General features: G+C 63.0%; 198 protein-coding genes and 1 pseudogene (2 of these 199 running past the window's edge). 87 read left to right on the top strand and 112 right to left on the bottom strand.

The features are described 5' to 3' along the window. The 4 genes from ABVQ20_RS19425 to ABVQ20_RS19410 form a co-directional block, all read left to right on the top strand. Positions 1–344: the 3' end of an ABC transporter permease gene (locus ABVQ20_RS19425; RefSeq protein ID WP_354461116.1), read on the top strand. It extends 628 nt beyond the left edge of the window; only the last 344 of its 972 coding nucleotides appear in the window; the start codon falls outside the window, past its left edge; it ends in the stop codon at positions 342–344. Further along, entirely contained in the window at positions 341–1,117 is a 777-nt protein-coding gene (locus tag ABVQ20_RS19420; RefSeq protein ID WP_354461115.1) for an ATP-binding cassette domain-containing protein, read from the top strand. Before ABVQ20_RS19425 ends, ABVQ20_RS19420 begins: the two co-directional genes overlap by 4 nt. A 1-nt stretch (position 1,118) precedes the next feature. Further along, positions 1,119–1,973: a sugar phosphate isomerase/epimerase family protein gene (locus tag ABVQ20_RS19415; protein WP_354461114.1), complete on the top strand. Its 855-nt coding sequence runs from the start codon at positions 1,119–1,121 to the stop codon at positions 1,971–1,973. Positions 1,974–2,073: 100 nt separating this feature from the next. After that, the gene (locus tag ABVQ20_RS19410; RefSeq protein ID WP_354461113.1) at positions 2,074–2,562 is read left to right on the top strand and encodes a hypothetical protein; all 489 of its coding nucleotides are present in this window, start codon (positions 2,074–2,076) and stop codon (positions 2,560–2,562) included. Between the two features lie 111 nt (positions 2,563–2,673). On the opposite strand, the gene ABVQ20_RS19405 is transcribed toward ABVQ20_RS19410, so the two are convergent. After that, positions 2,674–4,020 carry an aromatic ring-hydroxylating oxygenase subunit alpha gene (locus tag ABVQ20_RS19405; protein ID WP_354461112.1) on the bottom strand — a complete coding sequence of 449 codons (1,347 nt, stop codon included), beginning with the start codon at positions 4,018–4,020 and terminating at the stop codon, positions 2,674–2,676. A gap of 145 nt (positions 4,021–4,165) precedes the next feature. Between ABVQ20_RS19405 and ABVQ20_RS19400 the strand changes: the two genes are divergently transcribed. After that, positions 4,166–5,077 (top strand): LysR family transcriptional regulator, encoded by a 912-nt coding sequence (locus ABVQ20_RS19400; RefSeq protein ID WP_354461111.1) that lies wholly within the window; start codon positions 4,166–4,168, stop codon positions 5,075–5,077. 107 nt (positions 5,078–5,184) lie between these two features. Here the strand turns inward: ABVQ20_RS19400 and ABVQ20_RS19395 are convergent, their stop codons facing one another. The 7 genes from ABVQ20_RS19395 to ABVQ20_RS19365 form a co-directional block, all read right to left on the bottom strand. Beyond that, on the bottom strand, positions 5,185–6,756 hold the full coding sequence (locus ABVQ20_RS19395; protein ID WP_354461110.1) for an ABC transporter substrate-binding protein: 1,572 nt from the start codon (positions 6,754–6,756) through the stop codon (positions 5,185–5,187). Positions 6,757–6,849: 93 nt separating this feature from the next. Beyond that, the gene (locus ABVQ20_RS19390; RefSeq protein ID WP_354461109.1) at positions 6,850–7,854 is read right to left on the bottom strand and encodes a dipeptidase; all 1,005 of its coding nucleotides are present in this window, start codon (positions 7,852–7,854) and stop codon (positions 6,850–6,852) included. Then, positions 7,851–9,491 (bottom strand): ABC transporter ATP-binding protein, encoded by a 1,641-nt coding sequence (locus ABVQ20_RS19385; protein WP_354461108.1) that lies wholly within the window; start codon positions 9,489–9,491, stop codon positions 7,851–7,853. The genes ABVQ20_RS19390 and ABVQ20_RS19385 overlap by 4 nt, the downstream gene beginning before the upstream one ends. Next, positions 9,484–10,311 (bottom strand): ABC transporter permease, encoded by an 828-nt coding sequence (locus ABVQ20_RS19380; protein ID WP_354461107.1) that lies wholly within the window; start codon positions 10,309–10,311, stop codon positions 9,484–9,486. Before ABVQ20_RS19380 ends, ABVQ20_RS19385 begins: the two co-directional genes overlap by 8 nt. Next, complete coding sequence (locus ABVQ20_RS19375; RefSeq protein ID WP_354462218.1) at positions 10,308–11,270, bottom strand: ABC transporter permease; 963 nt, start codon at positions 11,268–11,270, stop codon at positions 10,308–10,310. Before ABVQ20_RS19375 ends, ABVQ20_RS19380 begins: the two co-directional genes overlap by 4 nt. A gap of 418 nt (positions 11,271–11,688) precedes the next feature. Then, positions 11,689–12,966, bottom strand: coding sequence for an NAD(P)/FAD-dependent oxidoreductase (locus tag ABVQ20_RS19370; protein WP_354461106.1), 1,278 nt, complete (start codon positions 12,964–12,966; stop codon positions 11,689–11,691). Further along, positions 12,963–14,963, bottom strand: coding sequence for a S9 family peptidase (locus ABVQ20_RS19365; protein WP_354461105.1), 2,001 nt, complete (start codon positions 14,961–14,963; stop codon positions 12,963–12,965). Before ABVQ20_RS19365 ends, ABVQ20_RS19370 begins: the two co-directional genes overlap by 4 nt. Before the next feature lie 362 nt (positions 14,964–15,325). Here ABVQ20_RS19365 and ABVQ20_RS19360 point away from each other — a divergent pair, with 362 nt between their 5' ends. Next, entirely contained in the window at positions 15,326–16,009 is a 684-nt protein-coding gene (locus ABVQ20_RS19360; protein WP_354461104.1) for a TetR/AcrR family transcriptional regulator, read from the top strand. Between the two features lie 10 nt (positions 16,010–16,019). Here ABVQ20_RS19360 and ABVQ20_RS19355 read toward each other — a convergent pair whose 3' ends face one another. From ABVQ20_RS19355 to ABVQ20_RS19335, 5 genes are all read right to left on the bottom strand, one after another. Then, the gene (locus tag ABVQ20_RS19355) at positions 16,020–16,547 is read right to left on the bottom strand and encodes a hypothetical protein (RefSeq protein WP_354461103.1); all 528 of its coding nucleotides are present in this window, start codon (positions 16,545–16,547) and stop codon (positions 16,020–16,022) included. Beyond that, positions 16,540–19,416, bottom strand: coding sequence for a sarcosine oxidase subunit alpha family protein (locus ABVQ20_RS19350; RefSeq protein WP_354461102.1), 2,877 nt, complete (start codon positions 19,414–19,416; stop codon positions 16,540–16,542). Before ABVQ20_RS19350 ends, ABVQ20_RS19355 begins: the two co-directional genes overlap by 8 nt. After that, positions 19,413–19,679 (bottom strand): sarcosine oxidase subunit delta, encoded by a 267-nt coding sequence (locus tag ABVQ20_RS19345; RefSeq protein ID WP_354461101.1) that lies wholly within the window; start codon positions 19,677–19,679, stop codon positions 19,413–19,415. Before ABVQ20_RS19345 ends, ABVQ20_RS19350 begins: the two co-directional genes overlap by 4 nt. Before the next feature lie 58 nt (positions 19,680–19,737). Then, positions 19,738–20,991: a sarcosine oxidase subunit beta gene (locus ABVQ20_RS19340; protein ID WP_354461100.1), complete on the bottom strand. Its 1,254-nt coding sequence runs from the start codon at positions 20,989–20,991 to the stop codon at positions 19,738–19,740. Positions 20,992–21,076: 85 nt separating this feature from the next. Further along, the gene (locus tag ABVQ20_RS19335) at positions 21,077–23,488 is read right to left on the bottom strand and encodes a GcvT family protein (RefSeq protein WP_354461099.1); all 2,412 of its coding nucleotides are present in this window, start codon (positions 23,486–23,488) and stop codon (positions 21,077–21,079) included. 126 nt (positions 23,489–23,614) lie between these two features. Between ABVQ20_RS19335 and ABVQ20_RS19330 the strand changes: the two genes are divergently transcribed. The 5 genes from ABVQ20_RS19330 (at position 23,615) to ABVQ20_RS19310 (ending at position 29,752) form a co-directional block, all read left to right on the top strand. Then, positions 23,615–25,171: a trimethylamine methyltransferase family protein gene (locus ABVQ20_RS19330; RefSeq protein ID WP_354461098.1), complete on the top strand. Its 1,557-nt coding sequence runs from the start codon at positions 23,615–23,617 to the stop codon at positions 25,169–25,171. Between the two features lie 156 nt (positions 25,172–25,327). Further along, positions 25,328–26,767 carry an aldehyde dehydrogenase family protein gene (locus ABVQ20_RS19325; RefSeq protein WP_354461097.1) on the top strand — a complete coding sequence of 480 codons (1,440 nt, stop codon included), beginning with the start codon at positions 25,328–25,330 and terminating at the stop codon, positions 26,765–26,767. A gap of 4 nt (positions 26,768–26,771) precedes the next feature. Further along, positions 26,772–27,359, top strand: coding sequence for a DUF1349 domain-containing protein (locus ABVQ20_RS19320; protein ID WP_354461096.1), 588 nt, complete (start codon positions 26,772–26,774; stop codon positions 27,357–27,359). Positions 27,360–27,499: 140 nt separating this feature from the next. Then, positions 27,500–28,486 (top strand): glycosyltransferase family 10 domain-containing protein, encoded by a 987-nt coding sequence (locus ABVQ20_RS19315; RefSeq protein WP_354461095.1) that lies wholly within the window; start codon positions 27,500–27,502, stop codon positions 28,484–28,486. 282 nt (positions 28,487–28,768) lie between these two features. Continuing rightward, a complete protein-coding gene (locus ABVQ20_RS19310; protein ID WP_354461094.1) occupies positions 28,769–29,752 on the top strand; it encodes a hypothetical protein in 984 nt (327 codons plus the stop codon). 55 nt (positions 29,753–29,807) lie between these two features. On the opposite strand, the gene ABVQ20_RS19305 is transcribed toward ABVQ20_RS19310, so the two are convergent. The 6 genes from ABVQ20_RS19305 to ABVQ20_RS19280 all read right to left on the bottom strand — a co-directional run bounded on the left by ABVQ20_RS19305 (position 29,808) and on the right by ABVQ20_RS19280 (position 37,980). Further along, entirely contained in the window at positions 29,808–31,376 is a 1,569-nt protein-coding gene (locus ABVQ20_RS19305) for a glycosyltransferase (RefSeq protein ID WP_354461093.1), read from the bottom strand. A 53-nt stretch (positions 31,377–31,429) separates the two neighbouring features. Continuing rightward, positions 31,430–32,608, bottom strand: coding sequence for a glycosyltransferase family 4 protein (locus ABVQ20_RS19300; RefSeq protein ID WP_354461092.1), 1,179 nt, complete (start codon positions 32,606–32,608; stop codon positions 31,430–31,432). 145 nt (positions 32,609–32,753) lie between these two features. Continuing rightward, entirely contained in the window at positions 32,754–34,283 is a 1,530-nt protein-coding gene (locus tag ABVQ20_RS19295) for a mercuric reductase (protein WP_354461091.1), read from the bottom strand. Next, entirely contained in the window at positions 34,273–35,622 is a 1,350-nt protein-coding gene (locus ABVQ20_RS19290) for a glucoamylase family protein (RefSeq protein ID WP_354461090.1), read from the bottom strand. Before ABVQ20_RS19290 ends, ABVQ20_RS19295 begins: the two co-directional genes overlap by 11 nt. Then, entirely contained in the window at positions 35,615–37,060 is a 1,446-nt protein-coding gene (locus ABVQ20_RS19285) for a GH39 family glycosyl hydrolase (RefSeq protein WP_354461089.1), read from the bottom strand. The genes ABVQ20_RS19290 and ABVQ20_RS19285 overlap by 8 nt, the downstream gene beginning before the upstream one ends. 110 nt (positions 37,061–37,170) lie before the next feature. Further along, a complete protein-coding gene (locus ABVQ20_RS19280; protein WP_354461088.1) occupies positions 37,171–37,980 on the bottom strand; it encodes an IclR family transcriptional regulator in 810 nt (269 codons plus the stop codon). Positions 37,981–38,169: 189 nt separating this feature from the next. Between ABVQ20_RS19280 and ABVQ20_RS19275 the strand changes: the two genes are divergently transcribed. Genes ABVQ20_RS19275 through ABVQ20_RS19250 form a run of 6 tightly spaced genes read left to right on the top strand, consistent with a single transcriptional unit; the run spans position 38,170 to position 44,911 of the window. Then, a complete protein-coding gene (locus ABVQ20_RS19275) occupies positions 38,170–39,183 on the top strand; it encodes an ABC transporter permease (protein ID WP_227349344.1) in 1,014 nt (337 codons plus the stop codon). Beyond that, complete coding sequence (locus ABVQ20_RS19270) at positions 39,183–40,025, top strand: ABC transporter permease (protein ID WP_354461087.1); 843 nt, start codon at positions 39,183–39,185, stop codon at positions 40,023–40,025. Before ABVQ20_RS19275 ends, ABVQ20_RS19270 begins: the two co-directional genes overlap by 1 nt. A gap of 3 nt (positions 40,026–40,028) precedes the next feature. Continuing rightward, a complete protein-coding gene (locus ABVQ20_RS19265) occupies positions 40,029–41,105 on the top strand; it encodes an ABC transporter ATP-binding protein (RefSeq protein ID WP_354461086.1) in 1,077 nt (358 codons plus the stop codon). A 17-nt stretch (positions 41,106–41,122) separates the two neighbouring features. Beyond that, positions 41,123–42,151 carry an ABC transporter ATP-binding protein gene (locus tag ABVQ20_RS19260; protein WP_435528424.1) on the top strand — a complete coding sequence of 343 codons (1,029 nt, stop codon included), beginning with the start codon at positions 41,123–41,125 and terminating at the stop codon, positions 42,149–42,151. A 34-nt stretch (positions 42,152–42,185) separates the two neighbouring features. Further along, positions 42,186–43,457 (top strand): CaiB/BaiF CoA transferase family protein, encoded by a 1,272-nt coding sequence (locus ABVQ20_RS19255; protein ID WP_435528423.1) that lies wholly within the window; start codon positions 42,186–42,188, stop codon positions 43,455–43,457. A gap of 17 nt (positions 43,458–43,474) precedes the next feature. Continuing rightward, positions 43,475–44,911 (top strand): NAD-dependent succinate-semialdehyde dehydrogenase, encoded by a 1,437-nt coding sequence (locus ABVQ20_RS19250; RefSeq protein WP_354461083.1) that lies wholly within the window; start codon positions 43,475–43,477, stop codon positions 44,909–44,911. A 29-nt stretch (positions 44,912–44,940) separates the two neighbouring features. Here ABVQ20_RS19250 and ABVQ20_RS19245 read toward each other — a convergent pair whose 3' ends face one another. Further along, positions 44,941–45,579, bottom strand: coding sequence for a class II aldolase/adducin family protein (locus ABVQ20_RS19245; protein ID WP_354462217.1), 639 nt, complete (start codon positions 45,577–45,579; stop codon positions 44,941–44,943). Next, complete coding sequence (gene otnK / locus ABVQ20_RS19240) at positions 45,579–46,949, bottom strand: 3-oxo-tetronate kinase (RefSeq protein ID WP_354461081.1); 1,371 nt, start codon at positions 46,947–46,949, stop codon at positions 45,579–45,581. Before otnK ends, ABVQ20_RS19245 begins: the two co-directional genes overlap by 1 nt. 116 nt (positions 46,950–47,065) lie before the next feature. Here otnK and ABVQ20_RS19235 point away from each other — a divergent pair, with 116 nt between their 5' ends. Further along, entirely contained in the window at positions 47,066–47,803 is a 738-nt protein-coding gene (locus tag ABVQ20_RS19235; protein ID WP_354461080.1) for a GntR family transcriptional regulator, read from the top strand. A gap of 35 nt (positions 47,804–47,838) precedes the next feature. Here ABVQ20_RS19235 and ABVQ20_RS19230 read toward each other — a convergent pair whose 3' ends face one another. The 4 genes from ABVQ20_RS19230 to ABVQ20_RS19215 all read right to left on the bottom strand — a co-directional run bounded on the left by ABVQ20_RS19230 (position 47,839) and on the right by ABVQ20_RS19215 (position 54,247). Then, complete coding sequence (locus ABVQ20_RS19230; RefSeq protein WP_354461079.1) at positions 47,839–49,068, bottom strand: aminotransferase class III-fold pyridoxal phosphate-dependent enzyme; 1,230 nt, start codon at positions 49,066–49,068, stop codon at positions 47,839–47,841. A 123-nt stretch (positions 49,069–49,191) separates the two neighbouring features. After that, positions 49,192–50,790, bottom strand: a complete 1,599-nt coding sequence (locus ABVQ20_RS19225; RefSeq protein ID WP_354461078.1) for an ABC transporter substrate-binding protein — start codon at positions 50,788–50,790, stop codon at positions 49,192–49,194. 51 nt (positions 50,791–50,841) lie between these two features. Then, positions 50,842–53,016: a dehydrogenase E1 component subunit alpha/beta gene (locus tag ABVQ20_RS19220; RefSeq protein ID WP_354461076.1), complete on the bottom strand. Its 2,175-nt coding sequence runs from the start codon at positions 53,014–53,016 to the stop codon at positions 50,842–50,844. 451 nt (positions 53,017–53,467) lie between these two features. Then, positions 53,468–54,247: a helix-turn-helix transcriptional regulator gene (locus ABVQ20_RS19215; RefSeq protein WP_354461075.1), complete on the bottom strand. Its 780-nt coding sequence runs from the start codon at positions 54,245–54,247 to the stop codon at positions 53,468–53,470. A 112-nt stretch (positions 54,248–54,359) separates the two neighbouring features. On the opposite strand from ABVQ20_RS19215, the gene ABVQ20_RS19210 reads away from it, so the two are divergent. The 5 genes from ABVQ20_RS19210 to ABVQ20_RS19190 all read left to right on the top strand — a co-directional run bounded on the left by ABVQ20_RS19210 (position 54,360) and on the right by ABVQ20_RS19190 (position 61,764). Beyond that, entirely contained in the window at positions 54,360–56,519 is a 2,160-nt protein-coding gene (locus ABVQ20_RS19210) for a hydantoinase/oxoprolinase family protein (protein ID WP_354461074.1), read from the top strand. Between the two features lie 13 nt (positions 56,520–56,532). Further along, on the top strand, positions 56,533–58,737 hold the full coding sequence (locus tag ABVQ20_RS19205; protein ID WP_354461073.1) for a hydantoinase B/oxoprolinase family protein: 2,205 nt from the start codon (positions 56,533–56,535) through the stop codon (positions 58,735–58,737). Further along, positions 58,734–59,219 carry an acetone carboxylase subunit gamma gene (locus ABVQ20_RS19200; protein ID WP_354461072.1) on the top strand — a complete coding sequence of 162 codons (486 nt, stop codon included), beginning with the start codon at positions 58,734–58,736 and terminating at the stop codon, positions 59,217–59,219. The genes ABVQ20_RS19205 and ABVQ20_RS19200 overlap by 4 nt, the downstream gene beginning before the upstream one ends. A gap of 218 nt (positions 59,220–59,437) precedes the next feature. Further along, positions 59,438–60,265 (top strand): SDR family NAD(P)-dependent oxidoreductase, encoded by an 828-nt coding sequence (locus tag ABVQ20_RS19195; protein WP_354461071.1) that lies wholly within the window; start codon positions 59,438–59,440, stop codon positions 60,263–60,265. 233 nt (positions 60,266–60,498) lie between these two features. Next, entirely contained in the window at positions 60,499–61,764 is a 1,266-nt protein-coding gene (locus tag ABVQ20_RS19190; protein WP_354461070.1) for an O-antigen ligase family protein, read from the top strand. A gap of 153 nt (positions 61,765–61,917) precedes the next feature. Here ABVQ20_RS19190 and ABVQ20_RS19185 read toward each other — a convergent pair whose 3' ends face one another. The 3 genes from ABVQ20_RS19185 to ABVQ20_RS19175 form a co-directional block, all read right to left on the bottom strand. Next, positions 61,918–62,475, bottom strand: coding sequence for an acyltransferase (locus ABVQ20_RS19185; RefSeq protein WP_354461069.1), 558 nt, complete (start codon positions 62,473–62,475; stop codon positions 61,918–61,920). A gap of 59 nt (positions 62,476–62,534) precedes the next feature. Then, the gene (locus tag ABVQ20_RS19180; RefSeq protein WP_435528388.1) at positions 62,535–63,800 is read right to left on the bottom strand and encodes a polysaccharide biosynthesis/export family protein; all 1,266 of its coding nucleotides are present in this window, start codon (positions 63,798–63,800) and stop codon (positions 62,535–62,537) included. 93 nt (positions 63,801–63,893) lie between these two features. Continuing rightward, complete coding sequence (locus tag ABVQ20_RS19175; RefSeq protein WP_354461068.1) at positions 63,894–64,571, bottom strand: sugar transferase; 678 nt, start codon at positions 64,569–64,571, stop codon at positions 63,894–63,896. A 593-nt stretch (positions 64,572–65,164) separates the two neighbouring features. Between ABVQ20_RS19175 and ABVQ20_RS19170 the strand changes: the two genes are divergently transcribed. Continuing rightward, positions 65,165–65,437, top strand: a complete 273-nt coding sequence (locus ABVQ20_RS19170; protein WP_354462215.1) for an exopolysaccharide production repressor protein — start codon at positions 65,165–65,167, stop codon at positions 65,435–65,437. A 39-nt stretch (positions 65,438–65,476) separates the two neighbouring features. Here ABVQ20_RS19170 and ABVQ20_RS19165 read toward each other — a convergent pair whose 3' ends face one another. From ABVQ20_RS19165 to ABVQ20_RS19140, 6 genes are all read right to left on the bottom strand, one after another. Next, positions 65,477–67,321 carry an ABC transporter ATP-binding protein gene (locus ABVQ20_RS19165; RefSeq protein ID WP_354461067.1) on the bottom strand — a complete coding sequence of 615 codons (1,845 nt, stop codon included), beginning with the start codon at positions 67,319–67,321 and terminating at the stop codon, positions 65,477–65,479. Positions 67,322–67,393: 72 nt separating this feature from the next. Continuing rightward, positions 67,394–68,425, bottom strand: a complete 1,032-nt coding sequence (locus ABVQ20_RS19160) for a phosphoenolpyruvate carboxykinase (ATP) (RefSeq protein ID WP_354461066.1) — start codon at positions 68,423–68,425, stop codon at positions 67,394–67,396. A gap of 2 nt (positions 68,426–68,427) precedes the next feature. Then, entirely contained in the window at positions 68,428–70,350 is a 1,923-nt protein-coding gene (locus ABVQ20_RS19155) for a lasso peptide isopeptide bond-forming cyclase (RefSeq protein ID WP_354461065.1), read from the bottom strand. Next, a complete protein-coding gene (locus ABVQ20_RS19150) occupies positions 70,347–70,724 on the bottom strand; it encodes a lasso peptide biosynthesis B2 protein (protein WP_354461064.1) in 378 nt (125 codons plus the stop codon). Before ABVQ20_RS19150 ends, ABVQ20_RS19155 begins: the two co-directional genes overlap by 4 nt. 25 nt (positions 70,725–70,749) lie before the next feature. Then, entirely contained in the window at positions 70,750–71,049 is a 300-nt protein-coding gene (locus tag ABVQ20_RS19145; protein ID WP_354461063.1) for a PqqD family protein, read from the bottom strand. 131 nt (positions 71,050–71,180) lie between these two features. After that, positions 71,181–71,333, bottom strand: coding sequence for a lasso peptide (locus ABVQ20_RS19140; RefSeq protein WP_354461062.1), 153 nt, complete (start codon positions 71,331–71,333; stop codon positions 71,181–71,183). A gap of 524 nt (positions 71,334–71,857) precedes the next feature. Between ABVQ20_RS19140 and ABVQ20_RS19135 the strand changes: the two genes are divergently transcribed. The 5 genes from ABVQ20_RS19135 (at position 71,858) to ABVQ20_RS19115 (ending at position 77,097) form a co-directional block, all read left to right on the top strand. After that, positions 71,858–72,982, top strand: coding sequence for a nucleotidyltransferase family protein (locus ABVQ20_RS19135; RefSeq protein WP_354461061.1), 1,125 nt, complete (start codon positions 71,858–71,860; stop codon positions 72,980–72,982). A 92-nt stretch (positions 72,983–73,074) separates the two neighbouring features. Further along, entirely contained in the window at positions 73,075–74,091 is a 1,017-nt protein-coding gene (locus tag ABVQ20_RS19130) for a glycosyltransferase family 2 protein (protein ID WP_354461060.1), read from the top strand. 191 nt (positions 74,092–74,282) lie between these two features. Continuing rightward, complete coding sequence (locus tag ABVQ20_RS19125) at positions 74,283–74,675, top strand: single stranded DNA-binding domain-containing protein (protein ID WP_354461059.1); 393 nt, start codon at positions 74,283–74,285, stop codon at positions 74,673–74,675. Positions 74,676–74,825: 150 nt separating this feature from the next. Next, a complete protein-coding gene (gene exoK / locus ABVQ20_RS19120; protein ID WP_354462214.1) occupies positions 74,826–75,692 on the top strand; it encodes an endo-1,3-1,4-beta-glycanase ExoK in 867 nt (288 codons plus the stop codon). Positions 75,693–75,765: 73 nt separating this feature from the next. Further along, complete coding sequence (locus ABVQ20_RS19115) at positions 75,766–77,097, top strand: UDP-glucose dehydrogenase family protein (RefSeq protein WP_354461058.1); 1,332 nt, start codon at positions 75,766–75,768, stop codon at positions 77,095–77,097. Between the two features lie 15 nt (positions 77,098–77,112). Here the strand turns inward: ABVQ20_RS19115 and ABVQ20_RS19110 are convergent, their stop codons facing one another. Then, positions 77,113–78,087, bottom strand: coding sequence for a glycosyltransferase family 8 protein (locus tag ABVQ20_RS19110; RefSeq protein WP_354461057.1), 975 nt, complete (start codon positions 78,085–78,087; stop codon positions 77,113–77,115). Continuing rightward, a complete protein-coding gene (locus ABVQ20_RS19105; RefSeq protein WP_354461056.1) occupies positions 78,084–79,589 on the bottom strand; it encodes a lipopolysaccharide biosynthesis protein in 1,506 nt (501 codons plus the stop codon). The genes ABVQ20_RS19110 and ABVQ20_RS19105 overlap by 4 nt, the downstream gene beginning before the upstream one ends. Positions 79,590–79,799: 210 nt before the next feature. Between ABVQ20_RS19105 and ABVQ20_RS19100 the strand changes: the two genes are divergently transcribed. From ABVQ20_RS19100 to ABVQ20_RS19085, 4 genes are read left to right on the top strand one after another with little or no spacing between them, the layout of a single operon-like run. Continuing rightward, positions 79,800–80,861, top strand: a complete 1,062-nt coding sequence (locus ABVQ20_RS19100) for a polysaccharide pyruvyl transferase family protein (protein WP_354461055.1) — start codon at positions 79,800–79,802, stop codon at positions 80,859–80,861. Further along, positions 80,858–81,712 (top strand): glycosyltransferase family 2 protein, encoded by an 855-nt coding sequence (locus ABVQ20_RS19095; protein ID WP_354461054.1) that lies wholly within the window; start codon positions 80,858–80,860, stop codon positions 81,710–81,712. Before ABVQ20_RS19100 ends, ABVQ20_RS19095 begins: the two co-directional genes overlap by 4 nt. Continuing rightward, the gene (locus tag ABVQ20_RS19090; protein WP_354461053.1) at positions 81,709–82,722 is read left to right on the top strand and encodes a beta-1,6-N-acetylglucosaminyltransferase; all 1,014 of its coding nucleotides are present in this window, start codon (positions 81,709–81,711) and stop codon (positions 82,720–82,722) included. Before ABVQ20_RS19095 ends, ABVQ20_RS19090 begins: the two co-directional genes overlap by 4 nt. Before the next feature lie 45 nt (positions 82,723–82,767). After that, on the top strand, positions 82,768–83,691 hold the full coding sequence (locus tag ABVQ20_RS19085) for a glycosyltransferase family 8 protein (RefSeq protein ID WP_354461052.1): 924 nt from the start codon (positions 82,768–82,770) through the stop codon (positions 83,689–83,691). Positions 83,692–83,751: 60 nt separating this feature from the next. Here the strand turns inward: ABVQ20_RS19085 and ABVQ20_RS19080 are convergent, their stop codons facing one another. Next, a complete protein-coding gene (locus ABVQ20_RS19080; RefSeq protein WP_354461051.1) occupies positions 83,752–85,218 on the bottom strand; it encodes a lipopolysaccharide biosynthesis protein in 1,467 nt (488 codons plus the stop codon). A 563-nt stretch (positions 85,219–85,781) separates the two neighbouring features. On the opposite strand from ABVQ20_RS19080, the gene ABVQ20_RS19075 reads away from it, so the two are divergent. The 6 genes from ABVQ20_RS19075 to ABVQ20_RS19050 all read left to right on the top strand — a co-directional run bounded on the left by ABVQ20_RS19075 (position 85,782) and on the right by ABVQ20_RS19050 (position 93,383). Next, the gene (locus ABVQ20_RS19075; RefSeq protein ID WP_354461050.1) at positions 85,782–86,954 is read left to right on the top strand and encodes a glycosyltransferase family protein; all 1,173 of its coding nucleotides are present in this window, start codon (positions 85,782–85,784) and stop codon (positions 86,952–86,954) included. Positions 86,955–86,980: 26 nt separating this feature from the next. Continuing rightward, entirely contained in the window at positions 86,981–87,976 is a 996-nt protein-coding gene (locus ABVQ20_RS19070) for a glycosyltransferase family 2 protein (protein ID WP_354461049.1), read from the top strand. Next, positions 87,976–88,926, top strand: coding sequence for a glycosyltransferase family 2 protein (locus ABVQ20_RS19065; RefSeq protein ID WP_354461048.1), 951 nt, complete (start codon positions 87,976–87,978; stop codon positions 88,924–88,926). The genes ABVQ20_RS19070 and ABVQ20_RS19065 overlap by 1 nt, the downstream gene beginning before the upstream one ends. Further along, positions 88,916–89,866 (top strand): glycosyltransferase family 2 protein, encoded by a 951-nt coding sequence (locus tag ABVQ20_RS19060; RefSeq protein ID WP_354461047.1) that lies wholly within the window; start codon positions 88,916–88,918, stop codon positions 89,864–89,866. Before ABVQ20_RS19065 ends, ABVQ20_RS19060 begins: the two co-directional genes overlap by 11 nt. Positions 89,867–89,940: 74 nt before the next feature. Next, positions 89,941–90,837 (top strand): UTP--glucose-1-phosphate uridylyltransferase, encoded by an 897-nt coding sequence (locus tag ABVQ20_RS19055; protein ID WP_354461046.1) that lies wholly within the window; start codon positions 89,941–89,943, stop codon positions 90,835–90,837. A 158-nt stretch (positions 90,838–90,995) separates the two neighbouring features. Next, the gene (locus ABVQ20_RS19050) at positions 90,996–93,383 is read left to right on the top strand and encodes a polysaccharide biosynthesis tyrosine autokinase (protein ID WP_354461045.1); all 2,388 of its coding nucleotides are present in this window, start codon (positions 90,996–90,998) and stop codon (positions 93,381–93,383) included. A 59-nt stretch (positions 93,384–93,442) separates the two neighbouring features. On the opposite strand, the gene ABVQ20_RS19045 is transcribed toward ABVQ20_RS19050, so the two are convergent. Beyond that, entirely contained in the window at positions 93,443–95,350 is a 1,908-nt protein-coding gene (locus ABVQ20_RS19045; protein ID WP_354461044.1) for a propionyl-CoA synthetase, read from the bottom strand. An 803-nt stretch (positions 95,351–96,153) separates the two neighbouring features. Between ABVQ20_RS19045 and ABVQ20_RS19040 the strand changes: the two genes are divergently transcribed. The 3 genes from ABVQ20_RS19040 to ABVQ20_RS19030 are packed head-to-tail and all read left to right on the top strand — an operon-like array spanning position 96,154 to position 97,858. Continuing rightward, a complete protein-coding gene (locus tag ABVQ20_RS19040; RefSeq protein ID WP_354461043.1) occupies positions 96,154–96,438 on the top strand; it encodes a PqqD family protein in 285 nt (94 codons plus the stop codon). Continuing rightward, entirely contained in the window at positions 96,438–96,872 is a 435-nt protein-coding gene (locus ABVQ20_RS19035) for a lasso peptide biosynthesis B2 protein (protein WP_354461042.1), read from the top strand. The genes ABVQ20_RS19040 and ABVQ20_RS19035 overlap by 1 nt, the downstream gene beginning before the upstream one ends. Then, the gene (locus ABVQ20_RS19030) at positions 96,869–97,858 is read left to right on the top strand and encodes a phosphoenolpyruvate carboxykinase (ATP) (RefSeq protein WP_354461041.1); all 990 of its coding nucleotides are present in this window, start codon (positions 96,869–96,871) and stop codon (positions 97,856–97,858) included. The genes ABVQ20_RS19035 and ABVQ20_RS19030 overlap by 4 nt, the downstream gene beginning before the upstream one ends. Positions 97,859–97,863: 5 nt before the next feature. Here the strand turns inward: ABVQ20_RS19030 and ABVQ20_RS19025 are convergent, their stop codons facing one another. The 15 genes from ABVQ20_RS19025 to ABVQ20_RS18955 form a co-directional block, all read right to left on the bottom strand. Continuing rightward, positions 97,864–98,889, bottom strand: coding sequence for a nucleotidyltransferase family protein (locus tag ABVQ20_RS19025; protein WP_354461039.1), 1,026 nt, complete (start codon positions 98,887–98,889; stop codon positions 97,864–97,866). 311 nt (positions 98,890–99,200) lie between these two features. Next, positions 99,201–100,187 carry a dihydroxyacetone kinase subunit DhaK gene (dhaK, locus tag ABVQ20_RS19020; RefSeq protein WP_354461038.1) on the bottom strand — a complete coding sequence of 329 codons (987 nt, stop codon included), beginning with the start codon at positions 100,185–100,187 and terminating at the stop codon, positions 99,201–99,203. Between the two features lie 32 nt (positions 100,188–100,219). Continuing rightward, complete coding sequence (locus ABVQ20_RS19015; protein ID WP_354462213.1) at positions 100,220–100,645, bottom strand: hypothetical protein; 426 nt, start codon at positions 100,643–100,645, stop codon at positions 100,220–100,222. Positions 100,646–100,656: 11 nt separating this feature from the next. Beyond that, positions 100,657–102,273 carry a phosphoenolpyruvate--protein phosphotransferase gene (gene ptsP / locus ABVQ20_RS19010; protein ID WP_354461037.1) on the bottom strand — a complete coding sequence of 539 codons (1,617 nt, stop codon included), beginning with the start codon at positions 102,271–102,273 and terminating at the stop codon, positions 100,657–100,659. After that, positions 102,257–102,559, bottom strand: a complete 303-nt coding sequence (locus ABVQ20_RS19005; protein WP_354461036.1) for an HPr family phosphocarrier protein — start codon at positions 102,557–102,559, stop codon at positions 102,257–102,259. Before ABVQ20_RS19005 ends, ptsP begins: the two co-directional genes overlap by 17 nt. A 21-nt stretch (positions 102,560–102,580) precedes the next feature. Continuing rightward, positions 102,581–102,970, bottom strand: coding sequence for a dihydroxyacetone kinase phosphoryl donor subunit DhaM (gene dhaM, locus ABVQ20_RS19000; RefSeq protein ID WP_354461035.1), 390 nt, complete (start codon positions 102,968–102,970; stop codon positions 102,581–102,583). Next, on the bottom strand, positions 102,967–103,569 hold the full coding sequence (gene dhaL / locus ABVQ20_RS18995; RefSeq protein ID WP_354461034.1) for a dihydroxyacetone kinase subunit DhaL: 603 nt from the start codon (positions 103,567–103,569) through the stop codon (positions 102,967–102,969). Before dhaL ends, dhaM begins: the two co-directional genes overlap by 4 nt. A gap of 72 nt (positions 103,570–103,641) precedes the next feature. Beyond that, positions 103,642–105,285, bottom strand: a complete 1,644-nt coding sequence (locus tag ABVQ20_RS18990) for a dihydroxyacetone kinase subunit DhaK (protein WP_354461033.1) — start codon at positions 105,283–105,285, stop codon at positions 103,642–103,644. A gap of 87 nt (positions 105,286–105,372) precedes the next feature. After that, positions 105,373–106,386: an ABC transporter ATP-binding protein gene (locus tag ABVQ20_RS18985; protein ID WP_354461032.1), complete on the bottom strand. Its 1,014-nt coding sequence runs from the start codon at positions 106,384–106,386 to the stop codon at positions 105,373–105,375. Further along, positions 106,379–107,491 (bottom strand): ABC transporter ATP-binding protein, encoded by a 1,113-nt coding sequence (locus tag ABVQ20_RS18980; RefSeq protein ID WP_354461031.1) that lies wholly within the window; start codon positions 107,489–107,491, stop codon positions 106,379–106,381. The genes ABVQ20_RS18985 and ABVQ20_RS18980 overlap by 8 nt, the downstream gene beginning before the upstream one ends. Before the next feature lie 2 nt (positions 107,492–107,493). Beyond that, positions 107,494–107,700: a hypothetical protein gene (locus tag ABVQ20_RS18975; protein WP_354461030.1), complete on the bottom strand. Its 207-nt coding sequence runs from the start codon at positions 107,698–107,700 to the stop codon at positions 107,494–107,496. Continuing rightward, positions 107,697–108,647, bottom strand: coding sequence for a carbohydrate ABC transporter permease (locus ABVQ20_RS18970; protein ID WP_354461029.1), 951 nt, complete (start codon positions 108,645–108,647; stop codon positions 107,697–107,699). The genes ABVQ20_RS18975 and ABVQ20_RS18970 overlap by 4 nt, the downstream gene beginning before the upstream one ends. Then, the gene (locus ABVQ20_RS18965) at positions 108,644–109,591 is read right to left on the bottom strand and encodes a carbohydrate ABC transporter permease (RefSeq protein WP_227349287.1); all 948 of its coding nucleotides are present in this window, start codon (positions 109,589–109,591) and stop codon (positions 108,644–108,646) included. The genes ABVQ20_RS18970 and ABVQ20_RS18965 overlap by 4 nt, the downstream gene beginning before the upstream one ends. Before the next feature lie 107 nt (positions 109,592–109,698). Next, positions 109,699–111,027, bottom strand: a complete 1,329-nt coding sequence (locus ABVQ20_RS18960; RefSeq protein ID WP_354461028.1) for an extracellular solute-binding protein — start codon at positions 111,025–111,027, stop codon at positions 109,699–109,701. 235 nt (positions 111,028–111,262) lie between these two features. After that, complete coding sequence (locus tag ABVQ20_RS18955) at positions 111,263–111,961, bottom strand: PIG-L deacetylase family protein (protein WP_354461027.1); 699 nt, start codon at positions 111,959–111,961, stop codon at positions 111,263–111,265. A gap of 27 nt (positions 111,962–111,988) precedes the next feature. Here ABVQ20_RS18955 and ABVQ20_RS18950 point away from each other — a divergent pair, with 27 nt between their 5' ends. The 5 genes from ABVQ20_RS18950 to nhaA all read left to right on the top strand — a co-directional run bounded on the left by ABVQ20_RS18950 (position 111,989) and on the right by nhaA (position 119,001). Then, positions 111,989–112,879: a DMT family transporter gene (locus ABVQ20_RS18950; RefSeq protein ID WP_354461026.1), complete on the top strand. Its 891-nt coding sequence runs from the start codon at positions 111,989–111,991 to the stop codon at positions 112,877–112,879. Between the two features lie 56 nt (positions 112,880–112,935). After that, positions 112,936–115,515, top strand: a complete 2,580-nt coding sequence (hrpB, locus tag ABVQ20_RS18945; protein WP_354461025.1) for an ATP-dependent helicase HrpB — start codon at positions 112,936–112,938, stop codon at positions 115,513–115,515. 32 nt (positions 115,516–115,547) lie between these two features. Beyond that, entirely contained in the window at positions 115,548–116,873 is a 1,326-nt protein-coding gene (locus tag ABVQ20_RS18940) for an ActS/PrrB/RegB family redox-sensitive histidine kinase (protein ID WP_354461024.1), read from the top strand. A gap of 62 nt (positions 116,874–116,935) precedes the next feature. Continuing rightward, complete coding sequence (locus tag ABVQ20_RS18935; RefSeq protein ID WP_354461023.1) at positions 116,936–117,499, top strand: ActR/PrrA/RegA family redox response regulator transcription factor; 564 nt, start codon at positions 116,936–116,938, stop codon at positions 117,497–117,499. Positions 117,500–117,804: 305 nt separating this feature from the next. Then, positions 117,805–119,001, top strand: a complete 1,197-nt coding sequence (gene nhaA / locus ABVQ20_RS18930) for a Na+/H+ antiporter NhaA (RefSeq protein ID WP_354461022.1) — start codon at positions 117,805–117,807, stop codon at positions 118,999–119,001. 65 nt (positions 119,002–119,066) lie between these two features. On the opposite strand, the gene ABVQ20_RS18925 is transcribed toward nhaA, so the two are convergent. Together ABVQ20_RS18925 and ABVQ20_RS18920 are read right to left on the bottom strand one after the other, a co-directional pair. Beyond that, a complete protein-coding gene (locus ABVQ20_RS18925) occupies positions 119,067–119,567 on the bottom strand; it encodes an MmcB family DNA repair protein (protein ID WP_354461021.1) in 501 nt (166 codons plus the stop codon). A gap of 24 nt (positions 119,568–119,591) precedes the next feature. Continuing rightward, positions 119,592–120,097, bottom strand: a pseudogene (locus ABVQ20_RS18920) (MerR family DNA-binding protein). A 225-nt stretch (positions 120,098–120,322) separates the two neighbouring features. Here ABVQ20_RS18920 and ABVQ20_RS18915 point away from each other — a divergent pair. Next, positions 120,323–120,940 (top strand): L,D-transpeptidase, encoded by a 618-nt coding sequence (locus tag ABVQ20_RS18915; RefSeq protein ID WP_354461020.1) that lies wholly within the window; start codon positions 120,323–120,325, stop codon positions 120,938–120,940. A 182-nt stretch (positions 120,941–121,122) separates the two neighbouring features. Here the strand turns inward: ABVQ20_RS18915 and ABVQ20_RS18910 are convergent, their stop codons facing one another. From ABVQ20_RS18910 to trpS, 3 genes are all read right to left on the bottom strand, one after another. Further along, positions 121,123–121,692, bottom strand: a complete 570-nt coding sequence (locus tag ABVQ20_RS18910) for a NifU family protein (protein ID WP_354461019.1) — start codon at positions 121,690–121,692, stop codon at positions 121,123–121,125. A 203-nt stretch (positions 121,693–121,895) separates the two neighbouring features. After that, positions 121,896–122,387, bottom strand: a complete 492-nt coding sequence (locus tag ABVQ20_RS18905) for a universal stress protein (RefSeq protein WP_354461018.1) — start codon at positions 122,385–122,387, stop codon at positions 121,896–121,898. Positions 122,388–122,491: 104 nt separating this feature from the next. Further along, entirely contained in the window at positions 122,492–123,559 is a 1,068-nt protein-coding gene (trpS, locus tag ABVQ20_RS18900) for a tryptophan--tRNA ligase (protein ID WP_354461017.1), read from the bottom strand. 481 nt (positions 123,560–124,040) lie between these two features. On the opposite strand from trpS, the gene ABVQ20_RS18895 reads away from it, so the two are divergent. Further along, positions 124,041–124,205, top strand: a complete 165-nt coding sequence (locus ABVQ20_RS18895) for a hypothetical protein (protein ID WP_354461016.1) — start codon at positions 124,041–124,043, stop codon at positions 124,203–124,205. A 30-nt stretch (positions 124,206–124,235) separates the two neighbouring features. Here the strand turns inward: ABVQ20_RS18895 and murJ are convergent, their stop codons facing one another. The 3 genes from murJ to ABVQ20_RS18880 form a co-directional block, all read right to left on the bottom strand. Further along, on the bottom strand, positions 124,236–125,834 hold the full coding sequence (gene murJ / locus ABVQ20_RS18890; protein ID WP_354461015.1) for a murein biosynthesis integral membrane protein MurJ: 1,599 nt from the start codon (positions 125,832–125,834) through the stop codon (positions 124,236–124,238). Between the two features lie 46 nt (positions 125,835–125,880). Beyond that, positions 125,881–128,685 carry a [protein-PII] uridylyltransferase gene (locus ABVQ20_RS18885; protein WP_354461014.1) on the bottom strand — a complete coding sequence of 935 codons (2,805 nt, stop codon included), beginning with the start codon at positions 128,683–128,685 and terminating at the stop codon, positions 125,881–125,883. A 92-nt stretch (positions 128,686–128,777) separates the two neighbouring features. Further along, positions 128,778–129,629: a glycosyltransferase family 25 protein gene (locus ABVQ20_RS18880; RefSeq protein ID WP_354461013.1), complete on the bottom strand. Its 852-nt coding sequence runs from the start codon at positions 129,627–129,629 to the stop codon at positions 128,778–128,780. Positions 129,630–129,815: 186 nt separating this feature from the next. Between ABVQ20_RS18880 and ABVQ20_RS18875 the strand changes: the two genes are divergently transcribed. From ABVQ20_RS18875 to ABVQ20_RS18865, 3 genes are all read left to right on the top strand, one after another. After that, positions 129,816–132,326 carry a heavy metal translocating P-type ATPase gene (locus ABVQ20_RS18875; protein WP_354461012.1) on the top strand — a complete coding sequence of 837 codons (2,511 nt, stop codon included), beginning with the start codon at positions 129,816–129,818 and terminating at the stop codon, positions 132,324–132,326. A gap of 44 nt (positions 132,327–132,370) precedes the next feature. Then, positions 132,371–132,763, top strand: coding sequence for a CopM family metallochaperone (copM, locus tag ABVQ20_RS18870; RefSeq protein WP_354461011.1), 393 nt, complete (start codon positions 132,371–132,373; stop codon positions 132,761–132,763). Positions 132,764–132,826: 63 nt separating this feature from the next. Beyond that, the gene (locus tag ABVQ20_RS18865) at positions 132,827–133,711 is read left to right on the top strand and encodes an aldo/keto reductase (protein ID WP_354462212.1); all 885 of its coding nucleotides are present in this window, start codon (positions 132,827–132,829) and stop codon (positions 133,709–133,711) included. On the opposite strand, the gene ABVQ20_RS18860 is transcribed toward ABVQ20_RS18865, so the two are convergent. From ABVQ20_RS18860 to mutS, 3 genes are all read right to left on the bottom strand, one after another. Continuing rightward, positions 133,708–134,268 (bottom strand): TetR/AcrR family transcriptional regulator, encoded by a 561-nt coding sequence (locus ABVQ20_RS18860; protein WP_354461010.1) that lies wholly within the window; start codon positions 134,266–134,268, stop codon positions 133,708–133,710. The genes ABVQ20_RS18865 and ABVQ20_RS18860 overlap by 4 nt on opposite strands. A gap of 7 nt (positions 134,269–134,275) precedes the next feature. Then, entirely contained in the window at positions 134,276–134,740 is a 465-nt protein-coding gene (locus tag ABVQ20_RS18855) for a nuclear transport factor 2 family protein (RefSeq protein ID WP_354461009.1), read from the bottom strand. 100 nt (positions 134,741–134,840) lie between these two features. Continuing rightward, positions 134,841–137,573 (bottom strand): DNA mismatch repair protein MutS, encoded by a 2,733-nt coding sequence (gene mutS / locus ABVQ20_RS18850; protein ID WP_354461008.1) that lies wholly within the window; start codon positions 137,571–137,573, stop codon positions 134,841–134,843. A gap of 213 nt (positions 137,574–137,786) precedes the next feature. Between mutS and ABVQ20_RS18845 the strand changes: the two genes are divergently transcribed. Then, positions 137,787–140,066, top strand: coding sequence for an NADP-dependent malic enzyme (locus tag ABVQ20_RS18845; protein WP_354461007.1), 2,280 nt, complete (start codon positions 137,787–137,789; stop codon positions 140,064–140,066). A 15-nt stretch (positions 140,067–140,081) separates the two neighbouring features. On the opposite strand, the gene ABVQ20_RS18840 is transcribed toward ABVQ20_RS18845, so the two are convergent. Further along, the gene (locus ABVQ20_RS18840; protein WP_354461006.1) at positions 140,082–140,792 is read right to left on the bottom strand and encodes an antitoxin Xre/MbcA/ParS-like domain-containing protein; all 711 of its coding nucleotides are present in this window, start codon (positions 140,790–140,792) and stop codon (positions 140,082–140,084) included. Positions 140,793–141,218: 426 nt separating this feature from the next. Beyond that, positions 141,219–142,211 (bottom strand): adenosine kinase, encoded by a 993-nt coding sequence (locus tag ABVQ20_RS18835; protein WP_354461005.1) that lies wholly within the window; start codon positions 142,209–142,211, stop codon positions 141,219–141,221. Between the two features lie 232 nt (positions 142,212–142,443). Here ABVQ20_RS18835 and ABVQ20_RS18830 point away from each other — a divergent pair, with 232 nt between their 5' ends. Together ABVQ20_RS18830 and ABVQ20_RS18825 are read left to right on the top strand one after the other, a co-directional pair. Further along, entirely contained in the window at positions 142,444–143,346 is a 903-nt protein-coding gene (locus ABVQ20_RS18830; protein ID WP_354461004.1) for a DMT family transporter, read from the top strand. A gap of 73 nt (positions 143,347–143,419) precedes the next feature. Continuing rightward, positions 143,420–144,115: a sulfate transporter family protein gene (locus ABVQ20_RS18825; RefSeq protein WP_354461003.1), complete on the top strand. Its 696-nt coding sequence runs from the start codon at positions 143,420–143,422 to the stop codon at positions 144,113–144,115. A 48-nt stretch (positions 144,116–144,163) separates the two neighbouring features. Here the strand turns inward: ABVQ20_RS18825 and ABVQ20_RS18820 are convergent, their stop codons facing one another. The 5 genes from ABVQ20_RS18820 to ABVQ20_RS18800 form a co-directional block, all read right to left on the bottom strand. After that, positions 144,164–145,162, bottom strand: a complete 999-nt coding sequence (locus tag ABVQ20_RS18820; protein ID WP_354461002.1) for a proline racemase family protein — start codon at positions 145,160–145,162, stop codon at positions 144,164–144,166. Beyond that, on the bottom strand, positions 145,159–145,962 hold the full coding sequence (locus ABVQ20_RS18815) for an isocitrate lyase/PEP mutase family protein (protein ID WP_354461001.1): 804 nt from the start codon (positions 145,960–145,962) through the stop codon (positions 145,159–145,161). The genes ABVQ20_RS18820 and ABVQ20_RS18815 overlap by 4 nt, the downstream gene beginning before the upstream one ends. Before the next feature lie 155 nt (positions 145,963–146,117). Then, positions 146,118–146,777: an HAD family hydrolase gene (locus ABVQ20_RS18810; protein ID WP_354461000.1), complete on the bottom strand. Its 660-nt coding sequence runs from the start codon at positions 146,775–146,777 to the stop codon at positions 146,118–146,120. Then, positions 146,777–147,262, bottom strand: coding sequence for a dUTP diphosphatase (gene dut, locus ABVQ20_RS18805; RefSeq protein WP_354460999.1), 486 nt, complete (start codon positions 147,260–147,262; stop codon positions 146,777–146,779). Before dut ends, ABVQ20_RS18810 begins: the two co-directional genes overlap by 1 nt. Positions 147,263–147,491: 229 nt before the next feature. After that, positions 147,492–147,962, bottom strand: coding sequence for an Lrp/AsnC family transcriptional regulator (locus ABVQ20_RS18800; protein WP_354460997.1), 471 nt, complete (start codon positions 147,960–147,962; stop codon positions 147,492–147,494). 114 nt (positions 147,963–148,076) lie between these two features. On the opposite strand from ABVQ20_RS18800, the gene ABVQ20_RS18795 reads away from it, so the two are divergent. The 3 genes from ABVQ20_RS18795 to ABVQ20_RS18785 all read left to right on the top strand — a co-directional run bounded on the left by ABVQ20_RS18795 (position 148,077) and on the right by ABVQ20_RS18785 (position 150,711). Continuing rightward, positions 148,077–148,325 carry a DUF6356 family protein gene (locus tag ABVQ20_RS18795; protein WP_227349258.1) on the top strand — a complete coding sequence of 83 codons (249 nt, stop codon included), beginning with the start codon at positions 148,077–148,079 and terminating at the stop codon, positions 148,323–148,325. A 14-nt stretch (positions 148,326–148,339) separates the two neighbouring features. Then, positions 148,340–149,140, top strand: a complete 801-nt coding sequence (locus ABVQ20_RS18790; protein ID WP_354460996.1) for a class II glutamine amidotransferase — start codon at positions 148,340–148,342, stop codon at positions 149,138–149,140. Between the two features lie 203 nt (positions 149,141–149,343). After that, positions 149,344–150,711, top strand: coding sequence for an amidase (locus tag ABVQ20_RS18785; RefSeq protein WP_354460995.1), 1,368 nt, complete (start codon positions 149,344–149,346; stop codon positions 150,709–150,711). Here ABVQ20_RS18785 and ABVQ20_RS18780 read toward each other — a convergent pair. After that, on the bottom strand, positions 150,705–151,778 hold the full coding sequence (locus tag ABVQ20_RS18780) for an NAD(P)/FAD-dependent oxidoreductase (RefSeq protein WP_354460994.1): 1,074 nt from the start codon (positions 151,776–151,778) through the stop codon (positions 150,705–150,707). The two genes, ABVQ20_RS18785 and ABVQ20_RS18780, sit on opposite strands and share 7 nt — an antisense overlap. Before the next feature lie 135 nt (positions 151,779–151,913). Between ABVQ20_RS18780 and ABVQ20_RS18775 the strand changes: the two genes are divergently transcribed. After that, the gene (locus ABVQ20_RS18775) at positions 151,914–153,506 is read left to right on the top strand and encodes a peptide chain release factor 3 (protein WP_354460993.1); all 1,593 of its coding nucleotides are present in this window, start codon (positions 151,914–151,916) and stop codon (positions 153,504–153,506) included. A 175-nt stretch (positions 153,507–153,681) separates the two neighbouring features. Here the strand turns inward: ABVQ20_RS18775 and ABVQ20_RS18770 are convergent, their stop codons facing one another. Further along, positions 153,682–154,152, bottom strand: coding sequence for a VOC family protein (locus ABVQ20_RS18770; RefSeq protein ID WP_354460992.1), 471 nt, complete (start codon positions 154,150–154,152; stop codon positions 153,682–153,684). 253 nt (positions 154,153–154,405) lie between these two features. Between ABVQ20_RS18770 and ilvD the strand changes: the two genes are divergently transcribed. Beyond that, a complete protein-coding gene (ilvD, locus tag ABVQ20_RS18765) occupies positions 154,406–156,250 on the top strand; it encodes a dihydroxy-acid dehydratase (protein ID WP_354460991.1) in 1,845 nt (614 codons plus the stop codon). Positions 156,251–156,292: 42 nt separating this feature from the next. On the opposite strand, the gene ABVQ20_RS18760 is transcribed toward ilvD, so the two are convergent. Continuing rightward, complete coding sequence (locus ABVQ20_RS18760) at positions 156,293–158,047, bottom strand: ABC transporter ATP-binding protein (protein WP_354460990.1); 1,755 nt, start codon at positions 158,045–158,047, stop codon at positions 156,293–156,295. A 177-nt stretch (positions 158,048–158,224) separates the two neighbouring features. On the opposite strand from ABVQ20_RS18760, the gene ABVQ20_RS18755 reads away from it, so the two are divergent. The 3 genes from ABVQ20_RS18755 (at position 158,225) to ABVQ20_RS18745 (ending at position 160,937) form a co-directional block, all read left to right on the top strand. Continuing rightward, a complete protein-coding gene (locus ABVQ20_RS18755; protein ID WP_354460989.1) occupies positions 158,225–159,511 on the top strand; it encodes an amidohydrolase family protein in 1,287 nt (428 codons plus the stop codon). A 110-nt stretch (positions 159,512–159,621) separates the two neighbouring features. Beyond that, a complete protein-coding gene (locus ABVQ20_RS18750; RefSeq protein ID WP_435528387.1) occupies positions 159,622–159,882 on the top strand; it encodes a hypothetical protein in 261 nt (86 codons plus the stop codon). Positions 159,883–160,013: 131 nt separating this feature from the next. Beyond that, the gene (locus ABVQ20_RS18745; protein WP_354460988.1) at positions 160,014–160,937 is read left to right on the top strand and encodes a DMT family transporter; all 924 of its coding nucleotides are present in this window, start codon (positions 160,014–160,016) and stop codon (positions 160,935–160,937) included. On the opposite strand, the gene ABVQ20_RS18740 is transcribed toward ABVQ20_RS18745, so the two are convergent. Beyond that, positions 160,934–161,836: a phosphotransferase gene (locus ABVQ20_RS18740; RefSeq protein WP_354460986.1), complete on the bottom strand. Its 903-nt coding sequence runs from the start codon at positions 161,834–161,836 to the stop codon at positions 160,934–160,936. The genes ABVQ20_RS18745 and ABVQ20_RS18740 overlap by 4 nt on opposite strands. 104 nt (positions 161,837–161,940) lie before the next feature. Here ABVQ20_RS18740 and ABVQ20_RS18735 point away from each other — a divergent pair, with 104 nt between their 5' ends. After that, complete coding sequence (locus ABVQ20_RS18735) at positions 161,941–162,582, top strand: class I SAM-dependent DNA methyltransferase (protein ID WP_354460985.1); 642 nt, start codon at positions 161,941–161,943, stop codon at positions 162,580–162,582. Between the two features lie 34 nt (positions 162,583–162,616). Here ABVQ20_RS18735 and ABVQ20_RS18730 read toward each other — a convergent pair whose 3' ends face one another. Both ABVQ20_RS18730 and ABVQ20_RS18725 read right to left on the bottom strand, forming a co-directional pair. Further along, positions 162,617–165,070, bottom strand: a complete 2,454-nt coding sequence (locus tag ABVQ20_RS18730; protein WP_354460984.1) for a GcvT family protein — start codon at positions 165,068–165,070, stop codon at positions 162,617–162,619. Continuing rightward, a complete protein-coding gene (locus ABVQ20_RS18725) occupies positions 165,067–165,954 on the bottom strand; it encodes a phosphotransferase (RefSeq protein ID WP_354460983.1) in 888 nt (295 codons plus the stop codon). The genes ABVQ20_RS18730 and ABVQ20_RS18725 overlap by 4 nt, the downstream gene beginning before the upstream one ends. Positions 165,955–166,400: 446 nt before the next feature. Here ABVQ20_RS18725 and ABVQ20_RS18720 point away from each other — a divergent pair, with 446 nt between their 5' ends. Next, positions 166,401–167,177 (top strand): DeoR/GlpR family DNA-binding transcription regulator, encoded by a 777-nt coding sequence (locus tag ABVQ20_RS18720; protein ID WP_354460982.1) that lies wholly within the window; start codon positions 166,401–166,403, stop codon positions 167,175–167,177. Here the strand turns inward: ABVQ20_RS18720 and ABVQ20_RS18715 are convergent. The 4 genes from ABVQ20_RS18715 to ABVQ20_RS18700 are packed head-to-tail and all read right to left on the bottom strand — an operon-like array spanning position 167,174 to position 170,615. Then, positions 167,174–168,073 carry an NAD(P)/FAD-dependent oxidoreductase gene (locus tag ABVQ20_RS18715; RefSeq protein WP_354460981.1) on the bottom strand — a complete coding sequence of 300 codons (900 nt, stop codon included), beginning with the start codon at positions 168,071–168,073 and terminating at the stop codon, positions 167,174–167,176. The two genes, ABVQ20_RS18720 and ABVQ20_RS18715, sit on opposite strands and share 4 nt — an antisense overlap. Next, positions 168,063–168,512 (bottom strand): RrF2 family transcriptional regulator, encoded by a 450-nt coding sequence (locus ABVQ20_RS18710; protein ID WP_354460980.1) that lies wholly within the window; start codon positions 168,510–168,512, stop codon positions 168,063–168,065. Before ABVQ20_RS18710 ends, ABVQ20_RS18715 begins: the two co-directional genes overlap by 11 nt. A gap of 58 nt (positions 168,513–168,570) precedes the next feature. Further along, complete coding sequence (locus tag ABVQ20_RS18705; RefSeq protein ID WP_354460979.1) at positions 168,571–169,944, bottom strand: sensor histidine kinase; 1,374 nt, start codon at positions 169,942–169,944, stop codon at positions 168,571–168,573. Continuing rightward, positions 169,941–170,615 (bottom strand): response regulator transcription factor, encoded by a 675-nt coding sequence (locus ABVQ20_RS18700; protein ID WP_354460978.1) that lies wholly within the window; start codon positions 170,613–170,615, stop codon positions 169,941–169,943. Before ABVQ20_RS18700 ends, ABVQ20_RS18705 begins: the two co-directional genes overlap by 4 nt. Before the next feature lie 401 nt (positions 170,616–171,016). Here ABVQ20_RS18700 and ABVQ20_RS18695 point away from each other — a divergent pair, with 401 nt between their 5' ends. The 9 genes from ABVQ20_RS18695 (at position 171,017) to ABVQ20_RS18655 (ending at position 179,535) form a co-directional block, all read left to right on the top strand. After that, on the top strand, positions 171,017–171,517 hold the full coding sequence (locus ABVQ20_RS18695) for a class I SAM-dependent methyltransferase (RefSeq protein ID WP_354460977.1): 501 nt from the start codon (positions 171,017–171,019) through the stop codon (positions 171,515–171,517). Beyond that, positions 171,514–172,131 carry a DedA family protein gene (locus ABVQ20_RS18690; protein ID WP_354460976.1) on the top strand — a complete coding sequence of 206 codons (618 nt, stop codon included), beginning with the start codon at positions 171,514–171,516 and terminating at the stop codon, positions 172,129–172,131. The genes ABVQ20_RS18695 and ABVQ20_RS18690 overlap by 4 nt, the downstream gene beginning before the upstream one ends. Positions 172,132–172,214: 83 nt before the next feature. Beyond that, entirely contained in the window at positions 172,215–173,126 is a 912-nt protein-coding gene (locus ABVQ20_RS18685) for a LysR family transcriptional regulator (RefSeq protein ID WP_354460975.1), read from the top strand. 229 nt (positions 173,127–173,355) lie between these two features. Further along, complete coding sequence (locus tag ABVQ20_RS18680) at positions 173,356–174,510, top strand: ABC transporter substrate-binding protein (RefSeq protein WP_354460974.1); 1,155 nt, start codon at positions 173,356–173,358, stop codon at positions 174,508–174,510. A 196-nt stretch (positions 174,511–174,706) separates the two neighbouring features. Then, positions 174,707–175,705, top strand: a complete 999-nt coding sequence (locus ABVQ20_RS18675; RefSeq protein WP_354460973.1) for an ABC transporter ATP-binding protein — start codon at positions 174,707–174,709, stop codon at positions 175,703–175,705. After that, a complete protein-coding gene (locus tag ABVQ20_RS18670; protein WP_354460972.1) occupies positions 175,702–176,670 on the top strand; it encodes an ABC transporter permease in 969 nt (322 codons plus the stop codon). Before ABVQ20_RS18675 ends, ABVQ20_RS18670 begins: the two co-directional genes overlap by 4 nt. After that, on the top strand, positions 176,660–177,277 hold the full coding sequence (locus ABVQ20_RS18665; RefSeq protein WP_354460971.1) for a hypothetical protein: 618 nt from the start codon (positions 176,660–176,662) through the stop codon (positions 177,275–177,277). Before ABVQ20_RS18670 ends, ABVQ20_RS18665 begins: the two co-directional genes overlap by 11 nt. Then, complete coding sequence (locus ABVQ20_RS18660; RefSeq protein WP_354460970.1) at positions 177,267–178,082, top strand: ABC transporter permease; 816 nt, start codon at positions 177,267–177,269, stop codon at positions 178,080–178,082. The genes ABVQ20_RS18665 and ABVQ20_RS18660 overlap by 11 nt, the downstream gene beginning before the upstream one ends. 25 nt (positions 178,083–178,107) lie before the next feature. After that, entirely contained in the window at positions 178,108–179,535 is a 1,428-nt protein-coding gene (locus ABVQ20_RS18655; RefSeq protein WP_354460969.1) for a gamma-aminobutyraldehyde dehydrogenase, read from the top strand. A 136-nt stretch (positions 179,536–179,671) separates the two neighbouring features. Here the strand turns inward: ABVQ20_RS18655 and ABVQ20_RS18650 are convergent, their stop codons facing one another. The 10 genes from ABVQ20_RS18650 to ABVQ20_RS18605 all read right to left on the bottom strand — a co-directional run bounded on the left by ABVQ20_RS18650 (position 179,672) and on the right by ABVQ20_RS18605 (position 189,950). Continuing rightward, positions 179,672–179,986, bottom strand: a complete 315-nt coding sequence (locus ABVQ20_RS18650; protein ID WP_354460968.1) for a hypothetical protein — start codon at positions 179,984–179,986, stop codon at positions 179,672–179,674. 10 nt (positions 179,987–179,996) lie between these two features. Then, positions 179,997–180,359, bottom strand: coding sequence for a nuclear transport factor 2 family protein (locus tag ABVQ20_RS18645; protein ID WP_354460967.1), 363 nt, complete (start codon positions 180,357–180,359; stop codon positions 179,997–179,999). 85 nt (positions 180,360–180,444) lie between these two features. Continuing rightward, a complete protein-coding gene (locus ABVQ20_RS18640; RefSeq protein ID WP_354460966.1) occupies positions 180,445–180,924 on the bottom strand; it encodes a carboxymuconolactone decarboxylase family protein in 480 nt (159 codons plus the stop codon). A 111-nt stretch (positions 180,925–181,035) separates the two neighbouring features. After that, positions 181,036–182,589, bottom strand: coding sequence for an alpha/beta fold hydrolase (locus ABVQ20_RS18635; protein WP_354460965.1), 1,554 nt, complete (start codon positions 182,587–182,589; stop codon positions 181,036–181,038). 111 nt (positions 182,590–182,700) lie between these two features. After that, positions 182,701–183,012 (bottom strand): formate dehydrogenase subunit delta, encoded by a 312-nt coding sequence (locus ABVQ20_RS18630; RefSeq protein ID WP_354460964.1) that lies wholly within the window; start codon positions 183,010–183,012, stop codon positions 182,701–182,703. After that, the gene (gene fdhD, locus ABVQ20_RS18625; RefSeq protein WP_354460963.1) at positions 183,002–183,832 is read right to left on the bottom strand and encodes a formate dehydrogenase accessory sulfurtransferase FdhD; all 831 of its coding nucleotides are present in this window, start codon (positions 183,830–183,832) and stop codon (positions 183,002–183,004) included. The genes ABVQ20_RS18630 and fdhD overlap by 11 nt, the downstream gene beginning before the upstream one ends. 163 nt (positions 183,833–183,995) lie before the next feature. Further along, positions 183,996–186,872: a formate dehydrogenase subunit alpha gene (gene fdhF / locus ABVQ20_RS18620; RefSeq protein WP_354460962.1), complete on the bottom strand. Its 2,877-nt coding sequence runs from the start codon at positions 186,870–186,872 to the stop codon at positions 183,996–183,998. A 10-nt stretch (positions 186,873–186,882) separates the two neighbouring features. Next, the gene (locus ABVQ20_RS18615) at positions 186,883–188,439 is read right to left on the bottom strand and encodes a formate dehydrogenase beta subunit (RefSeq protein ID WP_354460961.1); all 1,557 of its coding nucleotides are present in this window, start codon (positions 188,437–188,439) and stop codon (positions 186,883–186,885) included. Further along, positions 188,436–188,915: a formate dehydrogenase subunit gamma gene (locus ABVQ20_RS18610; protein ID WP_354460960.1), complete on the bottom strand. Its 480-nt coding sequence runs from the start codon at positions 188,913–188,915 to the stop codon at positions 188,436–188,438. The genes ABVQ20_RS18615 and ABVQ20_RS18610 overlap by 4 nt, the downstream gene beginning before the upstream one ends. A gap of 135 nt (positions 188,916–189,050) precedes the next feature. After that, positions 189,051–189,950, bottom strand: a complete 900-nt coding sequence (locus tag ABVQ20_RS18605) for a LysR family transcriptional regulator (RefSeq protein ID WP_354460959.1) — start codon at positions 189,948–189,950, stop codon at positions 189,051–189,053. Positions 189,951–190,058: 108 nt separating this feature from the next. Between ABVQ20_RS18605 and ABVQ20_RS18600 the strand changes: the two genes are divergently transcribed. Beyond that, a complete protein-coding gene (locus tag ABVQ20_RS18600) occupies positions 190,059–191,228 on the top strand; it encodes an Mrp/NBP35 family ATP-binding protein (RefSeq protein WP_354460958.1) in 1,170 nt (389 codons plus the stop codon). Positions 191,229–191,416: 188 nt separating this feature from the next. Here the strand turns inward: ABVQ20_RS18600 and ABVQ20_RS18595 are convergent, their stop codons facing one another. Next, the gene (locus ABVQ20_RS18595) at positions 191,417–191,866 is read right to left on the bottom strand and encodes an SRPBCC family protein (RefSeq protein ID WP_354460957.1); all 450 of its coding nucleotides are present in this window, start codon (positions 191,864–191,866) and stop codon (positions 191,417–191,419) included. A gap of 147 nt (positions 191,867–192,013) precedes the next feature. Between ABVQ20_RS18595 and ABVQ20_RS18590 the strand changes: the two genes are divergently transcribed. From ABVQ20_RS18590 to ABVQ20_RS18575, 4 genes are all read left to right on the top strand, one after another. Beyond that, positions 192,014–193,819, top strand: coding sequence for an IlvD/Edd family dehydratase (locus ABVQ20_RS18590; protein ID WP_354460956.1), 1,806 nt, complete (start codon positions 192,014–192,016; stop codon positions 193,817–193,819). A 233-nt stretch (positions 193,820–194,052) separates the two neighbouring features. Further along, positions 194,053–194,871 carry a chromate resistance protein ChrB domain-containing protein gene (locus ABVQ20_RS18585; RefSeq protein WP_354460955.1) on the top strand — a complete coding sequence of 273 codons (819 nt, stop codon included), beginning with the start codon at positions 194,053–194,055 and terminating at the stop codon, positions 194,869–194,871. Next, positions 194,868–196,259: a chromate efflux transporter gene (gene chrA, locus ABVQ20_RS18580; protein ID WP_354460954.1), complete on the top strand. Its 1,392-nt coding sequence runs from the start codon at positions 194,868–194,870 to the stop codon at positions 196,257–196,259. Before ABVQ20_RS18585 ends, chrA begins: the two co-directional genes overlap by 4 nt. Before the next feature lie 118 nt (positions 196,260–196,377). Then, complete coding sequence (locus ABVQ20_RS18575; RefSeq protein WP_354460953.1) at positions 196,378–196,776, top strand: hypothetical protein; 399 nt, start codon at positions 196,378–196,380, stop codon at positions 196,774–196,776. An 18-nt stretch (positions 196,777–196,794) separates the two neighbouring features. Here the strand turns inward: ABVQ20_RS18575 and ABVQ20_RS18570 are convergent, their stop codons facing one another. Further along, on the bottom strand, positions 196,795–198,375 hold the full coding sequence (locus ABVQ20_RS18570) for a trimethylamine methyltransferase family protein (RefSeq protein WP_354460952.1): 1,581 nt from the start codon (positions 198,373–198,375) through the stop codon (positions 196,795–196,797). A gap of 184 nt (positions 198,376–198,559) precedes the next feature. Then, complete coding sequence (gene pdxR / locus ABVQ20_RS18565) at positions 198,560–200,053, bottom strand: MocR-like pyridoxine biosynthesis transcription factor PdxR (RefSeq protein WP_354460951.1); 1,494 nt, start codon at positions 200,051–200,053, stop codon at positions 198,560–198,562. A gap of 286 nt (positions 200,054–200,339) precedes the next feature. Between pdxR and pgi the strand changes: the two genes are divergently transcribed. After that, complete coding sequence (pgi, locus tag ABVQ20_RS18560) at positions 200,340–201,983, top strand: glucose-6-phosphate isomerase (protein ID WP_354460950.1); 1,644 nt, start codon at positions 200,340–200,342, stop codon at positions 201,981–201,983. 5 nt (positions 201,984–201,988) lie between these two features. Next, entirely contained in the window at positions 201,989–202,711 is a 723-nt protein-coding gene (locus ABVQ20_RS18555) for an HAD family hydrolase (RefSeq protein WP_354460949.1), read from the top strand. Positions 202,712–202,943: 232 nt separating this feature from the next. Here ABVQ20_RS18555 and ABVQ20_RS18550 read toward each other — a convergent pair whose 3' ends face one another. From ABVQ20_RS18550 to ABVQ20_RS18540, 3 genes are all read right to left on the bottom strand, one after another. Further along, complete coding sequence (locus tag ABVQ20_RS18550) at positions 202,944–203,858, bottom strand: hypothetical protein (protein WP_354460948.1); 915 nt, start codon at positions 203,856–203,858, stop codon at positions 202,944–202,946. Positions 203,859–204,175: 317 nt separating this feature from the next. Next, positions 204,176–204,838: a class I SAM-dependent methyltransferase gene (locus ABVQ20_RS18545; RefSeq protein WP_354462210.1), complete on the bottom strand. Its 663-nt coding sequence runs from the start codon at positions 204,836–204,838 to the stop codon at positions 204,176–204,178. Between the two features lie 80 nt (positions 204,839–204,918). After that, positions 204,919–206,913, bottom strand: a complete 1,995-nt coding sequence (locus ABVQ20_RS18540) for a long-chain fatty acid--CoA ligase (protein ID WP_354460947.1) — start codon at positions 206,911–206,913, stop codon at positions 204,919–204,921. A 471-nt stretch (positions 206,914–207,384) separates the two neighbouring features. Between ABVQ20_RS18540 and ABVQ20_RS18535 the strand changes: the two genes are divergently transcribed. The 5 genes from ABVQ20_RS18535 (at position 207,385) to ABVQ20_RS18515 (ending at position 212,663) form a co-directional block, all read left to right on the top strand. After that, a complete protein-coding gene (locus ABVQ20_RS18535; RefSeq protein ID WP_354460946.1) occupies positions 207,385–208,977 on the top strand; it encodes an ABC transporter substrate-binding protein in 1,593 nt (530 codons plus the stop codon). Positions 208,978–209,028: 51 nt separating this feature from the next. Further along, entirely contained in the window at positions 209,029–210,036 is a 1,008-nt protein-coding gene (locus tag ABVQ20_RS18530) for an ABC transporter permease subunit (protein ID WP_354460945.1), read from the top strand. A gap of 70 nt (positions 210,037–210,106) precedes the next feature. Further along, complete coding sequence (locus ABVQ20_RS18525; protein WP_227349592.1) at positions 210,107–210,961, top strand: ABC transporter permease subunit; 855 nt, start codon at positions 210,107–210,109, stop codon at positions 210,959–210,961. A gap of 2 nt (positions 210,962–210,963) precedes the next feature. Then, complete coding sequence (locus ABVQ20_RS18520; RefSeq protein WP_354462209.1) at positions 210,964–211,833, top strand: ABC transporter ATP-binding protein; 870 nt, start codon at positions 210,964–210,966, stop codon at positions 211,831–211,833. Continuing rightward, positions 211,830–212,663, top strand: coding sequence for a dipeptide ABC transporter ATP-binding protein (locus tag ABVQ20_RS18515; protein ID WP_354460944.1), 834 nt, complete (start codon positions 211,830–211,832; stop codon positions 212,661–212,663). Before ABVQ20_RS18520 ends, ABVQ20_RS18515 begins: the two co-directional genes overlap by 4 nt. A gap of 37 nt (positions 212,664–212,700) precedes the next feature. On the opposite strand, the gene ABVQ20_RS18510 is transcribed toward ABVQ20_RS18515, so the two are convergent. The 5 genes from ABVQ20_RS18510 to ABVQ20_RS18490 form a co-directional block, all read right to left on the bottom strand. Further along, positions 212,701–213,972, bottom strand: a complete 1,272-nt coding sequence (locus ABVQ20_RS18510) for a cysteine desulfurase-like protein (protein WP_354460943.1) — start codon at positions 213,970–213,972, stop codon at positions 212,701–212,703. 47 nt (positions 213,973–214,019) lie between these two features. After that, positions 214,020–214,694 carry an amino acid ABC transporter permease gene (locus ABVQ20_RS18505; protein WP_354460942.1) on the bottom strand — a complete coding sequence of 225 codons (675 nt, stop codon included), beginning with the start codon at positions 214,692–214,694 and terminating at the stop codon, positions 214,020–214,022. Positions 214,695–214,884: 190 nt separating this feature from the next. Continuing rightward, positions 214,885–215,682: an ABC transporter substrate-binding protein gene (locus ABVQ20_RS18500; RefSeq protein WP_227349204.1), complete on the bottom strand. Its 798-nt coding sequence runs from the start codon at positions 215,680–215,682 to the stop codon at positions 214,885–214,887. A 74-nt stretch (positions 215,683–215,756) separates the two neighbouring features. Beyond that, positions 215,757–216,947: a pyridoxal phosphate-dependent aminotransferase gene (locus tag ABVQ20_RS18495; protein ID WP_354462208.1), complete on the bottom strand. Its 1,191-nt coding sequence runs from the start codon at positions 216,945–216,947 to the stop codon at positions 215,757–215,759. Between the two features lie 176 nt (positions 216,948–217,123). Further along, positions 217,124–217,900, bottom strand: coding sequence for an HpcH/HpaI aldolase family protein (locus ABVQ20_RS18490; RefSeq protein ID WP_354460941.1), 777 nt, complete (start codon positions 217,898–217,900; stop codon positions 217,124–217,126). Between the two features lie 122 nt (positions 217,901–218,022). On the opposite strand from ABVQ20_RS18490, the gene ABVQ20_RS18485 reads away from it, so the two are divergent. Then, a complete protein-coding gene (locus tag ABVQ20_RS18485) occupies positions 218,023–219,114 on the top strand; it encodes an LLM class flavin-dependent oxidoreductase (RefSeq protein WP_354460940.1) in 1,092 nt (363 codons plus the stop codon). 34 nt (positions 219,115–219,148) lie between these two features. Here ABVQ20_RS18485 and ABVQ20_RS18480 read toward each other — a convergent pair whose 3' ends face one another. From ABVQ20_RS18480 to ABVQ20_RS18435, 10 genes are all read right to left on the bottom strand, one after another. Continuing rightward, a complete protein-coding gene (locus ABVQ20_RS18480; protein ID WP_227349200.1) occupies positions 219,149–219,544 on the bottom strand; it encodes a RidA family protein in 396 nt (131 codons plus the stop codon). A gap of 89 nt (positions 219,545–219,633) precedes the next feature. After that, on the bottom strand, positions 219,634–220,782 hold the full coding sequence (locus tag ABVQ20_RS18475) for an acyl-CoA dehydrogenase family protein (protein ID WP_354460939.1): 1,149 nt from the start codon (positions 220,780–220,782) through the stop codon (positions 219,634–219,636). A 222-nt stretch (positions 220,783–221,004) separates the two neighbouring features. Beyond that, positions 221,005–221,817, bottom strand: coding sequence for an enoyl-CoA hydratase family protein (locus ABVQ20_RS18470; RefSeq protein ID WP_354460938.1), 813 nt, complete (start codon positions 221,815–221,817; stop codon positions 221,005–221,007). Beyond that, positions 221,814–222,284, bottom strand: a complete 471-nt coding sequence (locus tag ABVQ20_RS18465) for a MarR family winged helix-turn-helix transcriptional regulator (protein ID WP_354460937.1) — start codon at positions 222,282–222,284, stop codon at positions 221,814–221,816. Before ABVQ20_RS18465 ends, ABVQ20_RS18470 begins: the two co-directional genes overlap by 4 nt. After that, positions 222,278–223,051 carry an SDR family NAD(P)-dependent oxidoreductase gene (locus ABVQ20_RS18460; RefSeq protein WP_354460936.1) on the bottom strand — a complete coding sequence of 258 codons (774 nt, stop codon included), beginning with the start codon at positions 223,049–223,051 and terminating at the stop codon, positions 222,278–222,280. Before ABVQ20_RS18460 ends, ABVQ20_RS18465 begins: the two co-directional genes overlap by 7 nt. Next, positions 223,048–225,342: a bifunctional salicylyl-CoA 5-hydroxylase/oxidoreductase gene (locus ABVQ20_RS18455; RefSeq protein ID WP_354460935.1), complete on the bottom strand. Its 2,295-nt coding sequence runs from the start codon at positions 225,340–225,342 to the stop codon at positions 223,048–223,050. The genes ABVQ20_RS18460 and ABVQ20_RS18455 overlap by 4 nt, the downstream gene beginning before the upstream one ends. A gap of 140 nt (positions 225,343–225,482) precedes the next feature. Then, complete coding sequence (locus ABVQ20_RS18450; RefSeq protein ID WP_354460934.1) at positions 225,483–226,082, bottom strand: VOC family protein; 600 nt, start codon at positions 226,080–226,082, stop codon at positions 225,483–225,485. Positions 226,083–226,152: 70 nt separating this feature from the next. Beyond that, entirely contained in the window at positions 226,153–226,989 is an 837-nt protein-coding gene (locus ABVQ20_RS18445; protein ID WP_354460933.1) for an ATP-binding cassette domain-containing protein, read from the bottom strand. Then, positions 226,982–227,860, bottom strand: a complete 879-nt coding sequence (locus ABVQ20_RS18440) for an ABC transporter ATP-binding protein (protein ID WP_354460932.1) — start codon at positions 227,858–227,860, stop codon at positions 226,982–226,984. Before ABVQ20_RS18440 ends, ABVQ20_RS18445 begins: the two co-directional genes overlap by 8 nt. Continuing rightward, positions 227,857–228,171, bottom strand: partial view of an ABC transporter permease gene (locus ABVQ20_RS18435; RefSeq protein WP_354460931.1) — the end only. The gene runs 534 nt beyond the window's last position; the window shows 315 of its 849 coding nt (coding positions 535–849); its start codon lies beyond the right edge, outside the window; its stop codon occupies positions 227,857–227,859. Before ABVQ20_RS18435 ends, ABVQ20_RS18440 begins: the two co-directional genes overlap by 4 nt.

Raw genomic sequence — 228,171 nt, 5'->3', positions numbered from 1 at the left:
TCCGCGTCGAGCATCATCGCCGCATCATCTACACGCTGTCGGGAGCGCTCGCCGGCCTTGCCGGTCTGTTGTTCACCGCCCGCGTCAATGCCGGCGACCCGACCGCCGGCATCAACTACGAGCTCACCGCGATCACCGCCGCCATCATCGGCGGCACCAATCTGTTCGGTGGCCGCGCCTCGATCCTCGGCACCATGATCGGCGCGCTGATCATGGGCGTGCTGCAGAACGGGCTGACGTTGCTCGCGGTCCAATCCTACTACCAGCAGATGGCGATCGGCGCCGTGCTGATCCTGGCCGTGTTCATCGACCAGTATCAGGTGCGCAAGGAGTCGCGCGTATGACCCTTCTCGCCCTCAATGGCATCCGCAAAAGCTTCGGCGCGGTCGACGTGCTGCACGGCGTCGACCTGTCGGTCGAGGCCGGCGAAGTGATCGGCCTGGTCGGCGACAATGGCGCCGGCAAGTCGACGCTGATGAAGACCATCACCGGCATCTACCGGGCCGATTCCGGCTCCATCCAGCTCGATGGCCGGGACATCCTGCCGCTGGACCCAGGCCAGCGGCGCCGGCTCGGCATCGAGATGATCTATCAGGACCTGTCGCTGGCCAAGCAGCAGGACGTGGCTGCCAACATCTTCCTCGGCCGCGAGCCGGTGAAGAGACTGTTCGGCCTGTTTCCGGGCTTTGTCGACAAGGCCGAGATGGATCGCCAGGCAGCAAAAATGATCGAGCGGCTGGGCGCGCATCTGCCATCGATCAACCGCCCGGTCGGCTCGTTCTCGGGCGGCCAGCAGCAGACGGTAGCGATCGCCCGCGCCCTGACCTTCAACCCCAGGCTTGTCATCATGGACGAGCCGACGGCCGCCCTTGCTGTGCGTGAGGTGCAAAGCGTGCTCGACCTCATCCGCCGGCTGAAGTCGGAAGGCATCGCCGTCATCCTGATCTCGCATAGGCTGAACGACGTGCTGGCGGTCACCGACCGCATCGTGGTGCTGCGCCACGGTCGCGCCGAGGCCAATCTGGTCACCGCGAAAACCAACATGAACGAGGTCGTCGGCCGCATCGTCGGCGGCGGCGACACCAGCGCCGCGGCGGCGCACGAACAGAGAGGCTGAAATGAACATTTTTGGACTGCACACTTTCGCCATCGCGCCGGTCTGGGACCTCGACCTGATCGAGCCGCAGATGGAGCGGTTGAAGGGGCTCGGCATCGGCCTGTTGGAGATTCCGCTGCTGCGCCCCGAGGAGATCGACACCAGGCGCACGCGCGCCTTCGCCGAACGGCAGGGCGTCGAACTCGTTCCGTCGCTCGGCCTGCCTGCCTCGCTCGATGTCGTGGCGCGGCCGGATGAAGCGCTGGCTTTCCTCGAACCGGCCTTCGCCGTCTGCGAAGCGGTGGGCAGCACCGCACTCGGCGGCGTCACCTATGGCACGATCGGCAAGACCTCCGGACGCGCGCCGACCACGGAGGAAATCGACGGCATGTGCCGTTTCCTCGGGCGAGCGGCGAAGGCCGCCAAGGCACATGGGCTGAAGCTCGGCATCGAGCCCTGCAACCGCTACGAGACCCATCTGATCAATCGCGGCATTGATGCCGCCAACATCATCGAGCGCGTCGGAGCCGACAACATCTTCATCCATCTCGACACCTACCACATGCATATCGAGGAGGAGAGCTTCGACGCCGGCTTCCGCGCCGCCGCGCCCTATCTCGGCTATGTCCACGTATCCGAAGCCAATCGCGGCGTGCCGGGGCGCGGCATGCTCAACTGGGCGGCCTGCATGAAGGCCATCGCCGACATCGGCTACACCGGCGCGATCACGCTCGAAAGCATGAACCATGTCGACGTCGACATTGCCGGCGGGCTCGCTGTCTGGCGGCCGGTGGCCGACAATCCGGACGACGTCATTGGCGTCGGCCTGCCGTTCTTGCGTGAGGAAGCGAGGAAGGCGGGGTTGACGTTGGGATAGTCCAACCAATTGCGGATGAGGAGTTCAAAAGCGCCGACGCTTACGAGCAGTTTACGAGCGTAGACTAGGATTGATCCCGTCCGATTCGCTTGGAAACGTCATGAGCAGAGCCCTCACTTCATTCGCCTTGGTCGCCGTCCTGTCGGCATTGCTCATGGCGCTGAGCCTTGCTGTGGCCAGGCATGGCTATCCATTCGGTGCGGTCGGCGTGAAGCGCCTCGACGGCATCGCGGATGCCGGGACATTCATTCCGCTGGCCGCCATCTACTTTTTCAGTGCGATGCTGATGATGGTGCTGCCGATCCGCGCCGCCAGCATCGTGCTGACCAATGCCGCCGATGCGCTTTTCTGGACGGTGATTGTGCTGTTCGCCAGCATCATCGGGTGCTTGGTCGCCAGATGGGTGTTTGGCCAGCCAGAGGCCCTGCGTGCATTGCTGAACTGGCGGTTCCTGTTCGCTGTCGCCATTGTCGGATGCCATATCGTCATGAACGACCTGCGGCGCAACGTCCTGCTGCGCAGCCTGTTCTTCGTCATCTTCGCCGCCGCGACCCTGGCCTGCCTGTTCTGGTCCTTCATGCTCCGATGAATGCGGCCTGTCCCTGCCCTTGGTGGGTCGCGGGAGGACGTCGTAGTCCACCAAGACAGTGCGCTGAGCCCGAAGGCGAGCGTGAAGCTCGCCTCCACCTCAGCGCACTGTTCAGACGGCTTCTGAAGCCTGCGGCGCGGCGCAGGCCAGTTCCGTCGCATAGCCCTTGGTCGGCCGTTGCCAGACCGGCGCAGTGGCGGGCCGTTCGCCGGTGATCAGCGACCGCATCTCGGCAAGGTAGGATTGCACGAAGAACGATGGCTGGCTCTCCAGCGCCGTATAGGGGCCTGGACGGTAGGCGCGGGAGGCGACGCCGTCGGCATTGTCCTCGGTGATCTTCTTGTCCTGCACCGTGGTCACGTCCCACATCCAGGTGATCTTGTCTGTGTCCACGTCGGCATCGGCATTCTCGTCGACCAGCCAGGTCAGGATGACGTCGGTCTCCGTGGCGCTGCGCGGGATCATCTGGAACAGCGTGACATAGTCGTTGGCAGAACTGGCGAAGGACAGCCGGCCGAGGCGAAACCCGGTCTCGCCGCCATCATAGGCCTTGCGGCCGCCCATCAGGCACGACACCGGCTGGCCGTCGTCGGAAAGCGTCTTGCGCCCCGGGCCGATCGGCTTGCGGTGCATGCCAAACGGCGCGATGTCGAGGCCGCCCGGTTCCCATGCCAGCTTGTTGAACTCGGCATCGCCGATGACACTGTGCCAGGCCTCCAGTTCCTCCTGCCATTGTGCCGCCTTGTCTTCGTCACGCACGGCGGTGACCTTCACATGGGCGTTGACCCGGAAATATTCCGGATGCGCCGGCCGGCAGTGGTAGCATTCGAGGAAATTCTCCAGCACCAGCTTCCAGTTGGCCCTGGTCGGGTAGCTCTTGCGGGCAAGGATGCGCGCCCGGTTGATGCCGTTCTCGCGCAATCCGTCGGTCAGCGCGTCGGCGACCGGCTGGACGTCCGGCAGGGCGGCCTCGTCGAGACCGCAGAGCACAAGCCCGCCAACGCATTTCGATGGCACGCGATGCAAGCCCAGCGCCTCCGGGTCGACATTTTCGGGCAGGTCTTGTCGGCTCTGCAGTTCACCGGTCAACCGGAACGACCACGCATGATAGGGGCAGACGAGCAGCCGGCCGCGCCCGTCCTTGGTGCATAGCCTTGAGCCGCGATGGGTGCAGACATTGTAGTAGGCGGCGATGTCGTCCTCACCGTCGCCAAAGCGCACGACGATGATCTCCTCATCGAAAAGCTGGCGCACGATGTAGCGCCCCTTTTCTGGCACCTCGCTGGCATGGGCGACAAGAGACCATTGCCGCGGGAACCAAAGCTCGCGCTCCAACGCGAAGATCGCCGGGTCGACATAGAATGGCTGCTCCAGCGACCAGTCGGGACGGTGCCTGTCGATCAGGCCGACGATCCCGGCACGATCAGGCGGCAGACGGTTCGTTGTCGTAGCTTGCACCGGAAACTCCTGCGGCTGGCTGAGAATGACTTTTCATCAGCACTGTGCGGTGCGGAAGCCCATGTTGCAAATATGGATATGACAAGGCAGCATAACAAAAAAGCATGATACGGAAGCGGTGATAAACGATGCGGGAATCCTGGTCATGAAGACACTCAAGACATCGCTGCCTTTGCTCAACGCGATGGTTGTCTTCGAGGCGGCGGCCCGCAATGGCGGCCTGACGCCGGCGGCCGAAGAGCTCAACATCGCCCAGTCGGCGGTGAGCCGGCATGTCGCCAATCTCGAGCGTCAGCTGTCGGTCGCGCTGTTCACGCGCAAGGGCAATCGCGTCGTGCTGACCGAAGCCGGCGACACGCTGGCCGAGGCGATCCGCGACGGGCTGGGCACGATCCGGCATGCGGTCGAAAGATTGTCGGCTCCCGATCGCGACACATTCGTGGTTGGCTGCAGCTACGACCTGGCGCAGATGTGGCTGATGCCGCGCTTCGACCTCATCACCTCGCGCATCCCCAATGGCCAGGTCATGCTGCTGACCTCCGTCGACTACAGGGATTTCGACAAGCCGGACGTGGCGCTTTCCATCCGCTTCGGAGTGCCCGAGGATTGGCCGGGGCTGGTAGCCAAAAAACTGTTTGACGGCGAATGGTTTCCGGTGTGCTCGCCGGCCTTCCTGGCGCGCCACCCATCGCTTGCGTCCGAAGACCCGCAGGGCTTCCTCGACGTTCCGCTGCTGCACATGACCACGCGGCCCGGCGCCGTCGACAGCTGGCAGTCATGGATCGGCACCGAGCGCAACCTCGATGGTCCCAGGTTCACCAGCTATCTGTCGATGATGCACGAGACCATCGCCGGCCGGGGCGCGGCGCTCGCCTGGGCGGGCTTCGTCGAGGAACATCTGCGGCTTGGCCAGTTGGTGCGCCTGACCGGCACGTCACGGCTGCACCGCAGCTCGTTCCACCTCCTGACGAGGAAGAAGGCCGGCCCCGCTGTCCAGGCCATCGCGCAGGCGTTGTTGGACAGCGCAGAAGGCCTGTCGGCGATATCCGGACATTGAGCCGGCAAATGATAGAACATTCGATGGAATGACCAGCCGGCAAATGTCCGGCTGGTCATATGGCGAGACGGCTTCATCCAGCCGAGGAGGAAGCCGCCCTATTGAGCCTAGGCTTCCAGCCAGACGCGCGTGGCGACATAGCCGTTCGAGGCGTCGTTGCCGACGTCGTGCACGTAGCCCTTGACCTGCTTGGTCGCGGCATTGAGGTAGTTGTTGAACACCGGGATGATCGAGCCGCCTTCGTCGCGCACGATGAGGGCCGCGGCGTGGTAGAGCTCCGCGCGCTTGGCCTCGTCGGTTTCGGCGCGCGCCTCCTTGATCAGCTTGTCGAAGTCCGGGCGCTTGAAGTTGGTTTCGTTCGCGGCTGAATCCGACAGGCACTCCGTGGCGTACATCAGGTCCTGCGTCAGCCGGCTGCCATAGAACGACATGCAGAACGGCGCCACGCGCCAGACATTCGTCCAGTAGCCGTCGCTTGGCTCGCGCTTGATGTCGAGCGCAATGCCCGCCTTCTTGGCGCTTTCCTGATACAGCACGGCCGCATCCACCGCGCCGGCGAAGGTGCCGTCGGAGGTACGCAGCGTGATCGGCCCGTCATGGCCCGACTTCTTGTAGTGGAACGCCGCCTTGTCCGGATCATAGGCGCGCTGCTCGATCTCATTGGGGAAATACGGATAGGTGGCGTTGATCGGAAAATCGTTGCCGATCGTGCCGTAGCCGCCAAGAACCGTCTTCAGGATCGCTTCGCGGTCGATGGCGTATTTGAGGGCGAGGCGCAGGTCGTTGTTGTCGAACGGCGCCTTGTCGCAATGCATCGGCAGCGTGTAGTGGCCGCGGCCGGGCGTATCCAGGATCTGCAGGCCCGGCACGCGCTTCAGCAGCGAGATGGTCTTGGTGCTCAGGCTGTTGATGAAATGCACCTTGCCGGCGGTGATCGCCGCCGTACGGGCGGTCGCGTCGTTCATGCCGATGATCTCGAAACTGTCGACATTGCCGCGATCGCGCCAGTAGTTCTTGTTCTTCTCCAGCAGCGCCCGCACGCCCGGTTCGAAGCTGACGAGCTTGTAGGGGCCGGTGCCGACGCCCTCGGTCGGGTTGTCGTAGCCGCCGTTCGGCTGGATCACCAGGTGATAGGCGGTGAAGATCAGCGGCAGGTCGACATTGCTCTCGGCGAGCTTGACGACAAGCTCATTGCCGTGGCCCTCGATCGAGGTGATGGAGGTCAGGAAGCCGAGCGCGCCGGAGCGCGACTTGGAATCGCTGTGGCGCTGCAAGGTCTTGACGACGTCGTCGACGGTCAGCTTCTTGCCGTTGTGGAATTCGACGTCATTGCGGATCTTGAACGTCCAGGTCTTGGAATTGTCCTTCGCTTCCCAGCTTTCCGCGATCGACGGCACGGGCTTGCCGGTCAGCGGATCGCTTTCGACCAGATGATCACCGAAGCTGCGCGAAAGCGTCATCGTGACGTAGCTGAGATAGGTCGCGGGATCGAGCGACTCGGTGGTCGATCCGCCGTCCAAGCCGAGCTTCAGATGGCCGCCCTTCACCGGGGTCTGCGTTTGCGCCTGGGCCGCGCCAAGGCTGCTAAGCATGATGCCGGCGCCGATGGTCCCCCGTAGAAAATCGCGGCGGTTCGCCGTCAGGTCCATGCCGAGAAGTCCTTCTCCTGGTTTTGTCATCGCTGTTTCCTGTGCCTGGTTGAGAGGTTCAAATTTTTGGAGTCATGCCTGGGGGGCGCAAGAATGACGGTGGCGTCGCGGGAGCAGAAAAGGCTATTTCCAGACCTTTTTCGCCAGGTTGAAGAAGTTCTGTCCCAGCACCTTGACGACGGTCTGGTCCGAATGTCCCCGCTTGAGCAGGATCTCGGTCATCTCGGCAAGCTGGGCCGGCTTGGCGTAGACAGTCGGCTTGGCGCCATAGCCTTCGTTCTTGGGCCAGAACTGAGGATTGTTGGCGATGATCTCGTCGATGCCTTCCATGTCCACCGGGAAGGCGAAGTCGAGGCCGATGCCGACATGGTCGGGCCCGGCGACGTCGAGCAGATGGTCGACATGGTCAGCCAGCCGTTCCGACGTGGCATTGTCGTCGCCGAGGAAGAAGTTGATGCCGACGATGCCGACGACGCCGCCGGTCTTGGCGCAGGCCCGGATCTGGTCATCGGCGATGTTGCGGCCATGGCCGGCCAGCGCCTTGGCGTTGGAGTGCGAGAAGATCACCGGCTGGTTCGAATATTCCATCACCTCCATCGAGGTGCGATGGCCGCAATGGGTCACGTCGACGAACATGCCGAGCCGGTTCATCTCGTCGATCACCTGCCTGCCGAAGGCGGTGAGGCCGGTGTCGTCGTCATGGCAGCCGCCGCCGGCCAGCGTGTTGCGATTGTAGGCGAACAGCATCTGGCGCACGCCGAGATGATGGTAGAACTCGACCATCTCGATGCGGCCGTCGAGCGCGTTCATGCCCTCGATGTCGAAGGTGATGGCCAGCTTGCCCTGGGCCTTGGCCTCGACGATCTCGTCGACATTCGTCACCAGCCGGTAGTGATCGGGATGGGCAAGAACCCATCTGCGGAAGGCAGCCAGCGTCTTGACCGTGTTCTGCCACGGCATCAGGTCGAAGCCGACATCGATCGAGAGGTAGTTGATGCCGGCGTCGCGCCAGATCCGCAGATTGTTGAGATCGGCGGCCGGGTCGGGCATGAAGCCGGAATGCGTGTCCCAGATGAGCGCGTCGGCATAGAGTTTGCGGGCGCGTTCGCTGATGGCGGTGTCTGTCATGATCTCTCCATTTCCCTGGTCGCTGTGGTGCGCCGGCCTTCCAGCACACGCTCCAGCCAACCAACTTCCATTTCCGGAACCGACCTCAGCAGGAGGTCGGTGTAATCGTCGAAGGGCGGCGAAAGCACCGTCACCTTGACGCCCTCGCGAACCACATGGCCGCGATGCATGACCGCGACCCTGTCGGCGATGGCGCGCACGATGGCGATGTCGTGGGTGATGAACAGGTAGGAGACCGCCGTCTCGTCTTGCAGTCGCATCAGAAGCTTGAGGATTCCCTCGGCCACAAGCGGATCAAGCGCGGATGTCGGCTCGTCGCACAGGATCAGCTCTGGTTTCGCGGCGAGCGCCCTGGCGATGGCGACGCGCTGTTTCTGGCCGCCGGATAGCTCGGCTGGATAACGATCGAGGAACTGCGGTCCCATCTCGATCTGGTCCAACAATTCCCCAACCCGCTCGGTCTTGGCCTTGCCATGCATGCCGAAATAGAGCGTCAGCGGCCGTCCGATGATGTCGCGGATCTTCTGGCGCGGGTTCATCGCGGTGTCGGCCATCTGGTAGATCATCTGGATGCGGCGCAGCTGCTCGCGCTGGCGGTCCTTGCGCGCCGCCGGCAGCACTTTCCCGTCGAAGGAGATCGTACCCGCCGCAGGCGGCAGCAGCCCGGTGATGACGCGCGCGAGCGTCGATTTGCCGGAGCCGGATTCGCCGACAACGGCGAGCGTCTGTCCCTTGGAAAGAACCAGCGAGACATCGTGCAGCACGTTCAGTCCGGCATAGCCGGCGCTGATCCCGTCGGCGCGCAACAGCACGCCCCCTGTCTCTCTCTTCTCCTCGCGCTTGGTCTGGCGAATGCTGACCAGTGCCTTTGTATAATCCTCGCGCGGCGCCTCGATGATCTGGCGGGTTGCGCCGTACTCGACCGTCTTGCCGTGGCGCAGCACCATTATGTCGTCGGAGATCTGCGCCACGACAGCGAGATCATGCGTGATGTAGAGCGCGGCCGTGTGCGTCTCGGCGATGGCGTGCTTGATCGCGGCCAGCACCTCGATCTGCGTGGTCACGTCGAGCGCCGTGGTCGGCTCGTCGAAGACGATCAGCTCGGGGCTTGGGCATAGCGCCATCGCGGTCATGGCGCGTTGAAGCTGGCCGCCGGAAACCTGGTGCGGGTAGCGCTCGCCGAAAATGTCGGGATCGGGAAGGCCGAGCACGCCAAACAGGTAGGCAGCCCGCTTCCTTGCTTCCGCGACAGTCATGATGCCGTGCCGGATCGTGGCCTCGATCACTTGCCGTCCGAGCTTGTGCGCGGGATTGAATGCCGCCGCCGCCGATTGGGCGACGTAGCTGACACGCGCGCCACGCACCGCGCGGATGCCGCTCGTGCCGAGCCTGGCGATATCCGTGCCGTCAAGCAGGATCTGGCCACCGGTTATGCGAACACCGCCGCGCCCATAGGCCAGCGCCGACAGGCCGATCGTCGATTTCCCGGCGCCGGACTCGCCGATGAGTCCCAGAACCTTGCCCTTGCCGACATCGAAGGAGACATCGTCCACCAGTATCATTTCAGTCTTCGAGCCATCGGGCTGGTGCGCCGTGACCTCGATGCGAAGGTTGCGGACGGAAAGCATCTCAGACATCGCCGCGCGCGCCCTTCAGGCTCGCCGTGGTGTCGATCAGCCAGTCGACGACCAGGTTCACGCACACCACGAGAAACGCGATTGCGCCACCTGGAACCAGCGCCGCCGACACGCCGAAGATGATGCCTTCCTTGTTGTCCTTGACCATGCCGCCCCAGTCGGCGACCGGCGGCTGGATGCCGAGACCGAGGAAGGAGAGCGTCGACAGGAACAGGATCGAGAAGGCGAAGCGCAGCCCGAATTCGCCGAGCAGCGGCGCCAGCGTGTTGGGCAGGATCTCGCGGAAGATGATCCAGAGTTTTCCCTCGCCCCTGAGCCAGGCGGCCTCGACGAAATCCATGACGCTGACGTCGAGCGCCACCGCGCGGCCGATGCGGTAGACCCGCGTCGAATCGATCGCCGCCATGACGATGATCAGCACCCAGATGTTCTGTGGCAGCACCGCCAGCACGATCAGCGCGAAGATCAGTGCGGGAATCGACATCAGGAGGTCGTTGAGACGCGACAGGATCTGGTCGACCACGCCGCCGGTGACGACGGCGGTGAAGCTCAGGATCATGCCGATCGAGAACGACAGCACGGTCGCGGCGAGTGCCACGAACAGCGTGGCGCGCGCGCCGAACATCAGCCGCGAAAGCAGGTCGCGCCCCAGATTGTCGGTGCCGAGCAGGAAGTCGCCGCCCATCGGGGCCCAGACCTCGCCGACGACGGCGCTCTCGCTGTGGGGCGCGATCAGCGGCGCCAGAATGGCGCAGGCGACGACAAGCAGGATACCGGCGGACCCGATCCGGGCGCTGATGGGCATGGATCGCAGTCTCATCTGGGATGCCTCAGGCGCGGATTTGCCAGGATCGAGACGATGTCGGCGAGCATGTTCAAGACGATGTAGAGGGTGGCGAATATCAGTCCGCAACCCTGGACGACGGGCATGTCGCGCACCGTCACCGCGTCGACCATGTACTGGCCGATGCCGGGGTAGACGAACACCACTTCCACGACCACCACGCCGACGACCAGGGCGGCGAGGTTGAGCGCGATGACGGTGACGACAGGCGCGACCGCGTTGGGCGCCGCGTGCTCGGCAATGACGCGCAGCGCCGAAATGCCCTTGAGCTCGGCGGTCTCCACATAGGGCGAGGACATGACGTTGAGGATGGCCGAGCGCGTCATGCGCATCATGTGCGCCAGCACCACGGTCACCAGCGTCGCCACCGGCAGCACGATCGCCGACAGCCGTTCGGCAAGGCTCATGCCGTCATAGACGGTCGAGGGAAAACTGCCGACGCCGAGCTGCACGGTGAAGAACTGGATCAAAAGATAGCCGATGAAGAACTCCGGCAGCGAAATCGCGGCAAGCGAAAGGATGCTGATGACCTTGTCGGGGATACGGTTGCGGTAGAGCACCGCGATCATGCCGAGGCCGAGCGCCAGTGGTATCGAGATCAGCGCCGAAACGCCGGCCAAAAGCAGCGAATTGCCGAGCCGCTTCCAGATCTGCTGGCCTACGGAATTGTGGTTGGCCCAGGAGGTGCCGAAATCGCCCTGGACGATGCCGCCCAGCCAGCCGAGATAGCGCTCGGTCATCGGCCGGTCGAGGCCAAGCTCGTCGCGTATGTTCTTGACGGCCTGCGGCGTTGCCTCCTGTCCGAGATAGGTCGAGGCGAAGTCGCCCGGAAGCGCTTCGACGCCGCCGAATATCAGCACCGATGCCGCGAAAAGCAGCGCGACGCCGAGGAGGATGCGGCGAAGGATGAGAGCCGACAGGGAGCGGCCCTTCAGGAATCCGACAGCGGTGGTCCGGCGCCGGACAGCAGACGCTCCTCCGTCTCCAACTCCGGTATTCACCGCAATTCCCCCGATTGTATGGGCGGAGGTTCGCCACAAGAAGACAAGGCGCTCACATCGGCACTTTCATGATCTCCTGCGTGAGATCGGAAGCGCGAGCAATGCACGCGCGGCCTCCAATTCCGTCCCCGCCGATCACCCGGATCGGGACGGAATCATCTCACGGAAGGTGGACCTGACAGTCACTGTGACGGTTGGTGGGCTTCGCCCAAATGGCCGTCAAGTGATGGGTCCGGTTGTATCTATTCCCCAGCAGTCTGTTGCTTTCCGACCCGACAGTATCGGCGCTGTTCACCTATGTCCAGACCCGCCGAGAGAACAGTTTTGCGGCTTTCGGCCAGGTCTTGGAACATCAGGATGCCGCAACGCCGGACGGCGTCTTTGAGGCATGTTCAGACGCCCATGCGGGCAAGGCCGCGGCGATCTCGGCTTCCGTCTGGTAGGCATCGACAGCAAAGCGCTCGAGACGAAAGCGCGTCGTGTCGACGAAGGGTCGCTGGCCGAGGATCAGCTCCGCGGAAAGCCGGCCGAGGCCCGGTCCGTGGCTGACGCCGGTTTCATTGTCGCCGCCGACCGCCACCACATTGGTCGTGCCGGGGACATGGCCCACGATCAGGCCGCTGTCGGGCGTATAGCAAGGCACGCCCTGCGCCCAGCTCGACAATTTCGAACCGCGAAGCGGCGGGAAGATCTTCTGCAACTGCGCGAGTTCGTCGTCATCCATCGCCTGCATGAGGTCGAGATTGCGGGGCTGCCCCGGCTCGATCCACGCGTCGCCGCTGACATAGTAGGGCTTGTAGTGCCGGCCCGTGCCCCACATCACCGCGCCAAAACTCTCGCGAAGCCAGAGACGCAACTCCCTGCACTGCACCGTCGGTAGTGTCGAGGGAAGACCGCGCCCGTCGGTGACGATGCGGGTGGCCAGCACCCTGAGCAGCGGCAGGCGCCAGCCCAGCCCCTTGAGCACTTCATTGTTCCAGGCGCCGGCCGCAATGACGACGCCATCGGCCTCGACACCGCCCTTGTCGGTTTCGACAGTCACATGGCTGCCGGCATCGTGGATACCGGTGACCATGGTTCCATTGCGGAACACGCCTCCCATCGTGATGATCTCGTCGACCATCACGCCGGTCGCCAGTTTCGTATCGAGCTGGATGCCGTGCGGGTTGAAGGCGCCGGAATGGACCCGGGTCGCGTCGATCAGCCCCTTGGCCTTTTCGCCGATCTGCGCAGCGGTCAGGTCCTGCATCTCCGGTGGCGCATAGGGCGAATCCAGCACCGGGCGCACGAAGCGCTCACGGCCGGCCTCCGTCAGCGCCATCATCAATGTGCCGTTCGGACGATAGCCGATCTCGACGCCGATCTCATGGATCGAGCGGTAGAAATCGAGCCCGTATTGCTGAAGCTTCAGGCCCTCTTCGCCGAGCGGGAACATGCCGGCCGACCAGTGGGAGACAAATCCCGCGCCGGCACCTGTGGTCGCGGCCGCCGGTTCGCGGGCCTCAATGACCGTGACCTCGCGCGCGCCTGATTTCAGCAGATGGAACGCCGTGGAGCAGCCGATGATGCCGCCACCGATGACGACGATCCGTTTGCCGGCTGAGGCGGTTGGCTGTGCGTTCAAAGTCATGATTCCTCTCCATTGGCAGCGGCATCCGCCTGACCGGCTGGATGCACATATGTGTCGAGCCACCACAGGATGCGGGCGGCACTGTCGAAATATTCGGGATAGCCGCGGACGCTGTGTCCGGCCCTGGGGTAGATGACGAGCGCGCTCGGCGCTCCGGATCGGAGCGCGGCGAAATGGCATTCCTCGGCCTGGCCGACCGGCGTGCTCTTGTCGATGGCGCCGGCCATGACGAGAGTGGGCACCGGCCTGATCTGCTTGAAGAAGGCGGGACTGCGCGAGAAGTAGGCGCCGTCCGCCGCCCAGGGCGAGGACTCCAGCATGATCTCGTCGAATTCGGGTATCTGCGACGTCCGGTGCTGGCTGTACCAGTCGCCGACCGGCGAGATCGGTATGGCGGCGGCGAAGCGTTGGCTTTGCGATGGCAGCCATGCCGACATGAAGCCGCCATAGCTGGTGCCGGTGACGGCGACGCGTTTGGCGTCGACCCAGCCCCTCGCGATCAGGGCGTCGACGCCGCTGATGATGTCCTGCGTGTCCGCGCCGCCCATGTCACCCTTGACTGCGCGGGCGAAGGCATCGCCCCGGCCCGTGCTTCCCCTTGGGTTGGGGAAGAGGATCGTCCAGCCCTGACTGGCCAGGATGGGCGCTGCGCGGGTTCGTGCCAGCCAGCGGTTGCGGTGTGCCGAGATCGGCCCGCCATGCACGTCGACCAGCAGCGGCGTCGGCGCCGTCACCCCTTGCGGCCGCACCACCCAGCCCTGGATCTCCAGGCCGTCGGGAGCGATCCAGCTGAACGGCTCGATCGCGCCACAGCGCGACATTGTTTCTGGCGCATCGGCAGCAGCCAGCGATGCCAGCTCGCGGATCGTTGCGCCATCCTGCTCAGCCAGGAATGGTGCGCGCGCATAGGCCTCGCCGACAAACAAGGTGCCGTGCTCGCCGATGGGGTAGGAGGACGGCGCCCATTCGCCGTTGGTGAGGTCGACCGACGACCAGCTTTCCGTCGCTGCGGATCTTTCGAGATCATAATCGCCGGTTGCAGTGTGATGGCCACGCGCGCCAGCGAAATGTATCACCGTTGCCGAACGCCACTCGATCGAGGTCACGTCGATGCCAAGCGTGTCCGGCCTCTCGATCTCGCCCGTCGTCAGGTCAAGGATCGAAAGCTGGCCGCTGACCAGGCCCCGGTCGCTGCAGAAGGCCTCGATGAAGGCGGCTCGGCGTCCGTCCGGCGCGCCCCTGATGTAGCCGAACTGGTCGGCCGGCTGATGGATCCTGGTTAGGCCGCCCGTGGCGATATCCACAAGCGACAGGCCGGCACTGTACCAGCTGCCTTCGCTGTGATGGTCGCTCGCCACCACGGCAATACTGCCGGTGCCGCACCAGCTCGCTTCCCAGACATTCAGGGGAGGCCTGGTCAACAGCCGGGGCGCTTCTTTGCCCTCCCACAGCCAGACGGAGCGCCACAGATCCTCTCCTTCGCCAAGGCGAACCTCGGGCAGCCACGCCGCCGTTTCGACCTTGCCCTTCTGCGCATAGCCGCCGTGGATGCCGGCGAGATCGGCGCCCGTTCCGGCGACCACCAGCAGCAGTTTCGTGCCGTCCGGCGACCAGTCGATCTGTTCGATGCGTCCAGCCACCGTTTGGGCGGTCAGGCAGCGTTCATCCGACCATGTCTCTATGCGGTCGGTCGCGGGATCATCACCCGCGCAGGCCACCGCCAGCGTCCGGCCGTCGGCCGAGAGCCGGATCTGTCGCGTTTCCCGGTCATTCAGGCGCGTGAATGCGCCGCCCTCGCGCGCGATGCGATAAAGCCTGCTGGAGGGGCCGTCCTCAAGCGTGGTCTCGAAGCTTTGCCCTATGAAATGCAGGTGCTCTGCCTCGGTGTGGCCGCAGAGCGCACGGGCATGGAACACATGGCCGCCCGACCCCAGAAGCGTGGCGTAGAACGAATACGCCTTCGCAAATTCGGACGACGATCGAAAGTCGCTGTTCATTTGGCCCTCCCCGCCAACCGACGTCCCGCATCGAAAATGAGGTTGCGGCGAGCCTGTCGTGCGCCCCTCCTCGAAAGCCGACGCCGTCAGGCCGGGGGATAATACCGGCAAAGGGATTGGTGTCTAGACATATATGTACATTTTACTGACATGTTGTTTGCCGACCTGTATGGTCGCCGGCAAGACGGCCTGTCGCCGCATCGCGTGAAAGAAACCCCGCGAGATCGCAGCCGGTCTGGCGTTGCGATCCTCGGCACGTCGGCGACGGGCGTTGCGCGGTCAAGGAACCACAAAATACTGGCTGCCCAGAGCCGGCGGTTGTTCATATATTGAAGCAGAGAACAAAGAATCGGAGTTCAAGCGTGCCAGCATTGAAAGACTCGCCGACGCTCACGGAACTAACCGACCCGCCAATATCTGACCGCGCCATCCGCACGACGAAGAGCGATTGGCTCAACCTCGCAATACGAACGCTGATCACAGATGGCATAGACCAGGTAAAAATCCAGGTCATGGCCAAGAAGCTCAACGTCTCCAGGTCGAGCTTCTACTGGTTCTTCAAAAGTCTCCAGGACCTTCACGATCAGCTCCTGCAGAACTGGCTGAACAACTACACAGCTCCGATCATCGAGCGCGCCATGCGGCCGGCGCCTTCGATCAACCGCGCCATCTTGAATGTCTTCGAGTGCTGGGTGGATGAGAGGCTCTTCGACCCGAAGCTCGACAACGCCGTGAGATTATGGGCGCGTCGCGAGAATGCGGTCCGCGCGGTTGTCGAGGAAGCGGACAACAGGCGGGTCGACGCCATCACCGCCATGTATTCCCGGTACGGATACGATGCCGAGAATGCGTTGATCCGTGCCCGCGTGCTCTATTTCATGCAGATCGGCCACTACACGCTCGACATCCAGGAGCCGATGGACGCCAGGCTTTCGCATGTTCCGGCCTATCTGCGCGCCTTCAGCGGGCAGGAACCTGAACTGGAGGACATCAAGCATTTCGACGCCTTCGTGGCCCGCGCCGCCGCCCGAAATGGCGAGATATAGCCGGCTAAGTTTATGCTCTGATGTTGCGAGCCGCATTCTCCATCCAGGTCCACAGATAGGCTGCAAGGCCGCGGTCGACATGGATGCGCAAAGTCGTCCCATGGCGATAGACGATGGCGTCGATGCCGGCGAAGGACAGTGCGGCGCTGGCGCCGGCCTGCTTGGGATCCAGCGTTGTTCCGCGCGCTACAAAGGCATCGACCGCCTCGCCACTCACGTCGAATATGTGCAGTCCGGCGCTGATCTCTGTCACCGCGAACCCCTGGCTGTGCCATCCCGTGGCAATGCCCAAGGGAGTGGTGGATACGGCAAGCAGGCGGTCGCGCGCCAGGCGGACCGAATAGCGGATGCCCTCCGCTTGGCCGAACGCGCCGACAGCCGTCCCGTCGAAGCCGGATGCCGCGGCCCATGCCGCGAGATCGCCGCTGACCAGGCGTTGGTGCAGGCCGGAGACCGAGCCTATCTTGAGCCCTGGCGCTTCAATGACGGCGTCCTGCCAGTCCGGCGCCTTCGACCATTTTTCGGCGAGATTACGCATCGAGCCGGCCTCCTTCTGGATCGAAAGCGCAGGGCGCGGAGATCGTCGCGTGCCTGACCTTGCCGAGATGCTGGATCTCGATCGTCTCGCCGTGGCGTGCGGCGCCGCGTTGGATCAGGCCAAGCGCGACCGGACGGCCGAGCGCCGGGCTCTGGTAGCTGGAGGTGATAAAACCAAGGCTCGAAAGCTTGCCGTCGCGGCGTTCGATCCCATGCGCGCCTGTCGGCAGCGGCGCCTCGCCGGATGGCACCGTCAGTCCGACAAGCCTCATCCGGTTGTCGCGCGACGCCTCCTCGGTGAACAGCGAGCGGCGGCCGACGAATTCGGTCTTGCGCTTGGCGCGTGGGCCCTCGACGCCGAGATCCTGCGGCAGCGTGGTGCCGTCCGTGTCCTTGCCGATCACGATATAGCCCTTCTCGGCCCGCAGGATCATCAGCGCCTCCAGGCCGATCACCACGGCGTCGAAGGCTTGGCCGGCCTCGCGCAAGCGTTGCCACAAAGGCTCGGCGCGATCGGCGCGGATGGAGATCTCATAGCTCCTGTCGCCGGTGAAGCTGACTCGGGCGACGCGGACGGCATCGCCCGCACAGACGCCGTGGCCGATCGCCATGTGCGGCAGGTCGGCATCGTCGAGTGAAAGCCCCAGTTGCAGCGTTTCGAGCAGCTTTCGGGAATTCGGTCCTGAAACGGTCAGCGTCGCCATCTCGGCCGTGGCATTGTGGATGTAGACAGCGTCGCGGCCGAACCGGTCCTGCCGCCATTCCTCCAGCCGCGCATGGACAGACGTCACATGCGAGGACGAGCACGACACGATGAAGCGTTGCTCGTCCAGGCGCACCAGAATGCCGTCGTCGAACACCACGCCGTTCTCCGACAGCATGAAACCGTAGCGGCAGCGGCCCGATTTCAGCGTCGACATGGTGTTGTAGTAGATGAAGTCGACGAATTCGGCGGCTTTTGGCCCCATCACCTCGATCTTGCCGAGCGTCGAGCCATCGAACAGCGCCACCGACTGGCGGGCGCGCCGCGCCTCGTCCTGGATCGAGCGTTCCGCATCGCCGCCGCCGTAATAGGCCGGGCGTAACCAGCCGCCATATTCCTGGAAGACGGCGCCGTCGGCGCGATGGATTTTTTCCAAGGGCAGCCGGCGCACCGGTGCCATCAACTCGCCGTATCGCGCGCCGGCAAAACTGGCGAGCGGCACGGGCGTGAACGGCGGACGATAGGTGGTGGTGCCGACTTCCGGTATGCTGCGTCCGGTGATCCCGGCCATGACAGCCAGGCCGGCCAGATTGGAAGTCTTGCCCTGGTCGGTCGCCATGCCGAGCGTGGTGTAGCGCTTCAGGTGCTCGACCGAGACGAAATTTTCCCGCGCTGCGAGCTCGATGTCCTTGACCGTCACATCGTTCTGGTAGTCGATCCAGATGCGCCCCTTCGATCCCGGAACCGGCCATGCGGCGACAACGCCGCCGGTCGCTTCCGGTCCGGTGCTGCGCGGCGGCGTCGCTTGGCTAGGGGATGTAACGGCGTTGCCGGCGCTTGCGAACACCTCTGTCAGCGAAACCGCCCCGGCGGCGGCGCCGGCGACAGCAACACCCTCGACCGGGTCGCCCGGCAGGAAGGCCGCGCGCGCATCGCTCCAGGCAAGCTTGCCCTTGGCCTGGCAGAAGAGATGGATGGTCGGCGTCCAGCCGCCGGAGACGAGCAGGCTGTCGGCCTCGAGCCTTGTGCCGTCATCCAGCGCCACGCCTTCGACGCGCAGCCTGCCGCGCGCGGCAGTGACGCTGCGCCCGGCGATCAGCCGCACGCCGGCGGGTATGGCGGGGGTTCCATCGCGGCGGACATCCACCAAAGTGACGTCAGCGCCGGCACCAGCCAGTGCGCCCGCGACCTCGTAAGCGCTGTCATTGTTGGTGGCGACGACGACGCGGCGGCCGACAAGCACGGCGTGGCGCTTGAGATAGGCGAGCGCCGCATCCGCCGACATGATGCCCGGCAGATCATTGTTGGCGAAGGGCAGCGGTCGCTCGATGGCGCCGGTCGCCAGCACGATCTGGCGTGGCCTGACACGCCACAGCGTATCCGGGCGCCCGTCGGGATGGCGCTGGTTCAGCCCGACCAGATTGTGGTCGTAGATGCCAAAGGCCGTGGTTGCCGGCAGCACGCGGTGGCCGGCATTGACGAGGTCGCGAACCGTCTCTTCGACCCAGGCAGCGGCCGGCTTGCCATCGATCTCGCCGGCCCGGTATTCCAGCGATCCGCCAGGCGTCCGCTGGTCGTCGACCAGCATGACGGAGAGGCCTGAACTGGACGCGAGTTTCGCCGCGGCCAGTCCGGCAGGTCCGGCACCCACCACCAGCACATCGCAATGCGCGTTGATCTGGTCGGCCCGGCCTGGCGATGTCCAGTCAGCATCCGCCTTGCCCAGTCCCGCCATGGCGCGGATGCGCGGCTCGAACATGTGCCAGTCCGGCCACATGAAGGTCTTGTAGTAGAACGCCGCCGGAATGAAGCGCGAGAAACGGTCGAGGAAGGCGTTGCGGTCGGCCAGCGCGTTGGGGGAGGCGTTGACGCTCCGCGCGACCAGGCCGTCATGCGCCGGCTCGGTCGTGGCGCGCGTGTTGGGCGTCGAGGCTACGTTGCCGCTGACATCGACCAGCGCGTTCGGTTCCTCGACGCCGGCGCCCCATATGCCGCGCGGCCTGTGATATTTGAAGCTGCGTCCGACCACAGCGACATCGCCAGCCAGCAGTGCCGAGGCGATGGTGTCGCCGGCAAAGCCGTGCACGGTGCCGCCGTCGAAGCTGAATCGGATCGGGCTGGAACGGTCGATGGCGCTTCCGCCGGAGGGGAGACGTGAAGCGCTCACGCCGCGTGCTCCCCGCTTAGCGCGGTCGAGGACAGCACCTTGTGGGTGACGGTGTCACGTTCCATGACGAAGAACTCGCTGCAATTCATGTGAACCCAGATTTCGCGCGTCGTGCCCTTCGGGTTACCGCGCATGTACAAATAGTTTGCCCAGCGATCGATGGGCACGTCCGTGCCATCCGGACGGACGTTGCCGGCCTCGCCGCCATAGTGGAATTCGGTCTCGTCGCGCGGACCGCAGAACGGGCAGGGGAAGAGCTGCATGGGAACCTCTAGTCGTAGTCTTTATGCATGTCGTTGCCCCACTTTTGGGCGACATGCATTAGTGCGCGATGCCGGAGCCGGCCGCTTCGTCGATCAGCCGGCCGGTGGCAAAACGATCCAGGTCGAACGGACGACTGATGTCATTGTGCTTGCCTGTGGCCAGCAATTGCGCCAGCAGCGTGCCGCCGGCGGGAATGGCCTTGAAGCCGCCCGTGCCCCAGCCGCAATTGAGGAACAGGCCGGGCAGCGGCGATTCGCCGATGATCGGCGAGGAGTCCGGCACGACGTCGACGATACCCGCCCACTGCCGCATCAGCTTCAACTGGCCGAAGATCGGGAACATCTCGAGCAGGCCGGCAATCACCGTCTCCAGCGTCGGCAGATTGCCGCGCTGCGCATAGGAAGGGATGCGGTCGAGCCCACCGCCGATGACGATCTCGCCCTTGTCCGACTGGCTGACATAGACGCCGGTGCCGGGCGACAGCACCACCGTGTCGAGGATCGGCTTCACCGGCTCGGAGACACAAGCCTGCAGCGCATAGGAATTGATCGGCAGGCGGAAGCCCGCCTTGGCCGCCAGCACCGACGAATGTCCGGCCACCGCCATGCCGATGCGGTCGGCGCGGATCATGCCGCGCGTCGTCTGGACGCCGCGGCAGCGGCCGCCCTCGACGATGAAATCGGTGATCTCGCAATTCTGGATGATGTCGACGCCAAGCCGGCTCGCGGCCCGCGCATAGCCCCATGCGACAGCATCGTGGCGCGCCGTGCCGGCCCGGCCTTGCCAGATGCCGCCGAACACGGGAAAGCGCGCATCCGGCGCAAAATTGTAGATCGGGGCCACCCGGCGCACATCGTCCGGCGAGAACAGTTCGGCATCAATGCCGTTGATCTGCATGGCGTTGACGGTACGCGCGCCGACTTCCATCTCGGCGCTGCTGTGGCACAGATTGACCATGCCTCGCTGCGACAGCATCACATTGTAGTTCAGGTCCTTCGACAGGCCCTCGTAGAGCCGATGCGCCAGCCCGTAGAGTTCGACGCTTTCGGGATAGTAGTAGTTGGAGCGCACGACCGTCGTGTTGCGGCCGGTATTGCCGCCGCCGATCCAGCCTTTCTCCAGCACCGCAACTCTGGCGATGCCGTGGTTCTTGGCCAGATAGTAGGCCGTTGCCAGCCCATGGCCGCCGCCGCCGATGACGATCGCGTCATAGGACGGCTTCGGTTCGGGCGAGCGCCAGGCCTGTTTCCAGCCGGTCTGGCCGGCGAGGCCCTCCCTGAAGAGCGATAGAGCGGAATAGCGTCGGGTCATGGAGTGCTGAACGAACCTGATTTTCGGAAGGAATGGCAAGGGATCATTGCACGGACTTTTGCGTCCGTGCCACCCGTTTGAGCGGTCATGCCCGCATCTTTATGCCCTTGGGATCGTATGGCGAGGCGGCGATCACCCGCGCACCCCGTTCGACGCCGACGATGTGGGTGGTCAGCGCCGTGCCGATGGCGCACGAGTCGCGATCGACCAGGGCCATGGCAAGGCTCTTGCCGACCGTGTGGCCGTAGCCGCCCGAAGTGATGAAGCCGGCGAGCGAGCCCTTGTTCCAGATAGGCTCGTAGCCGCTGGCATCAGCATCGACAGCGTCGATCTCCAGCGTCGCCAGCATGCGTTCGGCCCCAACTGCCTGTTCCCTTAGCGCAACGTCGCGCCCGACGAAGTCGCCCTTGTCGAAGGCGATCCAGCGGTCCATGCCCGTCTCGGCCGGCGTGTAATCCTGTGTGAATTCGCGCGACCAGATGCCAAAGCTTTTCTCCAGCCTGAGCGAATTGACCGCGCCAAAGCCATATTCGGTGACGCCCAGATCCTTGCCGGCCGAAAGCAGCGCGCGCCGCAGCGTCGCATGTTCGTTCGCCTGGCAATGAATCTCGTAGCCAAGCTCGCCGACAACCGAGAGCCGGCCCACCTTGGCCCGTGCAAGCCCGACGTCCAATGTCCCGCAGGCCAGCAAGCCGAAGGCCTCGTGCGAGACATCCTGGTGCGTCAGGCGCTCCAGCAGCTTGCGCGAATTGGGGCCGGCCAGCGAGAAGCCGACCACCGCGTCCGAGATGTCGCGGACGGTCACGCCTTCGGAAAGGTGTTTTTCAAACCAGCGCATATGCCACTGGCGCAGATAATAGGAGCCCATGATCCACCATGTGCCGTCGCCCCAGTTGAAGACGGTGAGGTCGCCCTTGAGCTTGCCGTTTTCACCCAGCATCGGCGCCAGCTTGGCGCGCCCCGGCTTCGGCAGCGCGCAGGCAAGCACCCTGTCGAGCCAGGTCCGCGCCTGGGGCCCGGCAATCTCGTAACGAGAGAAGGCCGTGATATCGAGCAGGCCGACGCCTTCGCGCACTTTTCGGCATTCGTCGCCGACGATATCGAAAGCATTGGAGCGCTTGAGCGCCGGCGTCTCGACAAAGCCTTTCGGCGCGAAATAGAGCGGCATTTCCATGCCCCAGGAATTGCCCCAGCGTGCGCCCGCCGCGTCCATCGCGTCATGCGCGCCGGCGGTCTTCAGTGGCCGTCCTGCCGGCAACTGCTCGTTGGGATAGCTCATGATGAAGCGGCGCGAATAGAACTGGCCGGTCGTCTGCTTGATGTATTCGCGGTTGGAGGCGAAATCGCCGTAGCGCGCGATGTCCATGCCGTAGACATCGGCTTCCGGTTCGCCATGGATCATCCATTCGGCGAGCGACTTGCCGACGCCGCCGCCTTGCAGGAAGCCGGCCATGACGCCGCAGGCCACCCAGTAATTGGGTACGCCGCGCACCGGGCCGACCAGCGGATTGCCATCCGGCGAAAAAGTGAAGGCGCCGTTCACCCAGCGTTTGATGCCGGCGGTCTCAAGGCACGGATAGCGGCTGAAGCCGAGCGCCAGTTCGTCGGCGATGCGGTCGGTATCCTCCTGGATCAGCTCGATGCCGTAGTTCCATGGTGCGCCATCCATGTTCCAGTGCTTGTGGTTGGTCTCGTAGATGCCGAGCAGCAGGCCCTTCTGCTCCTGGCGCATATAGGTGAAGCCTTCGAGATCGACGATCATCGCCAACTCGCGATCCAGCGCCTGGATCTCGGGCAGCGCCTCGGTGATCAGATAGTGATGCTCCATCGGCGACACCGGCAGGTCTATGCCGGCCATCCTGCCGACCTGCTTGGCCCACAGGCCGCCGGCATTGACGACGTGCTCGGCAACGATCGTGCCTTTCTCGGTCACCACGTCCCAACTGCCGTCGGCGCGCCGGTTCAGCTCCAGCACCCGATTGTGCTCGATGATATCGGCACCGCGCTGCTTTGCCGCCCTGGCATAGGCATGGACCACGCCCGAGGGATCGATATGGCCCTCGCGTTCGGCGTAGAGGCCGCCCAGTATGCCGTCGGTGTTGAGGATCGGGCAGCGATGCTTGATTTCGTCGACGCCAATCAGGCGGACGTCATCGATGCCCATCGTCTGGAAAACCCGGTAGGAGGCCTGCAGCCATTCCCAGCGCTCCGGCGCGGAAGCCACCGATATGCCGCCGGTCATGTGCATGCCGATGTTCTGGCCGGATTCCTTCTCGACCTCCGAGAGCAGGTCGATCGTATAGCTCTGCAAGGCGGCGATATTGGGATCGGCGTTCAGCGCATGGAAGCCGCCGGCCGCGTGCCAGCTCGATCCGGCGGTCAGAACCTCACGCTCGACAAGCGCCACGTCGCGCCAGCCGAACTTGGCCAGATGGTAGAGCACTGAGGCTCCAACCACGCCGCCGCCGATAACAATTGCCCGGTAATGAGATTTCATAGGTTGTCCTCCACCCGACTGTCACAGGCACCGTAGCGGCATTGTACATTAGTGTCTAGATGGCTATGGACAATTGTGTACAGAGCCAATATCGTTGGGTCGGAACGATGCTTCAGGGGTGCTGCAATGCTCGACGGCCCGAAAGTTGACGTGACCCATGCAAGGCGGCGCGGCCGTGGCTCGCCTGGCGACAAGGGCGCGCCGTCCCGCTCTCCCGATTACCGGCAGTTGCGCAATTCGTTCCTGCCGCAGCCGGTCTTCTCATCCGACCAGGTCGAGGCCATCCACGCCACGGCGCTCCGCGTGCTGGAAGAGCTTGGCATCAAGGTGCTGCTGCCCGAGGCACGTCAGGTCTTCAAAGCCGCCGGTTGCCTCGTCGATGAAGACACCCAGATGGTTCGCATCGGCCGCGATGTCGTCGGGGCGGCACTGTTGTCGGCGCCAAGATCCATCGAAGCGAAAGCGGGCGACCGTGCCCGCGACATCGTCTTCGAACTTGGTGTCATGACATTCATCGCCGGTTGCGGCGCGCCCAATGTCACCGATCTCGATCGCGGGCGGCGGGCCGGCAACCTGGCGGATTTCGAGGATCTCATTCGCCTCGTGCACTCCTTCGACGTCATGCATATGCACGGTCCCTGCATCGAGCCGCAGGATGTCGAGATGTCGCTGCGGCACTACGCGACAGCGCGCGCGCAACTGACCCTCTCCGACAAATTTCCTTTCGTCTTTGCGCGCGGCACGCCGCAGACCGAGGACAGTTTCGAAATGATCCGCCTGGCGCGCGGCCTGTCGGTCGACGAATTCCACAATGGCGCCCACTGCTACACCGTCATCAACACCAACTCGCCGCGCCAGCTCGACATTCCGATGGCGCAGGGCATCATCGATTTCGCCAAGGCCGGGCAGGTCTCGATCATCACCCCGTTCTGCCTTGCCGGCGCCATGGCGCCGATCACCGTGGCCGGCGCGCTGACGCTGCAGCATGCCGAGGCGCTGGCGGGCATCGTGCTGGCGCAGCTCAGCCGGTCCGGCGCGCCAGTGATCTATGGCAGCTTCTCGTCCAACGTCGACATGAAATCAGGCGCGCCGGCCTTTGGCACGCCGGAGCATGTCAAGGCGACGCTCGGCGCCGGTCAATTGGCGCGGCATCTCGGCCTTCCCTGGCGCGCCGGCGGCGGCAGCGCGTCCAACATCTCTGATGCACAGGCGGCGCATGAAACGCAGTTCGCGCTGTGGGGCTCTGTGCTGGCCGGCGCCACCGTGCTGATCCATGCGGCGGGCTGGCTCGAAGGCGGCCTCAGCGTCTCCTTCGAGAAGCTCATCACCGACATTGAGGCATTGCAGACGATCGCCGAACTCTTCGACAAGCCGGGCGGCGGCGATGCCGACATCGGCTTCGATGCGATCGCCGAGGTCCAGCCCGGTGGCCATTTCTTCGCTGCCCAGCACACGATGGAACGCTATCGCACGGCATTCTACGAACCGCTGGTCGCCGACTGGTCGAATTTCGGCAACTGGACGCAATCCGGTTCGAAAACCGCGACGGAACGCGCCAACGGAGTCTGGAAAAAGCGGCTGGCCGAGTTCGTCCCGCCCGCATCGGCTGTCGCAACAGCGGATGTGCTCGACGAATTCATCGCGCGCCGAACGGCTGAAGGCGGCGCCGCGCCCGTTTCCTGATCCATCCGCCCTCGAAGCGGCGCTCGATCGCATCGGCAGGTGTTCCCATCGGCCACGAGGTTGCGACCATGAGCATGCTTTCCCGCGCCGCAATTGTCTGTCAAATACGCGCATCAGACAGGCAGCGCCGCGCGGCGAACTCAAGGAACCACGGACATGACCCAGTTTCGGAAAAACCTCATCGATGGTGAATGGGTGGGCGACGCCGGCTCTCGCAACATCAATCCGTCCAATATCGACGATGTGGTCGGCGAATACGCTTCGGCCGGCCCGGAACAGGCCAGGCAGGCCATTGCGGCGGCGAAAGCGGCCTTCCCGGCCTGGTCGCGCTCAGGTCCGCTGGCGCGCCATGCCGTGCTGAGGAAGGCGGCGGACGAGATCACCGCCCGAAAGGATGAAATCGGCCGGTCCCTGGCGCGCGAGGAGGGCAAGACACTGGCCGAGGGCATCGGCGAGACCCTCCGTGCCGCGCAGATCTTCGATTTCTTCGCTGGCGAGGCCCTGCGCCTGGCCGGCGAGTTGGTGCCGAGCGTGCGTCCGGGCGTCGGTGTCGAGATCACCCGCGAAGCGGTCGGTGTGGTCGGCATCATCACGCCGTGGAATTTCCCGATCGCCATCCCGGCCTGGAAGATCGCGCCGGCCTTGGCCTACGGCAACACCATCGTCTTCAAGCCGGCCGAGCTGGTTCCCGAGAGCGCCTGGACCATCGTCGACATCCTGCATCGCGCCGGGCTGCCGAAGGGCGTGCTCAATCTGGTCATGGGCAAGGGCTCGGTTGTCGGCCAGGCCATGCTCGACAGTCCCGATCTCAATGCCATCACCTTCACCGGCTCGGTCGGCACCGGCAAGCGGGTCGCAGCGGCAAGCGTCGAGCACATGCGCAAGTTCCAGCTCGAAATGGGCGGCAAGAACCCGCTCGTCGTGCTTGACGATGCTGACCTTGCTGTTGCCGTCGACTGCGCCATCAACGGCGCGTTCTTCTCGACGGGCCAGCGCTGCACGGCATCGTCCCGGCTGGTTGTGACCGACGGCATCCACGACCGTTTCGTTGATGCTCTCAAGGATCGCATGAGCAAACTGGTCATCGGCGATGCGCTGGATGCCAGGACGCAGATCGGCCCGGTCGTCGACCAGAGCCAGCTGAAGCAGGATGAGGACTATATCGCCATCGGCCGCCAGGAAGGCGCCGAGCTCGCCTTCGGCGGCGAGCGGCTCGACCGCCAGACGCCGGGCTTCTATCTCCAGCCGGCGCTGTTCACCGGCAGCACCAACGCCATGCGCATTTCGCGCGAGGAGATTTTTGGGCCGGTGGCGAACGTCATCCGCGTCAAGGACTATGACGAGGCATTGGCTGTCGCCAACGACACGCCGTTCGGGCTGACCTCGGGCATCTGCACGGCCAGCCTCAAGCATGCGACGCACTTCAAGCGCAACTCGGAGGCCGGCATGGTCATGGTCAACCTGCCGACGGCGGGCGTCGACTTCCATGTTCCCTTCGGCGGGCGCAAGGGATCGAGCTACGGTCCGCGCGAACAGGGCCGCTACGCGGCGGAATTCTACACAACGGTCAAAACCGCCTATACATTCGCCGGCTAATCATATGACGGAGAAATCTCCCGTTGACGGCCTGACCTGGCTCAATCCGCCGCCGCATCACACGGCGGCCGGCAATACGCACCATGTTCGCACCGGCAAGGAAACCGACTTCTGGCGGGAGACCTTCTACGATTTCTGGCGCGACAACGGCCATTTCCTCCACCAAACGGTCGAAGGCGATTTCAGTGCAGAGGTCACGGTCAAGGGAAACTACGAGGTGCTCTACGACCAGGCTGGGCTGATGGTCCGGCTGAGCGAGACGCACTGGATCAAGGCTGGCATCGAATACACGGATGGCCTGATGTATTTTTCCGTCGTGGTCACCAACGACGCTTCGGACTGGTCGCTGGCCACCATTCCGGCCGATCCGAACGGTGTGAGGATACGGCTCACCCGCCACGCGGAGACGATCCGCGTCCAGTATCTCGATGCTGCCGAGGGGCACTGGAAGCCGGTACGCCTCGCTTATTTCCCGCCTTCGAAAACGGTCGATGTCGGCATGATGTGCTGCTCGCCGCAGCGCGAGGGTTTTGAGGTGACCTTCGCCGATTTTTCGGTCGGACCACCGATCTCGCGCGACCTTCACGACTAGGCAGGCCCGCGCGGTTGCGTGGCGAGACCGCCGCCTGACATTCGCAGGCCATTGATCCGAGGCGTTGAAAGAATACCTTCCACAAGCTGGAACAGGAGCGTAAAGCGGAGCGCGGGGCATTGCGCTGAAGGTGTGCGTTCATGCAGGCAGACGAGCCGCTTTTTCTTTTCTATACCTCGTTCTTTGGCAAACCAGTCAACATCGCCGCCATTCCACACTGTGCGCTGCCGGTGCGATGGAGCGTCGACCGCCGCCGTCTCTCCGAGGCAACGGCGGTGCTCTTCCATCTTCCGGATTTTCGCGAGATACGCGACGCTCGCAAATATCCTGGCCAATATTGGGTGGGCTGGTCGATGGAAAGCCGGGAGAACTACCCCTTGATGGCCGACGCCGGGTTCATGCGGAATTTCGACATCACGATGACTCATGAGTCCGGGTCGGATGTGTGGCGGCCCTACCTGCCGAGTTCGAAATGGTGGGAGGCTGCGCAAAGCGGTCCAAGGCTGCCAAAGACGGAAAGCGCCCCCGCCGTGCATTTCCAATCGGCAGCGGTCGATCGCAGCGGCCGCGTCGCGTTTGCGGCAGAACTTGCCCGGCATATCGGAGTCGACGCCTACGGGCGGCATAATCCCACCCGAACGATCGAAGGGCCTGATCTTGGCCGGCAAACGAAGATCGAAACCATTGCACGGTACCGATTCTGCCTTGCCCTGGAGAATTCGATCTCTCCGGACTACGTGACCGAAAAAATTTATGATCCGCTGATTGCTGGCACCGTGCCGATCTATCTAGGCGCCCCGAATGTCGACGAATTCGTTCCTGCCAACTCGTATATCAACGCCTCGGCCTTCAGCAGCCCCGCGGATCTCGCCTCTTACCTTCATCATCTGATCGGAACGCCGCAAGCCTATGAAGCCTATTTCGCCTGGCGAGCGAACCCACTGCCCGAGTGTCTGGCCAGGCGCATTCAGGGATTGAACGCGTCGGCAGAGTGTCGTCTGGTGGCGCTTGTGCATCAACGCATGCGCGAACGGCAGAGCCCATTGTCGGCCCGGCCATCGCTGCCGTTTGGTCGCGTCGCCTTCCTGCGGACCAAACTGAGACGCTTGCGCAAGGCTCTAGGCTGAACCCCAATCTCGCCTCGGGCCGCTCACCAGGGCACGTGCAATATCCCCAGCTTGGGAAGTCCGACCGGCCTGATGCCAAGGTCATTGGCGAGAGCGCCAAAACCTTCGATCTCGATGAGATCGCGATAGGGAATTTCGGGAAAACGAAGGCTGCCTCGGTGCAAGGCCGCGTCAACGAAGGCGGCGCTTGCCTGCTGAAACGCGAGTTGCGGCCCGACGTCCGAGCAGGGAGGGTCGTCCAGGGCGTTGCAACGACATCGGTCGCTGGGCTAAGCGTTACCGATGGGCATGTCGCGCTGGTGGGCAAAATTCAAAGGGGCCGTTCGCTCCAGGACGCTGAGGTTTCTCGGCGTTCCGCCTGTCCTGTGGTCAAAGGGCATCGGCCATTTCTGCGATTTCGCCGGGCCAGATTGGTATCGCTACGAACCGACTGAATCCACGCAGTCCCAACTATTCTTCCAACAACATTATAGTGGCGCGCATGGCTTGGTCTGGGTGCGGCTGAGCACTCGGGCCAGGTATACGCAGGGCTGCGACCTCGATACGTTCGCCAAGGTTGTCCTTCCGACCATCGAGGCTCCCTTCATCCTGCTGACGACCGATGGCGACGCATCAGTGCCGTCGGACGTAGCAAAGGACACCGTCGAGCGGCTGTTCGCCAACCCTTTCCTGGTGTCCTGGTACAGCCAGAACTGCGATGGCGATCATCCCAGGATCAAGCCTTTTCCGATCGGGCTCGACCTCCACACGCCTCGCTCTTTCGCAACACCGATGGGGCTTGTGAGGCAATTGGAAGCTATACGGCATGATAGTATGGACCGTCACCCGCTCAGGATTTTCTGTGATTTCAGCATCAGCAAAGGCTCCAGGCAGCGCCGGGAGTTGCTTGAAGCACTGAACGCATGCCCCCACATCGATTTCCTGAAGCGACGTGTATCGCAACGCGAGATCTGGAAGCTCTATTCGCAATACCCGCTCGTCCTCTCCACCGAGGGTAACGGGCTGGACTGCCACCGGACGTGGGAGCTGCTTTACCTCGGCTGCATCGTGGTCACCAAGACCTCGCCGCTCGATCCTCTCTACGAAGGCTTGCCTGTCATTATCGTCGACAACTGGCACGAAGTTGCGAACCCTGATGCCCCGGCCCGCTGGATAGCGGAGGTCGCGCATCTGACGGAGCGGAACTATGTTTGGGAGCGTCTACGCCCGCAAGCCTGGCTGGAACCTCTTCGCCAGGAACTCAGAACAGCTTCGGGACAAGTGTGAAACGGTTTTCGAGAAAAGCGCGTAGCGCTTTCCCTTGGGAATTGCAGCGGCCGCCTCACCAGGGAACATGCAGGATTTCCAGCTTCGGCAGGCCGACTGGCCTGATGCCGAGATCGTTGGCAAGCAAGCCGAAGGCTTCGGTCTCGATCAGGTCGCGGTAGGGAATCTCGGGGAAGCGCAAGCCGCCACGGTGCAGCGCCGCATCGACCAGAAGCATGGTCCCGCCGACCGCATCGAGCCCGATGATGTCGAGATGCCTGACGTCGCTGAGGTAGAGCCGGTTTGGCGATGTCGAAGGCGGCTGGTAGAGGCCGCCACGCATGTAGCGATAGTAGCGATAGTCCCTGTCGGGCCTGGTCGTGACAAAAGTGTTGAGGTCGAAGCTGCCGCCACGGGCGATCTTGACACAATTGGGAACGGCGATGCGGTGCCCGGTTCCGATCAACTGGTTCACGACGTCGCCGGGAAACCGCCAGACGTCGATATCAATCCACAGCGCCCAGTCGTCGTCGCCGTCCAGCCCATGGTCGATGAGATGGTTTCGCACCTTTGCGATGCCGCCGCGTCTTACCCGCTGGTGCCTTGGTTTCGCTCGTTTTTCCCGATCAAGGCTCGTTCCCACATGTTTGCGGAGCAGTTTGATTTCGCGATATTTCTCGCTGACGGCAGCCGTCGCCGCCTGCAGCGTCTCCCAGCTTCCGTCCGTGCTGTCGCCCTCGCAGAAGACCAGCTTGATCCTGTCCTTGGGGTAGTCGAGTGCCTGCAGCGCATCGAGAAACGGCCGGATATGATCCGCCGCGTCGCGAAGCGGCACCAGAATGGCAATGTTCGGCCCCGTGGGTCCTGGTGACGCCAGCGCTCCAGGACTGACACTGCTCTTGGCGGTGACTTCGTCGAGGCGGGCGCCGCGCGTCATCCGGTGCCGGAGCCGATAGGCGTGCGTCCGGATCTTGTCCCACAATCGTGGTGGCGGCTGCGCCTTCCACCATGTGCCCGCCCAGTGGTGGATCGACAAGGTCGGCCCTTGGGACTGGCTGTCGGTACGCCCCGCCGAATCGAGAGGGGAAAACAGGGTGGAGGGGTGTATGGAGAAAGCCGTCTGGTCATCATAGCCGCACTGCGCCGACGTCAGCATGCACGGCCCCGTGGCGTCGATCGCTTCCTTGGCATTGACCAGCCCGGGCAGCAGCGACAGCACGTGAAGCCAGAACGGATGCCGGGGCGGGCTCGCCATCGTGCCGTTGAAGATCAGATAGGGCAGGCCGCGAAAACTCGCTTGGACCAACGCATGCGAATCCGGCTCCTTGCAAAGCACGATCCGCTCCTCGCCCATGATCGGATCGAAGGGCGCCGCGCATTCGCAGTCGATGTCGGCGTAGACCCCGCCGAAATGGTGAAGAAGCATGTAGCGTCCAGCATCAGCGCGCAGTACGCCTCGTTGATAGCTACAATAGACAGGCAGGAAGTGAGGATAGTGTTCGGCCACGAATTCCAGAAGTTTACGGTCGCTCCAGAACATCATCGTCCAGCCGGGATGATGTTTCTTCCAGCTCTCAATATAATCCTGAAACCGGGCGGGGACGTTGTCGGTCTTCCACGTCTGATGCAATATTGGTGGAATCATCGGCAGTCCATCGACGTGTGATTAAATTTAGACCCTCGGGAGTAACCTAGAGTTTATCTGGCGGTATCGTCCAGTCCAAATCCGCGGCGCATGGCATTGCGAATGGCTTCAGGGCCAAAGCGCGCCCACACGGCCTCATGCGCACGCATGCGCTGACGCGCAAGGCGGTCGCGATCTCTGCAAAGCGCGATGGCCGCCTGTGTAAGGCCTTTATCCGATTCCGAGAGGAGCACCTCATCACCATCGATGAGGTCGAGGCCCTCCGCCGCCAGCGGGGTCGCAATCACCGGAACGCCCCAGGCCATCGCTTCGAGCAGCTTGATGCGCGTGCCACCGCCGCTTGAAAGTGGAACGATCGTCAGGTGCGCGCTCTGCAGCAGCGGCGTCAGATCACCAGGGCTCTCGACCAGCGTGACACCGGGCAGTTCCGACAGGGCTTCGACCTTTGGCTGGGGCGAGCGACCCGCGATGATGAGCCTGGCATCCGGCAGCGCCTTGCGGATGCCAGGCAGGATGGTGCCGGCGAGTCGCATGGCGGCATCGATATTCGGCTCGTAGCCGAGATGCCCGACAAACAGGATGACCGGAAAGCCGTTGGCGGTCGTGGTCTGCGCCGGCAAGACCGACGGAATGTCCTCGGCGCGAGGGATGCCGTTCGGCACGACATCGATCGGCGCGCCATGCTGGGCAAGAGCGTTCAGTTTTTCGCGATCCTGGCCGGAGCAGACCCAGACCCTGTCGACGATGGAAAGGGCTTTTCTTTCGAGGCGTCTAAGCCCGGACGCGGCTGTGATCGCGGCCGGCCCCCACGCGTTGCGTTGCAGCTGTCCCGCAAGATCGGACTCTACATTGTGCATGTCGAGAATGAGCTGGCTGGCCAGCGGGCGCAAAGGGCGCAGCAGCTTGAACAGCGCAATGCCCTCGACCACGATGCTGTCTGGGCGAAACGTTTGGACCAGCGCTTCGAGGCGCGTCAGGGCGGAGCGCGAGATTCGGTTCTCGCCGGCCCCCCTCCACCAGCCGATCGAGCTTGTCCGGGCTTCCCCCTCGATCGCAAGCGCTGCCGTATGGATCCTGGGAGCGAGTGGTTTCGATGGGTCGGCCTGAGGCCGGACCGAGACCAGGCAGACCGGCCCGTATTCGGCAGCCAACTCGGCATTGCGGTAATTTCTGAGATCCGCGCCGGAGACAGGTGGGAAGGCTGGATCGTTGCACACGATCAATGTGCGCATTTCTTTGCTCGGACTAGGGATTGGCAATCGATCTGGCCTTCCTGTCGTGTCTTCGATGCGAGTTCGGGAGCGATACTGCAAGGCCTTCAGCTCTGGCAATGCCCTTGTGTGCGCGAACGGCGCGCATCGCGCCGGCCATGTGCGCTCACTGCCGGGACCAGGCCAACCAGCGCTGCGACAGCCGCATCCAGAAGGGCGTGAGCCTTGTCCGCCTGTAGGCGTCTCCAGCCATCTTGATCCCTTCCGCCTGTGTCGGGAAGGGATGGATGACATCGGCCAGCGCATGCAGTCCCATGCCAGAGGCGATGGCGAGCGACACCGCGTTGATCATTTCACCGGCATGGCTGGCGACGACCGTCGCACCGAGTATACGGTCGGATCCTTCCTTGACGTGAACCTTGACGAACCCCTCTTCCTCGCCGTCCATCACCGCGCGGGCGACATCGTGCATCAGCACTGTATAGGTCTTGACCGGGATGCCGTTCTTGCGTGCCTGCGCTGGATAGAGGCCGACATGGGCGATCTCCGGATCGGTATAGGTGCACCAGGGAACGACCAGCTCGCTCAGCCTCTTGCGGCCGAAAAACAGCGCGTTCCGCACAACGATGCGGGCTGTTGCCTCCGCTGTGTGGGTGAATTTGTATTCGAGGCAGACGTCGCCCGCCGCATATACCAGCGGATTTGTGGTCCTGAGATAATCGTCCACCTTGATGCCGTTGGCGTCGTATGCCACCCCGGCATTTTCCAGGTCGAGACCGTCGACATTGGGCGAACGGCCGATGCCGGTGACGATCTCGTCGACGGAAATCGTCGTCGTGTCGTCGTCGCGCACCAGGTCGGCGAGCTTCTTCCCGCCTTCTGTTCGCACCGCCACCACCTCGGTGTTGAGGCGAACCTCCACCCCCTCACGCGCCAGCGCATCCGAAAGGATCTGGGCGGCGTCGCGTTCTTCACCAGGCAGGAACATCGGATCGCGCTGCGCCAGGATGACTTTCACGCCGAGAAGACAAAAGGCCTGCGCCGCCTCACAGCCGAGCGGTCCGCCGCCGATGACCAGCAGCCGTTGCGGACGGTCCACGAGGTCGAACGCGTTCTCATTGTTAAGATAGCCGGCTTCGGCCAGCCCAGGAATCGCCGGCAGGCTTGGGCGGGCGCCTGTCGCGACCAATGCCTTCCTGAAATGCAGCGTCTTGTCCGCAACCGCGATCGTGTCCCGCCCGGAAAATCGAGCCTCGCCGAAATAGAGGTCGATACCCTCGGACGCTATGATCTCCGCACTGTCAGCACGGCTGATCCTCTGGCGGATCTGCCGCATCCTTGTCATCGCCCGCTGGAAATCGACTTGAAGACGGTCTGGCGTGTCGCCGCCGAAATTCTCGGCATCGCGCATGTCGGCATAAAGCCTTGCCGTTCGGATCAGCGACTTTGAAGGGATACAGCCGACATTGACGCAAGCGCCGCCGATCAGGCCGCGCTCGATCAGCGCGACTTTCGCGCCAAGGCTTGCCGCCTCGCGCGCGGCGGTCAGCCCGGCGGGGCCGGCGCCGATGACCACGAGATTGTACGGCGCCGTCGGGTCGGGGTTTCGCCAATGCGGGGGATGGGCGCTCTTGATCAGTTCGACGTCGTTGCGGTCGATCGGGAATGCTAGGGCTTTTGTCCGGTCACGAGACATCGCTGCCACCCCCTGCCGGGTTCAAGGGCTGCGCTAGCCAGCCGCCCGTGAAACCCGCCTTGAGCAAGCCGCGACGGATGTGTTGATTTGACCGCATCAACGTCCAGAGCAGCCGCGAACGGTGGTTCTCGATCATCATCACGGTGATGCCCTGGTCCAGCCCATAGTGCCCCTCGGACACCCAGCCATCCCGGCCGAATTTTCGGCGGTTGGCCAAGGTCGGGTTGAAACCGCTCGGCAGCCGGAAATTGCTGACCACGCCAGGGTAGCGATCCAGCAGGTGACGCAGCGCCGGCAGGCAGATTTCAGGCGCAAAAGGCAGCGACGCTGGATAGGACCATGGCGCGATCGTTCCATCATCCGGTCCGAAGGGCGCGCCACGGGCGGCATAGCCAGAAAATCTGTGAGGCCGTCGCTCTATCCTCGCCCGGAAGCCGCCCGGCCCATCCCCCGCTGAAAGCCCCCACAGATTGTCGCTATAACCGCCATAGTCATAGGGGTTGTGACGCGCGTAGTCGCGGTGGAGATAGGTCGAGCGACGGCTGTTCTCAAAATAGTCGGAGTTCTTCTCGCGCATGAAAGCGTCGCGGATACCGGCGAAATCGATCCAAGCATGCGAGAACTGGTGCATGAACAACGGGCCGCCATAAAGCACGTCGTAACCGTAGATGTTCTCCCACTGATAGGTGGCCGTCCAGCCGGCATAGCTGTCGTCCGAGGTCGGACTGTCCGGCGAGGCCATGGACAGGACATAGAGGATGGTCGCTTCGTTGTAGCCTTCCCAGCCATAGTGGAGAAAGCCGCTTTTCGGCTTCCAGCCCTGTCGCAAAGTGGGCGTGCTGCCCTGTGCCCAGCGCCAGTCGACACGCTTGTACAGCGCCTCGGCCAGTTCGCGGATTTCGCGCTCGTCGTCATTGTTTTTTGAGAAGTAGGTGGCCGCCACAAGCACGCCGGCGATCAGCAGGGCCGTGTCCACCATCGACAGTTCGCAGCGCCAGACGCGCAGGCCGGTCTGCATGTCGAGGAAGTGGTAGTAGAAACCCTTGTGGCCGGTGACGTCGTCGCCATTGCCTTGCTCGCTGTTTCGGAAGAAGCGCATGGCTGCCAGTGTCAGTTTCACGGCTTCGGCGCGCGTCATCCAGCCGCGCTCGACGCCGATCGGATAGCACGACAGCGCGAAGCCGACGACGGCGATGCTTGCCGGCGAATTGGGCCGCGAGGTGTCGGCGACCAGCCCGTTGTCCGGGTTCACGTTTTCCAGGAAATAGTCGAAGGCCGCGCGCTGGAGGCGGTCCAGCAGCTCTTCGTCGGACAGTGCGGCAGGCGAACCCTCAAGCAAGTGAAGCAAACTCCAGCGTGATCGCCGCGATCCCCAGCGGCGGAACGGTCACGTCGAATTCGAGACCGCGGTCACTCCAGAACACAGGTAAGTGCTCTGCCCGCATTGCTGAAACGGCATGGAGTTCATCGGCCATTGCCGGGCTGAGATAGTCCGGCCTTCCCATCGTCTCCCAGAGCGCCCTGGCGTTGGCATTGCTATCGTCGATCCGCCGGATTGTCGCTATCGCCGGCACCGGCGCATTGAGCAGTTCGACATGCACGGTCTCGTCCTTGATCGGGCGGCGCGGCAACGCGAAGTTCGAAATCAGCACGCTTGTCGAGTGGCCATCTCGCACGCTCCAGGCGTCGACCGTCGGATGATTGCCGTCCATCTGCAGAATCTCCGCTCCCAGCCCATGCAGCAGTTCGAAGGCACGGTAGGCCGGTTTGGCGATGCCGTGAAGGTTCATCAGGCCGAAACCGCCATGGAAAGGTTGGGAGGGAAAATAGTTTTCCTCGAAAATGTCGGAAAAGGTCCAGTAGCTGTAGCCCTGAACCAGCCCGCGCGCCTCCATCACCGTCTTGACGATGAAGGCAGCGGCATAGGGCTGGTCATGCATGGGATCGCGCGGATTGGAGGACGTGCACCATTCGGTGTAATAGAGCGGCCGGTCGCCCGCCTGGTCGCGTGCAATCCGGGCCTCGTCGCGCAGCGCGCTTCGAGTGCTCTTCGACAGCTGGGTTTCAGTGTCATCTCCAGGCTGGCCAAAAGCGTCGGTCGGATAGTGGTGCGTGCTGATGAAATCCACGGGCAGGTCGTTGTTCGCGCAGAAGGCAGTGAAATCCTCGATCCAGGCGTTGGCAGCGGTCGCGGGGCCGCCGACTTTCAACTGCCCGTCCACGGATTTGATGGCTCGCGCTGTGTGCGCGTAGAGCTTGAAATAGTCCTCCTGCTTGCCGCTGCCGAACGCTTCCAGGTTCGGCTCGTTCCAGACCTCGAAGAACCATTGGCGCACCTCCTCCTCGCCGTAACGGTCGACCCAATGGGCGACCAGCTTGGAGATCAGGGCCGACCACTGGTCGTAGTCCTTGGGCGCGCTGACATTGGCTCGGTAATGGAAAATGATCTGGCCGCTGGACGACAGCATCGTCGGCATGAAGCTCAGTTCGACGAAAGGCCGCATGCCGACCGACAGCAGGAAATCGAAGATCTGGTCGGTGTTGAAGAACGAATAGAGCGGCTGGTCGTCCTGGTCGATCAGCGTGCCCATGTCGTCATCGAGCAGGCCATGGAAGCGGACATGGCGAAAGCCGAGTTCGTCATGCGCGCGACGCATCTGAGCCTGCCAGTCGGCGCGCAGCGCGAGCGTCGCGTGGCCGCTGCCGACCGTGTGTTCCCAGAAGTGTGAAAAGTCCTCGCCCTGGCTGCGAGCATCGCAGCGAAAGATGACGGTCATGGGCGGTATCCGATTGCTGCCATTCATTTGCCAACTATACGTCGGCAAGGCAGCATCCGTTGCCTGGTCACGCCGATTTGTAGTTGGTTGAACGGTGCCGGCGGCCGGACCTAGATCGAGTTCCCCTCGAGCTGGTCGCCCAGAGCTTTCACCATGGCCACCAGCGCCGGTCCGATCTCGGCATGCGCGCGTTCCTCGGTGATGATCTCGCCAATGCCGCCACAGGTTATGGCAACCAGTGGTGAGCCATCGCGCGGGCGGAAGGGCACGCCGACCGCATGGATATAGCTGTGCCAGGCGCCGAATGACGTGACATAGCCAAGCCGTGCATATTGGGCGATCGCTTCCTCGATCGCCGCCGCGATCATTGCTGCCTTGTCGGGTTCGGCCTCCTGCAGCGTCCGTACGAGGTTGGCGCGCTCCTCGTCCAGAAGTCCTGCCGCGTAAGCCAGTCCCATCGAGGTCTTCCAGATCGGCAGATAGGAGCCCGGATTGAGCCGCAGCGTGACAAGGCTCTCCGACCGGCAATTGGCGAGATAGACCATGTTGAGGCCGTCGCGCGTGCCGATCGCCACCGCCGCACCAGTCAGGTCGGCCAGCGGCTGCATCAGTGGCCGTGCCAGATGCACGACCGCGCTGGAGCTCAGCGCCGAATAGCCGAGCGCCACCGTCGCCGGTCCCAGGCTGTAGCGGCCGAGATCCTTGTCGTATAGGAGGTAGCCGAGCGCGCTCAGCGTATAGGTGATCCGCGATACCGTGGCCTTTGGCAGGCCGGTGCGTGCGATGATATCCTGATTGCCAAGCGATGAATCGCCTGGCCGGAAGGCGCGCAAAATGCCCAGTCCGCGCACCAGCGACGAGGAAAGCTGTGCGCCTTCGCCGTCGAGCTCCGTCTCGTCCCTGGTCGCTCGCTTGCGCACGCTGCGGATCTTTCTGGCGGGGGTGTTCGCCTGTCGGGCCGGTGCTGCCGGCGCAGTATGATCAAAAATGAAATTAAATTCCATTTATATTGACAGGGGCTTTCCCAGACTGTCAATATGCTCCCCATCGATGGCATCTCCCAGCGCCTTGTGCCATCTTACGAAGCCCATCCTTGTGAAGGTAGCCACGTGTCCCGCTATATTTTGCGCCGGCTTATCGCAATGCCGTTTCTGGTGCTCGGCATCGTCACCATCGCCTTCCTGATCACCACGGTGACCAAGGGCGACCCGCTGACCGCTATTGTGGCCGAACAGCAGATGAGCAACCCGGAAGTGGTCGCCGCCGCGAAGGCACGCTGGGGTCTCGATCGTCCGCTGCCGGAACGCTATATGATATATCTTGGCAATCTGTTGAGCGGCGACCTCGGCACATCGTTCATCACCAAGCGCAATGTCGGCACCGACATCCTCTATCGATTGCCCGCGACGCTCGAACTGGTCTTTGCCGCGATGATCTTCGGCACCACGCTCGGTATCGTGCTGGGCGTGCTCGCCGCCTATTTCCGCAACAGCCTGATCGACCATGGCGCCCGTCTGTTCGCTCTGTTCGGCTCGTCGCTTCCGGTGTTCTGGTCGGGATTAGGCCTTCTCTTCATCTTCTCCGTCATGCTGAACTGGCTGCCGGGGCCGGGCAGGGTCGATGCTCGCCTGGCATTGCCGCCCGGCATCACCGGCTTCCTGACCATCGATTCGCTGCTGGCCGGCAATTTCACTGTGTTCAAGGATGCGCTCTGGCATCTGCTGCTGCCGGCCTTCGTGCTGGGTTGGACGGTATCGGGAACCATATCGCGGCTGGTGCGCGCCAACATGCTGGACGTGATGAGCCGCGAATTCGTGCTCACCGCGCGTGCCAAGGGAGCGGGTGAATTCCGCGTCGTCATTGTGCATGCGCTGCGCAACACCATGGTGCCGACGCTGACGGTCATCGGCTATTCCTTCGCCTACCTGATCACCGGCGCGGTGCTGACCGAGACGATCTTCTCCTGGCCGGGCATGGGCTCCTATGCCGTCGAGGCGGCTCGTGCCCTGGACTTCCCGGCCATCATCGGCGTCACCATCGTTGGCGGCCTGGCTTTCCTCGTCACCAACCTCATCACCGACATACTCTATGTCGTAGCCAACCCGCGCGTGAGGTTGAGCTGATGTCGGCGGTCGCCACCAAATCCCGCTCCGCCGCTATCCCTGAATGGCTGACCGCGCCGTTGGTCATCGGCACAATCGTCATCCTGTTCTGGCTGTTCATGACCGTGTTCGCCAATCTGGTCGTGCAGTTCGATCCGCTGGAAATGGTCGCGCGCCGCCTGCAGCCGCCGAGTTGGGCGCATTGGCTGGGCACCGATGCACTCGGCCGCGACGTGCTGGCCCGCACCTTGCACGGGGCGGCGCATTCGCTGCCGATCGCGGTTCTGGTCGTCGTCTCGGCCGTGGTCATAGGCTCGCTGCTCGGTGCGATTTCCGGCTTCGTCGGCGGCCTGACCGGGGCCGCGATCATGCGGCTGGTCGACGTGACCTTGTCCTTCCCGCCAATGCTACTGGCCATGGCCGTGGCGGCGTCGCTCGGTCCTGGCCTTGGTAATGCGGCCATCGCCATGGTGCTGGTCTGGTGGCCCGTCTATGCCCGGCTGATGCGGGCGCAGGTTCTGGAAGTGAAGGAGCGCGAGCATGTCGAGGCGGCCATCGCTGCCGGCGCCAGGCCGCATCGTGTGCTGTTCAAGCACATTCTGCCGCTCTGCTGGACCCCGGTCCTGATCAGCGCGACGATGGATCTCGGCCAGGTCGTGCTGCTTGCCGCATCGCTGAGCTTCATCGGCCTCGGGGCCACACCGCCAACGCCCGAATGGGGGTCGATGATCTCCGACGGTGCCGTGCATTTCTATCAGTGGTGGATCGCCTTCGGCCCTGGCGTCGCCATCCTCACCATCGTGCTCGGCTTCAACTTCATCGGCGACGGCTTGCGCGACATTCTCGATCCGAGGTCGGACTAGACGATGAGCGTACAACAGCTTTCAGCGGGCAAGGCGCCCGCCAACGGGACGGCCGGACAACCACCGCTTTTGTCCATCCGGGGCCTGCGTGTCGGGTTCCGGCGGGCGGGCAGCCAGTTCGAGGCGGTGCGCGGCATCGACCTCGACGTGGCCAAGGGCGAGGTTCTCGGCATCGTTGGTGAGTCGGGCTCAGGCAAATCGGTCGGCATGCTTGCCGCTCTCGGCCTGACCTCGAAAAACGCCGTAGTCACCGGCTCCGTGCGCTTCAACGGCGACGAACTGGTCGGCAAGCCGTCGCGCGAGATGCGCAAGATCAGGGGCGCGCGTATCGCCATGATCTTCCAGGATCCGCTGTCCTCGCTGAACCCGGTGATGACCGTCGGCGCACAGATCGCCGAGGCAGTCAGGCTGCACCAGCGGGTAACGCGCAAGCAGGCCATGGCGCGCGCGGTCGAACTGCTCGCCCTGGTGGCGATCCCGCAGCCGGAACGCCGGGTCAACCAGTACCCGCATGAATTTTCCGGCGGCATGCGCCAGCGCGCGGTCATCGCCATGGCCGTTGCCAACGACCCCGACCTGTTGATCGCCGACGAACCGACGACAGCGCTCGACGTCACCGTGCAGGCGCAGATCCTGACCGTGCTGCGCTCGCTGCAGGAGCGCCTCGGGCTTGGCCTGGTGCTGATCACCCATGATCTCGGTGTCGTCGCCGGCCATGCTGACCGCGTCGCGGTCGTCTATTCCGGTCGCGTCGTCGAGCAGGCGACGGTGTCGGAACTGTTTGCCGACCCGCGCCATCCCTATACGCGCGGTCTCATCGCCTCGATCCCCAATCTGGAGGAAAGTCGCGAGCGGCTGTTCTCGATCGACGGCTCGCCGCCGGCGCTCGGCCGCTTGCCGGGCGGCTGCGCCTTCCATCCGCGCTGCATCTATTCCGAGGCACGCTGCCGGACCGAGGATCCGCCGCTGCTCGATATCGGCGGCCGCTTCTCCGCCTGTCATTTCGCGACGACCTTGCCGCCTTTCCACAGCGCCTCGCTGGCGGCGGCAGGCATGGATACCGGAAGCGCGGCCCGATGAACGCAGCAGCAGAAGCAATAGCAGAACACAAGACCGAAGCGGCGTCGGCCCCGGCGCCCGCGCTGTCGGTCCGCCATCTCGTCAAGGATTTCCCGGTTCGCGGCGGTCTCATCTTCGACCGCGCGGTCGCCCAGGTGCGCGCGGTCGCCGATGTCTCGTTCGATCTCGCGCCGGGAGAGACGCTCGGCCTCGTCGGCGAATCCGGCTGCGGCAAGTCGACCCTCGGGCGCTGCCTGATGCGGCTGATCGAGCCGACCAGCGGTGAAAGCTGGTTCCGTGGCCAGAACCTGCTGGCGCTCAATCACGAGGACATGCGCCTGATGCGGCGCTACATCCAGCTCGTCTTCCAGGACCCCTACGGTTCGCTGCATCCGCGCATGCGCATCGCCGACAACATCGCCGAGCCGCTGCGCATGAGCGACATGTCGTCGGCCGATCGCCGCGCGCGCGTCGCCGAACTGCTCGAGCTGGTCCGGCTGAACCCTGAACATGGCAAGCGCTATCCGCATGAACTGTCCGGCGGCCAGCGCCAGCGCGTGGTCATCGCCCGCGCGCTCGCGCTCAATCCGGAAGTGGTGATCCTCGACGAGCCCGTCTCCGCGCTCGACGTGTCCGTGCAAGCCGGCGTGCTCAACCTGCTCAAGGACATCCAGCAGTCCTTCGGCACATCCTATCTGTTCATCGCCCACGATCTTTCGGTCGTGCGCCATATCTCGCATCATGTCGCGGTGATGTATCTCGGCAAGATCGTCGAGATCGCGCCGGCAGGCGAGCTCTACGCCAAGGCGTTGCATCCCTACACCCAGGCGCTGCTGTCGGCCGTGCCGCTGGCCAATCCCGAAAAGGAGCGCAAGCGCCAGCGGATCGTGCTGACCGGCGACGTGCCGAGCCCGCTCAATCCGCCATCCGGCTGCCGCTTCCGCACCCGCTGTTTCAAGGCGCAGGCCATCTGCGCCTCCGTCGAACCACCGCTCGACCCCGCGGGCGGCGCGCATCGTGTCGCCTGCCACTTCCCCGAGCCGCTGAATGCCTTCAGCGCCGCCTGACAGGCAACTGCGTAACGACCCGCGAAGGAATTTGATTGTGACCGAAGACCGTCCCGACGCCACCAAGACGGCCCGTGCGCGCCTGCCGCTCGAAGGCATCAAGGTGCTCGACCTGTCGCGTGTGCTCGCTGGGCCGTGGGCGACGATGAGCCTTGCCGATCTCGGCGCCGAGGTCTGGAAGATCGAGAACATCGATGGCGGCGACGACACCAGGGCGTGGTCGGTCCCGAGCTACAAGGGCGTCAGCACCTATTACCTTTCCGCCAATCGCGGCAAGCAGAGCATCGCGCTCGACATGAAGAGCCCGCAGGGCCTGGCGATCGTGCGCGAACTGGCGGCCAAGGCCGATGTCGTCGTCGAGAACTTCCGCGCCGGTACCGCAGACCGGCTCGGCGTTGGCTATAGAGAACTCAGCGCGTCCAATCCGCGACTGATCTACTGCTCGATCTCTGGCTATGGCCAGACCGGCCCCGACGCCACCCGTCCCGGCTACGATTTCGTCATGCAGGCCGAAAGCGGCCTCATGGCCATCACCGGCGAGAGCGGCGGCGAGCCGATGCGCGTTGGCGTCGCCATTACCGACGTCGTCTGCGGCATGGTCGCAACCCAGTCGATCCTGGCAGCACTCTACGAGCGCATGACCACCGGCAAGGGCCAGTTCCTCGACCTGTCGCTGATCGACTGCGCGCTGAGCCTGCTCATCAATGTCGGCAGCGGCTACCTCAACACCGGCCGCGAGGTCGCCCGCTATGGCAATGCGCATCCGACGGTGGTTCCCTATCAGATATTCGAGACCTCGGACGGCCGGTTCGCGCTGGCCGTCGGCAATGACCGGCAATTCGCGGCGCTGTGCGAAAAGGTCGTCGGTCTGCCGCATCTGGCTGGGGATCCGCGCTTCATCAAGGCAGGCGCTCGCGCCACCAACCGCGAGGAATTGATCCCGCAACTCGCTGCAGTCTTCAGGACTGGGACGCGCGACCACTGGATGGCGGCATGTGCGGCGGCCAGCGTGCCGGCCGGCGTGGTGAAGTCGATCCCTGAAGTTTTCGACAGCCCCAATGTGCGCGAACGCGGCCTCGTCCAGACCTTGCCGCATCCGCATCTCGGCTCCGTTGCCATGGTTCGTCCGGCGCAGGGCCTTGCCGCGCAATTGACCGCCGAGTTCACCGCGCCGCCAATGCTCGGACAGGACACCGAAGCCGTGCTGGCTGACATCCTCGGCTATGGCGCCGAGACCATCGAACAATTGATCGGCACCGGCGCCATCGGCGTCTACAGCCCTGCCGCTGCGCCAATCCCGGCCTGACCTTTACGGAGCCTGACATGTATCCCGACGTTCTCCTCCATATCGACGGCTCGTGGCGTCCGGCACGCGGCGGGCGGACCATGCCCGTCGTCAATCCGGCAACGGAAGCCGAGCTTGGCACACTCGCCCATGCCGGCATCGACGACCTCGACGAGGCACTGGCTTCGGCGGCAAAGGGCTTCGAAACCTGGCGGCGCGTGTCGCCCTTCGATCGCTCCAAGCTGATGCGCAAGGCCGCCAACATCCTGCGTGAGCGCAACGAGCATATCGCCACGCTGATGACGCTCGAGCAGGGCAAACCAATCGCCGAATCGCGCATGGAGGCCTTCGCCGCCGCCGACATCATCGACTGGTTCGCCGAGGAAGCGCGCCGCAGCTACGGCCGCATCGTGCCGGCGCGCCTTGAGGGCGTCAGCCAGTCGGTGGTCAAGGAACCCGTCGGCCCCGTGGCGGCCTTTACGCCGTGGAATTTTCCGCTCAACCAGGCGGTGCGCAAGCTGTCGGCCGCGCTTGCCGCCGGCTGTTCGATCATCATCAAGGGCCCGGAGGAAACGCCGGCCTCACCCGCCGAACTGGTGCGCGCCTTCATCGATGCCGGCGTGCCGAACGGTGTCGTGCAACTCGTCTACGGCACGCCATCGGAAATCTCGGCCTATCTCATTCCGCATCCGGTGATCCGCAAGATCTCCTTCACCGGCTCGACCCCGGTCGGCAAGCAGCTGGCATCCCTTGCTGGCCTGCACATGAAGCGGGCGACGATGGAGCTCGGCGGCCATGCGCCGGTCATCGTCCTGCCCGACGCCGATCTCGACCGCGCCGCACGCTCCATGGTGGCGTCGAAATTCCGCAATGCCGGCCAGATCTGCGTCGCGCCGACGCGCTTCCTCGTCGACGAGACTGTCTATGATGATTTCGTCGGTCGCTTCACCGAGGCTGTCAGCCAGATCAAGGTTGGCGACGGCCTTGCCGAGGGAACCACCATGGGCCCGCTCGCCAATCCGCGCCGCGTGCAGGCGATGGAGGAACTGGTGCACGACGCCGTGCAGAAAGGCGCCGAGCTCGTTACCGGCGGCAAGCGCATCGGCAACTCCGGCTATTTCTTCGAACCGACGATCCTGTCGAATGTCGGGACCGATGCCCGCGCCATGAACGAGGAGCCGTTTGGCCCGCTGGCGCTGATGACCCCGGTGAGCGGGCTGGCCGAAGCCCTGGCTGAAGCCAACCGGCTCAACTATGGGCTTGCCGCCTATGGCTTTACCCGCTCGGCGGCGAGTGCCGCCAGGATGTCATCGGGCATTGCCAGCGGCATGGTGTCGATCAACCATTATGGCCTGGCCCTGCCGGAGGTGCCGTTCGGCGGCATCAACGATTCCGGCAACGGCACCGAGGGCGGCGCCGACGCGCTGGAAAGCTATCTCAACAGCAAGTTCGTCTCGCACCTGCAGGTCGATTAAGCCTGCTGCCTACTTCTGCTGGCTGCCGATTACTTCTGCTGGCCGTAGGTCTTGTAGCGGCCGCGAATGGCTGCGAGTTCGCTGCCTTCGATCAGTACTGGCGTGCCGCCGCTGCGCGCCAGCAGATATTGCCGCGCCAGGGTTTCGAGCTTGATGGTACGGATGAGCGCCGTGTCGAGATCGCCGCCGAAGGCGATCATGCCGTGATTGGCGAGCAGGCAGGCCGTGCGGCCCTTGAGTGCCGCGACGGCAACCCCCGCCAGTTTGCTTGACGCGAACAGCGCATAGTCCGAGCAGCGCACATCATCGCCGCCGAAGCCCGCGACCATGTAGTGAAACAGCGGCAACCCTTCGCGCAGGCAGGACAGCGCGACGCAATGGTCGGGATGGGCATGCACCACGGCGCCGGCCTCGGGAAAGGCCTTGTAGATCTCGGCATGCATTCCCCATTCGCTCGACGGCCGGAATGCACCTTCCCAGGATCCATCGAGCTGCATGACAACCATCTGCTCCGGTCGCAGGGCGCTTGTGGCTATTCCCGTTGGGGTGATCAGCATGCCGCCTGTCGTACGCACGCTGATATTGCCGGTGGTGCCGACATTCATCCCGCTGGCGTCCAGTGTCTCGGTCGCGGCGATCAGTTTTGCGCGTGCGGTTTCGGTATCCATCACGATGTCTTCCTTGGCTCAATGGTTGGCTTCGCCGGTGGCCATCTGTCGATTGCCGGCGCGATGGTGGTCGCCCGTGTCATGTCGTGCAGAACGTCGGCGAAGATATCTGGACCGCCGAGCTTTCCCGATTTCAGCATCAGCGCCAGCGGATCGGAGGGCAGGCCGGGCAAATGGGCGATGGCGCGCGACAGGCCGGGGCCTTCATAGGCGCCCATTTCGATCCGGGTGATGCCCAGCGCCTTGACCACCGAGCCGGCCGTCTCGCCGCCGGCGACCACCAGCCGCCGCACGCCGAAATCGCGCACAAGAATTTTTGCGATCCCGGCCAGTATCTCTTCAGCCTTTGCCGCCACGGCATCGCGGCCATGTGCCTGTTGCAGCGTCTCGACTGTTTGCTGTGGCGCGGTGGTGGCGATGGCGATCATCGCGCCGGGCAAATGCCGTTCGGCAAAGGCACGCGCCTCGGCGATGACATCAGTGCCGGTGAAGGCGCTGGCGAGATCGATGGTCAGCAACGGGTTATTCTCTGCGAAACGTTCTAGCTGTTCGATGGTGCGGTCGGCAACGCTGCCGGCGAGCACCGCCGCCGGTCCTTCGACAGCCGGCAGGCTTGCGGCAACAAGATCGTCGGACTTCAGCAGCCCATGCGCCAGCCAGGCCGGTGGCAGATGCGCTACGACCGACGAATTGCCCGTCATGACAGGCAGGTCGAAGGCGGCCTCCGCGATCGCCGCCAGATCGCGCTCGCGGATCGTGTCGGTGACAAGCAATGTCTCGCCACGCGCGCCTTTCTCCCGCATCTCGTCCCGGATCGTCTCGGCGCCGGCATCGATGGTCAGGTAGGGCATCAGCCCAACCTTGCCCTTGCTCTGCGCTTGCAGCACGCGGACCAGGTTGGAATCGGTCATCGGTGTCAGCGGATCGAAACGCTTGGGCGATTCCCCCAGCAGCTGCGAACCGCCGAACATATGCCCCTGATAGACGGTGCGGCCGGTCTCGCAGAGCGCCGGCGTGAACAGCGTGACGCCGCCGCCAAGTCGTTCCAGCAGCGCTTCCGCGCAAGGGCCGATATTGCCTGCCGGCGTCGAATCGAACGTGGCGCAGTATTTGAAGAAGATCTGCCGTGCGCCGGCCTCAACCAGTCGCTCGGCGGCCTCCAGCACCTGGCGGACCGCGTCGCCGGCCGCGACGACGCGCGTCTTCAAGAGGATCACATGGGCAAGATTGCCTGACGGTATCGGCGCGTTGAGCCCAACCGTGCATCCCGTTGGAATGCCTCTGGCCACCAGCATCGACGCCAGTTCGGTGCCGCCGGTCAGATCGTCGGCTATGGCGCCGAACAACAGGGAATTCATCGACGCGGTCATGCGCTTCGCTTCATTTTTGCGTGTCCGATGTCGATGGTCAGGCCGTTCGTGATATCATATACACAGCTCGCTCGACGCAGGCGACGCCTGCGCCCCTGCAAGGACGGAGACTGGATGTGACTGCTTCCATCGCGCCGATCGCGCGCGACAATCTGACGACCCGCGTCTACGAAGAGCTTCGCCGCGCCATGATGGAAGGCCGTTTCTGGCCGGGCCATCGCTTCAAGATCCGCGACCTCGCCGCCAGCCTCGATGTGTCCGAGACGCCGGTGCGCGAGGCGCTGATGCAGTTGGTGCGCGAGAAGGGCCTGGAGATGGAGGCCGGACGATCGATCACCGTCGCCCAGCTTTCGCTCGCCCAATATCTTGAGCTGCGCAGCATAAGGCTGCACCTCGAAGGCATGGCGGGTGCGGCGGCCACCACGCGCATCGAGCCGCGCGAAATCGATCGCCTGGCCGCGGTGCATGAGAAGCTGATTGCCAACGAGGACAATGGCCGCTGGTTCGAAGCCGTCCGCGACAATTGGGAATTCCACCACTCGATCTACCGCGCTGCCGGCATGCCGGAACTGCTGGCGATCATCGAGGGGATCTGGCTGCGCAACGGCCCGCTGGTCAATTACCAGTACCCGCACGCCAGGCCGACCTATGACGGCCGGCACCGGCATCTCGACATCCTCGACGCGCTGCGGGCGCGCGACGAGAACGGCGTGCGCAAGGGCATCCAGCAGGACATGATCGAAGGCGGCCGCCTGCTGGTCAAAGTGCTTGAACGGCTGAACGACGGCGCGGTCACGCCCGAGGAACTGCGCCGCGCGGCGCAGAACGGCCGCCTGGTATCGGCGGCCGGCTGAGCGAACTGTTTCTCCCCCTCGCATAAGGCGCCGTTTCACGCCACCTGCGCCGCCGCGGCCATGCCGGCATCGGCGGCCTGAAGCGCCAGGTCGATATCACGGTCGGTGTGGGCGGCGCTGAGGAACATGTTGTGCTTGGGGTGGAAATAGGCGCCCTCGCGCAAGGCGGCCGCGCAGAAGGCATCGGCCTTCTGGAACTCGGCATCGCCGTCGAACAGCACCATCGGCATCGACACCGGGCCGGTCTGGCGCAATGACAGACCATGCTTCCTGGCGGCGGCGTCCAAGCCTGAGCGCAGCCTTTCGCCGGCTGCATTCATTGTGGCGATCGCCTTGGTGTCGCGCAACGTCTTGATGGTGGCGACCGCTGCCGCCATGGAAACCGCGCCATACCAGAACGAGCCTGTCACATAGACCTTGGTTGCGGCCTCGCGGAAGCGGTCGTTGCCGGTGACGGCGGCGAGCGGATAGCCATTGGCGATCGCCTTCGAGAAGGCCGACAGATCAGGCCGCACGCCGAGCGGTTCCCAGCTCCCGGCGAGATCGATGCGGAATCCGGCCCGCACATCGTCGACGATCAGTGCCGCATCGGCGGCAGTGGTGAGTTCACGCGCCCGCTTGGCGAAGGCAGCGGTTGGCAGTTCCTGGTCACGGGCGATGTCATGCCGGAAAGCGGTGACGACGACGGCAGCGAGATCGTTGCCGGCCTGCTCGACCGCAGCCTCCAGGCTGGCGACGTCATTGTAGTCGAAATGGATGAGATGGGCGCGGTCCTCAGTGGTGACGCCGGCGAGCGAAGGCGTGCACCACGGCACAGCGCCATGATAGGAGCCGCGCGCGACCAGCACCTTGCGCCGTCCGGTGCCGGCACGCGCGATCGTCACGCAGGCCGTGGTGGCGTCGGTGCCGTTCTTCTGCAGCATGGCCCAGTCGGCATGCGCAACGGTTTCCACCAGCAGCTCGGCCAGCTCGACCAGCACTTCGCCCGGGCCGTTCATGGCGTCGCCGAGACGACGCTGGCGTTCGATCGCCTGTTCGACTGCCTGGTGGTGATGGCCGAGGATGTTGGGACCCCAGCTGCACATCAGGTCTATGTATTCGCGTCCGTCGACATCCCAGACCCGGCAGCCGTCGGCGCGCTCGAAGAACTGCGGATAGGCGGAGCCGAGATAGCGCGTGGCCATGTGGCCCCACATGCCGCCCGGAATGACCGAAGCCGCGCGCTCGCGCAGCAACTGGTCCTTGGAATTGATCAGGGAAGGCATCGCGAGGTCTCCGCTCATTGATATATCATATATTGAATTTGGCGTTGGAAGAACAGGATTTGCTGGTTCTTCCAAGATGGGTGGAACAGGGAGGCGGCTGTCCGCCTCCCTGTCATTCTTCGCTCAGTGGCTGATCTCGGCCAGCGGCAGGTTGCAGCAGGCGCTGTAGCGCACGCCCTTGACGTCCGACTTGTAGGCCAGGATCAGGTTCGGGCTGACCAGCGGCAGGATGACCCTGTCCTTGATCATTTCCTCGCCGGCCTGATGCCACAGCTTGGCGGCTTCGTCGCCGCTCGCAGCCAATGCTGCCTTGTAGAGTTCGGATTCCTTTGGGTTGAGCACCGAAGGCTCGCGCTCCGCACCGGCGCGGCGTGCCCACGGGCTGCCCTTGGTCATGCCGAAATATTCGATGTACTGCGAGGTGCCGTAATAGTCCGGCGCGTAGAACACCGCCGTCATCGGAATGCCGTCGCCATTGACGCGTTCGCGCCAGTTGGCGAAGGGGATCGGCTGCAGGTCGAGCTTGATGTTGACCTTGGCAAGGTCCTGCTGGACCTTCTGCATCAACAGCGACAGGTCGACGCCGTAGACGTTCATGCCCGGGAAAGCCGCTTCCATTTCGAAGCCGTCGGCATGGCCGGCCTTGGCCAGCAGTTCCTTCGCCTTGGCGAGATCATAGGGCTGCTCCTCGAAGCCCGAGCCGCCGGGGAAACCGATCGGGATCGGCGCGCTGATCAGCTGGCCCTGGTCGCCGATGGTGAAGTCGAGGATGCTTGGGCGGTCGAGGGCGAGCGAGATGGCCTCGCGCACCTCCGCCGTCAGCGGCACCTTGTTGGCCTTGGCGCCGGGCGACAGCGCCACATAGATGAAGTTGTAGGACGGCACGGTCTCGATCTTGATGTCGCTGCTCGTCATCGTCTTGGCGGTATCCGGGTCGATCTGCATGGCGATGTCGGCCGTGCCGCTCTGCAGCATCTGCGCCTGCGCCACCGCGTCCTTGGTCTGGCGGATGACGACTTCGCTCAGCGCCGGCGCCTTGCGCCAGTACTTGTCATTGCGCGCCAGGCGCAGTTCCGAATTGGGCTCATAGGATTTCAGCACGAAAGGCGCGCTGCCCGCGGAATGCTGCAGGAACCAGGCTTCGGCATTGTCGGTGGTCGAGGCATCGGCATCGGCCTTGGCGCCGGCTTCGGCGGCGACCTTGCTGTTGACGATGGCCGTATAGGGCGCAGCCGCGATGTTGAGGAATTCCGATGACGGCGCGACCATCTTGACGACGACCGTGTGCGCGTCCGGCGTCTCGATATCAGCGACATTGTCCATCAGGAAGGAGGAGGAGCCCTTGAGGTTCTTCAGGCGCTCCCAGGACCATTTCACGTCCTTGGCTTCGACCGGCGAACCGTCGGAGAATTTGGCGGCGGGGTCGAGCGTGAAGGTGAAGCTGGTTTGGTCGGCATTGCCCTCCCACTTCGAGGCGAGCAGCGGGATCAGCTTGTTGTCCTTGTCCAGCGTCAGCAGCGATTCATAGACGCTCGAATTGTAGATCTGGCAGGTGTCGCAGAAGGCGCGGTGCGGATCGAGCGAGTTGAGGTCGATGTTGCGCGCGATGACCAGCGGCTTGCTGTCCTGCGCGAAGGCGGCCGGTGCCCAGAAAGTGCTGGTCGCCAGCAGCGCGGCCGCCAGGATGGTCGCTCGGGTCTTGGTTTTTGGTAGGATCGTCATGCTCTTCATTCTCCCATTTTCTTGTCGGATCGTTGTGGCAATACGTCAGCTCTATCCGCTCACACCGGTGAGGGATCGAAGCGCGGCCTTGAGCTTGTCAGCGCCGCCCAGTGCGGCGCGGTTGAGCGGGGCCGATACGACGGGCGCCGAAAGGCTCCCCGTCACATGCAGGATCTCGTGGTCGAGATAGTCGAACACGCGGTCCTGAATCTCCTGCGTCAGTCGTCCGCCAAGCGACAGGCCGCGCTGCACCTGTTCGAGGATGGCGACGCGGTTGGTCTTGCGGATCGAGGCTTCCACCAGCGGCCAGTCGAGCCCGGTCGGGTCGAGGCTGCGCAGGTCGATGATCTCGGCATCGATGCCGGTTTCCTCGACGACCTGTCTGGCGACGGAAACCATGCTGGCACTGGTGAGCAGCGTGCAGGCGCTGCCCGGCCTGACGACGTTCGCCTTGCCCAGCCGCACGCAATAGTCGCGGTCGTCGGTCGGAACAGGGCCTTCGCTGGGAAACAGTTCGACATGTTCGATAACGACGACCGGGTCGTCGCATTTCAAGGCCGAATTCATCAGGCCGATATAGTCGAAGGGCGTCGTCGGCGCGACGATGCGCCATCCGGGGAACAAGGCAAACAAGCCCGACGGGTCGCCCGAATGCTGCGAGCCGTAGCCGGTGTGCGGCGAGACGCGGACCCTGACCACGATCGGCACCGGAAAACCGCCGCCGAACATGTGCCGCACCTTGCTCACCGCATTGAAAAGCTGGTCGGCGGCGACCAGACAGAAGTCGCCGAACATGATCTCGACGATCGGCCGCAGGCCGCAGAGTGCCGCGCCGAGCGCGACACCGACAAAACCGTTCTCGGCGATCGGCATCGCCAGCACGCGTTCAGGCCAGCGCTCGAGCGCGCCCTTGGTGGCGCCGGAGACGCCGCCGCGCAGCCGGTGCACATCCTCGCCCATGATGATGATGCGCGGATCCCTTTCCATAGCGCGGGCAATCACCTCCGACGCGGCGACCATGAACTTGACCGGCCTGGTCGTGGCCGGCGGCACATCCTCGATCTCCAGGAAACGCTCATCCTTCAGTTCCGAGAGATCGCCGCGGATCTGGTTGTCGACTTCATCGGCGCTCGGCCACAGGTGGTCGGGAATGCGCAGCGCATTGCCGCTCATCTCGGTCAGCGAATCCGCAGCGGTGTTGACCACCTCCATGACGCGCTGGTCGAGCGTGGCGAGATCGGAGGCATTGAGAATACCCATCGCCTTCAGGCGTGCCGCCATCGTGACAAGCGGGTCGCGCGCTTTCCAGGCATCCTCTTCGGCGCGTGTGCGGTAGCCGAACTCGCTGCCCGGGCGCGCGCCGCTCTGATGCAGGAAGCGGTAGCAGAGCGCCTCGATCAGCACCGGGCCGCCTTCTTCCTCGATCGTTCGGCGCGCCTCGCGCATGGCATGGTGGATCGCCACCACATCCATGCCGTCGCATTCGATGCCGCGAAAGCCCAGCATCGGGCCTCGCGACGCCAGCCGCGTCTCGCGCGTCTGCTCGTTGACATGCGTGGAGACCGCATAAAAATTATTCTCGGCGAAGAAGATCACCGGCAAGCGGTAGAGCGCGGCGATGTTCATCGCCTCATAGGCAGGCCCGGCCATCATCGTGCCGTCGCCGAAGAAGGCGACGGAGATGTTGCCTGTGCCAAGCAGCTTGTCGGCCAGCGCATAGCCGGCGGCATGAGGCAGGTTGCCGCCGATGATGGCACTTGTGCCCGGTATGCCGGAGGCATCGTCGCGCATATGCATCGAGCCGCCCCGCCCGCCACAATAGCCGGCGTTGAGCCCCATGATCTCCGCCATCAGGCCGCGCACCGAGCCCTGCATGTCCGGGTTGAAAGCGTCGTGGAGCGGATCGAAACCCGCCGGCGTCTGCGCGTTGACCAGCTTGGCCAGCACCTGGTGGTGGGCGCGGTGGGTGCCGTTGATGCGGTCGCCGATGCCGAGCACGGACATGGCGCCGACCGCCGTCGCCTCTTGCCCGATGCTGGCATGCGCGGGTCCGTGCACCAGCCCCGCATTGGCGAGGTCGAGCACCTTTTCCTCGAAACGGCGAATAAGCAGCATCTGGTGATACCAGCGCACGAGACCGGAGACTTCCGTGCTCTGCCAATCCGAATCGTCGACATCGAGCCGCAACCAGGGCGCCGATGGCTGGATTGATGTGTGCTGGACCATTTCAGCTAGTTCCGTTCCGGTAGATGATATATCAAATATTCTCTCAGCGATTGAAGCGCTATCTCAACCTTCATGCCTTGCTGCAGCCCCTCCAGGGAATGTGCGCGGGTGTCACGTAAATGGAATTAAATTTCATTTTTGTGATGAGCTGAGACTAAGCCGGGACGGCGCGGTTCCGCAAGAGGAATTTTGAGACGATCGGCAGGCCATTCCAGTCGGGAAAACTGGAACGCAAGTTGCGGGTTCCAATCTGCTCCACCACCCTTCCAAGCGGAGAAATTCCCGGCAGGGCAATGAGGGGGGCGACGCTGGCCGCGACAATTGGCGGTCTCGCGACAAGTCGGAAACTGGCGTTGGTCTAAAGTGATGTCCCCTGCAAGTTGCACTGGGAGCCATATCGTCCGCCACAACCGAGCCATTCTCCTGACGGACCGGCGGAGCAGACGGGCTTCTAACGATCCGTCCGATGCTGGAAGAACTGCAGGAACAGTTCTCGCTCAGTCGTGATGTCGAGCTTCTCATAGATCCGCCGGCGATGGTTCTTGACCGTGCCGACGGTGATGCCGAGACGCTCTGCGATGTTGGCCGTCGGGTGACCGGCGAGGATCAGCTGCACGAGTTCCCGCTCGCGCAGCGACAGTTCCGGCCACAGGCTCGCCGGGATGGTTGGCTCCTGCCGGGGCGAGGCGCCGGGACCTGTCGGCGCCGACGTGCGGGAAAACTCGGTTCCTCGCGCGGTTATGTCGAGTGCGTGCAAGGCCTCGAACACCGGCAACCGCTCTTCTAGCTGGGCGATCTCGCTGTCCTTGAATGAGGCGGCCGAGCGGTCGAGGAAGATGCCGAGGCACCAGTCGCCGCCATCCGCCAGCATGATGCCCACTTCATCGCAGATTTCCGACTGCGCCAGGAAGCCGGCTATGTACTGGCCGCGCTTGGCCTCGTCGTCGGCGAGCCGTTTCAGCGGCATGATGCCTAGCCTGCGCTCGCGCCGCCATGACGCGTAAAAGGGGTCGAATACGTAGTAGCTGGCGAGATAGCGCTGCACCATCTCGTCCGAAAAACGCCGGTGCTTGATGAACTCCGGTGTCTGCGTCGCCGAATAGCGGGTGACGGTGACGAGATCGTGCTCGATATCGGCGCCGATCAGGTCGATCAGGCAGTCAACATGCCTGTCCGTGCCGGTGGCGGCGATCGCTTTGGCGAGCGGCGCCCAGATGTTGCCCATGCGCATTGCCCTTTTCTCGGCGATCCCAGCCTGACCGTCATTGTGTCTTTAGGCATATGGCGTGAAGCAGCCCATCGAATCTAGCCTTGCGTCAACCCAGACCAGACCCGAGGCGACCGTGACCCAACCCAACCTCACCGCCCCCATCGTCGGCAACCCGATCGTCATTGGTATCGACGCCGGCGGCACCATGACCGACACGATCCTTGTCGATCAGGACGGCCACTTCAAGATCGGCAAGTCGGCGACGACGCCGAAGAACGAGGCCGAAGGCTTCCTGGCCTCGGCCGAGGATGCGGCGGACGCCTGGGGCATCTCGCTGGAATCGCTGTTTTCCGGTGTCAATGTCGTGCTCTATTCCGGCACCGGCATGCTCAACACGCTGCTGTCGCGCACCGGTCGCCGGCTCGGGCTCATCACCACCAAAGGCCTGGAAGACATGATCCTGATGGGCCGCGGCCTGCAGGCCTGGGCCGATTATTCCTATGCCGACCGGCTGCATGCGGTGACCCATCACCATCCCGACCCGCTGGTGCCGCGCCGCCGCACCCATGGCGTCACCGAGCGCATCGACCAGTTCGGCGACATCGTGCTGCCGCTCTATGAGCATGAGGTTTCCAGCGCTGCCAAGAAGCTGATCGCCGACAAGGTCGAGGCGATCTGCATCATGACCATCTTCTCGCACGTCAATCCGGTGCACGAGAAGCGCATCGCCGAGATCTGCCGCGAGGAGGTCGAGAAGGCCGGCGCGGACATCATCGTCTACACCAGCCATGAGGTCCGCCCGGTCATCCGCGAACAGTCGCGGCTGAACTCGGTGCTGATCGAGGCCTACGCGACCTCGCGCGGTCGCAGACAGCTCAAGGGCATTGAGGACGTCTCGAAGAAATACGGCTTCAAATATGGCGTGCAGACATTGCTCTCCTTCGGCGGCCTGACCTCGATCAACCATCCGCGCCTGCACGAAACCATGATCTCCGGCCCGATCGGCGGCATCCTGGGTGCCGCCTATGTCGGCAAGCTGATCGGCAACGACTCGCTGATCTGTTCTGACATGGGCGGCACCTCCTTCGACATGGGCGTCATCTCTCGCGGCCAGACGCGGATCGAGAACGAGCCGCTGATGGACCGTTTCAAGCTCAACGTGCCGACGCTGCATCTCGACACGATCGGCGCCGGCGCCGGCATGATCCTCAAGGTCGACCCGCTGACCAAGAAGGTCTCGCTCGGACCGGAAAGTGCGGGCTCCGACCCAGGCCCGATCTGCTTCGCCAAGGGTGGCACCGAACCCACCATCGCCGATTGCGACGCCATCCTCGGCCGCCTCAACCCGTACTATTTCCTCGGCGGCAAGGTCGTGCTGCAGGTCGAGAAGGCGAGGGCGGCCTTCGAGGAAAAATGCGCCCGTGTGCTCGGCGTGGGTGTCGAGGAGGCGGCGGAGGGCATGATCGACATGCTGGAGGCCGATGCCAACAACGCGCTGCGCCGCGTCATCTCAGGGCAGGGCATCCACCCGTCGGAGTTCACGCTGCTCTCCTATGGCGGCTCGGGTCCGCTGCATCTCGCCGGCTGTTCCAGGGGCATTGGCTTCAAGGATATCATCACCTTCCAGTTCGCCGCCGCATTCTCCGCCTTCGGCTGCACCACGGCCGATTTCATGCGCCGGCATTCGGTATCGACGCAGCATGACATTGGCGCGCGGGCAAGCGATGACGAACTGCAGGCCTTCGGTGCGAAGGTCACCAACGTCTGGAACGATCTCACAAAGGCGGCGGTCGACGAGATGATCACCGACGGTCATGCGCGCGAGAAGATCAGGACCGTGCCGTTCCTGATGATGCGCTATACCGGCCAGCTCGAGGACGTCGAAGTCATGGCGCCGCTTGCCGAGGTCAATTCGGCCGATGACATGCGCAAGGTCATCGACGAGTTCGAGGCTGTCTACGCCAAGGTCAACCACCGCGTTTCGCGCTATGGCGAGGCCGGCTTCACCATCACCGAACTCGGCCTGATCGCCACCGCGGACAAGGTCAAGCCGGTGCTGCTCAAGCGACCGCTCGGCGCTTCCAATCCGGCAGCCGCCCACAAGGGCGTGCGCGAAGCCTATATTGGCGGGCGCTGGCACAAGGCCAATCTCTACGAGATGGATCTCTTGCAGCCAGGCCATGAAGTGATCGGCCCGGCCATCATCGAACATCCCGCCACCACGCTCGTCGTTCATCCGCAGGACCGTGTCCATGTCGATGAATGGACGCTGCTGCACTACACCCACGCTTGAGAGGGCGACCGCCATGTTGGACAAACCTGCCTCGGCCCTGCGCCTTCGCGAAAGACTGCTCGATTCCGAGCGGCTGATGGAAGAGACCGGCTGCTATGACGGCATCACCGAACTCACGCTGCGCAACCAGGATCCGCTGAAATTCGAGACGCTGCACACCAAGCTGCGCGCCTACTGCGTCTCGGCCCGTGAAATGGCGCGCCGCATCTCGGCCTCGCCCGGCGTGCGCGAGGTCGGCGAAATGGTGGTCGCCATCTACACCCCCGAAGGCGATGCCATCGCGCTGTCCAACGGCATCATGGTGCACGTCCATACGATGAGCCGCTTCATCAAATGGATGATCAAGAACAACTACGAGGAGAACCCGCGCATCCGCGAAGGCGACATCTTCGCCAACAACGATGCCTTCATCGGTACCGTGCAGGTGCCCGACGTGATGGACGTGGTGCCGATCTTCCATGAAGGCACGCTGGTCGGCTGGGCCGGTGCTGTCTGCCACGAGCTGGAAGCCGGCGGCATCACGCCTGGTGGCGACGTGTGTCTCGCCCAGGAGCGTTTCACCGAAGGCCTGTTCGTCTGCGCTGAGAAGATCGGCGAAAACGATGAGATCCGGCGCGACTACGTCATCCGCTGCGAGCGCAATCTGCGCATGCCGATCTACTGGGTGCTCGACGAGAAAGCCAAGGTCGCTTCCTGCATCGACATGCGCGAAAGCGTCAAGCAGCTGATCTCCGAGATCGGCCTCGACTACTGGATGAAGGTGTCGAAGGAGTTCATCGAGGAAGGCCGTCGCGCCCAGCTCGCCCGCACCCGCCAGCTCACCGTTCCCGGCATCTATCGCGGCCACACTTTCTATGGCCACGTCACCGCCGGCAAGCCCGGCTTCCAGCTGCTCGGCGATCCCGATTGGCTCTACAACATACCGATCGAGATGGAGATCACCACCGACGGCAAGATCACCATGGACTTCGAGGGCACCCAGCCCTGGGGCTACCATTCGATGAACTGCACGCCGGCCGGCATGGATGGCGGCATGTTCGTGACGCTGACCCAGCACATGAATTTCGAAGGGCTGGTCAATGACGGCGCCTGGATGGCGACCGAGCTGAAACTGCCGCACGGCACCTGGACCAACCCCGACAATGAGATGGTGGCCACCGCCACCTCATGGGCGTTGCTGCTGCCCGCCTATGGCGTTTTCCAGCGGCTGTTGTCGCGCGGCTTCGTGGCACGCGGCTTCGTCGAGGAAGCCTTTGTCGGCCAGGTCAACAGCCCGATGATCGAGATGGGTGGCGAAAGCCAGTACGGCACGCCCTTCGGCATGGCGCATTTCGAATGCGCCGCCGCCGGCTCCGGCGCTCTGGCCATAGCGGACGGACTCGACACCGCCTATGTCGGTTGGAACCCGGAATCCGACATGGGCAACATCGAGGTCTGGGAACAGTCGATGCCGATGGTCTATATCGGCCGCTCGATCGTGCCGAACTCAGGCGGCGCCGGCAAATATCGCGGCGGTTGCTCCTTCGTCTCGACCTGGCTGATCAACAAGACCTCGCATCTGCGGCTGCACACCTCGGAGCACTCCTCCAGGGTGTTCGACAATGGCGGCATGTGCGGCGGCTATCCGGCGCCGACCTGCCAGAAGCATCGCGCGGTGCGCAATTCCAACATCCACGAACTGGCCACCAAAGGCGAACCGCTTGCGCACGCGCCCGGCATCGACCCGCATGTCTCCGACTACGAGAAGAAAATCGGCGGCGACCATGTCGTGGTCGAGGGGCCATACATCACCGCGCCGCACAAGGCCGGAGACATCTTCAGCCATTCCTACAATGGCGGCGGCGGCTATGGCGACGTGCTGGAGCGCGATCCGATCAAGACGGCTTGGGATGTCGAGAACGGTTTCCTCACCCACCAAGCGGCCGACCAGATCTTCGGCATCGTGCTGAAGGACGACGCCGAGGGCTATCCGGTTGCCGATATCGATGCGACCGTCGAGCGCCGCGCCGCCATGCGCAAGCAGCGTCTGGCCAAGGCGATCCCGGTTTCGGACTGGATCGCCGCCGAGCGTGGCCGTGTCGAGAAGGCCGACTTCGCGCCGGAGGTGAAGAAAATGTACGCCAGCGCGATCAAGCTGTCGTCGCGCTTCACCAAGGATTTCAGTGATTTCTGGAACGTCGACGCCAGATCGATCTTCATGCCCGGAGCAAAGCCATGACCTCGTACAGCAAGGAAGTCCTCCGCGATCTGGCCGCCGGCCAGCTGCCCTGGCCGCAGACAAGGCGCATCATGAGCGCCTACAAGGACGATGACCGTTTCTTCAAGATGGTCGCCGTCTACCAGGACCGCGTCGCCTGGAAGGATCCGATCCTGCTCCCGGTCAGCGATCACCTCTTCATCTGCCAGAGCGGCGATGAGCGGATAACCCGCTGCGAGTGTGGCCATTCCTTCGGCGACTATCGCAAGAACTGGAAGCTCAACGCCGCGATCAACGTGCGCAACACCGAGGAGGCTTTGCGCGAGATTTATCCCAACAGCGACATTCCCGATCCGCAGTGGATGGAAATCCGCGAATTCATCTGCCCGCAGTGCGGCACGATGCACGAGGTTGAGGCGGCGGCACCAGGCTATCCCTTGGTGCATGATTTCGAGCCGGATCTTGAAGGCTTCTATCGCGAATGGCTGGGCAAGCCGCTTTAAGGACTTTGATTTGTGAACCGCGTCGTAGGCAAGGTAGCGCCCGTTGCCGGGACCTGTATGGTTCTAGGGTGGCGGCCGCGTTGCTGGTTGCGGCCCAGGGTACAAAGGTCGCCGTCACCGGCTCCGAAATGCTTGTCGGTGGAGGCTGGCTTGCCGCGTGATTTTCAAACCCTTTCGGGCCCGGTTGCCCGCCCTGAACTGTCCGGAGACCGTGCCTGATGACAAACCTTTCCGGCCGCAGCGCCATCGTCACCGGCGGGTTTTCCGGAATGGGTTTCGCCATTGCCACGGCATTGGCCGAGGCCGGCGCCAATGTCGCCGTCGGCTCTTACATAGCGCCCGCTGGCGCCGAGAAGTCCGATGCGGCCTACTATCCCGGCGCGGATGAAATCGATCGCGTGCGCGCGGCCCTTTCCGCCCACGGAACCAAGATCCATGCAGCCCATCTCGACGTGGGCGACAGCGACATCACCAATCGTTTCGCGGCAGACGCGGAAGCGGCTATCGGCCCCGCCGACATTCTGGTCAATGCCGCCGGCACCACCGCCGAACAGCCGGTCTGCGGTCATTCCGATGCGCTCTGGGACAAGATCGTCGACACCAACCTGACCGGCGCCTTCCGCGTCACCCGTGCCGTGCTGCCCGGCATGATCGGGCGCGGCTGGGGCCGCATTGTCAACATAGGCTCGACCGCCGCTTCCGTCGGCTGGAAAGACAATCCCGCCTATTGCGCCTCCAAGGCCGGCCTTCTCGGCCTGACCCGTTGCGTGGCGCTGGAAGGGGCCGCCCATGGTGTCACCTGCGTCATGATAAGCCCGACTTGGGTCGAGACCGAATTGATGCGCCGCAATGTGGCGCAGGTCGTCGAGCGCGAGGGCAAGGGGCGCACGGCCGAGGAAGCGATGGCCGAGATCGCCAGGGGCAACCCGCAGCAGCGCATGCTGCAGCCGCAGGAGATCGCCGCGCTCGCAATCTTCCTCTGCTCCGATGCCGCCAAGGGCATTACCATGGAAAACATCCAGATCACCGGTGGAGCGCTTTGGTAGCGCTCACGCCGGATGGTCGCGTCTTCAGGCGCGGTAGCCAGCCGGGCAATGGCCTGATCCTGCAAGTCCCGTCCTGATCTTTCGCACGGAGTCCGTCGGTCGGACGCCAAGGCCCTCGGCAATACCCGTCATTTGGGTGACAGGCGGCAGGGGATGGGCTATATTGCACTGCACAATGAGACATCGGGGGCGGCGGGACAGGCATTGAACGGCATGGGAAATCCGATACCGAGATGAAGATTCCGAAATCTTTGCTGGTCAACCCGGAGAAGAACACAGCCTATGGCAGCTTCGCTGTCGCTGTTTCCATCTTTGCGTTCTCCTACTCCACCATTTTCGGCCAGATGGCCATCCTGGCCTATTACGCCGTCTGGCTCCCGCTCATCCTCGTGGATTATCGGCGTTACCTGCGCCACGTCTCGAGCGCCTGGCTGCCGCTGGCGTTTGCCGCCTATGTCTGTTTCTCGATATTCTGGTCCGCGGCGCCCGGCATCACCGTCAGGACGGCGATCCAGTACTCCTCTCACATAGCCTGCGCCTATATCGCGGCGCGCACCGTCAGCGTCAGGACCTTGACGATCGGCTGCCTGGTCGGGATCTTCTTCGTCCTGCTTTATTCCCTCAAGGTCGGCGCTTATTCCGACGACGTCCTCGACGGCACCTTCAATTTCGTCGGCGCCTTCGCGTCGAAGAACCAGCTCGGATTTGTCGCGTCGCTGGGCATCTATTTCTATGTCGTCTTCCTGGCTTTTCTCCGGCGCGACCGCTTCGGTCTTCTGTGGACGGCACCCATTGCCCTACTGTCAGCCTATATGCTGCTCGCTTCGCATTCCGCCACCTCGATCGCTTCGATCGCGGCTGTCTTGGCCCTGGTGGTGCTTCTTGCCGCAAGCAAGGTGCTCTCGCGGCGCTATCGAAGGGTTGTCTTCGTTCTTGGCGGCGGAGTGATCGTCGTTGCGATAGTCGCTGCCTTGAATGTCGGACTTATGGATTTCGTCCTCAACATGTTCGGCAAGGATTCGACACTCACCGGGCGGACATATCTGTGGGAGCAGGGATGGAATGCCGCGCAGCAGTCACCGCTTCTGGGTGTTGGCTATGCGGCCTATTGGGTGCAGGGCTTCTCCGAGGCCGAGCGGCTCTGGAACGAATTCTTCATCACCGGCCGCGCCGGCTTCCACTTCCACAACACCTATATCGAAACCCTCGTCGAGCTTGGCTATGTCGGGGCGACGCTCATTTCGCTGATACTCCTGCGCACGCTTTGGGGGCACATATCAGCGGTGGTGTTCGGAACATGGCGCCCCGAGCCTGTCATTCTTGCCGGCGTCATGGCGCTGCTTCTGATCCGGTCTTTTGTCGAAGTCGACATTCTCAACCCCTACGTCATGGGCTCCTTCCTCATGTACTACGGCTATTTCAAGCTGGTGAAGGTGCCTGTCACCCGCACGCGGTGGAGCGCGGCCAATATGATGGAACCGAAAACCGCGGGAGGTTAGGGCATCATCCCGAAAACACGCTCGCGGCCCGAGGGTGGATTGCGGTGTTCTGAAAAATCGCGCTTGAACAACAAATGAGGCCTGTTCCATCGGAAGGGAGCAGGCTTTGACCGATAGCAGGCACCTTGTATCCCCTGGCGCCATCCATTCCGATCAATGGCGGATATAGTCTTCGGCCGCCACAACCTCTCGAATGATACGGGCAGGATTTCCGGCCACCAGGCTTCGCGGGGGAACGCTCCGGGTGACCACGGACCCGGCGCCGATGACGCTGTGATCGCCGATTTCGACTCCGGGCAGAATTATCGAGTTCCGACCGATCCAGACATTGTTGCCGATCGAGACAGGTTTCGTTTTGACGCCGGATCCTTCATCGATCTCATGATAGTTCGAATCCTGGATGACAACGCAATCACCGATAAGGCAGTTCTTTCCGATGCTTACGGCTGAGCAGGCATCAACCATCACGCCGCTGTTTATGAAGGACTTCGATCCGATGGAAAATGTCGCGTCGGCGCCGACGTGAAACCATGAGCGCGAGCCAAACCCTCGAAACGAGACGAGAGATCCCAGTTTGATGGTGCCTTTCCCAGCAATATGCGGGGATACGCCAAGCACGGAGATGCGATCCTGTATCTCCACGCCTTTCGCTTTCCAGGCAAACGCAATGATCTTTCCCTTAATGTATCGTCGGACACGATAGATATCCATCAGGGGTGCGCCTGTTAATGGCTGTTTGTGCAGGCTTGATTGTTCGAATTCTCGAACGCCTACTGACTGGCTGCTGGCGTCAGCTTGATCTTGATCACGTCTCCGGGCTGTACCGGCGTGTCTTCGTTGGCGGCAATCTCGCTGGACTTGCCATCGACGACACGCACCAGGGCAAAGGAGATCGTGGGCTGCTGGTCACCGCCGCCTAAGGCCTGCGAACCGGGGCTGCCGGACATGGCTTCGGACATCAGGCCCTTGTTCATGTTCAGCTTGAGAATTGTCGCGTTGAGGTCCGATTCCGTCTGCTGCCGGTCGGTGGCGAGCGTCGCATTCTGGGTGTTTTCCGCGTCGATGCCATCCTGCGTGGCCTTGCTGATCGCCTGCTTGGCGGTAAGGATGGCCGTGTCGTAATCCAGGACCTGGCCCTGCAGGTCGGCGATCGATCGCTCCGACGTCAGAACCCTTGTATTGGCAACCAGGCCCTTCTGCGCCAGCACGCCGACGCTGGCGAGTTCCTGCTTTGCAAGGTCGACCTGCCGCTGCTGGTTGTCGATCTTCTGCTGCAGTGACTCGATCTCGGACTGCAGCAGGTTCTTGAGTTCGTCGAGGGCCTGGAGTTGCAGTTTCAGCTTCTTTTGATCCGCTCCCAGGATCGCCATCTCGTCGGCGACGATGCTCGGCAGCTTTGGATTGTCAGCCACTTCCTTCGGCACGTCGAACGTCGGTTTATCCGCCATTTCCGCTTCGATGCGGGCACGCCTGACGATCAGCCGGACCCTCTGGTCCTCGAGAACGTCGAAATTGCCCTTGGCGGTGATCAGGTCGCGGTCATAGCGCTGGCCGGAATCCGCGCTTCGGCGCAGCCCGCCGGCGACACTGATGGCCTTCAGGACGGTCAGATCGGGCACATAGGGGAACTGGCCGGGCGTCTGTACCTCGCCCGATATGTAGAACGGCCGGTATGCAGCCATTTCAACGGAAGCTTCCGGCTTGTCCGGCAAGGCAAGCTTGCGCTGCAACGCCTCGCCGATCGCCGCGGCGACCTCGGACGTGGTCTTGCCGGATGCGGGAAACTCGCCCACGAAAGGCACTGACAACGTGCCGGCCGGACCGACAGTGTATTCGCCATTGACGGAGGACCAGTCGCGGAAGGTGCCGTCAACGGTCTGCCATTCCGCAATGCGTATGTTGAGCTTGTCCAGCGCGCCGAGATGGTACTCGCTGGCAGCGGCAGGAAAGGCGAGGGCCAAGGCCAGGCAGCCGGCGGCAAGCCGCATACGCGGCTGACGACCGGCGCTAAAGACGTCAAATATGTCTGTTTTCAACTGAACGTTTCCGATCCGCTTTGGCCCGCCCAATGAGCTTTGACGAATGCTGATGTGAAGGCAGCCGACTTTTTGTTTGCCTGTGCTGTCAGCCTAGTAGGAGCCGCGCGACATCCAGACGGCCGGCACGGTCCTGATGATGATGCGAATGTCCCCGAACATCGACCAGTTCTCGACATAGTGGCGATCGAATGCCACTCGGCTGTCGTAGGAGACGTCGTTACGCCCGCTGACCTGCCAGAGTCCGGTCAGGCCGGGGCGCGATTTCAAGTAGTAGACCGCGGCGCTGCCATAGATCTCCAGCTCGTCGCGCACGACCGGACGGGGTCCCACAAGGCTCATATCGCCCTGAAGGATGTTTATGATCTGTGGCAGTTCATCGAGGGAGAGCTTGCGCAGCACGGCCCCGACACGGGTGACGCGCGGGTCGTTCTTCAGCTTGCGGGTCGACAGCCATTCGGCATTGGCATCCGGATTGGCGGCAAGATAGGCCGTCAGAACCCTTTCACCGTCCGGCACCATGGTGCGGAACTTGAGGCAAGGGAAAATCCGCCCGCCCCGGCCTATCCGCCGATGACCATAGAAAATGGATCCGCCGTCGGAAAATTTGACAAGCAGCGCGATCATCACAAACAGCGGGCTGAGTGCAATCAATCCAGCCAGCGAACCGGCAATATCAAAGCTGCGCTTGAGCAGGCCGCCGATCGGTGGCGGAAAATCAATGTCAGCTTGCGGAAAGCCCGCTGTGGCTGACTTCGCAACGTCCCTCATGCCGAAAACTCCATGCGTTGAACGAATGGTTCACGGCACGGTACCAAAAAAATGCTGCAGCGCAACACACAATTTCCCATACCGTTGAAATAGTCTCGTCAGGGGGTGGCTAAAAAATAAGCTAATCCTGCCCAAAATTCGGATTACTTAGAAAATTTATGACAATTGGCGGGCACAAGGGAAAAATTCAGGACCTATCTGGAGCAAATATGAGGCAGGGCGCTCTTTAACTCGAAACGTGTGCTTTATAATAATGTGGCTCTTCGGCGTATTCGTATAAAATGCTACTCAATATTGCATATTGTACTGAAATGAGACGATGTCAGAAAATTGGCCATGATGCCAATGCGTGCATTGCAACATGTCTGAGTCGATCGCCGAAGCCGGTTCAAAAATATGTGTAGTTGCCCTTGCCGCCTATTGCCCGCCTTAATAGAGTTGCAAACAGTTTCTGTCAGCATACGGACAGGTCGGAAAGGCTGGAAGCAACCAGCCGAAAGCGGGCGACTTTAACAAGCCCGCATGACAAGGGTAGGCGCTCGGGGTAGGGCAATCTCTTTATTTTAACCCGAGCCGGTAGATGGGCTATGGGTATGTCGCTGCCAAAATTCATCATCGGCATGATCTTCGCTATCGCGATCGTGATTGTGTGGTCCTATCTGGGCGGCGCCTCCATTGTCACGACACTCGTTCGTGTCGTCGTCTGCGCCGTCATCATTCAGGTCGGCTACTTTGTGGTCGTCTATGTGATGATTGCAAGAAGCGCTCCGACCCCAGCCGACATGATTCGCGACGCCGAAAGAAAGCAGAGCTCTACCGAGGCCACCGAGGGCGAGAAGCTCGGGGCCCGCAGAAGCCTGCACTAAATCCGCCACCTTACCATCCAGTTTGATATCCGCCCGGCCTCAGGCTGCGTCGGCGGGTTCCCTCTCGGACTGTTCACCCGACAGCATCCTGGACAACCGGCTTTCCGGCTTTTCCTTCAATCTCTGATATTGCCCGACCTCCACGACGCGGCCATTGTCCATCGCCACCACCCAGTCGGCAAAGGCGATCATCGATGGCCGATGCGCAATGGTCAGGATCGTCATTGAGCCGCGCAACCCGTCGATCGACTTGGCGATCAACGACTGGTTCTGCCAATCGAGTGCGCTGGTGGCTTCATCCAGGATGAGCAAGGATGGTTTGCGCAGCAGCGCCCGCGCCAGCGCGATGCGCTGGCGCTCGCCGCCGGAGAGCCGCACGCCGCGGTCGCCAACCACGGTCTCGAGCCGGTGCTCCAGCCGCTCGACGAAATCACCGGCATGCGCGGATCGGAGCGCCACCCACAGGTCGTCGTCAGTGGCCTGGGGCGCGGCGAGGCGAAGGTTTGCACCAATCGTATCATGCAGAAGAAACACATCCTGCGGCACATAGGCCACCTGATCGCGCCAACGCCTGCGATTGGCGGCCGTGATTTCAATGCCATCGACGAGCATCTTGCCGGCCGTCGGTTCGAGCAGGCCGAGCAGCATGTCGGCGATCGTGCTCTTGCCCGATCCCGAAGGGCCGATAAGCGCAGTGACCTTGCCGGCCGGAAGGCCGAACGTGATGTCGCTGACAACCGGTGTGCCGGAGCCGTCACCATATCCAAAGAACACATTGCGTATGTTGAACCCTGTATCGAGCGAGAGTTTTCCATGCTCCTCGGTCTCGGGATTAGTCTGTTCACGTTCCGCATCGAAACTCGTCTGCAGGCTGCGCATCGCGGCATAGGCCGGAAGATTTATCAGAACCTGCTGAGATTGTACCTGCAACTCCATGAAGCGCGGCGCGATCCGCATGAAAACCAGCAACAGTACAACAATCTCGGCTAGTGACAGATTGAAACGCACCAACGCCACATAGATGAAGATGCTGAGCCCGACGACGCTTGCCACCTGGAACAGGGCGGTGCCGATCGTGGTGTTGCGCACATAGTCGATATTGTCGGCCTTCATCTTTCCGAGGATCGACCGAAGCTGGGCGAAATACGACGCCTCCACATTGAGGCTCTTTGCAACCTTGATGCCGCTCAGAAACTCCGCAACCGTCCGGTACTGGTCCTGCCGATTGGTCGTCAAGAGCTGGCCGAATGCGGCGGCACGCGTCCGAAAGGGCCGAAGCACCAGGAACATGATGATGCCGATCAAAACCGCGATGGACGTCATCACTGGCGAGATGAACAGAGAGACCGCGAGGTAACCTGCCAGCAGAACCGACGTTTGTACCATCATTAGCAATGAGAAAGCCGTAGCCTGCACGCGGTCTATGTCGCCGGTGAGGGCATGGTCGAGGTCCGAGCTTCGCATCCGCGTGAAAATGCCCCATCGGGCTCTTCCGATGCTTTCAAAGAGATCGATACGCAGACGGTTGATGAAATCGTACAGAAGCTTGGCCATGTAGAGCGACTTGAAGCGGCTGAAGGCCGCTTGCAGCGTGACGAGCCCAACCAATCCGAAAAGCACCGTCGCAAGTTGCACGGTTTCAACTGGCAGTATCCAGCGCATCAACTCGCTATCGGGCAGCTTGATCGCGTAATTCTGATCCGATCGTCCGACGAGTTGCAGCAAGGGGACCAGAAGCAAGATAGAGACACCTTCGGTCAGACTGCCCAAAATGAGGAAAATCAGCGCCGCCCATGTTCTATGCCCACCAATCCGAGCCATGGCCACGCCAAATCCGGTGATCTGTCGAAACAGTGACAAATGAAACGCGGGTGCTCTTGTCATAACCTTGCTCAGCGGGAACGTCGGAGCGCCGCCCGTCCTCATGTGCTGGAATTCCGTTCTAAAAATCTGCGGCTAGACATCGTGCTTTCCGAAAATCGCCTCCCTTTTCGGTCTAACTACGTTGTCAAACTCCAGGTCCATCTTGATAAGATCCACGGCTTCGCCGATTCTATCGAGACCAGTCGGCACTTCGAGCCGGCATACTCCGACATGGCCGGCCAGTTGTGCGCAATGGCGAAGGTGTTTTGCTGCGAAATCACCAACAAGAGCCGACCGGCCAAAGCGAGTTACGTAAGAAAATTTGATGATCGCGGGCAGTGCGGCAATGGTTGGAAAGGGCAGGATTGCAGCTCGCTCGCCACGTTCGAGAATATAAATCCGGGTCACGGCTACCTTCTCACGAGAGAAGCCTCCGTGCAGACGATGCTGCGTCTTGTCGATGGCCGGGTGTACTTGCGGTCGCACCTCCGCTCCCTTGAGCGAGATCGCTGCCGCGGCGTCGGCGGCCAGCTTGAGCTGTGGAAAGCCCGGCACGATCATCGGCTCAAGTGGGTTGGACAAATCGAGGGCGACCACGTCATCGGTTAGCAATTCATGCCCGGCGCGGATCATAGCTCCTGCGGTGGTCGATTTGCCGGCCCCCTTATCTCCCATGAAGATTGCGCTTTTGCCATCAACGACAATGGCGCTGGCATGAAGAATGAGCAAACCGCGCTGATGCAGCAGTAACGCCATGACCGGGCCCAGCAGGGGAAAGGCGATCAACTGGTCGTCGACGCCCGGTGCTGGATCGACGTCGATCCGCCTTGCATCGCTGATCAGAAACGCCCCGACCGTCTCCCAGGCCAGATACTGCCTGTCCGGCTCGAAGCGGAAGGCGGTCGCGGCGTTGACCGACGGCTGCGGCACCTCAAACGAGCCAACACTGATCACTATGTCGGCTGCCGCCGGCACCGAAGCCAGCGGCTCAAGTTCCGGCAGGGTCACTTCCGAGGATATCGTTAGGCCGTAGGCCTTGTAGAAATGCCGAGGTCTTGGCCGTAGAGGCCCCGATCCGGTTTGATTGTGGTTGGCCTTGGCGGAAAATGGCGCGTTGACTTGCATTGCTACGGACTCCCACGGCGTTGGACCTGCCGTAGCCAGAGAGACAACGATGCCGAACGCCAGACATATTGAACGTCGGGCAGCGTCGCTTGGTCAGGAAGCCTTGAAATCCGGTCATATGCCGCCGTCACCTCAGGCAGGTTGACGTAGGGCTCAATCAGACTGGCGTCCGACACGAGCAAACTGTTCAGAAGGCTTCGGTGATTGCGCAACATGCCGCTGACCAAGTTCGACTTGAAATCGATCTTGTCGCGCCGCCACTGAACCGCCGGAGGCAACACGCCCTCCATGGCACGGCGCAGCACGTGGCGTCCGAAGCCCTGGTGTAATTTCTGCTCGCCTGGGAGGGACAGACAGAACTCGACAAGTGGTTTGTCCCAGAAAGGATAACGCGGTTCGACACCGAAATTGGCCGCAGCCTTGTCGAGAACCTCGAATGCGTGTGGTACAAGCCCATTCGATAGAATCCAGCGATGGGTCAAGGCCTCAGTGGATCTCATCGAAGGCGGCATAGCTCCGCTTCGATGAAATCTGCCAACAATATCCGTTCGCCTGGCAAGGTCTGGGTTGATCAGGCCAAGCCAGCTCGGACGCTGCGCGATCCTCGGCGATCGTGGCCAAAGCTTGTTCATGGCGCGCTTTGCCGTTTCCCTGAGTTTGGCGATACGCCAAGCCGGCCCGTAGACGGTCAAGAATTTGAAGTAGATTTCGAGGGTCTCATCCCCAAAAAGGACCGCATCCCCGCGCATCTCGCGCCACAAATCCATCCATCTGCGGGCGATTGCAAGCTCGTGTAGATACCCATAACCTTGCGAAACGACCTCATCCCCGCCATGGCCGTCGAGAAGTACTTTTATGCCCTTGGCGCCTGCGGCTCTGTATATGCTGCGGGTCAGCGACAGGCCTGGCGCCAGAAACGGCCCACCCTGTTCTTCTAGGATGCGTTCGAACTCCGCGAATGGAGCGTAGTTGTCGACAGCAATCATGGTGCCGTCAACCTCGTTCTGTCTCAAGACTTCGTCGATGAACGGCCGTTCGTCCGATGGCGACCCCTTCTCGAAAATCAACGAGAAAGTCGGTAGTTTCTGTTTGCTCCCGGCTGCGTTCTGGCGGCCGGCCACACAGGCGATTGAGGAGGAATCGAGGCCGCCGCTCAACATCGCGCCCACTGAGGAAGTGCCTCTCGTCCGGTTCTTGACGGACTGCTCGAACAGATGGCGAAATTCCTCGGCGGCGTCAGATCGCATGGGGGTCGATGACGGTTCAATTTTCCAGTAACGCCGCAATGCAACCTGATGCGCCGTCGCGGTCAGGCTGTGGCTGGCGGGCAATCGAAAAATATCGGTGTAGGGTGTTGACTGCGGGTCATCGGGGAGCCCAGCAAGAAACCCGGCAATCTGATGTTCGCTAATGGTCGCACTTGACTCGCCAACGGCGAGGATTGGCCCGATTTCCGACGCAAAAACGAAGCGCTGAGCCGCCGAATGATAGTAGAAGGGCTTGACCCCGAATTGATCGCGCGCGCAAAACAGCAATTGTCGTTCGCTGTCCCAGACGGCGAAGGCGAAATCGCCTTGCAGATGAAACGGGCAGGCCTCTCCCCAACGCAGATAAGCACTCATTATCAGCTTCGCATCGGCGACCGATTTGTCCCTGATGCCCAGCCTCGCCAACAGTTCGTCTCGGTTATCCAGTCGGCAATCGGCGGTTATAGCGAGTTTGCCTCCACCCATAGTCAGCGGACCGGGGCCAGCTTCATCCGTGGTGTTGAGCCATGCGTGGCCAAGGGCGATGTCGGTGTCCAGCCACCACGAGCTTCCGTCAGGGCCACGATGGCGCATACGCGCCAGCATTTTTTGAATATCAGTCGCCGCGACTGTCGGCGGGGGCCCTTGTCGGAGCAGAATTCCGGCCAAGCCGCTCATCGGCTGCCATAGTCGACGAGATGAGCGAAACCGTCAATTGATCCGCCAAGAACAATATGGTGCTCACTCACCAGCCAGGCATGCGCCTTCAACTGCTTCCCGGTGCCGCGTTCTATGCCGATACGTATCTTGGAGGCATGGCCCTGACGGGCGAGAATGTACTGGCCTGAAAGCGCCTGGGTAAGACAAGTGGCGCGCGGCACGAGCCGCGCAGCGGCGGCAATGCCCCACGCGACACGCCGCAGGTCAGCAACATCAGCGGATTGACGCGCGTCCAGCCGCATCACCACCGCGCGTATGCGATTGTAGGAGATCACCGTCAGTCCCAGCCGGACGGCCGTGACCACCAGCAGGCAGCGGCCAAGAAAGATCATTTCCGAGCCGCTCAGGGAGAGAACTCTAGACAAGTTCCTCATGATGCAGCCTCACAAGGCCATGGATAGCCAAGCCCCTTAACAATCCATCGACGTCGGCCTTGCAGCGTTCTGCATCGACATTGTAACGCGCAAGCACGGCATTACGGATTTCCAGGATCGGCTTCGGTTCCTGGATCAGGTCCCAGATGAATGCCCCGACGCTGTTCAGGCTGAAGTAGATGTTGGACTTCAAGTCCAACAGTGCGACTCCGTCGCCGAATTCACAAGCCACGGCCTCCTTGATCGCAGAGACCTTGTCGTGGTCAGATGGGTTCCAGCTCATCCTAAAGCCTTGTTTACAAATACGCCACGGAAGTTCCAGATTTCAACTGCGAGTCGGAGATTTTTCAACCCCCGACTCTCTTAGCGTTTGGCTCTAAAGTTCCAACTGTCACTCTAGAAAACCGGATCATCTCAAGAGAACGTGAGCTGGCCCTTTGGTGTATGAATCGGGAACACCCCATCGAGCGCGGTGTCGCCGCCGGTGCCCTGGGTGATGGTTTCGATCGAACCATGAACCGTCAGGCTCGGCGTTTCGTACTCATGCTTGTCAACATTCTGTTCCATTTAAGTCTCCGATAAGGACTGGAAACGGCCTGTCGAGTGCCGTCAGCATATTTTGCTGCACCGCAATAGCTGCATAGCAACATTCATGAGTCAAGCCTGATTTACCAAGCGTTAATCAATTATGGGTTGCGGTGGCGGTGGATTCTGTGAAGGGACGGTTGGAGCCGGGCGTCCTCCATGCCGAATCGGGGTGCATGAGCGTGCGCTTATGGTAATGATTTAAGCATTTGATTTTATTGGTATAAAGATGCTTGCCGAAATGCCTTGTATTTAGTCGTTGCTAATGTGGGCGGCCGATTTGGTAAAATCTTGCTGAGGCTAGCCGAAATAGGACGTCGGATAACATTGCAACTGCGGTTGCGGCTAGGTTTCAAGGGAATCAGAACAAACGTCATGGTTGCAGGCGAGTGAACGCCAAAAGGAAAAACTGGACGTGGCCAACGATTTTGGCGATGCTGCACGTTCGCACTTGCAGCATATGCCTCGGATAAATTGTTTTCCGGAGACTTTGCGAAGGATGGCCCTTGCAGGAAAGTTCGTATGAACGGTTGCGCACCGCCGACTGCGCCGACGAGATTGCCTATGTACAGGCGTGCCTGAGGCTGTTTTTTGCCGCAAGCCCTGGGGCGACCACCGGCGAAGCCTCCGTGCCGACCCTGTCGGTCGCCAACGTCGCTGACATCGCCAGGTTGAACAAGGTCGCCACATTCGTCCTCAAGGCCCTGTCTCGTTCATCTGGTGAAAAACCTCCCGAACTGTTCCAGTGGCTGGATACCTATCGCCGCAGGACGGTGGCGATGAACTCGTCTTGCATCATGGATTCCATGGCCATCCACGGCGCGTTACGCGACCGAGACATCGACTTTGTCTTCCTGAAGGGCCCATTCCAGCAGCGGCTTCTCTATGGCGATCATTTCATGAAGCCTTCCGGGGATGTCGACATCCTGGTCTCGTCATCCGGCTTTTTCAAAGCGCGTGATGCGCTGCGGGCGATAGGCTACGAGATCGCCGGCAAATCGCGGTCCGTATGGTGGGTTCGTTTTCTTGGCGAGCAGCACATGATCCGTACTGCTGGGCCGACATCCTCCACCGTCGATCTTCACTACCGCCTCCAGCAGCCGGGTTCGCCCAGTCCGCGCGATACGGACGGGTTCTTGCGGCGCAAGCGGCCTGTCGAGATCGCCGGCACAAGCGTGCCGTTCATTTCGGCGACCGATACCTTGCTTCTTTCCTGCATCAGCGTTGCCAAGGCGCTTTTCAATCGCGAGCCCTGCGCCGGCTATGTCTGCGATGTCCGCGCCAGCGCCAGCCGGTTGAGCACGGCGGAACAGCAGAATGTGCTCGATTACGCGACGGAGCAGGGGCTGGTCGACACGCTGCTGCTTGGTTTGCGCGCCGCCGACCTGCTTCTTGGCGGGGCTGGGACCCTGCTGTCGGAGCGGGCCACCCGGATCCTGTCGCGCATCGGTAATGAAGACCTGCTCAACATGGTCATCGCTCCCTGGTTGTCGTCATTGCGGTGGCCGCAGCGGCGAACCGTGTTGTGGGAACTGTGCGGCCGCGCGCCTGTCCGTTACATGGCCGAGGCCGGTTGGGCCGCGTCAGCCGATCTCAGCCGTCGCATTTTTGAACGGCCGGGTGGTCGCTGAGGGTGTGAAACATGTCTGACGCCGAACGGGAGGGGCAAGCAAACGAGAAATCACCGGTGCAATGAAGACCGGTGCAATGAAGAGGTGAACCCATGACAGGAACCGAAGTCTGCGTGATCATCGCGGCGCGAAACGCGGCACGGACGATTCCGGTCGCCATCGCTTCCGCGTTGCGTGAGCTGGAAGTGGCGGAGGTCGTTGTCGTTGACGACGCTTCCACCGACGACACGGCAAGCGTGGCCCGGGCCGCCGACGACGGCAGCGGGCGGCTCTCCGTCATGCACCTCGACATCAATCGTGGCCCCTCCTTTGCCCGTAATGCCGCGATCGCCGGCTCCAGGTCGCCCTTCATCAGCATCCTCGACGCCGACGATTTCTTTCTCGAGGGCCGGTTTCGCAAGCTGTTTGCCCGCGCCGATTGGGATTTCGCGGCTGACAACATCATGCTCATCAGGGATGACGTGGCTGGAGACATGACGAAAATCGTCGCGCCGCGATTTTCGGCCGATCCGGAATTCCTCGATTTCGAGCGCTTCATCGAAGGCAATATTTCCAGGCGCCGCGTGCAGAGGGGCGAGCTCGGCTTCCTCAAGCCGGTGATCAGCCGCGCCTTCCTCGATCGGCACGGGCTGCGCTATGACGAGGGTTTGCGTCTTGGAGAGGACTACGAACTCTATGCGCGCGCGGTTGCCCAAGGCGCACGGTTCAAGGTCATCCGGTCCTGTGGCTACGGCGCCATCGTGCGCCCGGATTCGCTGAGCGGCCGCCACAAGACGCAGGATCTGAAGCGCCTTGCCGACGCGGACCTGTCGTTGCTAGAGATCGACAGCCTGCCGGAGGGATCGAAGGCGGCGCTGAGAAAGCACGAACGCCATGTCCGCGACAAATATCGCTTGCGGAAGTTCCTCGATGTGAAGGCCGAGCGCGGGCTGGCATCGGCGGCTGCCTATGCGCTGGCCAGTCAATCCAACCTCATTCCCATCGTTCGGGGTGTTGCCGCCGATAAGCTCGAAGCGCTGTTTCGCCATGCCGGCCTTGCTTCGAAGCCCCAGCAGACGCCACCGTTCCGGGTACTTATGACCGGAACCAGAACCGCCCGAGAACCTTGAGCCATTGGTGTTTTCTCAAACCCACCGTGGCCGTCTTTCGGCCGGAGCCGTCGGTTTATGAGCTTGGTGGTTGCCTAGTCGCTCCAGGGATGGCACTCTATGCTGCAGTGCAGCAATCTCGATGGCCGCGTGAATTGGCCGATATGCCTATCCCCGCCGGGTGAATCCGGCAATGACAGGAGTCTGAAACGATGGCCTCGATATTCGGCTTCCGATCCAGAAACCCCGCCCGCGACCGGCAGACCGACATCTCACGCCTGGATCGGCTGGCAAAACTGTTCGATCAGATTTCAGCTGAGGTGGAAGCGGAGAAAAGCGGACTCGAGAATCGCTACAGGACAAAGGCCACGAACGCAGCCTTTCTGGTCGAGGCGATGGAAAATGGATCCGCCTCCGGTCGCTCATCCGAAATCAGCGAGCTGACAAAGTCGATCCTAAATTGCGAGCGGCGCATCGCAGTGCTCTCGCAACAGCACCTTCTGATGAAGGAACTGCGTCCTTCGCTGGATGCGATGTTCGACGAGAATGGATCGCGCGAGGCTGCCGTCGAATTCACCAGGCCGGCTCGCGCCGGCAGAGGGTGAAGCGGAGGCGTCAGGGCCGCAGGCAACGTTCTGACTCCGACACGACATGCAACAAGGTTGGGGGGTGACAGACGAACGAGGTCGACTCGTCTCGTTACAGTTCGAATGTCGACTTTGGGTTGGGGTACACAGCACAAAGGTGAGTTTGGTATGAACAGGAATTCGAAAAACACCTCTACCATCGCAACGGCCAGGCCTATGCCGTATCACGCAAGACAAGGTGGCCTAAAGCGGCTGTGGTCATGTGGCATGTTTACGCTGGTTGCCCTCGCGGGTCTTATTGTGGGGCCAACGGTGTCGCGTTCCCAGGATATGGCGAGCGGAGCGTCATTCGTTGACGATTTCACCACTTTCAATCCATCGCGCTGGTACGTTTCCGACGGCTGGACGAATGGCAGCCATCAGAATTGTACCTGGTCCAAGGACCTGATCCGGCTTTCCGACGGCGTGCTCACGCTCGGCTTCGAAAAACGGAAATTGAAGGACCGCGATTTCGGCTGCGCCGAAATCCAGACCAAGGAGCGTTTCGGCTACGGCACCTACGAGACGCGGATGAAGACCGACACGGGCTCGGGCCTCAACGCGGCGTTCTTCTCCTATATCGGGCCTTCCGACAAGCAGCCCTGGGATGAGATCGACTTCGAAATCCTGACCAGGGACACCTCCAAGGTGCAGACCAACGTCTATATAGCCGGCAAAGGAAAAAACGAAAAACTGGTCGATGTGGCGGGTGGCGCAGAAAACGCCTTCAACGACTACGCCTTCGTCTGGGAAAAGGACCGGCTGCGCTGGTACCTCAATGGCCAGCTCGTCAACACCATTACCGATCCGGCGAAGCTGCCCACCCATGCTCAGAAGATCTTCTTCAGCCTGTGGGGCAGCGACACCTTGACCGGCTGGATGGGAGCCTTTTCGGATCCGGGCCGCAAGGTCACGCTGCAGGTCAAGCGCGTCGCATTCACGGCCCTGGGCCAGCCTTGCCAGTTTCCAGAATCGGTCGCTTGCGCCATAAAGTGAAAGGCGATTGGAAAAATACATCTGAACCGGCGGGCCCGAGAGGGTCCGCTGGCTTGAGTGGGGGCGGCACCGAATGAATCTGACGGTCTTTGGAATAGGCTATGTTGGCCTGGTGCAGGCGGCGGTGCTGGCGGAAGTCGGCCATCAGGTGATGTGTGTCGACATCGACGCGGCCAAGGTCGAGCGGCTCAACCAGGGCCTCGTGCCGATCTACGAACCCGGGCTCGAAAGCCTCGTCAAGGAAAACCACGCGGCCGGGCGCATCACCTTCACCACCGATGCGGTCGCTGCCGTCAAGCATGGCGAGATCCAGATGATCGCCGTCGGCACGCCGCCGGGCGAGGACGGTTCGGCGGATCTGAAATATGTATTGGCGGTCGCCGAGGCGATCGGCAGGGAGATGGACGCGCCCAAGATCGTCGTCGGCAAGTCGACCGTGCCGGTCGGCACCTGCGAGAAGATAAAGGCCAGGATCGCCGAGACGCTGAAGGCACGGGGCCGCGAGGACCTCTCCTTCGATGTCGCTTCAAATCCGGAATTCCTCAAGGAAGGCTCGGCCGTGGCTGACTGCATGAAGCCCGACCGCATCATCGTCGGCACCGACAGCGAGGACACCGAGGCGGTGATGCGCGAACTCTACGCGCCGTTCAACCGCAACCACGAGAAGATGATCGTGATGGATGTGCGCAGCGCCGAGTTCACCAAATACGCCGCCAATTGCATGCTGGCGACCAAGATCAGCTTCATGAACGAGATGGCCAACCTGGCCGAGCAGCTCGGCGCCGATATCGAGGAGGTCCGCAAGGGCATCGGCAGCGATCCGCGCATCGGCTACCACTTCATCTATCCCGGTCTCGGCTATGGCGGCTCGTGCTTTCCAAAGGACGTGCGCGCGCTCATCAAGACCGCAGAAGGGGTCCAGTTCGACGCCAAGCTGCTGAGGGCCGTCGAGGAACGAAACAATGAGCAGAAGTCGGTGCTGTTCGACAAGGTGAACCGCTATTTCAAGGGCAACCTCAAGGGCAAGACCTTCGCCCTATGGGGCCTGGCGTTCAAGCCCAACACCGACGACATGCGCGAGGCGCCGGCGCGCACGCTGATGGAAGCGCTGTGGAAGGCGGGTGCCAACGTACAGGCCTACGATCCCGAGGCGATGCAGGAATGCCAGGCCATATACGGGCTGCGCGATGACCTGCTTTTGTGCGGCACCAAGGAGGCGGCACTTCGCGGCGCCGATGCCCTGCTGATCGCCACCGAGTGGAAGAACTTCCGCGCTCCCTCCTTCGATGCGGTCAGGGATGCGTTGACCACGCCGGTCATCTTCGATGGCCGAAATCTCTACGACCCGAAGGTCATTGCCCGCCACGGCATCGAATATCACAGCATCGGCAGGATGGCGGCTTAGTCAGGCGTTTGGGTGCTACCTGACGGCGAAGTCATGGCGATCGACAAAGGTTCGAAATGCGCGTCGCTGGGACATTCGCGTGCGCACGCCGCGAAGGGTTGAAACCCTCGCACGCAAGCTGGGTGTTGGCTGCGGCGTCTGCGCTTGGACCTGGAAGACCGACGCAAGTTCCGGAAAGCGCTCCATGAGATCGACATATGGCCTGTGGAAGCGCCATCCCCATGGTGGGACGCTGGCTTTCCAGGGCTTGGCGGGGCCGGTGAAATGGATGATCTTCGGCGCAAGAATTCTGTGGCACAGCAGCTTGGCGTAGACGTTGTGGAAATTGTAGGCGGGCGAGAGCGGTTCGACATTCTGCCCAAACACCGCATTAAGCGCGCTCTGGTCGTGGCGGATGAATGTGTCGCCATTGCTGAAGAATGCGTTTAGCGCTCGTGGACCATAGACGGCCCAAGTGTCCCGGTTGCATGCCAGCACTCCGGAGTTGAAATAGCTCTGGCGGGTGGCTCCCCCCAGCACATCGAAATAGCCTTTCGGATTTAGTCCCAATCTATCGCTGGGGTCGAGCCAGGCGCTGCCCCTGCCGGCCGCGATCCAGCCGTCCCGGACGCGGTGCCGGACGAGCGGCGCAATATCTCCGACAATTTGGATATCACCATCGAGATAAACGATATTGCGATACTGTGGCGGCAGGTGGTCGGCTATCACGAGCCGGGCCAAGGCCGTGACGGGCACATGGTTCTTGGCAAAGGCCACGCCGTCCGGGGGCAGATAGGACGTGTCGGGCAGCGCGATGAAGGATATCGCCCGACCTGCGCGGTTGCGTAGCGCGTCGATCAGCGCCGGGTCGACGCCGACCGTGTAGATCAGGATGTCGGCCAGGGCGTCGATACCTTGCGCTGTCAGCTCCAGCGCCGCTTGCAGTGACGGACCAAGATATCCGTTGTCGGTCACAAAAATGACCGCGGTGTCATGCCGGTTCTCCGTCATGCCCACCGTCCAAGCAGGCGCGCACCCCTGCCGATCAAGAGCCGCTTGAACAGGGCGATCAGTTCGGTTTCGGGCCCTTCGGGCCGTCGCATCAAATTCCACAGCAGCAATTGGGCTCCGATGAAAGCGGCCGCTCCGATGGCGATCTGCGACGATAGACTCAAAACCAGTTGGGATGTTTCGACGCCGGATGGAAGCGCCGCACGAGAACCAAGCACGGCCGCGACCATGATTCCAGCGCTTGTCAGGCTGCGCAGGTTGGGGCGCAACTGTGCCAGGTAGCCGATGCCGGTGAGCTGCCGGACGACCTGGAGATTGAAGAAGATGCCGATGACGCCCGCAATCGCCCGCGCGATTGCCACCCCGGCAAGCCCACCAAGCCAAAGCCCCACGACGACGGAGGGGACGCGCAGGATGAATGCCTGGACGTCACGCTTGAAGAGCAGCCGCGTGTCGCCTGTCGCCATCGCAAGCGGCTGCGCGAGGCTTCCCAGGGTTTGTACGGCGAACACGGCGGACAATGCCTGGATCACGATTACGGCCGGCAACCATTTGTCCGTCATTGTCAGCCGGACCAAGGGCTCGGCGATCAGCGCCATCCCGACGCCCACCGGCAAGGCGATCATCGTGACGAGCGCTTGCGATGACTGGTAGACCTTCTCCAGGCCCCCGTCGTCGCGGTTCTTCACATGGGCGAATGCGGGAAACAGGACGGAGGTCAAAGGCGCGATCGCCTCGCGCGTCGGCATCGCGGCGAGGTTGTCGCCCACCGAATAATAGCCAAGCGGGGTCTTGCCGAGGAAGGCGCCGATCAGCAGGTGGTCGAAGCGCCAGTTCAGCGTGTTGATGGCCTGTGCCAGGGTCAGCCAGATGGAATAGCCGAACATCTCGCGCCAGTGCCGCAGCCCGGGCTTTGGCCGAAAGGGTGCAACGACATAGGAAATGACGAGGCCGGTGAGATCCGACGCCAAGGTCCCCGCGACAAGCGCCCAGTAGCTCCTGAAGGTGAACGCGAACACAGCCGCCACGATAAGCCCGACCAGCTTCTGGGAGACCTCGATCAGGAATTGCTGCCAGAACACCAGGCCACGCGTGAGCAGGATTCGACGTGGACTGCCAAGCCCTCCCAGGAGCGTCGAAATCGCCAGAGCCGCAAGCACCGCCGGCAAGCGCGGTTCCGCGAAGGCCGATTCCGCTGGTATGGCGACAACCATGAGCATGGCAGCGACGGCCGCGGCGCGCATCGCGCTGAGCGTCCATGCCGTATCAAGATGTTCCCTTGTGGGATTTGGATGATGGATGAGCACAGCACCGATCGAAATTTCGGTGACTGAGTTCAAGATGGCGAGCACGGTCCAGCCAAGGGCCACAATTCCGAAATCGCCGGGGGTCAGTAGGCGCGCCAGGACAAGCGTGCTCACCAGGCCCAGAAGGTTGGTGATGAGCCGAGCCGCGGTGATCCACGCCGCCCCCTTGGCCAGTCTTCCTTTGATTCCGTTCACGCGTCGGCGCCTCCAGTGCACTCAGAACCGACACATCCCCGCCCGCGATCGATGCTCGATCAATGTCCGGTGCGCCCGTTTTTATTCTCCACGGCCTCAGGGTGCAAGCATTTATGCCGCAGTGCAGCATAAAAACAGATTCTGCTATTGTGCACTGCGGTCAATGGGGCAAGATGGCGAGGGGCGACGGACAAAAAGGATCGACTCCTGATGATGCTGCAGGAATGGCGAGACGACACGCCGCGAGAGAGCCGGACGAGCGAAGACCTTCGAATTGCCTTGCGGGACCGGATCAAGGAGGTTTTGCTGCCGCTGATCTCCGGGCGCGGCGAGCGCATCCATCTTATCGATCCACCCGATCACCCCAACGTCGGCGACTGCGCTATCCTGTTGGGCGAATTGGATTTTTTCAAGCGTGAGCTGCCGGGCAGCAAGGTGGGATTCCACGACTGGAGCACCTACAGCCGGTCTTCCGACCGGCACGTCGAGCGCGCATCCGTCCTGTTGATGCACGGTGGCGGCAATTTCGGCGACATATGGCCCCATCACCATCAGTTTCGTCTGGAGATCCTGCGGCGCTTCCCCAAACGGCCGACAATCCAGCTAGCACAAAGCATCCATTTCGACTCGCCCGAGGCCCTACAGGAGACGCGCGACGCCATCGCGGCACACTCCGATTTCACTTTGCTGGCGCGTGACACAAAAAGTGAAGCCTTCGCCCGCGCGAATTTCGATTGCCATGTGGCGCTCTGCCCGGACATGGCATTCGCCATGGACCGGATCGTGCGCAAGCCCGCGACTGTGGATGCGTTCTGCCTGTTGCGCACCGACAAGGAAGCGGTGGCGCCGCACGAAGGCATCAAGAAACAGTTGAACCAGATGGGGCTTTCCGCGGAGGCGGGAGACTGGATGGATGATCCAAGGACTGCCGAGCGCTTGTGGGACAGATTGTACTCCAAACTCACACGCAAATTCCCTGCCGCCTATCCGTTGCTGGCGCCGCTGGCGTTTACCGCGCGCCGACGCTACGCGGAAGCCCGGCTGAGGGTGGGTATCGATCTGTTGAGCCGCGGGCGCATTGTGGTCACCGATCGATTGCATGCCCACATCCTGAGTACGCTTCTCGGCATCCCGAACGTCGTTTTCAGATCCTTCGACGCCAAGGCCGCCGCCTTCTACGACACATGGACACATGCGGCGCCCATCTGCCGGCTGGCCGATGATCCCTCCGACATGGTCCACGCCGTCCAGGCCGTGATGCCGCCGAAATGAGCGAAGTCGTTGAAATGCCGGATCCCATCTCTTCGCCGCGCTACGCGGCGGTGATCCGCGCATATCAATGCACGCCGCTCCTGATCGAGGTGATGGAGGTGCTGCGACGGCAAAGCGTGCCGCCGGAGCGATTGATCATCGTGGATTCGTCGCGCGATCCGGCGGTATCCTGCGCGTTTGAAGACCTCGGCGCCGAAGTCGTCACATACCCGGCTGAGGAGTTCAATTTCTCCAAGGCGATCAATCTTGGTGTCGAGGCCAACGACCAGCCTCTCACACTCATCATCAGCAGCCACATGCTCATTCATGCGCCTGACCTGATAGCGAAAGGACGGGACGCGGCCCTGAATGGCGGCATGGAAATCGTCTATTGGCGGCATCCGCCATACCAGGACGCACCGCACGAGTGCCACCATGTCATGACCAGCCGCAACTTCGACGGCAGGAATGGCCTGTCCAACACCATGGCCATGATCCCCACGCAATTGTTGCGCGAGCGTCCGTTTCGCGAGGAGGTCTTTTCCGCCGAGGATCAGGAGTGGACACGGTACTATTTCGCATCCCGCCGTCGCGCAATGCTGCGCATCGACACCAGGGATGTCAGCTACAACAATCCCAATCACAACGCCGACACGTGGAACGAGACCAAGCTCCTGCGGGAGGAGTTGGCGATTGGCTATTTCGTCAACCGGCGGCTACTGCTGCCGGACAGGATCGTCATCCGCTTCCTGCGCGGTGTTCTGGCCACTCTGCGCCGTCGGCCGGACAAGGCCAGGGTGCATTTTGGCTTTGCCTGGGCCATGACCAAGGCGAACTTCAAGCAACCAAACGCGAAGTCGAGATATTTTTGACAGCATCGCTGTGCAGTCGCAGCAAATCGAAAGGCATGAGGGGGTTCAAAAGCGAGAGACGATGGAGATCTTGCATGATTGCGTTTCTTGTCCTGGTTCACGACAATCCCAGACAGGCGCTGGCGCTGGTGGAAAGTCTTCGGTCATCGCACGCCCGCACGTTCATTCATGTCGATGCCAAGTCCGATATCACCCAGTTCCAGGAATGTGCCCAGGCTGGGGCCGTTCTGATCGAGGAGCGGAAAAGCGTGCATTGGGGCGGCTTTTCGCAAGTGCGCGCCGCCTTGGCGCTGATGCGGCACGCCCTGCGGGATGAGATTCCTTTCACCCATTTCGCGTTGCTCAGCGGCAGCGATTACCCGATCGCGACGGTCGAGGCCATTGCGAGCTACCTGGCTGCGCAGGATCGGGAGTTCATCGACGCTGAGCCGGTGTTGGAAGGGCCCGACAGTCTGCCGTGGCAGCGTATGCTCAAATACCAGATGGAAGGCGGCTGGCGCGGTGCCGGCCTGCGCGGGCGGATCATTCGCGAGGTCAATGCCCACATCCTGTCCCGCCTTCCCAACCGCGATGTCCGTGCCATAGCTGGTCCTGTGGCCTTCTTTCGCGGCAGTGCATACTGGATTCTGACACGGGAAGCGGTCGAAGCCATCTTCGCCTTCTCGCGGAAGCACAAATCCATCGTCCGGTTGTTGTCGCACAGCGTCTGTTCCGACGAAACGTTCTTTCACACCGCCGTCATGGCCGGCCCGCGTGCCTCCCATGTCGCTGGCACATCAACCTATGCACAATGGTTCCCTGGCAGCAGCGGACCGACCGTCGTCGATGACAGCCTTGTCGATGTCGTGACCGCGCCGGGCTTTCATCTGGCAAGCGGTGGGCGGAGAGCGCGCCCCGCCCTTTTCGTTCGCAAGTTGAACGGCGATGATAGCGGGATCCGAAACCGGTTGGATCACTACCGAACAACGCGTGTCCTTCCCACGGAACCTCTCCCGGGTAGGCATGGCTGACATTTTCTGGCGCACGGGCGCGATTTTTGAGATCAAGGAGTGATGATGAATCCTATTGTTGATACAAATATCAACATCGTATGTGTTTCAGACGCAAACTATGTGCCGCATCTGGTGACGTTGCTGAAGTCTGTCGAGGCGAATTCCGCCGATGGCGACAATTTCAAGGTGCATGTCATCCACGATGCCATCAGCGACGATTTGCAAAAACAGGTGGCATCTGAATTGGGGAGAATGGATGTTCGTTGGTACTCGATTGTTGGTCACGACGCACTGACATTGCCTCCGCTTTTGCAGATAAGCCGCGCTACATATCTGCGCCTGATCATGGACGAGGTTCTGGATGGATCCATATCTCGTCTCATCTACCTGGATATCGATATGGTTGTGACCGGCAGCTTGAAAGAGCTGTGGCAGTCTGACTTGGGCGACTGTGTTTGTGCGGCGGTTCCTGATCCTGGTGTGGATGTCGGAGAGTTTGCCGGGAAGCACGGTCTGGGCCTTCCCGGCCGGTATTTCAACGCTGGCGTCATGGTGTTCGATATGCCGCGTGCCCGTGCGGATCGAACTCTGAGCTGCGCATTGAACCTGTTGCTGGAGGATCAATCGAAGTTTGAATTTGCCGATCAGGACGCGCTGAATGTCGTTTTGTGGGGCAAGTGGAAGCAGGTGGATGCGACCTGGAATTTCCAAAGGGAATTCATGTACGATGATCTCGCTGCGTGGCGCTCCCTGTCGAAGGATCGCCATACGGTGCCGAAGATCATCCATTTTACGGAGAGCGTTAAGCCATGGAAGGCCGGCGAGTGGCATCCGTTTGCCTGGCTCTATTGGAAGTATCTGCTCCGGTCGGGATTCGCCGGGGATGTCATGCGAAAAGGCAACATCACGTACCGCGACATAATCAAGATGCGGCTTAAGTACCTGTTCAAGAAGCCGAATTTGGCTCGGGGTTCTACCAGGTCATAAGGCGGGCGCTGCCCAACAGGGGGCAAATCCACCGCTCGCCGGATGTAACGGGTAGCAATTTCAGCCCCGATGGCGATTTCGAACGAGCGACAGCACATAGCTCAGCCGGGCACGCGAAAGCATTGAAAGCACGATAATGTAGACAAGCCCGGATACCGGCACTTCGGCACCAACGCGTGCGAGGAGGGATGCTCCGCTCAGGTACCAATTCATCCCCGCGATGGAAGCAACCATCAAAGTTGAAGCCGCCGCCGGCGGGAAAAACTGGCGCAGATAGTTTGCCGGCGAAATACCGGTCAGCTTCGTGACCATCGCGATCGGCACAGGCCAGGTGATCAAGGTTTTCACGGCGATTGCCGATGTGATTGCCGTGATTCCATAGGGGTAGAACAGCAGCACGACCGCGATGTTGGAAAGCTGTGATGCGAGTTGGTACCAGAACCACCAGTCGCTTTTGCCCTGGCTGGTGACCAGGGCGCTTTGCAGGCTTCCGATGCAGCCCAGAAGGCTTATGGCGCAAAAGACCTGTATCGGTGCGACCGCTTCCGCCCAATGCGCTCCGAAGAACTCGGGGATCGCGTCGGCGGCGATTGCCGCGAGGCCGACAAAGGCGGGGAAGGAGATGGCCGCGGAGGCGAACGTCCCGAGCAGAAAGGCATCCTTCAGCTTGCCTCGCTCGTTTTGAAGCGACGACAGTAGCGTGTAGGAAACGCCGCCAAGCGCGCCGGCTATGATGTCGTTGAGCATGGAGCAGACGCGCTTGGCGAAATTGAACACACCGAGCGACGCGGGGCCGACAAGCGCCCCGATGATGATCTGGTCAATGCTCATCATCTGCAGGAAACGGCTGCCGGAAGCGAACATGCCATAATGCGCGAGATCGATCACGGACTGTGCGCGAATGTCCAGGCCCGGCCGCCAGCCGGCGCTCCAGAAGGCCGCGACGCATGAGACGACGGAGATCAGCAATTGCGAGACCGCCAGCGCCCACAGCCCGTATCCCATGATCAGCATGACAACGCACAGGACACCGGAGATAGTCGCGGCGATTGTCGTCCTCATTGCCGTCAGTCCGAACAACATCGACCGTGTGATCAAGGCGTTGGGCACGGCAGCGGCAAGGTCGAAAATCACGCGACACCCCAACAGCCGCAGCAGGTTGACGATATCAGGCTGGTTGACGAAACCCGCTATTGGTGCCGACAGCACGAACAGCAACAGATAGATGATCGTCGCTGAGCCGATGCAAAGCCAGAACGTGGTGTCCAGGTGTGTTTTTTGGAGAGCCGAGCGTTGAACGACGGCATCGCCAAAGCCGCCCGGCGCGAAGGCGCTTGCCAGCGCGGCGAGCCCGCCCGCCAGCGCAACCAAGCCAAAATCGGCGGGCAGCAGATATCGCGAACTCATGATGAAGACGAGACTGCCGGAAATGGTCGGGACCGCCGCATTCACGGTTGACCACAACACCCCGCGCACAGCGGCAATCGAACGGCGTGACGACAGATGCGCGTAAGCGATATCGTTCATTGCTGATTTCCATGGCGAGTGACGCGCGCACAGTTGGTCGCGGCATGATGGGCACAAAGATGCTGGAGAAAGCGCCGGCCTTGGTGGCGTTCAAAAGATCGGACCTCCACCTTGTCCAAGCAGATGCAAGACCTGTTCGCCACGCCGGCAACCCCCTGTTCGGGTTGGGCTCCAGACCATCAGGTGTGACCTTGTCGGCGTGGATAAATCCACAGCGCGTGCCTCGCGACAAAGCGCGATCACGATTCCCCAAGCCCGATGCCTTGCCCCAATTCCCGTCCAAGATGTAGGACGATTTCATGCTGCGGTGCAATATGCGGAATTGCTAAATTTTATGTCAGTGGATCAACGTGGGATTGTCGGGCGCATGGAGGCCCCCAAAACAGGCCTTTGAGCCGCTGAAAACCGCCAGAAAGGGCGTTCGGAGGGCTTGTCCTGCCGGCGTGCTGGACATCACCCCAGATAGCGATCGACGTTTTTTGCTACACTGCACCAAAAATGTTGCGATGCAGCAAGAGCTGTACTAGCATCCCCGTGGGTGGGCCAACAGCGGTCGAGTTTTAATGCTGCATGTCTTGTACCTTGTGCACGATGTTTCCGACCCGGCAGTGCGCCGGCGGATCATAATGCTCAGGGCAGGTGGGGCCCGGGTCACGCTCGCGGGCTTCCGTCGCACTATCAATCCTGTTTCGGATGTCGAGGGACTGCGGCCGATTGACCTTGGCGCGACGCGCGACGGCCGATTCGGCCAACGCATGGCCGCGGTCGCCAAGGCGGCGGTTTCGATCGGCTCGAAACTTGGGAACATGCCCAGGCCCGACCTCATCATCGCGCGCAACCTGGAAATGCTGGCGCTGGCCCGGCGCGCCAAGTCCGCGTTCCAGGCAACGGTGCCGATCGTCTACGAGTGTCTCGACATTCATCGCCTCGTGCTTCGTGACGATTTTCTGGGCAAGGCGTTGCGTGGCACGGAACGTTATCTGGCCAGGGACGTAAAACTCCTTGTGACCAGTTCGCCGGCCTTCATCGCCAATTATTTCAAGCCATTCGGACAGATCGCGGCTCCCGTCGAGCTGCTTGAGAACAAGTATTTCGAAGCCTCGGCTGTTTCGCCGGATGATCTTGTGGCGGCGGAAAACCCTGTCGCTCCGCCGTGGCGGATCGGCTGGTTCGGCGCATTGCGCTGTCGCCGTTCGCTAGAACTCCTGGCCGAATTCTCGCGTCGGCTCGACGGACATTTCGAAATCATCCTGAGGGGCCGCCCGGCGCTGTCGGAATTTCCGGACTTCCACGCCTTCGTCGAATCCGAACCGTGGCTCTCGTTTCGCGGACCGTATCGCAATCCCGAGGACATGGCGGCGATCTACCGGGAGGTTCATTTCTCCTGGGCGATCGATTTCTTCGAGGATGGGCAGAACTCCCAATGGCTGCTTCCCAATCGCCTCTATGAAGGCTGCCGCTTCGGCGCCGTGCCGATCTCGATGGGCAATACCGAAACCGGCCGATTCCTCAAGCAGCAGGACATCGGCGTCTTGTTGCCTCAGGCCACGCCGGAAGCGCTCGAGGCGGCCGTTGGAAAAATGGACGAGCACCGTTTCGGGAAACTGCGGGGGCGTGTTCTCGCCCGCAATCCCCGCACGTGGAGCCACGATCGCAACGATTGCCAGGCGCTCGTCGAGAAACTCCGAGGACTGGCCGCCAGGCCGGAACCTCTCATTGCCGAAGCGCTGGCTTAAGCGTGGTCAAGGACGGACATGGGCTGATGACGCAAACCGAAATGCTTCCATCCAGCCTGATCGTTATCCCGTGCCTCAACGAAGCGGGCCATATCGGTGCGCTGCTGCGGCAGCTTCAGCCTGCGGCCGCAAGGCTCGGCGCCAGCATCGTGGTCGCCGATGGCGGCAGCACCGACGGCACGCTGGCGATCGTGCAAGGGATCGCCGGCGAGGACGCGAAGGTTGTCCTGCTGCACAATGAAAAGCGCATCCAGAGCGCGGCCATCAACCTCGCCGTCGCGACGTTCGGTGAGCGCGCGGAATATCTCATCCGCATCGATGCTCATGGCGGCTACCCAGCGGATTACTGCGAACGGCTGGTCGAGGAGGCGCTGGCCACCGGCGCGGACTCGGTCGTCGTCTCCATGCTGACCAGCGGCAGTGGCGCTGTCCAGAAGGCGGCGGCGGCGGCGCAGAACTCGAAGCTCGGCACCGGCGGCTCCAAACATAGGCACCTCTCTGGTGGAGAGTGGATCGATCATGGTCACCACGCGTTGATGCGCATAGCGGCCTTCAAGGCCGTCGGCGGCTATGACGAGACGTTCAGCCACAACGAGGATGCCGAGCTTGATTATCGCCTGCGCCAGGCCGGCTACCGGATCTGGATGAGCGGCAAGACGCAGATGGTCTACTATCCGCGCTCCTCCCTGAAGGGCCTCTATTTCCAGTATCTCGGCTATGGCCGGGGCCGCGCCAGGAATGTCCTCAAGCACCGCGTGATCCCGAAGGTCCGGCAGATGGTGCCGCTTCTGGTGTTTCCGGTGGTGCTGCTGGCGGCCTTCTCCTTCGTGCATTGGGTGGCGGCCTTGCCGGTCCTGCTGTGGGCGTCGGTCTGCCTCGGCTATGGCGTCCTGACCGCCATCCGCCAGCGCAATCCCAACATCGCGCTGGCCGGTGTTTCGGCGATGGTCATGCATTTTGGCTGGTCGGTCGGCTTCTGGCTGCAGCTTCTCGGTCTTGGCTCGCGGCGCGGGGTGGCGTGATGAGCGCAGCCGGGAACACGAGCAGCATCGACATATGCGTCTGCACATTCCGGCGGTCGGAACTGGCCGACACGCTTCGCTCGATCGCCGCGATGGACATGCCCGGGGGATTCGACGTTCGCGTCATCGTCGCCGACAATGACGAAACGGCTATGGCGGAGCCGCTGGTGATGGCGCTGGCGAATGAATTGAAGCTGCCGGTCATTTACCGGCATGCCCCGGCGCGCAACATCTCGATCGCGCGCAACGCCTGTCTCGATGCCAGCACATCGGATTTCGTCGCCTTCATCGACGACGACGAGACGGCATCTTCTCAATGGCTCGTCGAACTTGTGGCAGTGGCCGAGGCCGATGGCGCCACCGTCGTGCTCGGTCCGGTGCGGGCCCTCTACCGACCCGATGCGCCCCGCTGGATGCGCAAAGGCGATTTCCACTCGACCTTGCCGGTCTGGGTCGGCGGCGAGATCCGCACCGGCTACACCTGCAACGTCCTGCTTCGCATGGGCGATGAAAGCCTTCGCGGCCGCCGCTTCAGCCTTGCGCGCGGCCAGACGGGCGGCGAAGACACCGAATTCTTCGATCAGATGGTCAAGGCCGGCGGCTGGATCGCCTTTGCGCCGGAGGCCTGGGTGGACGAGGTGGTGCCGCGTTCGAGAGCTGCATTCGACTGGCTTGGTCGCCGCCGCTTTCGCGTCGGCCAGACCCATGGGCACCTCCTCGGACGCAATGCGAGAGGCCTTGCGCTGGTCAAGGAAGTCGGCCTTGCCTCGGCAAAGGCGGCCTATTGTTTCGCCTCGGCGATACCGGTTGCGATCAGTCCTGTCCGCAGGAACCGCAGCGTGCTGCGCGGCATCATGCATGTCGGGGTCGTCAGCGGTCTCGTCGGCGTTCGCGAACTGCGCCTCTATGGCCAGCCCTCGCCACGGGAAGGGGGCAATCGTGCAGCCTGACGTCAGCTTTGTCATCGCGGCGTACAATGCCGAGCGGACGCTCGACCGGGCAGTCGCCAGCGCCATGGCCCAGAAGGGCGTCAGCGTCGAGATCATCATCGTCGACGACCAATCCAGCGACATGACGCTCGACGTGGCGAATTCCTATCCGGGCGACATCGTGCGGGTCATCGCGCTCGCCCAGAACCGAGGTCCTGGCGGCGCCAGGAATGCCGGCCTCGACGCCGCCCGTGGCAGATGGATCGCGGTCCTCGATTCAGACGACGCTGTTTATCCCGAGCGCATGTGCGCGATGATCGCACGTGCCGAAAAGGCCGGCGCCCAGGTCGCCGTCGACAACATCCAGGTCATCAGCGAGGATGGTACTCCGGATGCCACGATGTTTCCGGCCGGGTACCTGCAAGGCCTGAAAGAGATTTCACTGGCCAGCTATATCGCCGGCAATGTGGTCTTCGAATCCAAGTTCAACCTCGGCTATCTCAAGCCGATCTTCCTGCGCCGGTTTCTGAACGAAAACCGGCTTCGTTATGATGAAAATTTGATCATCGGCGAAGACTACATCCTGCTGGCCGAGGCGCTCGCCAAGGGCGGCAAATGCGTCGTCGAGCCGGCGACCGGCTACATCTATCACATCCGCACGGGCTCGATTTCCCGCGTGCTTGAAATCCACCATGTCGAGGCGATGCGCAAGGCTGATGCCGCCTTCGCCGCGACCCATTTCATGGACGACGAGGCCAAGGCCGCATTCGCGCGGCGCAGCCGCAGCCTGCGCAAGGCGTCGTCGTTCCTGTCTCTGGTTCAACACATCAAGGCGCGGTCCCCGCTCAAGGCGATCCGGACCGCGCTCATGGATCCGGCGGCGGTCAGGCATATGGGTATGCCGATCGCTGTCCGGTTGCGAAGGGTGGCGGCGCAATTTGCCGTCGGCGCGGGGAGGTAAGGGGGTGGGTACATGAGAATGCTTCTTCATGGCCCGCAATGCGTTGAAATTGATCTCCTCAGAAGGAATTTGCGATGAAGAAAATCAGGAAGGCAGTCATTCCGGTGGCGGGGCTTGGAACACGGTTCCTACCGGCGACGAAATCCATGCCGAAGGAAATGCTTCCCGTCGTCGACAGGCCTGTCGTGCAGTATGCGGTGGACGAGGCGTTCGAAGCCGGTATCGAGCACATCGTTTTCGTGACCGGTCGCAACAAGGCGGTCATCGAGGACTATTTCGACCTGCACCCTGAATTGATCGGAACCCTGGAGCAGACCGGCAAGAAGGCCCAGCTCGAGTCGCTGGAAAGCCTGCTTCCCGTGGCCGGCGCCACGAGTTTCATCCGCCAGCAGTCGCCGCAGGGCCTCGGCCACGCCGTATGGTGCGCGCGCGAGGTCATCGGCAACGAGCCCTTCGCATTGCTGCTGCCGGACATGGTGTCCTTCGGCGGGCGGGGATGCCTAGCTGAAATCACCGATCTCTATGCCGAGACCGGCGGCAACGTCATCGCCGTCGAGCGTTGCGATCCGAGCGAAACCAGCAAATACGGCATCGTCGGCTGCGGCGCGGATGTCGGCGCGGGCTTCGAGGTGACGGCCATGGTCGAGAAGCCGGCTCCGGCCGATGCGCCGTCCAGCTACTACATCAACGGCCGCTATATCCTGCAGCCCGAGATATTCGCCCTGCTGGGCAATCAGCAGCGCGGCGCCGGCAACGAAATCCAGCTGACCGACGCCATGGTTCGGCTCGCCAGGAGCCAGGCTTTCTTCGCCCGGCCCTTCAATGGCCGCATGTTCGACTGCGGCTCGAAGGAAGGGTTCATTCAGGCCAATATCGCGTTCGCACTGGCGCGAGACGACATGAAGGGGCCCATTTTCGAGATGCTCCAGGAGTTCGTCCTGTCGCATGAACGCCGCGAGGAAGCCGCATAATGCCCATTTTCTGGATGCATTCTCCCGAGGCCGGTGGCTCAGGAAACGCCTTTGCGTTTGGTCGCTCAGAAATAGCCCGGGCTGGCATGAAGTTTGCGTTGCATACTTTGCCCCCGATCTTCGAGGCCTAGCGCCTGCAACCTAGAATTGGACCGAAGATGAACTATGCCAACTTTCCTCTCGACAAGAGGATGCCGTTGCCGAATTCGGATGCAGGAGACGGCGAAGACTTCATCGACATCGAGCGCCTGCTTAGCATGGCCGCGCGGCAGGCGAAGGTGGTTGCCGTATGTGCCATCATCGGTCTTTTTCTGGGGGTGCTCTATCTGCAGACCACACCACCCAAATACGCGTCGTTCAGCAGCGTGCTGATCGACGAGGGACTGAACAAGATCGTCGATGACATCTCGGCGGCGTCGGTCACCATGCAGACCGACTCCGCCATCCTGAGTCAGATTGAAATTCTGACGTCAACGCGGCTCGCGGCCGTGGTCGTCGACAAGCTGAAGCTCGACCAGAACGACGCCTTCATGAACCCGCCGATGTCGGCCCTGGCGAAGGGCATGGGCTTTGTTCGCGGCCTGATCCAGTACGTGCATCCCAGTTCTCCCACGATTGGGGGGACAGACATCACCAAGCTCGACGCGGCCACGCGCGATGCGCTGATTGCTTCGTCGCGCCGCGACTATGCCATCCTCAAGCTGCAGAGCGAGATACGGGCCGAGCGCACCGGGCGAAGCTACGTGATCGCCATCGGCTATCAGTCGACGGATCCGGCGCTGGCAACCGCGATTACCAAGGCCTACGCCGACGCCTACCTTGCCGACCAGCTCGATGCCACTTTCGACGCCACCGAGCGCGCGGCGGTCTGGCTGCAGGGCAGGCTGACGGAACTCCGCGAAAGCTCTCAAGCCGCATCCCTTGCGGTTGAGAAGTTCAGGGCCGAGCACGGATTGGCCGCCAACAGCGACGGCCAGCTGATGAGCGACAAGCAATTGTCGGATATCAACGCCCAGCTCATCGCCGCACAGGCCGACACCGCCCGCGCCAGCGCCCGCTACCAGCAATACAAGTCGATCGTGGACAGCGGTTCCGACAACGCCTTCAAGGATGCCGCCATATCGTCGGACCAGCCGAGCAGCTCGGTCATCGCGGGGCTCAAGACGCGCTATCTCGCGGTCACCAAGCGGCTGCAGGATGTGGAAGCCAATTTTGGTTCCCAGCACCCACAGGCCATAGCACTCGCCAAGGAGAAGGCCGACATATCCACGCAGATATTCGGCGAGCTGAAGCAGCTGACCGAAAGCTATCGCAACGAGTACGAAGTCGCCCTGGCGCGTGAGACGGCGCTCAGGGCCAATGTCGCTTCAGCTGCCGGCCAGAGCTCCCTCGACAACCAGACGCAGGTCAAGCTGCGTGAGCTGGACCAGCAGGCGACGGCACTCAGCACGCTCTATCAGACGTTCCTCAGCCGCTACGAGGAGGCCGCCCAGCAGCGGTCCTTCCCGGTCGGCAAGATCCGCATCATCTCGGACGCTTCAATGCCCTCGGGCGCGTCAAGCCCCCGCACGACCGTGGTGCTTGGCCTTTCCCTTGTGCTCGGCCTGCTGATGGGCGCGGGGTTCGGCGGCCTGAACGAGTTCAACGAGCGCTTTTTCAGGACCGGCGAGGACATTCGCGATCGCGTCGGCCTGAAATTCCTCGGCTATCTGCCGATGATCGGCAGCAAGCTCCGCAAGGACGAAAAACCGGCTGAAGGCGAGCCGGACACCAAGACCGCCAAATCATCGTCCGCCGCCGAAAGGCGGGCGCGAATGCGGGTGAGCGTGGATGCCCCGGCATCGATGTTCTCCGAGACGCTGCGCAGCGCCAAGATCGCCTTCGATGTGGTGATGGAAGGGCATGGCAGCCGGGTCATCGGCGTGATCTCGGTGCTTCCTGGTGAGGGAAAGTCGACGGTCGCGGCGAACCTGGCGGGTCTGCTTGCCGCCAACGGGTCGAAGACCCTGCTCATCGACGGCGATCTGCGCAACCCCGGCCTCAGCCGCGGCCTTGGCATGGAGGCCGAGCAGGGCCTGATGGAAGCGGTCGTGAATGGACAGACCTGGCAGTCCGTCGGCAAGATCGACCGGCAGACCAAGCTGGCGATCATCCCGGCTGTTGCGCGCGGTCATTTCTCGCATACGAGCGAGCTTCTCTCTTCGGCGGGAATGCGGCGTTTCATCGACAACGCCAAGGAAACGTTCGAATACATTGTCGTCGATCTGCCGCCGTTGGGTCCGGTTGTCGATGCCAAGGCCTTTGCTCCCCTTGTCGACGGCTTTGTGCTCGTCACCGAGTGGGGGCGCACGCCGCGCAACATGGTGCAGTCGATTCTGAGGTCGGAACCCTATATCGCCAACAAGATCGTGGGCGCCGTCCTGAACAAGGTCGATTTGAAGAAGCTGGCCAAATACGGCGCGATGGGCGGTTCCGAAAAATTCTTCGACAAATATTCGTCCTACTATCTGGAAAAGTCGGACGTGCGGGCGAAGGAAAATGTTTGAATCGCATGACCTCGGGGATCGATTCCCGAGGTCTTCGGCACGGCGGCAACCAGCCCGTCCTACAATCCGATACCACGCCCCTTCAGCGCCTCGGTGATTTCGTCGAGGATCACCGGGTCGTCGATGGTCGCCGGCATCGTCCACGCTTCCTTGTCGGCGATCTTCTGCATCGTGCCGCGCAGGATTTTTCCCGAGCGCGTCTTGGGCAGGCGCTTGATGGTCACAACCGTCTTGAAGGCGGCGACCGGGCCGATCCGCTCGCGCACCAGGCCGACCACTTCGCTTTCGATAGCACTGCTGTCGCGGGCGACGCCCGCATACAGCACGACAAAACCAAGCGGCACCTGGCCCTTCATCGCGTCGGCGATGCCGATGACGGCGCATTCGGCCACGTCTGGATGCGCGGCCAGCACCTCTTCCATGGCGCCCGTCGACAGGCGATGGCCGGCGACATTGATGATGTCGTCGGTGCGAGCCATGACGAACAGATAGCCGTCCTCATCGACCATGCCGGCATCCGCCGTCTTGTAGAAGCCGGGGAATTCTTCGAGATAGGCTTGGCGAAACCGATCGTCGGCATTCCATAGCGTCGGCAGGCAGCCGGCCGGCAGCGGCAGCTTGACCACCACATTGCCCAGCGTGCCGCGCGGCACTTCATGGCCGGCATCGTCGAGCACGCGGATGTCGTAGCCCGGCATCGGCACGCCGGGCGAGCCGTATTTCACCGGCAGCAGACCAAGGCCAGCCGGATTGATGGTCATCGGCGACCCGGTCTCGGTCTGCCACCAATGGTCGATCACCGGTACGTTCAGTTTCTGCTCGGCCCATTTGATGGTGTCCGGATCGGCGCGCTCGCCGGCGAGGAACAGCGTACGGAATTTCGACAGGTCGTATTGGGGGACGAACTCGCCCTTGGGGTCCTGTCCCTTGATCGCGCGGAAAGCCGTCGGTGCGGTGAACAGGGCGACGACACCATGCTCGGCGATGACGCGCCAGTAGGTGCCGGCGTCCGGCGTGCCGACCGGCTTGCCCTCGAACAGCACGCTGGTGCAGCCATGCAGCAGCGGTCCGTAGACGATATAGGAATGGCCGACCACCCAGCCGACGTCGGATGCCGCCCAGAACACTTCGCCCGGCTTGACGCCGAACTCGTTCTCCATCGTCCATTTCAGCGCGACCATATGGCCGCCATTGTCGCGCACGATGCCCTTGGGCTGGCCCGTCGTGCCGGATGTGTAGATGATGTAGAGCGGGTCGGTGGCAAGCACCGGCACACAGTCGACATTGGCGCCGGCGGCACGCTCTCGGGCGACGGCGTCGGCATAGTCGATGTCGAAATTTTCCTTCAGGTCGCAGCGCAGCTGGTCGCGCTGCAGGATCAGGCAGGCGTCCGGCTTGTGGCGGGAAATTTCGATGGCCTTGTCGAGAAGCGGCTTGTAGGCGACGATCCGGCCTGGCTCCAGGCCGCAGGATGCGGAGATGATCAGCTTCGGTCTGGCGTCGTCGATGCGGGTGGCAAGCTCATGCGAGGCAAAGCCGCCGAACACGACCGAATGCACCGCGCCGATGCGAGCGCAGGCCAGCATCGCGATGGCCGCCTCCGCCACCATCGGCATGTAGATGATGACACGGTCGCCCTTGCCGATGCCACGGTTCTTCAGCACCGAGGTCAGCGCGACGACCTCGCGTTTCAGCTCGGCATAGGTGAATTTCCTGACCGTTCCGGTGATGGCGCTGTCATGGATCAGCGCGATCTGATCGGCGCGTCCGCCCGCTACATGGCGGTCGATGGCGTTGAAGCAGGTGTTGCAGGTGGCGCCGGTAAACCAGCGTCCATAGACGCCGGCGCTCGCGTCGAACACCTTGTCGTGGGGCGAATACCAGTCGATGGCACCGGCCGCGTCCGCCCAGAACCTTTCCGGGTCGCGTTTCCAACCGTCATAGACCTCGTGATAGCGTGAAGCCATCCGCATCCTCCCCAGGACCATTGCCGTCTTGCCAATAGCCTATGCTGGTTTTTCCGGCGATGTCTTCCTGCATTTTCGTCTGGGACGGGCCAAGGTCGGGATATCCGTCCGGATTGCACACGCGCGCCATCGGGCGAACGCGTCACCCCATGACCCGATCGTAGGGATTGATTGCTGCGGTAATACCCGGTGCGCTGCTCGCGCTTTCGGCCGGAATCGCCAAGGTCGGCGCTTCCGCTTCACGGCGCATCGTCGGCTTTTCGCTTGATGGCAGCGCTTTCTTGATACCGGCGCGTCGAGGACCGACATCCGCACCGGCCGCGTCGGATGACTTTTGAAGTACACCGAAACTGGCGCCGCCGCTCCCAATCGCGCTCCGCCAGTAGGATGAAAGGCGATTGCTCTAGATCGGCATGGCCACAAGCATGAGGCCCAAGCCGCCGAAGATCAAAATTGCTGTCGCTAGCACTTTCCGATGGCGTTCGAAGGCCGTCGGAGCTCGCTCCCAATTGTAACGCATACGCTATCTCCCCAAGACAGGTGCCTTCCTTACCTTACTTAAGGGAAGGAAGGCAACGGCCTTGCCGGCCGATCCGCTTGCTGGTCACGCAGGATTGACGATTATTTCTGGGACGAATTCGTTCGCCAATTGGGGGGGCGGCAATCTTGCGACCGGGCAAGAAATAGTCGGAATGCAGAACTGCATGAGCCCGCGGGCCAGTCTTCACCGGCGGGCCGATAGACAGCGCGGCACCGCCGCGCTATCTGCATTTCGAGGGATACTGCATGGGGTGGGGTTGGTGATGGAAGTTGCCTCTGAAACGATTCTGCGGCTGGCGGACGACGCCTCCGTCCAGCACGTCGGCGACGGAGCCGTGGTGCTGCTGGCGCGCAGCGGCCAGCTCTATACTTGCAACGGCACGACCGAGGCGTTTCTCGACAAGGTGGATGGCGCGCGCAGCCTCGACCAGATCGTCGGCTTGCTCAGCGCCGAGTTCGAGGTCGACAAGGACACGCTCGACCAGGACATGGCGGCATTGGCCAGCGATCTGCTGTCGGAAGGTATTCTCGCCGCTCCGGGCGCGTGATGGCCGACGGACCGATCCTGCGTGCCCTGTTTCGCTGCCATGTGTGGGCAAGCGCGCGATTGATGCCGCTGCTGGTCGCCAATCGCAGTTTCGAGGCCGTGCTCAAATGGGCGCCGCTCAGTTCGCCGACCCTCTACCGGGGCCTGCCATCGTCTTACATCGTTTCAACGGTGAACCGCGCGGTCAGGCGTCCGTGGCTGATGCGTGACCGTAGATGCCTGCGGGAGGGTCTGCTTGCGCACCGGTTTCTTCGTTTTGCCGGCTTTGATCCGGAATTGCGCTTCGGCGTTGATCCGAAATCGATGCAAGCGCCGCGCATGGCCGCGCATTGCTGGGTTTGCCTCGACGGCAGGCCGGTGGTCAGCGACAGCCTTCCCGGAATGGTGGAAATCTACCGCCACCATGCCCATTCGGGAAAGGCGCGCGCGGCATGACCGGGCCGTCAGTCCAGGCCTGTTACGCTCTCAATGGGCAGGTCATCGGCATATCGGCCGAGCGTCCGGACCTTTGGCTGGACTTCGACAGGATGCTCGGCAGTCTGCGCATGGCCGCCTGTGCCGAACCGGGCTTTCACGTCCGCATTGTCGAGACGGCGCTCCTGCAGGAAACGCCGGGTGGATCTTTCGTCTTCGACGGCGAAGTGCCGGAGGACGGCCCGTGCCGCATGTTCCAGGACGGCGAGATCATTCATCTGGTCTTTCCCAGCCAGACGCTTTCGATCCATGGCAGCGAAGGCTGGGCTGAAATCCGCGTCCGTCCGGACACCAGGATCACCTGGACCGCGTGGATGCTGCTGCTTGACGCGGCACTGGATGCCGGCGGGCAGCACATGCTTCACACCGCTGGGTTGACGATGCCGGACCGGGACGCGATTGTGCTGATCCACGCGCCGAGCGGCACCGGCAAGACCACGACATCGCTAGCGCTTGCCTCGCAAGGATTCGGCATCTGTTCGGACGATGCGATGATCGTGACCGGAGCATCGGCGAAAGCGGGCGCCTGGGGCTTGCCGCGCCATGTGAAGATCCACCAGAAAACCGCCGAGATGCTTCCGTTTGTTTCGCCATGCCTTGGCACCTTGTGGGATAGCAATGGCGAGCAGGCGGTTTCGCTGGAACACCTGCGCGAGATCGTGCGGGTCGAGGATTCAAGCATCAGGCCGGTCATTGCCGTCCTCCATCTTGCGCGTTCGCCGGATAGCCAGAGCCGGCTTGTCGCCATGGCCAGAACCGATGCGATGGTGGCGCTGGCGGCGGACAATGTCAGGACCGGCATGACCGGCCTGCTGCCTTTGCAAAAGCGCCGGCTGTCGACGATCGCCAAACTGGTAACCGCCGTTCCGACCTACACGTTGGAAGTAGGCGCCAGTCCTGCCGATGCAGCGGCGCTGATCTCGGCTGCGTTGGCGGGGCAAGGTTAGACCGTTCAGGCGAAGCGCGGCCTGGGTTTGGCAAGCCTCTGGATCCAGCGGAAGGCGTCGCGGCGCAGGCGCGAGCGCATCTTGTCCCTGGAGTTGACGTTCAGCAGCGTATTCCCAGTGATCAGCCGCTGGGCTAAGCGGATGCCGAGATCGGGCTTGATCCGGCTGGCGAGTTCAAGCGCTCGTCTTTCGTCGAACAGCCTGCCGGTCACGTTGAGCACGGTCGCCAGTTCGAGTTCGATGCCGGTCATGCGGGCAGCATCGAGCAGACGCGCTTCGGCGTCCGGGGACCGCAGCGCGCGCACGCCTTGCAGCACGTCGACGCAAAGCTGCAGCCGATGGAATTTGTGCCCGCCGGCGGCGTGGACGATGGCGATCGTCAGCAGCGCTGCTGGCGTGTCGCTTGCCTCGCCGTCGATCGCACGCAATTCACGGTACCCCAGCGACAGCCGCCGCCGCATGCCGGTGTCATGCACGAGGTCGCCATGCAATTCGACCAGCAGGCTCGAATTCTCCTTTTCGAGCCATTTGAATTCCTGCAGCTCATAGGATTGGGCCTCGTCACCGCCAAGCTCGAAGCCGCATGCCGCGATGGTCCGGTTGGCGTCGGCCAAACGGGCCGGTTCGACGAGGATGTCGATGTCGGTAAACGGCCTGTCGGCGACATTGCGATAGAGCTTTCGCGCAAAGACCGGTCCCTTGACGATCCGCGCCGGAATGCCGTTGGCGGCGAGCGCCTTCATGATCCGGTCGCCGTGGTACTGCAACAGCATCGATTGGCCGGTGATGATCGTCGCCTTCTGGCGCAGGCCGTGCAACGTCGCCTGCAACGCCGCGTCCCTCGGCAAGTTCTCGTCACCGCGCTCCCGGAGTTTGCGCAGCATGACGGGCAGGGTGCCATGGAACTCCGCATTGGCCAGCAAGGCCGACAGGGTGTCGGCCGAATCAGTACTGTCGCCAACGATCAACGCTTCCGGATCGGCGTAGCGCAGCAGCAGCTTTTTGTTGGTCGGCGAAAGAGGAGGCAGCATTGTCCAGGCAGTTTCGTCAATGAGTGGGGTGTTCCAGAAAGAGGGTTGCAGAAAAGCGGAGCCGAAGCCAGAGCCGCTCTTGCGAGTGGGCGACGTATATGTTGATTTGCACTGATTGTTATTGGGCAAAGGGAATGGCATGAGCAAGAAAGCCTATCAAGCGCCGGTGCTACGCAAGGCAGGGAAATTGTCCGGCGTCACAGCTGTCTCCAATACGTCCCTTCCGGCAGGCTGACCGCAGTACCGTTGAGCCTGGCGCCCGACATTTCGAGGCCTTCCCAACTCACGTCGTTTGACAATGATATTCGATGCTACATGCCCCAGCGCAACGCGGGGGCATGGACTGGCGCGTCCCACAGGCTGGTCGTTTCTGCGTCAAGGATGGTCAACGTGATCGAGCATCCGGCCATGTCGAGCGAGGTCACATAGGAGCCGACTAGCGAGCGGGTTATGGTCACGCCGTGCTTCTCGAAAATTCGGCGGGCGCTGTTGTACATCAGATAGAGCTCCATCAGCGGCGTGCCGCCAAAACCGTTGACGAACAGCAGCGCCGGGCCTTTCGCCTTGTCGCCCAGATCGCCGATGATCGCGGCGCAGATTTCCTCGGCAATCGCATCGGCGCTTTTCAACGTGTCGCGTCGGCGACCGGGTTCGCCATGGATGCCGACGCCGAACTCCATCTCGCCTTCGCCGATGTCGAAAGTCGGCTTGCCCGCCGCCGGCACGGTGCCGCTGGTCAGCGCCACACCCATCGAACGGGTGGCCGCATTGACGCGGTCGCCCAGCGCTTTCAGCGGTGCCAGCGCCAGGCCATGCTCGGCCGCGGCGCCGACGATTTTTTCCACCACCAGCGTGCCGGCGACGCCGCGCCGGCCGGTCGTAAAGGATGAATTCTCGACGGCGACATCGTCATTGATCACCACCTGCAACACGCCTTCCGACATTTCGGCGGCCATGTCGAAATTCATGACGTCGCCCTCATAGTTCTTGACGATGAACAGGCAGCCGGCGCCGGTATTGACGGCCGCCGCCGCCGCCAGCATCTGGTCGGGCGTCGGCGAGGTGAACACCTGGCCGGGGCAGGCGGCATCCAGCATGCCGTGGCCGACGAAACCGCCATGCAGCGGCTCGTGGCCGGAGCCGCCGCCGGAGATCAGCGCCACCTTGCCCGACCGCAAGCTCTTGCGGCGGATGAATTTGTGCTCGTCACCAAGCACAAGGATGTCGGCATGGGCGGCAACGAAACCGTCGAGGCTCTCGGTCAGCACCGTGTCCACCGAATTCATAAATTTCTTCATGGTGTCCTCCCAAACAACCCGGCAAGAAATATTCAGCTGCCACCCTTGCCGGTGATGCTGGTAATCTTCTGGATGAAGTCATTCACCGCTTTGTCGAGCGCGGCGTTCTGCTTGTCGTCGCCGAAATCGGGAACGATCAGTGATACATGCCGCGTCTTGCGCATGCCGGCGGCCACCGAGATCTTGCCGGGATGCGCCTGGTGGTAGGCGGCGAGAAACTGGTCGCGCTCGGCCGGGCTGAAATGGCAGACTGAAAAAATAGCCGGCAAATGTTTTGACGGAATCGGGATCGAATAGGCGGGGCTCGAAATCTGCGTGACGAAACTGCGGTGTTTGCCCAGCGCGTCGGCGAGGCGCTGGCGCATGCCGGACGGGCGCTGGTCGATGACGTGCGACAGGATCGTCTTGTAGGCGCGGATCGCCTCTTCGGAACCAGGTTCAGGCGTCTTGTCGACCATGCCAGCCATGCCTAGATCGAAACGTCCGCGATGGCCGCCTTGGCCATGGCGAGTTGAGCCGGCGCGACGGACAGATCACGCAGACCTGCTTCGAGCAGCGAGGGGATCGAGGCTGGATCGCCACCGGCATCGCCGCACAGGCTGACCGGAATCCCGCGTTCCCGTCCGAAGGCCATGACCGAGCCGATCAGCCGCAGCACCGCCGGATGACGAACAGAATTGAGATGCGCGACAGTGGCATTGTCGCGCGCCGCCGCCATCACATATTGGGCGAGGTCATTGGAGCCGATCGAAAAGAAGGCTGCTTCGGTAAAAGCCTCCGGCATGATCGCCACCGAAGGCACCTCGACCATGATGCCGAGCGGCGGCATCTTGTGTGGGATGCCGCGAACATCGAGCGCGGCCCGCTCCTCGGCGAACATCACCGCCGCCTGCCTGTATTCCTCCACAACAGCGATCATCGGGAACATCACTTTCAGACTGCCGTGGATGGCGGCGCGCAGCAGTGCCCGGATTTGTACACGAAACACCTCCGGCCGCGCCAGCGACAGCCTGATACCGCGAAGGCCGAGGAACGGATTGCTTTCTTCCACGGTGAAACCGGGCACCGGCTTGTCGCCGCCGGCGTCAACGGTGCGGATCGTCACCGGCTTCTCGCCGGCCCATTCCAGCACCTTGCGATAACAGCGATACTGCGTCTCCTCGTCCGGCAATGTCTTGCCGAACAGGAATTCGGTGCGCATCAGGCCGACACCGTCGCAGGTCGCAATGTCGATGCCGTCGACATCGGACGGATCGGCGATGTTGACCTGAACGCGCACCGCCGTGCCGGCTTTCGTCAGCGCCGGCCGCGCCAGGAACGTCCCGGCCCGGTCGCGCCGCGCCGCGAAGGACAGAGACGATTGGCGAAAGGCATCGATCTCGGTCCTGGAGGGAGAAAGCACGATGCCGCCATGTTCGGCGTCGAGCAGCGCTGTGCCGGCAGGATTGGCCGACGAGTGGCCAAGCCCAACCACCCCAGGCCCGACCACCCCAAGCCCAACCACCATTGGCACGCCACGCGAGCGCGCCAGCATGGCGACATGGCTTGCCGTGCTGCCGGCCTTCAGAGCGATGCCACCGCCGCCGCTCCAGTCGGTTTCGAGAAAACGCGTCGGCGCGATGTCCTCGCCATAGAAGATGGCGCCCGCTGGCGCCTGGATATCGCCGTCCGCGGTCAAGGCGCGCAGCACCTGGTCCCTGATATCGCGGATGTCGGCGGCGCGCGCCCGGAAGTAATGCTGCTCCGAACTCTCGTATCCGCCGATTTCGGCGTCGAGCGCCTGTCGCCATGCGGCATCGGCCGGCTGGCCGGCCGCGATCGCGGCAAAGGCCGGGCTGCTCAATGCGTCGTCCTCCAGCATGGCGACCTGGAATTCGAGAATGCCGGCCGCGTCGCTGTCGGCCGTTTCGATCAAGGCAGTGAGACGAGCCGTTGCAATGCCGATCGCGGTTTCGAGCGCTGCTTTCTCGTCAGCGGCGGTTGCCTTGCCGGCATAGGGCGATGCGATCCCGTCGAGGTTGAACAACGGCCCCTCGGCATAGCCGGCCGAGGCCGAAATGCCCTGGAGCCTAAGCGGTTCGGGCATGGTCCGCGCCTTCGTCGAAATCCCGTCGCACCAGTTCGACCAGCGCCCCAACGGCATCCTTGGCGCCGTCGCCTCTGGCCCTGATGTGCAACAGCGTGCCCTTCGGCGCCTTGGTGGCCATCACCTTGACGATGCTCTTGGCGTCGAACCATGGGCCGTTGGCGGCAAGCGCTATCTCAACCTCGGCGGCAAAGCTCTTGGCAAGCTTGGTGAACTTCACCGAAGGACGCGCATGCAGCCCAACCTCGTGGGTGATCAGGACGATGGCTTCGGCGGCTGCGGACATGTCTTCAGAATTCCCGTTCACTCACGACGGCGACAGTTCATGCGCCGTCGCCACCACTTCCTTGAGCGAGGCGCCGCCAGAAGCCTCGGTCGCCGCCATCACCGCGCCTTCGACGATCGGCGCGTTGCAGACGATGATCTTCTGCGCACGCGGCTCGCCGATCATTTCCACCGCCATCTCGCTGTTGGTCTCGGCGCCGCCGAGATCGACGAGAACCGCGACACCCGCCTCCGACCACGCCTTCTCGATGGCCGCCATGATGGCTTCGACGCTGGTGCCCAGCCCGCCATGGCCGTTTCCGCCGCACCACGCAAGCGGCACTTCGTCGCCCACCATCTGGCGTACCATGTCGGCCGTGCCTTCCGCGACCAGCGGGGAATGCGACACGATTACGATCCCGACATTGCTCATGCACGTTCCCCGATGGTTTCGACAACGGCGCGCACCAGCAGCGCGGTCGAGCGCGCGCCGGCATCCATGTGGCCGATCGAACGGTCGCCAAGGAACGAGGCGCGGCCGCGCAGGGCCTTCATTGGTATGGTTGCCTCGGCAGCCCTGTCGGCGACATCCGCAATCTCCGCTGCGGTCTTTCCTTGCAACAACGCCTCATGCACTGGCTGCAGCACATCCAGCATGGTTTTCTGTCCAGCTTGCGACTTGCCCCGCGCGGCCACCGCGTCGATCGCCTTGCCAAAAGCCGTCGTCAGGTTGGTGCGATCGGGATCCGCCGAAATCTCCTTGCCGAGCGCCATGAACAAGGTACCGAACAGCGGGCCGGAGGCACCGCCGACCGTCATCACCAGCTTGGTGCCGATCGCCTTCAATGCGTCGGGCAGCGGTTTGGCCGAAAAAGCCTCGGCCTCGCCGCGCACCACCTCGAACCCGCGCTTCATGTTGAGCCCGTGGTCGCCGTCGCCGATCGCCTGGTCGAGCGCCGTCAACGCCTCGGCGTTATCAGCAATCGCATCCGCGGCGGCCGCGATCAGCCTGGAAAGGTTCAACGCCGCCATGTCACCCGAATTCCCGGTTTCCATCCTGCCGGCAGTAGCGAAAGAACTGTCATTCGACAACTCAAGCATGCGTCAGGCCGCGGCATGCAGCGCGGCGACGGCCGCGAAGACCTCGGCCACCGCATGAGCCCCGGGGTCGACCACCCCCTGCAGCTTGCTGCCGACATAGGCGGACCGTCCGGCCTTGGCCTTGTCCATGGCCGCCGTGGCCTCGGCGCCGCGTCGGGCCGCTGCCGCCGCGTCCTCCAGGCCATGAGCGTCGAGCGCTCTCAGGGCGGGCTCCAGGGCATCGACCATGGTGCGATCCCCAGTTGCGGCGCCACCGTAGAAAGTCATCCGCTCAAGCCCCGCAAGCAGCGCCTTGGCCAGGCCGGCGCCGGCATCCAGGGCCTGCGCCGCCGCCGTGAAGAAGATCGACAGCAGCACCCCGCTGGAGCCGCCCATGGAGGCGCTCAGAATATTGCCCAGAGCGCCAAGGGTAGCAGCAGAGTCCGCCAGCGGCAGCGTATCAAGGCGCTCCAGCACGCTGCGCGCACCGGTCGCCACCGTCGAGCCGGTGTCGCCGTCGCCGGCCTTGGCGTCCAGTCCGTTCAATGCCGCTTCGAGTGAAATCAGCCTTTCGCAGACGGTGGTGATGAGGCGTCTGGTGCGTGCGTCCTGGCTGGGCTTGCGTGCCGTGCTTTCGCCGGCGTTTTTGGCCAGTGGCACCACAGCCGGCGCAACGACAGGCTTTGCCGGCATCCATGCGTGCGGGCCGACCGGCTCCAGCAAGGCAGCCTCGCGCGCCGCATCCAGCCGGATCAGCGACAGCGAGAAGCCGTTCATGTTGAGCGCCGTCATCAGCGGTCCAGGGCCGATCGTCAGCTTGATGGTTTTGGCGAGCGGCGAGGCAAGCACGGCGTTGGCTACAAGAGACATTTCGAGCGGCGGCACCGCGCCGAGGTTGTTGATCAGCAAGGCATGGGTAGCCTTCGGATCGAGCCGCGCTGCAAGGCGCTCCGCCATGATCGCGACCAGCCGGTCGGCGCTTTGCACGGCAATGCGTTCGACGCCGGGCTCGCCGTGGATACCGAGGCCGAGCTCGCCATCATCAGCACCAAACCTGTCCTCGTGCGGCTGGCCGGGGATAGAGCAGGACGACAGCGACATGCCGAGCGAAACAATGTCCTTCGCCGCCGCTCGTGCCGCAGCCGCGATATCCGCCAGATCGTGGCCAGCTTCCGACAGATGCCCTGCGATCTTGTGCACGAACAGCGTGCCGGCAACGCCGCGTGGCTGGGCAATGTCGGGGAGCGCGATGTCGTCGGCGACGATCACCATCTCGACACGAAAGCCTTCGGCGCGCGCCTTCTCGGCGGCCAGGCCGAAATTGAGGCGGTCACCGGTGTAGTTCTTGACGATCAGCAGGCAGCCGGCAGGGCCGGTGACTGCGCGGATGGCCGCCAGCACCGCTTCGACGCTCGGCGAGGCAAAGATCTCGCCAGAGACAGCCGCCGTCAGCATACCCTTGCCGACGAAGCCGGCATGCGAAGGCTCATGCCCGGCCCCACCACCGGAGACGACGCTGACCCTTGCCTTGTCCCAATCGGCGCGCAGGATGACCTTGATCTCGGGGTAGCCGTCGAGGCGCGCGAGATCGCCAGCGCCGATGGTCCGCAACAGGCCGTCCAGCGCCTCGGTGACGATCGTTTCCCGGCGGTTGAAAAAGTGCTTCATCGAATTTGTCCCGTATTCGCAATCGTCAATCAGAGGCCGGTGCTGAACCCCAGGGGAAACACCGAAAACCGTTCACATCAGCCCCGTTCACATCAGTCTTTGTCCGTCGGCGCCGAAATAGAGCGGCGAGCGGTAGCGGATCATCACCTTGTCGCCTTGCGCCAGATCGGTGTCCGGATCGGTCAGCGTCACCAGCTTCTTCGGCCCCACCGTCACATGCAGGTGGTTCTGGTCGCCGAGATGCTCGACCCAGTCGACGACGCCGTCGGCATGGCCATTCGTGGCCTTCTCGATCGCCAGGTGCTCGGTGCGCGCACCGATCGTCTTGGTTCCTGTCGGCGCGTCGGCATCGGGCAGCAGCCCGGTGGGCAGAAGATTGATCGCGGGCTGGCCGAGCCTTGCAGCGACATGCAGGTTTGCCGGCTCGGAATAGATGGTTCGCGGCGAGCCGATCTGCACCAGCACGCCGTCGGCGAGAATGCCGATGCGGTCGGCCATCGTCATCGCCTCGATCTGGTCGTGGGTGACATAGAGCATGGTGGCGCCGAGTTCGGACTGGATGCGTTTCAATTCGAGCCGCAGGTCCGCGCGTAGTTTTGCATCGAGCGACGACAGCGGCTCATCCATCAGGTAGATGGCTGGTTTGCGCACCAGCGCGCGGCCGATGGCGACGCGCTGCATTTCGCCGCCCGACAGCTTTGTCGAGCGGTTGGCGAGCTTGTGATGGATGCGCACCATGCCAGCCACTTCCTCGACCCGGCGGCGGATCTGGTCCTCCGGAATTCTTCGTGCCGGCGAGCGCAGCGGAAAGGCGAGATTGTCGAACACCGACAGATGCGGATAGAGCGAATATTGCTGGAAGACGAAAGCGGTGTCGCGCTCGGCCGGCGATAGCGTCGTGGCGTCATGACCGCCGATTGCGATCGTGCCGGCATCCGGCCGTTCCAGCCCGGCGATCAGCCGCAGCGTTGTCGTCTTGCCGGCCCCGGTCGGCCCGAGCAGCACGACGAATTCGCCATCGGCGATATGCAGGTCGAGACCATCGACGGCGACATGGTCGCCGAAACTCTTGGTCACGTTCTTGATGTGCACGTCAGCCATGCTGCGCCCTCCGCTCCGAGGCGGTGTCGTGGACAGCGGTCCTCACCGCGCGGCCGGACCCCTTGTCGAACAGCGACAGCCGCGCGCTGTTCAGTGTCAGGCCGACATGATCGCCGGTATTGAGCCGGATTTCGGCCGGCACGCGCGCCTTGATGATGCCATCCGCCGTTTCCACCGCGACGATCTGCGTGGTGCCGAGATATTCGGTGCCGTAGATAGCGCCGCGTAGTTTGGAGGCATCGTCGAAGCGGATGTGTTCCGGGCGGATGCCGAGTGCCATGTCGCTGGGCGCGATGTCCTCGCGCACCTCGGGCACGGCCACTGTCGCGCCCTGCACGACGATCTCCTTCGCGCCTTTGGCGAGCCCGCCGCCGAACCCCAGGAAATTCATTGGCGGCGAACCGATGAAGTCGGCGACGAACATGGTCGCTGGGCGGTCGTAGATTTCGCGTGGGCTTCCGAACTGTTCGATGACGCCGTGGTTCATGACGGCGATCTTGTCGGCCATTGACATCGCTTCCATCTGGTCATGCGTGACATAGACGGTCGTGGCGTGGATGCGGTTGTGCAACTCGCGCAACTCATGGACCATCAAATCGCGGAATTCAGTATCAAGGGTTCCCAGCGGCTCGTCCATCAGGAAGCATTTTGGCCGCCGCACGATGGCGCGGCCGAGCGCAACGCGCTGGCGATCGCCGCCGGCGAGACCGGAGACGGATTTGTCGAGCAGATGGTCGATGCGCAACAGCTTCGCCGTCTCCTCGACCCTGGTGCGGATTTCGGCTGATGGCATGCCTTGCGCCAGCAGCGGGAAGCCGATGTTCTTGCGCACATTCATGTGAGGGTAGAGCGCGAACAGCTGGAAGACGAAGGCGATGTCGCGCTCGCGTGCCCGCAGCATGGTGACGTCGTCGCCGCCGAGCAGGATCTGGCCGCCGGTCGGCAACTCGAGCCCGGCGATCATGCGCAGCGTCGTCGTCTTGCCGCAGCCTGATGGTCCCAGCATGACGAAGAACTCGCCATCCTCGACAACGAAGTTGGAATCCTGCACGGCGACGAAATCGCCGAAGGCCTTTCTCAAATGTTGGACGCGGATTTCGGCCATGATTATTCCGGGAACTTCGAGACGATGATGAACATCACGGTGCCGGCGAGCATGGTGATGAAGGAATAGGTGTAGAGGGACAGCGCGAAGGGCTGGAACAGCATCAGGAAACCGATGGCGATCAGCGCCGTCGCGATGTTTTCCATCAGGCCGCGCCTGGCCCAGACCGGCCAGCGCGTTTTGCGTTTTACGGGCTTGGTCATGCTCATTTGCGCACCGCGCCGAAGGTGATGCCGCGCAGCAATTGCTTGCGAAGCAGGATGGTGAAGACAAGGATCGGAACCAGGAAGATCGTCGTGCCCGCCGCAACCGCCGGCCAGTCCTGGCCGCCTTCGCCGATGATGGTCGGGATGAACGGCGGCGCGGTCTGTGCCGTGCCGGACGTGAGCAGCGAGGCGAACGCATATTCGTTCCAGGCAAAGATCAGGCAGAAGATGGCGGTCGCGGCAATGCCTGTGGTTGCCTGCGGCAGCACCGTGCGCCAGAACGCCTGCAGCCGCGTATAGCCATCGATCATCGCCGCCTCCTCATATTCGCGCGGGATCTCGTCGATGAAGCCTTTCAGCAACCAGACAGCGAGCGAGACGTTGACGGCGGTGTAGAGCAGGATCATGCCGAGCGCGGTGTCGGACAGGCCAAGCTCGCGGTACATCAGGTAGATCGGGATGGCGACGGCGATCGGCGGCATCATGCGCGTCGACAGGATGAAGAACAGAAGGTCGTCCGCCAGCGGCACCTTGAAGCGCGAGAAACCATAGGCCGATAGCGTGCCGAGGAACACCGCGCAGAAGGTTGAGCCGAAGGCGATGATCAGCGAGTTGACGAAGCGCGGCAGGAAGTTGGACGGGCCGGCGATGACCATGTTGCGCTCGCGCGCGGTCTCGTCGCAGATGCCCGTCGCCGGGCCTAGCGAATTGATGTACTCCGGCGTCTGCCGGGTCCGCGTCGTGAACAGGTTGCAGTAGCCCTCGATGCTCGGCTGGAAGACGATCTTGGGCGGATAGGCGATCGAATCCGGCGGCGTCTTGAAGCTGGTGGCGAAGATCCACAGCAGCGGCACGATCGAGATCAGCGCATAGGCGATGATGATCGCACCCGCGATCCGCTTCGAGTTGGCGCTGGGGGCGACGACGGAATGGGCTGATGTCAGGCTCATCTCTGCTTCACCTTGTTGAGCGCCTTGACGTAGATGTTGGCCAAACCAAACACCGCGACGAAGAGTATGATGGCGAAGGCCGAGGAATAGCCGGTGCGCCAGCTCTCGAAGGCCTGCCGCTTCAGCGTGATCGAGGCGACCTCGGTGGTCGAGCCCGGCCCGCCACCGGTGAGCAGGTTGACCATGTCGAACATCTTGAAGTTCTCGATGCCGCGAAACAGCACCGCCAGCATGATGAAGGGCAGCGCCATCGGCAGCGTGATCGACCAGAACTGCCGCCAGTTGGAGGCGCGGTCGACCTCGGCCGCTTCATAGATGTATTCGGGGATCGAACGCAGGCCGGCGAGGCAGATCAGCATCACGTAGGGCGTCCACATCCAGGTGTCGACGATGACGATGGCCCACGGCGCGAGCTGCACGCTGCCCAGCATCTCGAAGGAGGAAGGCGGCACGCCCGTGAAAAAGGCGACGATGTAATTGAAGAGCCCGGTCTGAGGTTGGTAGAGGAAGCGCCAGAAATTGCCGACCACGGCGGGCGACAGCATCATCGGCACCAGGATGATGGTGGTCCAGAAGGCGTGGCCGCGGAACTTGCGGTCGATCAGCCAGGCCAGCGTGAAGCCGATCACCGTCTGCAGCAGGATGGTCCAGAAGACGAAATGCGCCGTCGTCTGCATGGCGATCCAGACATCCTGGTCGCCGAGGATGCGCTGGTAGTTGGCAAAGCCGAGGTTCTTGACAACCTCGTTCGACCGGTTGGCGCGGTAATTGGTGAACGACAGATAGATCGCCCAGAACAGCGGGAAGATGTTGATGGCGAGCAGCAGAAGGATCGTCGGCGAGATGAACAGCCACGCCAGGCCCTTGTCGCTGATGCCACGGACTTTGCGCGCCAACGGTTCCGGGGTCGCCCGGGCAACGCTGTCCGCGGTCCGATTGAGCATGGTCATTCCTGCTTCGGTCACGTGCTCGTCTCGATGATGGATTTTATCTGAACTGTGTCCCGTGCCAAGGGCGGCACGGGACACTCGGCCATGGCTCGGGAGGAGCCTTACATCTTGCCGTCGTCCTGGAAGGTCGATGTCCAGTCCTTGACCAGGCTGTCGAGCGCTTCCTTGGCGGTGCCCTGGTCGGCCACGACGTAGTCGTGGACGCGCTTCTGCATCGCCTGCAGCAGTGTGGCGTAGCTTGGCTCAGCCCAGAAGTCTTTCACCATCTGCATCGATGCGAGGAAGTCAGGGGCGAAGGGCGCGCTTTTCGGGAACGACGGGGCTTCCACCACTGCCTTCAGCGCCGAGTAGCCACCGATCTCCCACCACTTCTGCTGAACAGCCGGCTGGGCGAACCACTTGATGTACTTCAGCGCGGCGTCCTTGTGGTCCGAGTATGAGACCACCGAGATGCCTTGGCCGCCAAGTTGCGTGAAGTGAGCGTCCGGCCCGGCAGGGTTGGGGAAGAACCCGATCTTGTCGCCACCGACGTTCGGGTCCTTGTACAGACCGGGGAAGAACGCGAACCAGTTCATCTGCATGGCCACCTGACCTGACTTGAAGGCGTCAAGCCCCTCCGACATGTAGGCGTCGGTCATGCCCGGCGCGGTGCAGCACTTGTAGAGATCCTTGTAGAACTCGAGGCCCTTCACCGCGCCCGCCGAATTGACGAAGCCCTTCATGTCGTACGGCTTCTTCGGATTCTCGTATTGAAAGCCGTAGTCGTAGAGGACGTTTGTCACGCCCATGGTGATGCCTTCAGAGCCCCGCTCGGTGAAAATGTAGGCGCCGTAGACCTTCTTGCCGTCGATATCGCGGCCCTGGAAGAACTTGGCAATGTCCTTGAGCTCATCATAGGTCTTGGGCGGCGCCAGATCGCGTCCGTATTTCGCCTTGAACTCGGTCTGCAACTCGGGGCGCGAGAACCAGTCCTTGCGATAGGTCCAGCCGACCGCGTCGGCCATCGCCGGCAATGCCCAGTAGTTCGGCGTGTTCTTCGGCCACTCCGAATAGCCAAGGACCGTCGCCGGCACGAAGTCGTCCATGCTGATCTTCTCCTTGTCGAAGAAGTCGTTCAGCTTGACGTAGTGGCCGTTCTCGGCGGCGCCGCCGATCCACTGGCTGTCGCCGATGATCAGGTCGCACAGCTTGCCGTGCGAGTTCAGTTCGTTGAGGAAGCGGTCGGCGTAGTTGGTCCACGGCACGAACTCGAATTTCATGCCGATGCCGGTCTGCTTGGTGAAGTCCTTGGACAGTTCGACAAGCGCGTTGGCGGGGTCCCAGGCGGCCCAGCACAGCGTCAGGTCTTCAGCGTGCGCGACACTCGAGACGGCGGTCGACGCTGATATCGCCGAGGCCAGTCCCAACGCCAGTTTCAAGCTCGATTTCATGCCTTCCTCCCATTTGCGAAACACGCCCGGATGACGAGTTTCAAGAACCCTCAACCCCTCTCCTCAGGGGCCTAAACATGGCGGCGCGGCAGCGCGGCGGATGTTTAGTAATTTGTTTAGTGATGCAATTTTTACTAAACAACGCAAGCGAATTCGTTGCTGCGTCGCAGCATGACGAAACCGGGTGATTGAAATCGTTGGGAAATGACCGCCGGGCGGTTCTTCCGGCAACCTGTCAGCCGACCGGGATGACGATGTTCGGGTTTGGCATCACCGGCCGGAGCGGAGGCGCGGGCGGCAACAAGGCGCGTATGTCGGCGAAGGGGAATCTGGGCTCAAAGCGAAAGGCCTCGGCCAGTGAACCGGAGACGCCGTTGCATTGACCGGCGCGAAACTCGTTCTGGATGCGCGCCCTGTCGACATATTGCTCTGGCCCCTGCGACCGATGCATCCGGATCGCCTTCGCCTTGATGTCGCCATAAGCGGAAATATCGACATAATGTGTTGGCGAAAACCCGGTGCCGCCCATCGTGTCGGCGTGGACAACCGGAACACCGAACGAGGCCGCGATCCGCACGCCGTCCGACAGCGCGCGGTGATCGGCGTGATAGTCGTTGGGTGCATGCGTGATCACCAGATCCGGTCCGGTCTCGCGTATCAGCGTTTTCAGCGCGCCGATCAGCGCGGCATCGGCCATCAGCTCGCCATCGGGAAAGTCAAGGAAGCGCGGGGTCGCGCCAAGCAGCGCAGCGGCAGCGGTCGCTTCCTCGCGACGGAAGCGGGCGAGAACCGTGGGGTCGCTCTTGCCGCCCCTGGCCCCATCCGTGGCCACGGCAAAAGTGAGTTCTGCGCCTTGCGCCGCATAGGCCGCCATCGTACCGAACATGAAGATCTCGATGTCATCCGGATGCGCACCGAGCGCCAGTATTTTCAAGCTACTCTCTCCCGGAAATGGAAAAACGTGACGAACGGAATTCTGCTCGCCCTGATCGCCTATGCAAGCTATTCGGGCAGCGATGCCGTTATCAAGAGCCTGGGCGGACAGTTCACCGTCTTCGAGATCGGCTTCTTCACGACCTTGTTTGCCGGCTTGTTCCTGTTCTTCACGCGCCCGGTGGGCGAGCGCTGGCGTGATTTCTGGCGCATGAAGCGGCCGTGGGCCGTGCAGGCGCGGGCCTGGGCCGGCATCGCCTCCGGTGTGCTCAGCGTCTATTCCTTCACCACCATTCCGCTGGCCGAAGTCTACGCCCTGGTCTTTCTGGCTCCCTTGCTGGTCACCATCCTGTCGACCGTCATCCTGAAGGAAAAGGTTGGCCCCTGGCGGTGGTTGGCGGTGTTTGCAGGCTTTGCCGGGGTGATGCTGGTGGTGCGGCCGGGTTTTCGTGAATTGAACCTCGGCCATCTGGCCGCTTTTGTGAATGCCTTCCTCGCCGCGACCATCATCATCCTGATGCGATCGCTTGCCCAGCAGGAAAAGCGTACATCGATGCTCGGCGTGCTCGTGGGCTATGGCCTGCTGTTCAACGGGGTCGGCGCCGCCGCCACCTTTTTCACCTTGCCGAATGCCATGCAGCTTGTCTGGCTGGTGCTGGCGGGCGCTTTCACCGCAGGCGGGCAATTGCTGCAGCTGCTGGCAGCCAAATACGCGCCCGCCAACCGGATCGCCCCGACGCATTATTCGCAGATCGTCTGGGCGGTGATCCTCGGCGCCCTGTTCTTCCGGGAATACCCGGACTGGCTGTCGCTGGTAGGTCTCGCGGTCGTTGGCGGCTCCGGCCTGCTGACCATGGTGCGGGAAGAGGCACGGCTGGGCACGGTGCGCTGGAACCCGTTTTCGCGGACCCGACTTTGAGTGTGTATCAGCCGCACACGTTGCATGGCGACCGCGACCGCTGATATGCGGACGCGATGACGACAAAACCCCTGCCGGAGCTTCCGGTATCCGCCGTGCTGCCGGCGCTCAGCGATGCGCTCGGTCATGGCAACAGCGCCGTGTTGGTGGCGCCGCCCGGCGCCGGCAAGACGACGCTGGTGCCGCTGGCGCTGCTCGATGCGTCCTGGCTGGGCGCCGGCAAGATCGTCTTGCTCGAACCGCGCCGGCTGGCCGCCCGCGCCGCCGCCCGCCGCATGGCCGAACTGCTTGGCGAGGAGCCCGGCGCCACCGTCGGCTATGCCATGCGCATGGAAAACCGCACCTCGGCGAAGACCAGGATACTGGTTGTCACTGAAGGCGTGCTGGCGCGGATGATCCTCGACGATCCCGAACTGCCCGGCATCTCTGCGGTGATCTTCGACGAATTCCACGAGCGCTCGCTCGACGGCGATTTCGGTCTGGCGCTGGCTGTTGACGTGCAAGGCGCGCTACGCCCGGACCTGCGCTTGGCTGTGATGTCGGCGACGCTCGACGGCGCGCGTGTCGCCAAGCTGCTGTCGGGCGCGCCGGTGATCGAAAGCGAAGGCCGCGCCTTTCCCGTCGACATCCGCTACGACGAACGGCCAGCCGGCATCGCGATCGAGGACGCCATGGCCAAGGCGATCCGCTCGGCCCTTGCCGACGAGAGCGGCAGCGTGCTCGCTTTCCTGCCCGGTCAGCGCGAGATCGAGCGCACCGCCGAACGGCTGGCCGGCAAGCTCGGCGCCGACACCGATATCGTGCCGCTCTACGGCATGCTCGACGGCAAGCAGCAGGACGCGGCGATCAAGCCGTCGCCATCCGGCCGCCGCAAGGTGGTGCTGGCGACTTCGATCGCCGAGACGTCCATCACCATCGACGGCGTGCGCGTCGTCGTTGATTCCGGCCTCTCGCGCCTGCCGCGCTACGAACCGGCCAGCGGCTTGACGCGATTGGAGACGGTGCGCGTCAGCAAGGCCTCCGCCGACCAGCGGGCCGGCCGCGCCGGTCGCACGCAGCCGGGTGTCGCGGTCCGGCTGTGGCGCGCCGAGCAGACGGCGGCATTGCCAGCCTTCACGCCACCGGAAATCCTCGAGGCCGACCTGTCCGGATTGATGCTCGACTGCGCGGCCTTCGGCGTCGCCGACCCGACCAGCCTTGCCTTCCTCGATCCGCCGCCGGCTCCCGCGCTCAATGAGGCCAGGGCGTTGCTGGGCGCGCTTGATGCGATCGATGGAGCAGGGCGCCTGACCGAGGCGGGCGCCGCGATGCGCCGGCTCGCTCTGCCGGTGCGGCTCGCCCATATGGTCGCCGAGGCGGCGAAGACCGGCCATGCCCACGAGGCGGCGATGCTTGCCGTGCTGCTCACCGAACGCGGTCTCGGCGGCGACGGCGCTGATCTTGAGCGGCGGCTGATGCGGTTCCGCTCCGAGAGATCGCCGCGCGCCACCGCCGCGCGGCAGCTTGCGGAGAGGCTGGCGAAACAGGCCTTACCCTCCCCCTTGAGGGGAGGGTCGGCGACCGAACTGAGCGCAGCGAAGCGAGAGAGACGGGGTGGGGTCGCCGATGGCGTGCCCGAACCGACCCCACCCCGATCCGCTTTGCGGATCGACCCTCCCCTCGAGGGGGAGGGTGGCGCGGGCGCTCTCCTTGTTCATGCCTGGCCGGATCGCGTCGCCAAGGCGCGTGGCGAGCGCGGCCGCTTTGTCCTGGCCAATGGCTCAGGCGCCATGCTCGATGCCGCCGATCCGCTGGCGGGCGAGACCTGGCTCGTCGTCGCCGACCTGCAAGGCAAGGCGCAGAATGCGCGTATCGCAGCGGCGGCGCCCATCGATGAATCCGATGTTCGTGCAGCGCTGGCCGACAGGATCGAGACCCGCCGCGAAACCAGTTTCGACCGGGACAAGCGCGCGGTGCGCGTGCGCGAGACCATCCGCCTTGGCGCCATTGTTATCTCCGAACGCATGCTGCCGGCGCCAGCCGGCGCCGATGCCGACCGGGCGATCCTCGATGCCTTGCGTGAGCACGGGCTGTCGCTGCTGCCGTGGAGCAAGGAAGCCGAAACGCTTCGCCAGCGCCTGTCCTGGCTGCATCGCGGCCTTGGCGCGCCCTGGCCCGATGTGTCCGATGCCGCGCTCATGGAACATCTCGACGACTGGCTGCTGCCGTTCCTTTCCGGCGCGGCGTCGTTCTCAGCGATCGATCCGGGTGCGATTTCGGCTGGCTTGGCGACGCTTGTGCCGCACGACCTTCAGCGCAGGGTCGAGGCCCTGGCGCCCACGCATTTCGACGCGCCGTCAGGCAGTCGCGTGCCGATCCGCTATGACGGCGAATGGCCGGTTCTGGCGGTTCGCGTGCAGGAACTGTTTGGCCTCGACCGGCATCCGTCGATCGCCGGTGGAACCGTGCCGCTGACGCTTGAACTGCTGTCGCCAGCGCACCGCCCCATCCAGACGACGCGCGATCTGCCAGGCTTCTGGCGGGGGTCCTGGGCCGATGTGCGCGCCGACATGCGCGGCCGCTATCCCAAACATGTCTGGCCGGAAAACCCGCTGCTGGCCGCCGCCACCAGCCGCGCCAAACCGCGCGGCACCTAGCGTTTCCAGTCTCGCGCCTGTAATCCTTGATCATGATCAATATCGTCAGAACACCCGACTTCCAGCAAAGCCAGAGGCTGCGCCTCAACACGCTGATCCGGCTGCGCTGGCTTGCCATTGTCGGCCAGAGTCTGACGGTGCTCGTCGTTGCCTATGGCCTGAAATTTCCGCTGCCGGTCAGCCTGTGTTTCGCGCTGATCGCCTGCTCGGCCTGGATGAACCTGTTTCTCGCCTTTCGCTTTCCGGCGGCGCATCGGCTCACGCCGTTCGCGGCCTTCGGCATCCTGGTCTTCGACAGCCTGCAGCTTGCCGGACTGCTCTACATGACCGGCGGCCTCACCAATCCGTTCTCGCTGCTGATGACGGTGCCCGTGGTCATCTCGGCGACATCGCTGCCATTGCGCCTCACCGCGATCCTTGGTGCGCTGGTGATGACGGCGGCGACCCTGCTGGTCTTCCTGCATTTGCCGCTGCCCTGGTATGAGGGGGCGCCGCTGGTGATGCCCTTCATCTATGTCGCCGGCATGTGGATGGCCGTGCTGTCCTCCATCGCCTTCACGGCGATGTATGCCTTCCGGGTCGCCGCGGAAGCGCGGCTTCTGGCCAACGCACTCGCGGCCACCGAACTGGTGCTGCAGCGCGAGCAGCACCTTTCGGCGCTGGATGGCCTGGCGGCGGCAGCCGCGCACGAGCTTGGCACACCGCTCGCCACCATCACGCTTGTCGCCAAGGAGATGGAGAAGGCCCTTGGCAAGGATCCGAAATACGGCGAGGATGTCAAACTGCTTCGCTCGCAGAGCGAACGCTGTCGTGAAATCCTCAAGCGCCTGACCAGCCTGTCATCGGAGGGCGAGGCGCATCTGGCGCGGCTGCCGCTGACGTCGCTGGTCGAGGAGGTGATCGCTCCGCACCGCGACTTCGGCATTTCGATCAAGCTTCGGCCAGGCGAGCGCACCGGCCCCGAGCCTGTCGGGCGGCGCAATCCCGGCGTCATCTACGGCCTTGGCAATCTGGTCGAGAACGCCGTCGATTTTGCCCGCAAGACCGTCACGATAAGCTGGAACTGGGACGAGGCCGCCGTAACCTTCTCGATCATCGACGACGGGCCGGGTTTCCCCGCCGAGATCATCGACCGCATCGGCGAGCCCTACATGTCGACGCGCCAGGGCACCGAAGCCGGCGGCGGTCTGGGTCTCGGCCTCTTCATCGCCAAGACGCTGCTGGAGCGTTCGGGCGCCGCGCTTGATTTTCGCAATTCGAGCGGGCTCGGCGAGGGCGCCATCGTGCAGATATCATGGCCGCGCAGCGTCTTCCTCAATCCGGAATCGGCTTCGGCCAACATGTTTGACACTGCGTAAATTGGACAATGGCGCTGCGGAGCGATATCTGCGTAAAATTCAGGCAGCAGGAATGACAGACGATGACAGGCGACGAAACGATTGGAGCAATGGTTGAAGGCGAGGACACCTCGCTGCTGATCGTCGACGACGACAAGCCATTCCTCACCCGCCTTGCCAGAGCCATGGAAACAAGGGGCTTTGTGGTCGAGACCGCCGAGAGCGTCGAGGAGGCTGTTGCAAAGGCGCGCGCCAATCCGCCAGCCTATGCCGTGGTCGACATGCGGCTCGGTGACGGCAATGGTCTCGACGTCGTCGCCGCCATTCGCGAAAAGCGCGAGGATGCCCGCACCGTGATCCTGACCGGCTACGGAAACATCGCCACCGCGGTGACGGCCGTGAAGCTCGGCGCCGTCGACTATCTGTCGAAGCCAGCGGACGCCGACGACATTTTCGGGGCCCTGACCCGCACGACCGGCGAGCGCGCCGCGCCGCCGGAAAATCCGATGTCGGCCGACCGCGTGCGTTGGGAACATATCCAGCGCGTCTATGAAATGTGCGACCGCAACGTCTCCGAGACCGCCCGCCGGCTCAACATGCATCGCCGCACGCTGCAGCGGATACTCGCCAAGCGCGCGCCGCGCTGAGATCGCTGGACACGCAGATCAATTGCCTCGGGCCAGTTTCTACTTATGGCGGAGCATACCAATAGCCGAAATTCGCGCTGCCCCTCATTGCCCTGCCGGGCATTTCTCCCCGTATAGAGACGGGGAGAAAGAGGCTGGCCGCAATGTTAGCGCCCTCCTTGCGACGTCGGTGATTGGCGAAATCGGCGATGACAGCGCCCCTCTCCCCGTCGCTATACGGGGAGAGGATGCCGGCAGGCAGGTGAGGGGCAGCGCCGACATTTGGACAATGAAGCCCGCCGAACAGGCGACTTAACGGAGGCTAAATGCAGGATTTGAAGCCGCGCCCGGTCTCCATCTTCCGCGAGTTTCTCGATGGCGAGGCGGCCGGCGGCATCATTCTCATGGCGGCCGCCGCCCTTGCCCTGATCGTCGCCAATTCGCCGCTGGCCGGAGCATACTTCTCCGCCCTGCATGCCTATGTCGGACCGCTCAGCGTGTCACACTGGGTCAATGACGGGCTGATGGCCGTGTTCTTTCTCCTCGTCGGCCTCGAGATCAAGCGCGAGATGCTGGACGGCCAGCTCTCGACCTGGCCACGCCGCGTCCTGCCCGGCATCGCCGCGGCAGGCGGCATGCTGGTTCCCGCGCTCGTCTATGTCGCCATCAACCGCAACAACGCGGCTGCCTTGTCCGGCTGGGCGATCCCCACCGCCACCGACATCGCCTTCGCACTTGGCGTGCTGTCCCTGCTTGGCAAGCGCGTACCGGCATCGCTGAAGATCTTTCTCACCGCGCTCGCCATCATCGACGATCTCGGCGCCGTCATCATCATCGCCATATTCTATACGAAGGGCCTGTCGCTCGCCTATCTGGGGGCGGCGTTCGCGGTCATCGCCGCTCTCATCGTGCTCAACCGCATGCGCGTGGTGACCCTGGTCCCCTATATCGTGCTCGGCGTCATCCTGTGGGTGCTGGTGCTGAAGTCGGGCGTCCATGCCACGCTCGCCGGCGTGGCGCTCGCGCTGACCATACCGCTGAAGGTTTCCGCCGGCACCGGGCATGATCTCGACCATTCGCCGCTGCACCGGCTCGAGCACGCCCTGCACAAGATCGTGCCCTTCGTCGTCATCCCGATCTTCGGCTTTGCCAATGCCGGTGTCTCGCTGGCCGGGTTGAGCGCAGCCGCGCTCGTCGAGCCGCTGACGCTGGGCGTCGCTGCCGGCCTTGTCGTCGGCAAACTGGTCGGCGTGTTGGGTTCCTCCGCAATCGCCATCCGGCTTGGCTTCGCCGACCTGCCGGTCAATGCCGGCTGGCTGCATATGCTCGGCGTCTCGCTGCTGTGCGGCATCGGCTTCACCATGAGCCTGTTCATCGGCCTGCTCGCCTTCGCCAGCGACGTAGCGCTGCAGGACGCGGTCAAGGTCGGCATCCTCGCCGGCTCCTTCGTCGCCGCGCTGCTCGGCGCTGCCGTTTTGCTGATGGCGCCGCCTGCGGGTGGGGTGGACGAGGACGAAGGGTAAGGCCTGTTTGCAATTCTTGGTTCCTCGCCCCCGCGAAGCGGGGGGAGGAACCCAGGTTCTGCGAGTTATTCGCTCTCACCCTCGACCACCGGCACGGAAACACCCGCAAGCTCCGCCGCCAGCAGCCGCGCCGCGCCGGCCCGCGCGATGCGGAGCATCAGCGCCTTGCGTGTTGCCGCCGCCATCCGGTGCTCGGGCGCATCGCGCAGGATCTCGGCGCCGTAGCCATCGGAGAGGATGAAGCCGCATTCCTCTGGAAAAATCTGCGAGGGCACGCCGGGGTGCGTGGCGAAGAAGAAGCGGTCGGAGTGCAGCCGGTAATCTGGCCATTTGCGGTCGACCTTGAAATCCTCGATCGAGGATTTGATCTCGATGATCCAGATGTCGCCCTGGCGGGTCAGTGCGACGAGATCGGCGCGGCGGCCGGTCGCCAGCGACAGTTCGGGCAGCACATGCGCGCCCATGGCCGTCAACAGCCGCTGCACGCCGCGTCGAACCAGCATGGCGCGTTCGGACTGGCGACCGTCGATGAGGGGGTTGAGGGGAATCGGGGAGATGATTGGCATGGCCGGCACCATGCCAGATTTTGTTCACGGTTTGAACCCGTTTGTTGAGGGCGATTGTCGCTTTGACAGACCTTGAGTTTGCCGGTCCGCTATGCCGACGGCGAAACGATACCGCCGGCGGAGCGACACGCCCGCCATAACATCCAAAATCGGACAATCCGGCCGGTCATCGCCATGGCAGGCATGGATGAGCTTCTGCAAAGGTAGCCAGCATCGACTGCAGTTCGCGCGAGCTTTCCTCGATGGCGGTGACATGCGCGGCGGCGATTTCGCGTACATCCTGGCTGGCGCGGCCGCGATCCTGGTAGAGCGCCATCGACTGGCGGCAATCCTCGATGGAAAAGCCGAGGTTGCGCGCGCGGCGCAGGAAGGCCAGCCCGTTGATGTCGTCGTCTGAATAGTCGCGGTAGCCATTATCAGCGCGCTGGGGTCGGATCAGGCCGATCTCCTCGTAGCGGCAGATGGTCTTGGTAGCCGCGGATGGTCTTGGCCGGCAGGCCGGACCGTTGGGCTGCATCACCGACATTCATGGCGGCTCCCCGATTCCAGGTAACCGTTCGATGTCGCCCTCATTGAATTTCCTTCACAATCCTGTGAGGCATGTTGCCGAAATGCCATAGTGATAAGGTTACCAGCCCGTCAATTCCCGCATATCGGCATCGCGCGCTTGGCAAGCAAAGCAAATGCCAGCATGAATGGCGGTGAAAAGCGGCTGACTCGGGCCGCTGACGTTGGGCGGGGCATCGGATCAACTTATGCGCATGAAGTCGTTTGCAATCGTCGCCGCTCTTACCCTGTCAGCTGCCATCAGCGGTTGCAGCACCATCGGGTCGCAAATATTCTCCAACGACTATGGCGCGGTCACAGACGCTGGCTACCAGCTGCCGCGCATCCCGATCGAGAAGGTGCCGAGGCAGTTCCATCGGCAAGAGGTGGACTACGACACCAAGGAAAAGCCGGGCACGATCATCGTCGATACCCAGAACAAGTTCCTCTACTTCGTCGAGGATGACGGCCGGGCCATTCGCTACGGCATTGGCGTTGGCCGCGAGGGATTCGAATGGCACGGCACCGCGCACGTTGCGCTGAAGCGTGAATGGCCGACCTGGACGCCACCGCGCGAAATGGTCAAGCGCCAGCCGGAACTGGCCAAGTTTGCCAACGGCATGGATCCGGGGTTGAAGAACCCGCTCGGCGCGCGCGCTTTGTATCTGTTCAACAAGGGTGGCGACATGGGCTATCGCCTGCATGGCAGCCCGGAATGGAACTCGATCGGCAAGGCGATGTCGTCAGGCTGCATCCGTCTGATGAACCAGGATATCATTGACCTCTATGATCGTGCCGAAGTCGGCGCCAAGGTCATTGTTCTTTAGGCCATGGTCCGGGAAATCCGGTTGTCGGAAAGATCGTGATCACACTAGAAATTAGCAGCTTTCATACGCGGACCGTCTAGGCAACAACTGACGTCCCAAACAGAAAACCGGGCACTTTGGCCCGGTTTTTTGTTTTTATCGCTGTGATGATTTCGTACCGCCGCTTGGCGACCGGCGGGTGATCAGGAAACCTGTTCCACCTGCTGCACTTCCGGCACGAAATGCCGAAGCAGATTCTGGATGCCGTGCTTGAGCGTCGCCGTCGATGACGGGCAGCCGGCGCAGGCACCCTTCATGTGCAGGAACACGGTGCCGTTCTCGAAACCACGGAAGGTGATGTCGCCGCCGTCCTGCGCCACGGCCGGACGCACCCGCGTGTCCAGCAGTTCCTTGATGGTGATGACGAGTTCCTCGTCGGCCTTGTCGTAGAACTCGCCGGTCTGGCTGGTTTCGGCGGCAGGGCCGGCTTTGGTCATCACCGGCGCGCCGGACATGAAATGCTCCATGATGGCGCCGAGAATCGCCGGCTTCAGATGCTGCCAGTCGGGTCCGTCCTTGGTCACCGTGATGAAATCATAGCCGAAGAACACGCCGGTGACGCCGGGGATCTCGAACAGCCGGCCTGCCAGCGGCGAGGCCACGGCGGCGCTGTCGGCATCGCGGAAATCCGCAGTGCCTTCGACAAGCACTTCCTTGCCAGGCAGGAATTTCAGCGTCGCCGGGTTCGGCGTCGATTCGGTCTGGATGAACATGGCTGTCTCCATGCCCGTTGCGGGCAACTAGTTTGGAATAATTCTAAATAGGCTCTATCGGCGGGACATTCAAGCGAAACGCATCGCCGGAACGGCTGGCTGGCGGAATGTTTTTGCGGCTTCTGCCGCTCTCTTGAAGGTGTGTTGAGCTTCCGGTCAGGCCGAGCATTTGCAGGTCGGCATCACCTGGAGATCAATACACCTCACGCCAGGCTGTCGATCTCCTCGTCCGAAAGATTCTGCGGCACCACGGTCACCGGAATCGGGAAGGCGGCGCCCTTGCCGGCCACCGCGCCGACCAGCGGCCCCGGCCCCTCCTTGCCGGCGCCCGCCGCCAACACAAGGATGGCAATGTCCTGGTCTTCCTCGATCAGCTTGTGGATTTCTTCCGTGGGCTTGCCTTCGCGCACAACCACTTCCGGCTCGATGCCGAGTTTCTGGCGCACCTTGTTGGCATAGCGATCAAGGGTGCCGCGCGCCGTGGCGGTGGCCTCCTCGCGCATGATCTTCTCGACGCCCAGCCAGTGTTGGAAATCGTCGGGCTCGATGACGTAGAGCAGCACGAGCGTGCCGTTGGTGCTCTGCGCCCGCTTCGACGCATAGGCGACGGCGCGCTCGCATTCCGGCGTGTCGTCGATGATCGCCAGGAACTTGCGGCGATGACCGGCTTCGCGACTGAGGCGTTTGGAGACCATGTCTATCTACTCGGTGTGTTTTCGCGCGCAATCTGCCACCATGGCTGACCGGCGGCAAGCCGCCGGTCTCGGGCAAGTGTTGTGCAACGCACTGACGACGCGGATCAGCCCTGCAGCAGGCCGATGATGTCGCGAACCGTCTTCATCGTCGCTTCGGCCAGAACGCGGGCGCGATCGCCGCCGTCCTTCAGCACCGCGTCGACATAGGCGCGGTCGTCGGAAATGCGGCGCATCTCGCTGGCGATGGGCGCCAGCTTTTCCACCGCAAGGTCGGCCAGCGCCGGCTTGAACACCGAAAACTGCTGGCCGGCGAACTCCTTCAGCACGGCTTCCTTCGAAATCTCGGCGAGACCCGCATAGATGCCGACCAGATTTTCCGCCTCGGGACGAGAGGCCAGACCGTCCAGTTCGCTCGGCAACGCTTCCGGGTCGGTCTTCGCCTTGCGGATCTTCTTGGAGATCGCATCGGCATCATCCGTCAGGTTGATGCGCGACAGGTCCGACGGGTCCGACTTCGACATTTTCTTCGAACCGTCGCGCAGCGACATGATGCGCGCCGCCGGCCCGCCGATGACCGGCTCGGTCAGCGGGAAATAGCCATGCACGGTCTCTTCGCCGACCTGCATCTCGACACCGACGCCAAGGCTGGCGATGCGGTCCGAGAAGTCGTTGTTGAACTTCTGCGCGATGTCACGCGTCAGTTCCAGGTGCTGCTTCTGGTCTTCGCCCACCGGCACATGCGTGGCGCGGTAGAGCAGGATGTCGGCCGCCATCAGGCTCGGATAGGCCAGCAGGCCGAGCGAAGCGTTCTCGCGGTCCTTGCCGGCCTTGTCCTTGAACTGCGTCATGCGGTTCATCCAGCCGATGCGCGCCACGCAATTGAAGATCCAGGCGAGTTCGGCATGCTGCATGACCCGCGACTGGTTGAAGACGATGTGCTTCTTCGGGTCGATGCCGGAGGCCAGGAACGCCGCCGTGATCGACCGCGTCTGGTCGGCGAGGTCTTCATGGACGAGTTGGGCTGTCAGCGAATGCAGGTCGACGACGCAATAGATGCAGTCGGATGTGTCCTGCAGGGCGACGAATTTCTTGATGGCGCCGAGATAGTTGCCGAGATGCAGATTGCCGGTCGGCTGGACACCGGAGAAGACGAGTGGCTTGAAGGCGGACATGGCTGTTCCTCTTGGCTTGTGGAGGGCCGTATAAGCATGATTCCAAAAAGTGCGGACTTTTCGGAGCCAATCACGCGGCTGGAAACCGCGCGCGGCGAAAGGATTGCGACGGCGCGCTTATGGACGAGAGCGGGGAGAGGATCAAGAGGCAGGAGAACCCGCACAGCCATTGCCTCAGCTGAATTGTTTGTTCGATGTTGTCGGGCGTCGTGCTTGTTGCGTCTGTCCCTCAGCCTGACAGGTCCGCGCCGCCCCTCACTGTCCTGCCGGACATTTCTCCCCGTATAGAGACGGGGAGAAAGGCGCGGTCATCACCGGTTTCCCCAATCGCCAGCGCTGCAAGAGAGGCGCTGCGTTGCGGTCAGCTACTTTCTCCCCGTTTACGGGGAGAAATGTCCGGCAGGACAATGAGGGGCGGCGCCGACATCGCAATGTATAGTATGGCGGAACATTTTCCGCATACGATCTGATGAGAAATAAGATGCCCATCAACGTCAACAACGAGGAAGTTTTGGAACGCCGCAGCCGCGAGACGCCGCTGGAGACAGCGGCGCGGCTTCGGGCCGAATTCGGAATCGTACTCAGCGAGCAGGCACGCAAACCGCTGCCGCGCCCGGTCTACGACGAATTGTCTGGCGACGACTGATGCTTGCCGAGCGGCTCGCTACGGTCCGCTTCACGGATCTCGAGACTGTCCCTTAATCGCCGGGGCGCCCTTGCGCGTCGCATTGCGCCGGATCATGCCGAAATCGGCGCCGCCAGTGGCGAAGGCGGTGACGAAATAGAGCATCGCCCCGCCGGCTACCAGCGCCAGCACTGTCGTCGCCTTGATCAGCAGTGGCGAACCGGGGCCGATCCTGGCGGCCAGCCAGTGTTCGGCGAAATAGAGTGCGACGCCCATCACGAGCGCCGACAGAACCAGCCGAGGGATACGCTTCAGCAAGGGCACGTCGCGGCCCCAGTGGCCACGCCGGATCAGTGTCCCGAGCAGCATCACCGCATTGACCCAGCCGGCCACGGCGGAGGCCACCGCGATGCCGGGCGCGCCCATCGACGGAAACAGCGTCAGCGCCGTGGTGACGTTCACCGCCACCGAGATGGCGGCAAAGATCATCGGCGTGCGCGTGTCCTCACGGGCGAAATAGCCGGGCGTGAATGCCTTGATCAGCACGAAAGCCGGCAAGCCCAAGCCGAAAATCGCCAGGATCGCCGCCACCGTCGGCGTCGAGTGGTTGGCGGCAAACGCCCCGCGCTCATAGACCAGCCGCACGATCGGCTCGGACATCACCCAAAGAGCGGCGGCGGCCGGCAGGGTCAGGAACAGGGTGAACTCGACCGAACGGTTCTGCAGATTGGCCGCCTCGATCAGATTGCCGGACTTCAGTGCTCTGGACAGTTCGGGCAAAAGCACGATGGCGACGGCGACGCCGACGACGCCGAGCGGCAACTGGTAGACGCGATCGGCATAAGCAAGCGAGGAGACCGCGCTGTTTTGCGCCGATGCGATCGCCGTGCCGATCAGCTGGTTGATCTGGGTGATGCCGCCGGTGATCGCGGCAGGCAGCGCCAGGATCAGGAGCCGCTTGACGTTGGGCGTCAGCTTCGGCCGGCGAAAACCGATCGCGATGCCGGCATTGCGCACCGCTACCCAGACGATGGCGAGTTGCACGATGCCCGCTGCCAGCACGCCCCAGGACAGGCCGAACCCGACGTCATGCGCATCCAGGCCATGGTACCATGCGTAGGCCAGCACACCGATCAGGATGATGTTCAGGAAGGCGGGTGCGATGGCAGCCGCGAAATAGCGGCGCAACGAATTCAGCATGCCCGCCATCATCGCCGCGAGCGACATGCAGATCAGATAGGGGAACATGATCGTCGCAAGACGGACGGTCATCTCGAACTTGCCCGGCGTTTCGGCAAAGCCCGGCGCCACCAGGTAGCGCACGATCAGCGGCATCGCCAGTTCCATGGCGATGGTCAGCGCCAGCAGCGCCGAAAACAGCACGCCGAACACTTCCTCCGAAAAGCGCTTGGCGCCATCGGTGCCGTGGGTCTCGATCTCCTTGGCGAAGAGCGGCACGAAGGCGGCGTTGAAGGCGCCTTCGGCGAACAGCCGGCGAAAGGTGTTGGGAAACTGGAAGGCGGCGTTGAAGGCGTCGGCGATCGGTCCAGTGCCGAGTGCTGCCGCCATCAGCATTTCGCGGCCAAAGCCGAGCGCCCGGCTCATCAACGTGCCGGAAGCGACCGTCGCGAATTTTCTGACAAGGCTCATAGGTCTGGAAACTGCCTGCGATTTTGGGACAAGTGGAGTAGGGACGTCACTCGGCGGCCGCCTTGGCCTTGCCGCCGCCACGCTCGGGCGTGATGCCTTCCAGCGCCGCGATCAGCCTGTTGTGGATGGCGTTGGTGCGCGCCGGGCTGTCGATCTTCTGGCCGGTGAGATCGGTGACATAGAACGTGTCGATGACCTTTTCGCCGAAAGTGGTGATGTGGGCCGAAGCAATGTCGAGCGACAGGTCGGACAGCGTCCCTGTGATCTCCGACAGCAGGCCTGGCCGGTCCAGTCCCTCGACCTCGATCACCGAGAACCGGTTCGACAAGGTGTTGCGGATTTCGGCGCGCGGCGGGATCTTGAACACCTTGGAGCCGCGCCGCGGCTTGGTGCGTTTCTCGATCATCTCCGGCAGCCAGCTCTTGCCGGACAGCACATCCTCGATCAGCCGTCCGACGCGCTCGGCGCGACGGCGTTCATCCTCGTCACGGTCGAATTCCCTCGAGATCAGGATGGTGTCCAGCGCGCGGCCGTCCGATGTGGTGAAGATCTGCGCGTCGACAATGTTGCCGCCGGCTCCGGCACAGGCGCCGGCGATGACCGATAGCAGGCGCGGATGATCCTGTGCCAGCACGGTGATTTCAGTCACCGCCTCGAACTCGCGGGTCTTGACCATGGTGGCCAGCCTGTTGCCGGCGATATCCGCTTCGCGAATGAATTCGGCATGACGGATCTGGTCGGCAAGGTCGACAGCCAGCAGATAGTTCTCGTAGTGCAGGGCGACATAGCGCTTGCGGGCCTCGTCGGGCCAGTCGGCAAGCGCCTCTGCAAGCCGCTCGCGTGCCGCCGCGGTGCGCTGCGCGCGCGACACTTCCGAAAACCCCCCGGTCAAAAGCAGTTCGGTCTCGTAGTAGAGCGTGCGCAGCAACTGCCCCTTCCAGCCGTTCCAGACGCCCGGCCCAACACCCCTGATATCGCAGACCGTGAGAATGAGCAGCAGCTTCAGCCGTTCGACCGACTGCACGATCGCTGCAAAATCCTCGATCGTCTTGCGGTCGTTGAGATCGCGGGTCTGTGCCGTCATCGACATGACGAGATGGTTCTCCACCAGCCATGCGACCGTCTCGGTGTCGGCTGGCGACAGTCCCATATGCGGGCAGATGCGCCGTGCAATCCTGGCGCCTGCCTCGGAATGGTCCTCCGGCCTGCCCTTGGCAATGTCGTGCAGGAGCACGGCGACATAGAGCGCCTCGCGGCTCTTCCTCAGGCCCGGCATCAGCGTGTGGGAGAGCGGATGGATCTTCTCGCCGTCGCCGCGCTCGATCTCGGCCAGCACGCCGATGCAGCGGATCAGATGCTCGTCCACCGTATAGTGGTGGTACATCGAGAACTGCATCATGGCGACGATCTTGCCGAAGTCCGGGATGAGCTTTCCCAGCAGGCCCGCTTCGTTCATGCGCCGCAGATTGAGTTCGGCGTTTCGGTCAGACGTCAATATGTCGAGGAAAAGCCGGTTGGCCTCCTCGTCGCGGCGCAGTGCCTTGTTGACCAGCCCGAGCGAGCGGGTCAGCAGCTTCAGCGCGTCCGGATGGAACTCCAGCCCATGCTTGTCGGCGAACCAGAAGAGCCGCAGAAGATTGACCGGATCGCGCTCGAACACCTGGTCATCGGCGATGTTGATGCGATGATTGTCGACAATGAAGTCGGACGTGCCGGCAAGCTTGCGCTTGCGGCGCGAGAAGGTGAGGAAGATTCGGTTGAAGCCCGGCACATGCTTGGCCTGCTCCTCCTCGAGTGCTGCGCAGAAGATACGGGTGAGGTCGCCGACATCCTTGGCGACAAGGAAGTAGTGCTTCATGAACCGCTCGACCGCCGAAAGGCCGGGATGAGTGGTGTAGCCGAGCCGCTCGGCGATTTCGCGCTGGATATCGAAATGCAGCCGCTCCTCGGCCTTGCCGGTGAGGAAATGCATATGGCAGCGCACCGCCCAGAGAAAATCCTCGGCCTTCTGGAACTCGCGGTACTCGGCTTCGGTGAACACGCCCTTGTCGACCAGTTCCTCGCCAGTGCGCACCCGGTAGAAATACTTGCCGATCCAGAACAGCGTCTGCAGGTCACGCAGGCCGCCCTTGCCGTCCTTGACATTGGGCTCGACCAGATAGCGGCTTTCGCCGGCCTTGGCATGACGTTCGTCACGTTCGGCGAGCTTGGCCTGCACATATTCCGGCCCGGTCGTGCGCACCACTTCGTGGTCGAAGCGCAGCATCAGTTCATCATAGAGCTTGATCTCGCCCCACAGGAAACGCGCCTCGAGGATCGAGGTCCGGATCGTGACATCGGTGCGCGACAATCTCAGGCATTCGTCGATGTTGCGGGTGGCATGGCCGACCTTCAGCCCCAGGTCCCACAGCATGTAGAGCATGTACTCGACGATCTGCTCGCCCCACGGCGTCTGCTTGTAGGGGAGCAGGAACAGGAGGTCGATGTCGGAACCCGGCGCCAGCGTGCCGCGGCCATAGCCGCCCACGGCGACCACGGCCATGCGCTCCGCCGATGATGGGTTCTTCACCCGGTAGACATGGGTGACGGCAAAATCATAGAGCGCACGGATGATCTCATCCATCAGATGCGAGAGCCGCTCGGCGCAGGCGGTGCCGCCGCCATCGTCCATCAGCATGCGCTCGGCTGTCTTGCGACCGTCCGCCAGCCTGCCCTTGAGAAGCTGGAGAACGCCCGTGCGCGCGGCTTGCCCGGAGCCATCGCCGGCCGTCGCCGCGGTCAGCGCACTCATTTCGCGGCGCAAGGCTTCGCCGTCGATCAGTTCATCGAGCTTCAGGGAGATTCTTGCCATAAGTGCTGGTTGGCCTCGCCTTTTCGGCGGCGTCTATAGCGCGTTTTCGCGGCCGTGGGTATGCCCGGCCAACGTCACCGTTCTGGCGGCGCCTATACCGCGTTCTCACGGCGCTGGGTACGAGGCGGGCGGAAATGCTCACCGTGGTAATCGAACGGGATGACCTTCGCCTGTCGGAGGCGGCAGAAATTGGCGATCTGCCTCGCCAGCCGCCTGATTTCGATGCCGATCTTCTTCGCCAACCTGGGCTTGCGCCGCTCCAGAAGGCCGTTGGCAAGCAACAGATCCATGCGTTGATCCTTGATCAGGCTCGGCAATCCGACGGCCTTGTCGCCGAGGAACTGATCCTGCACGCAAATTGCTGGAACGGACTGGTAGATGATGTTCTGGGACGATGTCGCGAGATTGGGGTTGAACATGACCTGGTCGACAGGAATGCCGATCTCATGCGTTCCCTCGACAAGGTCGCGCGCAGATTGTCTTGATATGACGTAGCCACCCGTGCCGATATGAAGTCCATACAGCCTGGACACTGAAAGGCCCTGGCCGAGCGAAATACGTTTCCGGCCGATAATGGTTTTACTGAAAAACGTCTCCAGCTTGACGATGCCGGCATCGGCGGGGATCCAGTCGGAACTGGTCAGCAGAGCGCCTGCCTGTTCCGAAAAGACGACATCGTCCTCGAAAATCGCTCCGTAAGGATCATCTCCCCGCGCGATGATTTCCCAGCAGGCCCTGTGGCTGAGGAGGCAGCCGATCTCGGAGCCGGTCAGACGCAGCTTGATCACGCGATTGGCGTACATCGGGATGGCATCGAAGTCTGGCCGATCCCTTCCGTCGATCGCCGCCATGCGCTCGAATGCCACCCCAAGCCGGGCAAATTCGGCTGTCATGTGGGCGAGCCGGTCCTTGGATCGGTCGAGGTTGATAAGCAGGCATTTCATCAGCTCGGATCGATGCAGCCTTGGGCGACGGCGTCAAGAGCACAGCGTTGCGATTGCGCGTGGTTCTTCTGCTCGAACTCGTTGTCGCTCGCCAGGATGCAAAAAAGGCGAGAAATCAGCCCTTGACCTTCCAGTTGCTGGAAGCACTACCTTCGGATCGAGATTGAGACATAAAGGCATTTTCCGATGACGCATTCCGATCATGATCATCACACGCACGCGCATGGCAGCTGCTGTTCCGCGAAGGCGGCTCCGCCCGCTGGCGATGCCGTCTTGCGCGATCCGGTCTGTGGCATGACGGTCGATCCAGCGTCGGGCAAGCCGACCGCCGAACATGGCGGCCATGTCTTCCATTTCTGCAGCGAGCGCTGCCATTCGAAATTCGTGGCGGAGCCGGAAAAATACCTGACGGCCACCGATCCTGTCTGTGGCATGAGCGTCGACCGTGCCGCCGCCAAGCATTTTCTGAACCATGAAGGCCACAGCTTCTATTTCTGCTCGGCCGGCTGCATGGCGAAATTCGAGGCGGAGCCGCTGAAATACCTGGGCGGCAGGCCCGCGCCCCAGCCGATGCCCAAGGGCACGCAATACACCTGTCCGATGCATCCGGAAGTGATCCGCGACAAGCCGGGATCCTGCCCGAAATGCGGCATGGCGCTGGAGCCGATGGGCGTGCCCACCGGCGATGAGGGTCCTAATCCCGAATTGGTCGATTTTACCCGGCGGTTCTGGGTCAGCGCGGTTCTGTCCGTGCCATTGCTGGTCGTTGCGATGGGGCCGATGCTCGGCCCGTCCTTTGCAAACCTCATTGATGAGCGCGTGCTGGTGTGGGTGGAATTGGCGCTGGCGAGCCCAGTGGTGCTGTGGGCGGCAATTCCCTTCTTCCATCGCGGCTGGGAGTCCGTCCTCAACCGCAGCCCCAACATGTGGACGCTGATTTCACTCGGCGTCGGTACGGCCTATCTCTACAGCGTCGTCGCTACCCTGTTTCCGGACATCTTTCCGCATCAGTTCCGCGGCCATGGCGGCAAGGTGCCGGTCTATTTCGAGGCGGCGGCTGTCATCGTCGCGCTGGTGTTCCTCGGCCAGGTGCTGGAACTTCGTGCCCGTGAGAAGACCGGCTCGGCCATCCGTGCGCTGCTCGACCTCGCGCCCAAGACAGCGCGGCTGATCGGCGAGGACGGTTCCGAAAAGGATGTTCCGCTCGACGCGGTCAAGGCCGGCGACCGGCTGAGGATCCGCCCCGGCGACGCGGTGCCCGTCGATGGCAGCGTGCTGGAGGGCCGCTCTTCGATCGACGAATCGATGATCACCGGCGAGCCGCTGCCGGTCGAAAAGACACAAGGCGACGCCCTTACCGGCGGCACGCTCAACAAGAACGGTTCGCTGATCATGCGTGCCGAGAAGATCGGCGCCGAGACCACGCTGGCGCGCATCGTCGAGCTCGTCGCCAAGGCGCAGCGTTCGCGCGCGCCGATCCAGGGGCTGGCCGACCGCGTGTCTTTCTACTTCGTCCCCGCTGTCGTGCTGATCGCGCTCGCTGCATTTGCAGCCTGGGCGATGTTCGGCCCCGCGCCCAGCCTGATCTTCGCCATCGTCTCGGCGGTTTCGGTGCTGATCATCGCCTGCCCATGCGCGCTCGGGCTGGCGACGCCGATGTCGATCATGACGGCGACCGGGCGCGGCGCGCATGCCGGCGTGCTGATCAAGGAGGCGGCCGCGCTCGAGCGGTTTGCCTCGGTCGACACGCTGATCGTCGACAAGACCGGCACGCTGACCGAAGGCCGCCCGCGGCTGACGGATGTCGTTTCTGTCGAAGGCATGGCGGAAAATGTTCTTCTGGCGCTCGCCGCTAGCCTGGAAAAAGGGTCAGAGCATCCACTGGCCGAAGCCATCGTCGACGGTGCCCGCGAACGCGGCGCCAGTATCGCCGATGCCAGCGATTTCGAGGCGACAACCGGCAAGGGTGTTTCCGGCACGGTGTCGGGAAAGAATGTCGCGCTTGGCAATGCTGCCATGATGGCCGATCTCGGCATCGATATCGCAGTGCTCGCCGAGCGGGCAGGCGCGCTTCAGGCCGACGGCAAGACGGCGATGTTCGTCGCTGTCGACAAGAAGCTGGCCGGCATCGTTGCCGTTGCCGATCCCATCAAGGCAACCACGGTCGAAGCGATCAAGGCACTGCATGAGCGTGGCCTCAGGATCATCATGGCGACCGGCGACAACGAGCGCACGGCGAAGGCCATCGCCAAGCGGCTCGGCATCGATGAAGTGCGCGCTGGGTTGATGCCGGAACAGAAGGCGGCCCTCGTCGAGGAGCTGCGCGCCAGGGGTGCCGGCGTCGCCATGGCCGGCGACGGCGTCAACGATGCGCCCGCACTTGCCGCCGCCGATGTCGGCATCGCCATGGGCACCGGCGCTGATGTCGCAGTGGAGAGCGCGGGCATCACGCTGGTCAAGGGCGATCTCAACGGCATCGTCCGGGCTCGCACGCTCGCCCAGGCGACGATCGGCAACATTCGCCAGAACCTGTTCTTCGCCTTCCTCTACAACGTGCTTGGCGTGCCCGTCGCCGCCGGTGTGCTCTATCCGCTTACCGGCACGCTTTTGTCGCCAATGCTGGCGGCTGCGGCGATGAGTCTCTCCTCGGTTTCGGTCATCGCCAACGCTTTGCGGTTGCGGACGTTGAAATTGTAATCCCAACCCCCAAATACGAAATCCCAATCAACAGGAGACCATGAATGACCTTCGCTAAAAAACTCGTGCTGTTGCTGATGGCGGCGGGAATGCTGCTTGCCGTCTTCCTCGAAAGCGTCCCTGCTCAATCCGAGGAGATGAAACACGACATGAGCGCGATGGCCATGAGCGCGGCAAGCCCTTCGACCGACGGCTACAAGGCGGCCATGGACAAGATGCACACCGACATGATGGCGGTGGAATATTCGGGCAACGCCGACGTCGATTTCGTCCGCGGCATGATCCCGCACCACCAGGCCGCGGTCGACATGGCCAAGGTCGAGCTTGCCAACGGCAAGGATCCGGAAATTCGCAAACTGGCCGAAGCGGTCATCGCCGCGCAGGAAGCCGAGATCAAGCAGATGCAGGATTGGCTCGCCGCCCATCCGGTGAAGTAGCGCGGCTGCTGCGCGCGGCAGAAATCCGGGAAGACGCTTTCCGGATTTCCGCCGATGTCTATGATGCCTTCAGCATCGATCGCGCCACGCCGGGAGCCCCCATGTCCATCTGTGATAAGAACAACCACGCTGCCCTCCGGTGAAGCCGTTCAGGTACTCGGCCAGGGGACCTGGAAGATGGGCGAGGATGCCCGACACCGTCCCGACGAGGTCAATGCCCTTAAGCTCGGCCTCGACCTTGGCATCACGCTGATCGACACCGCCGAAATGTATGCGAGCGGCGGCGCCGAGGAGGTGGTGGCTGAGGCCATTGCCGGGCGTCGCGACGAAGTCTTCCTCGTGTCCAAGGTGTTGCCATCCAACGCATCGCGCTCGGGCGTGCCGCTGGCATGCGAGAAAAGCTTGAAGCGCATGCGCACCGACCGCATCGATCTCTATCTGCTGCACTGGCGTGGCGGCGTCCCGCTGGCCGAAACGGTCGAGGCCCTGGAGGCGTTGCGCAAGGCCGGAAAGATCCGTCACTGGGGTGTCAGCAATTTCGACACCGACGACATGGAGGAACTGGCCCGCCTGCCGGCCGGCGGCAATGTGCAGACCAACCAGGTGCTCTACAATCTGTCCCGGCGCGGTCCCGAATTCGACCTCATGCCCTGGGGCCGGCAGCGCGGCATCCCGCTGATGGCCTATTCGCCGGTCGAGCAGGGCGCATTGGCGCGCAGCGCCAAGCTGCAGGCCATCGCCAGCCGCCATAATGTGACCCCGGCGCAGGTCGCGCTCGCCTGGGTGATGCGCGGGGACGGCGTCATCGCCATTCCCAAGGCCAGCAGTCAGGAACACGTTCGCCAGAATGTCACCGCGCTCGACATAGAGCTTACTAGCGAGGATATCGCCGAGCTTGATCGCGCCTTCCCGCCGCCGACGCGCAAGCGCGGCCTGGAGATGATCTAGCCGGCGTCCAGCTTCGCCCTGGCTCGTTGCAGCGCGCGCGAAAAGACCGCCGTGTCGTCGAAGGCACGGGCAAGGGTGAGTGCACCCTGGATGACGGCAACCGTCTCTTCGGCAAGTGCGATCGCTTCTGGCTGGCTGTGCCCGGCCCGTTTCAACGCCTCGGTCAGATGCATGACCCAACGGCCGAAATAGCTTCCGATCTGCCTGGCGAAATGATTGCGGGCGTCGTCCAGCGCGAAGGCGCCGATCAGGCACACACGGCGCCCGGACTGGAAATAGCTGTCGGTCGCTTCAAGCATCCGCTCGATGCCTGCCCGAGGGTCGTGCTTGTCCTGCAAGGGCATAAAGACGTTCGCTTCGAACCAGCCGTCGATATGGGAGATGACGTCAGCCGCCATCTCCTCCTTCCCGCCGGGGAAGAAATGATAGAGGCTTCCCTTGCCCAGACCCGTCGCCTCGCCGATCAGCGACAGGCTGGCGCCTTCATAGCCATGCTTGCGGAAGACTTCGGCCACAACAGCCACGAGGCTGTCGCGGTCGGGCGCGATCCTGCGCACGTGGCTCCTACAATCCGAGTTCGGAAAGGCCGGGATGATCGTCGGGCCGGCGGCCGAGCGGCCAATGATATTTGCGCTCGCCCTCGTTGATCGGCAGGTCGTTGATGCTAGCCAGCCGCCGGCGCATCAGGCCGGCGGCGTCGAATTCCCAGTTCTCGTTGCCGTAGGAGCGGAACCAGTGGCCGCTGTCATCGCGCCACTCATAGGCAAAGCGCACCGCGATGCGGTTGTCGTGCCAGGCCCAAACCTCCTTGATCAGTCGGTAGTCGAGCTCGCGCGCCCATTTGCGCGCCAGAAACCGGACAATTTCGGGCCGGCCAGTGATGAACTCCGAGCGATTGCGCCACACGCTGTCCTCGGTATAGGCGAGCGAAACGCGTTCCGGATCGCGGCTGTTCCAGGCGTCCTCGGCCATGCGCGCCTTCTGCGCGGCAGTCTCTAGCGTGAAGGGCGGCAGCGGCGGACGGCTCATGGCGTTCTCCCAAAGGCCGCGACACGGCCAGATGGGAGGCATTGTACCGATCAGTACAATGACGTCAAGGCCGATTGCCGCAGACCCTGGCAGAGCGTCGCTACGGTTTGCTCGCCAGCCCCTTCAGCCGATACAGTGCGTCCAGCGCCTCGCGGGGCGTCATCTCATCGGGGTTGATCTCGCCGAGTGCCGCGCCCAGGGCATCGTTCTTGACCGGCTTTGGCGCTTCCCGCTTCAGCGCCACGGAAAACAGCGGCAGGTCGTCGACAAGCCGGTTGGCCTTGCCGGAAACCTCGCCTTCCTCCAGTTGGTGCAGCACTTCCTTGGCCCGGCCGACCACCGCTTCCGGCAGGCCCGCCAGTCGCGCCACCTGCACGCCGTAGGACCGGTCGGCGGCGCCCTTGCCGACCTCATGCAGGAAGACGACGTCGCCCTCCCATTCCTTCACCCGCATGGTGACGTTGTGCAGTCGCGGCAGTTTTCCCGCCAGCGACGTCATTTCGTGGAAATGGGTGGCGAAGATCGCCCGGCAGCGGTTCTTTTCGTGCAGATATTCCACTGCCGCCCAGGCGATCGACAGGCCGTCGAAGGTCGCTGTGCCACGGCCGATCTCGTCGAGGATCACCAGGGCTCGTTCGCCGGCCTGGTTGAGGATAGCCGCGGTCTCGACCATCTCGACCATGAAGGTCGAGCGCCCGCGCGCCAGATCGTCGGATGCGCCGACGCGTGAGAACAGCCGGTCGACGACGCCGATATGGGCTGATGACGCCGGCACGAACGAGCCGGTCTGGGCAAGGATCGCAATCAGCGCATTCTGCCGCAGAAACGTCGACTTACCGCCCATGTTGGGGCCGGTCAGCAGCCAGATGGCGCCGTTCTTGGCGCCACCCTCCGGCGACAGGTCGCAGTCATTGGCGACGAACGGGCCTTCGCCCGAGCGCCGCAGCGCCTGTTCGACCACCGGATGGCGTCCCCCCGAAATCTCGAAGGCGAGTCCGCCATCGACGATCGGCCGGCACCAGGCTTCACTTTCGCTGAGCAGGGCAAGTGCCGCAGAGACATCGAGCACGGACAGCGCCTCGGCCCCGGCGCGGATCTTCTGCGCTTCGCCGACGGCCTCCGCTGTCAGCGTGTCGAAGGCCGCAAGTTCGATGCTCAGCGCGCGGTCGGCGGCGTTGGCGATCTTTGTTTCCAGCTCCGCCAGTTCCGTGGTCGTGAAACGCATGGCGTTGGCCATGGTCTGCCGATGGATGAAGCGGGCCTTCGCGCCGTCGCTGCCGGTCATGATCGCGTGATGGTTGGCCGTCACCTCGATGTAGTAGCCGAGCACATTGTTGTGCCGGATTTTCAGCGAGCGAATGCCGGTCTCGTCGATCAGCGAGCGTTCCAGCCCGGCGATCACTTTTCGCGACTCGTCGCGCAGCGCCCGCATCTCGTCGAGTTCGCCATGATAGCCGCCACGGATGAAGCCGCCGTCGCGCTTGAGCAAGGGCAACTCTTCGCCGAGCGCTTGCGTGAGATGCGCCGACAGCGGGCGCGGCAGCGCCTTGATCGCTTCAAGCGCCGCCGCCAATTCCCCGGGCAAGGCGGTTGCTGCGAAAATTCCGGCGATCGCCTCGGCCGCCTCGAACCCGGCGCGCAACGCGCCAAGATCGCGCGGGCCGCCACGGTTGAGCGCCAGCCGGGACAGAGCACGCGGCATGTCGGCGACGCTCTTCAGGCTCGCCCGAACCACCTGGCATAGACGGGTCTCGGATCGGAAGAACGACACCGAATCGAGCCGCGCCGTGATCGCCGCCGGGTCGGTCAGCGGCGCCATCAGCCGGTCCGCCAAAAGGCGTGCGCCGCCGCCGGTCACCGTGCGGTCGATCGCCTTGAACAGCGACCCTTCGCGGCTGCCCGACAAAGTGCGCAGCAATTCCAGATTGGCGCGCGTCGCCGGATCGATGAACAGGGTCGATCCCTGCTCCTCACGCTCGGGCCGCGACAGTGGCGGGCGTTCGGCCTTCTGTGTCTTCTCGACATAGGCGATGGCACCCGAGATCGCCGACAGTTCGGCGCGGGAAAACGCGCCAAAACTGTCCGGCGTCGCCACCTCGAAGAAGCGGGCGATGCGCCCCGTCGCCGAGGCCGAATCGAACAGCGAAGGCGGCTGCGGGCTGGCGACACGGCCGAGCACGTCGAAGATAGGCTTCAGCTCAGGATCATAAAACACCGGTTCGGCGACGATCAGTTCGCGTGGATCGACGCGGAAGACATCGGCCAGCAGCCGGTCGGCGGTGGTCTCGGCGACGCGGAAGGTGCCGGTCGATATCTCGATCCAGGCAATCGCGAAGCTGTGCTCCGCGCCGCCCTTCACCCTTCCCAGCGCCATCAGGAAACTCGATTCCGACGGCGCCAGCAATTTGTCCTCGGTGATGGTGCCCGGCGTCACCAGCCGCACGACATCGCGGCGCACCACCGATTTTGAGCCGCGCTTCTTGGCCTCGGCCGGATCCTCGATCTGTTCGCACACGGCCACGCGGAAACCCTGACCGATCAGCTTCTGCAGATAGTCGTCGGCGGCATGCACCGGCACGCCGCACATCGGGATGTCGTGTCCCTGGTGCTTGCCACGCTTGGTCAGCACAATGCCCAGCGCCCGGCTCGCCTTCTCGGCGTCGTCGAAGAACAATTCGTAGAAATCGCCCATGCGATAGAACAGCAGCGAATCCGGGTTCGCCGCCTTGATCTCGATGAACTGCTCCATCATCGGCGTGACGGCGGCAGTGGCGATCGGCGAAGGCGTCATCGCCTCGGGGGCGTCGGGCTCGTTCGGGTTGTGCATGTTCATGTGCGGCAGGCTAGCAGATGTGAACGCGCGGTTTAATGCCGGAGCTTCGAAAAACAGGGGACGACTGGGACGGTCGGGGTCGGCAATCATCATCACGAACCGCGATTCCCGAACGCCGGCGGTTTACACGCGGCGGCGCGTGGTCTTAATTCAAAACAACACAAGGCACCCGCTTCAAGGAGGTGCTGCATTGGTGAGGAAATCAAAAGCATCATGGCCAGGAAAACCGAAAACAGCGGTCCGTCCGTCAGCGCGCAGGAAGCGCTGGAGTTCCACGCCATGGGCCGTCCTGGCAAGCTGGAGGTCGTCGCGACGAAACCGATGGCGACGCAGCGTGACCTGAGCCTCGCCTATTCGCCGGGCGTCGCGGTTCCCGTGCTTGCCATTGCCGAGGACCCGAGCCGCGCCTTCGACTACACGACGCGCGGCAACATGGTCGCCGTCATCTCCAACGGCACGGCCATCCTCGGCCTCGGCAATCTCGGTGCGCTGGCTTCCAAGCCGGTGATGGAGGGCAAGGCGGTGCTGTTCAAGCGCTTCGCCGATGTCGATTCCATCGATCTCGAGGTCGACACCGAGGACGCCGACGAGTTCATCAACTGCGTGCGCTTCCTTGGGCCGTCCTTTGGCGGCATCAACCTGGAGGACATCAAGGCGCCGGAATGCTTCATCATCGAGCAGCGCCTGCGCGAGCTGATGGACATCCCCGTCTTCCACGACGACCAGCACGGCACCGCCATCATCTCCGCCGCCGGCCTGATCAACGCGCTGGAGATCACCGGCCGCGACATGAAGACGACGAAAATGGTTTGCAACGGCGCCGGCGCCGCTGGCATTGCCTGCATCGAGCTGATGAAGGCGATGGGCTTTGCGCCCGAAAACATCATCCTGTGCGACACCAAGGGCGTCGTCTTCCAGGGCCGCACCGAAGGCATGAACCAGTGGAAATCGGCGCATGCGGTCAAGACCGAAGCGCGCTCGCTGGCCGAGGCACTCGACGGCGCCGACGTCTTCCTCGGCCTTTCGGCCAAGGGCGCGCTGACCACCGCCATGGTGCAGTCGATGGCCAGGAACCCGATCATCTTCGCCATGGCCAATCCCGACCCGGAGATCACCCCAGAGGAAGTGGCGGAGATCCGCACCGACGCCATCATGGCGACCGGGCGTTCGGACTATCCGAACCAGGTCAACAATGTGCTCGGCTTCCCCTACATCTTCCGCGGCGCGCTGGACGTGCGGGCGACCACCATCAATGACGACATGAAGATCGCCGCGGCCAGGGCGCTCGCCGAACTGGCGCGCAAGGACGTGCCTGACGATGTCGCCGCCGCCTATCAGGGCAACCGGCCGAAATTCGGCCCCAACTACATCATCCCGGTGCCGTTCGACCCGCGCCTGATCTCGGCCATCCCGCTTGCCGTGGCCAAGGCCGCGATGGAGTCCGGCGTCGCCCGCAAGCCGATCCTCGACCTCGACCGCTACGCGCAGGAACTGTCCGCGCGCCGCGACCCGATCGCGTCCACCCTGCAGCGCATCTACGACCGCGTCCGCCGCCAGCCCAAGCGCATCGTCTTCGCCGAGGGCGAGGAGGAGCAGGTGATGCGCGCGGCCGTTTCCTATGTGAACCAGCGGCTCGGTACCGCCATCCTGCTCGGCCGCGACGATGTCATCAAGGAGAACGCCAAGCACGCCGGCATCGACTTGAACAAGCAAGGCATCGAGATCATCAACGCCAGGCTGTCGCGCCGCAACGGCATCTACACCGACTATCTCTATGAGCGCATGCAGCGCAAAGGCTTCCTGTTTCGCGACTGCCAGCGCCTGATCAACAACGACCGCAATCATTTCGCCGCCTGCATGGTGGCGCTGGGCGACGCCGACGGCATCGTCACGGGTGTGACCCGAAACTATTCGACCGCGCTCGACGACATCCGCCGCGTCATCGACGCCAAGCCCGGCCACCGCGTCATCGGCGTGTCCATCGTGCTGGCGCGTGGCAAGACTGTTCTCGTCGCCGATACCGCCGTCCACGACATGCCCAACGCGGAGCAGATCGCTGACATCGCCGAGGAAGCGGCAGGCTTCGCCCGTCGCATGGGCTATGAGCCGAGGCTTGCCATGCTCGCCTATTCCACCTTCGGCCATCCGCAGGGCGAACGCTCGGAGCGTGTGCAGGAGGCGGTGCGCATCCTCGACAAGCGCCGCGTCGATTTCGAATATGACGGCGAGATGGCAGCCGACGTCGCGCTCAACGCGCGCGCCATGGCGCAATATCCGTTCATCCGCCTGACCGGCCCGGCCAATGTGCTGATCATGCCGGCCTTCCACTCGGCCTCGATCTCGACCAAGATGCTGCAGGAACTCGGCGGCTCCACCGTCATCGGCCCGCTGCTGGTCGGCTTGAACAAGCCGGTCCAGATCGTTTCGTTGAATGCCAAGGATTCCGACATCGTCAACATGGCGGCGATCGCGGCGTATACGGCGGGCGCTTGAGGGGGGCGACTGAGCTCAGCCCCCCGAAAACGCACGGGCGGCTGCGGCCACCTCTTCGACCAGATCCTGTCTGAGCATATCGAGGGGAATACGACCCTCGAGATGCGTCGACTGGCGTGTCAGCCAGAACCAGGCAAGCCTGGGGTTTGTGATGGCGGACTGCACGTCGCTTATGCCCGCGATCGGCCTGCCATCGATGAACTGCGCGAGCGGGAACACATGCTTGCGGCCGCCCGTTCTCAGGGCAACGACATCATTGCGCTTTTGCCAACGGTGCAAGGTCGACCGTGCAATGTGCAGGTTCTCTTCCAGGTAGGTCGATCCGGCGACGCGGCCCGCCCAGTCTTCGATAAGCATCGATTCGAAATCGTCGCGCTGGGCCGGCTGGGCAGGCCCTTCGATAAGAACCGGGGGCACGGTCGGGGCCTGCTCCATGCCGGCGATCTTCGCCTCGCTGCGGCGCGTGGCTTCGACGGCGAGCGTTCGAACGAACTTCGACGCCAGGCCGGCCAGGTCGCCCTGGATGGCGTCGATGGCACGTTGATGTCTGGGCGAAAGCGACGTCACGGCCGCGGCGACGCTGCCGGCGATCCTGCTGGCAGTGGCCAGGATATGCGCGTCAACAGCCTCATTGCGCTGAGCCAGCAAGCGCTCGACTTCCTTTGCTACGACGGTTGCGAATTCATGGTGTCGGATTTCATCCGAACTGTTTTGAAATTTGGTCATGCATTATCCTTGCAAGCCGCCACGCGTTGCAGGAGTGCTGATACGGCCGAACGCCTATAGGGGAAGAATGCCTATCCAGATGATCGGCAAGCGCAATTGCTACCGATGCGCACAAACGCGCGATCAATATTTCGCATATTCACCCCACGACACTACGGCCGGACACCCCCGGGCCATCGGCTCGCGGCGCGCATGTCAGTCTACGCGCCACGAGCATCAGTCGCGTGTAGGTGCCATGTGTGACAGACACACGACGGCGAACCGATGGTTCCGAAACCAATTGATCGCTCGCCGAGACACGAAGAAAAGCCGACGAACCGTGACAGCGATGCGCCTTCACCGTTCGAAGCTCGAAAGGCCGGAGATTGGTATCTCATTGACCTGGCGGAGCGCGTCTCACCTCAAACGGGAAGAGCAGGGGATGCCTTACAGCAATCCCGCCCGTTCGGCCTCGTGGCGCAGATTTTGCCTTGGCCTTGGCCCAATCTGCTGGATCACCAGTCCGGCGGCCAGCGAGCCGAGGTCGCCGCAGGCTTGCAGGTCGCGGCCCTGTGTGTAGCCATGCAGGAAGCCCGCGGCGTAGAGGTCGCCGGCGCCGGTGGTGTCGACCAGTTCCCTTATCGCCGTCGCCTTGATGGTGACGGTCTCGTCGCCGCGCACGATCACCGAGCCCTTTTCCGAGCGCGTCACGGCGGCGATCTTGCAATCCTTCCGGATCTGCGCCAGCGCTTCCTCGAAGGACGAGGTCTGGTACAGCGATTTGATCTCGTGGCTGTTGGCGAAGACGATGTCGACGGTACCCGAGCGCATCAGCTCGAGGAACTCGTCGCGATAGCGGTCGACACAGAATGAGTCCGACAGTGTCATCGACACTTCGCGGCCGGCGGCGTGGGCAAGCTTGGCTGTCTGCCGGATCGCTTCCTTGGCGCGCGGCGGATCCCACAGATAGCCCTCGAAATAGGTGACCTTGGCGCCCGACGCCTTGTCGGCCTCGACGTCTTCCGGTCCGAGCTCGACGCAGGCTCCGAGATAGGTGTTCATCGAGCGCTCGCCGTCCGGCGTCACGAAGATCATCGAGCGCGCCGTCGGCGGCTCGCCATTGAGCGGCTTGGTGTCGAAGGCGACGCCCTGTGCGTGGATGTCGTGCGCGTAGATTTCGCCGAGCGGATCGCTGGAAACCTTGCCGAAGAAGGCGGCGCGGCCACCAAAACTGGCGACGCCCGCCGCCGTGTTGCCCGCGCTGCCGCCGGAGGCCTCGATCGCCGGACCCATGCGGCTGTAGAGCAGTTCGGCGCGTCGGGTGTCGATGAGGTTCATCGCGCCCTTGATGATGCCATTGGTTTCGAGGAATGCCTCGTCGCACTGGGCGATGATGTCGACAATCGCATTGCCGATGCAAAGCACGTCATAATCCGGCATCAATGTCTCCGCCAAGAACCCGCCGGCTTTCTGCCACGCCGGCCGGGCGCGGGTCTAGCGATTTGGAATGGGTTTGCCTAGCGCTGATCCCGAAAATCGGAATCGATCCAGTGTCCAGGCACGCATGCCGGGTGAGGCGTCATGATTATTCGACCGTGGTAGAAGCATTCCACCCCGGCGTTGCCTACAACACGGCATACTTGATGATTGATGATTGTCCGAAGGCCCCGCCATGCCCGCAAAGAACGATACGACCACCGACCTCGCACTGCTGCTCGTGCTGGCGGTGCTTTGGGGCGCCTCCTACACATTCATCAAGATCGGCGTCGAGACGATCCCGCCGATAACGCTGATCGCCGCCAGAACCTTGATCGCCGGCGCCATCCTCGTGGCGATCATCCGCTGGCGCGGGCTCGCCATGCCCCGCGATGCGGAGACCTGGCGCCGCTTCGTCTTCCAGGCCTGTCTCAACAGTGTCGTGCCCTTCACCCTGGTCGCCGCTGCCGAGCGCTCGGTTGACGCCGGCCTCGCCACGATCCTCAATGCGACTTCGCCGATCTTCACCTTCCTGCTCACCGCCCTCATCACCCGCCATGAGCCTGTGACCATGCGCAAGCTGATCGGCGTCGGCGCCGGCATAGCCGGAATATGCCTGATCGTCGGCACCCAAGCGCTCAGCGGCATCGGTCACCAATTGTGGGCGCAGCTTGCCATCGTCGCGGCGACGATAAGCTATGCGGGTGCCGCCATTTTCGGGCGCGGCTTCAAGGGCCTCGATCCGATGCTCCCGGCCGCCGGTTCGATGCTTTGCGGCGCCGTCATGCTCGTGCCCTTGAGCCTCGCGGTCGACCAGCCATGGACGCTGGCGCCGTCGACCGCTTCGATCCTTGCGCTGCTCGGCCTGTCGGTGTTTTCGACCGCGCTGGCCTTCGTCATCTATTTCCGCCTCATCCACACGCTGGGCTCCGTCGGCACCACCTCGCAAGCCTATCTGCGCGTGCCGATCGGCGTCGGCATCGGCGCCATCTTCCTTGGCGAAAGCCTTGGTTCGACGGCATGGCTGGGGATGGGTTTTGTCATAGCCGGCGTCGCGGCGATGACCATTCCCGTTCGCAAGCCGGCGCTCGCACGCTAGTAGCAAGGTTGCGCTCGCGGCTGGCGCTGCCTATCTCGGAGACGTCTCCTCCGACACAGGTTGAAAAAACGCCGTGATCCTCGACGCCGCCCGTGCCGCCGCCAGCCAGCTTTTCCTGCCTGAATTCCGTTCGGTGTTCCTGAAGACGCTGGGGCTGACCCTGCTGGCGCTGGTGGCGATGTGGTTCGGCCTGACGAGCCTCGTAGAATGGCTGGCCTTGCCGTGGCTCTACGTGTTCCTGCCTGGACTGCCGGCCTGGGCCGGATGGCTCGGCGTCATCATCGCCGGCATCGGCCTTGCGCTCGGCATGGCGCTGCTCATCGCGCCGGTGACGGCTGTTGTCGCCGGCCTGTTCCTCGACGACATCGCCGAGGTGGTCGAGCGCACCGACTATCCCAACGACCCGCCCGGCCGCGCCATGCCTGCGCTCCGCTCGCTCGTGCTGGCCATGAGGTTCTTCGGTGTCGTCATCCTCGCCAACATCGTGGCGCTGCTGCTTCTGCTGGTGCCCGGCATCAACATCGCTGCCTTCTTTATCGTCAACGGCTATCTGCTCGGGCGCGAGTTCTTCGAATTCGCCGCCATGCGCTTTCGCCCCGAGGACGAGGCGAGGGCGCTGCGCCGGAAATATGCCGGCACGGTGTTTCTCGCCGGCCTGCTCATCGCCACCTGTCTTGCCGTGCCGCTGCTCAACCTGCTGACGCCGCTTTTTGCCGCCGCCATGATGGTGCACCTGCACAAGACGATCTCCGCACGGGAAACGGCCTGAGGCGGTATCGGCTCAATCTCTGCCCGCTGCTTATCCCGCGGCGCCGACTTATCGCAGGAGAAATCCACGCCCGAGCTCGTCATCGGCTTCGACGATGAATTCGGCCCGTCCGGAATAATAAGCGCGGCCGCCGACGCGGGCGGTGATTGCATCGTGCGGACCGGTGCGCGTCGTTCGTGCCACGGCGCCGGAAAAGCGCGAACCCGCGATGCTTTCGAACGTCCGTGTCTGCCCGATGCCGATCTCGCCCTTGGCGTGCATTGCCGCCAACCGCGCCGTCACACCTGAGCCTGTCGGCGAACGATCGACCTCGGCTTCGGCGAAGACACAGATGTTCTTCGTCGGCTCGTCGGAAAACGCGTCCCGGCCGTCGGTCAGGATGGTGCCGTAGAGGAAGGCAAGCTCGGAATGGTCGGGGTGTGACAGCGGGAATTCCGCCTTCAACTTTTCGGTCAGCGCCGTCGCCGCGTCGACGAAGTCACGCACGCGGTCGCGGCCGAACTCCAGCCCGAACTGGTGACAATCGGCCAGGGCGTAGAAGGCGCCGCCATAGGCGACGTCGAAACCGATCGGACCGAAGCCCGGCAGATCGACCGTCTGGCCGTGGGCGAACAGAAAAGCCGGCACGCTTTCGAACGACACCGCGCCCGCCTTGCCGTCCTTGATCTCCACCGAAGCGACGATCAGCCCGCACGGCGCCTCGATCTTGACCGTAGTCACCGGCTCCTGCTTCGCCACCAGCCCCTCGTCGACGGCGTAGCGGCCGAGCGCGATGATGGCGTGGCCGCACATGGTGGAATAGCCCTCATTGTGCATGAACAGCACGGCAAGGTCGGCGCCGGGAAGATCGGGTTCGACCAGCAGCGCGCCATACATGTCGTAGTGTCCGCGCGGCTCGAAGATCAGGATCTTTCTGATACGGTCGAGATGGTCTCGCACATAGGCGCGCTTTTCCAGGATCGTGCCCCTGGGGATGTCCGGATAGCCGCCAGTGACGATCCGCAGCGGTTCGCCACCTGTGTGCATGTCGACGACGGTGAGTGTCATGCGTTGGACTTTGCAAACAGTTCCTGCAGCTTGCCGAAAGGCATGGCGGCGCGGGTGAAGCCGAAGGTGCCGTCCTGCTGGATTTCGCGCGACGCCGTCTCCAGCATGCCGAAGGTGAAATTGGTGAGCCATGGCCCGAGCGAGATGCGCTTGACGCCCGCCTGGGCCAGATCGGCGATCGTGAAACCCGGCCGTGCCATGACATTCACCGGCCTGGTCACCGCCGAACAGATGGTCCGCACGATTTCGATGTCGCTGATACCCGGTGCGTAAAGCACATCGGCACCCGCCTTCTCGAAGGCCTGCAGGCGCTTGATCGTGTCGTCGATGTCGGGCCTGCCCCACAGAAAATTCTCGGCCCGCGCGGTGAAGACGAAATCGCGTTTCAGCGCCCGCGCCGCTTCAGCGGCAGCGGCGACACGCTCGACCGCATGCGAGAAATCATAGATCGGCTTGTCTGGGTCGTCGCCATGGTCTTCAATCGAACAGCCGGCAAGGCCAGCCGCCTCGGCGGCGAAGATGGTTTCCGCGGCACTTGTCGCGCTGTCGCCCTTGCCGCGTTCCAGATCGGCGGAAACCGGCAGGCTGGTGGCTGCCGTCACCTCGCGGCAGTGGTGGATCATCGCCTCGAACGTTACCGCGCCATCGGGCAGGCCGCGCGAAAAGGCAAAGCCGGCGCTGGTCGTCGCCAGCGCCTTGAAGCCGAAAGAGCCAAGCAGCTTCGTGGTGCCGATATCCCACGGATTGGGCATGACGAAGGTCGAGGCATGCAGGTCACGAAAGGTCTTGCCCTTGTCCATGGAAGCTTCCCATCATGTGCTGAGTGATGGAAAGGGTTTTATCGCGCCGTCGTGCGCTGGGCAAACGAATGCGATTGGCGCAGAAGCATTTCGCGTTCTCTCCTGCCATTCTATTCAGCTGTTCGGAAACCTCGGGCAGATAAAAGCTGATCAGGTCAGTGGATCGGCACCAGTCCGGCCAATTCGCGCATGTCGTCGAACAGCACGCCGCCGGCTTCAACCAGTCCGTCGCGGTCGGTATACGGATCGCCGTGGTAGGAAAACACCCGCATGCCGGCGGCAACGCCCGCTTGCGTGCCGGCGACGCTGTCCTCGATGACGATGCAATCGGCGGGCGCGAACCCCATCGTTTCGGCAGCATGCAGGAAGAGATCGGGAAACGGCTTGCCGCGTCCGACCATGGTGGCACTGAACAGCGCGTGTTCGAACAGCGGCAACAGCCCGGTCTGGCCAAGCGTGATGTGCATTTTCGAAACCCGCGCCGAGGTGGCGACGCAATAGGCGATGCCAGCGGCGCGCACCGCTTCGACGAATTCGCGAACATGGGGGATGGCTTCGACCCCGTGCGCGAACAGGTCGGGCAGGCCGGCATTCCAGCGCTCGACGAAATCGGCGCCGAGCCTGACCTCGGTCTGCGCTTCGATCTCCTTTTGCACGGAGACCATGCTGCGGCCGGAAAAATGCTTGCGGCAATATTCGAAGCTCGTCGGAAAACCCGCAGTGGTCAGCCATTCGGCCAGGCGTCGATTGGCGAGGTTCTCGGTGTCGACCAGAACACCGTCGCAATCGAAGATAACCAGCTTGGGTGTGTTCATCAGGCCGTGCCGGTCGAACCGAACCCGCCGGAGCCGCGTGCCGTGCCGCCGGCCAATGAGCGCTCCTCGACGGTCGCCTGGGTCACCGACGCAAAGACGATCTGCGCGATCCGCATGCCGCGTGTCACCGCGAAATCCTCGTCGCCGAGGTTGACCAGCAGCACCTTCACCTCGCCGCGATAGTCGCTGTCGATCGTACCGGGCGTATTGAGGACGGTAAGGCCATGCTTGAAGGCAAGGCCGGAGCGCGGCCGCACCTGGCCTTCCATGCCTTCGGGAATTTCCAGGATCAGCCCGGTCGGCACCAGCGCCCGTTTTCCCGGCAGGATCAGCAATGGCCGGTCGTCCGGCACCGCCGCACGCAGGTCCATGCCGGCGGCGCCGGTGCTTTCATAGGCGGGGAGGGGCAGGCCCTCACCGTGAGGCAACCTGACGAAGCCAACGGTTGGACCAATGACGGAGGAAGTTTGGATGGATGCGCGCATAAAATCGATCCTATCGGCGCGAACTTCGATTCGGTCAACTCGACCGCAATGCTATCAACGCCTTTCTTTCAGGCATCACTATGACCTGAGGTGTGTTGAGATTCAGGTCAGGCCGAGTCGAAAACGGTGGGTTTCGAGAACCGGAGCGGAGCGGACATTCGGTCCGTGAGCACCGGAAGCGCAGAAACCCGTCGTTTGCAGGCCGGCATCACCTGAATATCGACATACCTCAGCGCAGTTCCATCGGAACGACCGTGGTCTCCTTGATCTCCTCCATCACGAAGGAGGCGGAAACATCCGACAGCGCCACCTTGGCGATCAGCCGCTGATAGAGCCGGTCATAGGCTTTCACGTCGGCGACGCGGGCGCGCAGCACATAGTCGAGATCCCCGGACATGCGATAGACGCCGGTGATCTCTGGAAAGCCGGTCACCGCTGCGCGGAATTTCTGCAGCCAGTCCGGATCGTGGTTGGACGTCCGGATCAGGATGAACACCGAAAGGCCAAGCCCGAGCTTCTCTGCATCGACCAGCGCCACGCGTCCGGTGATGACGCCAGCTTCCTCCAGTCGCTTGACCCGCCGCCAGCAGGCGTTGCGCGACAGGGCGACTTTTTCGGACAGCTGGTCGACCGAAAGCGAGCCGTCGCGCTGCAATTCAGTCAGCAATTTTCGGTCGATCTCGTCAATTTCTGGCACCATGTGGGATGTTTGTCCCATGGGATGGCCAAATACAAGGACATTTTGAGACCGATGAACCGGCGAAGCGTGTCAGGATACTCATATCGGGAACGTCAAACGCTGAAGGGGACGAACATGTCGGTCGCAAGGATTTTCACCTCTCATCCGGCCAAGGTCGGCGAAACCTATTTCGGCCACATGGCCTTTGCCGCCTGGTTCTCGTCGAGACTGTTCATGGCGGCGTGCGCTGCGATTGTTCATGCTTTCTTGCCATTTTTGTTTGAGACTACCGCCAGCCGAATCGTTCGCGAACTCTACGAGCGGACGCACAACAGAGGCTCGCACGCGACCAAGGAGCCGGCGGCTCTGATGGATCGTGCCTAGAGGACGACAAAGCGATGTGCCGGTGGGCGGCCTATCTCGGTGAAGCGGTCTTTCTCGAAGACATCGTCACGGCGCCCTGCCATTCGCTGATCGCCCAGAGCCATTGTGCCCAGGAAGCGAAGTCGCCGACCAATGGCGACGGTTTCGGTCTTGCCTGGTATGGCGACCGGCCGGAGCCCGGTCTCTATCGCGACATCCTTCCCGCCTGGTCCGACCCCAATCTGAAGAGCTTGTGCCGGCAGATCAAATCCCGTCTGTTCCTGGCCCATGTCCGCGCCTCGACAGGCGGCGCCACCAGCCGCATGAACTGCCATCCCTTCATTTTCGACCGCTGGTCGTTCATGCACAACGGCCAGATCGGCGGCTTCGAAAAGATCCGCCGCGCACTGGAGAATTCGCTGTCCGACGCGGTTTTCGACCATCGCGAAGGCACTACCGACTCCGAGCTGTTTTTTCTCCTGATGATAGACGAGGGCCTGTCTGATGACCCTCAAGGCGCCATATCCCGTGCCACTAGCCGCGTGCTGGATGCCTCGCGCCGCGCCGGTCTTGAGCCGGCTTTGAAACTTACCGCCGCCTTTTCGGACGGCCAGGCGCTCTACGCGGTTCGCTACGCCACCGACGATCATGCGCCGACGCTCTACACCTCCACTTTCGGCAAGGGCGGCGGCCGTTGCATCGTATCCGAACCCTTCGATCGCGACGGCGGCGACTGGCAGGCGGTCCCGCCATCGAGCTTCGTCACCATGACCCTGGACGGCATCACCATTCATCCCTTTGCCCCGGTCACGGCGAAGCTGGCCCTGGCTGGGTAGGCCTTCAGCTTTCCAATATGCGGCAACGTCGCGTTCCTTCGCGCCCCCTGTCCGGCAGGACAGAGGCGCGCGCCGTAGAGCGTCGACCTCAAAGGCGCAATTCCGATCAAGCGCCGCCGAGCTTCAAATGCTGAACTTGGCTTGAAGCCGCGGTGCAATCCTCCATGTCAATCGACACGCGCGGCCGAGCCGGAGCATTGATCATGGACATCGTCTTTTCCTCAACCGTCGAACTGGCTGCCGCGATCGCCAACCGCAAAATCTCCGCTGTAGAAGCGCTCGACGCGCATCTGGCGCAGATCGACAGCCGCAATGACGCGGTCAACGCCGTCATTTCGCTCGACAGGGAAGGGGCCCGCGAGCGCGCGAAGAAGGCCGACGCGGCACTGGCGCGCGGCGAGACGCTTGGACCGCTGCATGGCGTGCCCTTCACGCTGAAGGACACGCATGAGACCGCGGGCATGAAGACCACCGTCGGCTTCCCGCCCTTCGCCGATTATGTCGCCAGGCAGGACAGCCCGGTAGTTGCCCGGCTGAAGGCAGCCGGCGGCGTGCTGGCGGCCAAGACCAATGTCGCGACTATGCTAGGCGACTGGCAGTCGAACAACCCGCTGTTCGGCCGCACCGGCAATCCCTGGAACCTCCAGCGCACCGCGGGCGGCTCCAGCGGCGGCGCGGCGGCGGCTGTTTGTGCTGGCATGACGCCGTTCGACGTCGGCACCGACATGCAGGATTCGATCCGCCTGCCGGCCGCTTTCTGCGGCGTCCATGGCCTCAAGCCGACCGAGCACCGTGTCTCGCTAGCCGGCGCCTTCCCCGATCCGGGAAGTGCCGCGCGCAGCGTGCGGCTGATGTCCTGCCTCGGCCCGCTGGCGCGCAGCGTGGAAGACCTTTCGCTCATCTACAGGATCATCGCCGGGCCGGACGGACGCGATACCGATCTTGCGCCGGTACCAGTCGAGGACATGCCGAAGCTCGACCTCAGGACATTGCGCATCGCCTTCGCGTCGTCCTTTCCCGGATTTCCCGTGGCCGGCGGCATCAGTGCCGCGGTCGAAAATCTGGCAACGCAGTTGCGATCGGCCGGCGCCATCGTCGAGGAAGCGAAATTGCCCAAGCTCGATCTACACGACGATCTGGAGCAGGGCGGCGCGCTGATCGGCATGATGATGGAGGCCGCGCAGCCACCGGAGGAACCGACGCCGGTGTCGCGCTGGTTCGAGGCACTTGCCCGCCGCGACAGATCCATTCTCGCCTGGGATCAATTCTTCGAAAGCTGGGATGCGCTGCTCTGCCCGGTCGCCATGACCACGGCCTTTCCACATTGTGAGCCGGGCACATCGATCAAGGTCGACGGCAAGAAGCAGAGCTATTGGATGCTTCCAGCCTATGGCGCTGTCTTCAACTACAGCGGCCATCCCGCGCTTGCGCTGCCGTGCGGGCTGGACAGCGACGGCCTGCCGATCGGCCTGCAACTGGTCGGCAAACGCTGGTCGGAGTCGTGGCTGCTCTGCATCGCCAGGGCGATCGAGCCATTGGCCGGCGGCTTTCGCCGCCCGCCGGGCTATTGAGCGAAGCGCGACAGGCCGTACGGGGCAAGCAGCGGGTCGCGCTTGCCGTCGAGGATTTCCTGGGCGGCGAACAGGCCGACGGCCGGCGCCAGGGTGATCCCGGAATGCATGACCGCGACATAGAGGCCGCCGACACCCTCGGTGCGGCCGATGATCGGAAAGCCGTCGATCGGTGTCGGACGATAGCCAACCGTGTGGAAATCCAGCTCCAGCCCGTCGCCGTCGCGTAACGCTGCCTTCATGACCGCGAACAATTCGCGCCCAGTGGCTTCAGGGTCATCGCCCGGATTGCCGCCGGCGAAATCCGAGCCGGCGATGATGCGGCCCTCGGCCGTCTGGCGCATATGCAGCTTCTCGGCGTGCACCAGCCCGTTGAGCAGCTTCTTGTAGGGCCGCGAGTGGACAATCAGACCTGGTGGCGTCTCGATCGGCAGCTTGATGCCGGCGGTGGCTGCGATCGCCGGAGCGCCGGCGCCGGCCGCGATCACCACCTCGTCGGCGACAATCCGTTGGCCGGAAATTTCCACGCCGGCGACCTTGCCGTTGGAAAGCACCAAAGCGGTGACGGTTCCGGTCATGATTTTCGCGCCACCCTGTTCCGCATCCGCCAGCAGCACCTTCGCGGTGGCCACGGGTTCGGCCACGCCTTCCTCGGCAACATGAAGCGCGAAATCAGGAAGCTCGGTGAGATTGGGCTCGATGCGCGCCACCTGCTCTCGGCCAACCCGCTCGATGCCGTAGCCCCAGGCGGAATGCTCCGCCGCGTAGGCTTCGAGCCGGTCCGCCGGCAGGTCCCAGCACAGGCCACCGCACCAGGCGAGGGGGATGGCGGGAACGTCTTTTGCCAGCCGCGTCCATTCGGCCATGGCGCGGGTGCGTAGCCGGAAATAGGGTTCCGGGTTGCCCCAGCTGGCATTGATCCAGGCAAAGGAATTCGGTGTCGCGACCCCGCCGACGGCGCTCTCTGCAATCACCGTCACCCGTGCGCCAGCCTTGGCCAGGTGCCAGGCGACGGAGGCGCCGATGATGCCGGCGCCGATGACCACAACTTGCTTGACCGCGCTCATGCTGGACCTTTGCCGAATTTTGAGTGGCATTTCGGTTAGCCGTTACCATATTGGGCGAGGCCTATCTGCCCAAAACTGTTCGACAGGCCCAAGAAGCGCTGCTAGAAGCCCGCGCCACAGACAGGATTCCAGACATTGGCTGAAGACATCGAACAGGCGGTATCGCGCCGCCGCACCTTCGCGATCATCGCGCATCCGGACGCCGGCAAGACCACGCTCACCGAAAAGCTGCTTTTGTTCGGCGGCGCCATCCAGCTTGCCGGCGAGGTCAAGGCCAAGAAGGACAGGATCCAGACCCGCTCCGACTGGATGAAGATCGAGCGCGAGCGCGGCATTTCCGTCGTCACCTCGGTGATGACGTTCGAGTATGAGGACAATGTCTTCAACCTCCTGGACACGCCCGGCCACGAGGATTTCGCTGACGATACCTACCGCACGCTTTCGGCGGTCGATAGCGCGGTCATGGTGATCGACGCCGCCAAGGGCATCGAGCCGCGCACGCTGAAACTGTTCGAGGTCTGCCGCCTGCGCGACATCCCGATCATCACCTTCATCAACAAGATGGACCGCGAAAGCCGCGATCCGTTCGAGATCCTCGACGAGATCGAGCAGAAGCTGGCGCTGGACACCGCGCCGATCACCTGGCCGATCGGCCGCGGCAAGACGTTCTCCGGCACCTATCATCTGGCTCAGAATGCCGTGCGCAAGGGCGATGCGGAAAAGGAACGCACGCCGGTCAACGGTCCCGATTCCAACCGCGTCGCCGGCCTGCTGCCGGAAAACGAGCGCGAGGCCTTCATCGAGGAGCTCGAACTGGCGCGCGAAGCCTGCCGGCCGCTCGACCTCGACGCCTTCCGTGAAGGCCATCTGACGCCGGTTTATTTCGGCTCGGCGCTGCGCAACTATGGCGTCCGCGACCTGATCGAGGCGCTCGGCGCCTATGGGCCGCCGCCGCGCGCGCAGGAGGCCGACACGCGCAAGGTCGAGGCGACCGAGGACAAGATGACGTCCTTCGTCTTCAAGATCCAGGCCAACATGGATCCCAACCACCGCGACCGCATCGCTTTCGTCCGCGTCTGCTCGGGCAAGCTCGAGCGCGGCATGAAAGCCAAGCTGGTGCGCACAGGCAAGCCGATGTCACTGTCGGCGCCGCAGTTTTTCTTCGCCCGCACCCGCGTCACCGCCGACGAGGCCTTTGCCGGCGACGTCGTCGGCATCCCCAATCATGGTACGCTGCGCATTGGCGACACGCTGACCGAGGGCGAGGAGATCCTGTTCCGTGGTGTGCCGAATTTTGCCCCGGAAATCCTGCGCCGCGTCCGCCTCGGCGATGCGATGAAGGCCAAGAAGCTCAAGGAAGCACTGCACCAGATGGCCGAGGAGGGCGTCGTGCAGCTGTTCTCGCCCGAGGACGGTTCACCGGCCATCGTCGGCGTCGTTGGCGCCCTGCAGCTCGACGTGTTGAAGGAGCGGCTGAACTTCGAATACACGCTGCCGGTCGAATTCGAGATGTCGCGCTTCTCGGTATGCCGCTGGATATCGGCCGACGACAAGGCCGAGGTTCACCGCTTCATCGAGGCGCACAGAGGCGACATCGCCCGCGACCTCGACAACGATCCGGTCTTCCTCGCCCAGCACGCCTTCTCGCTGAACTACGAAGCCGAGCGCTGGAAAGCGATCCGCTTCGCCACGATCAAGGACTATCAGGTCCGCGACAAGGCGGCGTAAGCCGCGCTGCCTTTCCCTTCTCCCCTTGTGGGAGAAGGTGTCGCCGAAGGCGACGGATGAGGGGTGTTCCGGGGAACGCCAACGCCTCACTCCGCTGGAGCACCCCTCAACCGTCTCGGCGCTTCGCGCCGATCCACCTTCTCCCACAGGGGGAGAAGGGAAGACCGCGCAGGGCTCACCCCTTCGCCGCCGCTTCGATCTTGGCGATATCAATCTTGCCCATCTGCATCATCGCATTCATCACCCGGCCGGCCTTGGCCCGGTCCGGATCCTGCAGCAGTCTCGGCAATTGCTCCGGCACGACCTGCCAGGAGACGCCGAACTTGTCCTTCAGCCAGCCGCAAGGCCCGGGTTCGCCGCCGCCCTCGGTCAGCCTTGTCCAGAAATGATCGACTTCTTGCTGCGTCTTGCAGTCGATGGAGAGCGACATCGCCTCGGTGAACTTGTACTGCGGCCCGCCATTCAGCGCCTGGAACTGGATGCCGTCGAGTTCGAACGAGGCCACCAGCACTTTGCCTTCCTCGGCGTGGCCTTTTGGCCAGCGTGTCACGCTGAGCACTTTCGAGTTCTCGAAGATGGAGATGTAGTGGTTCATCGCCTCTTCGGCCTGTCCGTCGAACCACAGGAAGGTGGTGATCTTTTGCATCGTCTCTCTCCTCGGGCTGTTTTGGTTGCTGCTGCGGTTGAACGGTTGGCGCCAAGAATGGCGCCATTCCCCTGCCGTCTGCCCAAGGACGGACGTGCGACACGCGATCCGACAGCGGCGCGCAATTTTCTTTGAGAATCTGGCGCATTGCAAAATTGTGGCCAGACCAAGCTATGGCGGTTATAACGCCTGCGGTCCGAATTCAGCTCCGCCGCGCCATGCTTAGGCAGCGGCCAGCCACCAAGGAAAAAACATGCCTGCCTATCGCTCCCGCACCACCACCCATGGCCGCAACATGGCCGGCGCCCGCGGCCTCTGGCGCGCCACCGGTATGAAGGACAGCGATTTCGGCAAGCCGATCATCGCGGTGGTCAATTCCTTCACCCAGTTCGTGCCGGGCCATGTCCATTTGAAGGACCTTGGCCAGCTGGTGGCGCGCGAGATCGAGAAGGCTGGCGGCGTTGCCAAGGAGTTCAACACCATCGCCGTCGACGACGGCATCGCGATGGGCCATGACGGCATGCTCTATTCGCTGCCGTCGCGCGAACTGATCGCCGACTCGGTCGAATACATGGTCAACGCGCATTGCGCCGACGCCATGGTCTGCATCTCCAATTGCGACAAGATCACGCCGGGAATGCTGATGGCCAGCTTGCGCCTCAACATCCCGACCGTCTTCGTTTCCGGCGGACCGATGGAGGCCGGCAAGGTCGTGCTGGCCGGCAAGACGCAGGCGCTCGACCTCGTCGATGCCATGGTTGCCGCCGCCGACGACAAGATTTCCGATGAGGACGTCAAGACCATCGAGCGCTCGGCATGCCCGACCTGCGGCTCCTGCTCGGGCATGTTCACCGCCAATTCGATGAACTGCCTGACCGAAGCGCTGGGATTGTCGCTGCCGGGCAACGGCTCGACGCTGGCCACGCATGCCGACCGCAAGCGTCTGTTCGTCGAGGCCGGCCATCTGATCGTCGATCTCGCCCAGCGCTATTACGAGCAGGACGACGAGACGGCGTTGCCACGCAACATCGCCGCGAAGGGCGCGTTCGAGAACGCCATGACGCTCGATATCGCCATGGGCGGCTCGACCAACACCGTGCTGCACATCCTGGCCGCGGCGCATGAGGGCGAGATCGATTTCGACCAGGATGACATTGATGCACTGTCACGCAGGGTGCCGGTGCTGTGCAAGGTAGCTCCTGCCAAGTCGGATGTGCACATGGAAGACGTCCATCGCGCCGGCGGCATCATGGCGATCCTCGGCCAGCTCGACAATGCCGGGCTGATCAACCGCGATCTGCCGACCGTGCATACCTCAACGCTAGGTGAAGCACTCGACCATTGGGACATCTCCCGCACCTCGAGCCAAAGCGTCCGCGACTTCTTCCTGGCCGCACCCGGTGGCGTGCCGACACAGGTCGCCTTCAGCCAGGACCGCCGCTGGGACGAGCTCGATCTCGACCGCGAAAAAGGTGTCATCCGCTCAGCGGAGCATCCCTTCTCCAAGGATGGCGGCCTCGCCGTCCTGAAAGGCAATCTGGCGCTTGACGGCTGCATCGTGAAGACCGCCGGCGTCGATGAATCGATCCTGAAATTCACGGGTCCGGCCCGCGTGTTCGAAAGCCAGGACGCCAGCGTCAAGGCGATCCTGTCGAACGAGATCAAGGCCGGCGACGTCGTCGTCATCCGCTACGAGGGGCCGCGCGGCGGTCCCGGCATGCAGGAAATGCTTTACCCGACCAGCTATCTGAAGTCGAAGGGCCTCGGCAAGGCCTGCGCGCTGGTCACCGATGGCCGCTTCTCCGGCGGTACGTCGGGCCTGTCGATCGGCCATGTCTCGCCGGAGGCCGCGGAGGGCGGATTGATCGGGCTGGTGCAGGAAGGCGATACGGTGGAGATCGACATTCCGAACCGCACCATCCGCATCGCTGTCAGCGAAGCCGAGCTTGCCAGCCGCCGGGCAGCGATGGAAGCAAAGGGTGCGGGCGCCTGGAAGCCGCAGGAGAAGCGCAAGCGCAAGGTGACGACCGCCTTGCGAGCCTATGCCGCCTTTGCGACCAGCGCCGACAAGGGTGCGGTGAGGCACGTTCCGGAATAAGGGCAGTTTTTCCTTCTCCCACAGGGGGAGAAGGAAAAGCCCTCACGGCATCAGCTGATATTCATACAGCTTCTGATAGAGCCCGCCCTGCTTGAGAAGGTCCCTGTGCGGGCCGCTCTCCACCACCTTGCCGGCTTCGAGCACGACGATCGTGTCGGCCTGGTGCACGGTCGACAGACGATGCGCGATGACGATCGTCGTGCGTCCCTCGGTCAGTTGCTGCAATGCGTCGCGGAACAGCGCCTCCGATTCGGCATCGAGCGCGCTCGTCGCCTCGTCCAGCAACAGGATCTCGGCATTGCGCAGCATGGCGCGGGCGATTGAAATGCGTTGACGCTGGCCACCGGACAAGAAGGCGCCGTTTTCGCCGACTTCCGTCTCGTAGCCTTTCGCCTGCGCGCTGATGAAGTCGTGTGCATTGGCGGCCCTGGCGGCGGCGATCACCTCCGCATCCGTCGCATCCTGACGCCCGAGGCGGATGTTGTGCATGATCGTGCCAGCAAACAGGAACGTGTCCTGGCTGACATAGGCGATCTTTTCCCGCAGCGAGGCGAGCGTGGCATGGGAGATGTCCTGGCCATCGAACAGCACCCTGCCGCTCTGAGGGTCGTACATACGCATGATCAGGTTCAAAATCGTCGATTTGCCGCTGCCGGACGGTCCGACCAGTGCCGTCATCTTGCCGGGCGCAAGCGTCATGTCGAACCGGTCGAGCACCGGCGGGCCATTTTGATAGGCGAAGCTGACGGCGTCGAACCTGATCTCGCCCGGTCCGGCCAGAAGTGGCTTCGCATCCGGCTTCTCGGCCAGCGTCAGCGGCTCGTCGGCCAGCTGGAACATCATGCGCACGCCGACAATGCCACTCTCAAGCGCGATGCGCACGCGCGCAAGGCGCTTCGCCGGCTCATAGGCCAGCAGCAACGCCGCGATGAAGGCCATGATGCCGCCTGGTGTCTGGCCGCCTTCCAGGACCAGAAGGCCGCTGACCAGGACAGCGCCGGCGATCGCCAGCCCGGCGAGCGTTTCCATCACCGGACTGGTAACGGCTTCCAGAGTCGCGATGTTGTTGGCCCGGTCCTCGACGTCCGACACCGCCCTGTACATGCGCTTGCGCATCATGCCTTCGAGGTTGAAGGCCTTGACCACGCGCACACCGATCGCGGTTTCCTGGATCACTTGCACGATCTGGCCGACCGAGCGGAACTCCATGGCGGCGAATTTGCGGACGCGCTTCAGGATGAGGTTGACCCCGTAGATGGCCAGGGGGCCGACGACGAAGCAGATCAGGGACAGCGCTGGCTGCTGCACGATCATGACCAGCACGAGGGCAACCAAGGTCACCAGATCCCGTACATAGGACGTGACGACGAGGTCGAGCACGTTGCGTGCCGCCTGCGCGTTGTTGGTCATGCGGGTGATCAGGTCGGACGACGAGGTCGAATGGTAGAATTCGATACCTTGCGCCAGTATGCGGTCGTAGATCTTGCGCTGCCGTTCAGCGATGATGGCGTTGCCGACCCGGCTCATGAAGTAGGCCTGGACGAAATTGGCGACGCCCTTGACGATGAAGATCACGGCGACCGCCGCGGCAATCATGTTGACGCGTTCGATTCTCTTGTCGATCACGAATTCATTGGTGATTTCTCGCAGGATCCAGGCACTGGCAGCCGTCATGCCGGCCACCACCAGCATCGACAGGATGGCGGCGCCGTATCCGAACATGTGTTGCCGGAAGGATTCCCTGACCAGCCTTACGACAAGGCGCTGGTTCTCCGTCGAACGGAAGAAGCGAAACAAATGGTGGATCCCATGTCTGACTGACGCGAATTTCGGATTCGCCACAGGGGCGAGAGGCGGCTTATAGAACCAGTTGCCGCGTGATGGAACCTGTAGCAGTCATTCGAAGGAAACGACTGCGGCAGGCTGTCCTTTGCGCCACTGTCGCGACATGATTCTTCAAGGGGATGACGAACGATGAATTTCGACCTTATCGTGCGCGGCGGAACGCTGCCTGACGGCAGGATCGCCGACATCGGCATTGTCGGCGAGACGATCGTGGCGATCGAGCCCGAACTGAATGTCACGGCGGGTACAGCCATCGACGCGCGCGGCAATCTGGTCTCGCCGCCCTTCGTCGATCCACATTTCCACATGGATGCGACCCTGTCCTACGGTATCCCGCGCATCAATGCGTCGGGCACGCTGCTGGAAGGCATTTCACTGTGGGGTGAATTGAAGCCGCTGTTGACGCATGAGGCGGTGCGCGACCGCGCGCTCGCCTATTGCGACTGGGCGGTGTCGATGGGCCTGCTGGCCATCCGCACGCATGTCGATGTCTGCGACGACCGGCTGCTGGCGGTGGAAGCGCTGCTCGACGTGAAGAAAACCATCGCGCCCTATATCGACCTGCAATTGGTCGCCTTCCCGCAGGATGGATTTTACCGCTCGCCGACAGCGCGTGAAAACACCCTCCGTGCCCTCGACATGGGCGTCGATGTCGTCGGTGGCATTCCGCATTTCGAGCGCACCATGGCCGACGGCGCGCGTTCGGTGAGCGAACTCTGCGAGATCGCGGCCAAGCGCGGCCTGATGGTCGACCTGCATTGCGACGAGACCGACGATCCGCTGTCGCGCCATGTCGAACAGCTGGCCTATGAAACGCAGCGCCTCGGATTGCAGGGCAGGGTGGCCGGCTCGCATCTCACCTCCATGCATTCGATGGACAATTATTATGTCTCGAAGCTTCTGCCGCTGATCGCAGAGGCGGGTGTTTCAGCCATCCCCAATCCGTTGATCAACATCATGCTGCAAGGTCGCCACGACACATTTCCGAAACGCCGCGGCCTGACCCGGGTCAAGGAAATGCAGGCGCTCGGCATCCGTGTCGGCTGGGGTCAGGATTGCGTGCTCGATCCCTGGTATTCCCTGGGCACCGCCGACATGCTCGACGTCGCCTTCATGGGCCTTCATGTCGCCCAGATGTCGAGTCCAGCCGACATGGCGCGCTGCTTCGACATGGTCACCAACGTCAACGCCGCCATCATGGGGCTGGATCATCTGGGCCTGGCGGTCGGCAAGCGCGCCAGCCTCGTCGTTCTCGATGCCGGCAACCCGATCGAGGCCTTGCGCCTGCGCGCCGAGCGCATCTGCGTCATCGCAAGGGGCAAGGTGGTGGCGGAGCGGACCAGGCAGGACACGCGGCTTGCTATCGAGGGGAGGCCGGCAACGGTGAACCGCCGGCATCGCCCGACCGGCCGCTGACAATGATCTGGCAGGCCCAAGAGGGCGCTGGGCCTGCATCAAAGCCGGGGCGTGTCATCCGTCGAAAATAAGTATACAATAAACCTCCACTTTATTTGAGGAGGATCTCCATGTGGCGCAAGATAGCGATCGTGGCCGCACTGGCGGCAATCAGTGCCGGCTGCACGACGATGTCGGCGCAGGATCGCCGTGCCGCTGACGAGGCGAAATGCCGGTCCTATGGCTTCCTCAAGAAGAACGACGCCTTTGCCGAGTGCCTGCAGCGCATCGATCTTGAGCGGCGCGCGGAACTGCGCGCCACGCCGGCCTTCGATCCCTGGGACCAGCCTGTGTTCTATCGCCCGATCATTATCCGGCCGCGGCCCAAATAGGCCGCAACGGGGCAGACCCAGCCGATTCCCGGCGCTGGCATTGCCGAACGCCCGATTTGTCCTCGTCAAAGCGATGGCTTGCGTCTACGACGCAATCTGTCCAGCTCGCAGAGGAAGGATCCGGGACCGGCATGACGCAGCCCGTGGCGCAGAATTCGACCATCAAGAACGTGCTTTTGGCCGGCATTCTGTTGATGTTGGCTGGCGACTTCCTGTTTGCGCTGAACGATGCCATGGGCAAGTGGCTGGTTGCCAGCTTCTCGGTCGGGCAGGTCGTGCTGATCCGTTCGATCGGCGCCTTCTTCGTGCTCGGTCCGATGATCGCCCGTCAGGGCACGGGCAAGCTGTTTCGGATGGAGCGGCTTGAGCTGCAGGTTCTGCGCGTCGTCATGACGACGCTCGACACCGCCTTCTTCTATGCCGCCGTGGTCTATCTGCCGCTCGCCGACGTCATGAGCTTCTACATGGCCGGGCCGATCTATGTCGCGGCGCTGTCGCATCTGCTGCTTGGCGAGAAGGTCGGCTGGCGCCGCTGGATGGCGATCCTGCTTGGCTTCTGTGGTGTGCTGATCATGCTGAAACCCTCCTCGGCGGCGTTCTCGCTGTCGTCGGGCTTTGCGCTCGCCGGCAGCATTTCCTTCGCTTTCGCCATCATCCTCAACCGACGCCTGCGCGGCACCAGCGACACCAATCTGGTGACATGGCAGACGATCGGGACGCTGGTGGTCGGCGGTGTCCTGACCATAGGCGCCTGGCAGACCCCATCGGCGCTCGATTTCGGCGCCATGCTGCTGCTGGGCATCGTCTCCTGCGGCGCGCATCTGATGATCACCAGGGCGCTGAAGCTGGCGCCTGCCTCGACGCTGGCACCGCTGCACTACACGCTGCTCTTGTGGGCGGTGGTGTTCGGACTGGTGTTCTTCGGCGATGTTCCCGGCCCGCGCATCCTGATCGGCTCCGGCATCGTCGTGCTGGCCGGCCTGTTCATCTTCCATCGCCAGAAGGTGGTGGATATCACGGTGCCTCCCGAAAACGTGCCGAAGGGCGTGAACTAGCCCTGTCGTATCGCCATCAGATGCCTTGAAAACTCGGGCGTCTCCATCAGCGCCTTGCAGCGCGCAAATCGTCCATCGGCATAGGCGCGAAAGTCGTCGACCGGATTGTTGTTGGCGAGCTGGATCAGCCCCCACAGCGTCCACAAAAGGTCGCACATCGCCTTGTGGATGACGATACGGCCGCGCTCGGCGGGTTTCGGCTCGCCGCCGAAATAGGCGCGCATCATCTCCTCGTCCTGTCCAGCGTCGAACTTGCCTTCCACCGACAGGTCGCCGAGATCCCACAGCGGGTCGTTCATGCCGGAATATTCCCAGTCGACGATCCACATCCTGTCGCCCGTATCGAGAAAGTTCTCGCACAGCGGATCGCAATGGCAAGCCACCAAGGGGAGTGGATGGGCGGCAAGCGCCGACCGCACGGTTCCGGCCTCGCTGACAACGTCGTGGTAGCCGGCGGGCAGGGTCACATCCTTGGTCGAGAGCACCCGCAGATAATCGTCGATCATCGAAAACAGTTCGAAGCGGAAGGGAAATATCGCGCCTGACGTGTGCAGCTTGCGAAAGGCGTGGCCAGCGCGGGCCGGGCTGCCTGTCAGCGTCCGGAATTTCTCCGGCGACATGGTCTCGGCACCGGCAACGAACCGCGTCACCATAACCCCTGTCCCGCTGTCGAAATGCAGCACGTCGGGGCTGACGCCGGCCTTGGCTGCTTCCCGCGCCGCCACGGCCTCATTGGCGCGGTTGATATATTCTTCGGTGCCCTTGCCGGGAATGCGCAGGCAGAAGTCACCGGCCTTGAAGACAAGGTTGGTGAGGCCGCCGAGCCGCTCCAACTGGCCTCGATAGTCGGCAAGGATCGGAATGCCCGCAAGCACCGCACGCGCCTCGTCAACCGCCATGCCAGCGTCCCCCTGTCGCGCCGTTATTTATCGCCGCAACGGTTCCACAATTTTCACCGTTTGGCTATCATCCGTTGGGGATTCACGAACTGGATGGAACACGAGTGGCTGACAATGGACATGATGGTGCGCCTGGCGCACTTGGTGCGGTCTATGCGGCCAAGCGACCGGAGGAGGTTGCGGCCCTCTACGACAGCTGGTCGCAGACCTATGATGCCGATATGTCGGCGGCCGGCTATCGCCATCCGACGATCTGCCTTGCCTTGCTCGCCCGCCATCTGCCGCGCGGCGCCTCGCCGCTGCTCGATGCCGGGGCTGGCACCGGGCTCATCGGCGAATGGCTGAGCATCACCGGCTATCCTCTTGTCGAGGCGCTCGACATTTCCCAGGGCATGCTGGCGCAGGCCGCTCGCAAGGGCGTCTATTCGGCGCTGCATTGCCTGGCGCTCGGTGGGCCGCTGCCTTTCGTTGATGGTGCTTATGCCGGGATCGTCTCGGCGGGCGTCTTCACCTCGGGCCATGTCGGCGTCGAGGGACTGGACGAGTTGATCCGCATCTGCCGGCCTGGCGGGGTGATCGTGCTGACGGTCAAGAACACGCTGTGGGATGCCGGCTTTGCGGAAAGGATCGCGGAGCTCGAAGCGCAAGGCGTCGTCACGCGCGCCGAGGAGACGGCCCCTTATGTCTCGATGCCGGGCGAGGCGGACACCGTGCCCAGCCGCGGTCTCGTGCTGCGTGTGAGCTGACGGAAAACCGTTTCACACTTTTCCTGGATTTGCTCTACGCTTTCACCCTGTCACCGGCAGGGTCATACATCGGCTCAAGACGGATCGTTGCCGGCGTAGGCTCCATCGCCACGACAAGCTCGTAATTGCCAGAGGCGAGGAAATCGTCGCTGACGCCGTCGGCGTTGCGCACATAGCCGAAGCCGATGTTCTGGCCCAGCGTATAGCCGTAGCCGCCGCTGGTCAGATAGCCGACCGGCTGGCCATCGCGCAGGATCGTCTCGCGCCCGACCAGCACGACCGCCGGATCGTCGACGGTGAAGCCGGCAAAGCGTTTCTTCAATGCGGCGCCGTTGATCGCCTCGAGCGCGCGGCGGCCAATGAAATCCGTGTTCTTGCGCAGCTTGACCGCCCAGCCGAGCCCGGCTTCCTGCGGCGTATCATTGGGCGTGATGTCCGAACCCCAGGCGCGGTAACCTTTTTCCAGCCGCAGCGATTCCAGCGCCCGGTAGCCGACCGGTCGGATGCCGTGCTTCTTGCCCGCCGCTATCAGCGCGTCGAAGACTTCGCCGGTGGCAGCGATCGGCACATGCAACTCCCAGCCGAGTTCGCCGACATAGGTGACCCGCAGCGCCCGAACGATGTGTCCGGCAATGGCAATTTCGCGCGCATGGCCGAAGGGGAAGCCGGCATTCGACACATCCGCATCGGTCACGTCAGCCAGCACGTCGCGGGCGTGCGGTCCCATCAGTGACAACGTGCCGAAATCCTCGGTGACATCGATGAGCTTGGCATCGAGGCCGTCGCCGATATGATCGCCGATCCACGACAGATCATGCGTGCGGAAACCGGTGCCCGTGACGATATAGAACTTCTCCTCGGCCAGCCGCGCCACGGTCAGGTCGGCCTCGATGCCGCCGCGCGTGTTGAGAAGCTGCGTGTAGGTCAGCCGGCCGACCGGCTTGCTGACGTCGTTGGCGCAGATCCAGTCCAGCGCTTTCAGTGCGTCGGGTCCGCTCAGTTCGTATTTGGCGAAAGATGACTGATCGAAGATGCCAACCTTTTCGCGTACATGCTTGTGCTCTTCGCCGACCGCCGCGAACCAGTTCTGCCGCCCCATCGAATAGATGTCTTTTGCCTCGACGCCCTCTGGCGCGAACCAGTTAGGCCGTTCCCAGCCGAGCTTGGATCCGAACACGGCGCGGTGTTTCTTCAGCCGTTCGTAGAGCGGCGAGACGATGCGCGGTCTTCCGCTGGTGTATTCCTCATGCGGAAAGCCGATCGTATAGTGCTTGCCATAGGCCTCCAGCGTACGCTCGCAAACCCATTGCCGATCGCGGTGCAGGTTGGAAAATCGTCGGATGTCGACAGCCCACAGGTCGAGCGGCGCCTCGCCATCGACAGCCCATTGCGCCAGCACCCAGCCGGCGCCGCCACCCGATGCTATGCCGAAGGCATTGAAACCGGCGCCGACGAACATGTTGGCGCATTCGGGCGCCACGCCGAGAATGAAATTGCCGTCCGGCGTAAAGCTCTCCGGCCCGTTGATCATCTGCTTGACGCCGACGGTTTCCAGCGCCGGCACGCGTGCGATCGCTTGGCGCATGTGCTGTTCGAAATGGTCGTAATCGTCGTCGAACAACCGGAATTCCCAGTCGTTGGGTACGTCGCCCCCGGGAAGATCAGTCGTCCAGGCCTGCGGGTTGGGCTCATAGCCGCCCATCACCAGTCCACCGACCTCCTCCTTGAAATAGGTGCGCCGGTCCGGGTCGCGCAGTGTCGGCGCGTTGGTCGCCAGCCCGTCGATCTTCTCGGTGATGATGTACTGGTGCTTCACCGGGTGCAGCGGCACGTTGATACCCGCCATGGCGCCGACCTGCCGTGCCCACTGGCCGGCGCAGTTCACCACCTTGTCGCAGGCGATGTCGCCCTTGTTGGTCTTCACTTTCGTGATGCGGCCGTCCGTCATCTCGAAGCCGGTGACGCGCACCTCCTCGAACAGCTTCGCGCCATGCATGCGCGCGCCCTTGGCCAGTGACTGCGTGATGTCGGAAGGGCTGGCCTGTCCGTCGGTCGGCAGCCAGGAAGCGCCGACGAGATCGTCGGTTTCCATGAGTGGCCACATTCTTTTCACTTCGGCCGGCGACAGCAAGTGCATGTCCATGCCGAAGCTCCTGGCTGTCGTCGCCAGTCTTTTGTATTCAGTCCAGCGGTCGGCATTGGTGGCCAGCCGCAGGCACCCGGTCATCTTCCAGCCGGTGGCGAGACCCGTCTCGGCCTCCAGCCCCTTGTAGAGCTCGACGGAATATTTGAGTACGCGGGTGATCGAGGCCGACGAACGCAGCTGGCCGACCAGGCCGGCGGCATGCCACGTCGAGCCGGACGTCAGCTTGCCCTGTTCCAAAAGCACGACATCGGCCTTGTGATCGCGGGCCAGGTGATAGGCCGTCGAACAGCCGATGATGCCGCCGCCAATGACGACGATCCCGGCATGTGTAGGCAATGTCATGGTTTTTGAATCCCGTATTTTGTTCTGTAGTTTTCCAGCGCGATCTCGAGCCGCGCCAGGTTCTCGCCGGTATAGGCGACGTAATCGACGCCCGGCGCGTCGAGGTGCAGTTCCGAAACCATGCTCCACATCGCCTCGCGCAGCAGCGAAGCGCACTGCATGGCCGCATGCGAGCGGCGGATTTTCTCGTCCGGCTCACGGCTGAGATAGGCGGTCAGCAGCTTTTCCGACTCGTCCTCGGACATGCCGGCATTGGAGGCGACGCCGGCGAGGTCGAACATTGCGGTGTTGAAACCGGCATATTCGAAGTCGATCAGCCACAGCTTGTGGCCGTCGTCGAGCAGATTGGCCGGCAAAAGATCGTTGTGGCCGAAGACGATCGGCAACAGCGCCTGCGCCCGCTCAAGTTCGTCGGCAAGTGCGAGATATCTAGGCAACTCGCCGGTCATGCGGCTGTCGCCAGCCTGCAGCGTGCGCGCGTAGTCGCGGATGACATGGAACACCCAGAACATGAAGCCGGCACCGGAGACGTGGTTGGGCATCTCCCGGTGAAACCCGCGCATCAGCGATGCGACGCGGCCGATATTGGCGCGCACGTCCTCGGCCAGATAGGTCCGGGCGCCCAGGAATTGCGTCACCATGATACCCGGTTCGGCATAGTGGACGGCCGGCGCGAAGCCCCCCGCATGTGCCGCGCGTGCGGTCATCACCTCGCGGTCGCGAAAGACGTGGTGGAACGGGTAGTCCTTGCCGAAGCGCACCACGTGCTGCCCGGCCGCGTCCTTGACCAGATAGTTGGCGTTGCTGAGGCCACCCGGCAGCGGCGCGATATCGATGCTGCCCGCCCAGCAGGGCAAGGTGCGGATGCGGTCTTCGGCGGTCATGGTGCTGTTCCTCGTTTGGCGAGGGGTCGGCCAAGCGCCACGGCCTGCACAAAGGTGCCGGGCTGCCGTGGCGACATGCGCTGATATTTTCGAAGTTCTCGTCGGTGCGTATCTCGGGACCTACGCCCCGCACCGCACCGACGAGCCCCATACGCCGGCCTGCTCGAGGCTGGCATCCGCCCCCGCGGATTCGAAAAATGTCGTCGCCGTGGCGCCATCAATTTCCCAAGCGCTTCGGCGGGCAAGTTTGGATGCGGCTCAGCCATCATTTTCCCACGGCAGTCCGAGCCTGCATGAAGGCAGTGTCATGCCATGTGGTCGGCTTGTCAACGCAAACTTGTGGCTTTTTATGTCTTATTGCCCGATAGTGCCGATGATTCCTTGTCATACTCAGCAGGTTTGCCTTAGAAGCGGTCAAGGCGCGGCAATTCACCGAACGAGAACCGATGATCCACTCGAAGCGACATGGCGAGATCCTGCGTCTCCTGCAGGAAGAGGGCACCATCACCATCGCCAGCCTTGCCGATCGGCTCGGCGTGTCGCTGGAGACCGTGCGCCGCGACGTCAAGCCGCTGACCAGCGACGGTTCGGTCCTGAAGATGCATGGCGCCATCGGCCTGCTGTCGATGGCGGGTGAAGCTCCGTTCGAGCGACGCATGCGCGAGAACGCCGACGCCAAGCGCGCCATTGCCCGCATGGTCGCGGCAACCATCCGCGACGGTGAATCGATCATGCTCGACACCGGCACGACGACGTCTTTCCTTGCACGAGAACTGCTGGGACATCGGCGGCTGACGGTCGTGACAAACTCGTCCGACATCGCCCGCACGCTGGCCACCGTCAACGGCAACAAGGTCTACATGGCCGGCGGCGAGCTGCGCAGCGATTCAGGCGCCGCCTTCGGCGTCTCGGCCATCGAGTTTGTCAGCCGCTTTTCCGTCAGCCACGCGGTGATCTCGACCGGTGCTGTCGATACCGCGATGGGCATCATGGATTACAATCTGGAAGAAGCGGAATTCGCCCGCATGGTCCTGTCGCGCGGCCAGCGGTCTCTCGTCATAACCGACCACAGCAAGTTCGGCCGTCAGGGTCTGGTCCAGGTCTGCGGCTTCGACGGCTTTTCCGAACTCGCCACCGACCGGTCGCCACCGGATGACATAGCCGCCGCCCTTGCGCAGGCCGGAGCGCGACTCAGCATCGCTGGCGGCGCAGCCGGGTCCTAGCCGAACACCATCGATTGGTGGGCGCATACGCCCGCGAAGGCGCCACCCGCCACGGCGAAGGCGATGTTATGCATCGCGCGTGCCGCGTCTCCGGCGGCATAGACGCCGGGAACCGTTGTCTGCTGCCGCTCGTCGACGGTGATCACGGGACCCATGAAACCGTCGGTGAAGCCGCAGCCGAGCTGCTCGGCCAGCGGGCTCGCCATTGTGTTGCGCGGCGCGGTGAACATCGCCCTGACGCCGGCCCTTCGGCTGTCGTTGAGATGGACGATCAATCCGCCGGAACCGTCTTCTTGCAGTTCGGTGACAATGGTCGGCTCAAACCTCACCTTGCACTTGTCCAGGACGGCCATTTGCTCGGCGTCGGGCTCAAGCAGGCCGTTGCCGAACAGCGTGACATCGCCCCAGTCGGCGATCAACTGCGCCTGATGCATCGACATCGGACCGGTTGCGAGCGCGCCAAGCGGTCCGCCGGAGACCTCGTAGCCATGGCAATAGGGGCAGTGCAGAACGGTCTTGCCCCATTGTTCGGCAAGCCCGGGAACGTCCGGCAGGATGTCGCGAACGCCGGTCGCCAGCACCAGTCGTGCGGCGCCGAATGTCTCGCCACCACCGATGGTGACTTCGAAGTCGTCGCTGCCGGCGGCCATGGCCCTGTCCGCACGCCCGCTGAAAACGCTGGCCGTCGGATAGGCAAGCAATTGCCGCCTCGCGTCGTCCAGTATCGCATCGGGCGCGCGTCCGTCCTGTCCCAGGAATCCGTGCGAATGCTCGGCAAAGCGGTTGCGCGGCTGGCCGGCGTCGATCACCAGCACATTGCGCCGCGCCCGAGCCGCCTGGATGGCGGCGGACAGGCCGGCAAAGCTGCCGCCCACGACGATCAGGTCATACCGCATGGCTGGACACTCCAATCAGGTCATAGCGCCGGCGGAAGTCGGCGGTCAGGTCGGCGAGCGTGATGAGGCTGAGCTTCTGCTCAAGCAGCTTCTCCGCCTCGACACGGAATTCGTCGAGAACAGCGATCACCGCTTGCTCGACGAGGCAGCCCGGGCTTTCCGGTTCTGTGCTGAACGGCAGCAGCGTTTCGCCAAGCGCGACGCTGATCTCGGCCAATGAAATGGCTTCCGGCGCCCGGCCAAGCAGCCAGCCGCCGCCATGGCCTCGCGCCGAGGTGACGATACCCGCGTCCCGCAGGCCGGCGATGGTGCGGCGAACGACAACCGGGTTCGTATGGATGAAGGCGGCGAGCTGTTCGGAGGTCAGGGCGCGGCCCGGTGTCTCGGCCATGTGGACGAGGATGTGCAAGGTCGAGGAAAGCCTGCTGTTGCGTTTCATGTAACTTACATAGTTACGAATCTTCTGGATGTCAAACCCCGCGAGAGAGGGTTTCTGGTCAGTCCTCGGCGGCGGCTGAAGCTGTCGGAAAAGTCATCCGGAACCGGGCGCCTGATGGATCACCCTGGAGGATCTCGATCCGGCCGCCATGCAGCTGCATCATCTCCTGCACCAGATTGAGACCGAGTCCGGCGCCGTGATCGCGCGGGTGCAGCCGGTAGAACGGCTCGAAGATCCGCTCACGTTCGCCCAGTGGCACGCCGTCGCCCTCGTCCAGAACCTCGATCACGGCGGGTGCGGTGACACTGACCGTTATCTTTCCAGTATTGCCGCCATGCTCGATGGCGTTCTGGACCAGATTGGTCACGGCGCGCTCGATTGCGGTCCGGTCGCCGGTGACGAAGACCGATTTCGCCGCCGGCTCGAAGGACATCTCATAACCAGCCGAAAAGGCCATCGGCGCGAGATCGACGACAACGTTGCGCGCGATCACCACAAGGTCGACCGGCTTGAAATGCTCGGCCTGCCGGTCGAGGCGCTGCAGGTCGAGAAGCTGGTCGGCCAGCGTCGAAAGGCGCGCCGCGTCCTGCAGCAGCCGGGCCCGTTCGGGCATTGGCGGCAGCGAGGCAAGGCGTGTGTTGAGGATGGCGACCGGCGTTCGCAATTCGTGCGCCGCGTCGGTCAAGAAGCGCTTGTGACGCTCATAGCCCCTGTCGAGGCGTTCCAGCGCCGCATTCACCGCCTTGACCAGTGGCGTGACTTCCCTGGGCACGTCCTTCAGGGGCAGCCGCACGCCGCGCTTGTCGATATCGATGCGCTCGGCCTCCGTGGCCGCATGGCCAAGGCCCGAAAGCGCACCGCGCACCACCCAGGGCGTGGCGAAAAGCGTGGCAAGCCCCATCAGCCCGGCAAGCGGCAATATCCCCCACAGGAAGAGTTGTGGCGCTTCCATGAGCAAGCGAAGCAGGGAAAGCCCGCCCTTGGTTCCGGTCATGATCTGGACGCTGCCGGCCGCCGTGTCGGACCATCGGATCTTGGCGGCGGGCGGCGCGGCATCACCGATGGCATGGTCGATACGGGCGTCGCTGATGTTGTCCAGCAGTCCGACAAAGGGCTGGAACGCGGCGGGCACCGTGCCTTCCTGAAGCCGATGACCTTGCTTGTCCCTGATGATGAACCAGAGATCCGGGACGTTCGAGCGCAACGTGATGAGGTCAGGTGTCTCCTTGAGGATGAGATCGCCCTTGGCGTCGCGCGCGATGGCGTCCACGAGCACATCAAGGGACGCGTCCTCGTAGTCGTGTGGAATAAGCCCGGTGGCCAGCAATGCGCCGATGATGCCGAGGATGATCAGTGTCAGCATCGCGCATTGCAGCAGGGCGATGCGCAGCACCAGGCTCCATTTCAGCGATCGCGGGCGTCGCAGCGTCATGGTGTCTCGCGCAACAGATAGCCGACGCCGCGAATGCCGTTGATCGTCACCCCGCTATCGGCATCGGTGAGCTTGCGGCGCAGGCGCGAAACATGGGTGTCGAGCGCGTTGGACTGGATTTCATCGTCGAAGCCGAAGACCGCTTCCATCAGGGCCTCACGCTGCACCATGCGGCCGGTGCGCCGCATCAGCGTCTCGAGCACGAGAAGCTCGCGGCGCGGCAAGCCGAGCAGTTCGCCGCGGATCGACACCTCTCGGTGTCCGACGTCGAGGACGAGATGGCCGGCCCGGATCACTTGCGACTGCATCGGCGCGGGACGCCTGAGCAGCGCGCGAAGCCGCGCCATGAGCTCCTCGAAAGCGAACGGCTTCGCCAGATAGTCGTCTGCTCCCATGTCCAGTCCGTCGACCTTGTCCGCGGTATCGCCCCTCGCGGTCAGCATCAGCACCGGAGTGGTGTTCTTGTCGGCGCGCAGTTTTGACACCAGCGAAAGCCCATCGCCATCCGGCAGTTGCCGGTCGAGAAGGATGGCGTCATAGGCGTCGACGGTGACGAAATCCCTCGCCTCGAGCAGCGAGGCGGCATGATCGACGACCATGTCGTGCCGCTTCAGCGCGGCGCGCAGCGCCGAAACCATTTCCGGTTCGTCCTCGACCAGCAAGATACGCATTTATCACCCTTGGCGAAGACCAGTATCCGCCGCCCTACATCGCCAAGATTGCGCAAACATGGCGATTTTGAAGCGCCGGCAGCGTGCAGACCATTTCTTGCAATCTCCGGTTTTCGCAATGTCTATGCAATCCGGTCGTCGCAAACACCACCCATCGAATGCCGGCGAGCGATTCGCTTGTGTTCGGACGCGGGAGCATCGGACCCAGGAATTGGCTTCGGGAAATCGGATGCTCAAACAGAGATAGAGCGGTCGCGCTGGCCTCAACGGCGCGTCGGCCGCTTCAAATATCGAGGATGGATATGCCTGCAAGTGACGCCTTGTCTTTTCTTCTGGCCTGGACCTCGGCGCCGGCCAAAATTGGTTCCGTAACGCCGTCCAGCTCCAGCCTGGCAGCGCTGATGACGCAAGACATCGGCCCCGAGACCGGGCCTGTGCTCGAGCTTGGCCCGGGCACCGGACCGTTCACGCGGGCTTTGCTGACACGTGGTGTGCGCGAGAGGGATTTGACGCTGATCGAATCCGATCCCGATTTCGCCGCCATGCTCAGGCGGCGCTTCCCCGGGGCTCGCATTCTCGAGATGGACGCGGTCGGCCTGCGTCACCTGCCGCTGTTCGACGAGCCGGTTGTTGGTGCCGCGGTCAGCGGCCTTCCCTTCCGGCTGATAACGCCGCGCCACACAAGGGCCATTCTCGAAGGCGTCTTTGCCAATCTGCGCCCAGGTGGCGCACTGTATCAGTTCACGCTCGGTTGGCGCTGCCCGATCGACCAGCCAATGCTGGACTGCCTCGATCTCGAAGCGACGCGGATCGGCTTCACACTTCGCAATTTCCCGCCGGCCACCGTCTACCGGATCTCCAGGATCAAGACCGTCAAAACCTATGATTGGCGCTTCTCTTGACCGGGCCGCTGTCGAGCATTCTCGGCCTCGGTCTGTTCGGCGTCTTCTGCCTCGCCTTGACCGAAAAGATCCTGCCGATCCCGCCTTCGCACGTGCTGCTGCTGTTCCTCGGCATGACGGCGGCTCCGGATGCAGTGACGTTGGCGATCCTGATGCTGGTGACGACGCTTGCCTCGTCCGCTGGCTGTCTTGTCTGGTACGCGGTGGGCCGTCGGATCGGCTCCGATCGTGCTGACAGGCTGGTCGACCGGTTCGGTCGATATGTCTGTCTGCGACCTTCGACCTACCATAAGCTCGGCCAGGCCTATCGCCGCAATCATATCCGGGTCTCGTTGCTGGCGCAGTTCATTCCCACGGTGCGCAATTACCTGCCGATCGCGGCCGGTGCGCTCCGCCTGCCTGCCTTGCCCTTCGCCGCCGCGACAATGATCGGCGCCATGCTCTGGAATGCCGGCTTTCTCGTCACCGGCTACCTGATGCGCGGCAGCGGCAAGGACACCCTCACGGTGGGCTTTCGCATCATTGTCATCGTCGTGGCCCTGGAGACGGCATTCATGCTTGCGCTGCGCTATGGCCCCGCGTGGCGGCGGCGCATCAGGCTGGCGCTCGGCTGAACGCGAGGCGCCTCCGCTCCCAGTTATGGGATAAGCTCCGGCGTCGGCTTTCCTTCGCTTTCGCGCCGGTGTTTAGTCCGGCCATGGCTTTCACCATCCGCCAGCTGCAGTTCTTCATCGCCGTGGCCGAGCAAGGGACGGTATCGCGCGCCGCGCAAAACCTCTCCATCTCGCAATCCTCGGTCACCGAAGCAATCAAGGAGCTTGAAAGCGATCTCGGCGTCGAACTGTTCGAGCGCCATCCGCGCGGCCTGAACATCACCCACAAGGGCCATCAGTTCCTGCGCCACGCGACAAAAATTCTTGCTGACGTCTCCGACGCACGCCGCTCCTTCTCTGGAGAGCAGGCCGTGGCGGGCGGGCGGCTGCAACTCGGCGTCACATCGCTGGTCGCCGGCTACGTGCTGTCGGATCTGCTTGCCCGCTACCGCCGCGCCTATCCGGGCGTCGAGGTCTCAGCCATCGAGGACAATGGCGACTATCTCGAACACCTGCTGATCGGCGGCAAGCTCGACATCGCCGTCATGGTGACCTCCAACCTGCGCGACCGCACCGCGCTGCAGTCCGAAATCCTCGAAGTCTCCGCCTATCGGCTGTGGCTGCCGCTCGGCCATCCCCTGGCCGGCGCGGATATCATCGGCATCGGCGACATCGCCTCGGAGCCGCTGATCATGCTCACCGTCGACGAGATCGAGGAGAACACCGGCAAGCTGCTAACGGCGATCGGCGCCAAGCCGCATGTCGCCTTTCGCACCCGTTCCGTTGAAGCGGTGCGCAGCCTGGTTGCCACCGGCGCCGGCGTGGCGCTGCTGCCCGATCTTGTCTACCGGCCGTGGTCGCTGGAAGGCGACCGCATCGAATCGCGCGATATTTCGGGCTCGTTGCCGGTGGTGCAGGTAGGCATGGTCTGGCGGCGCGGTTCCGGCCTGCCGCAGGCCGCGCGCGACTTCATCGGCCTCGCCCAGTCGCAGCGCACCGTCCGCCAGCGGCCCTGACAATATTCTCGTCGACCTATCGGGAAAACCGATATCGCCTTTCTGATAAATGAATTTGCGAAACCGGAATTTTCACAGCACCTTGCATCTCAGGGACCAAAGCCGCCGCAAGTGCGGCCCCTTGGAGCGCTGCTCGCCATCGGGCGAACTGACACTTTAAGTTCGCGCATGATCCGTTCCGAAAGCCGATCCGGGTTTCGGGGTCACGCGCCAAAATGGGAGATTGATGATGAATTCATTTTTGAAGTCATGCACTGCTTTGACGGTCGCGCTGACCTTCTCCGGCCAGGCAGTCGCCCAGGTCAAGGAACTCGGCAAGGGCGAGGGTCAGGTCAACATTGTCGCGTGGCCGGGCTATATCGAGCGCGGCGAGACCGACAAGGGGTATGACTGGGTCACCTCCTTCGAGAAGGAGACCGGCTGCAAGGTCAACGTCAAGACCGCCAACACCTCCGACGAGATGGTCTCGCTGATGAACGAGGGTGGTTTCGACCTCGTCACGGCCTCAGGGGATGCCTCGTTGCGCCTCGTCGCCGGCAAGCGCGTCCAGCCGATCAACACCGATCTCATCCCAAGCTGGAAGACGGTCGACGACCGCTTGAAGAACGCGCCATGGTTCACTGTCGGCGGCGTCCATTATGGTGTCCCCTACCAGTGGGGCCCGAACATCCTGATGTACAACACCGACGTGTTCAAGCAAGCGCCGAAGAGCTGGAACGTCGTCTTCGAGGAAATGAACCTGCCGGACGGCAAGTCCAACAAGGGCCGCGTCCAGGCTTATGACGGACCGATCCACATCGCGGACGCCGCCAACTATTTGATGTTCCACAAGCCGGAGCTGGGCATCAAGGATCCCTACGAACTGAACGAAGACCAGTACAAGGCTGCACTCGCGCTGCTGCGCGTCCAGCGCACGCTGGTTGGCCGCTACTGGCATGACGCGGCGATCCAGGTCGACGACTTCCAGAACGAAGGCGTTGTCGCCTCGGGTTCGTGGCCGTTCCAGGTCAACACGCTGGTCGCCGCCAAGAAGCCGATCGCCTCGACCGTTCCCGAGGAAGGTGTCACCGGCTGGGCCGACACCACGATGATGGAAGCCGACGCGGCCAATCCGAACTGTGCCTACAAGTGGCTCGAGCACTCGCTGGCACCGAAAGTGCAGGGCGATGTTTCGGCCTGGTTCGGCTCGCTTCCGGTTGTGCCGGCCGCCTGCAAGGGCAACGAACTGCTCGGCGAGGAAGGCTGCAAGACCAACGGCTACGAGAACTTCGACAAGATCAAGTTCTGGAAGACCCCGGTGTCGAAATGCGCCAGCCAGAACGACCAGTGCGTGCCCTACTACCGTTGGGTGTCGGACTATATCGGCGTCATCGGCGGTCGGTGATTTCGCCACGCATTTATTGATAGGTTGACGCTGCCCCTCACCCTTACCCTCTCCCCGTATAGAGACGGGGAGAGGGGGGCGTCAGCGCGGGAGCTTCTCCCTTCTCCCCGTCTCTATGCGGGGAGAAGGTGCCGGCAGGCGGATGAGCGGCAGCACTGCCGCTCGAATTGAAAAGCCTGAAAGATCAGGACAACCCATGACCTCAGCCGTTTCCTTCAGACAAGTCTCCCGCCATTTCGGCAGCGTGCGCGCTGTCGACGCGGTTGATCTCGACATCGTGCCGGGCGAATTCTTCGCCATGCTCGGGCCCTCGGGCTCCGGCAAGACGACGTGCCTGCGCCTCATCGCCGGCTTCGAGCAGCCGACATCGGGTTCGATCTCGATCTTCGGCGAGCGTGCCGAGGGCGTGCCGCCCTATCGCCGCAACGTCAACACGGTGTTCCAGGACTATGCGCTGTTCCCGCATCTCAACGTGCTCGACAACGTCGCCTACGGGCTGATGGTCAAGGGCGTCGGCAAGGCCGAGCGCCAAAAGGCAGCTGAAGAAGCGTTGTCGCTGGTACGGCTGCCCGGCTATGGCGCGCGCCGGCCCGGCCAGTTGTCCGGCGGCCAGCGCCAGCGCGTCGCGCTCGCCCGTGCGCTGGTCAACCAGCCCAAGGTGCTGTTGCTCGACGAGCCGCTCGGCGCGCTCGACCTCAAGCTGCGCGAAAACATGCAGGAAGAGCTGAAGTCGCTGCAGAAGGCGCTCGGCATCACCTTCGTGTTCGTCACCCACGATCAAGGCGAGGCCCTGTCGATGGCCGACCGCGTCGCCGTCTTCAACGACGGCAAGATCATGCAGATCGGCACGCCGGAGGATATCTACCAGCGGCCGAAGACCCGCTTCGTCGCCGATTTCGTCGGTTCGTCGAACGTGTTGCCGCCAGGTTTCGTCCAGCGCTATTGCGGCCAGCACCGCTGGGGCAGCCTGCGCCCCGAATCCATTCGCGTCGGTCGCGCGGCCAGCGGCGAAGGTGTTTCCGCGCGCCTAGTCTCGACCAATTATCTCGGCGCCACGACAAAGCTGTCTGTTGATGCCGATGGGCTGCGACTGCACGCGGTCGTGCCTGCCGGCACCACCTTGCCGCAGGAGGGCGAAGCGGTGGTGCTGACCTTCAATCGTGACAGCCTGCATCTGATGGACGAGCCGGCATGAGCCTCGACGCCACCATGCCACGCGCCACCGCTCCCGCCATCCTGCCGGGCAGTGGCGGCTTGCGCGGCGCGCTGTCGGACCTTTTCTGGCGCAAGCCCAAGGTGCTGCTGCTGCTGATGCTCTTGCCGCCCTTGCTGTGGCTCGGCATCGTCTACATCGGCTCGCTGTTCGCCCTGCTGGCGCAGAGCTTTTTCTCCATCGACGAGTACTCGGGCCTCATCAACCGCCAGTTCACGTTGAAGACCTATGGCGACCTGTTCCAGGCCGCCAATCTCGATATCATCCTGCGCACGGTGACGATGGCGGCATTGGTCACGCTGGCCTCGGCCATCGTCGCCTTCCCCATTGCCTACTATGCTGCACGCTATGCGCGCGGCCGCTGGAAGGCACTGTTCTATCTCGGCATCATGCTGCCGTTGTGGTCGAGCTACCTGGTCAAGATCTACGCCTGGAAGCTGATCCTGGCCAAGGAAGGCATCCTCACCTGGCTGCTAGGCAAGCTGCATCTGCAATGGCTGCTCGATGCCTGGCTGTCGCTGCCTGTGGTTGGCGGCAACTCGCTGTCGGTGTCGTTCACCGGCACCTTCATCGTCTTCGTCTATGTCTGGCTGCCCTTCATGATCCTGCCGGTGCAGGCGGCGCTCGAACGCGTGCCCGGCAATCTGGTCGAGGCCTCGTCCGACCTCGGCGCCTCGCCCGGCCAGACCTTTCGCAATGTGCTGTTCCCGCTGGCGTTGCCCGGCATCGTCGCCGGCTCGATCTTCACCTTCTCGCTGACACTCGGCGACTACATCATCCCGCAGATCATCGGCACGTCGCGGCTGTTCATCGGCCAGGCCGTCTATGCCCAGCAGGGCACCGCCGGCAACATCCCGCTTGCCGCCGCTTTCACGGTGGTGCCCATCATCATCATGGGCTTCTACCTCTGGGGCGCCAAACGCATGGGGGCCTTCGATGCGCTCTGAAGATGCGAAAGCAAAGTTGCTAGTCGAGTTCCCAGAGCTCGGAAATCCGGAGATCATATTTCAAAAAGAAGTATTCGCTCATTTCGGCTTGGCATTTCTGAAGTTCGGTTTGGTGGAACATTCGTTGATCAATGTCCTAACTTTCTGGAGTGTGGGCGAGGGAGTGCGGACAGGAAAAATTCGATCTCGATTAACTTGGGAATCGGCGTTTGACAGCGGCTACGAACAGGCTGTGGCGCTGACCTTCGGCAATCTCACAAAGAAGGTCTGCTCAATTGCTGAGTTCTCTGATCTGAGATCGAGCTTCGCTGATGCAAAACGGCTACGTGATTATTTCGCGCATCATTTTATGCGTGATGAAGCAGCCTATTTTGAATCTGAAGAAGGCTGTTGGCTGCTCCTAACGAAGATCGCAGAAGTTCGTCATCAGGTGCTCAGACTGGAGGATGCTCTAAAGCCTAGATTCGAGGCCATGCGCGAGCGTCTTAAACTGCCGCGTCAGGATGAGAGCCAGTTGAACGAGCTGCTAGCTGCCTATTATCGAGAGGCACGCGAAGATATCGCAGCTGGATCTGCCAAGGTCGGGTGGGAAAAAAATGCGCTCTGATCGTGGTCAATCCGCTCCCCTCGGCCTGAAGGTCGCCGCCGCCTGCGGCCTGCTGTTCCTGCACCTGCCGATCCTCTTGATCTTCGTCTACGCCTTCACCACCGAGGAAAAGAGCTTCGTCTGGCCGCCGCCCGGGCTGACCACGCAATGGTTCGCCGTCACCTGGAACCGGCCGGATGTCTGGCAGGCGCTGTCGCTGTCGGTCAGGGTCGCGGCTTTTTCGACCGCGATCGCACTGGTCCTCGGCACGCTGTGCTCGGCAGCGGTGTCGCGGACAAAATTCTTCGGCCGGGAAACCATCTCGCTGCTGGTCATCCTGCCGATCGCGCTGCCAGGCATCATCACCGGCATCGCGCTGCGCTCGGCCTTCGCGCTGACCGACATTCCTTTCTCGTTCTGGACGATCGTGCTCGGCCACGCCACTTTCTGTGTCGTCGTTGTCTACAACAACGCCGTCGCCCGCTTCCGCCGCACCTCGGGCTCGATGATAGAGGCGTCGATGGATCTCGGCGCTGATGGCTTCCAGACCTTCCGGCACGTCGTGCTGCCCAACATCGCGACCGCGCTGCTTGCCGGCGGCATGCTGGCCTTCGCTTTGTCCTTCGACGAGGTCATCGTCACCACATTCACCGCCGGCCAGCAGCAGACGCTGCCGATCTGGATGCTCGAAGAGCTGATCCGCCCGCGCCAGCGCCCGGTCACCAATGTCGTGGCCATGGTCGTCGTGATGGTGACGCTGCTGCCCATCCTTGCCGCCTATTACCTGACCCGCGACGGCGACCAGATCGCCGGTTCGGGCAAATAACTGAGTTCATAAGGGAGAGACGTCCATGGACACCCAGATGCTGATCGGCTCGAAGTTCGAGAAGGGCACGGAAACCGAGGAGCCGATCCTCAATCCGAAGACCGGGGCGACAATCCTCAACCTGCCCGAAGCCAGCCAGGCGCAGATCGAGGCGGCGGTGCTCGCCGCCGAACAAGCGTTCGTCTTGTGGTCGCGCACAACGCCGGCACAGCGCTCCGGCTATTTGCTGAAGATCGCCGACCGCATCGAGGCCGACGCGAAGGAGTTCGCGGCGCTCGAGGCGTTGAATTGCGGCAAGCCGATCAATGCCGTGCTGAATGACGAAATACCGGCGATCGTCGACTGCTACCGCTTCTTCGCCGGCGCCGTGCGCTCGATGCCGGGCGTGGTCGCCGGTGAATACCTGCCCGGCCACACCTCGATGGTCCGCCGCGACCCGATCGGCATCGTCGCCTCCATCGCGCCGTGGAACTATCCGCTGATGATGATGGCCTGGAAGCTGGCGCCGGCGATCGCCGGCGGCAATACGGTCGTCTTCAAGCCTTCCGAACAGACGCCGCTGACGGCGCTGAAGCTGGCAAAAATCCTTGCCGAGATCCTGCCCGAAGGCGTTGTCAACGTCGTGCTCGGCCGTGGCGACAGCGTCGGCAACACGCTGATCAACCATCCCAAGGTCAACATGATCTCGATCACCGGTGACGTCGCCACCGGCAAGAAGGTGCTGCAGGCGGCCGCCAAGTCGGTCAAGCGCACCCATCTCGAGCTCGGCGGCAAGGCCCCGGTCATCGTCTTCGATGACGCCGATCTCGGCGCGGTGGTCAACGGCCTGCGCGCCTTCGGCTATTACAACGCCGGCCAGGACTGTACCGCCGCCTGCCGCATCTATGCCGGCAAGAAGATCTACGACAAGCTTGTCGCCGAGCTGTCCTCGGCGGTCTCGACCATCAAGTACAATCGTCCGGATGATACGGAAAACGAGATCGGGCCGTTGATCTCGCGGCGCCAGCGCGACCGCGTATCGAGCTTCGTCGAGCGCGCCTCGGAACTGAAGCACATCGAGATCACCACCGGCGGCAAGCCGGGCGAGGGCACCGGCTTCTATTACCAGCCGACCGTCATTGCCGGCGCCTTGCAGGAAGACGAGATCGTGCGCCGCGAAGTGTTCGGCCCGGTCGTCTCGGTCACTCGTTTCACGGAAGTCGACGAGGCGGTGAACTGGGCCAACGACAGCGACTACGGCCTGGCATCATCGGTGTGGACAAAGGATGTCTCGCGCGCCATGGCGACGGCGGCCCGCCTGCAATATGGCTGCACCTGGATAAACACCCACTTCATGCTGACCAACGAGATGCCGCATGGCGGGCTGAAGCAGTCCGGCTACGGCAAGGACATGTCGCTCTACGCGCTGGAGGACTACACCGCTGTCCGGCATGTGATGGTGGCGCATGGGTGAAGTTTCCCTTCTCCCCGTTTTTACGGGGAGAAGGTGGCCCGAAGGGCCGGATGAGGGGCAGCACAATCTTGCCCAGCTTAGCTCCGTCCCTCATCTGCCTGCAGGCATCTTCTCCCCGTAAACGGGGAGAAGGTAGCTACTCAACAATCCGAAAAATCTGCCACAGGCTGGTGCCCGACACGACATAAGGCTCGATCTCCTTGCCCCATTTGGCATGGGCGTCGATCTTGCCGATCTTGGCGAAGAACGCCTCCAGTTGGGCCAGGCTTTCGACCTGGTGATGTGACTCGACCGTCGCCTCGCGTGCGCCGATCGAACCGGTCATGATCTGGAATTTCAGATCAGCGATGCCGACCTGGGAGCCGATCTCGCGTTCCCATTTCTTCAGCAGTTCGAGCACGGTCTGCTTGTGCCCGAACCTGGCGTCGATCTGCCATCTGGCGCTGAACATCGCCGCCTCCTCACTCGTCCCAGGCTTGCACGACGGTCTGCCGTGCGATCCTACCGTTCTTCAGCTCCAGCATCGCCGCGGCGAATACTTTCGTTCCGTCCGGATAGGCGCAAGCCTGGGTGAAGGCGAGGTTGTCGCCGTCGGCGATCGTCGTGTCGACCTTGTGGGTCATCGCCCGGCTGCAGATGTCGTCCCAGAATGTGGTGATCGCGGCGCGGCCGCGGATCTCGCGTGGCTTGCTCGGTGGGTTGTTGCGGTCGATCACCCGCACCAAGGCATCGTCGGCATAGAAGCTCGACAGCATCTTTCCATCACGGCCTTCGATCGCCTTCTTGATCGCCGCGCCGTCCACGGTCTGTGTCTTGGTCAGCATTTTATCCTCCATGGCCCGTCTTCATGATCGGGCGGTTGATGATCGGAAGTGCCGCCCGGCGCTCATCGTCGGGCAGTGGCCTTTGTCACTGCGACTTCGCCTTGATGTCGGCGAAGACCTGGTCGGTCTGCTTCTTGAAGGTCGCGAGATCGACCTGGCTGCCGTTGAGCATGGTCGACCAGTGGCGCACGATCGCAGCCATCGTCACGGCCTCCTTGATCTCCTCATCGGTCGCGCCATTGAGCTTGGCCGCCTGCGTGTGGAAGTAGATGCAGTACTGACAGGGAATCTGCGATGCGACGGCAAGGCCCATCAACTCCTTGGTCTTGCCGTCGAGCGCGGTCTTGGGGTTGAGCTGCACGCCCTTGATTTCGGCCCAGGCGCCGGCGACCGCGACGTCCGGCAGTGTCTTGAACATGTCCGGCACCGAGCCGAGCGTTGCTTGGATGTCCTTGTAGGCAGCGGTCGCCGAAGCATCCTCGGCCTTTGCCGGGACAACAGCGAACAGCGTCGCGACGCCTGCCGCTATCACCAGCGATTTGAGTGTCTGGTTTGATTTCAGCATTTCATTCTCCGTTCGCAGCGCCTTTCCCGGCGACATCCGCCTTGGCCTGCATGGGAAGAATTGATAGCGCTTACGGCCCAGCGGCCGCTTCGCCCAAAAGCGCCATGGCCCTCATGGCCCGTCCGGGCCAGCGTGCCGCGCCGAAAACGCCGCCGCCGCCGCCCGCGACGGCAGGTCCAGCTTGAGCAGTATGTTGGCCACATGGCGCTTGACCGTATGCTCGCTCAGCCTCAGTTCGGCGGCGATCGCGGCATTGCTCTTGCCGTCGGCAATCAGGCTGACCACTTCGCTCTCGCGCGCTGTCAGCATGGTAGGTTCCGCCGGTCGGGCCTTGACGCGGCAGGCCGGCTCCAGATGCTGCTCCGACACCGCCTGGACCAGCGCCAGGGGTTCGTCCAGGTCGTCCAGCGGAATGCGCCCGGCATCGGTGAAATGAAGGCCAGAGCCGGTCGCGAGATCCGCGACCAGCCGAGACGCGAGGATATCGCCGCGGCCGGCATGAGAGGCGAGTTGCATCGTCACCCGCGTCGTCAGCCCCACCGGCGGCCCGCGCAGCTCGATCTCACCGACATGCGCACCTTGCGCGCTCGCCACGCCGATGCTTTGCGCCGCTTCGCGCAATGCTCCCGCACAGCGTATGGCGCGTGCCGGTCCATCGAAACGCGAAATCATCATCTCGCCCTGCGTGCCCACAGAGCAGCCGCCATGGCGGCCAACCAGTTGCCGCCAGGTTTCCTGGAAGCGCTGGCTGCGCTCGCTCCACATGCGGTCGCCCAGCCGCGCCGTATCGTAGATGCGCGTCACCAGAAGGGCTGCCAGCACGCGGTCCGCTTCGGCCACAGCGCGTTCGCCAGTCAGGAACTCCTCGATCAGATCGGCCACGCGGTCCACGTCGCCCGTCCAGATCGGGTGGTCGCGGCCGGGAATCTCGATCAGCCGGGCATCCGGTATCCGCCTGGCAAGGAAACGGCTGGCGTCGGGATCAACCCGTGCATCGTTGCGACGATGGATCAGCAAGGTTGGTGCGCTGATCGCGGCCAGCACGCCGCGCACGTCGATTTCGGCGTTCATCCGCGCCAGCGCCACCGCTGCCGTCGGGCTGGCCGACAGCCGCTCGAAGCGCGCCCACCATGTCGAGAAACTGGCGTCGTCGATCCGACCCGGCGCGAAATGCGGCAAGGTGGCGCCGGTACCCCAGGCCGTCTCCGCCGTCTCGATGAAGGCGGCGAGGCGTTCGGGCGGCATCACCCATTTATGGAAATGCGCATAGCCGCCATAGAGCGCCAGCGCCCGCGTCCGCTCCGGATAGGTGGCGGCGAACAGCATTGCCATCGGCGCGCCTTCGGAAGCCCCGAGCAAAGCCGCACGGCCACTGCCGGCGGCATCCATCACGGCACGTACATCGTCCATGCGCGTTTCGAGGCTGGGCAGGTGATGCGCGTCGACGCGGTCGGAAAGACCCGTGCCGCGCTTGTCGAACAGGATCAGCCGCGAGAACGCCGAAAGCCGTTTCAGGAGCCGGCTGTAGCCTTCATCCTCCCAATGCAGGTCGAGATTGGAAATGAAGCCGGGGACGAAGACGAGATCAAACGATCCTTGGCCGACCACCTGATAGGCAATCCGCACCTCGCCGCTTAGGGCATATCGGGTCTCGATCGGCCTCACGAGTTGTCCGCCCGGCCTGACGATTTCTGATCGTCAACCATAGCAGAGGCGCGCCGTTTGCGGCAGGTTAAATTTTAGCGGAAAGAAATATAAGCTCGCGCGGCACGGCGCCTAGTTTTGCGAGGCCGCGACATCGGCTGGAGAGGCCTCGACACCGAGCTTTCGATCAGCCTCAGCCGGTGTGATCGGCCGCTTGATCCTGACGGAAGCCGCCACAACGAGTTCGTCGAAGCCTTCGCCACCGCCGTCGAGCATCTCGAAGAACTGCCGGCGCATTCTGGGTTCCCAGAACTTGTTGATGTGCTCGGCGACGCCCGCAACGCCCTCCTCACGCGGTCTGGAATGGAAAAAGGCCGCGATCTGGTTGGCCATGCGCACCAGCTTTTCCCTGGTGCTCATGATGTGCTCTTCGTCATGCGACATGCTGGGCAACTCCCAAGACCACCCGGTGAGGGTTGGTGAAGACATCGAAATCGTCACCGCGCACCAACGCCACCAGCGTCATGCCGGCCTCCTCGGCGGTGCGGATGGCAAGTGCTGTCGGCGCCGAGACGGCAATGATGAAGGCCGAACCGATGGCCGCCGTCTTCTGCACCATTTCCACTGAAACGCGGCTTGTCACCACGACGGCGCCGGCCGAACCCTCGATCCCGGCCTCGGCCAGCGCGCCGGCCAATTTGTCCAGCGCGTTGTGGCGGCCGACATCTTCGCGCGCCATGACAATGCCTTTGCCGGGCACATAGAAACCAGCGGCGTGTACGGCTCCGGTCTCTGTATGAAGCGGCTGCACCTTGGACAACAGTTTGACCGAGCGGACGATGTCTTCAGCATCAAGTGTAAGCTTTGACGCACCAACTGCGTCGACCGACCGCATCGCTTCCTCGATGGATTCGATGCCGCACAATCCGCAGCCCACGGGTCCCGCGAGCCTGCGCCGCCGCGCCTCGAAACGCGTGTTGGCCGTGTCCTTCAACCGAATCTGGATGTCGATGCCGGCGCCATGGTCCTCGACCTCGATCGCCTCGATCTCTTCCGGCTTGGCAATGATGCCTTCGGTCAGCGAGAAGCCGAGCGCGAAATCCTCGAAATCGGCGGGGCTTGCCATCATCACCGCATGGGTGGTGCCGGCGAAGGAGAACGCCACCGGCGTTTCTTCCGGCACCATGCGGTTGGCCGCCGCCGTGCCGCTGGCGCGGTGCGCGAGGCGGGAAATCTGAGAGATAGGGGAGCGTTTGCGGGTCACGAGGCGCCACCCTCCGACCTGCCCGTCTTTCGCAGCATCTGTGGAGGCTCGCGCCTTTCCTCTCCCCCGTCGATCGGGGGAGAGGTGTCGAGCGAAGCTCGACGGAGTGAGGGTCGATCAACCGTCAAGATCGAAGCTCTTATTGTCGAATAGCTCGGCACAGCTACTCAGCCGCCTGCAGAGGAGCGATGCGGCGGCTCTGCTCGGCCTGTTCGTTATAGTCGCGCTGCCATTCGGTCGGGCCGTTCGACGCACCGACCTGCACCGCCGTCACCTTGTATTCCGGGCAGTTGGTCGCCCAGTCGGAGAAGTCCGTGGTGATGACGTTGGCTTGCGTGTCGGGATGATGGAACGTCGTGTAGACCACGCCCGGCGACACCCGGTCGGTGATCTCAGCACGTAGCGTCGTCTCGCCCGAGCGGCTGGTCAGCCGCACCCAGTCCCCATCGCGCAGGCCCCGGTTCTCGGCGTCGTGCGGGTGGATCTCCAGCCGGTCCTCACTATGCCAAACCACGTTCTCGGTGCGCCGCGTCTGCGCGCCGACATTGTACTGTGAAAGAATGCGGCCGGTGGTCAGCAGCAGCGGGAAGCGCGGTCCGGTCTTCTCGTCGGTCGCGACATATTCGGTGCGGATGAACTTGCCCTTGCCGCGCACGAAGCCGTCGACATGCACGATCGGCGTGCCCAGGGGCGCCTTGTCGTTGCAGGGCCACTGCACCGAGCCCATCTTCTCCAGGTAATCGTAGGAAACCTTGGCGAAGCTCGGCGTGGTCATGGCGATCTCGTCCATGATTTCGGACGGATGCTGGTAGTTCCAGTTCAGCCCCATCGTCTGGGCAAGCTTCTGCGTCACTTCCCAGTCAGCTAGGCCATTCTTCGGTGCCATCACCTTGCGCACGCGGTTGATGCGGCGCTCGGCGTTGGTGAAGGTGCCGTCCTTTTCGAGGAAGGTCGAGCCCGGCAGGAAGACATGCGCGTAGTTGGCGGTCTCGTTGAGGAACAGATCGTGTACGACGACGCATTCCATGGCAGCGAGGCCGGCCGCGACATGCTTGGTGTCGGGATCCGACTGCAGGATGTCCTCGCCCTGCACATAGAGACCCTTGAAGGAGCCGTCGACGGCGGCATCCAGCATGTTGGGGATGCGCAGGCCCGGCTCGTCGTCGATCTTCACGCCCCACAGGCTCTCATAGATGTCGCGCACGGCGTCGCCGGAGACGTGGCGATAGCCCGGCAGTTCATGCGGGAACGAACCCATGTCGCAAGAGCCCTGGACATTGTTCTGGCCGCGCAGCGGGTTCACGCCGACGCCCGGACGGCCGATATTGCCGGTCGCCATGGCGAGGTTGGCGATGGCGATGACGGTGGTCGAGCCCTGGCTGTGCTCGGTCACGCCGAGGCCGTAATAGATCGAACCATTGCCGCCGCGCGCATAGAGCCGCGCCGCGCCGCGGATCAATTCCGGGTCGACATTGGAGAGCTTGCCGACGACCTCGGGGCTGTTTTCCGGCAGTGCTACGAACGAGGCCCAGTCCTGGAACTCATCCCAGTCGCAGCGCTCGCGGATGAACGCCTCATCGAACAGGCCTTCGGTGACGATGACATGCGCCAGCGAAGTGACGACAGCGACGTTGGTGCCGGGCTTCAACGGCAGATGGTATTCCGCCTCGATATGCGCCGACTTGACCATCTCGGTGCGGCGCGGATCGAGCACGATCAGCTTGGCGCCCTTGCGCAGCCGCTTCTTCAGCCGTGAGGCGAACACCGGATGCGCCGACGCCGGATTGGCGCCGATGACCATCACCACGTCGGTGTGTTCGACGGAATCGAAATCCTGCGTGCCGGCCGAAGTGCCGAAAGTCTGGCCGAGGCCGTAGCCGGTCGGCGAATGGCAGACACGCGCGCAGGTGTCGACATTGTTGTTGCGGAAACCCTGGCGGATCAGCTTCTGCACCAGATAGGTCTCCTCGTTCGTGCAGCGCGACGAGGTGATGCCGCCGATCGAGGTGCGGCCATACTGGTACTGGATGCGGCGGAATTCGTTGGCGGTGTGGGTCAGCGCCTCTTCCCACGACACTTCGCGCCAGGGATCGGTGATCTTCTCGCGGATCATCGGGTTGAGGATGCGGTCCTTGTGGGTCGAGTAGCCATAGGCAAAGCGGCCCTTGACGCAGCTATGGCCGCGATTGGCCTTGCCGTCCTTGTAGGGCACCATGCGCACCAGCTCGTCGCCGCGCATCTCGGCCTTGAATTGGCAACCGACACCGCAGTAAGCGCAGGTGGTGACCATCGAATGCTCGGGCTGGCCGATCTGGATCACCGATTTTTCCGACAGCGTCGCCGTCGGGCAGGCCTGCACGCAGGCGCCACACGAAACACACTCGGAGTCGATGAACAACTGATGCATGCCGGGCGACACGCGGCTGCCGAAACCACGGCCCTCGATGGTCAGCGCGAAGGTGCCTTGCACCTCTTCGCAGGCACGCACGCATCGCGAGCAGACGATGCATTTCGACGGGTCATAGGTGAAGTACGGGTTGGACTCGTCCTTGGCCATCCATTTGAAGTTTTCCGCGCCGTCGTTCTTCTTGAAGACGTGGTTGTCGCCCTCGTAGCCATAGCGCACATCGCGCAGGCCGACGACGCCGGCCTGCGTCTGCAGCTCGCAGTCGCCATTGGCAGCACAGGTCAGGCAGTCGAGCGGATGGTCGGAAATGTAGAGCTCCATCACGCCGCGGCGGATGTCCTTGAGCTTGCCGGTCTGGGTGTGCACCACCATGCCCGGCGCCACCGGCGTCGTGCAGGAGGAAGGCGTGCCGTTGCGGCCGTCGATTTCGACCAGACAGAGCCGGCAGGAGCCGAAGGCGTCGACCATGTCGGTGGCGCACAGCTTCGGGATGGCGATGCCCGCCTCCATCGAGGCGCGCATGATCGAGGTGCCCTCGGGCACGGTCACGGTGAAGCCGTCGACCATCAGCGTCACCTGCTTCTGCGAGGTTGAGGCCGGCGTGCCGAAGTCGATTTCCTGAATGAGACCCATGGTGTGGTTCCTATTCTGCTGCTTCGGCGACCGGCGCCGGCTTGAAATCTTCGCGGAAATGGTTGAGCGCGCTCATCACGGGGTAGGGGGTGAAGCCACCCAGCGCGCAGAGCGAGCCGAACTTCATCGTGTTGCAGAGGTCGGTGACCAGAGCGATGTTCTTCTCCGGCTCTACCCCACTGGCGATCTTATCGATGGTCTCGACGCCGCGCGTCGAGCCGATGCGGCACGGAGTGCACTTGCCGCAGCTTTCGATGGCGCAGAATTCCATGGCGAAGCGCGCCTGCTTTAGCATGTCGGCGGTATCGTCGAACACGGTGATGCCGGCGTGGCCGATCAACCCGTCCTTGGCCGCGAAGGCTTCATAGTCGAACGGCGTGTTGAACAGCGCTCGCGGGAAATAGGCGCCCAAGGGGCCGCCGACCTGCACTGCCTTGACGGGCCGGCCAGTCGCCGTGCCGCCACCGATATCGTCGACGATCTCGCCCAGCGTCATGCCGAAGGCAGCCTCGAACAGGCCGCCAAACTTGACGTTGCCGGCGATCTGGATCGGGATGGTGCCGCGCGAGCGGCCCATGCCGAAATCCTTGTAGAAGGCTGCGCCCTTGTCCATGATGATAGGCACGGAGGCTAGGCTGATGACGTTGTTGATCACCGTCGGCTTGCCGAACAGGCCTTGGATTGCAGGCAGCGGCGGCTTGGCGCGCACCACGCCGCGCTTGCCTTCCAGGCTGTTGAGCAGCGACGTTTCCTCGCCGCAGACATAGGCGCCGGCGCCGACGCGGATTTCCATGTCGAAGGCATTGGGCGAGCCCAGCACGTTGAGCCCGAGCACGCCGGCCTTGCGGGCGACATCGACGGCTTTCCGCATCATCGCCACCGCATGCGGATATTCCGAGCGGATATACACGAACCCCTTGGTCGCGCCGGTCGCGACACCGGCGATCGCCATGCCTTCGATCAGCACGAAGGGGTCGCCTTCCATGATCATGCGGTCGGCGAAGGTGGCGCTGTCGCCCTCGTCGGCGTTGCAGACGATGTATTTCTTGTCAGCGGTGGCATCGAGCACGGTCTTCCACTTGATGCCGGTCGGGAAGCCGGCGCCGCCACGGCCGCGCAGGCCGGATGCGGTGACTTGGCTGACAACCTCGATCGGCGCCATGGCCACCGCGTTCTGCAGGCCTTTCAACCCGCCGAGCGCCTTGTAGGCGTCGAGCGACAGCGGATCGTTGATGCCGCAGCGGGCAAAGGTCAGCCGCGTCTGCTTGGCGAGGAACGGGATCTTGTCGGGCGAGCCCAGCCAGCGCTTGTGATGGCCGCCGGTGAGGAAGCCGCTATCGAACAGGCTTTTGACGTCGGAGGTTTTCACCGGCCCATAGGCAACGCGGCCGTTCGCCGTCGCCACTTCGACCATCGGTTCGAGGAAATAGGCGCCGCGCGAGCCGTTGCGTACGATCTTGGCTTCGATGCCACGCTCGGCAAGCTCAGTTGCGATCGCCTTGGCAACCTTTTCCGCTCCGAGCGACAGAGCGCCGGAATCGCCGGGGATGTAGATGCGGGGGATCATGAGCGCACCTCGGCAACAATCTCGTCGAGTTTCTCGTCGTCCAGCCGCCCGATCACTTCGCCGTCCAGCATCGCCGACGGCGCGCAGGCGCACAGGCCGAGGCAATAGACGGGCTCCAGCGTCACCGCGCCGTCGCGGGTCGTCTCGTGAAAGCCGATGCCCAGCAATTGCTTGAGCTTGGCGGCAACCGCGTCCGAACCCATCGACTGGCAGGCCTCTGCCTGGCAGACTTTCAGCACATGCCGGCCGGCCGGATGGCTGCGGTAATCATGGTAGAAGGTCACGACGCCGTGGACTTCCGCGTTGGAAATATTCAGCGCCTCGGCGATGATGGGCAAGGAGTCCTTCGGCACATGGCCGAACTCTTCCTGGATGCCGTGGAGGATCGGCAGCAGTGGGCCTTCCAGCCCCTTCATCTCATGGATGATCGCCGCCGTGCGCGATGCGATCTCGGTACTTGCAGGCTGCATCGTCATGCAGCGCCCTCCCTGGTCGATAGCGTTTTGTCGCTAAGTGTTTACAAAATCAGAGGAAACCCGCGAAATCAATAAAGCTGTTTCGTTGTTCGATAGAAATCTTCTATCAAACGTCATCCGCCAGCAATATCTAGCTTAACGGTGAGCGTGGAAATCGTCCGCCAGCGCCATCGCCTCGTCCAGCAGCGCCGAGACCAGCGGCGTGTGCGGTTCGCGCGGCGCCGCCACCAGGCCGACCGTGTGGCTCGCATCGGGCTCGACGATTGGAATGGCCCGGATCGGCTCCGAAAAGCCGAATGTTTCCGCGAGGTTGAGTGGCATGATCGATGACCATTTTCCGGTACGGATATGGGAGAACAGCACGATCATCGAATTGGATTCGAGTGTCGGTCGCACCTGCACCCCGGCTTCGGCCAGATGCTGGTCGATGATGCGGCGGTTCTGCATGTCAGGCGTCAGCAGGCAGAGCGGCAGGCTGCTGAGCTCCGCCCATGTCACTTTGTCGCGATCGGAATAGGGATTCCCGACAGCGGTGATCAACTGGTAGCGCTCGTCATAGAGCGGCACGCTGGTCACTCGCCCCAGCGGCTCATTGTCGAGATAGGTGATGCCGGCGTCGATGTCGAAATTGCCGAGCAGCGACAACACCTCGATCGAGGTCCGCGACAGCACCGAGAAGGTGACGCCGGGGTGCTTTTCGCGGAACGGCGTCGTCAGGCGCGGCAGCATGGCGAGCGCTGTCGGTATGGCGGCAATGCGGATGCGGCCGGAAAGGCCGTGGCGTGCCGCGCGCATTTCCTCGCGCATGGTGCGGGTGTCGCCAACGATGCGCCGCGCCCACACCAGCACCTGTTCTCCCTCCGGCGTCAGCCCCTGGAAGCGCGAGCCGCGCAGAACCAGCATGACGCCGAGCTGGCCCTCCAACTGCTTGATGCCGGCCGAAAGCGTCGGCTGGGTGACGCCGCACACCTCGGCCGCCCGACCAAAGTGCTCTTCCCGGGCGAGCGCGATGAAAAATTCCAGCTTGTCGATCATGCTGAAGGCTGCCACAGCCGCGAGCGCCTGTCAGCCCTTCAAAGCGACCCGCTTGGTTCCGCGCGGAAACTGCATTATCTGAGGCGCACATTGCATGAGGAAGAATGAATGTCCGTCACCAAGGAAATCGTCACCGAACGCCTGAAGACGGTCAACGGGCCGGATTTCACCGGCAACATCGTTGATCTCGGTATGGTCTCGGAAATCTTTATTGCCGACAGCAAGGTCTTCTTCTCGATCACCGTTCCAGCCGCCCGGGCCCAGGAAATGGAGCCGCTGCGCGCCGCCGCAGAACGGGTTGTGAAAGCGATCCCTGGTGTCGTCGGCGCCGTCGTGGCGCTGACCGCGGAAAAGAAGGGCGGCGGCATGGAGGCGCCGGTTCCGACGCGTCCGGCTCCCAGGCCCGCGCCGCCGGCCGCACCAGCGCGGCCTGCGTCGCAGGCACCGGCCTCGCACAGCCAGGGCAAGCGTGGCGTGCCCGGCATCGAGGCGATCATCGCCGTCGCCTCCGGCAAGGGCGGCGTCGGCAAGTCGACCACCGCCGTCAACATCGCGCTCGGCCTTGCCGCCAATGGGTTGAGGGTCGGCGTGCTCGATGCCGACATCTACGGCCCGTCGATGCCCAAGCTGCTCAACATCCATGGCCGGCCGCAGACGGTCGACGGCAAGATCCTGAAACCCATGGAGAATTACGGACTGAAGGTGATGTCCATGGGCTTCCTCGTCGACGAGGAAACGCCGATGATCTGGCGCGGGCCGATGGTGATGTCGGCGCTCACCCAGATGCTGCGCGAAGTCGAATGGGGTCCGCTGGATGTGCTCGTCGTCGATATGCCTCCGGGCACGGGCGATGCCCAGCTGACCATGGCCCAGCAGGTGCCGCTGGCTGGCGCCGTCATCGTCTCGACGCCGCAGGACTTGGCGCTCATCGACGCCCGCAAGGGGCTGAACATGTTCAAGAAGGTCGATGTGCCGCTGTTGGGCATCGTCGAGAACATGAGCTATTTCATCGCTCCCGACACCGGCAAGCGCTACGACATTTTTGGTCACGGCGGCGCCCGCCGCGAGGCCGAGCGTCTCGGCGTCACCTTCCTCGGCGAAGTGCCGCTGGAGATGGGCATCCGCGAAAGCTCGGATGCCGGCACGCCGGTGGTTGTCTCGAAGCCCGATGGCGCCGAGGCAAAGATCTACCGCGACATCGCTGGACGAGTCTGGGACCGGGTCAACGAAGAGCGTGGTGCGGCGGAAGCGTCGGTGCCGAGCATCGTGTTCGAGTAGCGCAGTTGTCCCTCCCCCTTGAGGCCTACGAGGGGAGGGTGGCCCGAAGGGCCGGGTGGGGTCCGCGGCGACGTGCTCGGCGCTATTTCTTCGCAAGTCGGACGCGGTTCGGGCAAGGTCGAGGCAGTTGAGGTGACTCCTCCCGCCTCGCTTCGCTCGGCACCCTCCCCTCGAGGGGGAGAGGGCGCTCAGCCGCCCACCTTCTCGCCAAAGCTCGAAAAGAACTGTCCGGCCAGTTTCTTCGAGGTCGATTCGATCAGCCGGCTGCCCAGTTGGGCGATCTTGCCGCCGACATCGGCCTTGGCCGCGTATTTCAACACCGTCGCATCCGGCCCATCTTCCGTCAGCGTCACGTCGGCGCCGCCCTTGGCGAAGCCGGCTATACCGCCCTTGCCTTCGCCCTGGATCGTGTAGGAGTGCGGTGGCTTGAGGTTCTTCAGGGTCACCTCGCCCTTGAACGTCGCCTTGATAGGCCCGATCTTCAGCACCACGGTTGCCGCCATTTCGGTCGGCGAGGTCATTTCCAGGCTCTGGCAGCCGGGAATGGTCGCCTTCAAGACCTCGGGGTCGTTCAACGCCCCCCAGACTTTTTGCAAGGGTGCGGCAATGCGTTCCTCGCCTTCGATCACCAAAGCCATCAAAACCTCCCGGACAAGACTGCTCGAAGGCCTATCGCACGGCTTGGCGCATGTCTATCGCACCAAAGTCCGGTTGCGACCGTGCGTCCCTCTTGCCTGCTTCCGTGCGTTGCCATATCGATTTGTCGTACAAATACGGAGACCATGATGGCAGGCGCCCCCACCAGAAAGAAAAAATTCCGCTCGCAGGAATGGTTCGACAATCCCGACAACCCGGGAATGACCGCGCTTTATCTGGAGCGCTACCTGAACTACGGGCTGACGCGCGCCGAACTGATGTCGGGCAAGCCGCTGATCGGCATCGCCCAGACCGGCTCGGATCTTTCGCCTTGCAACCGCCATCACATCGAGCTGGCCAAGCGCGTGCGCGAAGGCATCGTGTCGATGGGCGGCATTCCCTTCGAATTCCCGTGCCATCCGATCCAGGAGACCGGCAAGCGCCCGACCGCGGCGCTCGACCGCAACCTCGCCTATCTCAGCCTTGTCGAAGTGCTCTATGGCTATCCGCTCGATGGCGTCGTGCTCACCATCGGCTGCGACAAGACCACGCCGGCTTTGCTGATGGCCGCCGCCACCGTCAACATCCCGGCCATCGCGCTCTCGGTCGGCCCGATGCTCAATGGCTGGCACAAGGGCAAGCGCACCGGCTCCGGCACCATCGTCTGGGAATCGCGCCAACGCCTGTCGGCCGGCGAGATCGACTATGACGAGTTCATGGACATCGTCGCCTCCTCGGCGCCATCCACCGGCTATTGCAACACCATGGGCACCGCCACCACCATGAATTCGCTGGCCGAGGCGCTTGGCATGCAGTTGCCGGGGTCCGCCGCTATCCCCGCACCCTATCGTGAGCGCGGCCAGATCGCCTACGAGACGGGCAAGCGCATCGTCGACATGGTGCATGAGGATTTGAAGCCGTCCGACATCATGACGCGGAAAGCCTTCGAAAACGCCATTGTCGTCAATTCGGCCATTGGCGGTTCGACCAACGCGCCGATCCATCTCAACGCCATCGCCCGCCATCTCGGCGTGCCGCTAACCAATGACGACTGGCAGAAGATCGGCCTCCATGTGCCGCTCATCGTCAATCTGCAGCCGTCCGGCGAATATCTCGGCGAGGATTACCACCATGCTGGCGGCGTGCCGGCTGTCGTTGCCGAGTTGATGAAGGGCGGGCTGTTGCCCTATCCGGAAGCCATGACCGTCAACGGCAAGACGATCGGCGACAATTGCAGCGGCGTCGTCAACGAGAACGCGGACGTCATCCGCACGGTCGCCGAGCCGCTGAAGACGAACGCCGGCTTCATCAACCTCAAGGGCAATCTGTTCGATTCGGCGATCATGAAGACCAGCGGCATCTCGCCCGAGTTCCGCGAGCGCTATCTGTCCAACCCGAAGGACCCGGAAGCCTTCGAGGGCAACGCCATGGTCTTCGACGGTCCGGAGGATTACCACGCCCGCATCGACGATCCCGCGCAAGGCATCGACGAGCACACCATCCTGTTCATGCGCGGCGCTGGCCCGATCGGCTATCCCGGCGGCGCCGAAGTCGTCAACATGCAGCCGCCGGCCTACCTGATCAAGAAGGGCATCCACGCGCTGGCCTGTATCGGCGACGGCCGCCAGTCCGGGACCTCTGGCTCGCCGTCCATCCTCAACGCTTCGCCGGAAGCGGCGATCGGCGGCGGACTGGCCCTGCTCAAGACCGGAGATCGGGTCCGCATCGATTTGAACAAGGCTACCGCCAACATTCTAGTCTCGGACGACGAGATCGCGCGGCGCCGCGCCGAACTGCAGAAAGATGGCGGCTATCATTATCCCAAGCACCAGACGCCATGGCAGGAGATCCAGCGCGGCATGGTCGATCAGTTCTCGGAAGGCATGGTGCTGAAGCCGGCGGTGAAATACCAGGACGTGGCCCATACGATGGGCGTGCCGAGGGACAATCACTAACAGCGGAATGGCAATCGGCGGCTTGGTGCAAATCAAGCCGCCATCAGATGCCCCCGCGTGGTCGATGTTGGAATTGGGAATACACCGTGCCGCCATGACAGGGCGAGAACAGCACGATGCTTGACAAGCGACCGCGAGAATTCCACCATCACGACAAGGGGTGTATCGCGACGACCCCGTGAGGCGTCAGCCCAACGTTCGCGTCCAGGCTTCTCTTTCAGGAGGTGGACGCCATGCCGTCAACAACCGCTATCACCGTCCCGCAACTGACCCGCCTTGTCGGTCTGCCGGGCGCTCCTGTTATCATCGATGTTCGCATCGATGATGATTACAACGCCGATCCGCGCCTGCTTCCGGCCTCGATCCAGCGTGACTTCAAAACTGTTTCGACCTGGGCGGCTGAATTCGCGGGCAAGCCGGTGGTGGTCGTCTGCCAGAAAGGTCAAAAGCTTTCGCAGGGCGTGGCCGCGTGGCTGCGGCATGAGGGGATTTCCGCTGAATCCCTTGAAGGCGGGTTCGAAGCCTGGCGCGACGGCAAAGGACTTCTGGTTCGCACCGGCAAGATGCCGCCTCGCGATGAAAAGGGCCGCACCGTCTGGGTGACACGGGCTCGCCCGAAAGTTGATCGTATTGCCTGCCCATGGCTGATCCGGCGTTTCGTTGACCCCGGCGCGGTGTTTCTGTTCGTCGAGCCAGCTGAAGTATTGGCTGTTGCCGACCGCTTTCAGGCTGTGCCTTTCGACATCGACAATGTGTTCTGGAGTCACCGTGGCGAGCGCTGCACCTTCGACACGATGATCGAGGAGTTCGGGCTCCAATCCCAGGCGCTCGATCGCCTTGCCACCATTGTCCGCGCGGCCGACACCGCAAGCCTCGACCTGGTTCCCCAGGCTGCCGGATTTCTCGCTGCCTCGCTTGGCCTGTCACGCATGTTCCGCGACGATCTGGAACAGTTGGAAGCCGGCATGCTGCTCTACGATGCGTTTTTCAGGTGGTGCCGCGATGCCACGGACGAAACGCATAACTGGCCGTCCGGAGGCAAGCTGGCATGAACACCGTGGCTTCGAAAAACGAGGGCGGGATTGTCGATGTGCCGGCGGCGCCAACCTTCAACGAAGCGCTGAAGGTCTGGGCGAAAATCGGATTGCTCAGTTTCGGCGGGCCGGCCGGGCAGATTGCGCTCATGCACAAGGAACTGGTCGAGGAGCGGCGTTGGATCGGCGAACAGCGTTTCCTGCATGCCTTGAATTACTGCATGCTGCTGCCCGGTCCTGAGGCCCAGCAACTCGCCATCTACATCGGCTGGCTGCTTCACAAGACGGTGGGAGGGCTGGTCGCCGGCATCCTTTTCGTCGCGCCGGGTGCGGTCGTTATGCTGACCTTGAGCACGCTTTACGCACTCTACGGCGATGCGCCCCTTGTCGAGTCGCTGTTTTTCGGCGTGAAGGCAGCCGTGCTTGCCGTCGTGGTCGAGGCGGTGATCCGGATCGGGCGACGGGCGCTGAAGAACCGCATCATGGTGTCGATCGCGCTTTGCGCGTTTATTGCCATCTACGCCTTGAAGGTGCCGTTCCCATTGATCATCCTCTTCGCCGGTCTGGCGGGATGGGCCGGAAACCGGATTGCGCCCGCGCTCTTCTCTGGCCAGGCTCACGGCAAGGACAACGCTCCTGATCTCAAGGGCGCGGTTGACGTCATGTTCGAGCGAGGCGAACTGACCCACACCAGGCCGACGAAATGGCATGCGCCGCGAACGATTGCCATCTGGCTGCCGATCTGGCTGGGGCCTGTCTTGCTGGTCTGGTTGCTCACCGGCACTGCAAGTGTCTGGACACAGATCGGCGGGTTCTTCAGCCTCATGGCGGTGGTCACCTTCGGCGGCGCCTACGCCGTCCTGGCCTATGTCGCGCAGGCTGCTGTCGAGTCTTTTGGCTGGCTTGCCCCTGGTGAAATGGTCGATGGCCTAGGGCTTGCCGAAACCACACCGGGGCCCCTCATTCTGGTCTTGCAGTTTGTCGGCTTCATTGCCGCGTTCCGCCACTCCGGAGCGCTCAGTCCCGTGCTTGCCGGATCGCTTGGGGCGCTGCTCACATTGTGGGCAACTTTCACTCCGTGCTTCTTCTGGATATTTCTGGGCGCGCCCTACATAGAAGCCCTGCGCGGCAACAAGGCATTGTCGGCTGCGTTGGGGGCGATCACTGCCGCTGTCGTGGGCGTCATCGTGAACCTCGCTTTGTGGTTTGCCTTGCACGTTATCTTCCGCGAAGTCCGCGGCGTGGGGCTGGGGATGGACGTGCCCGTGCTTTCGTCGATCGACTGGCGGGCAGCACTGCTTTCCTGCGCCGCGATGGTCGCGGTGCTGAAGCTGAAGATCGGCATGCTGCCGACGCTGGCAGGGTCGGCCCTGGCTGGCGTCCTGCTATTGGCGGTGAGCCGATAGGCGCGTTGGGGCATTCTTCTTGCGTCGAGAAACAGGCGCCGAGCGAGATCGGGCCGGTTCCTGCCTTTGTATTCCGCGTGCGAACCACATAACTGAGTGGAAAACAGGCAGGACCATCATGGCGAGACGACGCTCATCCCTCGGTTTCCTCGGAATGTTCGGCCGCTCGGGCGACCTCAGGCAGCTCGACGATGCATTGCGTGGCGCCGACCTTCATCCGGCCCTCGTGCCCGAGGGCGTGAAGCTCACCATCGTCAATCTGATGAAGGACCACTGGCCGGACGAGCCGCCCTCGCATGCCTATAAGACAGTGGCCCAGCTGTTCAGTTATTGCATTGCCGGGTCGGAAGCTTTCGAACGGTCCAACGGCCTTCAAAACAGGGTGGATGCGGAGCGCCGCATCGAGGCGGCGCTCGAAACCGGCGACAGTTTCGACGCGCAGATCGTGCTGATGACGCTGCACGCCAAGCTGATCAGTGCCGAAGTCGTTGAGCAATATGGGTTGGGGGCGGACTGACCGCTGGGATCAGCGTCCTCAGCCGCCCATGCTGCTGCGCGGCAACTGGATGAGATCGCCGAAGCGGGCGCGCAGTTTGTCGTCGAGCAGTTTGGATATGTGGCGCGGGAAGCGTTCGGCAAGGATGCGTTTCTTCTCGTTGATCGCCCGCTGCACGATGTCGGGTCGGCCTTTCTCGTTCCATTCCTTCGGGGAAAAGCGGTCGCCGACGGCCGGATAGAAATACTCGGTCTGCATCAGCCGCAGGGTCTGCTCATTGCCGAGATAGTGGCCTGGACCCTTCAGGCAGACCTCTGAAATGGTGTCGACCGACAGCGCCTCGTCCGTCACCTCGATGCCGCGCACGCAACGCAGGCAGTGGCCGAGCATGTCGTTGTCGATGATCAGGCTTTCCAGGCAGAAACCCAGCAGCGAGGCGTGCATGCCCGCCGATTCATAGACAAGGTTCAGGCCGGACAGGCCCGCCATCACATTGGTGATGCCCTTTTCGTAGCCGGACTGGATATCCGGCAATTTCGAATCGGTCATGCCGGCGGGTGAACCGCCCGGCAGATCGTAGAACTGCGCCATCTGCGCACAGGCCGCGGTCATCATCGCCTGTTCGCCCGAACCTCCCGACATGGCGCCGGTCCTGAGGTCGGAGACAAATGGCCAGGTGCCGAAGATCGCCGGGTGCCCCGGCTTGATCGCGTTGACATAGACAAGGCCGGCCAGAACCTCGGCCACCGCCTGCACCACGGCCCCGGCAATCGCCGCCGGCGCGGTCGCACCGGCCTGTCCGACCGAGAGCAGCAGGATCGGGATGCCGCCTGCGACGCAGGCTTCGAGCACGCCGCAGGCGTCCTCGGCGAATTTCATCGGCGGCACGACGAAGGCGTTCGAGTTCGAGACGAAGGGGCGGGCGCGAAAATTCTCCTCGCTGCCGGCAATGGCATAGAGCAGCTCAAGCGCGGGCTTTACGTTCTCGCGCACGGTGAACGATGTGCCGATATGTTTCGAGGTGCCCGTCACGCAGGCATAGAGCGTGTTGAAATCCATATTGAGCGGATCGGCGATGTCGCGCGCCACCATCGGCCGCTGGAAGAAATGGATGTTGTCGAGGCCTTCGACAATGCGGGCGGCGTCATAGATGTCCTGCAGCCGCGCCTCGCGGTATTCACGCTTCTCGACATCCACCAGATGCACGGCCGCACCCGCAGTGCCGTAATGCACGCGCTTGCCCTGGATGACCATGTCGTGCTTCGGATCCTGGCCGCAGAGGGTGAAATGCCTGCCGGCTCGTTTGATCGTGTCCAGCACCAGCGCGCGGGGAAAGCGGATACGACCGTCGTCCGCGTAGATCGCTCCGGCCGTCTTCAGCGCTTCGATGCAGGAGGGAATGGCGTTGGCGAAGCCGACCGTCTCCAGCAGGGTCAGCACGGCTTCGTGGATGCGCTCGCAATCATTTTCGCTGAGCGGCCCGTAGCTGCCGCCTTCGAGGCCGGCGCGGACCGGCTGGATATTATCGGTTGCCTGCGCAACACCACGTGCTTCCCGCCCACCGGAACGTCGCGAACGTTGATCCGCGGGTGAATCCTGGGTCCCTAGAGCTGCTGACATGGATGCACTCCGCCTTTAGCTGTGAAGCCGGGAGTGGTGGTTGGTCCACCATCGGCCTGCTTCTCCCCTTTGTGTTGCGACTATGCCGCCAGCGTTGGTACAGCCTATGAGCCAACGAGTCCGGTTGCATATGCCAGGGAGCTAAAGGAACCGGAGCCAATTACAAGCGGCTCCGGTCGATGGATCAGGCAGCGGCAGGCCGGCGCCCGGCGGCTGTTGCCAATTCACGAATTCCCGGCTCGATATGCTGCAACGCTATCGACGAGATGCCCAGCCGCATGAAACGCGAAGGCTTTTCGGTGCGGTCGAAGAAGCGATCCCCGGGTTCGATGATGACGCTGCGCGAGGCGGCGGCCTCGGCCAGGCCGCGGGCATCGGTGCCGCGCGGTCCCTCGAGCCAGAGGGAGGTGCCTCCGGCAGAGTCCGTCGAACGCCACTCCGGCAGGAAGGCCGAAATCGCATGGACCAGACGCTTGCGCCGCTCGTCGAAGGCTGACGACAGCCGCCGCACCAGCGCCTCGTGGTGGCCGAGCGACAGGAACAACGCCACCGCGCGCTGGTTGTTGGCCGGCGGATGGCGCAGCATGAAACGACGCAGCGCCCTGAGTTCGGAGATGAGGCCAGCCGAAGCGACGATGTAGCCGAGCCGCAGGCCGGGAGCCAATGTCTTCGACATCGAGCCGACATAGACGACGCGGCCCGAACGATCGAGGCTCTTCAGCGCCTGTTGCGGCGCCTCGTCCAGAAGCTGGCTGTCATAGCCGTCCTCTATGATGATCTGGTTGTAGCGATTGGCGCGCGCCAGCAGGTCCTGCCGCCGTTCCGCCGACAGCGGCACCATGGTCGGGCAATGGTGGCTTGGCGTGACGAAGACGAAGCCGGAATCATTGGGAATGGATGACGTTACGATGCCGGACTGGTCCACGGGGACCGGCTGTATGTCGGCGCCCGCCAGCCGGAAGATCGAGCGCGCATCGGGATAACCGGGGTCTTCCATCGCCACCTTGGAGCCCTTGGTCATGAGCAGCGTCGCCAGCATGTAGAGCGCGTTCTGGGCGCCCAGCGTCACGATGATCTCGTCGGGATTGGCAAAGATGCCGCGCCTTGGCAGGAGCCGCGCCTGGATCTGTTCGATCAGCAGCGGATCGTCGCGATCGACCATGTCGGACGCCCAGTTGCGGATTTCCAGCACCGCCAGCGCCATGCGGTTGCACTCGCGCCATTCGGCTGTCGGGAACAGCGCCGGATCGAACTGGCCATAGACGAACGGATAGGACGACTTGATCCAGTTCTCGTGCTTGGCCGGCGGCGGCATGTCGCTGGCCGCGATCTGGCGGCGCGCCTTCCAGTCGATCTCGTTGGCCTGGTCGGGCGCCTTCTGGTGCGGCTTTGCCGGTGTCGCCAGCACGTCGGGGTTGACGAAATGGCCGCGCCGTTCGCGCGCCACCAGGAAACCCTGGTCGACAAGCTGCTGGAAGGCCAGCACCACGGTGCCGCGCGCCACGCCCAGTTTCTCGGCCAGGATACGGCAGGATGGCAGCGGCATCGAGGCAGCGATCTGCCGGTCAAGAATGGCGGCCACGATCGCCTGGCGGATCTGCGCCTGCAGGGTTTGGCCGGATTCCGCCGAAATCCGGAAGAGGCCGGACCATATGGCCGTGTCGTTTCTCTGTGGCATGGGAGATGTTCCTCGATGGCCAGCTTTTTTCACTTGTCTGGCCCAGTCGAATGTAGCGGTGGTACAAGGTGTTGCGCCAATCAATTTTTCTGATCGCAGGGATTTATGCCAGTGATCCTTCGTGGCCGAAATCATGCCTCGCGCGTCGCGTAACGGTTACGTGAGGCCGTGCGTCATCGCTGCGGATTGAAATGAATAATCCGGCTCAATAGTTTGGCGCGACGACACGCGCCGGAAACATCCCATCTGCTATGGTGCTGCCGAAAACCCCAGGAGTCCCCCGCCAGTGGATCAATCGTCTTTCCAAAAACAGCTCAGCGCCTTGCGCGATCATCGTGCGGCTGCTTCGGGCAGCATGCGCGAGGCTTTTGCCGCCGATCCCCAACGTTTCGAGAAATTCTCCGCCTCTGACTCCGATCTGCTGCTCGATTGGTCCAAATGCGCCGTCGACGCGCAGACTATGAGCCTGCTGGAGAAGCTGGCGGCCGCCGCCGATCTCGAAGGCCGGCGCGCCGCGATGTTCGCTGGCAAGAAGATCAACATCACCGAAGACCGCGCCGTTCTGCACACGGCACTTCGCAACCTGAACGGCAAGGGCATCACGCTCGACGGTCAGGACGTGAAGGCGGAAGTCCTGGCTGTCTTCGACGCGATGAGCGCCTTTGCCGACGCGGTGCGTTCCGGCAAGGCGGCGGGCGCGACCGGCAAGAAGATCACCGACATCGTCAACATCGGCATTGGCGGCTCCGACCTTGGCCCAGCCATGGCAACGCTGGCGCTGGCGCCGTATCACGATGGGCCACGGGCGCATTACGTGTCCAACATCGATGGCGCCCATATCCACGACACGCTGAAGGGCCTTTCCGCCGAGACGACCCTTTTCATCATCGCCTCGAAGACCTTCACCACGGTCGAGACGATGACCAATGCCGAGACGGCGCGCAAATGGGTGCAGAAGGCACTCGGCAAGGATGCGGTCGGCAAGCATTTCGCCGCCGTCTCCACCGCGCTCGACCTGGTGGCGAAGTTCGGCATCGAATCGGATCGCGTCTTCGGCTTCTGGGACTGGGTCGGCGGCCGATATTCGGTCTGGGGCGCCATCGGCCTGCCGGTGATGATCGCCGTCGGCCCGAAGAATTTTCGCGCCTTCCTCAATGGCGCGCATGAAATGGACGAGCATTTCCGCACGGCGCCCATGGCTGGGAACCTGCCGGTGCTGCTGGGTCTGGTCGGCTGGTGGCATCGCGTGATCTGCAAATATCCCGCGCGCGCCGTCATTCCCTACGACCAGCGCCTTTCGCGGCTGCCGGCCTATCTGCAGCAGCTCGACATGGAATCAAACGGCAAGAGCGTTACCCTCGACGGAAACGCGGTGACGACGCCAACCGGCCCGCTGGTCTGGGGCGAGCCCGGCACCAACGGCCAGCATGCTTTCTTCCAGCTCCTGCACCAGGGCACCGACGTCATCCCGGTCGAGTTCATCGCGGCGGCCATCGGGCATGAGCCGGACCTCAAGCATCAACATGATTTGTTGCTGGCCAATTGCCTGGCGCAGTCGGAAGCCTTCATGAAAGGCCGCACGCTGGAGGAAGCGCGGGCGCAGATGCTGGCCAAGGGCATGAAACCCGCCGATGTCGACAAGATCGCGCCGCACCGTGTCTTCTCCGGCAATCGCCCGTCCGTGACCATCCTGTACAGGAAACTCGATCCGCACATGCTCGGCCGACTGATCGCGCTCTATGAGCATCGCGTCTTCGTCGAAGGCACGCTCTTCAACATCAATTCGTTCGACCAATGGGGCGTTGAACTCGGCAAGGAACTGGCGACTGGTCTGCTGCCCGTCGTGGAAGGCAAGGAGAGTGCCGCAAAGCGGGATGCTTCGACTGCCGGCCTTGTGGGACACATCCACCACTTGCGCGGATCGGAGTGAGCAGCTTGGAAGACATCAGGGGAATATTGTTCGACAAGGACGGCACGCTTGTCGACTTCAACGCAACGTGGCTCGGCGTCGCCGATTTCATGGCCATGGACGCATCCGAGGGTGACCGCTGGAAAGCCGACAGGCTGCTGGCGGCGGCTGGGTTCGATTTTACAGCCAAACGCTTCAAGCCCGATTCGATCTTTGCCTCCGGCACCAATCTCGACGTCGTCGAACTGTGGTTCCCGAGACTGTCGGTGGAAGACCAGATGCTGGCCGTGGCGCGCTTCAACGAGATCACCTCGGTGCAGGGGTCGAAGATGGCGGTTGCGCTGCCGGGCATCGTCGACACGCTGTCGGTGCTGCACAGGAAATCCTACCGGCTTGGCGTCGCCACCAACGATTCGACCAGCGGTGCGGAGAAGACTCTGGCGACGCTGGGCGTATCTCAGCTTTTCGACGCCGCCTATGGCTATGATGCCGTGGCCAATCCCAAGCCCGCGCCGGATACGATCCTCGCCTTCTCGGACCTCACCGGCCTGAAGCCGGCGGCCATCGCCATGGTCGGTGACAACCGCCATGATCTCGAAATGGCGCGGGCCGGCGGTTGCGGCCTGGCCATCGGCGTCCTTTCCGGCACCGGCACCCGCGAGTCGCTTGCCGAGATTGCCGACGTCATCCTGGATTCGGTTGCCGACCTGCCGGACTTTTTGTCAGCGAGGGTCAAGGAGGCGAGCTGACGGGCAAGGCGGGCAAACGCAAATCCACTTGAGCTTCCCGCCAGTGGCCGAGATGGGTGGAAAGCTGTCTGACCGGTGCTGACGCAGCCGGTCGAAAAGCGGACATTCGGTGATCGGCGAATTTGGTGCCATTAGCGGACGTGCTAATATTGAACTAAAGCCGGCGAATAAGGCAGCCGACCAGAAAGAGATGCCGGCTAACCCGCGAAACAGACCAAAGTCATGAGCGAGACTAGTCTATAGACCATTTTGCAATGCGCCCATCTGAGATCGTTGTGTCGTACCGCTCAATGAACTTCAACATTTTTTCTGTGTCGGCATAAGTCTGCGCCCAATTTGCCGCGCCATTTCCCACGGCCAACATCAATAGATAAAGGTTGAAGGGCTTTGGCAGTCGCGGGTCTAATCGTGGCAGTGACGGGGCCCTTCCAATGTAAGGTGCGATGGAAGACACCTTTCCGGCGAGCACCTGTCTCGATGCGAGATTCGTCATGTGGAGAACCGAGTTTCGGAATTCCCAGACCTCAACGGCGCTGATCCCGATTGGTTTGAGGTCCACATATGTGTCTAGCCAGTCGGTGAAATTGCCGCGAATGTCGCCATGCTCCACAAAAGCGAGCGTGTCGATGCACGACATGAGCAACTTTGCCGACGATACATGGTGGCCAGCGTTGAAAAGTAACTTGATAGCTTTGAAATAGTCGTCGTTGAGCAGCTCGGCCAAGTGGAATTTATTATTCCGCACGTAGGTGACCAAATAGTCTGGGACTGATCCACGCCCTTCAATCTGTGTCACGGCATCGCCGCGGAATGGGCCAGTAGAAACCTCTTGACCTACAGTCGGCACACCATCGACAACTGACGTCACACAATAAATCACCGCTCGAGGCGCTCTGTAGTAACAGAACGCCCTCTCGAAATAATGAGTTACGTAGCTAAAGCGTTGCGCCGCAACCCACTCATCGGGGGTGAATGTCCGTTCGAAATCGAAACGCTTGGCGTTTGTGTGATCGGTCTCAACGTTGGCTAGCAAGTGTTCTAGTTTAGCCTCGTCACTGCCAACGACACGGTGATGGCGGACTCCATATTGCCGAGCTACTCCCCCATCAAAATAAATAAAAACGTTGAAGGCGCGCTCCTCGGACATTGACACTCTTTTTGCCTACTTGCTTGTCGTGCTATTATTTAATTCTGCGCGGTGCCATTATTAATTACAACATGGGACGATAATGTTCGCCCGTTAGGCCTTTTTCTCCCGCCTGCATGAGAGCGAGCGATCGTTCCGCCGAAGCCCAGCGGTGAATTTCAGGACACCGCCAGTACGGTTTGACTGGTTGGAACAGGGCAGGCCGGTATTGCCCTGCGGCAGCAATTGGCAGCGTTGAGGAATTCGTATTTATGGCTCAAACGACCGCCATGAGGTCGAACCCGGTCGTTCAGAATGATTTGGTTTTAAGCCGGGCTTCAGCAGTCTTCCAGCTCGAACGAGAAGACACCACTGGGCTTGGTCGCAGCCCCCTTTGCGTCGCCGAAATCCGGCACCTGATATTCTGCGAGTAACCGTAGCCGTGGCAGCGGCAGGTCGTTGCGGCGGGGATCGCCGACAAGCACATCGATGCCGGCTGCCAGGCAGCGATCGAGGAACGGGATAACCCGCAGGGCAACCTCAGGGCCGTAGAACACGTCGCCGGCGAGTACGAGGTCGACCGCCGGCGGCGGCCCCGTGGTGATATCCTTGTCGACAATGGTAATCTCGACGCCGTTGGCCAGGGCATTGAGGCCGATCGCGGCGACGCCGTTGCGATCGATCTCGGCGGCGATCACTTGCCGCGCGCCGGCCTTGGCCGCGGCAATGCCGACAAGGCCGGAGCCGGCGCCGAGGTCGAGCACGCGGCGGCCGGCCACGATTTGCGGATGGCTGAGTATATGGCGCGCAAGCACGGCGCCTCCGGCCCAGGCATAGGCCCAGTACGGCGGCTGGGGCTCAGGTTGATCGTGGTCCGGCTCGACCGCATCGTCGCCCGCGTCGGCGCCTTGGTGGGGATCGACAAGCCGCCTCAGGCCGCTGGCCGGGTGGGCCGTGTAAAGCAGGATTTCAGGCAGCGACGGCACCGGGGCTATCACCATGTTCGCCCTGATGAACGCGACAGGGTCGGGACGGCGGGGCGCCTCTGTCTCGGTGTCGCCGGCGAGGCCGTCGCTTGCCGTCACTCGCGCAGCGCTCGCCGCAATATTTTGCCGACCGGTGTCTTCGGCAGTTCGGTCCGGAACTCGATATATTTGGGCCGCTTGTAGCCGGTCAGGTTCTCGCGGCAATAGGCGATGAGCGCCTCGGTCGTCAGCGCCGGATCCTTCTTGACGACGAACAGCTTCGGCACCTCGCCCGAATGCTCGTCCGGCACACCGATCGCCGCCACCTCGAGAACGCCGGGGTGCTGCGCCACGACTTCCTCGAGTTCATTGGGATAGACGTTGAAGCCGGAGACCAGGATCATGTCCTTCTTGCGGTCGACGATCTTGGTGAAGCCGCGCTCATCCATGAATCCCATGTCGCCCGATTTGAAGAAACCGTCCTTGGTCATCACCTTGGCGGTTTCATCCGGGCGGTTCCAGTAACCCGACATCACCTGCGGGCCCTTGATGCAGATCTCGCCGACTTCGCCGAGCGGCACGTTGTTGTCATCGTCATCGCGGATGGCGATTTCGGTCGAGGGCAGCGGCAGGCCGATCGTGCCGGTGAACTTGTCGGAACCGAATGCGTTGGCCGTTGCCACCGGCGAGGTTTCCGACAGTCCGTAACCTTCCGAGATCGAGCAGCCGGTCAGCGCCTTCCACCGTTCGGCAACACCCTTCTGCACCGCCATGCCGCCGCCCAGCGTCAGGATCAGCGGCTTGAAGTCCAGCTTGCGGAAATCCTCATTGTTGAGCAGCGCATTGAACAGCGTGTTGAGGCCGGGAAAGATGTGGATCGGGTACTTCTTGAGTTCCTTGACGAAGCCGGGAATGTCGCGCGGATTGGGGATGAGCACATTCTGGGCGCCTTGCTGCATCCCCATCAGCGCGTTCACCGTCAACGCGAAGATATGATAGAGCGGCAGCGCACAGACAAAGTTGAGATGCGCCGGCTTCGGCTTGATAGCATAGGCGTCTTCCAGCCACAGTGCGTTTTGCGCCACATTGGACAGGACGTTGCTGTGCAGCAGCGTCGCCCCCTTCGAGACGCCGGTGGTGCCGCCGGTATATTGCAGGAACGCGACATCGCCGGCGGCGACGCTGGCGGGTGTGAAGCGCATCCCGGCGCCGGCCTTCAAAGCGGCGTTGAACTTGACGTGGCCGGGCAGCGACCATGCCGGCACCATCTTCTTCACGCGGCGCACGACGAGGTTGACGATCGTGCCTTTTAGGCCACCGAGCATGTCGCCCATCGCGGCGACGACCACATGCTTGACCGGCGTCTTGGCAATGACCGCCTGCAAGGTGTTGGCGAAATTTTCGAGGATGACGATGGCCTGGGCGCCGGAATCCTTCAGCTGGTGCTCCAGCTCGCGCGGCGTGTACAGCGGGTTGATGTTGACCACGACGTAGCCGGCGCGCAGCACGGCCATCATCGCCACCGGATACTGCAGCACGTTGGGCATCATCAGCGCGACGCGCGCCCCCTTCGGCAACCCCTTGGACTGCAGATAGGCGCCAAAGGCCGCCGACTGCCGTTCGAGCTCGGCATAGCTGATGTCCTTGCCCATGCAGGTGAAGGCCGGCCGCCCCGCGAACTGCTTGCAGGCGGCCGTGAGCAGGTCGCCGATCGAACTGTAGGGCAGGGGGCCGATCTCGGCCGGTACGCCCTTGGGGTAGCTTTTGAGCCACGGCTTATCCGGCAGGCCGGCGGCGAGCACCGTCAGGGCTTTCGGCAACTTGGACGGCGCCGTCGTCGGCGCGGATGCGGATGAAGCCTTTGCCGGTGCGGCTCCGGCAGCGGGCTTGCTGACGACAGGCTTGGCTGCTGCCACTGTCTTCGCGGCGGCGGGCTTTGTGCTTGCCTTTGACGGCGCTGCCTTGGGCTTGGCCGCAACAGCGTTCTTGACCGAGGATGGCTTTGTGTTTTTGACGGAGGGCGCCTTGGGCATCTTGGCCGCCGCGCCGGGATCGGGGGCGGGTTTGGCCTTTGCCTTGGCCGGGGCCGCTGTCCTGGGTGTCTTTGCCACCTGTCCCTCCCTCAGTCGTTCTTGCCGTCTCTTGCCGCGCCCGCCCCTCGATGAAGAGACGTCCTCCGCCGCCGACTGCTGATTTCAAAGGAAATCCCGCATGGCATGTATGTATGGCCACTATCGGCGGTGGTGCAAGACTGCCCCTGCGGCAGGACCGGAAAGATTTGCCGTCAAAATCTTTCCGGCGGCGGCGCCTTTCGGGGGCGACTTCCTGCCATGTCGGTGACGAAGCGGGTCAGTGGTCCGCCAGTTTCGCATCGATGGCGATCAATAAAAAAATGCGGTCGTTAACAATGCCGTGATTGGCAAGTTTTGCTATTTTGTTCTGACTTCTCGCAAAAGTCGGGAATTATTTTCCGCTTCCCGTGGGGTAGGCAAACAGGGAGTTCCAAAGCCGGAAAAACGGTGCTTATATGCGGGCTTCGCGAGCCTGATAGAGGGGCTTGGAAGAACATCAGGGAGTGCTCAATGAAAAAGAAACTGACTTTTGCAGCCGCGTTGCTGGCTGCAAGCGTCCTGGGCGGCGTGGCCAACGCGAAAACTCTGGTCTATTGCGCGGAAGCGTCACCGGAAGGTTTCGACCCGGCGCCTTACACCGCGGGACAGACGTTCGACGCGTCCTCGCGCACCGTTTTCAACCGCCTCGTCGAATTCGATCACGGCAAGACCTCGATCTCGCCCGGCCTGGCTGAGAGCTGGACCATCTCCGACGACGGCAAGGAATACACTTTCAAGCTGCGCAAGGGCGTCAAGTTCGCCCCCACCGACTATTTCACCCCGACGCGCGACCTCAACGCCGATGACGTGGTGTTCTCGTTCCAGCGCCAGGTCGACAAGAACGGTCCCTGGTTCCAGTACATTCCGGGCATTGCCTATCAGTATTACAATGACCAGTTTGGCGACAACATCACCAAGGTCGAGAAGGTCGATGACCTGACGGTGAAGTTCACCCTCAAGGACCCGGCAATCACCTTCGTGCCCACGCTGGGCATGGATTTCGCCTCCATCGTCTCGAAGGAATATGCCGACAAGCTGCAGGCCAACAAGACGCCTGAGCTGTTCAACCAGAAGCCGGTCGGCACCGGCCCGTTCATCTTCGTCGACTACCAGACCGATGCGGCCATCCGCTACAAGGCCAACCCTGATTACTGGGGCGGCAAGCAGAAGATCGACGATCTGGTCTTCGCCATCACCACCGACCCGGCGGTCCGTGCTCAGAAGCTGAAGGCCGGCGAATGCAACATCATGTCCTACCCGGCACCGGCCGATATCGCCGGTCTGAAGGCTGATCCGAACCTGACGGTCGCCGAGCAGGAAGGCCTCAACGTCGGCGCGCTGATGTACAACACCCAGCAGAAGCCGTTCGATGACGTGCGCGTGCGCAAGGCGCTCAACATGGCCATCAACAAGAAAGCCATCATCGACGCCGTGTTCCAGGGCGCTGGCCAGGTGGCCATCAACCCGATCCCGCCGACGATGTGGTCCTACAACAAGGACGTGAAAGACGATCCGTACGATCCCGATGCAGCCAAGAAGCTGCTCGCGGAAGCCGGCGTCAAGGACCTGAAGATGAACGTCTGGGCCATGCCGGTGTCGCGCCCGTACATGCCCAACGCGCGCCGCACCGCCGAACTGATCCAAGCTGACTTCGCCAAGGTCGGCGTCACCGTCAACATCGTCAGCTACGATTGGGGCGAATACCTCAAGCGTGCGTCCGCGGTCGATCACGATGGCGCCGTCATCGTTGGCTGGACCGGCGACAATGGCGATCCGGACAACTTCCTCGGCGTGCTGCTCAGCTGCGCTTCCGTCGGTTCGAACAACCGCGCGGAATGGTGCAACAAGGACTTCGACGCGCTCATCAACAAGGCCAAGACCGTTTCGGATCAGGCCGAGCGCACCAAGCTCTATGAACAGGCACAGGTCATCTTCAAGGAACAGGCACCGTGGGCGACGCTCGCCCACTCCAAGGTGTTCATGCCGATGCAGAAGACCGTCTCCGGCTTTGCGATGGATCCGCTCGGCATCCATCGCTTCGACGGCGTCGATATCGCCGAATAAGGTTCGCGAAACGGGGGCGGTGCCGCATGGCGCCGCCCCCACTCGCCCGCCATGCTGCGTTATATCCTCGGTAAGCTCGCCCTCATCATCCCGACCTTCATCGGGATAACCATCCTCGCGTTTGGCTTCGTGCGCATCCTGCCCGGTGATCCCGTGCTGGTGCTTGCGGGCGAACGGGGCCTGTCGCCCGAACGTCACACGGCGTTGATGCACCAGTTCGGTTTCGACCTGCCGATCTGGCAACAATACCTGACCTACCTGACCAACATCCTCAGCGGTGATTTCGGCACCTCGTTCTCCACCAAGACGCCGGTGCTCAAGGATTTCCTGATCCGCTTCCCGGCGACGGTCGAACTCGCCATATTCGCCATGATCTTTGCCGTCATCTTCGGTGTCGCCTTCGGCATCTTCGCCGCCATCCGCCGGGGTTCCTGGTTCGACCAGCTGACCATGGGAACGGCGCTCGCCGGCTATTCCATGCCGATCTTCTGGTGGGGGCTGCTGCTCATCATCGTGTTCTCCGGCACGCTGCACTGGACGCCAGTATCCGGCCGCATCGACCTTCTCTATTTCTTCAAGCCGGTCACCGGCTTCATGACCATCGATTCCCTGATTTCCGGGCAAAAGGGCGCGTTCCGTTCGGCGTTGTCGCATCTCATCTTGCCCACCATCGTGCTTGGCACCATTCCGCTGGCCGTCATCGCCAGGCAGACACGCTCGGCCATGCTCGAAGTGCTGGGTGAGGACTATGTGCGCACCGCCCGCGCCAAGGGTCTGACCCCGTTCCGGGTCGTGGGCCTGCATGCCTTCCGCAATGCGCTGATCCCCGTCGTCACCACCATCGGCTTGCAGGTCGGTACGCTGCTGACCGGCGCCATCCTGACCGAGAGCATCTTCTCCTGGCCGGGCATCGGCAAATGGATGATCGACGCCATTTCCAAGCGCGACTATTTCACCGTGCAGGGCGGACTGCTTTTGATCGCATTGATCGTCATGTCCGTGAACCTCATCGTTGACGTGCTCTATGCCGTCATCAACCCGCGCATACGGGCGAACTGACATGACCAATGAAGGCCCAGCCGAGATCGAAGCCGCCACCGTCGTCAGGCCGCAGGATGCCCGGCTGCAGATGTTCGCCGAGTTCTGGCACTACTTCTCCATCAACAAGGGCGCGGTGATCGGCCTCTTCGTCTTCGCGCTGCTGATCCTGATTGCCATCTTCGCGCCGCTGCTGGCGCCGCATTCGCCCGACGACCAGTTCCGCGACTTCTTCCTGACGCCGCCGGCCTGGCAGGCGGGTGGCAACGCGCAGTTCCTGCTCGGCACCGACGCCGTCGGCCGCGACATGCTATCGCGGCTGATCTACGGGTCGCGCTTCTCGCTTGCCATCGGCTTCGTCGTCGTCACCACGGCGCTAATCTCCGGCGTCATCCTCGGCCTGCTCGCTGGCTACTGCCGCGGCTGGGTCGACACGCTGATCATGCGTATCATGGACATCATCCTGGCCTTCCCGTCGCTGCTGCTGGCCCTGGTGCTGGTCGCGGTTCTCGGACCTGGGCTGGTCAACGCCATGATCGCCATCGCCTTCGTGCTGCAACCGCATTTCGCCCGGCTCACCCGCGCCGCTGTCATGGCCGAGAAGACCCGTGAATATGTGGTCTCGGCCAAGGTCGCCGGGGCCGGCCATATCAGGCTGATGCTGGTCACCATCCTGCCCAACTGCATCGCACCGCTGATCGTGCAGGCGACGCTGTCCTTCTCCAACGCCATTCTCGAGGCGGCAGCACTTGGCTTCCTCGGCATGGGCGCCCAGCCGCCGACGCCGGAATGGGGCACGATGCTCGCCGAGGCACGCGAATTCATCCTGCGCGCCTGGTGGGTGGTGACATTCCCCGGCCTCGCCATCCTGATCACCGTCTTCGCCATCAACCTGATCGGCGACGGCCTGCGCGATGCGCTCGACCCCAAGCTGAAGAGGTCGTGACCATGCCGCTCCTCGAGATCAAGAACCTCACCGTCTCTTTCGACACCGCCGCCGGCCCGTTCATGGCCGTGCAAGGCATTGATCTCTCCATCGAGCCGCGCGAGGTGCTGGCGATCGTCGGCGAGTCCGGCTCCGGCAAGTCGGTGTCGATGCTGGCTGTGATGGGGCTGCTGCCCAACACGGCGACGGTCAAGGCAGACCGCATGGCCTTCGACGGCGTCGACCTGTTGAAGCTCAGCCCGTCCGAACGGCGCAAGATCGTCGGCAAGGACATCTCGATGATCTTCCAGGAGCCGGTCGCCAGCCTCAACCCGTGCTTCACCGTCGGCTTCCAGATCCAGGAGGTATTGCGCTTCCATATGGGTATGGATGGCGCCCAGCAGCGCGCCCGCGCCATCGAATTGATGAAGCTGGTCGGCATTGCCGATCCGGAAGAGCGGCTCAACTCCTATCCGCATCAGATGTCTGGCGGCCAGTGCCAGCGCGTCATGATCGCCATCGCCATTGCCTGCAATCCGAAGTTGCTGATCGCCGACGAGCCGACCACGGCGCTCGACGTCACCATTCAGAAGCAGATCCTCGATCTGCTGGTCTCGCTGCAGGCCAAATACGGCATGGGGCTGATCATGATCACCCACAATATGGGCGTGGTGGCCGAGACCGCCGACCGCGTCATCGTCCAGTACAAGGGCCGCAAGATGGAAGAGGCCGACGTGCTGTCGCTGTTTGAAGCGCCGAAGAGCAACTACACCCGCGCGCTGCTGTCGGCGCTGCCGGAAAACGCCGTCGGCGACCGCCTGCCGACCGTGTCCGACATGATGTTCGAGCCGGCGCCCTCTGCGGCAGGAACCGCTGCTGGAGCTGCCTCATGAGCACGACGGTCCTCGAAGGCAAGAACATCGTGCGCGACTACCACATCGGTGGCGGCCTGTTCACCGGGCCGCGCACCGTGCACGCGGTCAAGGGCGTCTCCTTCAAGGTGGAGAAGGGCAAGACGCTGGCGATCGTCGGTGAAAGCGGCTGCGGCAAGTCCACGCTTGCCCGCATCATCACGCTGATTGACCCGGCAACGTCCGGTGAGCTGTTGATTGACGGCAACAAGGTCGACATTGCCAAGGGTGGCCTGTCGAAGGAAATGCGCCGCAAGGTGCAGATCGTCTTCCAGAACCCCTACGGCTCGCTCAATCCGCGCCAGAAGATCGGCGACGTGCTGGGCGAACCGCTGCTCATCAACACCGACAAGCCGGCCGCGGAACGGCGCGACCTGGCGATGAAGATGTTGAAGAAGGTCGGCCTCGGCCCGGAGCACTACAATCGCTACCCGCACATGTTCTCCGGCGGTCAGCGCCAGCGCATCGCCATTGCGCGTGCGCTGATGCTCAACCCAAGCCTGCTGGTGCTTGACGAGCCGGTCTCGGCGCTCGATCTTTCGGTGCAGGCCCAGGTGCTCAACCTGCTTGCCGACCTGCAGGACGAATTCCAGCTGACCTATGTTTTCATCAGCCACGACCTGTCCGTCGTGCGCTACATCGCCGACGATGTGATGGTGATGTATTTCGGCGAAGCGGTCGAATACGGTTCGCGCGACGAGGTCTTCGCCGACCCCAAGCACAGCTATACCAAGACGCTGTTCGCCGCGACGCCACGCTCCGACGTGGCCAGCATCAAAGCGAGGCTGGCCAAGAAGAAGGCGGCCGCCTGAGGCCGCTCGATGCAGCCGTCAGGCCAGCCTTCGTCGACTAAGACAGCTTGGCGATGATCGCGCGGAGTGCTTCGCCGAAGCGATGGATCTCCTCGACCGTGTTGTAGTGGACCAGCGAGGCGCGAATGGCGCCGCTGTCCATCGAGAGGTTGAGGCGCTTCATCAGCCGCGGCGCGTACATATGGCCGTCGCGGATGCCGATCTGCATGTCCGCCATCTCCTCGACGATCTTCTGCGGCGACAGCTTGCCGATGTTGAAGCAGAAGGTCGGCACGCGCTCATTGATGCGGGCTTCGTCGGCGACGCCGTAGATCGTGGCATTGCAATCCTTCAGCACGGCGAGCATTTTGCGCGCCAGCACCAGCTCATAGTCGCGGATGGCGCCCATGCCGGCGACGATGTTTTCGCGGCGCGAGCGGTTGTTTGCCGGCGCAAGATTGCGGCCGATCAATTCCAGGTACTGCACGGCGGCATCCATGCCCGACACGTTCTCGTAGATGAAAGTGCCGGCCTCGACCTTGTAGGGCGGCTCGTCAGGGATGAAGTCTTCACGGAAGGTCGGAAGCCGCTTCAGCGTTTCGAAGCGGCCCCACAGGAAGCCCATATGCGGTGAGAAATTCTTGTAGCCGGAGCAGACCAGATAGTCGCAATCCCAGGCCTGCACGTCGATCAGCCCGTGCGGTCCGTAGTGGACGCAGTCGAGGAACACCTCGGCGCCGGCCGAATGCGCGATCTCGGCCACGGAAGCGACATCGACGATCGAGCCGATCGAGTGCGCCGTCACCGTGCAGGCGACGAGGCGGGTGCGATCGGAGACCAGCGGGCGAAGGTCGTCCACATGCAGATTGCCGTCCTCGCGCATGCGCCACCATTTGAACTTGGCGCCGGCGGACTCCAGCGCCAGCCACGTCGCGATGTTGGCGTCATGGTCCATGTCGGTGATGACGATCTCGTCGCGCTCCCCGAGCATCTGGCCGATCCCGAGGCTGACGAGACGGATGAACGAGGTGGCGTTCATGCCGAAGCAGATTTCCGCCGGGCTGTAGGCGTTGATCAGCAACGCTACGCTTGTCCGCGCATCGGCGACGGACTGGTCGACGGTGACGCTGCGGCCATAGCGGCCGCCACGCTGCACATTATGCGAAACCAGATGGTTGGTCACCGCGTCGAGCACGCTCTGCGGGATCTGTGCACCGGCGGCGTTGTCCAGGAAGATGAAGTCGCCAGCCCGTTGCAGCGCTGGAAACATGGCGCGGATAGTATCGACGGGAAAGCCGCCGGCGGCTGTGGTGGATTGCGGATTGTTCAAGGTCGTCTCCTGCGAAATGCTTTTGCAGATGGGATCGGTTGTTGAGCTCAGCGCGTCTTTTCGGTCTTGAAGCGGCGCTCGAGAACGCTGACCAGACGGACCATCGGCCAGAGGAAGATGAGATAGACCAATGCCGCGCCGATCAGCGGCGAGGGGTTGGCGTAGAGCGACTGCGCGTTGGTCGCCTCCTTCAGCAACTCCGGCAGCGCCACGGTGGAGGCGAGCGACGTATCCTTGAACATCGAAACGCAGTTGCTGGTCATCGGCGGAATGACCAGCCGGATGGCCTGCGGCAGCACGACCTTGCGCAAGGTCAGCAGGAACGGCAGGCCGAGCGCCTGCGCCGCCTCGAACTGGCCGCGCGGGATGCTCTCGATGCCGGAGCGGAACACTTCGGCCGAATAGGCCGCCATGATGATGGCAAACGCCGTCACCGCGGACGCCCAGGACGACAGGCGTATGCCGAGGAATGGCAGCGCATAGTAGATCAGGATCAGCACGACCAGCACCGGCAGGGCGCGAAAAATGTCGATGTAGCCGACAGCCAGCATCCGAAACGGCTTTGGTGCATAGAGCCGCAACAGGCTGATCACCAGGCCGATGGGGATGCCGATGCCGATGCTGAGCAGCCCGAGCAGCAGCGTGTTCAGGAAGCCGCGCAGCAGTGCCGGCAGGCTGGACATGATGACATCGGCGTTGAAGAAGGTGTCCAGCAGCGACATGGGAGCATTCCCGAAACGTTGGCGTCCCGCGACGCTAGATGTGGGCATGATCCCAGCCGAAATCGGTTGCCGGCGAGGATCATGCGCGAAAACCAGGGCTACGGCGTATTTGTGCGCTCACAAGGACGCGAGGCGCTGCCGTGGAATCGTGCCGGCATGGAAAACCGGCACGATTTTAACGGAGTGCCGCTCAGGCCTTCGGCAGCGGCATTTCCTTGGCGGTCGAAGAATCGGCCGGTGCGTCGTTGCCGAACCACTTCTTGTGGATCGCGGCGAGCGTGCCGTCCTTCTTCATCGCGGTCAGCGCGTCGTTCAGCTTGCCGAGCAGCGGGTGGTCCTTGGTCATCATCAGGCCGTACTGCTCGCCGGTCTTGATGCGCTCCTTGACGACCAGATCCTTCATCTTGGTGAAGGCATACTGCATGCCTGGAATGTCGCTGACCGCGGCATCGACACGGCCGGCGCTGAGGTCGAGCAGCAGGTTCTGCTGCGTGTCATAGCCCTTCACGTCGCTGAACCCGTCGGCTTCCTGGTGCGCCTTGACCCAGGTTTCGCCGGTCGAGCCGGACAGCACGCCGATGATCTTGCCCTTGAGGTCGGCCTCGGCCTTGATCGGGCTGTCGGACTTGGTCGCGATGCCCATGTCGGAATCATAATAGGGCTGGGTGAACGACTGCGACTTCAGCCGTTCCGGCGTGATGGTGATCGACGAAATGGCGACGTCGATGCGCTTCGATGTGGTGGCGGCAAACAGCGCCTGGAATCCGAGATCGGCGATGTCCGTGGTCATGCCGATGCGCTTGGCGGCCTCGTTGACGATGTCGACCTCGAAACCCTCGAACGTGCCGCTCTCGTTCTTGAACTCGAAGGGCGGGTTGGTCGGATAGGCGCCGACGTTCAGCACGTCCGCCGCATAGGCGGTTGCGGGGCCGGCGGCGATGCCGATGGCGGCGGCGAGAAGAAGCAGGTTACGACGTGTGAAGTTCATTTTTGTTCCCTCTGGTTGTTGATCGGGCGGGTTGGTCCCGCACGGTTTTTTGCCGCCTCGCTCCCGGCGGGGCGTCAATTCATGGCCGCGCTCATGCGATCGAGCGCGGTTGCGATCTGGTCGCGATCCCGGCAAACGCACATGCGCAGGAAGGCTGCTGAAGAATTGCCGAAGAGATGGCCAGGCGCCAGCCCGACCCGTGCCGTCTCCAGGATTTTCGCGCAGGCCTGCCGTGCATCCCTTTCGCCTTCCATGGCGAAGAACGCATACATGCCGCCGCGCGGTTTCGTGGGCAGCACGATGCCGGGAATCTGCCCAAGCCTGTCATAGGCGAGGTCGAGACCGGTCTTGATCCTCTGCCGGATCTCCTCGACCAGCGGCTCGCCCTGGCGGATGGCCGCGACGGCGCCGGCCTGGATCGGGGCGGCGGTGCCGCTGTTGACATACTGGGTCATGGCGCCGAGCTGGTCGGCCACGCCGGACGGGTGCGTCAGCCAGCCGATGCGCCAGCCGGTCATCGCCCAGGCCTTGGAAAAACTGTTGACCGACAGCACCCGGTCGCCGTCCTCGGCGATCTGCAGGATCGAGGGAGCAACGTCGCCGTCGAAATAGAGCCGGCCATAGACCTCGTCGGAGATGATCCAGGTACCGGTGCGCCTGCTGAAGTCGAGCAGGGCTTGCATCTCCTGGCGTGACGCGGTCCAGCCGGTCGGGTTGGACGGCGTTGACAGGAAGATTGCCCGCGTGCGCGCATCGCAGGTCGCAAACAGCCGGTCGAGGTCGAGCCGCCAGTCGCCCTTGAAGTCGAGCGAAAACGGACGCGGCTCGCCGCCGATCAGGTGGATGGCATTGTGGATGTTGGGCCATTGCGGGGCGACATAGACGACGTTCGTACCGACATCGACGAGCAGTTCCAGGGCCAGATAAAGCGCCTGCATGCCGCCCGGTGTCACCGTGGTGCGCGCGACGGGGATCGATCGTCCGTGCAAGCGCGTCTGGTAGTCCGACAGCGCTTCATTGAGCGGGCCGAGGCCCCGCATGTTGGGGACATAGAAGGTCTGGCCGTCATCGAACGCCGCCTTGGCAGCGTCGCGGATGAAGGCGGGCGTCACCATGTCGCCTTCGCCGTACCAGAGCGCGATCACGTCGCCCAGTTCACGCGCGCGTACGGCAAGGTTGGCGATGTTTTCGGTGTGAAGGTCACGGATTTGCGCGCGGATGCCATCGAAGGCATAGCGCGCCATGGACGTTGACTGGGGCGGCATGAACGACAAGTACAAGCACCTCTTGATCGCACCCGGAACAGCACGATGCGACCACCATCAAGCACTTACGGCACGGGAGCCACAATCGTTAGGGAATGCTTATCCAAAGTGCCGGACTTTTCAAGGCAAAAGTTTTAAGCTTAAAAAATTGTCGGCCCCCTGTCCGGCCGATAGGCTTAGCCGGCTTTGCCCCGCTCCAGCTCGGCGCGCGCTGCAATACAGCCGGCAGCGGCGCCCGCCCCAAGGAACATCGCATCGCTGGCCAGTATGAAAAAGCTTGCGCCGGCTGCTGCCCATTGGCCGACATCGTCAGCCTTCGCGCAGAATATGCCGGCGGTCTTGTTGTGCGTGATCGTCGCGCCAATGATCGTGCGGATCGCCCCGGCAAGTCTGCTGGCGCCGGCTGGCCCGAGCGCATCGATCGACACCGAAAGATCTCCGGGGCCGACGAAGATCATGTCGACGCCGTCGACCGCGGCGATCGCCTCGATGTTGGCAAGGCCGTCAGCCGTCTCGACCTGGACAGCGACGACGACCGCTTCATTGGCGGCGGCCAGATAGCTGGGAATGCGATAGCCATAGGCTGCTGCCCGGCCAGGCCCCACGCCTCGCTCACCGATTGGCGGGTAGCGCGAGGCTTTCACCGCCATGGCGGCTTGGGCAGCCGTCGAGACGCGGGGAACAAGAACTCCCTGCGCGCCGCTGTCCAGCGCCGCCTGTATTGCTTCGGGCGCATGGCCGGGAACGCGCACCATGGCGGGGACGCGGTTGACATCGGCCGCCCGGACCATGTTCTCGATCATGTCCCTGGATATCTGGGCATGCTCCCAGTCGATGCAGAGGAAATCGAGCCCCGACTGTGCCGCCACCTCCACCGCGACAGGATGCGGTATCGAGGCGAATGATCCGACGAGGTTGCTCTTGCCCGTGCATTTCTGACGGAAGTCGCTCATGCCGATCCCTTTCTGATCCTGGTTGAATCCATAACCGCAAACGGCGGCTAGGCGAAGCTATTTCAGGCTTGAAATAATTTGCCGTGGCCCTAGCCTGCCGTCTCCCGTCGAGAGTGCAAGACATGATCAAAGCGCATCCCCTGCAAGGCCCGAACAAACTGAAGCTCGGCGTCTTTTCGACCAATGCCGATGGCGGGCTGGCCATCACCGATGTACCGGAACGTTGGACGGCAACCTGGCGGGACAATCTTACGGCGGCGCAGATCGCCGACCGCGCCGGCCTGGAGTTCATGCTGCCGATCGCCCGCTGGCGCGGTTTTGGTGGCCGCAACAAGGTGCGGGAATGGTCGTTCGAGACCTTCACCTGGGCGGCCGCTCTTGCCGCCGCCACCGATCGGATCGGCCTGTTCATGACGGTGCATGTGCCGCTGGTGCATCCGCTTTACGCCGCCAAGTCGCTGGCGACGGTTGACCACATCAGCAACGGGCGCGCCGGCCTCAATATTGTCTGCGGCTGGAACCCGAAGGAATTCGGCATGTTCGGCACGCCGCTGGTCGAGAAGGGCTACGACCAGGCGGCGGAATGGATCGAGATCGTTGAGAAACTCTATGCCGCCGACGAGCCACTCGACTACGAAGGCACCTATTATCGCCTCAAGGAAGCGGTCAGCCGGCCGGCCAGTCTGCAGGTTCCGCGACCGGTGACCATGAACGCTGCCTTCGGCGGACCGGGTCGCGATTTCGCGTCCGCCAAATGCGACTACCTGTTCACGACCTTTTCGGAAATGGCCGATGCCGGCAAGCATGTCATCGATATCAGAGAACGTGCCGACAAGCATGGGCGCGATGTCGGTGTCTACACGGTGGCGCATGTCGTCTGCCGGGAGACCATGGAAGAGGCGCAGGCCTATTATGACAGATACGCCGTTGATATGGCGGACCATGACGCTGTCGACGCGCATATGGCGGGCAAGAAGGAGTTCTCCCAGTCGCACGACACGCATGCCTATGACCGCTACCGGCAGCGTTTTGCCGGCGGCGCCGGCACCTATCCGCTGGTCGGTACGCCGGAGACGATCGCCGCCGACATGGCTGCCATTGCCGGGCAGGGCTATCAGGGCATCGCGCTGTCCTTCGTGAACTACACGCAGGAACTGCCCTATTTCTGCGACCGCGTGCTGCCGCTGCTGCGGCAGGTCGGGCTTCGCGAATAAATTATTCCAGGAGGGCGATTGTTCCGGAGATTGGCTATTCCGGGATAACGGCGGTGGCCTGGATTTCGATCTTGGCCCGGTCCTCGACAAGCGACACCACCTGCATGGCGGCCATGGCGGGATAGTGCCGGCCGATGACCGCGCGGTAGGCCTCGCCGAGACCTCTGAGGTTGGCGAGATATTCGGCCTTGTCGGTAAAATACCAGGTCATCGAGGTGATGTGCTGCGGGCCGGCGCCGGCTTCGGCCAGAACCGCAACGACATTCTCAAGCGTCTGGCGCACCTGGCCGACAAAATCATCGGTTTCGAACTGGCATTGCCCGTTCCAGCCGATCTGCCCGCCGACGAAGACAAGCTGCCCGCGCGCGGCGACGCCGTTGGCGTAGCCGACTGGTTTGGCCCAGCCTTCCGGCTGCAGGATGGTGTGCATGTCCAGTCTCCCGATTCCCTAAACTCGGTTCGCAATGTCTGCGTTCGAAAACAATCCGACCTGTAAATTTCCCGGCATCGGAAGAGGCCTCATGCCGCTCCCATGACCTGTCTGGCGATCACCACCTTCTGCACATCCGACGCTCCTTCATAGATGCGCAACGCACGGATCTCGCGGTACAGACTTTCAACGATATGGCCCTTGCGGACGCCGTCGCCGCCATGCATCTGCACGGCCTTGTCGATCACCTCTTGCGCCTTGTCGGTGGCGAACAGCTTGGCCATCGCCGCTTCGCGGGTGACGCGGGCAGCGCCCATGTCCTTGGTCCAGGCGGCGCGATAGACCAGAAGCGCGGCGGCATCGACATCGAGGGCCATGTCGGCGATATGGCCCTGCACCATCTGCAACTCGGCCATCGGCGCGCCGAACAGTTTGCGCTCGGCCACCCTCTTGATGCTTTCATCCAGAGCGCGGCGGGCAAAACCGAGCGCTGCCGCGCCGACGGTCGAGCGGAACACGTCGAGCACCGACATGGCGATGCGGAAACCGTCGCCCGGCTTGCCGATCAGCGCGGAAGCTGGAACGCGGACGCCGTCGAAGGCGAGGCGCGCCAGCGGATGCGGCGCGATCACTTCCAGCCGCTCGGCGATGGTCAGGCCTTTCGTCTCGGCCGGTACGATGAAGGCTGAAAGACCCTTGGCGCCCGGCGCCTCGCCCGTGCGGGCAAAGACAATGTAGAGATCGGCGATGCCGCCATTGGAAATCCAGGTCTTCTCGCCATTGAGAACATAACCATCGCCGTCACCGACGGCCGTCATTTCCATGTTGGCGACATCCGAGCCGGAGCGCGGTTCCGACAATGCAAAGGCGGAGATCGCCCTGCCTGCGCGGGTCCTCGCCAGCCAGTCCTGCTGACTACGCGTGCCAAACAGGCTGAGTGCACCGGTGCCGAGCCCCTGCATGGCGAAGGCGAAATCGGCCAGCCCGTCATGCCGGGCCAGCGTCTCACGCGTGATGCACAGCGTGCGCACATCGAGCGGCCCGGGGTTGTCGGTGTCGACAGCCGTCGGCTTCAGCCAGCCGTCATTGCCGAGCATTGCCACCAGATCACGGCAGGCGGCATCGACATCATGGTGATCGACGGGCAGATTTTTCGTGCACCATGCGTCGAGTTGTTCGGCCAACTCGCGATGGCGGTCTTCGAAGAAGGGCCAGTTGAGGAAGGAACGATCAGGCACTTCCACCTCCGCTATTGAGACCTCTATGGCGCCCCCCTTTGTCCTGCCGGACATCTCCCCCACGAGGGGGGAGATTGGCGCCTTCGCCTGCGGCGCTTTCTTTGCTGCGGTGGCGATTGGCGAAAGCAGAGATCACATCCAATCTCCCCCCAAGTGGGGGAGATGTCCGGCAGGACAGAGGGGGGCGCTGTCCCGCCGATGTCTCCATTGAACCGATCATCCTCAATTCCCCTCGAACACCGGCTTTTCCTTCGCGACAAAGGCATTGTACGCCCGCTCGAAATCGCGGGTCTGCATGCAGATGGCTTGCGCCTGTGCTTCCGCCTCGATCGCCTGGTCGAGACCCATCGACCACTCCTGGTTCAACTGCGTCTTGGTGATGCCATGCGCGAAGGTCGGGCCGGAGACGATACGCGCCGCCATGTCGAGAGCATCTGCTTCAAGGGCCGCTGCATCGACCAGCCGGTTGTAGAAACCCCAGCGCTCGCCTTCCGCCGCGGTCATCGTGCGGCCGGTGTAGAGCAGTTCGGCGGCGCGGCCCTGGCCGATGATGCGCGGCAGGATCGCGCAGGCGCCCATGTCGCAGCCGGCAAGGCCGACGCGCGTGAACAGGAACGCGGTCTTGGCCTCCGGCGTGGCGATGCGGATATCGGAGCTCATGGCGATGATGGCGCCAGCGCCGACCGCGACGCCGTCGACCGCCGCGATGATCGGCTTGCCGCAATTCAGCATCGCCTTGACGAAATCGCCGGTCATGCGCGTGAAGGCAAGCAGCTCCTTCATCTCCATCCTGACCAGTGGACCGATGATGTCGTGGACATCGCCGCCGGAGCAGAAATTGCCGCCATTGGGCAGGAACACCACCGCGTCGACATCGTCGGCATAGACGAGATCGCGGAATGTGTCGCGCAGTTCGGCGTAGCTTTCGAAGGTCAGCGGGTTCTTGCGCTCTGGCCGGTCGAGCCGGATCCTGGCGATCCTGCCCTCGACCTGCCAAAGGAAATGCTTCGGCTTCAAACCAGCCATCTTAGTCATTCCCGGCCCTCCCAATTGCTTCGAAAGGATTTCAGCATGCCGCTCAGACGGCGTGCATCATCCTCGCTGACATTGCCCAGCAGTTCGCCGATCCAGCCTTCGTGCGCGGCGGCGATGATGTCGAACGCCTTTGACCCTTCCTCGGTCAACCGCACCATTGAGGTGCGGCGATCGCCGTTGCGGCGCGCGCGGGCGACAAGTCCCTCAGACACCAGCCGGTCGACAATGCCCGTGACATTGCCGTTGGACACCAGCAGGAAGCGCGACAGGTCGCTCATCAGCATGCCCTCGGGGGCGCGGTAGAGTGCCGCCATCACATCGAAGCGCGGCAGCGTCGTGTTGAACTCCTGCCGGAGACGCTCGCGCAGCTCGGACTCGATGGTTCGCGACGCCCGCAACAGGCGCACCCACAGCCGCAGGCGGTCCTTGCCGGGGCCGGACGGGGCGGGAAGAGGGCCGGCTACCATGTTTCTCCTCCCGAAATGGAGATCGTCTGTCCGGTGATGGATTGGGCGGCATTGCCGCATAGCCAGAGCACCGCCGCCGCAACCTCCTCAGGCTGGATGAAGCGTCCCTGCGGGTTTGTCGAGGCAAGGCTCGACCGTGCCTGCTCGGCCGAGCGGCCGGTCTTTTCGATGATGCGCTGAATGGAGTCCTCCAGCATCTCGGTTTCGACGAAGCCCGGGCATACGGCATTGACCGTCACGCCCGATTTGGCGGTCTCGGCCGCCAGCGCCCGCATCAGGCCGACGACGCCATGCTTGGCCGCGACATAGGGTGCGACGTAGGCGTAGCCCTTCAGGCCGGCGGTGGAAGCAATGAAGATGATCCGGCCTGTCTTGCGCGCGGCCATGCCGGCCAGCGCCGGCTTCACCGTCAGGAACGAGCCGGTGAGGTTGACGTCGAGCGTCCGCTGCCAGTCGCTGAGAGTTGTCTTGTGCGCCGGTGCGCTGCCGGACATGCCGGCATTGGCGACGACGATGTCGATAGGGCCACGCGCGGCTTCGGCCGTCTGGTACAGGGTCGTCATTGCCGTCTCGTCAGTGACGTCGGCGGCGATACCGAAGATGCGGCCGTTTTCATCAGCCACCTTGGCGAGTTCCGCTTCCCGGCGGCCGCAGATGGTCACGTCAACGCCGGCACCCGCCAGCGCCAGGGCGACTGCCCTGCCGACGCCGGAGCCGCCGCCGGTGACAAGGGCGTGCCGGCCCATGACTGCTGGCGTTGCACTCATACTTTCAGCCCCGCCGCCGCATCGCGCTCTGCCAGCCGGTAGAGCTGGTCGCGCCCCGGTAGATAGGGATCGGGCCATTTGACGCCACGATCGCCGAGTGTCACCGCCGCATGGAGCGTCCAGTAGGGATCGGCCAGATGCGGCCGTGCCAGCGCCACGAGGTCGGCGCGGCCGGCCATCAGGATCGAGTTGACATGGTCCGGCTCATAGATGTTGCCGACCGCCATCGTCGCCATGCCAACCTCGTTGCGGATGCGGTCGGAAAACGGCGTCTGGAACATACGGCCGTAGACGGGCTTTGCCGCCGTCGATGTCTGGCCCGCCGAGACGTCACAGATGTCGACACCGGCTTCATGCAGCAGCCGTGCGATCTCGACCGCGTCGGCCGGCGTCACGCCTTCGATGCCGACCCAGTCATTGGCCGAGATGCGCATCGAGATCGGCTTGCCGGTCGGCCATGCGGCACGCACGGCATGGAAGATTTCCAGCGGGTAGCGCATGCGGTTTTCGAGCGAGCCGCCATATTCGTCCGTGCGCCGGTTGGTGACCGGCGTGATGAAGGACGACAGGAGATAGCCATGCGCGGCATGGATTTCGAGCATGTCGAAGCCGCAGCGATCGGCCATCTCGGCGGAAGCCACGAACTGTTCGCGCACCAAATCCATGTCGGCGCGGTCCATCGCCTTCGGCACCTGGTTCTGTGGCGACCACGCCACGGCCGAAGCCGACATGATCGGCCAGTTGCCGGAGGCCAGCGGCACGTCGGTGCCCTCCCAGCCAAGCCGGGTCGAGCCCTTGGCGCCGGAATGACCGATCTGCGCGCAGATCTTTGCCTCGGTCTCGGTATGAACGAAATCCACCAGCCGCTTCCACGCCGCCTCATGTTCGGGCGCATAGAAGCCAGGACAGCCCGGCGTGATGCGCCCTTCGGGGCTGACGCAGGTCATCTCGATATAGACGAGCCCGGCGCCACCCTTGGCGCGCTCAGCATAATGGGTGAAATGCCAATCTGTCGGGCAGCCATCGACGGCCTTGTACTGCGCCATCGGCGAGACGACGACACGGTTGCTGAGTGCCATGTCGCGCAGCTTGAACGGCGCGAACATCGGCGCGCGGCGCAAGCTGTTGCCGCCGGCTCCGGCCTGGCGCTGGAACCATTCTTCCGCGCCGCCCAGCCATTCAGCATCGCGCAGCCGTAGATTCTCGTGGCTGATGCGCTGCGAGCGGGTCAAAAGCGAATAGTTGAACTGCACGGGATCGAGGCCGAGATAGCGTTCCACCTCCTCGAACCATTCGAGCGAATTGCGCGCCGCCGACTGCAGCTTCAGCACTTCGGTGCGGCGCGCATCCTCATACTTGCGGAACGCGGCGTCGAGGTCCGGCTCGGACTCGACATACTCGGCCAGCGCCACGGCACTCTCCAGCGCCAGCTTGGTACCGGAGCCGATCGAGAAATGCGCCGATGCCGCTGCATCACCCATCAGCGCCAGGTTCTTGTAGGACCAGCGCTCGCACAGCACGCGTGGGAAATTGATCCATGCCGAACCACGGATGTGGTTGGCATTCGTCATCAGGGCGTGGCCGCCAAGATGCTTGGCGAAGATACGCTCGCAGACGGCGATCGATTCCTGCTGCGACATCGCGCCGAAGCCGAAGGCAGCCCAAGTCTGTTCGCTGCATTCGACGATGAAGGTCGCGGTGTCGCTGTCGAACTGGTAGGCATGCGCCCACACCCAGCCATGCTCGGTCTTCTCGAAGATGAAGGTGAAGGCGTCGTCGAATTTCTGGTTGGTGCCCAGCCAGACGAACTTGCATTTGCGGGTGTCGATGTCGGGCTTGAACACGTCGACGAAGGTGTTGCGCGCCCTGGAGTTCAGCCCGTCGGCAGCGACGACAAGATCATGCGTCTCCATATACGGTTTGGGATCGGCGATGTCGGTCTCGAACATCAGCTTGACGCCGAGTTCGCGTGCTCGCCGCTGCAACAACACGAGCAATCGCTTGCGGCCGATGCCGCAGAAACCGTGGCCGGTCGAGACCGTGCGCACGCCGTCATGGATGACGGCGATGTCGTCCCAATAGGCAAAATGCTTCTTGATCCAGACGGCGCTGACGGGATCGTTCTTCGACAGGTTTTCGAGCGTCTCGGCCGACAGCACGACGCCCCAGCCGAACGTGTCGTCAGCGCGGTTGCGCTCGAACACGGTTACCTCGTGGGCGGCATCCCGCAGCTTCATTGAGATCGCAAAGTAGAGGCCGGCTGGTCCGCCGCCGAGAACCGCAACCTTCATGTGTGCGATCTCCTCTTCGCTCGCTGCGGGCAGTATCGCGCCGAGGATAATTTATTTCAAGCTTAAAGTTTCATATTGGAAACGATTCGCTTGATGGAGGTGTGGCGTGCTTGCGGCTGACCCGCAAGCACGCATGCGCATCACTTTTCCGGGTTCTTCGGGCTCCAGAGCACGGTCTCGGCGCCTTTCTCGTAAGCCATTCCGTTTGGATAGCTGATCGCTTCCAGCTGCAATCCCCAGGGCGCCTGGAAATAAAGAATGGTCTGGCCGGCGGCTGGTCCTTCCGAAAGCGGTATCGGCCCCATGCGGGTCTTGACCCCCTTCGCATCGAGATAGGCTTTCGCGGCGGCGACATCGTCGACATAGAAGGCGATGTGGAAGCCGCCTATGTCGCTGTTGCGCGGCGTCAGGTCTTTCTGGTCGGGCGCGGTGTATTTGAACAGTTCGATGTTCGACCCGGTGCCGCAGCGCACCATGGTGATCTGCTCGATCACCGCCTTGGGATCGACGCCCAGCACATCCTGCATGAATGTACCCTTGTCGTCGGCGAACGGACCGAACGACATCGCCTTCTTGCAACCGACCACCTCGGTGAAGAAATCGACCGCCTGCTTCATGTCGGGGACCGTGATTCCGGTGTGGTCGTGCCCACGCATGCCGGGTATCGAACTGGCCGTGGCCATGCCGGCGCTGCCCAGGACAGCGGCAACGAGCGTTGCGTTTCGGATTGCAGTCTTCATCTCAGGTCTCCTCCACTCGCGGGCCTTTCGATGCTGTACGCCTAAGCCCGCTTTTAGGCGCGCGGATGCCTCATGCCGACGCCTTTGCGATGGGAGAAATGTCCAGCCAGCCTGCATCGATTTCGGGCAGCGGGATGGCTGCTATGAGGTCGCGCGTGTAGTCCTGCCGTGGGTTCTCGAACAAGCTGTCGGTGGCGCTGGCCTCGACGATCATGCCCTGGCGCATGACGATCACCTGCCGGCACAGCCGCCGGATCACCGACAGGTCATGGCTGATGAAGGCGACGGTCAGGCCCATCTCCGCCGCGAGTTTCTCCAGCAGGGTCAGGATCTGCGCCTGGGTCGACACGTCGAGTCCGGAGACGATCTCGTCAGCCAGCACGAATTTCGGCGACAGCGCCAGTGCACGCGCAATGCCGACGCGTTGGCGCTGGCCGCCCGACAGTTCATGGCGGTAGCGGCTGGCGAAGTTCTGCGGCAGGCCGACGCGCTGCAGCGCCTCGGCGACCCGCTCCTTGAGATTGTCGCCAAGGCCGTTCTGCTTGAGAGGTGCGGCGATGATGCTGGCGATGGTGCGGCGCGGATTGAGCGACGACATCGGATCCTGGAAGATCATCTGCAGGTTGCGGCGCAATGGCCGAAGCTCTGCTTCCCGCAGATGGGTGATGTCCAGGCCGTCGAAGGTGACGCCGCCGGCGGTGGGTTCCAGCAGGCGCACCAAAGCGCGGCCGAGCGTCGATTTGCCGGACCCGGATTCGCCGACGATGCCGGTGACCGATCCCTTGGGCAGATCGAAATCCAGGCCCTTGAGGATTTCGATCATCGGCGCGCGGCCGATCAGCGGCTTGCGCGTCATGTCGGGCAGGGCGACCTTCAGGCCGCGCACGGAAAACAGCGGCTCAGCCATGCGGCCGCCTCCAGGCTTGGTCGGCAGCCGTGATCTCCGAGGCCAGTCCGGCCAGCACGGCGTCGTCGACCGGTTTCAGCGAGGCGAACGGATCGGTATAGCGTGGCGTCGCCGCCATCAGTGCCCGCGTGTAAGGGTGTTGCGGGGCGGCGAAGAGATCAGCCGTTTCGGCTTCCTCCACCACCTTGCCGGCATAGAGCACCGACACTTTCTGGCTGATCTTGGCGACGACGCCGAGATCATGGGTGACGAACAGGATCGCCGTGCCGTGCTCGCGCTGCAATTGCGCGATCAGGCGCAGGATCTGCTTCTGCACGGTGACATCGAGCGCCGTCGTCGGCTCGTCGGCGACGATCAATCGAGGCTCGGCGGCGAAGGCAGCAGCGATCAGCACGCGCTGGCGCATGCCGCCGGAAAGCTCGTGCGGATAGCTTTTCAGGACACGGTCGGGGTCGCGGATCTGCACCTCGTCCAGCAGCTGGCGGATGCGCTGATCGGCTCTCTCGCCACTCCAGCCGAGGATGCGCACCAGCCGGTCGGTCATCTGCGGACCGATACGGCGTGACGGGTTGAGCGCGGTCAGCGGGTCCTGCGGGATCAGTGCCGTGCGCGCACCGATCAGCGTGCGACGTGCCTTCGGCTGCAGCTTGCCGAGGTCTTCGCCTTCGAGCAGCATGTCGCCTTCGACGATGCGCACGCTCGACGGCAAGACACCGAGCACCGCCTTGCCGATCATCGTCTTGCCGGCGCCGCTCTCGCCGACCAGCGCGCGGACTTCGCCGGGTTGCACGGACAGCGACACCGAGCGCAGCACGCGCTGGCCGTTCGGCAGCACGGCGCTCAAATCCCTGATGTCGAGACAAGCGCTCATCGCAGCACCGGATCGAAACGGGCTCGCAGCGCCTCGCCGAACTGGCTGAACGACAGCACGGTCAGGATCAGCGTGATCAGCGGAAACACCAGAACCCACCAGGCCTGATGGATGGATAGCCGGCCCTCGGCGATGATGCCGCCCCAGGTCGGATCATCCGTCGAGATCGACAAATTGACGAAGGACAGGATCGCCTCGACGATGACGGCGATGCCCATTTCCAGCGACAGCAAAGCCACGATCGAGGGGACGACATTGGGCAGTACCTCGCGCAGCATGATGCCGATGCGGCCATAGCCGGCGATGCGGGC

The organism is Mesorhizobium shangrilense (genome assembly GCF_040537815.1).
GTDB lineage: Bacteria > Pseudomonadota > Alphaproteobacteria > Rhizobiales > Rhizobiaceae > Mesorhizobium > Mesorhizobium shangrilense.
Note: the sequence above shows the minus strand (reverse complement) of the source record. Positions and strands in the feature narration are given on the sequence as shown.

Excerpts from the sequence above, each read along its gene's own strand:
- ABVQ20_RS19410 (WP_354461113.1), top strand. The coding sequence starts at position 2,074 with ATGAGCAGAGCCCTCACTTCATTCGCCTTGGTCGCCGTCCTGTCGGCA.
- ABVQ20_RS19420 (WP_354461115.1), top strand. The coding sequence starts at position 341 with ATGACCCTTCTCGCCCTCAATGGCATCCGCAAAAGCTTCGGCGCGGTC.
- ABVQ20_RS18605 (WP_354460959.1), bottom strand. The coding sequence starts at position 189,950 with ATGATCGACAAGCTGGAATTTTTCATCGCGCTCGCCCGGGAAGAGCAC.
- ABVQ20_RS18910 (WP_354461019.1), bottom strand. The coding sequence starts at position 121,692 with ATGTTCATCCAGACCGAATCGACGCCGAACCCGGCGACGCTGAAATTC.
- ABVQ20_RS19100 (WP_354461055.1), top strand. The coding sequence starts at position 79,800 with ATGATGCTGCAGGAATGGCGAGACGACACGCCGCGAGAGAGCCGGACG.
- ABVQ20_RS19380 (WP_354461107.1), bottom strand. The coding sequence starts at position 10,311 with ATGAGACTGCGATCCATGCCCATCAGCGCCCGGATCGGGTCCGCCGGT.
- ABVQ20_RS18465 (WP_354460937.1), bottom strand. The coding sequence starts at position 222,284 with ATGGTAGCCGGCCCTCTTCCCGCCCCGTCCGGCCCCGGCAAGGACCGC.
- ptsP (WP_354461037.1), bottom strand. The coding sequence starts at position 102,273 with ATGCCCGAACCGCTTAGGCTCCAGGGCATTTCGGCCTCGGCCGGCTAT.
- dhaM (WP_354461035.1), bottom strand. The coding sequence starts at position 102,970 with ATGAGCAATGTCGGGATCGTAATCGTGTCGCATTCCCCGCTGGTCGCG.
- ABVQ20_RS19030 (WP_354461041.1), top strand. The coding sequence starts at position 96,869 with ATGACCGGGCCGTCAGTCCAGGCCTGTTACGCTCTCAATGGGCAGGTC.
- ABVQ20_RS19200 (WP_354461072.1), top strand. The coding sequence starts at position 58,734 with ATGACCTCGTACAGCAAGGAAGTCCTCCGCGATCTGGCCGCCGGCCAG.
- ABVQ20_RS19335 (WP_354461099.1), bottom strand. The coding sequence starts at position 23,488 with ATGAAATCTCATTACCGGGCAATTGTTATCGGCGGCGGCGTGGTTGGA.
- ABVQ20_RS18790 (WP_354460996.1), top strand. The coding sequence starts at position 148,340 with ATGTGCCGGTGGGCGGCCTATCTCGGTGAAGCGGTCTTTCTCGAAGAC.
- ABVQ20_RS18880 (WP_354461013.1), bottom strand. The coding sequence starts at position 129,629 with ATGAAATGCCTGCTTATCAACCTCGACCGATCCAAGGACCGGCTCGCC.
- ABVQ20_RS18480 (WP_227349200.1), bottom strand. The coding sequence starts at position 219,544 with ATGCACACCATCCTGCAGCCGGAAGGCTGGGCCAAACCAGTCGGCTAC.
- ABVQ20_RS19140 (WP_354461062.1), bottom strand. The coding sequence starts at position 71,333 with ATGGAACAGAATGTTGACAAGCATGAGTACGAAACGCCGAGCCTGACG.
- ABVQ20_RS19175 (WP_354461068.1), bottom strand. The coding sequence starts at position 64,571 with ATGAGGGACGTTGCGAAGTCAGCCACAGCGGGCTTTCCGCAAGCTGAC.
- ABVQ20_RS19265 (WP_354461086.1), top strand. The coding sequence starts at position 40,029 with ATGAGCGTACAACAGCTTTCAGCGGGCAAGGCGCCCGCCAACGGGACG.
- ABVQ20_RS18780 (WP_354460994.1), bottom strand. The coding sequence starts at position 151,778 with ATGAGCGCGGTCAAGCAAGTTGTGGTCATCGGCGCCGGCATCATCGGC.
- nhaA (WP_354461022.1), top strand. The coding sequence starts at position 117,805 with ATGCAGGATTTGAAGCCGCGCCCGGTCTCCATCTTCCGCGAGTTTCTC.
- ABVQ20_RS18980 (WP_354461031.1), bottom strand. The coding sequence starts at position 107,491 with ATGGCCGAAATCCGCGTCCAACATTTGAGAAAGGCCTTCGGCGATTTC.
- ABVQ20_RS18550 (WP_354460948.1), bottom strand. The coding sequence starts at position 203,858 with ATGTCCGAGGAGCGCGCCTTCAACGTTTTTATTTATTTTGATGGGGGA.
- murJ (WP_354461015.1), bottom strand. The coding sequence starts at position 125,834 with ATGAGCCTTGTCAGAAAATTCGCGACGGTCGCTTCCGGCACGTTGATG.
- ABVQ20_RS18740 (WP_354460986.1), bottom strand. The coding sequence starts at position 161,836 with ATGGCGGTTGACGAGGCGCGTGCGGTGCTTGCGGGCATTCCGATCCTT.
- ABVQ20_RS19400 (WP_354461111.1), top strand. The coding sequence starts at position 4,166 with ATGAAGACACTCAAGACATCGCTGCCTTTGCTCAACGCGATGGTTGTC.
- ABVQ20_RS18500 (WP_227349204.1), bottom strand. The coding sequence starts at position 215,682 with ATGAACTTCACACGTCGTAACCTGCTTCTTCTCGCCGCCGCCATCGGC.
- ABVQ20_RS19340 (WP_354461100.1), bottom strand. The coding sequence starts at position 20,991 with ATGACCCGACGCTATTCCGCTCTATCGCTCTTCAGGGAGGGCCTCGCC.
- ABVQ20_RS19005 (WP_354461036.1), bottom strand. The coding sequence starts at position 102,559 with ATGTCCGCAGCCGCCGAAGCCATCGTCCTGATCACCCACGAGGTTGGG.
- ABVQ20_RS18515 (WP_354460944.1), top strand. The coding sequence starts at position 211,830 with ATGAGCACGACGGTCCTCGAAGGCAAGAACATCGTGCGCGACTACCAC.
- ABVQ20_RS18840 (WP_354461006.1), bottom strand. The coding sequence starts at position 140,792 with ATGACCAAATTTCAAAACAGTTCGGATGAAATCCGACACCATGAATTC.
- ABVQ20_RS18885 (WP_354461014.1), bottom strand. The coding sequence starts at position 128,685 with ATGGCAAGAATCTCCCTGAAGCTCGATGAACTGATCGACGGCGAAGCC.
- ABVQ20_RS18670 (WP_354460972.1), top strand. The coding sequence starts at position 175,702 with ATGAGCCTCGACGCCACCATGCCACGCGCCACCGCTCCCGCCATCCTG.
- ABVQ20_RS18520 (WP_354462209.1), top strand. The coding sequence starts at position 210,964 with ATGCCGCTCCTCGAGATCAAGAACCTCACCGTCTCTTTCGACACCGCC.
- ABVQ20_RS19285 (WP_354461089.1), bottom strand. The coding sequence starts at position 37,060 with ATGACCGTCATCTTTCGCTGCGATGCTCGCAGCCAGGGCGAGGACTTT.
- ABVQ20_RS19220 (WP_354461076.1), bottom strand. The coding sequence starts at position 53,016 with ATGGTCCAGCACACATCAATCCAGCCATCGGCGCCCTGGTTGCGGCTC.
- ABVQ20_RS18965 (WP_227349287.1), bottom strand. The coding sequence starts at position 109,591 with ATGCTCAATCGGACCGCGGACAGCGTTGCCCGGGCGACCCCGGAACCG.
- ABVQ20_RS19365 (WP_354461105.1), bottom strand. The coding sequence starts at position 14,963 with ATGAACAGCGACTTTCGATCGTCGTCCGAATTTGCGAAGGCGTATTCG.
- hrpB (WP_354461025.1), top strand. The coding sequence starts at position 112,936 with ATGACGACAAAACCCCTGCCGGAGCTTCCGGTATCCGCCGTGCTGCCG.
- ABVQ20_RS19125 (WP_354461059.1), top strand. The coding sequence starts at position 74,283 with ATGGCCTCGATATTCGGCTTCCGATCCAGAAACCCCGCCCGCGACCGG.
- ABVQ20_RS19205 (WP_354461073.1), top strand. The coding sequence starts at position 56,533 with ATGTTGGACAAACCTGCCTCGGCCCTGCGCCTTCGCGAAAGACTGCTC.
- otnK (WP_354461081.1), bottom strand. The coding sequence starts at position 46,949 with ATGACCGCGTCGATGAATTCCCTGTTGTTCGGCGCCATAGCCGACGAT.
- ABVQ20_RS18915 (WP_354461020.1), top strand. The coding sequence starts at position 120,323 with ATGCGCATGAAGTCGTTTGCAATCGTCGCCGCTCTTACCCTGTCAGCT.
- ABVQ20_RS18440 (WP_354460932.1), bottom strand. The coding sequence starts at position 227,860 with ATGAGCGCTTGTCTCGACATCAGGGATTTGAGCGCCGTGCTGCCGAAC.
- ABVQ20_RS18650 (WP_354460968.1), bottom strand. The coding sequence starts at position 179,986 with ATGTTCAGCGCCAGATGGCAGATCGACGCCAGGTTCGGGCACAAGCAG.
- ABVQ20_RS19130 (WP_354461060.1), top strand. The coding sequence starts at position 73,075 with ATGACAGGAACCGAAGTCTGCGTGATCATCGCGGCGCGAAACGCGGCA.
- ABVQ20_RS19050 (WP_354461045.1), top strand. The coding sequence starts at position 90,996 with ATGAACTATGCCAACTTTCCTCTCGACAAGAGGATGCCGTTGCCGAAT.
- ABVQ20_RS19070 (WP_354461049.1), top strand. The coding sequence starts at position 86,981 with ATGACGCAAACCGAAATGCTTCCATCCAGCCTGATCGTTATCCCGTGC.
- ABVQ20_RS19355 (WP_354461103.1), bottom strand. The coding sequence starts at position 16,547 with ATGCGTAATCTCGCCGAAAAATGGTCGAAGGCGCCGGACTGGCAGGAC.
- ABVQ20_RS18815 (WP_354461001.1), bottom strand. The coding sequence starts at position 145,962 with ATGGACAAGGGCAAGACCTTTCGTGACCTGCATGCCTCGACCTTCGTC.
- ABVQ20_RS18925 (WP_354461021.1), bottom strand. The coding sequence starts at position 119,567 with ATGCCAATCATCTCCCCGATTCCCCTCAACCCCCTCATCGACGGTCGC.
- ABVQ20_RS18575 (WP_354460953.1), top strand. The coding sequence starts at position 196,378 with ATGGCGAGACGACGCTCATCCCTCGGTTTCCTCGGAATGTTCGGCCGC.
- ABVQ20_RS18695 (WP_354460977.1), top strand. The coding sequence starts at position 171,017 with ATGACGCAAGACATCGGCCCCGAGACCGGGCCTGTGCTCGAGCTTGGC.
- ABVQ20_RS18470 (WP_354460938.1), bottom strand. The coding sequence starts at position 221,817 with ATGACTAAGATGGCTGGTTTGAAGCCGAAGCATTTCCTTTGGCAGGTC.
- ABVQ20_RS18600 (WP_354460958.1), top strand. The coding sequence starts at position 190,059 with ATGTCCGTCACCAAGGAAATCGTCACCGAACGCCTGAAGACGGTCAAC.
- ABVQ20_RS18985 (WP_354461032.1), bottom strand. The coding sequence starts at position 106,386 with ATGGCTGACGTGCACATCAAGAACGTGACCAAGAGTTTCGGCGACCAT.
- ABVQ20_RS18450 (WP_354460934.1), bottom strand. The coding sequence starts at position 226,082 with ATGAAGACTGCAATCCGAAACGCAACGCTCGTTGCCGCTGTCCTGGGC.
- exoK (WP_354462214.1), top strand. The coding sequence starts at position 74,826 with ATGAACAGGAATTCGAAAAACACCTCTACCATCGCAACGGCCAGGCCT.
- pdxR (WP_354460951.1), bottom strand. The coding sequence starts at position 200,053 with ATGCCACAGAGAAACGACACGGCCATATGGTCCGGCCTCTTCCGGATT.
- ABVQ20_RS19345 (WP_354461101.1), bottom strand. The coding sequence starts at position 19,679 with ATGCAGCTCTTCCCCTGCCCGTTCTGCGGTCCGCGCGACGAGACCGAA.
- mutS (WP_354461008.1), bottom strand. The coding sequence starts at position 137,573 with ATGAACATGCACAACCCGAACGAGCCCGACGCCCCCGAGGCGATGACG.
- ABVQ20_RS18495 (WP_354462208.1), bottom strand. The coding sequence starts at position 216,947 with ATGCCGCCCCAGTCAACGTCCATGGCGCGCTATGCCTTCGATGGCATC.
- ABVQ20_RS19320 (WP_354461096.1), top strand. The coding sequence starts at position 26,772 with ATGACGGAGAAATCTCCCGTTGACGGCCTGACCTGGCTCAATCCGCCG.
- ABVQ20_RS19195 (WP_354461071.1), top strand. The coding sequence starts at position 59,438 with ATGACAAACCTTTCCGGCCGCAGCGCCATCGTCACCGGCGGGTTTTCC.
- ABVQ20_RS19045 (WP_354461044.1), bottom strand. The coding sequence starts at position 95,350 with ATGGCTTCACGCTATCACGAGGTCTATGACGGTTGGAAACGCGACCCG.
- ABVQ20_RS18505 (WP_354460942.1), bottom strand. The coding sequence starts at position 214,694 with ATGTCGCTGCTGGACACCTTCTTCAACGCCGATGTCATCATGTCCAGC.
- ABVQ20_RS18680 (WP_354460974.1), top strand. The coding sequence starts at position 173,356 with ATGAATTCATTTTTGAAGTCATGCACTGCTTTGACGGTCGCGCTGACC.
- ABVQ20_RS18990 (WP_354461033.1), bottom strand. The coding sequence starts at position 105,285 with ATGAAGCACTTTTTCAACCGCCGGGAAACGATCGTCACCGAGGCGCTG.
- ABVQ20_RS19150 (WP_354461064.1), bottom strand. The coding sequence starts at position 70,724 with ATGATCTTTCTTGGCCGCTGCCTGCTGGTGGTCACGGCCGTCCGGCTG.
- ABVQ20_RS18750 (WP_435528387.1), top strand. The coding sequence starts at position 159,622 with ATGTGGCGCAAGATAGCGATCGTGGCCGCACTGGCGGCAATCAGTGCC.
- ABVQ20_RS19170 (WP_354462215.1), top strand. The coding sequence starts at position 65,165 with ATGTCGCTGCCAAAATTCATCATCGGCATGATCTTCGCTATCGCGATC.
- dhaL (WP_354461034.1), bottom strand. The coding sequence starts at position 103,569 with ATGGCGGCGTTGAACCTTTCCAGGCTGATCGCGGCCGCCGCGGATGCG.
- ABVQ20_RS19160 (WP_354461066.1), bottom strand. The coding sequence starts at position 68,425 with ATGCAAGTCAACGCGCCATTTTCCGCCAAGGCCAACCACAATCAAACC.
- ABVQ20_RS19310 (WP_354461094.1), top strand. The coding sequence starts at position 28,769 with ATGGGCATGTCGCGCTGGTGGGCAAAATTCAAAGGGGCCGTTCGCTCC.
- ABVQ20_RS18445 (WP_354460933.1), bottom strand. The coding sequence starts at position 226,989 with ATGGCTGAGCCGCTGTTTTCCGTGCGCGGCCTGAAGGTCGCCCTGCCC.
- ABVQ20_RS18590 (WP_354460956.1), top strand. The coding sequence starts at position 192,014 with ATGGCAGGCGCCCCCACCAGAAAGAAAAAATTCCGCTCGCAGGAATGG.
- ABVQ20_RS18490 (WP_354460941.1), bottom strand. The coding sequence starts at position 217,900 with ATGAGCGACTTCCGTCAGAAATGCACGGGCAAGAGCAACCTCGTCGGA.
- ABVQ20_RS18960 (WP_354461028.1), bottom strand. The coding sequence starts at position 111,027 with ATGAAATCGAGCTTGAAACTGGCGTTGGGACTGGCCTCGGCGATATCA.
- copM (WP_354461011.1), top strand. The coding sequence starts at position 132,371 with ATGACCTTCGCTAAAAAACTCGTGCTGTTGCTGATGGCGGCGGGAATG.
- ABVQ20_RS18630 (WP_354460964.1), bottom strand. The coding sequence starts at position 183,012 with ATGTCGCATGACGAAGAGCACATCATGAGCACCAGGGAAAAGCTGGTG.
- ABVQ20_RS18610 (WP_354460960.1), bottom strand. The coding sequence starts at position 188,915 with ATGACGATGCAGCCTGCAAGTACCGAGATCGCATCGCGCACGGCGGCG.
- ABVQ20_RS18835 (WP_354461005.1), bottom strand. The coding sequence starts at position 142,211 with ATGCCGGATTATGACGTGCTTTGCATCGGCAATGCGATTGTCGACATC.
- ABVQ20_RS19250 (WP_354461083.1), top strand. The coding sequence starts at position 43,475 with ATGTATCCCGACGTTCTCCTCCATATCGACGGCTCGTGGCGTCCGGCA.
- ABVQ20_RS18645 (WP_354460967.1), bottom strand. The coding sequence starts at position 180,359 with ATGCTGACCAAGACACAGACCGTGGACGGCGCGGCGATCAAGAAGGCG.
- ABVQ20_RS18655 (WP_354460969.1), top strand. The coding sequence starts at position 178,108 with ATGGACACCCAGATGCTGATCGGCTCGAAGTTCGAGAAGGGCACGGAA.
- ABVQ20_RS18975 (WP_354461030.1), bottom strand. The coding sequence starts at position 107,700 with ATGAGCATGACCAAGCCCGTAAAACGCAAAACGCGCTGGCCGGTCTGG.
- ABVQ20_RS18615 (WP_354460961.1), bottom strand. The coding sequence starts at position 188,439 with ATGATCCCCCGCATCTACATCCCCGGCGATTCCGGCGCTCTGTCGCTC.
- ABVQ20_RS18770 (WP_354460992.1), bottom strand. The coding sequence starts at position 154,152 with ATGCAAAAGATCACCACCTTCCTGTGGTTCGACGGACAGGCCGAAGAG.
- chrA (WP_354460954.1), top strand. The coding sequence starts at position 194,868 with ATGAACACCGTGGCTTCGAAAAACGAGGGCGGGATTGTCGATGTGCCG.
- ABVQ20_RS18660 (WP_354460970.1), top strand. The coding sequence starts at position 177,267 with ATGCGCTCTGATCGTGGTCAATCCGCTCCCCTCGGCCTGAAGGTCGCC.
- ABVQ20_RS19095 (WP_354461054.1), top strand. The coding sequence starts at position 80,858 with ATGAGCGAAGTCGTTGAAATGCCGGATCCCATCTCTTCGCCGCGCTAC.
- ABVQ20_RS18595 (WP_354460957.1), bottom strand. The coding sequence starts at position 191,866 with ATGGCTTTGGTGATCGAAGGCGAGGAACGCATTGCCGCACCCTTGCAA.
- ABVQ20_RS18745 (WP_354460988.1), top strand. The coding sequence starts at position 160,014 with ATGACGCAGCCCGTGGCGCAGAATTCGACCATCAAGAACGTGCTTTTG.
- ABVQ20_RS19065 (WP_354461048.1), top strand. The coding sequence starts at position 87,976 with ATGAGCGCAGCCGGGAACACGAGCAGCATCGACATATGCGTCTGCACA.
- ABVQ20_RS19270 (WP_354461087.1), top strand. The coding sequence starts at position 39,183 with ATGTCGGCGGTCGCCACCAAATCCCGCTCCGCCGCTATCCCTGAATGG.
- dhaK (WP_354461038.1), bottom strand. The coding sequence starts at position 100,187 with ATGAAGAAATTTATGAATTCGGTGGACACGGTGCTGACCGAGAGCCTC.
- ABVQ20_RS18545 (WP_354462210.1), bottom strand. The coding sequence starts at position 204,838 with ATGGTGATAGCCCCGGTGCCGTCGCTGCCTGAAATCCTGCTTTACACG.
- ABVQ20_RS19245 (WP_354462217.1), bottom strand. The coding sequence starts at position 45,579 with ATGGATACCGAAACCGCACGCGCAAAACTGATCGCCGCGACCGAGACA.
- ABVQ20_RS18905 (WP_354461018.1), bottom strand. The coding sequence starts at position 122,387 with ATGGTCTCCAAACGCCTCAGTCGCGAAGCCGGTCATCGCCGCAAGTTC.
- ABVQ20_RS18485 (WP_354460940.1), top strand. The coding sequence starts at position 218,023 with ATGATCAAAGCGCATCCCCTGCAAGGCCCGAACAAACTGAAGCTCGGC.
- ABVQ20_RS18845 (WP_354461007.1), top strand. The coding sequence starts at position 137,787 with ATGGCCAGGAAAACCGAAAACAGCGGTCCGTCCGTCAGCGCGCAGGAA.
- ABVQ20_RS19395 (WP_354461110.1), bottom strand. The coding sequence starts at position 6,756 with ATGACAAAACCAGGAGAAGGACTTCTCGGCATGGACCTGACGGCGAAC.
- ABVQ20_RS18525 (WP_227349592.1), top strand. The coding sequence starts at position 210,107 with ATGTTCGCCGAGTTCTGGCACTACTTCTCCATCAACAAGGGCGCGGTG.
- ABVQ20_RS19110 (WP_354461057.1), bottom strand. The coding sequence starts at position 78,087 with ATGACGGAGAACCGGCATGACACCGCGGTCATTTTTGTGACCGACAAC.
- ABVQ20_RS19215 (WP_354461075.1), bottom strand. The coding sequence starts at position 54,247 with ATGCGCATGGGCAACATCTGGGCGCCGCTCGCCAAAGCGATCGCCGCC.
- ABVQ20_RS18585 (WP_354460955.1), top strand. The coding sequence starts at position 194,053 with ATGCCGTCAACAACCGCTATCACCGTCCCGCAACTGACCCGCCTTGTC.
- ABVQ20_RS18820 (WP_354461002.1), bottom strand. The coding sequence starts at position 145,162 with ATGACACTCACCGTCGTCGACATGCACACAGGTGGCGAACCGCTGCGG.
- ABVQ20_RS18725 (WP_354460983.1), bottom strand. The coding sequence starts at position 165,954 with ATGACCGCCGAAGACCGCATCCGCACCTTGCCCTGCTGGGCGGGCAGC.
- ABVQ20_RS18935 (WP_354461023.1), top strand. The coding sequence starts at position 116,936 with ATGACAGGCGACGAAACGATTGGAGCAATGGTTGAAGGCGAGGACACC.
- ABVQ20_RS19295 (WP_354461091.1), bottom strand. The coding sequence starts at position 34,283 with ATGTCTCGTGACCGGACAAAAGCCCTAGCATTCCCGATCGACCGCAAC.
- ABVQ20_RS18700 (WP_354460978.1), bottom strand. The coding sequence starts at position 170,615 with ATGCGTATCTTGCTGGTCGAGGACGAACCGGAAATGGTTTCGGCGCTG.
- ABVQ20_RS19305 (WP_354461093.1), bottom strand. The coding sequence starts at position 31,376 with ATGATTCCACCAATATTGCATCAGACGTGGAAGACCGACAACGTCCCC.
- ABVQ20_RS19300 (WP_354461092.1), bottom strand. The coding sequence starts at position 32,608 with ATGCGCACATTGATCGTGTGCAACGATCCAGCCTTCCCACCTGTCTCC.
- ABVQ20_RS18570 (WP_354460952.1), bottom strand. The coding sequence starts at position 198,375 with ATGTCAGCAGCTCTAGGGACCCAGGATTCACCCGCGGATCAACGTTCG.
- ABVQ20_RS19185 (WP_354461069.1), bottom strand. The coding sequence starts at position 62,475 with ATGGATATCTATCGTGTCCGACGATACATTAAGGGAAAGATCATTGCG.
- ABVQ20_RS18875 (WP_354461012.1), top strand. The coding sequence starts at position 129,816 with ATGACGCATTCCGATCATGATCATCACACGCACGCGCATGGCAGCTGC.
- ABVQ20_RS19190 (WP_354461070.1), top strand. The coding sequence starts at position 60,499 with ATGAAGATTCCGAAATCTTTGCTGGTCAACCCGGAGAAGAACACAGCC.
- ABVQ20_RS18675 (WP_354460973.1), top strand. The coding sequence starts at position 174,707 with ATGACCTCAGCCGTTTCCTTCAGACAAGTCTCCCGCCATTTCGGCAGC.
- ABVQ20_RS19015 (WP_354462213.1), bottom strand. The coding sequence starts at position 100,645 with ATGGTCGACAAGACGCCTGAACCTGGTTCCGAAGAGGCGATCCGCGCC.
- ABVQ20_RS19115 (WP_354461058.1), top strand. The coding sequence starts at position 75,766 with ATGAATCTGACGGTCTTTGGAATAGGCTATGTTGGCCTGGTGCAGGCG.
- ABVQ20_RS19055 (WP_354461046.1), top strand. The coding sequence starts at position 89,941 with ATGAAGAAAATCAGGAAGGCAGTCATTCCGGTGGCGGGGCTTGGAACA.
- ABVQ20_RS18940 (WP_354461024.1), top strand. The coding sequence starts at position 115,548 with ATGATCAATATCGTCAGAACACCCGACTTCCAGCAAAGCCAGAGGCTG.
- ABVQ20_RS19075 (WP_354461050.1), top strand. The coding sequence starts at position 85,782 with ATGCTGCATGTCTTGTACCTTGTGCACGATGTTTCCGACCCGGCAGTG.
- ABVQ20_RS18530 (WP_354460945.1), top strand. The coding sequence starts at position 209,029 with ATGCTGCGTTATATCCTCGGTAAGCTCGCCCTCATCATCCCGACCTTC.
- ABVQ20_RS19390 (WP_354461109.1), bottom strand. The coding sequence starts at position 7,854 with ATGACAGACACCGCCATCAGCGAACGCGCCCGCAAACTCTATGCCGAC.
- ABVQ20_RS19415 (WP_354461114.1), top strand. The coding sequence starts at position 1,119 with ATGAACATTTTTGGACTGCACACTTTCGCCATCGCGCCGGTCTGGGAC.
- ABVQ20_RS18455 (WP_354460935.1), bottom strand. The coding sequence starts at position 225,342 with ATGAAGGTTGCGGTTCTCGGCGGCGGACCAGCCGGCCTCTACTTTGCG.
- ABVQ20_RS18785 (WP_354460995.1), top strand. The coding sequence starts at position 149,344 with ATGGACATCGTCTTTTCCTCAACCGTCGAACTGGCTGCCGCGATCGCC.
- ABVQ20_RS19165 (WP_354461067.1), bottom strand. The coding sequence starts at position 67,321 with ATGACAAGAGCACCCGCGTTTCATTTGTCACTGTTTCGACAGATCACC.
- ABVQ20_RS18855 (WP_354461009.1), bottom strand. The coding sequence starts at position 134,740 with ATGAGCCGTCCGCCGCTGCCGCCCTTCACGCTAGAGACTGCCGCGCAG.
- ABVQ20_RS19080 (WP_354461051.1), bottom strand. The coding sequence starts at position 85,218 with ATGAACGATATCGCTTACGCGCATCTGTCGTCACGCCGTTCGATTGCC.
- ABVQ20_RS18640 (WP_354460966.1), bottom strand. The coding sequence starts at position 180,924 with ATGCTGAAATCAAACCAGACACTCAAATCGCTGGTGATAGCGGCAGGC.
- ABVQ20_RS18685 (WP_354460975.1), top strand. The coding sequence starts at position 172,215 with ATGGCTTTCACCATCCGCCAGCTGCAGTTCTTCATCGCCGTGGCCGAG.
- ABVQ20_RS18970 (WP_354461029.1), bottom strand. The coding sequence starts at position 108,647 with ATGAGCCTGACATCAGCCCATTCCGTCGTCGCCCCCAGCGCCAACTCG.
- ABVQ20_RS18665 (WP_354460971.1), top strand. The coding sequence starts at position 176,660 with ATGCGCTCTGAAGATGCGAAAGCAAAGTTGCTAGTCGAGTTCCCAGAG.
- ABVQ20_RS18720 (WP_354460982.1), top strand. The coding sequence starts at position 166,401 with ATGATCCACTCGAAGCGACATGGCGAGATCCTGCGTCTCCTGCAGGAA.
- fdhF (WP_354460962.1), bottom strand. The coding sequence starts at position 186,872 with ATGGGTCTCATTCAGGAAATCGACTTCGGCACGCCGGCCTCAACCTCG.
- ABVQ20_RS18460 (WP_354460936.1), bottom strand. The coding sequence starts at position 223,051 with ATGAGTGCAACGCCAGCAGTCATGGGCCGGCACGCCCTTGTCACCGGC.
- ABVQ20_RS18730 (WP_354460984.1), bottom strand. The coding sequence starts at position 165,070 with ATGACATTGCCTACACATGCCGGGATCGTCGTCATTGGCGGCGGCATC.
- ABVQ20_RS19370 (WP_354461106.1), bottom strand. The coding sequence starts at position 12,966 with ATGACTTTGAACGCACAGCCAACCGCCTCAGCCGGCAAACGGATCGTC.
- ABVQ20_RS18755 (WP_354460989.1), top strand. The coding sequence starts at position 158,225 with ATGAATTTCGACCTTATCGTGCGCGGCGGAACGCTGCCTGACGGCAGG.
- ilvD (WP_354460991.1), top strand. The coding sequence starts at position 154,406 with ATGCCTGCCTATCGCTCCCGCACCACCACCCATGGCCGCAACATGGCC.
- ABVQ20_RS19145 (WP_354461063.1), bottom strand. The coding sequence starts at position 71,049 with ATGAGCTGGAACCCATCTGACCACGACAAGGTCTCTGCGATCAAGGAG.
- ABVQ20_RS18715 (WP_354460981.1), bottom strand. The coding sequence starts at position 168,073 with ATGCGGTATGACCTGATCGTCGTGGGCGGCAGCTTTGCCGGCCTGTCC.
- ABVQ20_RS18830 (WP_354461004.1), top strand. The coding sequence starts at position 142,444 with ATGCCCGCAAAGAACGATACGACCACCGACCTCGCACTGCTGCTCGTG.
- ABVQ20_RS18800 (WP_354460997.1), bottom strand. The coding sequence starts at position 147,962 with ATGGTGCCAGAAATTGACGAGATCGACCGAAAATTGCTGACTGAATTG.
- ABVQ20_RS19330 (WP_354461098.1), top strand. The coding sequence starts at position 23,615 with ATGCTCGACGGCCCGAAAGTTGACGTGACCCATGCAAGGCGGCGCGGC.
- trpS (WP_354461017.1), bottom strand. The coding sequence starts at position 123,559 with ATGTCCGCCTTCAAGCCACTCGTCTTCTCCGGTGTCCAGCCGACCGGC.
- ABVQ20_RS18865 (WP_354462212.1), top strand. The coding sequence starts at position 132,827 with ATGCCTTCAGCATCGATCGCGCCACGCCGGGAGCCCCCATGTCCATCT.
- dut (WP_354460999.1), bottom strand. The coding sequence starts at position 147,262 with ATGCGCGCATCCATCCAAACTTCCTCCGTCATTGGTCCAACCGTTGGC.
- ABVQ20_RS19230 (WP_354461079.1), bottom strand. The coding sequence starts at position 49,068 with ATGCCTTCCCTGATCAATTCCAAGGACCAGTTGCTGCGCGAGCGCGCG.
- ABVQ20_RS18795 (WP_227349258.1), top strand. The coding sequence starts at position 148,077 with ATGTCGGTCGCAAGGATTTTCACCTCTCATCCGGCCAAGGTCGGCGAA.
- ABVQ20_RS18705 (WP_354460979.1), bottom strand. The coding sequence starts at position 169,944 with ATGACGCTGCGACGCCCGCGATCGCTGAAATGGAGCCTGGTGCTGCGC.
- ABVQ20_RS19040 (WP_354461043.1), top strand. The coding sequence starts at position 96,154 with ATGGAAGTTGCCTCTGAAACGATTCTGCGGCTGGCGGACGACGCCTCC.
- ABVQ20_RS19385 (WP_354461108.1), bottom strand. The coding sequence starts at position 9,491 with ATGTCTGAGATGCTTTCCGTCCGCAACCTTCGCATCGAGGTCACGGCG.
- ABVQ20_RS19225 (WP_354461078.1), bottom strand. The coding sequence starts at position 50,790 with ATGACGATCCTACCAAAAACCAAGACCCGAGCGACCATCCTGGCGGCC.
- ABVQ20_RS18535 (WP_354460946.1), top strand. The coding sequence starts at position 207,385 with ATGAAAAAGAAACTGACTTTTGCAGCCGCGTTGCTGGCTGCAAGCGTC.
- ABVQ20_RS18710 (WP_354460980.1), bottom strand. The coding sequence starts at position 168,512 with ATGAAACGCAACAGCAGGCTTTCCTCGACCTTGCACATCCTCGTCCAC.
- ABVQ20_RS19325 (WP_354461097.1), top strand. The coding sequence starts at position 25,328 with ATGACCCAGTTTCGGAAAAACCTCATCGATGGTGAATGGGTGGGCGAC.
- ABVQ20_RS19035 (WP_354461042.1), top strand. The coding sequence starts at position 96,438 with ATGGCCGACGGACCGATCCTGCGTGCCCTGTTTCGCTGCCATGTGTGG.
- ABVQ20_RS19315 (WP_354461095.1), top strand. The coding sequence starts at position 27,500 with ATGCAGGCAGACGAGCCGCTTTTTCTTTTCTATACCTCGTTCTTTGGC.
- ABVQ20_RS18895 (WP_354461016.1), top strand. The coding sequence starts at position 124,041 with ATGCCCATCAACGTCAACAACGAGGAAGTTTTGGAACGCCGCAGCCGC.
- ABVQ20_RS19155 (WP_354461065.1), bottom strand. The coding sequence starts at position 70,350 with ATGAGCGGCTTGGCCGGAATTCTGCTCCGACAAGGGCCCCCGCCGACA.
- ABVQ20_RS18810 (WP_354461000.1), bottom strand. The coding sequence starts at position 146,777 with ATGAACACACCCAAGCTGGTTATCTTCGATTGCGACGGTGTTCTGGTC.
- ABVQ20_RS19025 (WP_354461039.1), bottom strand. The coding sequence starts at position 98,889 with ATGCTGCCTCCTCTTTCGCCGACCAACAAAAAGCTGCTGCTGCGCTAC.
- ABVQ20_RS19085 (WP_354461052.1), top strand. The coding sequence starts at position 82,768 with ATGAATCCTATTGTTGATACAAATATCAACATCGTATGTGTTTCAGAC.